Source organism: Rhodoferax sp. OV413 (assembly GCF_900104385.1).
Classification (GTDB): Bacteria; Pseudomonadota; Gammaproteobacteria; order Burkholderiales; family Burkholderiaceae_C; genus Rhodoferax_B.
The window spans coordinates 500,923-731,090 of the sequence record NZ_FNJA01000001.1; the positions used below are offsets into that span (position 1 = coordinate 500,923).

Here is a 230,168-nt window from a genome sequence, read left to right on the forward strand (position 1 = left end):
CGGCATGGTGGTGGGCTTTGCAGCCGACGGCCGGGCCAACAAGGTGATCGGTATCGATGCATCCGCCAAACCCGCGCAAACCAAGGCGCAGATTCTGCGCATCGCCCAGAACACCGCCCAGTTGGTGGAGTTGGGCCGCGACATCACCGACAAAGACGTGGTGCTCGACACCCGCTACGGCGGCCCCGAATACGGCCTGCCCAGCGAGGGCACGCTGGAAGCCATCCGCCTATGCGCGCGCCAGGAAGGCATGCTGACCGACCCGGTGTACGAGGGCAAATCCATGCACGGCATGATCGACATGGTGCGCCGCGGCGAGTTCGCGCCTGGCTCCAAGGTGCTGTACGCCCACCTGGGCGGCGTGCCGGCGCTGAACGCCTACAGCTTCCTGTTCCGCAACGGCTGAACTACAGCGCCTTCAGCCCCAGCAACAGCAGGCCGGTAGCAACCAACAGGCCGCCCTGCATGCGCATCGCCACCGGCATGGACACCAGGCGGGTTTCCACATGCCGGTACAGCCACTGGCCGGCGCGCAAGGACAGGCCAAACGCCACGAGCATGCCCGCGGCATTCGCCCAGGGCTGGCTTGGCCAAAGCTGGCTGAACAGCGCGTTGACCAGCAGACAGACTGGAAAGTGCGCCAGGAACACCGAGTACGACATCTGGCCCAGGCGCTGCACTTTCGGCAGCGGCGACCACACCCGGGCACCGCCACTGGCCTGCAGCACGCCCAGCACCAGCGCGGTCACCAGGGCCACGGCAATCCGCTCGCGGAAGTCCAGCGCCAGCGCCGTCAGGCCCAGCAGCGCCACGGCCATCAGCCAGCGGTACGGGCTGGCACTGCGGCCGGCCCAGAACGCCAGCATGCCCAGGCCGTAGGAGCCCGCAAAGTACAGGCCCACCGTGTCCAGCTCGGGCAGCAGGTTGAAGTACAGCAGCGAGGCGCCAGTACCCAGCAACACCAGCGCCGGCGCCTGCCACGCAGCAGCCCAGCGCTCCGGCAGGCGGCGGGCCAGGCTGAACACGGCCACGGCCAGCACAAACAGCTGGAAGTCGATGGCCACGTACCAGACCCCGGCCGACAAGGCCTCGAAGCCCAGCAGGTCCTGCAGCAGGAAAACATGGGCCAGAAACTGCGGCAGCGTGGGCGCGGATGGAATCGACGGATGCTCCATGCCGTAGCGCGCCAGCTCGGCCGCCAGCAGGCCGAACAGCAAGGCTGCGAGGTACGGCGTGGACAGGCGCACAAAGCGGCGCAACACCTGCTGCAGCGGCGACTCAAAACGCGCGACGCCCTGCGGCGCAAGGGTACTGGCCGCCAGATAGCCGCCCAGTACCAGGAACACCTGCACCGCCATGCGGCCGTATTCGAACATCCAGTCCATCAGACCGGGGGCCAGCGGGTAGGCCACGTCGGACATGGGGCCGTAGAACACCAGGTGGTGGCCCACGATCAGCGCACAGGCCAGGCCTTTGAGAACATCTAACAGGGGAATGCGGGACGCACTGGAACGCGTAGTAGAGGAAGAAGGCATCGGCAAAAAAACTACCGCCCGCCGGAGTCATAGCAACGGCGGGCGGACGAATGAAAAGCACCAACCCACGGGGGCTGGCGCTGAAAAAATTTACACAGACAGACGGGCTTTGGCCTCGGCGTATTCGCGTGCGAGCTGGGCCACATAGGCGGCCACAGGCTGGATTCTACGGACTGCGCCGATGCCCTGCCCGCAACCCCAAATATCCTTCCAGGCTTTGGCCGCGGTATCGCCGCCAAAATTCATCTTCGTCGGGTCGCTTTCTGGCAGGTTTTCCGGGTCCAGGCCGGCAGCGCGGATCGACGGTGCCAGGTAGTTGCCGTGCACACCGGTAAACAGATTGCTCAGCACGATGTCGTCCGAATCGCCGTCCACCACCGCCTGCTTGTAGGCCTGCGCGGCGCGCGCTTCCTCGGTTGCGATGAAGGCCGAGCCGATGTAGGCAAAGTCGGCACCCATGGCCTGGGCCGCCAGCACCGCACCGCCGGTGGAGATCGCGCCGCTCAGCGCCAGCGGGCCGTCGAACCATTCACGGATCTCCTGCACCAGCGCGAACGGGCTCTTGATGCCCGCATGGCCGCCAGCACCGGTGGCCACGGCGATCAGGCCGTCGGCGCCCTTCTCTATCGCCTTGTGGGCAAACTTGTTGTTGATGATGTCGTGCAGCACCACGCCGCCGTAGCTGTGCGCCGCGGCGTTGATGTCTTCGCGTGCGCCCAACGAGGTGATGACGATGGGCACCTTGAACTTCACGCAAGCATGCATGTCGTGCTCGAGACGGTCATTCGACTTGTGGACGATCTGGTTGATCGCAAACGGCGCGGCCGGCTTGTCCGGGTGCGCGAGGTTGTAGGCCGCCAGGGTTTCGGTGATCTCGGCCAGCCAGTCGTCCAGCTGGGCCGCCGGACGCGCGTTCAGCGAAGGCATCGAGCCGACCACGCCGGCAATGCACTGGGCAATCACCAGCTGCGGCGTGCTGACGATGAACATGGGCGACGCAATGATGGGTAGCGGCAGTGCGCTCAGTGCGGGTGGCAGTCTAGACATGCAGTCTCCAAATCAAGGTATTTATAAGAAATCGGGCTCTAGCGCAGATAAAACCTGCGCCAGCAGCTACACAATAGATAGCAAACAGGGCTGCCGCAGCGCCCCCTGTGCCGCCCTTTGGGCGAACAGGGGTCTTGCGTAAGTCCTGGGCAAATCAAAACGCATCCACGGCCAGCGCGGTCACGCTGTCCGCGCCTTCCAGGATGCTGTCGCGCAGGCTTTGCGCGGTGATGAGCACATGGTCGGCATAGAAGCGCGCAGTCGTGATCTTGGCCTGCATGAATGCAGCATCGATGCCCTTGGTCAGCAGTTCCTCGGCCACCAGCAGCGAGCGCGCCAGCTGCCAGCCGGCAACCAGCTTGCCGGCCAGCATCAGATACGGCACGCTGCCGGCAAACACCGCGTTCGGCTGGGTCTTGCTGTTGGTGACCACAAAAGCCACCACGTCCAGGAAGGCGGCGCGTGCTGCCTTCAGGCGCTTGGCCACGGCCAGCGCATCGGCACTGCCGCTCTGGGCCAAGGCGGTTTCGGTGACCACGATCTGGCGCGCAATCGCCTTGGCGGTGGCACCGCCGTCGCGCAGGGTTTTGCGGCCCACCAGGTCGTTCGCCTGGATCGCGGTAGTGCCCTCGTAGATGGCCAGAATCTTGGCGTCGCGCAGGTATTGCGCGGCCCCGGTTTCCTCGATGAAGCCCATGCCGCCATGCACTTGCACGCCAAGCGAAGCCACGTCCAGGCTCATTTCGGTGCTGTAGCCCTTGACCAGCGGCACCAGGAATTCATGGAATGCCTGGCTCTGCTGACGCGTGTCGGCATCGGTGTGGTGGTGCGCCACGTCGTAGGCGGCGGCGGCCACGCTGGACATCGCGCGGCAGCCCTGGGTGTGGGCGCGCATGGTCATCAGCATGCGCTGCACATCGGGGTGGTGGATGATGGCCACACTGGCCTTGGCCGAGCCATCGACCGGGCGGCTTTGCACCCGGTCTTTGGCGAACTGCACGGCCTTCTGGTAGGCCCGCTCGGCCACGGCAATGCCTTGCATGCCCACCGCATAGCGGGCGGCATTCATCATGATGAACATGTATTCCAGGCCACGGTTTTCCTCGCCCACCAGATAGCCCACGGCACCGCCGTGGTCGCCATACTGCAGCACGGCGGTGGGGCTGGCCTTGATGCCCAGCTTGTGTTCGATGCTGACGCAATGCACATCGTTGCGCGCGCCCAGCGAGCCATCGGTATTCACCAGAAACTTGGGCACCACGAACAGGCTGATGCCCTTCACGCCCTCGGGCGCGCCGCTGGCGCGGGCCAGGACCAGATGGACGATGTTTTCGGCCATGTCGTGCTCGCCCCAGGTGATGAAAATCTTGGTTCCAAACACCTTATAGCTGCCGTCGCCCTGGGGCTCGGCGCGGCTGCGCACCATGGCCAGGTCGCTACCGGCCTGCGGCTCGGTCAGGTTCATGGTGCCGGTCCATTTACCGCTGACCAGGTTTTCCAGGTAGGTAGCCTTGAGCTGGTCCGAGCCGGCGGTGAGCAGCGCTTCGATCGCGCCGTCGCTGAGCAGCGGGCACAGCGCGAAACTCAGGTTGGCGCTGTTGCACATTTCCACGCAGGCCGCGCCAATCGTCTTGGGCAAGCCCTGGCCACCGTATTCGGTCGGGTGCTGCAAGCCCTGCCAACCGCCTTCGGCAAACTGTTTGAAGGCATCCTTGAAGCCCGGCGTAGCCGTGACCACGCCGTTTTTCCAGCTCGACGGATTTTTATCCCCTTCCCAGTTCAGCGGAGACAGCACCCCCTCGTTGAACTTGGCCGCCTCTTCCAGCACCGCCTGGGCCGTGTCCAGCCCCGCGTCTTCAAAGCCGGGCAGCGCAGCGATCTGGTCGATACGGGCCAGGTGCTGGATGTTGAACAGCATGTCTTTTTGCGGGGCGGTGTAGCTCATGGTTTGTCTCCAAAATCAAAAAAAGGTACAAAAAAAGGCACCTCGCAGGATGCCTTCTCTTGCTGTTGCACGCCTTACAGCGCTGCGACCAACTCAGGCACGGCCACAAACAAGTCCGCCTCCAGCCCGTAATCGGCCACGGAGAAGATCGGTGCCTCGCCGTCCTTGTTGATGGCCACGATGACCTTGCTGTCCTTCATACCGGCCAAGTGCTGGATCGCGCCCGAGATGCCGGCAGCGATGTACAGCTGGGGCGCGACGATCTTGCCGGTCTGACCGACTTGCCAGTCGTTCGGCGCGTAGCCCGCATCGACTGCAGCACGGCTGGCACCCAGAGCCGCGCCGAGCTTATCGGCCAGCGGGATCATCACTTCGTTGAACTTCTCGGCGCTGCCCAGGGCCCGGCCACCGCTGACGATGATCTTGGCGGCGGTGAGTTCGGGCCGGTCGTTCTTGGCGATTTCGCTGCCCACGAAGGTGGACTTGCCTGCATCGGCGGCAGCGGCCAGCACTTCCACCGTGGCCGAGCCACCGGTGGCTGCTGCCGGGTCGAAACCGGTGGTGCGCACGGTCAGGACTTTGGTGGCGTCCAGGCTTTGCACGGTGGCGATGGCGTTGCCGGCGTAGATCGGGCGCTCGAAGGTGTCGGCACTGAGGACCTTGGTGACGTCGGAGATCTGGGCTACGTCGAGCTTGGCGGCCACGCGGGGGGCGATGTTCTTGCCGGAGGCGGTCGCAGGAAACACCAGGTGGCTGTAGCCGGAGGCCACGGCCAGTACCTGGGCGGCAACGTTCTCGGCCAGGCCGTGTTCGAAGCCGGGGGCATCGGCGTGCAGCACTTTGCTGACACCGGCGATCTGGGCGGCAGCGGCAGCGGCGGCAGCGGCATTGGCACCGGCGATCAGGATGTGGACGTCACCACCGCAGGCGAGTGCTGCGGTGACGGTGTTCAGGGTTGCGCCCTTGACGCTGGCGTTGTCGTGTTCGGCAATTACAAGAATCGTCATATCAGATCACCTTGGCTTCGGTTTTGAGTTTGGCCACCAAGGTGGCGACGTCTGGGACTTTGATACCGGCGCTGCGTTTGGGCGGCTCGGAGACTTTGAGGGTCTTGATGCGCGGGCTCACATCCACACCCAGGTCTTCGGGCTTGAAGACATCCAGCTGTTTCTTCTTGGCCTTCATGATGTTGGGCAAGGTGACGTAGCGGGGTTCGTTCAGGCGCAGGTCGGTGGTGACCACGGCGGGCAGGCTAACGGCGATGGTTTCCAGGCCGCCGTCGACTTCGCGGGTCACGCTGGCTTTGCCGTCCACCACTTCGATCTTGCTGGCGAAGGTGGCTTGCGGCAGGTCGGCCAGGGCCGCCAGCATCTGGCCGGTCTGGTTGCAGTCGTCGTCGATGGCCTGCTTGCCCAGGATCACCAGGCCGGGTTGTTCTTTGTCGACCAGGGCTTTGAGCAGCTTGGCCACGGCCAGAGGTTGCAGTTCTTCGCTGGTCTCGACCAGGATGGCGCGGTCAGCGCCGATGGCCATGGCGGTGCGCAGGGTTTCCTGGCACTGGGTGACACCGCAGGAGACGGCGATGATTTCGGTGACCACGCCTTTTTCTTTGAGGCGTACCGCTTCTTCCACAGCGATTTCGTCAAAGGGGTTCATGCTCATTTTGACGTTGGCGATGTCTACTCCGGTGTTGTCCGACTTGACCCGGACTTTCACGTTGTAGTCCACCACCCGTTTTACGGCTACCAGGACCTTCATGCTAACGGCTCCTCAAAGTTATATGGAAAAACGAACTTGGCTCTTCGCCCGCGATTTTATGCGGCGGCTGTCATGTGATTTACACAAAATAGAACGGTCGTTCTTTTTTGGCGATTATAGGCTGCAGATACTCCACGCGACCATGGTGCTGCGTCAACCTGGAGACAGCTGCTCGGCCGGTTTTTGCGTGTGCACCACGCGCTGCGGGTACGGCACCTCGATATGGTGGGCGCGCAGCGCCTGCAGGATGGCCAGGTTGATTTGCGAGCGCAGATTGCCCTGGCCGTTTTCAATGTCGGCAATCCAGTAGCCCAGGCTGAACTCCAGCCCGTCGGCGCCGAAAGCCGTCAGGCTGACCGACGGCGCAGGGTCGCGCAGCACCCTGTCGTGCTGCAGCGCAGCCTCGGTCAGCAGGCGGATCACCAGGTCCACATCGCTGTCGTAGCCTACAGACACTTCGGTGGACTGCGAAATCCGGGAGTTGCGCAGCGACAGGTTTTCCACCCGCTGGATGAGCAGCATCTCGTTGGGCACAATGGATTCGCGGCCATTCGGCGCGCTGACGATGGTGTAGCGGGCATTGATGTCGGTGACCCGGCCTTCGAAGTTGTCCACCTTCACAAAGTCACCGATGCGGATGCTGCGCTCGGCCAGGATCACAAAGCCGCTCACATAGTTGGCTGCCAGCTTCTGCAAGCCAAAGCCTATGCCCACGCCGACCGCACCGCCCAGCACCGACAAGGCCGTCAGGTCGATCCCCACGGCCGACAGCGCCAGCAACAGGCCCAGGAACATCAGCAGCGCCCGGGTGGCATTGCTCAAGGCCTTGCGCAGCGACAGCGCGCTGCCGGTGGCCGACTTCAGCAGCCGAGCCTCGATGGCCGATGAAATCCACAGCGTCACGATCAGCACAGCGCCGGCCGTCAATGCGCCCTCCACCATATTCCGACCCGACAGCGTGGAGCCGCCGACCTTCCATTTCAGCTGGTCCAGCTCTTCCAGCAGCACCGGCAGCAGGCCGCTGACCCACAGCACCATGGCCAGCCAGGCAACCCAGGAAATCGTCCGCTCCAGCAGCCGCACCACCGGCGCATCCTGGAACGCCACCTGCAGCACCTTGACCCCGGTGCGTATCACCGCCAGCGACACCAGTACCGGCATGGCGATCTTGTACACCGCCAACGGTATCCACTGGGCTAGCAGCAGCTGGGCCAATGTGCCCAGGCCGAGCAGCAGCAACGGAAACATTACGCCGTCGACGATCCGCCGGCCAAACAGAATCGAGCGCTCGTCCGGTGTGCCCACGGCCCGGCGCACCGCCCAGACCAGGCTCCAGGCTAGCAGCAGGCACAGGGCCAGGCTGGCCAACTCCAGCAAGGCAGTGGGCTGCAGCAGCGCGGCTATCCAACTATCGAAATCATTGATCGGTGCATTCGCCATCGGTACGCGGGGTCCTTCTAAATCAAATTACAAATTACAAATCGGCCAGCACCCGCAGGTGGGCCTCCACACTGCGGCCCAGCGCGCTCAGGTCGTAGCCGCCTTCCAGGCAGCTGACGATGCGGCCCTGGGCAAAGCGGCGGGCCATGTCTTTGATGCGCATGGTGATCCACGCGTAGTCTTGCTCGACCAGGCCCATCTGGCCCATATCGTCTTCACGGTGCGCATCGAAGCCGGCGCTGATGAAAATCATCTCCGGCCGATGCTCTTCCAGCCGGGGCAGCCAGTACATCTCGATCAGCTCGCGCACCTCCATGCCTCTGGTGTAGGCCGGCACCGGCACGTTGACCAGATTGGCCGCGTCCGACTGCGCGCCGCCCACCGGGTAAAACGGGTGCTGGTAAAAGCTGACCATCAGGATGCGTTCGTCGCCGGCCACGATGTTCTCGGTGCCATTGCCGTGGTGCACGTCGAAGTCGACGATGGCCACGCGCTTCAGCCCATGGCGCTCCAGCGCGTACTTGGCGGCGATGGCCACATTGTTCAAAAAGCAAAAACCCATGGCCTGGTCGCGGCAGGCGTGGTGGCCGGGCGGGCGCACCGCGCAGAAGGCGTTTTCCAGCTCGCCGGCAATCACCGCGTCGGTGGCGGCCAGGGCGGCGCCCGCAGCATGCAAAGCCGCATCCCAGGTGTGGATGTTCATGGACGTGTCCGGGTCCAGCTGCACATGGCTGGGGCCGCCGGCGCTGATCTCTTCGCGCAAGGTGGCGGTCAGGCCGCGCAAAGTGGCCACGTAGTTGCGGCCATGGGCCAGCTCGACGTCGGCCAGCGCGGCGGCGGTGGCCTCGCGCCGGTCCAACGCATCGGCCACGCCGCAGATCAGCAAGCGGTCGTCTATTGCGGACAGGCGCTCGGGGGACTCGGGGTGTCCTGGACCCATTTCATGTTTACGGCAATCGGGGTGGGTGAAATATCCGGTCTTGTTCACGTTGCTTGTCCGGGTTTTGTAATTTCGGGTAACGTCTTGGCATGCATGTACAACACAAACTCCACGCACTGCTAAACCAGCTTAACACGGTGATTGTGGGCAAATCCGCCCAGGTCCAGGACTGCGTGGCCTGCCTGCTGGCCGGCGGCCACTTGCTGATCGAAGACGTGCCCGGCGTGGGCAAAACCACCTTGGCGCATGCGCTGGCCCGCACCTTCGGGCTGCAGTTTTCACGCGTGCAGTTCACTGCCGACCTGATGCCCAGCGATCTGTCCGGTGTGTCGATCTACGAGCGCGGCAAGGAAGCCTTTGTGTTCCACCCCGGCCCGCTGTTTGCGCAGATCTTGTTGGCCGACGAGATCAACCGCGCCAGCCCCAAAACCCAGAGCGCGTTGCTGGAAGCGATGGAAGAAAAACAGGTCACCGTCGAAGGCGCCACCCGCCCGCTGCCGGTGCCGTTCTTCGTCATCGCCACGCAGAACCCGCTGGACCAGCTAGGCACCTTCGCCCTGCCCGAGTCTCAGTTGGACCGCTTCCTGATGCGCATCTCGCTAGGCTACCCCGACCGCGCGGCCGAACGCCAGCTGCTGGCCGGGCAGGACCGGCGCGACCTGGTGGAACACCTGCCGAGTCTGCTCAGTCCGCATGAACTGCGCGAGCTGCAGGAGCAGGTGCTGCAGGTGCATGCTGCCGATCCGCTGCTCGACTATGTGCAAGACCTGGTGGCCGCCACCCGCTCGGGCCGCTGGTTTCTGCAAGGCTTGAGCCCGCGCGCCGGCATTGCCGTGGTGCGCGCCGCCAAGGCCCAGGCGCTGCTGAGTGGCCGCGACTACGTGGCGCCCGACGACGTGCAGGCGATATTGGCGCAGACCGTGGCGCACCGGCTGGTGCCGGTCGGCGACGCGGGCCGCGGCGCGGTGGCCCAGGTGCAAGCCATGATCGCGGGTACGCCCTTGCCGTGATTCCGAATCCATTCGCCTCGTTGCGCGCCCGTTACCAACGCTGGTGGCAGCTACGCATCCATTTCACCGACACCACGTTTCTGACCCAGCGCAACATCTACATCCTGCCCACTGCGCCCGGCTTCATGCTGGCCGCCACCCTGCTGGTGCTGCTGGTAGCCAGCATCAACTACCAGCTGAACCTGGGCTACCTGCTGACCTTTCTGCTGGCCGGTTGCGCCGTGGTCGGCGTGCATGTAGGCCACGCCACCCTGCGTGGCCTGAATATGCATTTGATAGCACCCGAGCCACAGTACATCGGCGCCAACGCCCTGATTTCCATCCAACTGAGCAGCATCCGCAAGACCACCCGGCACGGCATAGGCCTGGGCCTGCTGGGCTCGGGCCACTGGGCCTGGACCGATGTGCCAGCCCTCGGCAGCAGCAGCGTGCAGATTGCCTTCAGCCCGACCGAACGCGGCCTGCAGCGCCTGCCCACCATCACCGCCGAGACCCGCTTCCCGCTCGGCACCTTCCGCGTCTGGACCTACTGGCGGCCCGCCGCCCAGCTGCTGGTCTACCCCCGGCCCGAAGCCCACCCGCCGCCACTGCCGCCCGGCCAGCCGCGCGCCGGCGGCTCCAGCCACAGCGCAGTACAGGCCACGGGCGAATTCGACGGCGTGCGCGCCTACCGGCGCGGCGACCCGCTGAAGCTGGTGGTCTGGAAGAAGGCCGCCAAGGCCGACGAACTGGTCAGCCGCGACAGCCAGCAGGCCCAGCGGCACGAGCTGTGGCTGGACTACACCCAGGCCGGCGCGCTCGGCCTAGAAGCCAAGCTCTCGCGCCTATGCGCCTGGGTGCTGCTGGCCGACCAGCACGGGCTGGACTACGGCCTGCACCTGCCCGGGCTGGAGATCCCGCCCAGCGCTGGCGAGGCCCACAAGCGCCGCTGCCTGGAGGCCTTGGCTTTATGCTGAATCGGCCTCTGGCGCTTATTCCACCTGCGCAAGCAGCTATTTATTCCATAGCACCCATCCCATGCGCTGGCTGAGCCCGTTCACCACCCTCCCCCGGGACAGCCGCGACACGCTGTTCCTGCTGGCCGTCATCGCCTGGGTGGTGCTGCCGCAGGTGGGCAATCTGCCGTTGTGGTGCGCGGGCCTGGCGGCCGGCGTGCTGCTGTGGCGCGGCTGGCTGGCCTGGCGGTCCCGCCCGCTGCCCTCGCGCTGGTGGCTGCTGGCCTTGCTGGCCATCACCCTGGCGGCGACCTGGGCCACGCACAAGACCCTGCTGGGGCGCGATGCGGGCGTGACCCTGATCGTGCTGCTGCTGGCGCTGAAGACGCTGGAGCTGCGGGCCCGGCGCGATGCCTTTGTGGTGTTCTTCCTGGGCTTCTTCACCATGCTCAGCAACTTCTTTTTCTCGCAGTCGCTGCTCACCGCCGCGGCCATGCTGATCGCCCTGCTCGGCCTGCTGACGGCGCTGGTCAACGCCCATATGCCGGTCGAGAACAAGGCGCCGCTGCGCGAAGCCGCGCGCATCGCCGGCGGCATGGCGCTGCTGGGCGCGCCCATCATGGCCGTGCTGTTCATGCTGTTCCCGCGCATGGCGCCGCTGTGGGGCGTGCCCAGCGACGCCATGGCCGGGCGCAGCGGCCTGTCCAGCCAGATGGAGGTTGGCACCATGGCCAGCCTGGCGCTGGACGATGGCATCGCCATGCGGGTGCGCTTTGACGGCCGGCCGCCGGCCCAGACGGAGCTGTACTTCCGCGGCCCGGTGCTGTCGCTGTACGACGGGCGGACCTGGCGGCCGCAGTACAGCGACTTTGCGCGCCGGGCCGACAGCGATCTGCAGGTGTCCGGCCCAGCGGTGAATTACCAGGTGACGCTGGAGCCGAACAACCGCCCCTGGCTGCTGACGCTGGACGCCACACCCGAGCCCCCCACCCTGCCCGGCAATCTGGGCGCGGTGATGACGCCCGACCTGCAATGGCTTGCCAGCCGCCCGATCAGCGATCTGACGCGCTACCAGGTGCAGAGCTACCCGCAGTTCCGCTACGGGCCGCAGCGGGCTAACCTGAGCCTGCAGGCTTTTGTAGACCTGCCGCCCGGCTTCAACCCGCGCACCCTGCAGCTGGCTGCAGAGATCCGCCGTGCCCAGCCCGGCGCCAACACCACCGCGTTGGTCCAAACCGTGTTGCAGCGCCTGCGCAGCGGCGGCTACACCTATACGCTGGAGCCCGGCGTCTACGGCCGCGACACCGCCGACGAATTCTGGTTCGACCGCAAAGAGGGATTTTGCGAGCACATCGCCTCGTCCTTCGTGATCCTGATGCGGGCGCTGGACATACCGGCACGCATCGTCACCGGCTACCAGGGCGGTGAGCTCAACGGCGTGGACGGCTTCTGGGTGGTACGCCAGAGCGATGCCCATGCCTGGGCCGAGGTCTGGCAGGCCGACGGCGGCTGGACCCGGGTCGACCCGACCGGCGCGGTATCGCCGGGCCGCGTCGGCACGCTGCAACGGCTGCAAGCGCCGCGCGGCATCGTTGGCAACACCCTGGCCACCGTCAGCCCCGACGTGGCCAAGCGCCTGCGCGCCGCCTGGGATGCGATGAACAACGGCTGGAACCAGTGGGTGCTGAACTACAGCCAAGGCAAGCAATTGGACCTGCTCAAGAACCTCGGTTTCAGCAGTCCGGAGTGGGAAGACCTGGGCAAAGTGCTGGCCGCCATAGTCGTGCTGGCCAGCCTGGGCGGAGCCGCCTGGGCCCAGTGGGACCGGCGCCAGCACGACCCCTGGCTGCGCCTGCTGCAAGCCGCGCGACGCAAGCTGCTGCAAGCCGGCGTGGCCGTGCCCGACAACGCCCCGCCCCGGCAGATGGCGGCGCTGGCGCAAGACCACCCAGCTGTTCGCGACTGGCTGCTGCAAATGGAAGCCCAGCGCTACGCGCCACACACCCCGCACAGCCTGGCGACGCTGCGGCGCGGCTTCAAACGCCTGGTGTGGCCACACTAAACTCGGGCGGCCACCTTTCTAACGCCATGTACAAACTTCTCTCGATTGCTCTTGTTTTAATAGCTGCCTGCGCATTCCCTGCCTGCGCCAAACCCCTAAAAACCGTAAAAAACAAGACGACCACCGCGGCCAGCCCCAGCGGCCCGCTGTACGCCAGCCGGGACGACGCCATGGCCGCAGCCGATGACATCGCCGACCGCCGCGGCCTGGACCCGGCCTGGGTGCGCCAGACCCTGGGCCAGGCCCGCTTCATTGCCAGCGTGCCCAAGCTGATGGCGCCTGCGCCCAAGGGCACGGTCAAGAACTGGAAGGTCTACCGCAGCCGCTTCATCGACCCGGTGCGGATTGCCGCCGGCGTGCGCTTCTGGCAGGCCAACCGCGCCACGCTGGAGCAGGCTGAAAAAGAATACGGCGTGCCGGCCGAGATCATCGTCGGCATCCTGGGTGTGGAGACGATTTACGGCCAGAACATGGGCAACTTCCGCGTGCTCGACGCGCTGGCCACCCTGGCCTTCGACTTCCCCACCAGCCACCCGCGCGCCAAGGAGCGCAGCGCCTACTTCAAAGGTGAGCTCGAGCAATACCTGAGCCTGACCCAGCGCGCCAACATCGCCCCCTTGAGCCTGCGCGGCAGCTATGCGGGCGCCATGGGCTTGCCGCAGTTCATGCCCACCAGTTGGGCCCACTACGCGGTGGACTTCGACGGCGACAGCCGCGTCGATCTGTTCAACAGCCCGGCCGACGCGATTGGCTCGGTGGCCAGCTATTTCAAGGCGTTCCACTGGCAGACCGGTATGCCCACCCACTACCCGGTGCAGTTCGACACGAAGACTCTGGACATGGACGCGTTGATGGCGCCCGACATCCTGCCCACCTTCAGCCTGGCCAGCTTCCAGGCCAAGGGCGCGGTGCTGGACGGCGCGGCCCTGCAGCACAACGGCCCGCTGGCACTGATCGAGCTGCAGAACGGCGGCGACCCGCCCGAGTTTGTTGCCGGCACCGAGAACTTCTACGCCATCACCCGCTACAACTGGAGCAGCTACTACGCGATGGCGGTGATCGAGCTGGGGCGTGAAGTCGCGGCAGCCTTCAAAGCCAGGGGTGGGCAATGAGCCGCGGGCTACGCGCACTGCTGCTGGCCGCAGCCACCTTGCTGGCATCAGCGGTAGGTGCACAAGCTGCACAACCTTTTGCACCCGACACCCAGGGCCGGATTGAATTCAACAGCTTCACGCCGAAAACCATGTTCGACCTGGCGCGGGAACGGCGCCAGAACTGGGCCGGGCAAAAGGTCTGGGGCGACCTGAGCCTGCCCGCCAACGGCGATGCCGCTGTACCCGCCATCGTGCTGATGCACGGCAGCGGTGGCATCGAGAAAAGCATGGCCCAGTGGGTTGATGCCTTCAACAGTATCGGCGTGGCGACTTTCGTCGTCAGCAGCTTCGAGCCGCGCGGCGTAAAGCGTACGGCCGAAGACCAGTCGCTGGTGCCCGCCTCGGCGACCCTGGCCGATGGCCTGCTGGCGCTGCAGCTGCTGGCCAGCCACCCCCACATCGATGCCACGCGCATAGGCGTAATGGGCTTTTCGCGCGGTGGTTCGGACGCCTTCCGCAGTGCGCTGGAGCCGCTGCGCAAAGCCGTACTGAAGTCGGACCTGAAGTTTGCGCTGCACATCGCCGCCTATGCAGGTTGCAACCAGGTCTACTGGTCGCCGAACACGACACGTGCACCGATGCTGAACCTGGTCGGCAAGGACGACGACTATGTCGGCGCCGAGCCCTGCGAACAGCTGGCCCAAAAATATGCCGACGCCGGCAGCGCCATCCGCACCATCGCCTACCCCCGCGCCGGCCATTCCTGGGACGCGACCTACCAAGTATTCTTTCTGCCAAACGCCACTTCTGGCCTTCCCTGCGGCGTGGTGCGCTGGGACATCGACAACTGGACCATCACGGCCGAGCGCAGCGGCAGCACCATCGCCCCGGATCAACTGGGCGCCTTCTTCAATGGCTGCGTGCAGCGCGGCGCGCACGTAGGTCGCAACGAGCAAGCCTTCCGCCAGTCGCGCAGCGATGCGCAAGAATTCGTGCGTAGCATCTTTTCTGCGGGCAAACCAGCTCCCTGAACAGCCTGGGCAGGCGTTGCAAAACCACGAATGCAGTCGCCCAAGAGGCTCGACTAAATCACGCAAGCGGGTTGAAGTTTCGGAATGCTGTTTGTTTTCAACGGCTTACGCGTGTCGCCATGTAACACTGCGTAACAGACAAAACAAACGAAGGAACCCCGATGCGTTTACTCACCAAACTTCTGGCCACATCGGCCATTGCATTCGCTGGCATGGCCCAGGCCACTGTCGTCACGTTCGAAGACCTGCATGGTCAAAGCGCCCTGGCATCCAACTATGCCGGACTGACCTGGGGCAATGGCTGGACTTACTACGATTGGGCTCAGTCTTCCTACAACGCTTCATCGGGCAATGTTCGCATTTACAACTACAACCCTGCTAAGGATTTTTTCAAATTTTCCAGTGACGTCGTTTTTGACGGTGCATTCTTCGCCGGATTCGATGGTGCAACGTTCCAGCTGTATAACAACGGCCAACTGGTCCATACCTCATCCACGCTCGGCCTGTCCAGCACTCCGACGTTCCTGTCCTCCGGCTACGGCGGTCTGATCGATGAAGTTCGACTGCTAGCGAATAACGGGCAATTTGTCATGGACGACGTGACTTACCATTCAGTTGCAGTGGCGCGCGATGTCGCCAACGCGGTTCCCGAGCCCAGTTCGTTGGCCTTGATGGGACTGGGTCTGGTGGGGCTGATGGCTGTGCGCCGCCGCGTAAAAACCTGAGTCTTGCCTGCACCGTAAAAAGCGCCCACTGGGCGCTTTTTACGTGGGGCCGCTGTTGTTAGCAAGCCTCTGTAAACATGGGTAAAGCACGTGCTCTCCTACAGCCGAAAACCGGGCTTACCGGTCCAATCAAAGAGTGGTTTTTTAAGGAGCATCCCATGAAAAAAACAGCACTCACTGCCGCATTCACGGCCGCCGCTCTGACCCTCAGCAGCCTGGCATTCGCCCAGGGCAACTCGGGTGGTCGTGGCGACCAGGAGCTGCCCCGGCATGGCAAACCGCCCAGCCACTCCAACGCCCGCCCGGGCGAGCACAACCAGCGGCCCGGCCCGCAGCGCATGGAGACACAGCAACACAACGGCCCCGGCCAGGCGCAATCGCGCGGCGCAGGGCCGGACCATCGCTTCCACAAGGGGGGCCGTTTGCCGGCCGAATACCGCAACCGCCAGTACGTGGTGGACGACTGGCGTGGTCACCACCTGCATGCGCCACCGCGCGGATACCACTGGGTGCAGACCGGCGGCGACTATGTGCTGGTGGCCATCACCACCGGCATCATTGCGCAGATCATGTTGGGTAACTTCTAAGCTCTGACCAGACCATGGCATCCATGAAAAAGCCGCTCTCGGGAGCGGCTTTTTTCGTTCTGCAGCAACCGACTCAACGCCCTTGGCGCTTGCGCGAATCGGGCTCGACAAACTTGCGCAACAGCCGCAGCAGCTCCTCGCGCTCCCCTGCCTCCAAGCCCCCAAGCAACGTGGACTGCATCTGCGCCATGCCCGCCACCAGGGTGCCCAGCAAGGCCGCGCCTGCCGGCGTGAGCGCCAGGCTGCGCTGGCCGCGGGCCAGCACGGCGCGGGTGATCCAGCCTTTGGTTTCCAGCCGCGCGGCGATGTCGGCGGTGGTGGATGTGTCCAGCGCCACCTCCAGCGCCAGCGTGCTCTGGTCTATGCCCGGCTTGTCCTGCAGCACCCGCATCAGCGCGTACTGCACGGGCGTAACTTCACGGCCCAGATGCTCATGGAAACTGGCCACCGATATCTGGTGGGCGCGGCGGATCAGATGGCCGGGTTGGTCTTGCAGTCCGATCAGGGTGGGTTCAGGCATGTGTCACAAATCCAGCACTAAAAGAGCTGATTTTGACCGAGAGCAGCAGGGGGTGAACTGGTCGTTGGCAGCCTGCTCTTCCGGTGTCAGGTACATGTCCTTGTGGTCGGGCTCGCCCTCCAGCACACGGGTCAGGCAGGTGCCGCACACGCCTTGCTCGCAGGACATGGGAATCTCCACCCCGGCCAGTGCCAGCGCCTTGGCCACGGTCTGGTCGGCGGCGATGCGTACCACCCGGCCCGAGCTGGCCAGCTTGACGTCGAAGCTGGCATCGTCATCCGACTTGACCACCTCGGCCGAAAAGAATTCGTAATGCAACTGGGTCTCCGGCCAGCCGCTGGCGCGCGCCGTTTGCAACACCGCGTCCATGAAGCCCTTGGGCCCGCAAACATAAAGGTGCACACCCGGCTGCGGCTCGGCCAGCAGATCGGGCAGCGACAGCTTTTGCACACTGGCGCCATCGTCGAAATGAAAATGCACCTGGGATGCAAAACCCGATGCACGGATGCGCTCGTAAAACGCAGTGCGCTCCTGCGAACGGCTGCAGTAGTGCATCTCGAACGGCGCGGCGCTGGCGGCCAGGCGTTCGGCCATGCACAGAATCGGCGTGATGCCTATGCCGCCGGCCAGCAGCAGGCTGCGGCTGGCAGCGTGCGCCAACGGGAAGTGGTTCTTGGGCGCACTGATCTGCAGCACATCGCCCTCCTGCACCGCGTCGTGCATCGCCTGCGAGCCGCCGCGCGATGCCGGGTCGCGCAGCACGCCGATCAGGTAGCGGTGGGTTTCGCTGGCGTCGTTGCACAGCGAATACTGGCGCGTCAACCCGCCGGGCAGATGCACATCCACATGCGAACCGGCCGAAAAGCCCGGCAGCGCCGCGCCGTCGGTGGCGACCAGCTCATAGCTGCAGATGTCCAGCGCTTCCTGCGACTTGCGCGCCACGCGGACGCTGATCTTGGCCGAGTTCATGCTGTCACCTGCGGTGCTTCGGCAGCCAGCAAGCGCTCTATCACCTTGCGCGACTGCACGCCGCCGGAGTCGATGTTCAGCATCAGCAGCTTGCGGCTAGGGTGGGCCAGCAGGTTGCGCTGCTGCTTCTCCAGCATCTCCAAGTCTTCGCTGAAGATCTTGCCTTGGCCTTCGCGGATACTGGCGGTCAGTTCGGCGTCATCGGGTTTGAAGTTGCGGGCCATGCCCCAGAAGTACCAGATCGAGGTCTCGGTCTCAGGCGTGATGAAGTCGACCACGATGGAAGATGCCTTGTGCTGGGCCGGCGCGTCGTAGCCGCCGTGGCCTGCATGGGCCACGCCGACCTCGATCATCACGTGGCTGGGCGGGGTAAAGCGGCAGATCTGCCAGCGGTCCACCGGCACATCGTCGGCCAGGCCATTGCCGCGCAGCGCCATGCGCCAGAACGGCGGTGCAAAGATGTTTTCCATGTGCCGGCTGGTCACCACCTCATCGCCGTGGACCTCGGTTTTGGTAGGCGTCTCGTCGATCTCCTTCTGGCCGATGCTCGAAGCATGCACATAGGTTTCGTGTGTCAGGTCCATCAGGTTGTCAACCATCAGCCGGTAGTCGCAATTGATGTGGAACAGGCCGCCGCCATAGGCCCAGGTGGGGTTCTCGGCCCACTCCAGGTGGTGCAGCTTGCTTTCATCGGCCTGGGCGATGTCGCCGGGCCAGACCCAGATGAAGCCGTAGCGCTCGATGGCGGCAAACGCGCGGATCGCCGGGAAGCCGCGCACCCGCTGGCCGGGCATGGCCACGGTCTTGCCGTCGCAACCCATTTCCAGACCGTGGTAGCCGCAGACCAGCTTGCCGTCTTCCACCTTGCCCAGCGACAGCGGCGCGCCGCGGTGCGGGCAGAAGTCCTCTAGCGCGGTGACCTTGCCTTCGGGTCCACGGTAGAACACCATGGACTCGCCGCAGATCTTGCGGCCCAGGGGCTTGTCTTGGATGTCATCGGGGGTGCAGGCGACGTACCAGGCGTTTTTAGGGAACATGGCGGATTGCTTCCATCGTTGGCTGCATGTTTGGAGAGGATGCATCGCCTGCAGCACGGTTTGACGATCAGCATCCTGAATGTAGATTCAGTATACGGATCGTTGGCTCGCTTAAAACCTAGCAATTACCCTAGGATCTCGAAATTGGGGAGGTAAAGTTCAGGCCAGGGCCTGGGTGAGAAATTGGGGTTAAATCAGGCTCTAGCGCTTATTCTGCCTGCGCTAGCAGCTATCAAAACTATAGTTTTCACCCACCGGCATTGCACCGGTGGGTAACCGAACGGCGCTTACACCTTGAAGGTATCGACCGAAGCCTGCAGCTGCTCGACCTGGGTCGCCATAGACGCGGCGGCGGCGGCAGTTTCCTCGACCAGCGATGCGTTTTGCTGGGTCACTGCCTCCAGCTGCACCACGGCCTGGTTCACGTGTTCGATACCGGTGCTTTGCTGCGCCGAGGCATCGGCCATTTCGGACAGCACAGCCGTGACCTGCTGCACCGCCTGCACGATTTCCTGCATGGTGCGACCGGCCAGGTCGACGCGCTGCGCGCCGCTTTCCACCTGCTGTACCGAGTCGCCGATCAGGCCCTTGATCTCCTTGGCGGCATCGGCGCTGCGCTGCGCCAGGGTGCGCACCTCGCTGGCCACCACCGCAAAGCCACGGCCTTGCTCGCCTGCGCGGGCGGCTTCCACCGCAGCGTTCAGCGCCAGGATATTGGTCTGGAAGGCAATGCCTTCGATGACCTCGATGATGTCGACAATCTTCTTCGAGCTGCGGCTGATGGCGTCCATGGTCTCGACCACTTCGCCCACCGCATCACCACCGCGCTGGGCGATCTTGGACGCATTGGCGGCCAGGCCGTTGGCCACCTGCTCGCGCTGGGCGTTCTGCCGCACGGTGGCGGTCAGCTGCTCCATGCTGGCCGCGGTTTCTTCCAGCGACGAAGCCTGGGTTTCGGTACGCGCCGACAGGTCGGCATTGCCGGCGGCGATTTCTTTGGAGGCCAACAGGATCGATCCGGTGGAATCCTTGATGCTGGTGACCAGCTCGGTCAGCTTGTCCTCCATGTCGCCCATGGAGTTCAACAGCTTGCCAAATTCGCCGCCCCGGTTGCTCTCAAAATCCTGGCTCAAGTCGCCCGACGCCACGGTGTCGGCGATCAACAGGGCTTCTTGTAGCGGGCCGGAAATACTGTTGCCGAGCAAAATGGCGATAGTGGCACCCAGCACCACCGTCACGCCGCCCAGGGCCACCAACAGCGTGGTAGTGGACGAGATGTAGGCGTCCTGGGCTGCCGCATCTTTTTGCAGCTGCTGCTTCTGCAGATCCACCATCTCGTTCACCGTGGCCGCGGCCGCGCTCTTCGCCAGGCCGTCTTGCAATGTCCGGCGGTTCATTTGCGCAAGCTCACCAAAGCGCAGCGTGGCCACCGTAACGATCACCACCAACAGAGCGAGCACCAGCGCGAAGCCGAGGTTCAGGCGCGTGGACACTTTCATGTTTGAGAAAAACGGCATTTTTAGATTTCCAAAAATTGATGACGCAGTGTAACTAATTGCAACACATTGACAGCTAGCTGTCGGTCCACGCAACACGGGCTAAATCAAGTTCCGCATCGCCTGGGCGGTCTCGCGCAACACCGGCAGCACGCGGGCCACTGCATCCTGCGCGGCTTCGTGCCCCATCGGCATGGTAACGCTGAGAGCCGCCACTGCGTCGCCGTTGCGGTCGCGCAACGGTACCGCAACCCCCCGATAGTTCAGCTCCAGCTGCTGTTCCGACACCGCCCAGCCCTGGCTGCGGATGTGCAGCAAGGTGGTGCGCAGGCTCTCCCGGTCGGTGATGGTGTGGGTGGTGAAGGTTTTGAGTTCGCGCTCGGCCAGCCACAGCTCGCGCTCGGCGGCATTGCGCTCGGCCAGCAGCAGCAAGCCGGCGGCCGTTACCTGCGCCGGCACCCGCCCGCCCAGCACATAGCCGGTGCTCATGGCCCGCACCGGGCCGTTGCGGGCGATGTAGACGATGTCGTCGCCGTCCAACACGCTCAGGTAGGCGACCTCCAGGGTGCCGGCGGTGACGCGCTGCAGGTAGGGCTGGACGATGCGCGGCAGCCGGGCCGACTCCAGAAAGCTCTGCCCCAGGCGCAGCACCCGCGGCGTCAGCCAGAACAGCTTGCCGTCGGTAGACACATAGCCCAGGTGCGCCAGAGTCAGCAGGTAGCGGCGCGCGGCGGTGCGCGTCAGGCCGCAGCGCTGGGCGGCCTGGGTGGCGTTCATGCGCGGATTGGCTTCGTCAAAAGCCTCCAGCAGGCCCAGGCCTTTCTCCAGGCCGGCGATCCAGTCGCGGCGCTCCAGTTGCCCTTCGCTGCTGTGCTTTGAAACCATATGTAAACCCTAATTTCGGTCGATTATCGCGCTTTACCGTTCACTAATCGCGCATTCGTGTGCGCGGCTTGCTGCCATTGCCGAAGCCAGCCTCTACATTTCACTCCGAAATTCACTGCCATCGCCGCCATGCCCACCACCTCTTCCACTGCTCCCGTACACGCCATCGACGGCCACACCGCGGTGTACCTGATCATTGGCGACCCGGTGGAGCAGGTGCAAGCCCCCACCAGCTTCAACCGGATTTTTGCGCTGCTGGGCATCAACGCGGTGCTGGTACCGGTGCGTGTCGCGCCGGCCAATCTGCAGGCCTTCGTCAACACCGTGTTCCGCGCCTCCAATATCCAGGGCCTGTGGGTCACCATTCCGCACAAGGCGCCGCTGCTGGACTGGATGGACAGCAGCACCGACCTGGCCCGCATGGCCGGCGCCGTCAACGCGGTGCGGCGTACCGCAAGCGGCCATATCGAAGGCGGCCTGTTTGACGGCGAGGGTTTTGTCGCCAGCCTCGGCTACTTTCAAATTGCCTATGCCGCCAAACGAGTGCTGATCCTGGGTGCCGGCGGTGCCGCTGCTGCGATAGCCGCCTCACTGGCACTGGCCGGCGCACAAGCACCGGCCGAGATCGCCTTCTACGACCCCACACCCGGCCGTGCCGAGCAGGCTGCGGCCCGCATCCGCCAAGGCTCGCCAGTGGCCGCACAGGCCGTAGGCAGCAACGACCCGGCGGGCTTCGACCTGGTGGTCAACGCCACCCCACTGGGCTTGAAATCCAGCGACCCCCTGCCCTGCGATGTGGCCCGCATGGAGCCGCATGCGGCGCTGGTCGACATCCTGATGAAGAACCAACCCACGCCGGTGGTGCGCGCTGCTCGCGCCCGCGGCCTGGTGGCCGAGCCAGGGTTTGAAATGATGATCCAGCAAACCCATTGCTATCTGGACTTCTTCGGCTTCCACGATGCGGCCCAGCGGTTGCGCGAAGACGCAGATTTTTTGCGCGAACTGATCTATCCGGCCGAGCTGCAAGGTGAAATCCGCCGCCAGATGCCGTAAGCTTTGTAACGCACTCTTTTCCTCACCTTATCTACAACCAGGAGACACATCCATGCAGACCCCCTCTTCTAAGCGCTTCGCTCTTAAATTCGTAGCTGCTTGCGCAATTGCAGCCAGCGCTGGCGGTGCATTTGCCCAAGCCACCATCAAGATCGCCAACATCGTTGAGCTGTCCGGCGGCGGCGCCACTGCAGGCACCAACTTCAAGAACGGCGTAGAGCTGGCGGTGAAGGAAATCAATGCCGACGGCGGCGTGCTGGGTAAGAAGTTTGAGACCATCACCACCGACACCCAAAGCAACCCCGGCGTAGCCAAGGGCTTGACGCAAAAGGCCGTGGACAACGAGGTGTTCGCCATCTTTGGCCCGGTGTTCTCCGGCTCCATCATGGTCAGCATGGCCGAAAGCCGTAAGGCCGAGATCCCCAACTTCACCGGCGGCGAAGCAGCCAGCATCACCAAGGCCGGCAACCCCTACATCTTCCGCACCAGCTTCACGCAAGAAACCGCCATGCCCAAGGTGGCGCGCTACATCAACGAAGTGACCAAGGCCAAGACCCTGGCCATCATTTACGTGAACAACGACTTCGGCAAGGGCGGCCTGGATTCGATCAAGAAAGCCCTGGCCGGCACCGACACCAAGATCGTGGCGGAAATCTCCAGCGACAGCGGCCAAGTCGACTTCTCGGCGCCGGTGCTGAAGGCCAAGCAAAGCAATGCCGACGCACTGTTTGCCTACTCCAACGAAGAAGAGTCGGCCCGCATCCTGCGCGAACTGCGCAAGCAAGGCTGGACCAAGCCCATCATCGGCGAAACCACGCTGACCGGCCAAAAGGTGATTGACCTGGCCGGCGAAGCCGCCAACGGTGCGATTGCCCACGTCGGCCTGACGGTGGATGCGCCCATCCCCTCGATCCGCGCCTTCCGCGCCAAGTTTGAGAAGGCCTACAACTACGTGTCCGACCACAACGGCATGAAGGGCTACAGCGGCGTGTATGCGCTGAAGGCAGCCATCGAAAAAGCCGGCAAGCTGGACCGCAAGGCCGTGGCCGCCGCGATGCACGGCCTGAAGGTCACCACCGACAAATACCCCGGCATTCTGATGAATGTCGAGTTCGACAAGAACGGTGACCTGGACCGCGAGAGCTTCATGGTCGAAGTGAAGAACGGCAAGCAGGAAGTGATCGCCACCGTGCCGCCGCTGAACGCCGGCAACGTCAACGTCAAGACGCCGGCCGCGAAGAAGTAAAGGCCCAGCGCGCCCTCCCTCTCCCCCGCGAGGGAGAGGGCATTACCCAGCACCCCGCCACAGCTGTGGCGACCTGCGACATCTCCAGGAGACCCTCCCGTGACCGACTTCCTCCAACTCTTCTTCAGTGGCCTGGCCACCGGAGGCATCTACGCGCTGGCCGCGCTGGGCTTCACGCTCTTGTGGCAGGCCGCAGGCACCATCAACTTCGCCCAGGGCGAGTTCGTGATGCTGCCGGCCTTCATGATGCTGGCCTTTGTCAGCATGGGTGCGCCCTTCCTGGTCAGCTTTTTGCTGACCTGCATACTGGCCACCGCCGTGCTCGGCTGGGCCTTCAAGCGCGGCATCGTTGATCCGCTGTTCAAGTTCGGCATGATGCCCATCGTGGTGGCCACCATTGGCCTGTCGATCTTCATGCGCAACGGCATGCGCGCCGGCTACAGCGCCGAAGCCCACCCCTTCCCCAGCCTGTTTGCCGACAAGCTGTTCAACATTGCCGGTGTCACCATCACCCTGGCCGACGTCGGCACCCTGGTGCTGGCCCTGCTGCTAGTGTTCGCCACCCAGGCCTTCCTGGCCAAGACCATCACCGGCCGCGCGATGCAGGCCGTGGCGCAGAACACCGAGAGCGCCAGCGTGCTGGGCATCAACGTGCCGCGCATGATCTTCTACACCTTTGCCATCAACGCGGTGCTGGCCTGCGCGGCCGCGGTGCTGGTCACCCCCACCTACCTGGCCAAGTTCGACATGGGCGAATCGCTGGGCAACAAAGCCTTCTTCGCGGCCATCATCGGTGGCTTCAACAACTCGCGCGGCGCCCTGCTGGGCGGGCTGATCGTCGGCGTTTGCGAGAACCTGGCGGCCGCCTACATCTCGCCGGCCTACAAGGACGCGGTGGCGCTAGTGATCTTCATGGTGGTGATCCTGTTCAAACCCCAAGGCTTGCTGGGCCGTAAAGAAGAGCGCAAGGTCTGACCATGAAAAAATCCACTCTCATTTCCATAGCAGTCGCCGCAGTATTTCTGTGTGCTACACCGCTGTTTCTTAAAAATTACGGGATCTACCTGCTGACCACCTGGCTGATCTTCGTGCTCGCCACCATGGGCCTGAACCTGACCGTCGGCTACGCCGGCCAGAAGTCGCTGGGCCATGCCGCCTTCTTCGGCATTGGGGCCTACACCATGGCCTTGCTGCTGAAGGCCGGCTTCAGCTGGTGGCTGGGCATTCCGGCCGCTGCCGCGCTGTGCTTCGCCGTCGGCCTGGTGCTGGGCTTCCCGGCGCTGCGGGTGCAGACCATCTACCTGGCCTTCGCCACGCTGGGTTTCAACACCGCGGTCTGGCTGGTGATGCGCAACGAGGAATGGCTGACCGGCGGCACCTTCGGCATCAACGACATCGCCCGCCCGGCCTTCGCCAATGCCAACCTGGTGTACTACTACGTGGTGCTGGCGTTTACCGTGGCCCTGGGCCTGCTGCTGTGGGGCCTGCTGCGCTCGCCCTGGGGCAAGGCCTTTACCGCGCTGCGCGACAACCCGATCCGGGCCGAGAGCCTGGGCATCAGCATCCGCAGCTACACCTTGCTGTCGTTCGCCATCGGCGCCGCCTATGCAGGCGTGGCCGGCGCGCTGTTTGCGTCGCTGGTGCAGTTCATCGAACCGGCACCGTTTGCCGTCGGCGCCTCCATCATGATGTACCTGATGGTGGTGGTAGGCGGGCCCGGCTACTTCCTCGGCCCGGTGGTGGGTGCGGCGGTCGGCGTGGTGGTGCCCGAGTGGCTGCGCGACGTGCCCGGCGTGTCCGACTGGTATTTGCCGCTGTTCGGCGCGGCCGTGGTGTTCCTGATGGTCTGGCTGCCCGACGGGCTGCTGAGCCTGCCGGACCGCATGAAGGCCAAGAAACAATCCAAAGAAGCCAGCGCCGCCCGCGCTGCAGCGGGAGCCAAACCATGAGCCAGTCCCTGTTAAAAGTCACCGACCTGAAGAAGGCCTACGGCGCGATCCAGGCCGTGGGCGGCGTCAGCTTCGAAGTCCAGCCGGGTGAGATCTTCGGCGTGATCGGCCCCAACGGTTCGGGCAAGACCACGCTGTTCAACAGCATGCTGGGCCAGATCACGCCGGACACCGGCAAGATCGAACTGAATGGCGAAGACGTAACCCAATGCGGCCCACTGGAGCTGAACCGCAAGGGCGTGGGTCGCACCTTCCAGACGCTGCAGGTGTTTGGCAAGATGACGGTGCGCGACAACCTGATCGTCGCCGCGCAGGAGCACAAGGGAACTATGTTCGGCCGCATGTTCGCGCCTGGCGACTCGGGCCTGGGCGGCAAGGCCGACGCGCTGATCAAGCGCTTCCGCATCGAGCACGTGGCCGACAAAAAGGCCGGCGAGCTCAGCTACGGCCAGCAGAAGCTGGTCGACATCGCCATGGCCTTCATGAGCGAGCCCGACCTGGTGCTGCTGGACGAACCCTGCGCGGGCGTGAACCCCAGCCTGGTCGGCGGCATCTCGACCCTGCTGAAAGATCTGAACCGCAACCCCGCCAGCGGCAAGAAGAGCAGCTTCGTGGTGATCGAGCACAACATGGACTTTGTGATGGACCTGTGCCACCGCATCATGGTGATGGTCGAAGGCAAGGTGATGGCCATCGGCACGCCGGCGGAAATCCGTGGCAACAAGCAGGTGCTGGACGCCTACCTCGGAGCATAAAAATGAGCGATACCTGCATTGAATTCAACGACGTAGTGGCCGGCTACAAGGACTTCATGATCCTGAACAACCTGAGCTTCAAGGCCCAGACCGGCTCCATCACCCTGCTACTCGGCCCGAACGGCGCGGGCAAATCGACGGTGCTGAAAACCCTGTTCGGCCTGCTCAAACCCCGCCAGGGCACGATCAAGCTGTACGGCGAGAGCGTGGTCGGCCTGACGCAAAAAGATTTGCTGGCCAAGGGCATTGCCTTCGTGCCGCAGGGCCGCAACCTGTTCGGCCAGCTGACGGTGTGGCAGAACCTGGAACTGGGTGGCATCACCATCGGCAAAGAGCTGACGCACCAGCGCATCCCTGAGGTGCTGGAGTTCTTCCCCCGCGTCAAACAGCGCATGAACAGCATGGCCTCGGCCCTGTCGGGTGGCGAGCAGAAGCAGCTGGAAATCGGCCGCGCCCTGCTGCTGCGCCCCAAGGTGATCCTGATCGACGAGCCCAGCATCGGCCTGTCGCCGATGGTGGTCGGTGACGTGTTCAAGCTCTTGCGCAAGCTGGCCGACCAGGGTACGACGGTGCTGATGGTCGAGCAGAACGTGAAGAGCGCGCTGAAGATCTCCGACGAAGCTATCGCGCTGGAATCGGGCCGCCTGGTGCTGCAAAAGCCGGCCTCCGAGCTGCTGGCCGATCCGCATATCGAGCGGCTGTTCCTGGGTGGCGCCCATGCTGCAAATGCGGCGCCGGCAGCGACCGTCTAGGAGCACGCGCATGTCTTCTTTGATGAACAGCATCCGCGGGCGATTGGGTTTGGCCTTTGCCGCGGTACTGGGCCTGATGGTGCTGGTGCTGGTATTGGGGCTGCTGCAACAGGAGCGGCTGGGCCGGGTGGCCTACCGCCTGGGCAATGAACTGGCCGCCACCGAGCGCGACGCTCTGCACTGGCGGGAAATCCTGGGCAACCAGGGTTTCAACGCCAGCTTGCTCATCGCCACGTCCGACCCCGCCAAGCAGCAGCCCCTGCGCACGCAGATTGAAGCAGACATCAAAGTCATCGACGGGCTGGTCGCACGCTATGCCAAAGGCCCGGCAGAAGAAGACAGCGACCGTGCCTTGCTGTCGCAACTGGCCGCCGCCCACCCTGTCTACAAAGCCGCCATGAATGACGTACTGCAGGCGGTGGACAGCGGCTCCAGCGATTTCTCGCGGTCCGAATTTCACGACAAATACGCGCCGGCCCTGATCGGCTACCAGAAAGTTCTTGGCCAATGGGCGCAGCGCCAGCAGGCCCTGATGGACGAAGGCGTGCAGGCGGTTGAAGCCGGGCAGACCCAGGCCCGCAGCGTGCTGGTCAGCATTGGCGTATTGGCCTGCGCCATCGGCGCCGTGCTGGCCTGGTCGATTTCGCGCAGCCTGGGTATCGCCGCCGGCGAAGCCGTGCGCGTAGCCAATGCCGTCGCCGAAGGCAACTTGGTGGTGCGAGCCCAGCCGGTCAAATCGTTCGGCGAAATGACCCAGCTACTGGCTGCGCTGCAGCACATGCAACACAATCTGGTGGAGGTGGTGTCGACCGTGCGCTCGGGCTCGGAAGGCGTGGCCACCGCCAGCTCGGAGATTGCCCAGGGCAACCACGATCTGTCGGCCCGTACCGAACAGCAAGCCAGCGCGCTGCAGCAAACCGCCGCGTCTATGGAAGAGCTGAGCGACAACGTGAAACAGAATGCTGCCAACGCCAGCCAGGCCAACCAGTTGGCCCTGGACGCGTCCAAAGTGGCCGGCCAGGGTGGCGCGGTCGTCGGCGAAGTGGTCGAGACCATGAAACGCATCAACGAGTCGTCCCGGCAGATTTCCGACATCATCAGCGTCATCGACGGGATTTCGTTCCAGACCAATATCCTGGCCTTGAATGCCGCAGTCGAAGCCGCCCGCGCTGGCGAGCAAGGCCGCGGCTTTGCGGTGGTGGCCAGCGAAGTCCGCAGCCTGGCGCAACGCAGCGCCACCGCGGCCAAAGAGATCAAGACCCTGATCGACGCCAGCGTGCAGCGCGTCGAGCAAGGCAATGCGCTGGTAGACCGCGCCGGCAGCACCATGGCCCAGGTGGTGGCCGCCATCAAGCGCGTCACCGACATCATGCTGGAGATCAGCACCGCCAGCCACGAGCAGTCCTCGGGCGTGGCCCAGGTGGGCGACGCGATTTCGCAGATCGACCAGGCGACGCAACAGAATGCCGCCCTGGTGGAGCAAATGGCCGCCGCCGCATCCAGCCTGCGGACTCTGGCCGAAGAACAAGTGCATGCGGTATCGGCCTTCCGTCTGGGCGACACCGTCCACGCCGCCCACGCCGCGCAGAGCCCCACCCGGACATTGGCCAGCCCGCGTTTGCAGGGCATTCCAATGTCGGTATAAACCATGCAAGGCCAGCCCATGGATGTTCAACCCGGCCAGCACGCAGATGCCTGCCGACCCGTATATTTACAGCCGTTTCGGACTGCAGCGCATGCTGCACCTGCACCAGCAGCTATTTAATTAGGAGTACTTGATACATGAGCGACCTACTCGTCAACCCCAGCCGCGAGCCCTTGCAGGCCTCCTTCAGCGACGCTGCCAACCCATTGGGGCTGGACGGCATCGAGTTCATCGAATACGCCACGCCCAAGCCCCAGGCGTTGGGCCAGGTGCTGGAGATGATGGGTTTCAAGCCCGTGGCCCGGCACCGTTCGCGCGAGGTGCAGCTGTACCGCCAGGGCGACTTGAACATCGTGGTCAACGGCCACCCCAGCGACGCCCAGGGCGCCGGCCATGGCAGCGAGTCGCCGACCATCTCGGCCATCGCGCTGCGGGTGCGGGATGCGCGCGCCGCCTACCACTATGTGCGTGAGCGCGGCGCCTGGGAGGTGCCGACCCACGCCGAGGTGATGGAGCTGAACATCCCCGCCATCCACGGCGCTGGCGGCAGCCGCATCTACTTTGTGGACCGCTACAAGGAATTCTCGATCTACGACGTGGACTTCATCCCAATCCCCTCGGTCAACCAGAAGCCCGCGGCCACCGCCGGCCTGCACTTCTTCGGCGTGGTGCAGTACATCGGCCCCGAGCGCAGCTACGACTGGATCGAGTTCTACAACGCCTTGTTCGGCATGGCGCTGATCCCCGACGAAGAGCGCTTCGGCATCATGCCCAAGGGCACGCTGCTGCGCAGCCCGGCGCTGGAAGCCGCCAACAGCTTCATGCTGCAGCTGATCGAGCCCGAGCTGAACGTGATCGACACCGACGAGCGCCTGCAGCGTATCGGCCTGGGCGTGCCCGATGTGCTGGCCGCCGTGGCCGAGCTGCGCAAGCTGGGCGTGGAGTTTGTGGAAACCCAGGTCACGCACACCGAAAGCCGCGGTGCCATCACCAAAACTTACCTGGGCTCCGTCGTGTTTGAACTCGTGCACAGCGAGAAAGCAGCATGAAAGACCACGCCATCCAAGGCTTCGGCATGGACACCATCACCCTGGCCGGGCCGTTGAAAGCCAAGCTCAAGGCCATGGTCGATGCCGGCTTTACCCAGGTGATGCTGAAGGCCAACGACATCGTCGGCCACCCCGACGGCATCGAAGCGGCGGTCGCCGAAGTCAAGGCCAGCGGCCTGCGCGGCACCGGCTTCCAGGTGCTGCGCGACTTCGAGGGCCTGAGCGGCCATCTGCACGACTACAAGATCGACATTGCCAAGGCCATGCTGCAGATGTGCGCGGCGCTGGACTGCAAAGTGTTGCTGGCCTGCTCGTCCACGTCGGCCCACGCCACGCAGGACCTGGACCACATCGCCCGTGACCTGCGCAAGCTGGCGATGCTGGCTGTGCCCTACGGCATCCGCATCGCTTACGAGGGCTTGTCGTGGGGCCGCACCATCAACGAGTTCACCACCGCCTGGGACGTGGTCTGCCGCGCCGACTGCCCCAACCTGGGCATGGGCATCGACTCTTACCATATCTTCGCCGCCAAGACCGCACTGGACGAGATCGACTACCTGGACCCGAGCAAGATCTTCCTGGTGCAGCTGGCCGACTTCATGTGGCAAGAGACCCGCACTTTCGAAGAGCGCATGAACACCGCCCGCACCTTCCGCGTGTTCCCCGGCGAGGGCGTGCACAGCGAGCAATTGGTCGACCTGGTGCTGCGGCTCGACAAGCTGGGCTACCGCGGCGACTACAGCTTTGAAGTGTTCAACGACGACTATGTGAACCTGCCGCTGCCGGTGGTCGCCGCCCGCGCCCGCAAGAGCGCGCTGTGGCTGAGCGAAGACGTGCTGCGCCGTTCCACGCCGCTGCCCAACGACATGCGCTTGAAGCAGCGCTAAGCCATTCCCCTCTCCCAGTCCCGGGAGAGGGTCGGGCTGCAGGTATATTGCTAGCCCGCCCCACTTTCGCCTTTCCCCCGTGCCTACTCCTGAAATTGCGCAGCTGCGCGCCCGCGCCACCCAGCACCACACGCCCTGTGGCGACGGCAGCATCGTCTGGCATGTCTGGGGCCAGGCATCTGCCCTGCCGCCGCTGTTGCTGCTGCACGGCGGCAGCGGCAGCTGGACCCACTGGCTGCGCAACATCGATGCGCTGGTCGACGCCGGCCGCCAGGTCTGGGTGCCCGATCTGCCAGGCTTTGGCGACTCGGCCCTGCCCACCGGTGGCAGCGATGCCGACGCCCTGCCCGTGCCGCTGGAGGCCGGCCTGCAGCAACTGCTGGGCGCACGCGCGGTGGACCTGGTGGGCTTCTCGTTCGGCGGCATGGTTGGCGGCTTCCTCGCCGAAGCCTATCCGGCGCAGGTGGCCCGCCTGGTGCTGGTCGGCGCGCCGGCGCTGGGCATGGTGGAGCGCAACACGGTGCGGCTCAAGGCCTGGCGCCATCTGCCCAACCCCGCAGACCAAGCCCTGCGGCACCAGCACAACCTGGCCGCGCTGATGCTGCTGGACCCGCAAGGCATCGACGCGCCCACCCTGGCCTTGCACACCGCCAACGTGTTCCGTGACCGCATCCCTGGCCGCCGGCTGTCGTACACCGATGTGCTGTCGCGCGCCTTGCAACAGGTGCGCTGCCCGGTGTGGGCGATCTACGGCCGCCAGGACGCGCTGTACCTGGGCCAACTGGATGCACTGGCCGCCGCGCTGCAGGCAGCGCCCACCTTCCAGTCGCTGCAGCTGCTGGACCAGGCCGGCCACTGGGTGCAGTACGAGCAGGCGGCAGCCTTCAACACCGCCCTGCTGGCCGTGCTGGCGGCGTCCTGAATCTCCTACACTCGCCGCCATGTCCGAGACCGTCCAAGCCCCCAAACCCGAACCCCGCACCAACGACCCCGAGCGCACCCGCGCCGACATCATGGCCGTGGCCAACCAGGAGTTCTCTGAAAAAGGCTTTGCCGGCGCCCGCATCGACCTGATCGCCGAGGCCACGCGCACCAGCAAGCGCATGATCTACTACTATTTTGGTAGCAAGGAGGGCTTGTACCTGGCGGTGCTGGAAGAAGCCTACCGACGCATCCGGCACATCGAGTCAACCCTGCACCTGGAAGACCTGCCGCCCGAGCAAGCCCTGCGCACCCTGGTGGCCTTTACCGTCGACTACCAGCGCGAAAACCCAGACTTCATCCGCCTGGTGATGAACGAAAACATGCTGCGTGGCAAGTTCCTGGCGCAGAGCCGCAGCATCCAGGACCTGAACGTGCCCGCCATCCTGGCCGTGGATGCCGTCTACCGCCGCGGCGTGGCAGCCGGCGTGTTCCGCCCCGGCCTGGACCCGGTAGACCTGCACATGTCGATCAGCGCCATGAGCTTCTTCAACGTGTCGAACAGCCACACCTTTGCGCTGATCTTCAAGCGCGACATGGACAGCCCCGCAGCCATCGCCCAGCGCCGCGAGAACGTGGTGGAGATGCTGCTGCGCTATGTGCTGGCAGCCCCTAAAAATTAGAAGCGGTACTTGGCCGTCAGCAGCACGCTGCGCTCGGCACCGCGGAAGTAGCTGCCATAGGCGTGGCCACTGTAGTACTGCTTGTCAAACAGATTGCTGACGTTGAGCGCCAAGCGCCACGGCCCGGTATCGAAGCGCACCGCCGCATCGGCCAGCGTATAGGCCGGCTCGGAGCCGGTATTGGCCGCGTCGTTCCAGCGCTTACCCACGTGACGCAGCCCGGCGCCGAAGCTCAGACCGCGCCAGCCTTCGCCGGCCACCGCGTAGTCGAGCCAGACCGAGGCGGTGCGCTCGGGCGTAAGGATAGGCGTCTTGCCGACTTCTGCAGGGTCAGCACTGCTGAGCACTTTCAAATCCAGCGCAGTGAATGCAGCCGTCAAGCGCAGCTGCGGCGACAGGCTGGCCTTGGCTTCGAGTTCCAGGCCGCGCGAGCGCAGCTTGCCGATCTGACGCGCCTCGTAGCTGGTCGGGTCGTAGGTGACCACATCGGTCTTCTCAAGGTTGAACACGGCGGCCGCAAACGACACCGGAGCTCCCTCGGGCAGGTACTTGACCCCGAGTTCCAGCTGGCGCCCCTGGCTGGGCTGAAAGGCCTTGCCGGCTGCGTCCACACCCACATTGGGTACAAAGGATTCGGCATAGCTGGCATAAGGTGCCCAGCCATTGCCGACCAGGTAGTTGACGCCGATGCGGGCGGTGGTGGCGCTGTCGGTCTGCAGAGTCTGCGCGGCGTTCAGCCGGTCAGCGTTGTCAGAGCGCACGCGGTCGTGCCGGGCGCCCAGGGTCAGCCCCCAGTGCGGACTGAGCCGGATCTGGTCTTGCGCGTACAGCCCCCATTGGGTGCTGGTGAGCTGGGTATCGGCGACCTGCGTGGTGGGCTCGGCGATGGCTATACCGTAGACCGGGTTATCCATGTCCAGCGGGGTAGTCATGTTCTGCGCACGACGCCAGGTGGCACGGCTGCGGTCCCAGTCCAGGCCGAACAGCAGGCCGTGCGCGACCGAGCCGGTATGCACCAGGCCTTGCACTGAGGTGTCGACAGCGGTTTCACGGACCGACTCCACGTCGTGGCGCGCCTGGCGCTCCAGAATGCTCGGGCTGGTGTCGAAGAACGACAGGATGTGGTGCTTATCCGATGTGCGGCGCGCGTAGCGCAGTTTCTGCTGCAGCCGCCAGCCCGCATCGAGCCGGTGCTCGAACTGGTAGCCGATGGAATCCGAGCCGGTCTTGATGCGGCTATAGCTGGGGTCACCCTCCTTGATCCTGCTCGGCAAGCCGTCGGCAGCGGTGACGAACTGCACGTCGTCCGATGCATCGTCGCGCAGGTACTCGGCCAGCACGGTCAGCGAGGTCTGGGCCGACGGCTGCCAGCGCAGCGACGGCGCCAGGTACTGGCGTTTCTGGTCCATGCGCACGCCGTTCGGGTACTGCTCCTGCGTGCCGTTGTCCAGCCCCACGCCGACCAGCCGGTAGAGCAACTTGCCATTGCCATCCAGCGCACCACCCACATCCACCGCCAGCTGCTGGCGGCCATAGCTGCCTAGCTGCAGCGCCACTTCGCGCACTGCATCGGCGCTGGGCGTCTTGCTGACCCGGTTGACCACCCCACCCACGTCGCCCTTGCCAAACAGGACCGACGACGGCCCGCGCAGCACTTCCAGACGCTCCAGGCCATAGACCTCGGTCTGCACGCCAAGGAAGGTGATACCCACGTTCTGCGCCAGACCATCACGGTAGCTGCTGGTGTACCAGCCGTCGAAGCCGCGCAAGATCACCCAGTCGAGCGCGCGCGAATCGAAGCCGTAAGGGTTGACGGTGACCGTAAGGGTTGACGGTGACCCCAGGGGTTTGCGCCAAACCATCGGTGAGCGTAATCACGCCCTTGTCTTCCAACTCCTGGGCGCCGATCACCGAGATCGACTGCGGTATCTCGACCAGCGGCGTGTCGGTCTTGGTGGCCGTGGCGCTGCGTTTGGCCACATAGCCTATGACCGGGCCGGTGGCGGTTTCGCGCTCGGCCGCCGCCGTCACGGTGACTGGCGGCAGCGTCACCGCCGCGTCTGCCGGCACACGCTCCAAGGTCAACGTGGCCCCGGCGCGCCGCAGCTGCAGGCCGGTGCCGCGCAGCAGCTCGGCCAGGGCTGCGGCCACATCGCGGCTGCCGTGCACTGCGTTGCCGCGCAAGCCCTGCACCAGCCCGGGCGCGAACACCAGCTGCGCCCCCGACTGGCGGCCAAACTGCGCAAGCGCATCGGCCAGCGGCTGGGCGGCAATCTCAAAGCTGGCGGTCTGCGCGTAGGCCTGCAGGCAGGCGCCGGCCAGCACGGCGGCGGCCAGGGCGTTGCGGGGGAAACGGATGCGTTGGTAGGTCATAAAAGGTGTCGCTGGAAGAAGGGATGAACGGCTCTCCCCTCTACAACGAACCAGCGCGCGCGGTCCTGAACCAAACCACGAAAATTTTTCAGAGCTTGCGCAGCGGCGCGATCTCCCAGCGCCCGCCAACCAGTGCCAAGCGCACCGGCACGATGTCGGGCAAGGCCCGCAAGAAGTCTTCGCCCTGCGCAATCCGCACCTGGCCGGACAACCGCAGCCCGGCCACGCTGGCATCCACCGCTACCGGCCGGGGCAGGTAACGGCGCAGGCGCTCCACCGCCTCGGCCAGCGGGGTGTAGTCAAACACCAGCATGCCGTTGCGCCAGGGCGCGGCCGGCTGCGGCTGGCGGCTCAACCGCTCTTCGCCGCCCGCGGACATGCGCCAAGCCTCGCCCGCAATCAATTCGCGCTGGCTCAGCACCAGGGCCTGGCCATCCAGTTGCTCAATGCGGACACGGCCTTCCTCGACCTGCACGTCCACGCCGCCGCCCGGCAGCCGCTCCACCCCGAAACGGGTGCCCAGCACGGTGATGCGCAAGCTGGCGTCGGCCGGCGCAGCGCCAGGCACATCGACCACAAACGGGCGCTCGGCATCGCGCACCACATCGAAGAACGCCGCGCCCTGCAGCACAACCACGCTGCGCCGGGCCGCGTAGTAGGCCAGCTGCAGCCGGCTTTGGGCGTCCAGCGTCAGCCCACTGCCGTCGGGCAGGCTGCGGCGCAGGATCTGGCCATGGCCGGTGGCCAGCTGCTGCTGCCACTGTGGCATGTAGCTGCGCCAGGCTTGCCAAGACCCAAGGCTGCCCAGGCCGGCAATCCCCAGCAAGGCAGCGAGGGATTTGCGCCGCCCCACGCGCGGGCTCGGCGCAGGCGTGGCGACGGAACCGGTATGCCAGCGCTCCATGGCCGACTGCACACAGTCCATGGCCAGCATCATGTCGCGCTCGATCATGTTGCGCGACACACCGTAGTGGGCGGCCAGCGCGGCCTGGTCTTCGCCATGCACGCGGTGCCGCACAAACACCTGGCGCGCCCGTTCCGGCAGCCCGGCCAGCGCGGCCTGCACCGCGTCCATGGCCTGCCGGTACATCAAGGCCTCGGCGGTATCGGGCGCCTGCGGCTGATGGCCGGCTTGCGCATCGGCATGGCGCTGCACCACACCCATGCGGCGCTGCCGGTCCACCACCAGGTTGCGTGCCATGGTGAACACATAGGCGCGGGCCTCACCACCGTCTTGCAGCGCGGGCTGGCTGCCCTGCTGGGCCATGTCGGCCAGGCGCAGCCAGGTGTCGTGGGCCAGGTCGCGGGCCTCGTCGGCCGAGCCCGTGCGATGCGCCAGGTAGCGCAGCAGGTCCCGGTAGCAGTCCCGAAAACTGGCCAGCAGCGGCGACTGCAGAACACCCACCGGCATGCCGGGCTCAGCGTCCGACCATATCGCCCGGCACCACCCACTGGTCGAACTGTTCACCGGTCACATGGCCGGAAGCCACGGCCGCCTCGCGCAGGCTGCTGCCTTCCTTGTGCGCTTTTTTGGCAATGTAGGCGGCCTTGTCGTAGCCGATGTGCGTGTTCAGCGCGGTCACCAACATCAGCGAGCTGTCGACCAGCGCGGTGATACGCGCGCGGTTCGGTTCTATGCCCACCGCGCAATGGTCGTTAAAGCTGACCATGCCGTCGGCCAGCAGGCGCACGCTCTGCAAAAAGTTGTGCGCCACCATCGGGCGGAACACGTTCAGCTCGAAGTTGCCCGATGCGCCGCCGAAGTTGATCGCCACGTCGTTGCCGAACACCTGGGCGGCCAGCATGGTCACGGCCTCGCTCTGCGTCGGGTTCACCTTGCCCGGCATGATGCTGGAGCCGGGTTCGTTCTCGGGGATGCTGAGTTCACCGATGCCGCTGCGCGGGCCGCTGGCCAGCCAGCGCACATCGTTGGCAATCTTCATCATGCTGGCGGCCAGGGTCTTCAGCGCGCCGTGGGCGTGCACCAGCGCGTCGCAGCTGGCCAAGGCCTCGAACTTGTTGGGCGCGGTCACCAGCGGCAGGCCGGTCAGGCGCGCCAGCTCGGCCGCGGCCTGTTCGGCATAGCCCTTGGGCGCGTTCAGCCCGGTGCCCACGGCTGTGCCGCCCAGCGCCAGCTCGCACAGGTGTGGCAAGGCGGCCTGCACATGGCGCGCGCCATGGTCAAGCTGGGCCACGTAGCCCGAGAACTCCTGGCCCAGGGTCAGCGGCGTCGCGTCCTGCAAATGGGTGCGGCCTATCTTCACGATGTCGTCGAAGTCGCTGGCCTTTTGCGCCAGGGTGGCGCGCAGCTTGGCAATCGCCGGCAGCAGCTTGCCGTGGATCGCCACCACGGCCGCCACGTGCATGGCGGTGGGGAACACATCGTTGCTCGACTGGCTGCGGTTCACGTCGTCATTGGGGTGCACCAGCCGGCCCTCGCCGCGCTCGCCGCCCAGCAGCTCGCTGGCGCGATTCGCCAGCACTTCGTTGACGTTCATATTGGTCTGCGTGCCGGAGCCGGTCTGCCAGACCACCAGCGGAAACTCGTCCGGGTGCTTGCCGGCAATCACCTCGTCGGCCGCGGCCACGATGGCCTGGGTCTTCTTTTCGTCCTGCAGGCCCAGCGCATGGTTGACCACCGCCGAGGCGCGTTTCACCTGGGCCAGCGCGCGGATGATTTCACGCGGCTGCTGTTCGCCCGAGATGTCGAAGTTCTGCAGCGAGCGCTGGGTCTGCGCGCCCCAGAGCTTGTCGGCCGGCACGTCAATCGGGCCAAAGGTGTCGCGTTCGGAACGGGTGTGGGTGTGCATGGGTTCAGGGCGGCCAGTGCCGCAGGTGTGGAATATCCCAAATGATAGCAATTCTCAACAAGGCATGGTCACTGGCGAAAAATTGGGGCCAATTTATACTTACGGCTGTTTTGCTGGCTGCGGGGCGACGCCCCCTGCAACGGATAGAGCTGATGCCTCCGCGAACGTGCACTATTTTTCATCCTCAACCAGTAACCCAGACATGTCAACCACGCCAACCGGACAGCCCAAGAGCGAAGAGTTATCCGACGCACTCACCGACGCGCTGGATGCGCACAAGCAGGCCACCGAAGAAATCAAAGAGGTTGCCGAAGAGCTGGGGGTGGTCCACGCCGTGCTGGACAACCGCATCCCCGACGATGTGCACCACGAAGACGTAGGCGTAGCGATTGCCCGCGCCGACGAGCTGGAAAAGCGCTTGAACGAATCCGTCAAGGTATTGGAAGAAGCAACCGACGCACTGGAGCAAGAAGTCAAAGCCCAGCAAACCACGGACGGCGAAACCCACTGACGCGCTGCGCCTGTCTAGGTGGCGCCATTTGACAGCGTCGGCTTGCTGATCAGTGCCCGCACCTGCTGGGCAAAATGCTTCACATCGATGGGCTTGGACAGATAGCCATCGCAGCCGGCGTTGCGCATCTTGGCTTCGTCGCCGTGCATCGCAAACGCGGTAAACGCCACCACCACAATGCCCTGCGTGGCCGGGCGGGCTTTGAGCAGCTGGGTCAGCTCCAGGCCATCCATGCCGGGCATCTGGATATCCATCAGTATCAGCTCCGGCCGGAACAGATCCACTTTTTGCAAAGCTTCCGCCGCACCGCCCGCGCACTCGACTTCAAAACTGTCGGCCTGCAGCACCACCTGGGCGATGGCGAGGTTCATCGCGTTGTCGTCCACGATCAGCACCCGCGGCGCGCTCATGGCCGGCCCTTGTCTGCACCGAATGCGAGCGGCTGGCGCCAACGCTTCACGCTGTCCAGCATGGATTCGATGGCGCCCCCGCCCTTGCTCAGCACGGCGCGCGCCGAGCCCGCCAGGGTGGCGTATTCCTCGTCGGTCAGCAGCATGCTGGTCCAGATGAACACCGGCACATCGCGCCAGTCGGGCAGCTGCTGCAGCGCGTCCAGTACCTGGAAGCCGTCGAACCCCGGCATCATCAGGTCCAGGATGATGGCGTCTGGGCGGTGCAGCGCAATGTCGCGCAGCGCCTCACGCCCATCCAGGCAGCACACGGCGTCAATGCCTATGCTTTTCAGCGTGGCCTGCATCAGGTCCAGCGCCGCCGGCTCGTCGTCGATCACCAGCACATTCGCACGCCCTGCCCCTTCCAGCCGGAAGCGGGCCATGGCCGCCAGGATTTCGTCGCTGCGTATGGGTTTGCACAGCACATTGGCGATGGCAAAACTGGCGCTGCGGTCGGGCGAGATCGGCATGCTCACGCCCAGCACCGGCGAGCCATGGCTGGCCCCGCGGCTGCGGATGTCGGCCAGCAAATCTAGCCCGCGTCGGTCCGGCAGCTGCAGGTCCAGCATCAGCGCCGCATAGGCCGTGTCGCGGGCCTGGCGCAGCGCATACGGCCCGTCCGATGCGGCATCCACATGAAAGCCGGCTTCGGAGAGCACCTCGATCAACCGGGCCCGGTCGCGCTGGTCATCCTCGATCACCAGAATGCGCTGCGCCTCGGCGGCCTCGTCGCCCAGGGCGCCAGATGCGCTGCGCTGCAAGTCCAGCCCATGGATGCGGTTCAGCACCACGTAGAACACGCTGCCCACATCGACCGTGCTGCGCACCCCGACCTGGCCGCCTTGCGCCTGCACCAGCCGGCGGGTCAGCGCCAGGCCCAGCCCGGTACCCTGGTGTTGCTTGCTGTAGCCCGCGTCCAGCTGCTGGAACTCGGTGAACAGGCGCGGCAGATCGGCGGGCGCAATGCCGATGCCGGAATCCTCGACCTCGATACGCAAATGGTCTGGCCCCTGGGCCATGGCCCGCACACTGACCTGGCCGCCGTCGGCGGTGAACTTGATGGCGTTCGACAGGTAGTTGTACAGCACCTGCTTGAGCCGCGCCGGGTCTAGCGTCAAGACACCCATGTCGGGCTCGATGTCGAACGCCAGATGGATGTGCTTTTGCAAGATGGCGGTGTGGAGAATGTCCTCCACCTCTTTCAGCACCGTGCCAAGGTCGACCGGCTCGGGGTAGAAATCGAACTTGCCGGACTCGACCTTGGACAGGTCCAGCACGTCGTTGATCAGCTGCAGCAAGTGGCGGCCGCTGGTGCCGATGTGGCCTAAAAACTCCTGGTGCTTGGGCGAATCGGGCTTCACCATGCCCGAATGCAGCAGGTCGGCAAAGCCGATCACCGCGTTCAGCGGGGTCCGCAGCTCGTGCGACATATTCGCCAGGAACTGGCTCTTCAACCGGCTGGCCTCCTGGATCTGGCGGTTCTCCGCCTCCAGGCGCTGGGCGATGAGGCGGGCGTGCTCCGCCTGCCTTTGCTCGGTGATATCGCTGACGATACCCAGCATGCGGCTGGCCTTGTCGCCCTGGTGCTGCACGCTGCCGTGCTTGCTGATCCAGTGGATGCTGGCATCGGGCCAGACCACCCGGCACTGCACCCGCCAGTCGCGCAGCTCGGTCAAGGCCAGGTGCAGGGTTTGCGCCACCTCGGAGCGGTCCTCGGGGTGTACGTGCTGGATGAAGGTGTCTAGGCTCCATTCGGCTTGCAGTTCGGCATAGCCAAAACAGCGGTCGTGCCGCAGCGAGTGCTGCATCTTGCCGGTCGCCAGGTTCAGATTCCAGTCACCGATGTGCGCCGCCTCCAGGGTGAAGCGCAGCCGCTCTTCGCTGTCGCGCAATGCTCTTTCAGCGCGCCGCTGCTGCGACACGTCGCGCGCAATTTTGGACGCACCCACCACCTGCCCCTGGCCATCGCGAATCGGTGAAATGCTGACCGACAGGTCCAGCAACTCGCCGTTGCGGGCCAAGCGCACGGTGTCGAACGCCGGCACCGGTTGGCCCAGCGCCAGCTCGTCCAGGATGCGCATTTCTTCGTCCTGCAGCGCTGGCGGAATCAGCATTTGCACCGGCTGGCCAATCGCTTCCTCTGCGGTGTAGCCAAAGATCGCCTGGGCGGCGCCATTCCAGCTGGTGATACGCCCGTCCAGCGACTTGCCAATGATGGCGTCGTTGGACGACTCGACGATCGCCGCAAGTTTGACCACCAGGCTTTGCTGGATGGCGGCCAACTGGTCTTCGGCATTGCGGCGCTGCTGCACCTCGGCCTCCAGCGAGGCAATCACGCTTTGCAGCTGCGCCACCGACGGAATCTTCAAGGCCTTGGGGATCAGCGGCCAGAGCGCAATGGCGGTCACCAGCGAGATCGCGGCGGTGATGATCTTGGTCAGCGCCTGCAAGCCGTAGTCGGGTACCCAGATGGTCCAGATGTCCATCAGATGGGTGATGCCGCAGGCAAAAATGAAGGCGCTGAAAAGAAACGCCACCCAGCTCAGGGTGGCGTCGGGTCGCTTGCGGATGAAGCTCAGGGTGGCCACCGGGATGGAGAAATACGCCGCTGCGATGGTGGCATCCGCAGCCACCATGGACCACAGCAATCCCGGCGTCCAGGTAAAGCAATAGCCATGGGGAAGGAAACCATTTCGCCCCAGCAAAGAGATCCAGGTATCCATGATCGAAGCCCCTTTTCAGAATTGCTTCTGGCCTGACCCGGTCACATTTCCACTGCCCCGGAACATGCGCGGAGCGACGGCTGCGCGGCATGGCGAGCAGCCCGGGCTGGGATCACTCCGCCGAAGATCGTATCATTTCGCAACAAAAAGTCAGCCTCCCATCTACCCGGATATATCCACCGTGAGCGTACCCATATCTGCCCGCAAAAATTTATAAAAAAAAGAGCCGCTAGCGCAGACAACACCTGCGCTAGCAGCTCTTATTTATATAGCAAACCTGCGTGCCACCGCAGGCCGGCGCATCAGCCCAGCTTGATCGCCATCGGGTCGGCCGTCAGGTAGCCCACGGCGGCGCCGAAGCGGTCTTTGTACTGGGCGCGCACCAGCGGGTCCAGCGTGGCCTGCACCTTGCCGTGCAGTGCGGGGATCCAGTCGCCAGCGTGCTGGAAGTTGCTCATGATGTAGGTCCAGCCATGGATTTCGTCCACGCTGTGCAGGCCGGTGGATTCCGCGCCCGACGGGGTGGACAGCACGCGGCTCAGTGCCTTGGTGTCGACGTTGTAGGCCCACAGGTAGTTGTTGACGTGCATGCCGGAGTCTTCGCCGATGAACAGGGTGCGCAGCTTTTCCGAGAACTTGAGGTTGTCCGGGTTGGCGATCTTGTCGATGTGCGCCAGGTTGCCCATGGCATCGGCGGTGATGTCTTCGCCGGCCAGCAGCGTCTTGGTGGCGGTAGGCACCCATTCGCTGCGGATGTCGGCGCCCGACAGGTCTTTTTGCTTGCCGGCCAGTTTGTGCTCGATCACCGCGCCGGCGTTCAGCGCCTTGGGCAGCGCAATGCCGCTGCTGGCCGTCCAGCCCTTGCCGCCCTTGACCATGGAGTTCTGGATGTAGGACAGCGCGGAATACGCCACTTTGTCCTTGATGTTGACGGTCGTGCCTTCCATCTTGGTGAAGGCCATGGTGCCGCCCACCACACCGGCGTAGCGGTGGGTTTCCAGGAAGGCCGCGGCCTTTTCCATGCCGGGCTTGACCTTGACCCAGTTGGCCACGCCTTCCACCCACACCTGGGTGAAGCTGGCGTCCTTGGGGTCGTCCTTGCGCACTTCCATGATGTCGGCTGGCTTCAGGGTATTGGCCAGTTGCTCGATCTCGGCGCTGGTGGCGTGGCCCAGCTTGATCCAGTAGACACCGGCGCCGGCGACGGCCGGGTCAACCGAGAAGCCGGCATCCAGGCTGGCCACGTACAGCGTGCCGGCCGACAGGTCTTTTTCGCGGTCGGCCACGAACATGAACAAGCCGCCGTTGGTGTAGTCGTCGCCCATCAGCGCGGTGCGGTTGTCGGGCATCACCTGGATCAGCTCGTGCGAGATGCGGCCCAGGCAGTAATGCTTCTTGATGGAGCCGGTGCCATCGGGGTTCACCGTCACTTCGGGCAGGTGGCCGTAGTGGTAGGGGTTGGCCTTGTTTTCGTCGCCAAACAGGTTCTTGCTGAAGCTCTTGAAGTGCTTGACTTCGCCGATAAAGGGCGCGTTGGGCTCGTACTCTTCGCTGGAGAGATGGGTGTTCCAGGGCGACAGGCTGGCGCCGCAGGTGATCCACAGGCCATGGGCGCTGGAGGTGTCGACGTTGTGGTACTTCACCAGGCTCAGCTTGCCCGTGCTTTGGTCCTGGTCCAGGGTCAGCACGGCGATGGGCGACGGCAGGGTGCCGTAGGCATCGGCGCCCTGCTGGTCGCGGGTGGTGTATTCGAACTGCACCACGGCAAACACCGGCTTGCCTTTGACGCCGGGCACATTGGCATTCGGCAAAGTCAGCAGCGACGAGCCATCGGGGCAGTCCGAGAAGAACTGGCGCTCCTTGCCGGCCACCGAGCGGTCCATGATGGGCTGGTTGCGGATGTCCACATAACCACCGGCCAGCACCGTGCCGCCTTTGCCGTCCGGCACCATGTCGCCGGTCATGAAGAACGGCTGGTAGGCCAGCTTGTAGCTGCGGCTGGTGTTGTCGGCATAGGCCACGTTCAGCAGCGAACCGACCGACACGCTGGCCATGGCCGCCGGATTGGCCAGCGTGGGCGCGGCCATGCCGGTGAAGCTGGCCGACACAAAGCCGGCGCTGGCCGGCGCGGTGGTGGCGCAACCCGACAGCAGCGAGGTGGTGGCAAATGCACCCAGGGGCAGCATGGGCGCAGTGGCCAGGAATTTGAGCGCACTGCGGCGCGAGGCGAGGGAAACGTCAGACATCGTGGAGTTCCAGAGGGGTGGGAGAAACGGGCTTGTGCGCCGGTGGGCAGCTGTCTGCGCCCGGCATTTTTTGCGGATCATAGGAAGCCGATATGACAGTTTTTTGACTGTCATCGTGCTGTTTTGTCCGGCCACGGCGCACGCAAATGGGGCGTCAGAGCGGTTCTCCCAGCGAGGGCACGGCTATTGCATGGCTGCCAATTGGTATATTTCGCCCCTGGTTCAGTGAACACTTAACCAATTCTTTACATTCCCCCATAGGCAAACCCATGCAAATCATCCACAAGATCGCGGCTTCGGTCGGCTTTTTCGCCATTGCACTCGGCTCGGTCGGCAGCGCCCAGGCCCAGAACAAAGAGCTGGTGGTCGGCTCCAGCGCCACCTACCGCCCGTTTGCCTATGAAAGCCCCAGTAAGGAAATCGTGGGCTACGACGTGGACATCATCAAGGCCGTGGCGCAAAAGGCCGGCCTGCAGATCAAGATCGTCAACACCCCCTGGACCGGCATCTTTGCTGCGCTGAACAACGGCGACGTGGACCTGGTGATCTCTGGCGTGACCATCAACGACAAGCGCAAGCAGTCGTACGACTTCACCGCTCCCTACTTCGAAGCCCGCCAGCTGATCGCCGTGCCGCAAGCCAGCACCGCCAAGACGCTGAAGGACCTGGCCGGCAAGAAGATCGGCGTGGTGACCGGCAGCACCGGCGACGACATTTCTTCGCGCGAATTCGGCAAGACCAACCCCGACATCCGCCGTTTTGAAAGCACGCCGGTGGTGATCGCCGAGCTGGCCAACAGCGGCCTGGACGCCGCCATCGGCGACAACGGCGTGATCGCCTTCCGCGTGCAAGAGCACAAGCAGCTGAAGACGGTGAACGACCCGAGTTTCCCCAAGGAGTTCTTCGGCATCGTCGTCAAGCAAGGCAACAAGGCGCTGCTGGACAAGCTGAACACCGGCCTGGCCGCCGTCAAGGCCGACGGCAGCTACGCAACCATTTACAAGAAGTGGTTCCAGGCCGACGCGCCGACCCTGCCCGCGCAATAACCCAGGCCTGGTAGGTTTCTTCGATGGAACAAGTTCTCTGGTTCGGCTGGTTCCGCGCCGACATCATTGCGGAATACGCCGAGCTGTTCTGGCGCGGCCTGCAGATGACCATTACCGTCACGCTGATCTGCATCGTCCAGGGTACGGCCCTGGGCCTGGCGATCGGCATGGCGCGGGTGGCCGAAGCCCGCCACGCACCGGCCAAACAGCTGTGCAAATACCTGCTGCGCTGGCCGTCCACGGTGTACGTCAGCTTCTTCCGCGGCACGCCGCTGTTCGTGCAGATTCTGCTGATCCACTTCGCGGTGCTGCCGCTGTTCATCAACCCGGCGGACGGCTTGTTCATCTCCGGCGACACGGCACGCAACATCAAGCAGAACTACGGGGCTTTTGTCTCCGGCATCGTGGCGCTGACCTTGAATGCCGGCGCCTATATCTCCGAGATCTTCCGCGCCGGCATCCAGTCTATCGACAAGGGCCAGGTGGAAGCCTCGCGTTCGCTGGGCATGTCGTTTCGGCGCACCATGTTCCACGTCGTGCTGCCGCAGGCGTTTCGCCGCATGCTGCCGCCGCTGGGCAACAACGCGATCTCGCTGCTGAAGGACTCGTCGCTGATCTCGGCCATCGGCCTGGCCGAGCTGGCCTACGCGGCGCGCACCGTGGCCGGCGCCTACTCGCGCTACTGGGAGCCGTATCTGACGATTTCACTGATGTACTGGGTACTGACCCTGGGCCTGGCCTACGGCATCAAACAACTGGAGGCTCGCTATGGACGTGGTGATTCGCGTTGAGAAACTGACCAAGCAATTCGGTGCCGCACCGGTATTGCGCGGCATCGACTGCGCGATCCATGCGTCCGAAGTGGTTTGCGTCATCGGCCCATCGGGCTCGGGTAAAAGCACGTTTCTGCGCTGCCTGAACGGGCTGGAAGATGCCTCTGGCGGCACGGTGCTGGTGAACAATGTCTCGGTGCACGACCCCAAGACCAATATCGACGCGCTGCGCGCCGAAATCGGCATGGTGTTCCAGCGCTTCAACCTGTTCCCGCACAAGACGGTGCTGGAAAACATCACCCTGGCCCCCAGCAAGGTGCGCAAGCTGACCGACGCCCAGGCCCGGGCCCGGGCCAGCGAGCTGCTGCTGAAGGTCGGCCTGCTGGAGAAGATCGACGCCTACCCGAACCAGCTGTCTGGCGGCCAGCAGCAGCGCGTGGCGATTGCCCGCGCGCTGGCGATGCAGCCGCGCATCATGCTGTTCGACGAGCCGACCTCGGCCCTCGACCCGGAGATGGTCGGTGAGGTGCTGGCCGTGATGCAGGCGCTGGCCGAAGAAGGCATGACCATGGTGGTGGTAACCCACGAAATGGGCTTTGCCCGCCAGGTGGCCGACCGCGTGCTGTTTCTGGACGAAGGCCTGGTGGTCGAGCAAGGCACGCCGACCGAGCTGTTCGACCACCCGCGGGAAGAGCGCACGCGCAAATTCCTCAGTAAAGTGCTGTAACCGCGCTGTTTCAGGCAGCCGCCGCGCCAAAGCCCGCCGACCTGTCGGCGGGCTTTTTTATGCATGTTTTATGCCTCTAGCGCAGTAACTACCTTCGCAGGCAGCTACTTTTAATATAGCAACAGGCCATCACCCATCGGGCGCGGAAACCGGTGGCCGCACAGGGGATAATCCTAGGGTTTCCCTCCAGTTACCCCACCCACTAGCCAGGCACCCCATGACCACGAGCATCCGCCAAGCCGATCTGATCGAATCCATCGCCGCTGCGTTGCAGTACATCAGCTACTACCACCCCACCGACTACATCGCCCACCTGGCCCGCGCCTACGAGCGCGAGCAGAGCCCGGCGGCCAAGGACGCGATTGCGCAGATCCTGACCAACAGCAAGATGAGCGCCACCGGCCAGCGCCCGATCTGCCAGGACACCGGCATCGTCAACGTGTTCCTCAAAGTCGGCATGGACGTGCGCTGGGAAGGCTTCACCGGCAGCCTGGACGACGCCATCAACGAAGGCGTGCGCCAGGGCTACGCCCACCCCGACAACACCTTGCGCGCCAGCATCGTGGCCGACCCTCAGTTCGACCGCAAGAACACCAAGGACAACACCCCCGCCGTCATCGTCACCGAGATCGTGCCCGGCAACACCGTGGACATCACCGTCGCAGCCAAGGGCGGCGGCTCGGAAAACAAAAGCAAGATGGTCATGCTGAACCCCGGCGACTCGGTCGTTGACTGGGTGCTGAAGACCGTGCCGACCATGGGCGCCGGCTGGTGCCCGCCCGGCATGCTAGGCATCGGCATCGGCGGCACGGCCGAGAAAGCCGTGCTGATGGCCAAGCAAAGCCTGATGGACGACCTGGACATGTACGAGCTGCAAGCCAAGTCCTCGGCCGGTGGCGCGCTCACCAAGACCGAAGCGCTGCGCCTGGAGCTGTTCGAGAAAGTCAACGCCCTCGGTATCGGCGCCCAAGGCCTGGGTGGCCTGACCACGGTGCTTGACATCAAGATCAAGATGTACCCCACGCACGCGGCCAGCAAGCCGGTAGCGATGATTCCCAACTGCGCCGCGACCCGCCACGCGCACTTCGTGATGGACGGCAGCGGCCCGGTGTATCTGGACCCACCGAGCCTGGACCTGTGGCCGAACGTCAACTGGACGCCCGACTACAACAAGAGCAAAAAAGTCGACCTGAACACCCTGACCAAGGCCGAAGTCGCCAGCTGGAAACCCGGTGACACCTTGCTGCTGAACGGCAAGATGCTGACCGGCCGCGACGCCGCGCACAAGCGCATCCAGGACATGCTGGCCAAGGGCGAGAAGCTGCCGGTGGACTTCACCAACCGCGTCATCTACTACGTCGGCCCGGTCGATCCGGTGCGTGACGAAGCTGTCGGCCCCGCCGGCCCCACCACCGCCACCCGCATGGACGGCTTCACCGAGATGATGCTGGCCGAGACCGGCCTGATCTCCATGATCGGCAAGTCCGAGCGCGGCCCGGTCGCCATCGAAGCCATCAAGAAGCACAAGAGCGCCTACCTGATGGCCGTCGGCGGCGCCGCCTACCTAGTGTCCAAAGCCATCAAGACCGCCAAGGTGGTGGGCTTTGCCGACTTAGGGATGGAAGCGATTTACGAGTTCGACGTGGTCGACATGCCTGTCACCGTGGCAGTCGATGCGGGCGGCACCAGCGCCCACATCACCGGCCCGGCCGAATGGCAGAAGAAGATCGCTACCGGCGAGTTCAAGAACATCGGAGTTGTGGCGGCTTGAATTCACCGATAGGTGTTTTTGACAGCGGCATCGGCGGCCTCAGCGTTTTACAAGCGCTGCAGGCCGCTCTGCCGCTAGAGCACTTTGTCTACCTGGACGACAGCGCCTACGCGCCCTATGGCGAGCGCGGCGATGGTCATGTGGTGCAACGATCCCGCGCCATCACCGCGTACCTGCGCCAGACACACGGCATCAAGGCCCTGGTCATCGCCTGCAACACCGCGACCATGGCGGCCGTGGCCCTGCTGCGTGCCGAACACCCGGACCTGCCCATCGTCGGTGTCGAGCCAGGGCTGAAGCCGGCAGCAGCCGCCAGCCAGACGAAGCGCGTCGGCGTGATCGGTACCCGCGGAACGGTCACCAGCGCCAAGTTCAATGCCTTGCGGCTCAGCCTGCAGGACCAGGCGGAGTTCATCGTCCAGCCCTGCGACGGCCTGGCCGACGCCATCAGCCGCAGCGTGGCAACGGACGACGATACAAAAACCATAGCACTCTGCGCAGACTACATCAGCGCCATGGGCCCATTTGGCTCAAACCCCGGCGAGATAGACACGCTGGTGCTGGGCTGCACGCATTACGTGTTTGCCCAGGCGCATCTGGAGCGGCTGGTGGGTCCGCAGGTGCGCATCCTGTCTACCGGCGAACCGGTAGCACGGCGCACTCGGCATTTGCTGGAAGCCTCCAGCGCCCTGGCAACGGAAGGCCCGGGCCGGGTGCAACTGGTCACCACCGGCGAACCGGCGGTGCTGCAGGCCGCGGCTCGGCGCTGGCTGGGCTTTGCTACCGAAGACGCGGTGCGCTGGTCGGCCTAAACCCAGTGGTCGTGCCGCGCGCGGCGCTCCTGGCGGTAGTTGGTCACTTCCAGCCGAATGCCATCCGGGTCGGAGAAGAAAGTCGCCCAGTAGTCATCCGCGTACTCGGGATACAGCCGGGCCTCGGTGGCGGCAATGCCGGCGCTGCGCAACTGCTCGGCCACAGCCAGCACATCGGCGATCGAATCTACCCGTAGACAGAAATGGTGCAGCCCCGGCGCATACGAATCATGCGGCGCCGCACTGCGCGCCGGGCGCAGCACAAAGCCGAAATGCCGGTTGAAATACTGGATGTGCGGATCGCCCGCCAGCGCAAACTTGTTCTTGCGAAATCCCAGCGCCGCCACCAGCACCTGGTCGTAGAACGGCTCGGCACGCGCCAGGTCGGACACGCTGATGTAGATGTGGTCGATTCCAATGGCTTCGGGCATGGCGGGCTTTCTGGCAAACAAGGCGGCGCGCAGTATCCCACAGTGGCCGGTTTTAGAAGCAAATAGGCCTGCAGCGCATATTCCGTCTGCGCAAGAAGCTATGTAATCCATAGCAACTCCCTGAAACCCGGCTGCAGAGCAGATTGCGCAGGGGTAAATCCGTAGTAAAGCTTTTTGAACCATGACAAGCCCTGCAACAGCAGGCTTTACGATGTACCGAGATCTTTACTTGGCCACTCCGCGGGCCGGCCCACTCCATGACCAAGCACTTGTTTTTGCGCACCGGCGCTGCGCGCCACGCCGGCCTGTCCGCGCCGGGATTTCTGGGCCTGGTGCTGCTGGTCGCGGCCGCGGGCGGCGCGGGCTGGTGGTGGGGCCAGCACCAGCCCGCTGCCACGGCTGATGCAGCCAACCCGCCGGCGCGGGCCGCCAGCGCTGTAGGGGGATCGGGAGGATCGGGTGGTGGTCGGCGCTTTGGCGGCACCAGCCAGGTGCAGCCGGTGTCGGTGGCGGCGGTGCAGCAACATGATGTGCGGGTGCTGGTATCGGCCATCGGCAATATCAGCGCGCTGAACACCGCCACGGTGCGGGCGCAGGTCTCGGGCGTGCTGCTGGCCGTGCGCTTCCAGGAGGGCCAGCAGGTCAAGGCCGGCCAAGTGCTGGCCGAGATCGACCCGCGCAGCTTCCAGATCGCACTCGCGCAAGCCCAGGGCCAGCTGGCGCGCGACCAAGCCCAGCTGCGCAACGCCCAGATCGACCTGGAGCGCTACAAGGATTTGCTGGCCAAGGATTCGATTGCCAAGCAGCAGGTGGACACGCAGGACGCGCTGGTCAAGCAGCTGCAGGGCACGGTGCTGACGGACCAAGCCCAGGTCGACAGCGCCAAGCTGCAGCTCTCGTACACCCAGGTGCGCGCGCCGATCGGCGGCCGGCTCGGCTTCCGCCAGGTCGACGTAGGCAATATGGTGCAGACCGGCGACACCAATGGCCTGGTCAGCATCACCCAGACCCAGCCGCTGACGGTGGTGTTTGCCGTGCCCGAGGCGAATGTGGCGCAGATCAACCAGCAACTGGCCGCCAAGACCCCGCTGCAGGTCGAGGCCTGGGACCGGGCGCTGAAGAACAAACTCGCCGTCGGTAAGGTGGCCAGCACCGACAACGCCATCGACACCACCACCGGTACCCTCAAGCTCAAGGCCCAGTTTGCCAACGCCGATGGCGCGCTGTTCCCCAACCAGTTCGTCAACGTGGTGCTGCAGCTGGGCACGCTGCCCAACGCTCTGATCGTCCCCAGCGCCGCCGTGCAACGCGGCGCCCAAGGCACCTTCGTCTACGCGGTAAAAGACGACGGAAGCGTCAGCGTGCGGCGCATCCGACTGGGTGCGACCGATGGCGACGGGGTCAGCGTGCAAGGCGAGATCAGCGCCGGTGAAAAAGTCGTCACCGACGGCGCCGACCGCCTGCGCGAAGGCGCCAAGGTCGAGGTGATTGCACCGCAGCCCGCCAATGCGGCCAGCGATACAGGCGGCCGCCGCCGGCGCGATAAATCAGAGCCCAATGCGGCTCCCACGCAGGCAACATCTGCGCCAACAGCTACAAAAACAGAAGCACCGACAGCCGCGGCGAAAAGTCCGGTAGCGGCACCCGCTGCGGCCCCAGCCGCCAGCGACGAGCGTCCGCGCTGGCTGGAACGCCTGCCACCCGAGGAGCAGGAAAAATTCAAGCAGATGGGCCCCGACGAGCGCAAAGCCTTCATCGAAAAAATGCGCGAACGCCGCCGCCAGAAAGAGGCCGCCGGTGGATAAGACCCTCTTTGAGCCCCTCTTCGCCGCGCCATGAACCTGTCCCGCATATTCATCCTGCGCCCGGTAGCGACTTCGCTGCTGATGGTGGCGATCCTGATTGCCGGCCTGCTGGCGTATCGGCTGCTGCCGGTGTCGGCCCTGCCCGAGGTCGACTACCCGACGATCCAGGTCACCACGCTGTACCCCGGCGCCAGCCCCGATGTAATGACGTCGTCCGTCACCGCGCCGATGGAGCGCCAGTTCGGCCAGATGCCGGGGCTGGCACAGATGTCATCCACCAGCTCGGGCGGCGCGTCGGTCATCACGCTGCGCTTCTCGCTGGAAATGTCGCTGGATGTGGCCGAGCAACAGGTGCAGGCCGCGATCAACGCCGGCAGCAATCTGCTGCCCAGCGACCTGCCGATGCCGCCAACCTACAGCAAAGTGAACCCGGCCGACGCACCCATCCTGACCTTGGCGATCACCTCGCCCTCGCTGCCGGTGATCCGCGTACACGACCTGGTAGAAAACCGCCTGGCCCCCAAGCTGTCGCAGGTCGAGGGCGTGGGCCTGGTGGCGCTGGCCGGTGGCGGCCGCCCCGCCGTGCGCATCCAGGCCGACCCGAGCAAGCTGGCCGGCGTGGGCCTGGCACTCGACGATGTGCGCACCGCCATTTCTGCCGCCAATACCAACCAGGCCAAGGGCAGCTTCGACGGCCCGCTAAGGGCTTCGACCATCGACGCGAATGACCAGCTGCGCTCGGCGGCCGAGTACACCAATCTGATCCTGGCCTACAAGAACGGCGCGCCGATCCGCATAAAGGATGTGGCGAATGTCGTCGATGATGCCGAGAACGTCCGCCTCGCTGCCTGGGCCAACGCCACGCCCGGCATCATCCTGAACATCCAGCGGCAGCCCGGCGCGAATGTGATCGACACCACCGACCGCATCAAGGCCTTGCTGCCCAAGCTGCAAGCCACCCTGCCCGCTTCGCTGGACGTGCAAATCCTGACAGACCGCACGGTCACCATCCGCGCCTCGGTGGAAGACACGCAGTTGGAGCTGCTGCTGGCCATCGGCCTGGTGGTGGCCGTTATTTTTGTGTTCTTGCGCAGCGGCTCGGCCACGCTGATCCCCAGCCTGGCCGTGCCCTTGTCGCTGGTCGGCACCTTTGGCGTGATGCACCTGGCCGGCTTCTCGATCAACAACCTGACCCTGATGGCGCTGACGATTTCCACAGGCTTTGTGGTCGACGACGCCATCGTGATGATCGAAAACATCGCCCGCTATGTAGAGCAAGGCAAGAAGCCGTTTGACGCCGCGCTCAAGGGAGCGAAGCAGATCGGCTTCACGATTATTTCGCTTACGATTTCGCTGATTGCGGTGCTGATCCCGCTGCTGTTCATGGGCGATGTGGTGGGCCGCTTGTTCCATGAATTCGCCATCACGCTGGCGGTGTCCATTTTGATTTCTGCCGTGGTGTCGCTGAGCTTCACGCCCATGCTGTGCGCACGCCTGCTCAAGCACACGCCCGAGGAAAGCCATGGCCGCATCTACCAGGCCACCGGCCGCTTTTTCGACAATCTGATCCGCCGCTACGGCCTGGCGCTGGACTGGGTGCTGGCGCGCCAGGCCGGCACGCTGGTCGTGTTTGTGCTGACGGTGGTGCTCACCGGCTGGCTGTACTTCGTGGTGCCCAAAGGCTTTTTCCCGCTGCAGGACACGGGCGTGATCCAGGCCATGACCGAGGCCGCGCAGAGCAGCTCGTTTGCCGCGATGTCGGAGCGGCAACAGGCGCTGGCCGAGGTGATTCTGCAAGACAGCGCGGTGCAGAGCGTGTCGTCCTTCATCGGCGTGGACGGCGTCAACACCACGCTGAACCAGGGCCGGATTCTGATCAACCTCAAGCCCAAGGCCACGCGCGATGCGTCGGCCAACGCCATCCTGCGCCGCCTGAGTGACGCCAGCCGCAAGGTGGCAGGCATCGCGGTGTACATGCAACCGGTGCAGGACCTGACCATCGAAGACCGCATCTCCAAGACCCAGTACCAGTTCCTGCTGTCGTCACCGAATTTTGACGAGCTCAACAGCGCAGCGGCCGAACTGCTGGCGCGCCTGCGCGGCTTGCCGCAGCTGGCCGACGTGGGCAGCGACGTACAGGACAAGGGCTTGCAAGCCTATGTGGAGATCGACCGCATCGCCGCCGGCCAGCTGGGTGTGACGGTGGCGAACATCGACTCCGCGCTGTACAACGCCTTTGGCCAACGGCTGATTTCCACCATCTACACCCAGTCGAACCAGTACCGCGTGGTGCTGGAGGTGGCGCCGCACGACCGGCTCGGGCCGCAGGCGCTGTCCAAGCTCTACGTGCCCGGTGCCAACGGCGTGCAGGTGCCGCTGTCGTCGGTGGCCAAGGTGCAGGAAAGATCGGCCGCGCTGGCAGTGAACCACGCGGGGCAGTTCCCGTCGGCGACGATTTCCTTCAACACCGCACCCGGCCATTCGCTGGGCGACGCGGTCAGTGCGATCCAGGCCGAAGAGGCCGCGCTGCAGCTGCCGGCCAGCATAGAGACCAGCTTCCAGGGCGCGGCGCTGGCCTTCCAGGCATCGCTGAACAACACCTTGCTGCTGATACTGGCGGCCATCGTCACCATGTACATCGTGCTCGGCGTGCTGTACGAGAGCTTCATCCACCCGGTGACGATTCTGTCCACCCTGCCCTCGGCAGCACTCGGCGCGCTGCTGGCGCTGCTGGTGTTCCGACTAGACCTGGACATCATCGCCATCATCGGCATCGTGCTGCTGATCGGCATCGTCAAGAAGAACGCCATCATGATGATCGACTTCGCGCTGGACGCCGAACGCGAGCAGGGCCTGAGCCCGCGCGCTGCGATCCACCAGGCCTGCCTGCTGCGCTTTAGGCCGATCTTGATGACAACGCTGGCGGCCTTGCTGGGCGCGCTGCCGCTGATGTTGGGCACCGGCGTCGGCAGCGAGCTGCGGCATCCGCTGGGCGTGACCATGGTCGGCGGACTCATCGTCAGCCAGCTGCTGACGTTGTTCACCACGCCGGTGATTTATTTGGGGTTTTCTCGGGTGGCTTTGAAGTGGCGGAAGCGATGACTCAAGCTGCTGATTTCAATTCACGCTCCTGGTCGGGATCTGCCCCCGACAGGGCAGTGACTTTTCTTTGCGCAGCCAAAGAAAAGTCACCAAAAGAAAGGCTGCCCCCACTCACCGCGACCCTTCGCTGCGCTGCGGGCAACCTGCGCTGCGCACTTTTGACGGGGGAGCGCTCGAACTCGCTACGCTCAGACAATCGCGCTCCTGATCCCGCCAAAAGCACGCAGCGCAGGCGCTCTAAGAGGGGGACCCAGGATGCGGGAGCGGACAGCCAGCCCGGCATAGCCGGGCATCGCGCCCTAGGCGCGATGGGGCGCACAGCGCCACCGATCCCCGGGGTCCCCCTCTGTATGCGCCGAGGAGCACAGCTGCAGGTGGATCAGGGCTGGCGTTGTTTGAGCGCAGCGAGTTTAGCCAGACCCCACCTGCAGCGAGCACCGCAGGTTTCCCTGCGCTATGCGCAGGGACGCAGACAGTGGGGGAGGCCTTTCTTTTGGTTACTTTTCTTTGGCCACGCAAAGAAAAGTGACTGCGCCGCCGGGCGCACATCCCGGCCAAGGATGGCAATTGACCACACAAACAGGAGCGCAGAATGAACTTCTCCGCCCCCTTCATCCACCGCCCCATCGCCACCACGCTGCTGACTCTGGGCGTGGCGATTGCCGGCGTTATCAGCTTCTTCCTGCTGCCGGTAGCGCCGCTGCCGCAGGTGGATTTCCCGACTATCTCGGTATCCGCGTCCCTGCCCGGCGCCAGCCCCGACACCATGGCGGCCACCGTGGCCACGCCTTTGGAGCGGGCGCTGGGCGCGATTGCCGGCGTGACGCAGATGACCTCCAACTCGTCGCTGGGCAGCAGCCGCGTCACGCTGCAGTTCGACCTGGACCGCGACATCGACGGCGCGGCGCGCGATGTGCAGGCCGCCATCAACGCAGCCCGCACCCTGCTGCCCACCGGCATGCCCAGCAACCCCAGCTACCGCAAGGTGAACCCGGCGGACTCGCCCATCATGCTGCTATCGCTGACCTCGGACACGCTGACCCGCGGCCAGATGTACGACGCGGCATCCACCGTGCTGGCCCAGCGGCTGGCCCAGGTGGACGGGATTGGCCAGGTGAACATCGGCGGTGGCGCGCTGCCGGCGGTGCGCGTGGAGCTGGACCCGAACAAGCTGTCGGCCAACGGCATTGCCTTGGACACGGTGCGCCAGGTCATCACCAGCACCAATGCCAACCGGCCCAAGGGCGCGGTGGAAGACGGCGCGCGCAACTGGCAGATCGGCGCCAACGACCAGGCGCGCACCGCCGCCGAGTTTGCGCCGCAAATCATCCGCTACACAAATGGTAGCGCGGTACGCATGCAGGACGTGGGCCAGGTGCTCGATAGCGTAGTGGATGTGCGCAACTACGGCGCGGCCGACGGCAAGCCGGCGATCCTGCTGATCCTGTTCAAGCAACCCGGTGCCAACATCATCGACGCGGTCGACAAGGTGCGGGCCCTGCTGCCGCATCTGCGCGCCGCCATCCCCCCGGCCATCGACCTGAAGATTGTGATGGACCGCACGCCAACCATCCGCGCCTCGCTGCGCGAGGTGGAGCGGGCGCTGGCCATTTCCATCGGCCTGGTGGTGCTGGTGGTGTTCCTGTTCCTGCGCAATGCGCGTGCCGCGCTGATCCCCAGCGTGGCCGTGCCGGTGTCGCTGGCCGGCACCTTTGGCGTGATGTACCTGGCCGGCTACACGTTGGACAATTTGTCGCTGATGGCGCTGACGGTGGCCACCGGCTTTGTGGTGGACGACGCCATCGTGGTGCTGGAGAACGTGACCCGCCACATGGAACGCGGCAAAACCGCGCTACAGGCGGCACTGGCCGGCACGCGCGAGATCGGCTTTACCGTGGTGTCCATCAGCCTGTCGCTGATCGCAGTGTTCATCCCCATCCTGCTGATGGGCGGCATCGTGGGCCGGCTATTCCGCGAGTTTGCGGTGATCTTGTCGGCCTCGATTCTGGTGTCCATGGTGGTGTCGCTGACCACTACGCCGATGATGTGCGCCGCGCTGCTGCGCCATGCGCCGCCCAAGGCCGCGCCCAGCCGGCTGGCCCGTTGGGGCGGGCGCCTGCAGAAGCGGGTACTGCGCGGCTACCGGCGCTCGCTGGCCTGGACTCTGCGGCACCAGCCGATCGCCCTGCTGGCGCTGTTGTGCGTGGTGGGGCTGAACGTGTATCTGTACACCGTGATCCCCAAGGGCTTCTTTCCACAGCAGGACACCGGGCGCATCAACGGCAATATCCGCGCCGACCAGAGCACGTCCTTCCAGTTCATGCAGCAGCGGCTGGTGCGCTTCATCGACGTGGTGCGTGCTGACCCGGCGGTCGAGAGCGTGACCGGCTTCACCGGCGGCGGCCAACGCAACACGGCTAGCATGTTCATGGCGCTCAAGCCACTGGCCCAGCGCGATGTATCGGCCGACCAGGTGGTAGCCCGGCTACGCGCCCAATTGGCGCACGAGCCCGGCGCCAATCTGTTCATGGTGCCGGCGCAAGACATCAGCATTGGCGGGCGGCAGTCGAATGCCCAGTACCAGTACACCTTGCAGGCCGACGACCTGGCCGATCTGCGTGCCTGGGAGCCGCGCATTCGGCGCGCGCTGTCGCAGTTGCCCGAACTGACCGACGTGAACAGCGACCAGCAGGACAACGGCCTGCAGACCTCGGTGGTGATGGACCGCGAGGCCATGGCCCGACTCGGCCTGAGCGTCAGCACGGTAGACACCACCTTGAACAACGCCTTCGGCCAGCGCCAGGTCGGCGTAATCTACAACCCGCTGAACCAGTACCGGGTGGTGATGGAGCTGGCACCAGAATTCCTGCAAAACGCCGATTCGCTGCGCAGCCTGCTGTTCACGGCCAAGAGTGGCGCACAGATTCCGCTGGCGGCGTTTGCCAAGGTGGAGCTGACCAACACGCCGCTGTCGGTGAACCACCAGAGCGGCACACCGGCCACCACCGTCAGCTTCAACCTGCCACTGGGCGTGACCTTGTCGCAGGCCACCGATGCAGTGAACGACGCAGTGGCCGGGCTGGGCGTGCCGGTGTCGGTACGCGGCAGCTTCCAGGGCACGGCGCAGGCCTTCAAGAGTTCTCTAAGCAGCCAGCCGCTATTGATACTGGCGGCCATCGTCACCATCTACCTGGTGCTGGGCATCCTCTACGAGAGCCTGATCCACCCGATCACCATCCTGTCGACCCTGCCCTCGGCCGGGGTCGGCGCACTGCTGGCCCTGATGGCGTTCAACACCGAGTTTTCCATCATCGCCCTGATCGGGGTGATTCTGCTCATCGGCATCGTCAAGAAAAACGCCATCATGATGATCGACTTTGCGATTACCCGGCAGCGCAACGCCCGCCAGGTATCGGCCGCCCAGGCCATCTACCGGGCTGGCCATCTGCGCCTGCGGCCGATTCTGATGACCACCGCGGCCGCCATGCTGGGCGCCATACCGCTGGCCATCGGCCATGGCGACGGGGCCGAGCTGCGCCAGCCGCTGGGCATCGCGGTGGTCGGCGGCCTGGTGCTGAGCCAGCTGCTGACGCTCTACACCACACCGGTGGTGTATGTGGCCATGGACCGGCTGCGCGTCTGGGGCCAGCGCTTACGGCGCAAGCCCGGGCTTATTTCTCACGATTTGCGGAGTGCCAGCGATGCTGCCTAAATTTCCTCTTGCATGCGGCTGCGCCCTGTTGCTTGCTGCCTGCAGCACCACGCCGCCCTACCAGGCGCCCAGCGCGCCCGCCACCAGCACCTTCAAGGAAACCGGCGTCTGGCAAAGCGCCGATCCGCAGGCCGCCGCTGTGCCGGACGACTGGTGGCTGCTGTTCAACGACCCGGTGCTCAACGATCTGCAAAGCCGGGTCGGCAACAACCAGAACCTGCTGGGCAGCGCCGCACAGATCCGGGTCGCCCAGGCCGCACTGGGCAGCAGCCGCGCCGCTTTGGCACCCACGCTGGGCACCGGCCTGAGCGCCAGCCGCAGCGCCTCGCCCAGCGCAGGAGCCGCCAACAGCGTCGCCCTGACCGGCAGCGCCAGCTGGGAGCTGGATCTGTGGGGCCGACTCTCGGGCGCGGTGACCGGCGACCAGGCCCGCGTGCAGGCCAGCCAGGACGATCTGGCCGCAGCCCGCTTGTCGCTACAGGCCACGGTGGCACAAACCTATTTCTCGCTTCGCGCGGCCGAGGCCCAGTCGGCGCTGCTGGAGCGCAGCGTCCAGGCTTACCAGCGCTCCCTGGAGTTGACGCAGAACCGCTACCAAGGGGGCGTGGCATCGGCCGGCGACGTGGCGCAGGCGCAAACCCAGCTGAAAACCACCGCCGCCCAGCAAGTGGATGCAGAAAGTTCGCGTGCCCAGCTGGAGCATGCGCTGGCGGTACTGCTAGGCCTGGCTCCGTCCGAATTCAGCCTGGTCCGCACCGCGGCCCTGCCGGCCGTACCCCCTGTGCCCGACCAGTTGCCTGCCAGCCTGCTGGAGCGCCGCCCGGACATCGCCGCCGCCGAGCGCCGCGTCGCCGCGGCCTACGCGCAGATCGGCGTGGCCAAGGCCGCCTTCTTCCCGGCGCTGACGCTGTCGGCCAGTGCCGGCTACAAGGGCAGCTCCTTGGCGAATCTGGTCAGCGCACCGAATCTGCTGTGGTCGATAGGGCCGGCGCTGGCGCTCACCGCCTTGGACGGCGGGCAACGCCAATCGGCCGTGGACTCGGCCCGCGCCAGCACCGATGCGGCCACGGCCAGCTACCGCCAGACCGTGCTGACCGCATTGCAAGAGGTGGAAGACAACCTGGTGATCGCCGGCAGCCTGCAGCAGGAAGCCGCGTTGCAAACCGAAGCCCTGGCGGCCGCCAACCGCTCGCTGGAGATTGTGAAGAATCAGTACCAGAGCGGTACGGTGAGCTATCTGAATGTGGTGATCGCGCAGGCCACGGCGCTGTCCAGTGAACGCAGCCTGCTGGACCTGCAGAACCGCCGTCTGGCAGCGACCAACCAGCTATTGAAGAATATCGCCGGGCGCTGGTAGCTGTGGCTCACCCCCAAGCTCCAGCGCTGCGCACTTTCCGCCACCCCCCTTGCAGGGGGCGATACCAGTGGCCCGGCAAAGCCGGGGCCAGCTATCTCTGGGAAATACGGGGCGACCTTTACACCCTAGCTAGGTTCAGTGCAGGTGGCGAGGACGACGGCCGCCACCACCGTGACCACCGGAGCCACCCGATCCGCCCGGGCCGCGCGGGGGTTTGCCCAGCTCCAGCGAATTCACCAGGGCGTCGAAGCGCTGGGTGAACAGCAAGTCGATCTCGCGCACTACGCCGTTCAGCTCTGACGCGTCGAAATGGCGCTCCATCATGTTGATCACGTCCTGCACCAGCAGATCTCGCTGCACCTGCATGATGGCGGCGGGCGTGGGGCCGACAAACAGCATCAGGAAATCATCGCGCGAATCGTCGGTGGCGTCCTGGTCTTCTTCGTCGAAGTCGGTGTCGTAGAAGGTGATTTCGATGGACGCGCCGCGCTCGGCCAGCTCGTTCAAGCTCATGCACATTTCGTCCAGCGCCTGCTTGAAGTCTTCATCGCCCGGCACCGTCCAGCACATCTGCAGCATGTGCTCGGGCGCATCGAACTGGATGCCCGGCTCTTCCTCGTAGGCGCTGCCCGCGGCATCCGCCAGGGACTTGGCACCCGCGTACTTCCACAGCGGTTTTAACGCGTCCTGGATCTGGTTGAATGTCACGTCAGCGCGCAAAGGCACCTGGCCATGCACATGGATTTCAAAGGGGGCGTTGTAGCGAGGCATGGTGAGATATTAGGCGCTTTTTAGGGGTATTGAAAACCAGCGCGCTTCTTTTACGAAATGGTGGCTCGGACCGGAATCGAACCGGTACGACTTGCGTCGGCAGATTTTAAGTCTGCTGTGGCTACCAATTACACCACCGAGCCTGCGCATAGCCTGGCATTGTGAAACAAAACAGCCCCGGCAACACATGGGTTGACAGGGCCGGATCCGGAAGCAGAAGCTTCGTTTTCGTCTCGCCAAGGCTAAAAAGCAGCCGCATTGTAACCCGCGGCCGGCTGCGGCCCGGTACCGCCACACTACAAAGCAATGCAATTGGATGCAGAAACAAAAAAGCCCGAGAGGCTCGGGCTGAAAAGGAATCTGGAGGCGCGACCCGGAGTCGAACCGGGCTAGCCGGATTTGCAATCCGGTACATAACCGCTTTGTTATCGCGCCAAAATTCGACGTAAAAAAGGGAAGCATATAGCTTCCCTTTTTTACCAATTTGGAGCGGGAGAAGAGTCTCGAACTCTCGACCTCAACCTTGGCAAGGTTGCGCTCTACCAACTGAGCTACTCCCGCGTTTCAAGCCTTGCATTATAGCATGGCTTTTTACCCAAAATCCGATTTAACTGAATTAACCGAATCTTGAATTCTGGAGGCGCGACCCGGAGTCGAACCGGGCTAGCCGGATTTGCAATCCGGTACATAACCGCTTTGTTATCGCGCCCAAATCACATATGAAAAAGGGAAGCCTGTAGCTTCCCTTTTTACCAATTTGGAGCGGGAGAAGAGTCTCGAACTCTCGACCTCAACCTTGGCAAGGTTGCGCTCTACCAACTGAGCTACTCCCGCGTTTCAAGCCTTGAATCATAACATGATTTTTAGCCTGTTTTTGATTTGAACTTGGTTCAAATCGCTTGCTGCTTCAAACTATTCGTGTGCTGCAGTAAGCCTCAAATTATAGCCCACTTTTTCAACCTTTCCACGCCCTCCTCCAATCTGTGCAAATCTTTGGAAGCAAAACACCAGCGCAGCCAGCCCTGGGCTTGCGGCGCAAACGCATTGCCGGGTGCCAGGCCCAGACCAGCCTCCGCCACCAGGCGCTTGGCGGTCAGCAGCGAATCGGTATGGCCGGCCAATTGGAAGAACGCATACATGCCGCCCGGCGCCGGTGCCACTTGCACGCCCGGAACCGCCTGCAACAAGGGCACCAGGGTGTCACGGCAGGCCTTCAGGTGGGCCACCACGCGTGGGGTGATCTCATCGGTGCGCTGCAAGGCCGTGATGCCCGCGCGCTGCACGAACACGCTGGCGCACGAGGTGTTGAACTCGATCAGCTTGCCCATGTGCTGGGTCGCGCTGGCAGGCATCACCAGCCAGCCCAGCCGCCAGCCGGTCATCAGAAAGCTTTTGGAAAAGCTGTGCACCACCACCAGGCGGTCTTCGGGATCGGCCAGGTCCAGGAAACTCGGCGCGCATCCATTGGCACTGGGCGCGTAGTACAGCCGCTCGTACACCTCGTCGGCCAGGATCCAGGTGCCGGTGCGTCGGCAATGGTCAAGAATGGTTTGCTGCTCGGCCCGGCTCAGGGTCCAGCCAGTGGGGTTGTTCGGTGCATTCAGCACCAGCAGCTTGGTGCCCGGCGTGACAGCGGCCAGCAGCGCGTCCATGTCCAGCCCCCAGGCACCGTCGGCCTGGGGTTGCAAGGGCACGCAGCGCAGGCGCGCGCCCATGATCGCCGGCTGGGCCGTCAGATTCGGCCAGACCGGCGTGACGGCGACCACCTCGTCGCCCGCGTCCACCAGCAGTTGAACCGCCAGCATCAGCGCATTCACGCCGCCCGAGGTGATGGCGATGCGCTCGGCGCCGATAGCACCGTGCAGCGCACCCATGTAGCTGGCGACGGCCTCGCGCAGCTCCGGCAGGCCGAGGTTGTGGGAATAAAAGGTTTCGCCTTTTTGCAGCGATTCGATCGCGGCCTGGCGGATGAAGTCGGGCGTGACTTCATCGCTCTCGCCGAACCAGAAGGCCAGCACGTCGCTACGCCCCATGCCAGCGTTAGCGACTTCACGGATTTTGGATTCTTCGAGACTCAGGATGGCTTGGCGCATAGACGGATGAAAGCTGTGGAGGCATGATTATGCGCAAGCCCTTTTGGAGAAGCCCATGCATCTGCAGACCTTGTATTGCGCCTGCCTCGCCCTCGCACTGGCCGGCGCGGCCCCACACGCCATGGCCAAAACCAAAAAGACCAAGGGCGGCTCGCAGGTGCGGCTTCTCAAAGATTCTTCGGAGGGCACGGTCGAGCGCAACCGCCGTCTGCTGCGTGAATGCAAGGGGCGGCCGAACGCCGGGGCCTGCGCCGGCTTTACAGGCAAATAGCGCTAGCCGGGCCGGACCATCTTGCAGCTCGTCGGCATCTCGGCCTGCGCCGGGCTGATCTGCTTGATGACGCGAAAGCCGTAGCCCGAACCTTCAACATCGAACTTCACGCCGGGTGTGCCCTGGCGGTCCATGATGCCCACGGCCAGCGGCTGCTGGAACTGGTGGTCGGCCGCGCGCATGCTGCCGCTTTGGCCATATAAACTGACACTGGCGCGCTCCAGGCTTGCAGCGACAGCTACCAAATCCATAGTACCGGCCTTCTCGATGGCCTGGGCCAGGGCCTCCACCATCAGCTGCATCCGCATGTGCAGATAATCGTCGGCAGGCTTGGGAAAGCGCTGGCGGAAGCTCTGCACAAAGGCCTCGCTCTGCGCCGTCGGCAGATTCGGCAGCCAGTCGGCCACGGCGATGACCTTGCCCACACCGGCCTCGCCCAGGGCCGCTGGCGCGCCCAGTGCATTCCCGTAGAAGGTGTAGAACTTGCCCTCGAAACCCACCTCGCGCGCCGCCTTGACCAGCAAGGTCAGGTCGTTGCCGAAGTTGCCGGTGATCACCGCCTGCGCGCCGCTGGCCTTGATCTTGGTGGCATAGGGAATGAAGTCCTTGATGCGGCCCAGCGGGTGCAGCTCGTCGCCCACCAACTGCACATCAGGGCGCTGCAGCGCCAGCTGGCGCTTGGCCTCGCGCGCCACGGCCTGGCCAAAGCTGTAGTCCTGGCCCAGGATGTAGACGCTTTTCACCGCCGTGTCGTCCTTGAACACCGACATCAGCGCAGCCATGCGCATGTCGGCATGGGCGTCGAAGCGGAAGTGCCAGTAGCTGCATTTCTCGTTGGTCAACGTCGGGTCGACCGCGGCGTAGTTGAGGAACAGCACGCGCTTGCCCGGCTCACGTTCGTTGTGCTTGTTGATGGCGTCGATCAGCACCGCCGCGGTGGCCGAGTTATTGCCCTGCAGCACGATCTGCACGCCGTCGTCGATGGCCGCGCGCAGCGCCGACAGTGCCTCTTCGTTCTGCCCCTTGCTGTCCAGCCGGTCCAGCGCCAGCAGGTGTTTGCCGTCCGGCAGCTTGACGCCGCCGCGCGCGTTCACCCGTTCCACCGCCCAGACCAGATTGCGGAACACCGCCTCGCCGCCATTGCCCAGCGGGCCGCTCAGGGCCTCGATCTGGGCGATCTTGATCGGTGCCGGGGCCGCCAGCGCCAGCCCGGCTGCGGGCGCGCATAGCGCCAAAGCCAGCGATTTCAAGACCTGGCGGCGAAACTTAAACATGCAGAAATTTCCTTGAAATAGTCGAGCGCGCACACAGATTCCATCCATGCGGCAATCACGGTGAGCGCCGCGCAGTGTAAATGGAGCCCACTATGTTTTTTGCTGCTACCCACCCCGCCTACCATCCCGCCATCGTCCGCCAAAACCAGCAACTGCGCAGCCTGCACGCGCTGCAACGCCTGGTCGATGAAAAACGCTCTGCGGGCTACCGCATCACCCAGGACGAACAGGCCTACAGCCTGCAGTTCGACGTGCCCGGCATTGCCAAAGAGCAGCTGTCCATCGGTATCGAAGGCAATGTGGTGCGGATCGAAAGCCAGGCCGACGCGCCGCGCAGCTACAAGGCTGCGTACGAGTTGCCGCTGGACATCGACGTCTCTGCCAGCGATGCCAAGCTGGAAAACGGCGTACTGACCTTGAAGCTGGCGAAAAAGATCCCCGTCAGCAACGTCGCCAACCTGACCATCAACTAAAGGGAACCCAGCGGCCAGCGCGGCTTCACGTCGAAAGCGTAAGCCCGCGTGGCCTGCTGCAGGCCCGACTGCAGGCGCATTGCACCGGCCATGGCAATCATTGCGCCGTTGTCGGTGCACAAATGCAGCTCGGGGTAATGCACACGGATACCGGCTTTGGCGCAGACGGCATTCAGCTGGCTGCGCAGCGCCTTGTTGGCGCCCACGCCACCCGCCACCACTAGCCTGCGCAGGCCGGTGCGCTGCAGCGCGGTGATCGATTTCTTCAACAGCACCTCAACAATCGCCGCCTGCGTGCTGGCCGCCAGGTCGGCCTTGCGCGGCTCCAGATCGTCGCCCAGCTTCTTGGCCTGGGTCATGACCGCGGTCTTCAAGCCGGCGAACGAGAAGTCCAGGTTACCGCTGTGCAGCAGCGGCCGCGGCAGCTTGAAGGCCGCGGGATCGCCCTGCTCCGCCAGCCGCGACAAGGCCGGGCCGCCCGGATAGCCCAGGCCCATCAGCTTGGCCGATTTGTCAAAGGCCTCGCCAGCCGCATCGTCTATGGTTTCGCCCAGAATTTCGTAACGGCCTACGCCGTCCACCCGCATCAGCTGGGTATGGCCGCCTGACACCAGCAGCGCCACGAACGGAAACTCCGGCGGGTCGGCGCTCAAGAACGGCGACAGCAAATGCCCTTCCAGATGGTGCACGCCCAGCACCGGCTTGCCGAGTGCCGCGCCCAGCGCGCAGGCCACGCCGGCACCCACCAGCAGCGCACCGGCCAGGCCCGGGCCCCGGGTATAGGCCACCACATCTACATCGGCCAGCGTCTGGCCGGCCTCGTCCAATACCTGCTGGGTCAGCGGCAGCACGCGACGGATATGGTCGCGGCTGGCCAGTTCCGGCACTACGCCGCCATAGGCCTGGTGCATCTCGATCTGGCTGTGCAGCGCATGCGACAGCAGCACCGGCACCGCACTGGTGTTGGCTCCGTCGGCGCGGACCAGGGCAATACCCGTTTCATCGCAAGATGATTCAATACCTAATACCAACACAGGCGTACCCTATCTGTATGCACAACAACGAAGCCGCGAGTTTAGGCTACCCCCTCTTTCGGGCGGAACGACCGCCCCAAATTGGCGCGAATCTTGCGGGTTTTTGACCATGACTGAAGCCCTGCGCATCGTAGTGATTGCCCCAGACCTGGATGTACTCGATCCACGGGACGACGACGCCTTGCTGCAAGCCGAACGCTCGCGCGCGCTGCGCATCGGCCTGCTGGAAAACGGCTACAACCTGGTCGCCGTGCTGCCCGGCGATAGCTTTCTGGCCGAACGCCTGGCCCAGCTGCAGCCCGACATGGTGATCGTCGACGCCGAAAGCGAGGCCCGCGACGCGCTGGAGCACGTGGTGATGGCCACCCGTAACGCGCCGCGCCCCATCGTCATGTTCACCAACGACGGCGACACCTCGCATGTGAAGGACGCGGTGGCCGCCGGAGTCTCGGCTTACATCGTGGCCGGGCTGTCGGCCGACCGCATCCGCCCCATCCTCGACGTGGCCATGGCCCGCTTCGAACACGAACAGGCGCTGCGCCGCGAACTCGCCGATACCCGGGTCGAGCGCGACGAGCACAAGGCCGAGCTGCACAACCGCAAGGTGATAGACCGCGCCAAGGGCCTGCTGATGCAGCGCCAGGGCCTGAGCGAAAAAGAAGCCTACGACCGGCTGCGCAAAGCCGCCATGGACAAGAGCCTGAAGCTGGTAGACGTGGCCCAGCGCATCCTCGACGTGGCCGAGCTTTTATCCTGAAATGGTGCAATGCACACAATTAGTGCATCAATTTGTAAGCAGTAAAATAAAAGACTAAAACCTGCCTTAGCGCAACCATTGCCTGCGCAAGCAGCTACTTATTTAATAGCAACACAGTGGTGGCATGGTGCTTGCGCAAACAAGGCAGGCCCCTGCTGGCATGTCGTGCTTATTGACCCAACCCGGCCCCGCCGTCACCTACCCCCGTGAAATCTGATCTAGTACCCACTGCCCGGTCCCACCACAGCAGCCCGTTGATTGCGCGCTCGGTAGACCTGCACAAGGTGCTCGACACCCTGGTCCACAACCTGGAAGGCATGGCCTACCGCTGCCTGTTGGACGGCGAATGGACCATGCGCTTCGTCAGCCAGGGCTGTTTCCGGCTCACCGGCTACGAAGCCGCCGACCTGCTGGACAACCAGCGGGTGTCATGGGAGGACATCACCCACCCCGACGACCGGCAGCGGATACGCCAAGAAGTGCTGCAGGCGGTGCAGGCCGGTCACGGCTACACCTTGCACTACGCCATCATCACCCGCAGCGGTGCGGTGCGCCGGGTCAAAGGCCAAGGTGTGATGGTGATGGATGAAAGCCAGCAGCAGGTGCTGGAGGGCTTCATCCAGGATGTAACCGACATCCACCAGACCCTGGAAGCCCTGGCCCACGCCGAGCTGCGCTACCGGCAGATCTTCGAGCATGCGCGCGAAGGCATCTTCCAGACCTCGCTGGAGGGCCGCTACCTGTCGGCCAACCCGGCGCTGGCCCGGCTCTACGGCTACGGCACGGCCGACGAGCTGATTGCCGACCTGTCCGACATCGACCGCCGCCTGTATGTGCAGCCGGGCCGGCGCGAACGCTTCCAGAAGCTGATGGCCGCCCACGGCGAGGTCAGCAACTTCGAGTCCGAGGTGTACCGGCGCGACGGCAGCAAGATCTGGATTTCCGAAAACGCCCGCAGCGTGCGCAATGCGCGCGGCGAATTCATCTGCTTTGAAGGCACGGTGCAAGATATTACCGAGCGCCGCAGCCAGCTGGAGCAGCTGGAGCGCCAGGCCAATTACGACGCCCTCACCGGCCTGGCCAATCGCAACCTGCTGCGCGACCGCATCGGCCCAGCCATCGCCCACGCCGAACGCATGGGCCACTTTCTGGCCGTGGTGTTCATCGACCTGGACCACTTCAAGCTCATCAACGACAGCCTGGGCCACGACGCCGGCGACCAGCTGTTGGTGGAGATCGCCCAGCGCATGCGCGGCTGCGTGCGCGCCAGCGACACCGTGGCGCGGCACAGCGGCGACGAGTTCGTGCTGCTGCTGAACGAGCATTTCCGCATCCATAGCGTGATCGCCCACCTGCAGCGCGTGCTCAAGCAGGTGAACCAGCCGGTCAGCCTGCTGGGCCGCGAATTCCAGATGGGCGCCAGCATGGGCGTGGCGCTGTACCCGCAGGACGGCATGGACGCGCAAAGCCTGCTCAAGCACGCCGACGTGGCCATGTACGCAGCCAAGGAGCGCGGCCGTAACAACTTCCAGTTCTTCACCCCCGAGCTCAACAAGCTGGCCGACGAACGGCTCGACCTGGCCACCGCCATGCGCTTCGGCCTGGAGCAAAACGAATTCAGCGTGGTCTACCAGCCCAAGGTCGACCGGCACCGGCGCATTGTTGGCGTTGAGGCGCTGGCCCGCTGGCACAGCGCCAGCTGCGGCAGCGTGGGGCCGGACCGCTTCATCCCCATGGCCGAGGAAACCGGCCTGATCGGCGAAATCACCGAACGGGTGCTGCGCCAGGCCTTCCACGCCGCCACCCAGTGGGGCCCGGTGCACGGCCGGGCGCTGACCCTGGCGGTCAACCTGTCGGCCAAGCTGTTCCTGGCCGACGACCTGGTGCAGCGCGTGGCCGGCTGGCTGGCCGACAGTGGGCTGCCGCCGCAGCGTGTCGAGCTGGAGATCACCGAAAGCGTGTTCCTGGACGACAGCGAGCGCGCCATCAGCGTGCTGCAGGCCTTCAAGGCGCTGGGCTTCAGGGTGGCGATGGACGACTTCGGCACCGGCTACTCCAGCCTGTCCTACCTGCGCCATTTGCCGTTGGACACGGTGAAGATCGACCGCTCCCTGATCACCGACATGGAGTTCGACGAAGACGTGGCCATGATCGCCCAGGCCATGGTCGGCCTGTGCCGCAATCTGCGCAAAACCGTGGTCGCTGAGGGCGTGGAGAACCCGGCCCAGTTCGCCCTGCTGTGTGCCCACGGCTGCGAGGAATTCCAGGGCTATCTGTTCGCCAAGCCGCTGGCGGCCGACGCCCTGCGCAGCCTGCTGGCGCGGCACCAAGGCAGCATTCCCGCACGGCAGCTGGAGGCCATGCACGGCTGAAATGGTGCAGCGCACACAAACAGTGCGAGCCCCCAGTTTTAAACCAAACAGGCCGCCAGCACATATTCCACCAGCGCCAGCAGCTATGCCATCCATAGCAATCAATAGGTACCACAAGCTGGCACAGTGTTTGCATAACTAGACCAAGACCAACGATGGTCCCATGACAGTTCCAACCCAAAGGCGGGTTGGCACCATCAGTATCCGGACAAAGGCGTCCCCACCCGTAGAAGGCTGCAGCCGTACAAAAGCTGCAGCGCACTGCGCGGTGAGGACGCCTTTTTTCGTTTCTCAGCTTGTCTTTTTGGGAACCTTTTGATGACCGACCTCTTGAAAACCAAACTCAGCCGCCGCTCTGTACTGCAAACCGCTGCCGTGGGCGCCGTGGGCATCAGCCCGGCACTGCGCGCCGTGGTCTACGCCCAGGGCTCCGACAAACCCGAGAAGGAAGAAGTCAAGATCGGCTTCATCCCGCTGACCGACTGCGCCAGCGTGGTGATGGCCTCGGTGCTGGGCATCGACAAGAAATACGGCGTCAAGATCGTCCCCAGCAAGGAAGCCAGCTGGGCCGGCGTGCGCGACAAGCTGGTCAACGGCGAGCTCGACTTTGCCCATGCGCTGTACGGCCTGATCTACGGCGTGCACCTGGGCGTGAGCGGCCCCAAGAAGGACATGGCCGTGCTGATGACCCTGAACAACAACGGCCAGGCCATCACCCTGAGCAAGAAGCTGGCCGAAAAAGGCGCGGTCGACGGCCCCGGCCTGGCCAAGCTGATGGCCGCCGAAAAGCGCGAATACACCTTTGCCCAGACCTTCCCCACCGGCACCCACGCCATGTGGCTGTACTACTGGCTGGCGGCTAATGGCATCGACCCGATGAAGGACGCCAAGGTCATCACCGTGCCGCCACCGCAAATGGTCGCCAATATGCGCGTCGGCAATATGGACGGCTACTGCGTGGGCGAGCCCTGGGGCCACCGCGCCATCATCGACGGCATCGGCATCACCGCGACCACCACCCAGGACATCTGGAAGGACCACCCCGAGAAGGTGCTGGGCACCACCAGCGAGTTCGTCAAGAAGTACCCGAACACCGCCCGCGCCGTCACCGCCGCGATCCTGGAAGCCAGCAAGTGGATCGACTCCGGCCTGGCCAACAAGAACAAGATGGCCGAAACCATCGCCGACAAGAGCTATGTGAATACCAGCGTCGACGCCATCAACCAGCGCATCCTGGGCCGCTACCAGAACGGCCTGGGCAAGACCTGGGACGACCCGAACTACATGAAGTTCTACAACGAAGGCGCGGTCAACTTCCCCTACCTCAGCGACGGCATGTGGTTCCTGACCCAGCACAAGCGCTGGGGCTTGCTGAAGGACCACCCCGACTACCTGGCCGTGGCCAAGCAGATCAACCAGATCGACATCTACAAGCAAGCAGCTGCTGCCAGCAAGACGCCCGTGCCCAAGGACGTGATGCGCACCAGCAAGCTGATGGACGGCGTGGTCTGGGACGGCAAAGATCCCAAGAAATACGCCGACAGCTTCAAAGTACACGGCTAAACCGTGCAGCCCCCCGCCCACCCGGCGGGGGTGCCCAGAGTTCCCATTCCCCACCAGGAGAACCCCATGGTCAGTGCCGTATTCCACTCCCCCGGTGACGCATCTTTCGATGCGCCCGAGCACCCGATGACTCCCAAAATGATAGCTACACCCGCAGCATCTACAAGCGCCAGCACACCAAAAGCACCTGAAGTCGCAGCCAAGATGCCGTTCGACTGGCGCAACCTGTGGCGCAATGTGCTGCCGCCGATTTTGGGCCTGGGCCTGTTGATCGGCATCTGGGCCATCATCTCGATCAGCACCTCCAGCAGCATCCCGTCGCCGTTTGAAACCTTCAAGGAAGCCGTGGTGCTGTTCAGCGACCCGTTCTACCGCAAGGGCCCGAACGACCAGGGCGTAGGCTGGAACGTGCTGATGTCGCTGGAGCGCGTGGCCGTGGGCTTTGGCCTGGCGGCGCTGGTCGGCATTCCGGCCGGCTTTGCGATTGGCCGCTTCGAATTCATGGGCCGCATGTTCAACCCGCTGATCAGCCTGCTGCGCCCGGTGTCGCCGCTGGCCTGGCTGCCGATCGGCCTGATGGTGTTCAAGGGCGCAAACCCGGCCGCCATCTGGACCATCTTCATCTGCTCGATCTGGCCCATGGTGATCAACACCGCGGTCGGCGTGCAGCGCGTACCCCAGGACTACATGAACGTGGCCCGGGTGCTGAACCTCAGCGAATGGAAGATCGTCACCAAGATCCTGTTCCCCGCCGTGCTGCCCTACATGCTGACCGGCGTGCGCCTGGCCGTCGGCACCGCCTGGCTGGTGATCGTGGCGGCCGAGATGCTGACCGGCGGCGTCGGCATCGGCTTCTGGGTCTGGGACGAGTGGAACAACCTGAATGTGAAGCACATCATCATCGCCATCTTCGTCATCGGCATCGTTGGCCTGGTACTCGAATACGCATTGATCAAACTGGCCACCGCCTTCACTTTTGAGGAAGTCAAATCATGAGCTCACTGACCAGCAAGTACATCGAAATCCAGGGCGTAGAGCAGACCTTCAAGACCGCCAAGGGCATCTTCCCGGCGCTGCGCGATGTGAACCTGACGATTGCCAAGGGCGAGTTCGTGGCCTTGATCGGCCACTCGGGCTGCGGCAAGTCGACCCTGCTGAACCTGATCGCCGGCCTGACCGAGCCCACCAACGGCACCCTGCTCTGCGCCAACCGCGAGATCAAAGGCCCGGGCCCCGAGCGCGCCGTGGTGTTCCAGAACCACTCGCTGCTGCCCTGGCTGACCTGCTTCGAGAACGTCTACCTGGCCGTCGAACGCGTCTTCGGCGCGGCCAACAAATCCACCGGCGTCCAGGCGGAAAACAAGGCCCAGCTGAAAGCCCGCACCGATGCGGTGCTGGCCATGGTCGGCCTGACCGCCGCCGCGCAAAAACGCCCGGGCGAGATCTCCGGCGGCATGAAGCAACGCGTCGGCATTGCCCGCGCACTGAGCATGGAGCCCAAGGTCTTGCTGATGGACGAGCCGTTTGGCGCACTCGACGCACTGACCCGCGCCAAGCTGCAGGACGAGCTGCTGGCCATCGTGCAAAAAACCCAGAGCACCGTGGTGATGGTGACCCACGACGTGGACGAAGCCGTGCTGCTGAGCGACAAGATCGTGATGCTGACCAACGGGCCCGCCGCCACCATTGGCGAAGTGCTGAACGTCGACCTGCCGCGCCCGCGTAACCGCGTGGAGCTGGCCGAAAGTGCGCAGTACCAGCACTACCGCAAGGCAGTGATCGACTTCCTGTACACCCGCCAGGCGCACGTCGAAAAGATCACTGCATAAATTCTGCCCCCGTGCCAGTCGCCCAAGCCATTGCTATCAAAAACCTAGCTACTCCCGCAGACAGCAGCAGCGCCAGCGCCCTGTTTTCCTTAGGAAAGTACCGGGACATCGTGATTGCGGTGGCGCTATTTCTGCTGTTCGACCTGGGCGTGCTGCTGGTCAACTTCTATACCTCGTACCAGATCAGCGAAGACGCGCTGGGCATCAACCTGGCCGGCCGCCAGCGCATGCTGTCGCAGCGCACGGCCAAGGCCTTGCTGGCGGTGTCGGCGGCGCGCAGCCAGGGCCTGGCCAGCCCGGCCGACCTGGACGAGCTGCGCGATGCGGTGCAGCTCTTCGACGCCAGCCTCAAGGCCTTCCAGCTGGGCGGCACCGTGCCCGGTGGCAACAACCAGCCGGTCTACCTGCCACCCGTAGCAAGCCGCCAGGCGCTGGCCGCGCTGCAGCAGGCCCAGGCGCTGTGGATTCCCTACCAGCAGGTGCTGGCGCCGGTGCTGCAAGGCCGCGCCAGCGACGCCCAGCTGCAGGCGGCCGGCGCCTATGCGCAAGCCCACAACCTGCAGCTGCTGGGCCAGATGAATGCGCTGACCACCGCACTCGAAGCCACCGCCTCGCAGCGCGCCGACCGCCTGCGCCAGGTGCAGACCGCGGGCATCGTGCTGGCGCTGCTGAACTTCGGCTTCATCCTGTTCAAGTTTTTACGCCGGCTGCGCCAGTCGGACGCCGCCATCGACGCCGCCACCGAGGAGAACCGCGAAATCCTGGCCAGCGTGCGCGAGGGCCTGTTCCTGATCACGCCCGACTACCGCATCGGCTCGCAGGTCTCGCAGTCGGCGCACCAGCTGTTTGGCCACCCGCTGCGGCCGGGCGACGACTTCTTTGGCCTGCTGGCCAGCCGGCTCGGCGACAAGGCACTGCAAGACGCCAAAGACTATGTGGAGCTGCTGTTTGCGCCGCACGTCAAGGAATCGCTGGTGCAAGACATCAACCCCTTGCTCGACGTGCGGGTGCAGCTGCCCAACCGGCTCGGCCAGGAGGTGCAGCGCACCCTGGCGTTCCGCTTCAACCGGGTCCGCGTGGGCGCGGCGGTGGCGCACCTGCTGGTCACGGTGCAGGACATTTCGGAACGCAGCGCGCTGCAGGCCACCTTGCAGGCCGAGCGCCAGCGCGCCCAAAAAGAGCTGGCCATGCTGCTGGCCGCCTGCGAGGCCGACCCGGCGCTGCTGCGCCAGTTTGTAGCCCGCTCGGAGACCAGCCTGCTGGAGGTCAACGAGCTGCTGCGCAACACCGCCCAGGGCCAACCTGCGCTGCAGCATGCGCTGGACCAGGCGGCGCGGCGCATCCACGCGCTGAAGGGCGATGCCGGCGCACTCGGCCTGGACTCGCTGGTGCACCAGGCGCATGACTTCGAATCGGCCCTGCTGCAGGTGCGCGCCGGCGGCGGCGGCGACCCGCTGCTGGCCCTGCCGCTGCCGCTGGAAGAGCTGCTGGGCAAGATCAGCGCGCTGAAGAGTCTGGCCGGCCTGCAGCGCGGCATGCTGGCCCAGGCCACCGGCACGGCCCTGAACACCGCCTTGCAGCGCCTGGCCACCGAGCTAGCCACGGCCCACGGCAAGCGGGTCACGACCCGGGTGCAGATGGAGCAGCACGGCGCCCTCAGCGCCGAGGCCGCCGACCTGGTGCGCGAGATCGCCACCCAGCTGACTCGCAACGCCGTGGTGCACGGCATTGAGGCCCCTGCCACCCGCCAGGCATCGGGCAAGGCCGCCACCGGGCAGCTGGAGATACAGCTGCAGCGCCAGGATGCGGAATGGATCTTGCGTATCCGCGACGATGGCCGGGGCCTGCATGCCGCCTCCATCCGCCAGAAGCTGCTGGACCTGGGCTGGTACACCGCCCTGCAGCTGGAGAGCTTTGATGAGCGCCAGATCGTGGCCCACATCTTCAAGCCTGGCTTTTCCACCGCCGGCAGCTTGAGCGTGCATGCGGGCCGGGGCCTGGGGCTGGATGTGGTGCAGGCCGATGTGCAACGCCTGGGCGGCCGGCTGACCCTGGCGTCGACGACCGGCCAGTTCACCGAATTCACCATCCGTTTTGAAGCTTGATGAGACTTTTAGTCGTAGATGACTCCAACATGATCCGCACGCGCATCAGCAAAGTGGTGCAAGGCGGTGGTCTGGGCAAGATCGCGCTGGTCGGCCTGGCGCGCAACGGCGTCGAGGCCTTGCGCATCGCCAAAGCCACGCAGCCCGACGTGGTGACCATGGACCTGACCATGCCCGAGATGGACGGCGTGCAATGCATACGCGAAATGCTGCGCCTGCTGCCGGGCACCCGCATCCTGGTGGTCAGCGCGCTGAACGACAAAGCCACCGCCATCGCCGCGCTAAAGCTGGGCGCGCGCGGCTTTGTGGCCAAGCCGTTCACCGACGACGAGCTGCGCCTGGCCTTGCTCGACGTGATGGAGGGCGTTTGAATGGACGCACTGACGCAGGCCGAACTCAAGCTGTTCGTCGACTCTGTGCGCCGCTACTTCGAGGTCACAACCGCCGAGGCACCGCACATCACCTCGGCCTTTCTGGGCCATGCCGATGTCACCGGCCACGCCTTCACCGGCACGGTGCAGTTCTCGGGTAGCTTCCACGGCCAGGTGCTGGTGTCCATGCCCGGCACCCTGCTGCGCGAGCTGCTGGTGCTGCAGCACGCCACTGACTTCAGCGATGCGCACCTGCTCGACGCCGTAGGTGAGATCGCCAACACCCTGGCCGGCAATGCGCGCCAGGTGCTGGGCAGCGGCCTGCATATTTCGGTGCCGACGACGCAGCAGGGGCTGAACAGCGTACTCCCCCAGGTGCGCGAACGCCCCTATGCCATCACCCTGCGCTGGCACCACCAGCCGGCGTTGGTGGTGGTGGACGTCACGCGGGGCTAGGTGCCCCGGCTGTTGGACTGGTTTGCTGCCTTTTAGGTCGTTAGCGCTTATTTGACGGGCGCAAGCAGCTCTTTATTTTGTAGCAGGTAGCTTTGCGCCAGGCTTTCGAATTCGGCAATCGGCAGCGGCCGGCTGAACAGATAGCCCTGGTAGGCGTAGCAGCCCTGGTTGGCCAGGAACTCGCGCTGGGCCTCGGTTTCCACGCCTTCGGCGATCACAGCCAGGCCCAGGCTGTCGCCCAGCGCGACCACCATGCGGGCGATGGCGGCGTCGTTCGGGTCGGTCAGGATGTCGCGCACAAAGCCCTGGTCGATCTTCAGCTGGTCCAGCGGCAGCAGCTTGAGGTGCGACAGCGACGAGTAGCCGGTGCCGAAGTCGTCCAGCGAGAAGCCCACGCCCACGCGCTTCAGCGCTGTCATCTTGGCGATCACGTCCTCGATATTCGCCACCAGCAGGCTCTCGGTCAGCTCCAGCTTCAGGCGCTGCGGCTGGGCGCCGGTGCGCTCCAGCAGGGCCAGCACCTGGTCGACAAAGTCCGCCTGGTGGAACTGCCGCGGGCTGACGTTGACGGCCACCGTCAGGTGCGCCATCTCGGGCCGGGTGGCCCAGTTGGCCAGCTGCTTGCAGGCGGTTTCCAGCACCCAGTGGCCTAGCGGCAGGATCAGGCCGGTGTCTTCGGCCAGCGGGATGAATTCGGCCGGCGACACCATGCCGCGCTGCGGGTGCAGCCAGCGCACCAGGGCTTCGACCCCGGTCATCTCGCTCTCGCCCATCACCTGGGGCTGGTAGTACAGCTGCAGCTGGTCGCCGGCCAGCGCATCGCGCAAACCGGCCTCCAGCGCCGCCCGGGCGCTGACCACGGCCTGCATCTGCGGGTCAAAAAAGCGCAGCGTGTTGCGGCCCGCGGCCTTGGCCTGGTACATGGCCAGGTCGGCGCGCTTGAGCGGCTCTTCGATGCCCTCCTCGCAATCGCCGAACAAGGTGATGCCGATGCTGGGCGTGCTGTGGTGCACATAGCCGGCCAGCAGGTAGTTCTGGTTCAGCAGGGCGAGGATTTTTTCGCCCACGCCTTCGGCCTGGGTGGCGGCTTCTAGCGGCTGTTCGCTCAGGTCTTCCAGCATCACCACGAACTCGTCGCCGCCCAGCCGGGCCACGGTATCGCCGCGCCGGCTGCAGGTCACCAGGCGCTGCGCCACCTCCTGCAGCAGCAGGTCGCCGCGGTGGTGGCCGTGGGTGTCGTTCAGGGTCTTGAAGTTGTCCAGGTCGACAAACAGCAGCGCGCCCTTGCGCTGGTGCCGGCCCCGGCTGGCCATGGCCAACTCCAGCCGGTCCATCAGCAGGCGGCGGTTGGGCAGGCCGGTCAGCGGGTCAAAGAAAGCCAGGTTCTGGATCTGTTCTTCGGCCTGCTTGCGCGAGGTGATGTCGACAAAGGTGTCCACGTAGTGGGTGATCCGGCCGTTCTCGTCCTTGATGGCGGTGATGGCAAACCAGCCCGGATACAGCTCGCCGTTCTTGCGCCGGTCCCAGATCTCGCCGAGCCAGGAGCCGGTCTTCTCCAGGCTCTCCAGCATGGCCCGGAAGAATTCGGCATCGTGCCGGCCCGAACGCAGCAGCTCCGATGGCTTCTGGCCTATGGCCTCTTGCGCGGTGTAGCCGGTGATCTCGGTGAAAGCCCGGTTCACCCGCAGGATGGTCCATTCGCTGTCGGTGACCAGCATGCCCTGCTGCGACTCGAAGGCGGTGGCGGCGATCCGCATCTCGGCGTCCGCCTGCTTGCGGCTGGTGATGTCGCGCAGCACGGAATGCACCGCCGGCTTGCCGTCGAACACGATGGAGGTGCCCTGGCCTTCGACATCGATCACCGTGCCATCCAGCCGGATGATCTTCAGCTCGGCCACGCCCACGCTGTCGCCGGTGCGGGCCACATGCTGCAGGCGCTGGGCGGCTGCGATGGCAGAGTCGGGGTGGATGCGTTCGCTGACCGGCTCGCCCAGCAGCTCGTCTGCGGACTCCGCGCCGAACAGCCGTACCGCCGCCGGGTTGCAGTAGATGATGCGGCCGTCCACATACACCACCACCGCGTCGGGCGACCATTCCACCAGCGTGCGGTAGCGTGCCTCGGTTTCCTTTTGCGCCTGCTCGCGCTGGCCGAGTATCTTCAGCAGGCGGTTGAATCCGCCGATCAACGCGCCGACCTCGTCCTGTGTGGGGGTCGCCAGCGGCGCCAGCGGCTGGCTGTGCTCGGTGACGGCCGCCAGCACACGGGCGGCGTCCTGCATCGGTGCAAACTGGCGCCGCAGCATCCACCAGGTCAGGCCGCCAGCCAGCACGGTGAGCAGCAGCGTGGCCAGCATCACCCGCTGCTCCAGCTGGCGGATCGACACGAAGGCCGCTGCCGTGGGCCAGGCCGAGGCCACGGTCCAGCCGGCCAGCGGAATCCGCACCGAGGACGACAGCAGCTCCTGCCCCGTATGGTCTACCAGCAGGCCAAAGATTTCATCGCCGTCTACCGCCCGGTCCACCGCCGGGTCCTGGCCCGGGGCGGGCAGGCGCTCCAGAATCCGGCTTTTGTCACTGGCAGTGACCACCCGCCGGTCTTTGGGCGAAACCACGGTGTACAGGCCGGTGCGTGCATAGCGCAGGTCGCCCACGCGGTCCAGAAAGTTGGCACCGTCCAGCCGGGTCCAGCCCACCACCGCGCCCACCACCCGGCCGCGGCCGTCGCGCACCGGCACCGCCATGGGAACGACCAAGGCCCGCAAGACGGGCTCCAGCCGGGGCAAGCCTACCGCCGGCACGCCGTCGCGCAGCGCAATCGCCACCGCGCCGTCGCCCTCGGGCACACGGCTGCCCAGCAGTTCGACCAGGCGGGTATCGGTATCGACGACCAGGCCGTCGGCGTTGTAGGCAACGAAGCCGCCATTGAACAAACCGCGGGTGATCAGGCGCTGGGCCAGCACCAGCGGCAACACCGACCGCTCGCTGCGCACGCTGGGCCCGGCCACCATCGCCAGGTTGGCCAGAGCCTGCAGGCGCTGCTCCAGATCGCTGTTGATGTCGGCCGCCAGGGCGCTGGTGGACGCGAGCTGCTGCTCGCCCAGCAGCATCTTCATGTCGTCGCGCAGCACCTGGCTGGCATAGAAGGCCAGCGACCAGATACCCGCCAGAAAAATGGCCAGCGTACTCAGGGTGACCCGGGTCTTCAGTGAACGCCACTGAAACACATTCCAGTCCATGCAAAACTTCTCCGTCGCTGCGCGCGTGTCCGAGGGTAGCCGAGCCCGCGCCATGCCACGGGCCCCAAAAAGTGTCTATTTGTATCCTCGCAACCATACCACCCCCGCTGCGCTGCGGGACGGAACGCTGTCACGATCGCTGCAGGTCTTTGGTCAACAAGCCACAGTGCGCAGGAAGTCGGCCAGCGTGCAGCCGGCCACCGGCTGGAAGCAGTCGTCCAGCACCAGCAAGGACTGGATGCGGTCGATCCGGAAGCTGCGGAAATCGCGCCGCACCTCGCACCAGGCCACCAGGGTCCAGACCCGGCCCCAGTAAAAGCAGCCCAGGGGGTGCACGGTGCGCTGGCTGGTGGCGTCTTTTACGTCGCTGTAGTCCATATGCACCTTGCGGCGCAGGCCGCTGGCCTCGCGCAGCTGCTGCAAATGGTTGCGCACCGGCGCCGTCAGGCCGTTGTAGCTGGCCGGCGGCGCGTAGACCGCCAGGCTCTCGGCCGCAGCCCGCGCGGCCGACGGCAGGATGGACAGCATCTTGCCCAGCGCGTCCTCGGCGGCCAGCGCCAGCGGTGCGTCCAGCCACGGCTGGGACAAGCGCACCGCCGCCACCAGGGCCTTGGCCTCGTCCTGGCTGAACATCAGCGGCGGCAGCTCGAAGCCCGCGCCAAAACGGTAACCGACCCCGGCCTCGCCCTCGATAGGCACGCCCTGGCGCTGCAGATCGGCCACGTCGCGGTACACGGTGCGCTCCGACACCTCCAGCCGTTCGGCCAAAAAGGTGGCAGTCGACAGGCGCCGGCCACGGATCAGCTGGACCAGGTGGAAAAGGCGGTCGGCACGGCGCATGGTTTTATAAGCTTTTCAGGCCGCTAGCGAAGGTGTGGATTGCGCGGGCCGCTATCAAAATTGAGTATTCCGGCGTCAGGCCTGCACACCGATGTACACCGCCACCCGACCGTCGCCGCTGTATTCCTCGAAGTCGGCAGCGTAGGTACGTGGATGGGCTGGCGCGTCGGCAAAATACTGCCAGACCGCGCCCCACACCGCCACCACCGTCGCCGGCATCGCGCCCTGCCCTTCGAACACCAGGTACTCGCCGGCCGGCACCGTGCTGCCGACCAGGCCGTCCGGCACCGTATCGGACAGCACCGCGGCGGTCAGGTCATACGCACCGTGGGCATCGGACGCATAGCCGCTGTACACGCCGTACAGCGCCGACTGCGGCGTATAGCCGGGCACGGACTGCGCCACCCGCTCGGAAAAGAAGCGGCCCCACAGCGCCGGGATCTTGCCGGTGGCGGGCGTGGCCTCGTCGGCATTGCTGGTACGGGTGCGGATGCCGGCCAGCTGCTTGGGCTGGGCCAGCTGCACAAGGCGCGGCGGGAAGATGGTGGTCATCGCAAGGCTTTATAAAAAGTGGGGAGAATTTACACCGGCCGGCAGCCCTGAGCTCCATGCTATGCAATATATAGCTAGCTGCGCAGATACTTCCTGCGCTAGAAGGCTAATTCGTATTGTGGTTCGGTCGCAAAATGCAGCGCCTGCGGGTCGGCCTGCATGGCCTGGGCGATCAGCCGCATGTCGTGGTCGCTGATGTCGAACAGGCCGAAGCGGAACTTGTAGCCCCAGCGCTGCGGCGATTCGACAAACTCGAAATGCGCCACCAGCGGCAGGATCGACGCCTCTTGCGCCCGCACATACGCCACGTCCTTGCGAAACGGCACAAAACCGCCACCCATGTCGTACGCATAGGGTTCGCCGGGCAGCACGATGCCTATCGACACAAAGCTCTGCAGCCGGTCCTTGCCGCCCATGGTGACGGTGGGCGCGTAGTAGGCCACGCGGTCGCCCGGCCGCACGCGCTTCAGCGGCGCGACCTTGCCATGGCAGACCTGCATGTAGCCCGGCCCGTCCACCGCTGCGCAGCCACGCCGCGCATGGGCGGCGCTGGCCACGGCAATCCAGTTATTGCGTGCCATGGCGGCGTCTTCAGGCCATGGAATGCAGGCCGACGCGGTTGCCGTCCGGGTCACGCAGATGGGCGATGAAGCCCATGCCGGGTGGCAAGGCCGTCTTGGGCTTGAGCAGCTTGGCGTCCAAAGTCTGCAGGCGGTCCAGGGCGGCATCGATGCTGGGCGAGCAGTCCAGATAGACCAGCGTGCCCTCGGTCGACGGCTGGGTGGTGTCGGCACCGGTTTGCAGGCAGCCTTTGACGCCCTCGTCCGGGGCGGTAAAGATGGCCAGCGTGTAATCGTGCCCGCCCATGGGGAAGACTTCGCGGTGCAGGTTCTTGCCCAGCACGGTCTCGTAGAAGCGCTGGGCGCGGTCGATGTTGGTGACCGGGATTTCAAACCAGCTGATGGCGTTGGGAGTGGCGTTGGTGGACATGGGAGCTTCCTTTCGGTGCAGTTAAAGAGAAGCGAATGGTGCCAACCTGCTGCTGACAACGTAGTGTCAGCAGCGTTCAACGCCCGCGCCTTTTGCTAGCATAAACATAGCTACCTGCGCAGGTGGAATATCCGCCAGCGCTCAAAAAGGCTTAAACCCTTATTTCGGCAGGAAAAGCAGCCAGAAGACCAGCAGGAAATTGAGCAGCACCGACACCGCCAGGCCCAGCTTCCACACCGCCGTGGGGTCGCGCTGCAGCAGGGGTGATGGCGCGGGGGCGGTCAGCGGACGGGATGCGCCGCGCTCCAGCGCCAGCAAAAACTCCTCGCCGGTCTCGAAGCGCTGGCGCTTGTCACGGGCCACGGCTTTTTGCACCACGTGGTCGAGCCAGATCGGGATCTCGGGGTTGTGCCGGCTGGGCGCAATCGGGTCGCGGTAGTAGCGGCCCACCTGGTAGGGCAACACCTCGCCGTAGGGCAGCTTGTGGGTCAGCAGCTGGTACAGCGTGACACCCAGCGCAAACAGGTCGCTCTGGGCATTCGGCAGCTCCTCTGCCGCGTCGCCCCCCAGCGCGCTGAAGCCCCATTGCTCGGGGTTGATGTAGCTGGGCGTACCCGCGTGCAGCTTGCGCATGGCCTCGGGCTCGCGGCCGGTCAGGGCCACGCCCAGGTCCAGCAGGCGCAGCACGCCGTCTTCGCCCTGGTGCAGGTTGGCCGGCTTGATGTCGCGGTGGATCACGTTCTGCCGGTGCAGCCGGCCCAGCGCCTCGGCCACCTGGCGGGCCGCGGCCACGGCCTGGTGCACGCTGAACTTGCTTTGCCGGTCCAGCATCTGCTGCAGGGTTTCGCCGCTGTGCCAGTTGTACAGCAGGTAGGCGGCGCTGGCCGGCTGGCCGCTGACGCTATTGGCCGGAAAGGTGTCGTGCAGCATGACCAGGTGCTCGGCCGCGCGGCTGGAGCCCATGCGCTTGGCCAGCCAGGCCTCGTGGGCCAGCATGGCGCGCTCCTGCGGGTCGTGGGCGCGGCTGGGATGCAGGGTCTTCAGCGCGTACAGCTGCTGGGTTTGGGGATGCCGCACCTGGACCACGACGTTGATGCCGTTGTCGGCCACCGGGGCGGTAACGGCCAGGCCGTCCAGCATGTCGCCGACGCGGAACGGGCCGGGAATCGGCAGCGCCCGGAACGCACGGTTTTCGTCTTCCAGCGTGGCGTCCAGCAGGCCCAGCACGCGCACCACCATGGCGGTGGCGTTGTCGCGGCTGCCGGCCTTGAGGGCAGTCTGCACCAAGGTTTCGGCGGCCAGCCGGGCGTTGTCGCCCTGGGCCAGCGCCTGCAGCTGGGCGTCGGGCAGCACACCGTGCACGCCGTCGGTCAGCAGCACGAACACGTCGCCAACCTGCAGGTCGCCCTGCATGTAGTCGACCACCAGGCGCTCGTCCACGCCCACCGAGCGCAGCAGCTGGTGCCGCAGATCGGGGTGGTCGGGCACGTGGTCGTGGGTCAGCTGGCTGAACTGGCCATCGCGCAGCAGGTAGGCGCGCGAATCGCCCACATGGGCCACGGTGTAGGACTGGCCACGCAGCACCACGGCGGTCAGCGTGGTCAGGCCCATGGCCGGCTTGCGGCGCCGGTTCATGCCAGTGAGCCAGGCGTTGTGTGCACCAATAATGCGATCCAGGGCCACCGTGGTGTCCCAGGTTTCGGGCGTGCTGTAGTAATCGCGCACCAAGCTGGTGACGGTAGTTTGCGCCGCCTCCTGGCCCATGCCGCCGGTGCTGACGCCGTCGGCCAGCGCGGCGATGGAGCCCATGTCCGCCTGGCCCGCCTCGGGCAGCATGGCGGCGCAAAAATCTTCGTTGGTGGGCTTGGTGCCGGCCTGCGAGCTAAAACCTATGTCGATGTGGAATGCCATGCACCAATGATGCAAGTTTCATTCCCAATTTGGTGCATTCCCGACTGGTAATTACCCCACCAGCATTTGCATGCTGTGCTCATAGAGGGCGGACAGGCTCTCGAACACCTCCAGCAGGCCTTCGCTGGCGGTGGCCAGCTGGTCCAGGCCCGGGCCGCGCTGCAACTGGTGGGCGCCGGCCAGCATCTGGCGCCAGTAGACGGCGGCGGTTTCCAGCCCGGCGCGGATGTCGGGGCTGCTCAACGGGATGTCGTTCAGGTAGTTCAGCGCCTGCTCGAAGGCGGCGCGCGACTCGGCCATGCCGACCTGGGCCCGCTGCTGGGTGGCGCGGTCGCCCAGCACCCCCAGCAAGGCGAATTTGGCAAAGCGCTGGGACAGCATGCGCTGGCGCCCGGCCACATTCAGCACATGCAGCGGGGCCACGGCGCCCGCGCTTTCCAGCACGCCGGTCAGGCGTTCGGCCTGCTCCAGCAGCTGCTCGGCCTGGGCGTCTACCTGCAGCATCTGCTGGGGCTGGCCAGGGCGCGGCTCGGTCTGCAAGCCCAGCTTGAGCTGGCGCCAGTTCTGGGCCACCTGGGTCAGCAGGTCGCCAAAGGTGGGCTGCGACAGGCTTTTCGCCAGGAACGCCATATTGCTGTCGATGCGCTGCGCCGACTGCTGCTGCAGCTCGGCGCTCACCCCCACCTGGGCTCCGGCCAGCTGCAGCAGGTACAGCTTGATCAGGCGCTGCGACAGCATGCGCAGCTGGCCCGCACGGTTCACGCCGTCGGCAAACCGGGCCGAGTGCACGATGTGCTGCGACACCTGGCCCAGGCGCTGGTTGGTGTGCATGGAGGCGGTGCGCAGCATCTGGAAGGCGTCGTCGTCCGACACCTGGCGGGCCCGCATCAGCACGCCCTTGGCGCGTTCGACGATTTTGCGCTCCTCCAGGCGGCTACCCAGGTCTTGCAGCTCGTCGCGCAGCGCCTGTTCGCGGGCAAAACGGGCCTGGGCCAGCTGGATCAACGGGCGCAGCCGGTGCCGGCCATAGCCGTTGACAACGTAGGCGTGGACCCCGCAGGCCAGGGCGGCGTCGAGCTTTTCGGCATCGCCGTCGATGGTGAACAGCAGCACCGGACGGGGTGCTGTGTCGCTCAGCGACTGCAGGGCTTTGAACAACGCCTCTTCGGGCAGGGGGTCGTAGCAGATCAGCACATCTGGTGCGTGCAGCACCGCTTCCTGCACCAATTTATTGCACTCTAGCGGTGCGGCCAGCAGCTGTACGCCCACCGCTTCGAGGTCGGCGACCAGGGAATGTGCCCCCTGCGGAGCATTCAAAAGTACCAGGGCCGTGGTCATAAAAATCAGGTTTCTCCAATGGGCAGACCGGGTGGCCACGCAATTCGCGCACCACACGGCGGTCGTGGGTCAAATCATATGGCACAAGTTTTGCATAGTTTTGGTCGGGCGTAACGGCGCGCCCACCCCCTGTCTCAACCAGGCAGGCTCTGCGTACAACGACGTGCGCAATGGTGTATCTCGCAAAAGTTTGGCAACGGTGCTGGCATGGGCCCACGCCGAAGCTGTGTTTTCTGGTGAACACCCACCTATTCCGTACCCTTTTTTCTGCGCAGCGCAGCTGTCTCTCGGCATGCGGTTTGCTGTTAATTTTCTGCACTCTCCCTGCAACACTCTGGAGTCGTTTCAATGAAAAAATCTAAATTGGTGATGGTAGGCAACGGCATGGCCGGTGTACGCACCATTGAAGAACTGCTCAAGGTCGCCCCCGATCTGTACGACATCACGGTGTTCGGCGCCGAGCCCCACCCCAACTACAACCGCATCCTGCTGTCGCCCGTGCTGGCCGGCGAGCAAACGCTGGACGAGATCGTGCTGAACTCCTGGGAGTGGTATGCCGAGAACCACATCACCCTGCATGCGGGCAAGAAGGTCACCGAAGTCGACCGTGTGAAACGCATCGTGCGCGCCGTGGACGCCGACGGCAACGTCGTTGAGGCCGAATACGACCGCCTGCTGATGTGCACCGGCTCCAATCCCTTCATCCTGCCCATCCCAGGCAAGGACCTGAAGGGTGTGATCGCCTACCGCGACATTGCCGACACCAACGAGATGATCGACACCGCCACCAAGTACAAGAATGCGGTGGTCATCGGCGGCGGCCTGCTGGGCCTGGAAGCGGCCAACGGCCTGATGCTGCGCGGCATGACCGTCACCGTGGTGCACGTCAACGACTGGCTGATGGAACGCCAGCTCGACAACGTCGCGGGCAAGCTGCTGCAGAAGTCGCTGGAAGACCGTGGCCTGCAGTTCCGCATCGGCGCGCAGACGCAAGAACTGGTGGGCGGCCCAGACGGCCGTGTCACAGCCATCAAGTTCAAGGACGGCACCGAAGTCGCCGCCGACCTGGTGGTGATGGCGGTGGGCATCCGCCCGAACACCGACCTGGCCAGCAAGATGCGCCTGCACGTAGACCGCGGCATCGTGGTCACCGACACCATGCAGACCGTGACCGACGGCCGCATCTACTCGGTGGGCGAATGCGCAGCCCACCGCGGCATCGCCTACGGCCTGGTGGCGCCGCTGTTTGAACAAGCCAAGGTGGCGGCCAACCACCTGGCCGAGTTCGGCATCGGCCGCTACATGGGCTCGCTGACCTCGACCAAGCTGAAGGTCACCGGCATCGACCTGTTCAGCGCCGGCAACTTCACCGGCGGCGAAGGTACCGAAGAAATCATCATGAGCGACCCGTTCGGCGGCGTCTACAAGAAGCTGGTGCTGCAAGACGACAAGCTGGTCGGCGCCTGCCTGTACGGCGACACCGCCGACGGCAGCTTCTACTTCAAGCTGCTGCGCGACGGCCGCAGCGTGGCCGATATCCGCGACAAGCTGATGTTCGGCGAAAGCCACCTGGGCGATACCGGCCACGAAGGCCACAACAAGGCCGCCACCATGCCCGACAGCGCCGAAGTCTGCGGCTGCAACGGCGTGAACAAGGGCACGATCTGCAAGGCCATCCGCGAAAAAGGCCTGTTCACTTTGGAAGAAGTGAAGAAGCACACCAAGGCCAGCGCGTCCTGCGGCTCCTGCACCGGCCTGGTCGAACAGATTCTGATGTTCACCGCCGGCGGTGATTACTCGGCCACGCCCAAGACCAAGGCCATGTGCGGCTGCACAGACCAGGGCCACCAGGCGGTGCGCGACGCCATCGTCAAGAACAAGTACCTGACCATCGCCTCGGTGTTCAAGGGCCTGGGCTGGAAGACCCCGAACGGCTGCTCCAGCTGCCGCCCGGCCGTCAACTACTACCTGATCTCCAGCTGGCCCAAAGAAGCCAAGGACGACCCGCAAAGCCGCTTCATCAACGAACGCAGCCACGCCAACATCCAGAAGGACGGCACCTACTCGGTCATCCCGCGCATGTGGGGTGGTGAAACCACGGCCGACGAGCTGCGCCGCATTGCCGACGCCGCCGATAAGTACAAAGTGCCGACCATCAAGGTCACCGGCGGCCAGCGCATCGACTTGCTGGGCGTGAAGAAAGAGGATTTGGTTGGCATCTGGAAAGACATCGGCATGCCCAGCGGCCACGCCTACGCCAAGGCCTTGCGCACGGTGAAGACCTGCGTCGGCAGCGAATGGTGCCGCATGGGCACGCAGGACAGCACCCAGATGGGCAAGGACCTGGAGCACGCGCATTGGCGCATGTATGCACCGCACAAGGTCAAGTACGCCGTCTCTGGCTGCCCGCGCAACTGCGCCGAAGCCGGCATCAAGGACGTGGGCATCATCGGTGTGGACAGCGGCTGGGAGATGTACATCGCCGGCAACGGTGGTATCAAAACCGAAGTGGCGCACTTCTTCGTCAAGCTCAAGACCTCGGAAGAAGTACTGGAGTACACCGGCGCCTTCATGCAGCTCTACCGCAAGGAAGGCTGGTATCTGGAACGCACCGTGCACTATGTGGCCCGTGTCGGCCTGGATTACGTGAAGAAAAAAATCCTGGAAGACGCCGAAGGCCGCAAGGCCTTGAACGAAGAGCTGTTGTTCGCGCTGGACGGCGAACCCGATCCCTGGTTCGACTTGAAGGACGCGCAAGTGGACACCCGCCAGTTCACCCCCGTGGCCACGATCAGCGCCTAAATTTATAAAAATAATGCCCCCAGCGCAGGTAGCACCTGCGCTACCAGCTACAAAAGGAATAGCAAAATGAGTGAATGGAAAGTCATCTGTAAAGTCGACGACATCCCGGTACTGGGCTCGCGCCGCGTCAGCCGCGCGCAAGGCATGGACGTGGCGGTGTTCCGCAATGACCAGGACGAAGTCTTCGCCCTGCTGGACCGCTGCCCGCACAAAGGCGGCCCGCTGAGCCAGGGCATCGTCTTCGGCACCAGCGTGGCCTGCCCGCTGCACAACTGGAGCATCGGCATGTGCGACGGCCAGGCGGCTGCGCCCGACGTGGGCTGCACGCCCAAGTTCAGCGTCAAGGTGGTGGACGGCACGGTGCACCTGAGCCCGCAGGAGCTGGCCACGCTGGGGCTGGAATTCAGCGCCCCGGTGGCCGGCCCAGGCCATAAAACGCCCGAAACCGCCTGACCGCCCGTTAAGCCACCCAGCCCCGCAGCGCCGCGCACCCCATGAGCACACCCACAGAAACCAAATCCACCTGCCCCTACTGCGGCGTCGGCTGCGGCGTGATCATCGAATCCACCGGCGCGCAGATCACCGGGGTGCGGGGTGACCCGGACCACCCGGCCAACTTTGGCCGGCTCTGCACCAAGGGCTCGACCCTGCACCACACGGCCACCGCCGCCGTCACCCTGCAAACCCGGCTGCTGTACCCGATGCAGCGCCTGCAGCGCGACCAGGCGCCCCAGCGCGTGTCCTGGAACCACGCGCTCGGCATGGCCACGCGCAAGTTCGCCCAGGTGATCCAGGAGCATGGGCCAGACGCCGTGGGCTTCTACATCTCTGGCCAGCTGCTGACCGAGGACTACTACGTCTTCAACAAGCTGGCCAAGGGCTTGATCGGCACCAACAACGTCGACACCAATTCGCGCCTGTGCATGAGCAGCGCGGTGGCCGGCTACAAGAGCACCTTGGGCGCCGACGCCCCGCCCACCTGTTACGACGATGTAAACCACACGCAGTGCATCTTCATCGTCGGCAGCAACACGGCCTGGGCGCACCCCATCCTGTTCCGCCGCATCGAAGACGCCAAGAAGGCCAACCCGGCGATGAAGATCATCTACGCCGACCCGCGCCGCACCGACACCGCCGAGATCGCCGACCTGCACCTTGCGATCCAGCCCGGCACCGACGTGATGCTGTTCAACGGCATGCTGCACATCATGCTGTGGGAGGGCTGGACCAACGCCGCTTACATCGCCGCCCACACCAACGACTTCGACGCCCTGAAGGCCACCGTGCGCGACTGCACGCCCGAGCTGGTTTCGCAGATCTGCGGCATCAGCAAAGAGGCGCTGCACCAGGCGGCCCAGTGGTTCGCCACCTCCAAAGCCACCCTCAGCCTGTACTGCATGGGCCTGAACCAGTCGAGCAGCGGCACGGCCAAAAACGGCGCCCTGATCAACCTGCACCTGGCCACCGCCCAGATCGGCAAGCCCGGCGCCGGCCCGTTCTCGCTGACTGGCCAGCCGAATGCCATGGGCGGACGCGAAGTCGGCGGCATGGCGAACCTGCTCAGCGGCCACCGCGACCTGGCGAATCCCGCACACCGCGCCGAAGTCGCCGCGCTGTGGGGCGTGGCCGATGTACCCGCCACGCCAGGCAAAACCGCCATCGAGATGTTCCAGGCCGCCGCCGACGGCGAAATCAAGGCCTTGTGGATTGCCTGCACCAACCCCGCGCAGAGCATGCCCGACCAGGCCACGGTGCGCCGTGCATTGCAACGCGCCGAGCTGGTCATCGTGCAGGAAGCCTTTGCCACCACAGCCACCTGCGCCTATGCGGACCTGCTGCTGCCGGCCACCACCTGGGGCGAGAAGACTGGCACCGTGACCAATTCCGAACGCCGCATCAGCCGCGTGCGTCCCGCCGTCGCCGCCCCCGGTGAAACCCGGCACGACTGGTCGATCGCCGTTGAATTCGCCCAGCTGCTGGAGGCCGAACTCGGCCGCCCGGCCCGGCTGTTCGACTACCCAACGCCCGAATCGGTATGGAACGAGCACCGCGAATCCACCCGCGGCCGCGACCTGGACATCACCGGCCTGAGCTACGACATGCTCGACGCAGCGCCCCAGCAGTGGCCGCTGCGCACCGGCGAAACCACAGGCCAGGCCCGGCTGTATGCCGACGGCATCTTCCCCACCCCGGACGGCAAGGCCAAGTTCGCCAACACCGCCTACAAGCCGGTGGCCGAGCCGCGCGAGGCACGCTACCCGTTCTCGCTGAGTACCGGCCGCCTGCGCGACCAGTGGCATGGCATGAGCCGCACCGGCACCGTGGGCCGACTGTTCGGCCACGTAGCCGAGCCCTCGGTGCAGATGCACCCGCAGGACATGGCGCGCCGGCTGCTGAAAGAAGGCGACCTGGTGCACGTCACCAGCAAGCGCGGCTCCATCGTGGTGCCGCTGCAAGCCAGCACCGAAGTCGGCATGAGCCAGGCCTTCATCGCCATGCACTGGGGCGAAGAATTCCTCAGCGGCGTCAGCGCCAATGGCGAGCGGCTGGCCGGCGTGAACGCGCTGACCACGCCGGCGTTCTGCCCGACCTCCAAGCAACCCGAGCTCAAGCACGCAGCCGTCAAAATACTGAAGGCCGAGCTGCCCTGGTCGCTGCTGGGCGTGGCCTGGCTGCCCGAGGGCGACGCGCTGGCGGCCCGCGAAAAGTTGAAGGAGCTGATGGTGCAGTTTCCGTACGCCAGCGTCGTGCCCTTTGGCCGCGAACGCACCGGCTTGCTGTTCCGTGCCGCCAGCCATGAAACAGCGTCCGACGACACCGTGGCCCAGATCGAAAAACTGCTAGGCCTGGACGGCAGCGATGTGCTGCGCTACGCCGACAAGAAAAAAGGCCAGCGCCGCGCGGTGCGCCTGGAGCGCACGGCCGATAACGCAGAGCTCACCGGCTTCGTGCTGGCCGGCGATACCAGCGCAGAGGGCTGGATCAAGACCCTGCTGCAAGACCAGTTGCCGGCCCTGGCCTATGGCCGCCTGCTGCTGGTACCGGGCAGCAAGGCGCCGGTGGCGGTGAAGGCGCGCGGCAAGCAGATCTGCACCTGCTTCAACGTGACCGACGAGGCCATCAACAGCACGCTGGCCGGCTGCCGCGGCTTTGAAGACGAGCGCTTGGGCCAGCTGCAAACCGCTCTCAAATGCGGCACCAACTGCGGCTCCTGCCTGCCCGAGGTGCGGCGCATGGTGCGCGCTTCCATGCCCGCGGCACAGCCGGCATAAGACAGCCCACGCGTCATTCGTCAAATAACCCATTGTTATCAACCATCCACGACAATCGGCGCATGGGAATCAGCCAATACATCAAAGAAATCGGCCGCGGCAAGGATGGCGCGCGGGCTTTGTCGCGGGAACAAGCCACGGATTTATTCGGCCAGGTGCTGGACCGCAGCGTCACCGACCTGGAGGTCGGCGGCTTCTGCCTGGCCATGCGCATCAAGGGCGAAACCGAATCCGAGATGGCCGGCTTTCTCGATGCCACCTATGCCCGGCTGAATATGGTGCCCGAAGGCGATAGCCCGGTCGTGGTGCTGCCCAGCTACAACGGCGCCCGCAAGCTGCCGGTGCTGACGCCGCTGCTGGCCCTGCTGCTGGCCCGCGAAGGCCTGCCGGTGCTGGTCCACGGCACGGCCACCGAATCCACCCGTATTTCTGCACAAAATGTGCTGCTGGCGCTGGATATACCTGCGGCGACAGCTATCAAAGAAATAGCAAATGGCGAAGTCTGCTACGCCACCACCGAACTTCTCTGCCCGGGCCTGAAGCAGCTGCTGGACGTGCGCCGCGCGGTCGGCCTGCGCAACCCGGCGCACAGTCTGGTCAAGCTGATGGCACCCTGCGCCGGCCCCAGCCTGGTGGTCAGCAGCTACACCCACCCCGAATACGCGATCTCCATGGCCGCCACCTTTGCGCTGATGGAGTCCAACGCGCTGCTGCTGCGGGGCACCGAAGGCGAAGTGGTGGCCGACCCGCGCCGCGTGCCGCAGATGACCGGCTACCTGCGCGGCCAGCCAAGCATCGTGCAAGAAGCCCATACCGGCCCGCTGGCCGCGGTGCCCGATCTGCCCAAGGAAATCGACGCCGACACCACCGCCCGCTACATCCGCGATGTACTCGCCGGGCGCAAGGCCGTGCCGCACCCCATCGCCCTGCAGGTGGAACACATCTTGCGTTTAACCCAGCACATCCGCACACAGAGCCCAGCCACCGTATGAAGCCCACCGACACCCCCTTCCCCTCCAGTTTTGGCACTGTCAACCAGCTGGCCCCGGCCAAAGCGGTACAGGGCGGCGGCAAGTGCACGCTGGTCGGCGCCGGCCCAGGCGACCCGGAGCTGCTGACCATCAAGGCCTTGAAAGCCATCCAGGCCGCCACCGTGCTGCTGGTCGATGATCTGGTGAGCGACGAAATCGTCGCCTTCGCGCCACCCACGGCGCGCCTGGTGCACGTAGGCAAGCGCGGCGGCTGCAAGTCCACCCCCCAGGCCTTTATAGAGAAGCTGATGATCATGGCCGCCCGTGAAGGCGAAAACGTGGTGCGCCTCAAGGGCGGCGACCCGTTCATCTTCGGCCGCGGCGGCGAAGAAGTCGAACACCTGCAAGCCGCGGGCGTGGAAGTCCACGTCGTCAACGGCATCACTTCCGGCCTGGCGGCCATCACCTCGCTGAATGCGCCGCTGACCCACCGCGAATATGCGCATGGCGTGGTGTTTGTCACCGGCCACGCCAAACCCGACGACGAAGGCACAGACTGGCGCGCCCTGGCCGCCACCGCCTTGAGCGCCAAGCTCACCCTGGTGATCTACATGGGCGTCAGCGGCGCGCGTCGCATCCAGGATGAGCTGCTCACCGGCCTGCCCGCCAGCACACCGGTGGCCGTGGTACAGAACGCCTCCTTGCCCACCCAGCGCCACGTGGTCACCACGCTGGGCAACCTGCACGCCACCATCGAGCGCGAACAACTCGGCAGCCCGTCCATCATGGTGGTCGGCGACGTGGTGCGCGGCATACGCGTCGCAGTCTCGGACGCCCGGGTCCGCGCAGCCTAAGTCGAACCCACAGCAAAGCTTGCGCCCTGCGCGTTAGTTGTGGCAACCTGTCTGACTGACGGACGGGTGAATTGCCGTGGGCTCAAAATCCAACTGTCGAGGTTTTTTACACTTTTTGGAAATTTTGCACACTAACGTGTATTTGGCGCATCTCGACAGCGCCAAGCCATTGAATTACATAGATATTTTTTTACAATTCTGGTGAGGCACAATATTTGCTGCATTTCAGCAAACAGCCCCGAATCCACGGCCGCTTACAGATCGCCAGGACGCTATATGTCAAAAATCGAAAACACTACAAGATCCGAAACCGAACAAGCAGAGGAAGCACAGACGGCAGCAGTGAACACCGGGCTGGCTTCGGATGCGATGGCCCGCCGTCGCATGCTGTTGAAAAGTCTCAGCAAGGGTTCTTCGGTGGTAGCGGCAGCGGCCATCCCCATGCACACCCTGGCTGGCACTGGTACGCTGGCCATTACCGCTAATGGCAAGCGCTGCACGATCTCCGGCACCATGTCCGGAGTCCATTCGCAAGAAACCATTAAGGCGGTGTGTGTGGGTTACAGCCCCGGGTACTACAAAAAGTGCGAACATTGGCCGAACTACAAAACAAGTACAAACAACGCAATCAATACTGTCAACGGAAAGACTTTTGATAAAAACACGTCTTTCTCGACCATTTTTGGCGGCGGAAGTGCATCAGGCTTGCTGTTCATCATGCAAAACAACCCCAGCTCTGATGAGTTTCACTGGATTGCCGCATTACTGAACTCCCTGCCCGGTTCTCCAGCCACCAACTTCCCGTATACCTCCGCTGAAGTACTTAACCTGTACACTAAAAATTACGCCAATGCCTTGAAATTCTTCAAGGACTACATGGAAGTACATACTTGATTCGAACTGAGAGGATGACCGAATTTCTGCGCACCAATTGAACAGTTCAGCATACAAAATAAATCCCGCTACAAGCCTGCATTGGGCATCTTGGGATGATGAGTATGTCGTGTTTGATGAAGGCTCGGGACAAACCCATCAGATGGATTCGGTCCGAGCCTTCATACTCAATATTCTTGGTGAAAAATCCTATAGTTTCGATAATCTCGCTACAGAGTTGGCAAGTACTTCATCTTTAGCTCACGGCGACCAGCTAAATACCTTAATCGAAAAAATACTCAATGAACTGTGCACGCATGGTTTAGTGGAAGCATTTAACGAGTGAAATTAGAAGAACTAAATTTTCTCGAGATTCAACGTAGACTCCAAAGCGATGGGCTGATTTTAAAAATCGGCCCATTTTCATTTCGAATCCTATCGCCGATAAGCTCGATCGCAGAAGGCTTGCATACGCTGTACGGCAACTACGCCGTGCTGGACGATGGTCATTTTGTAGATTACAGCGTCACAATTGCCTCTGGCTCTGGTTGGCGTCGCTGGACGCGTCGCCAGGCCATCTTCAAGTTCGATGGAATGGAACCATTCATTCCATTACCCGAGGACCATGCTTTCCCCTTGTTGGAATGGTCAATGAACTGGTGCATCTCCATGCACGCCCACCATTACCTGATCCTTCACTCTGCCGTGATTGAAAAAGAAGGCTGTGCATTCATCCTGCCTGCCCCCCCAGGATCGGGTAAAAGCACGCTGTGCGCAGGCTTGGTAAACCGGGGCTGGCGCCTGCTGTCGGACGAACTAGCTCTTATCTCCCTCACCGACACATCGATTACGCCGTTGGGCCGCCCCATCAGCCTCAAGAACCAATCGATTGACGTGATTCGCGGCTACGTGCCCGAAGCTGTATTCAGCAATGTGGTACACGACACTTCTAAGGGGAGTGTGGCTCTGCTCAAAGCCCCGTCAGCGCATATTGATCGTATCCAGGAAACGGCCCGCCCCCGTTGGGTTATTTTCCCCAAGTACATGGCGGGTGCTACGGCTCAGATGACCCCACGCTCCAAGGCCAATAGCATGCTGGAACTCGGCCGTAACGCATTCAACTACATGGTTCTGGGATTGAAGGGCTTTGAAGTGCTGTCAAAAGTCATAGACGAAAGTGATTGCTACGACTTCCATTACAGCCAGCTCGATGACGCGGTACTTGCGTTTGATGAGCTTGTCGCCCGAAGGAATGCATGAGCGCAAACCTCCTTTCCGCCGTCTGGGCCAAGGCCGACTGGCGTCCTAGGTTATCGATGGGCGACTGGGAGTCTTTGCTTGGCCAAGCCCGTCAGGCGCGGCTGCTTGCTCGACTGGCATGCCAACACATTGACCATGGCCTCTTGGATGACGTGCCAGTAGGCCCGCGTGTCCACTTGGAAGGCGGGCTGCGGCTGGCCGAACGCCAGCAACATGAGGTTCGCTGGGAGGTCGACCGGATTTCCAGAGCATTATGTGAAATAGAAGGCCCCGTGGTACTACTGAAAGGTGCGGCGTATTTAATGGCGGACATGGCAGCCGCCCGTGGACGCCTGTTTGCGGATATCGACCTGCTGGTACCGCGAGCGCAAATCGAATCGGTAGAAAACGCATTGTTTGCTGCCGGCTGGATTTCCGACGAGCGCGATGCCTACAACCAACGGTATTACAGGCAGTGGATGCACGAAATTCCACCGCTGCGGCACGTGCACCGAGACTCTTTCATTGATCTTCACCACACAATCACGCCGCCAACCTCACGCTTCAATGTGGATGGAGCGAAGTTGCTGCGCGACGCTGTGCCACTAACAGGCTATCCGGGGCTCTACGTACTCGCGCCGGTAGACATGGTGTTGCATAGCGCCGTACACCTGTTCCAAGAAGGCGAATTCGGTCATGGGCTGCGTGACTTGCTGGACTTGCGCGACCTGCTGAATGATTTCAGCCGCCAAGCGAGCTTCTGGGACGCGCTACTGGATCGCGCTGAAGTACTTGGGCTCCAGATACCACTATTCCATGCTCTCTCCCAACTTCGACGTCAGCTGGACTTTCAGACCCCGCCGCGCCTGCAAGGCCGCGTGGAACAGCTAGGCCCGAACTTGCTCTCCAGGGCATTGATGGCATGGATGCTGGATCTGGCGCTACAACCCGATCATCCGAGCTGCCACAGCCGATGGACAGGCTTGGCACGCTGGCTTTTGTACGTGCGCTCCCACGCACTGCGCATGCCCGTGCACCTTCTGATTCCGCACTTGCTACGCAAATCCTGGATGCGGCGCTTCCCCCCAAAACCTTAAGCCTGGCCTAGAGCGTTCGGAATCCTTCAGCGCTAAAAAACGGCGAATAGGCCCGACATCCAAACGGCAACTAGCCAGCGCGGGTGCCCGCAATGAGTCTCGGAATAAGCATGAAAATTGGAAGACTCGTAATTTCAGCGAGCTTCTAATTCAATGCGTCCCATATTCAATGCATCTGCGCCACTAGGCTATTCTGATTTCGCAGCAACTCCATAAAAGCATGTTGCGGAAGTGGCTTGTGGTACAGAAAGCCTTGCATAACATCACATCCGGCATTTTTCAAATACCGCTCTTGAATCCGGGTCTCCACTCCTTCTGCAATAAGATTCAAACCAAGACCACGAGCTATGGAAATAATTGCCAACACAACAGGAAAATGCGCACCCACATCTTGAATTTCCATTACAAACGCACGATCAATTTTGATGGTATGTATAGGAAATCTATGCAAATAAGACAATGAAGAATAGCCAGTGCCAAAATCATCAATCGCAACACTAACGCCTAATTGCCCCAACTTATCTAGTTGTTCAATTGCAATCTGCGGATTTCGGATACAAATATTCTCGGTTACTTCGACTTCAATTTGTTTTGGTTCAATATGATGACGAGTCAGAGCGCTTTTTAAATTATCAAAAAAATCACCACGATCCAGGTACTGAGGAGAAAGATTAAGTGATAAACAAATTTTATTATCGCCAACTTTATTCCATTCCTTCAGATCATGGCAAATGGCCTCAAGCATCCAATCGCTGATCGGGATCATCAGTCCATTTTCTTCGGCAAATGGTAAAAATTCCCCGGCACTTAAGAAACCACGTTCAGGATGATTCCATCGCATCAAGGCCTCTGCACCCACGACTTTATGCGTCATCACATCGACTTGAGGCTGGTAATACATCTCCAGCTCGCCATGCTCAATCGCCAGGTGCAAGCTATGCTCAAGTGCAATTCTCTGAGTGGCAGCATCCAACATCGAAGCATCAAAGAAGACATGGCCATTCTTGCCTTGGGTCTTCATTTGGTACATCGCGACATCCGAGTGGCGTATCAGCTCATCTACCGTCGAGCCATCGAACGGATAGACCGCGATACCAATACTTGCAGAGATGTGCACCAACTGGTCAGCAAGCGCAAAGGGCTGCCTTAAACACTCGATAAATTTTTCGGCAATCAACGCGGCATCGCGTCGATCGGTGAGGTCGGCCAATACCACCAGAAACTCATCACCGCCCAATCGCGAAAGGGTATCGCATCGGCGCAAGCAGGCTTTCAGGCGAGAGGACACCTGTTGCAACAACTCATCCCCAACGCCATGCCCTAGCGTGTCATTCACAATTTTGAAACGATCCAAGTCCAGAAACATGACTGCGAGATTCGACTCATTGCGTTTTGCCTGCAATAGTGCAAGACCAAGGCGATCTCTGAACAATGCGCGGTTAGGCAGTTGGGTCAAAATATCATGGAAAGCTTGGTAATTGATCAGCTCATCAGCCCGCTTACGTTCGGTGATGTCACGCGCAACACCATAGGTTCCCCAAAAGGCCTTCTGCCGATCCAACTCCGCACCTTGCAAATCTTCGTTGCTGCCAAAAGTAATATTGGTCAGCTCATGGCTGAACGTGCGTTGGTCATTGGCCGTATGGCGGGACTTCAATCGAAGTTCAACATTGCGCGATAGGCGTTGGTCCTCACGGCACTCTTTAAAAACATAGTGCGCCCGGTCCAGGTCATCCTCATGTACCAACACCGAAAAATGTTTACCAAGGATTTCCTCGCGGCTAAACCCCAGGAGCTGGTGCGCGCGGTCATTGACAAAGGTAAAACGCCCTTCATGGTCCAGCGTGTAAATAATATCGGGCGAGCTATCTACCAGATAACGGTAAATTCTCTCGGATCGCTCCAGCCGTACGGCAATGCGCTGATTTTCCGCCTTGAGGCGGCGTTGCTGCAGAGCGTTGTCAACGGCCTTGAGCAATTCTTCTTTGCTGTAGGGCTTGCGAAGATAGTCATACGCACCACGTTTAAGTGCGCCAATGACCGCATCAATACCCCGGGCGCCACTGGTGACAATCACATTGCAACCGGTTTTCTGGTGGTTCATGAAATCCATGATTTCATGCCCACCAATATCGGGTAGATGCAAGTCCAGGATCACCAAATCAAAAGGCCCTCGCCGTAAATGCTGGATCGCCTCACCGCCGTTGGCTGCGCTGGTCAGCAAATAGCCGCGCCCTTTGAGCAGCTCGTTCAGGCTGCTGAGAATTCTTGGTTCGTCGTCCACCAGCAAGACCAGCACCGGGGATTCCACTGAGTCTGGTAGTGACGTGTAACTAACTGGGAAATCTAGTTCCAACCCGTTTGCAGCATCACTCAAATTAGACAAATCAGACTCCATCCTTGGTTGAAACTGAAGAAAAACCGTCCAATACAGAACTACGCATCGGAAATAAAATCTCGAACACCGTTCCCGTTTTCGAACTTGTGCAGCTTATAAATCCATCTATTTTCTCAACCAAGCTATGCACAATATTTAGACCCAACCCCCTGTTATTGCCAGGTTTCTCGCTCACTACGGGTGTAAAAATCTTTGCCAAAACAGCCGCGGGAATACCTGGACCATTGTCCTTTACATACAATGCCAATACCTCGCGTCCATTACGTACAATTTGCCCACCGTTTACAACCTCGATCAACCCGCCATTGGGTAGCGCTTCAACAGAATTCTTGAGAAGATTCACCAGTACCTGTTTCACCAAATCACTGGGTGCATCGATTTCATAAAACTGCTCGGACAATTGCGCGCCGACGTGCACCGATGCTGGCAAGAATCTACTTTCCCGAAATAAACTAACTAATTGCTTGATGATCTTGTTGACATCTGTGGGTTGCTCTTGGATTTTTGGCTCTGCACCACCAAATTCATCCAGAATATTACCGATACGGTCAATTTCCTCATTCAGAATCGATAACTCACCCGCTACGGGCTCTTCTCGAATTAATTTTTCATCCAGAACACTCAAATAATTTTTAATGATTGCGAGCGGATTGTTTATCTCATGGACTACACGATGAGAGCTTTCGCGATAATCTTCTTTGATGCGTGCAATGCGCCGATCAATTTCGCCTTGGTCACGGGCCGCTGCTGCCAGTGCGGCCCCAACCTGCAGGCCAAATGTGTGCAGTAGGCGCTCGCGGCGTTGCAAGTCAGCCAACTGCCAAGACCGCACACCGCAGACCATCACGCCTAAGCACTGCGCTCCGTCCACAAAGGGGATGCAGACCAGGCAGTCGGCAGCAAATATTCTCAGTAATTGCTCCTCCGGTACGCTGAGAGCTCCGCCGGCACGATCCAGAAAGCCCAAGCGTCTTTGCCGAACCGTTTCAGCGACTCCGCTGCGATTTTCCGAAAGACTGATGGAAAACTCAGCCAAACGCTGGCGTCGATCTCCCGATGCAACCGCAACCAAAGACTGACCTTCGCCATTCATCAGCAAAATGATGCTCTCGTCCACGTCAAACAGAATCCGCGCGTTGTGACGAACAGAGTTGAGCAACTGGGTATCACCCTTTTGTCGGGCAAAAGACTGCCTCAGCTCCGCGGCCAAGGTCATATCTAGAACGGCATTCGTGAGCTGCCCCGGTTGAGACGGATTCGCCGTCGGCTCTTTGGGGCTGTCCACCGCTGGTACCGGCATGGCATCCGTCCCGGACAAATCGATTCCGAGAAATGCAGCGGACTTTTTAACCTGCCCCGCCGCCCCTTGCATGATGGCCAGCATGGTGTCATTCGACAGCTGGCACAGTGCGCCTGCATCTGCAGGTATCGGAGCTTCAAGCGGATGATTCGCCATCCAGTTAGCCAGATGAACGATGCGAATCAGCGCATGGGAGGTTTCTATGCGTGCAGCGGCCTCATGGTGGTAGAGGATGCTGTCCGCCATGAACGAATCCAGGTTCCAACGCTCTACCAGCCACGCCCCCGCTTCCGCATGGGAAATTTGCAGGGTTCTGATTTCCACCGCGCACAGGTTTTCGTCGTCCTGGGCTAAAAAATTGAAACCATATTCATTTGGCGCCACGGTCATCAACGCCAAGCGTCCGACATCGTGCAGCAGTCCCGCCAAGTAGGCCTCCTCGCTATGGAGATAGCCCATTTTTTTGGAAACCTCACGGGCAACGACGGCAGTCGTCAAGGCGTGTTTCCAAAAACTTCGCATATCACGGCTGGCCGAGCTGGAAAAACCATTGAAGGTATGTCGGACCGATTCGCTAATGATGACTGTCTTGATGACGTCGGCGCCTAAGATGCTGAGCGCCTGGACCAGCCCCACTTTTTGCTCACCGCGGTAGTAGGCTGCATGGTTGGCTACATTCAATACCTTGCTGGTCATGCCCGCATCATTGGCGATCAGTTTGGCCAACTCGGCCATGCCAGCATCGTCCGCTTGGCAAAGTTCAAGCAGTTTGAACAAAATTTCTGGCATCGCAGGCAATCGCGCTACCAGCAGACGATTGCGAATATCTTGATCAGATTGAGCCATTTTCCAAACAGGTACGCTTCTGGTTTCCGTCAATTTAGCCAAGCCATCGCCTACTGCAAGCAAACTCTTCAAGCGAATGGCCATCCAAGACATGCTCGCGCAACTCTCACATCACTCTGCCCCACAGCAGCGTGAGCATCCCCTGGCGATACTGAATTAAGAGCAACGGATTATGCGCATCAACCTGGTACCTATTCCAACGGCGCTGGCAATTTACATGATTTGAATGCCAGTATGAATTTTGTTACTCTTTTTACATCTAGATGATACTGCCATAAGAATGACAGCATGGCAGCACTTTTAATGACACCCCCGCAGTGCACACTATTTCACCCCTAACGTTGCGAAATCGCTGAACCCTGTTGGACACAGAATGCGGGCATAGCCAGGTCGACGGCAAGCCACCCCACGTGCAGAAAGCAAAAACCCCTGACTTTCACCAGAAAATCAGGGGCTTCTGAGCCGCCAAGCAGCGCAGCAGAACACGACTACATGTTGTCGATCATTACCTGGCCGAAGCCTGAGCAGCTGACCTGGGTCGCGCCCTCCATCAGGCGAGCGAAGTCGTAAGTCACCTTCTTGCTGGCGATGGACTTCTTCATCGACGCGATAATCAAATCGGCGGCTTCGATCCAGCCCATGTGGCGCAGCATCATTTCAGCGGACAGAATTTCGGAGCCGGGGTTCACGTAATCCTTGCCGGCGTACTTGGGTGCCGTACCGTGGGTGGCTTCAAAGCAGGCCACGGAATCGGACATATTGGCGCCCGGCGCAATCCCGATACCACCAACCTGGGCGGCCAGCGCGTCAGACACGTAGTCGCCGTTCAGGTTCAGCGTAGCGATCACGCTGTACTCGGCGGGACGCAGCAGGATTTGCTGCAAAAATGCATCCGCAATCACGTCCTTGACGACAATTTCCTTGCCGGTCTTGGGGTTCTTGAACTTCATCCAAGGGCCGCCGTCGATCAGCTCGGCACCGAACTCCTTTTGCGCCAGTGCGTAGGCCCAGTCGCGAAAGCCACCTTCGGTGAACTTCATGATGTTGCCCTTGTGCACGATAGTCAGGTTGGGCTTGTTGTTGTCGATGGTGTATTGCAAAGCCTTGCGCACCAAGCGCTCGGTACCTTCGCGCGAAACTGGTTTCACACCGATGCCCGAGGTATTGGGGAAGCGGACTTTCTTGACGCCCATTTCTTCCTGCAGGAACTTGATCAGCTTCTTGGCCTTGTCGGACTCGGCCTCGAATTCGATGCCCGCGTAGATGTCTTCCGAGTTTTCGCGGAAGATCACCATATCGGTCTTGTGCGGCTCCTTGACGGGCGATGGCACACCATCAAAGTACTGCACCGGGCGCAAGCAGACATACAGATCCAGCTCCTGGCGCAAGGCCACGTTCAGGGATCGGATGCCACCACCGACGGGCGTGGTCAGCGGGCCTTTGATGGACACCACGTAGTCGCGCACCACGTCCAGGGTTTCTTTCGGCAGCCATTCGTCGGGGCCATAGATCTTGGTGGACTTTTCGCCTGCATAGATTTCCATCCAGTGGATCTTTTTCTGGCCGCCATAGGCCTTGGCCACCGCCGCATCCACCACCTTCAGCATCACGGGCGTGATGTCTTGCCCGGTGCCGTCGCCCTCAATGAACGGAATGATCGGCTGGTCTGGCACGTTAAGCGAAAAGTCCGCATTGACCGTGATTTTCTGGCCTTCGGCGGGTACTTGGATGTGCTGGTACATGGAAATCGAGACTCCAGTAGATGTAAAGATGGGGGATTAATGCGCAGCAGGCAGCACAGCATGCTTGAGTCGAAAGATTTTAGTCTTTAATCACGGAGTGTCTCGGCCAGCGGCTGGCCCATTCGGCAGTGCCAGAATGCAAACCAGAAGCGCACACCAAGTTTGATTTTTTGCACCCCAATTCCATGAAAAAACTTATCCGCCCATTCTGCTTTTCCTTGTCCTTGGTGTGCGCCGGCGCAGGCTCGGCCAGCGCACAAGATGCCCCGCAGACCAGCCTGCCCCGCATCACGCTGACGGCTGGCATCCACCAAATCGACACCCAGGTGGCGCTGACGCCCGACCAGCGCCAGATCGGCCTGATGTTCCGCAAGGAAATGCCGCAACAGGAAGGCATGCTGTTCGTCTTTGAGCAGCCCGCCACCCAGTGCTTCTGGATGAAAAACACCATCCTGCCGCTGACCGCCGCGTTTGTGGAAGACGACGGCACCATCGCCAACCTGGCCGACATGAAGCCCCAAACCACCGACTCGCACTGCTCGACCAAACCGGTGCGCTATGTGCTGGAAATGAACGTAGGCTGGTTCGCCAAAAAAGGCATCAAGGCCGGCAGCAAGCTCGGTGGCAAACCCTTCGAGATGGCCAAATAAAAAAAAGCCCGTCACAGACGGGCTTTTTTGAGAGCGCTAGAAAGCTCAGGCGAAATTCTTTTCCGCGAATTCCCAGTTCACCAGCTTGTCGAGGAAGGTTTCGACAAACTTGGGACGCATATTGCGGTAGTCGATGTAGTACGCGTGTTCCCACACGTCCACTGTCAGCAAGGCCTTGTCGGCGGTGGTCAGCGGCGTGCCGGCAGCGCCGGTGTTGACGATGTCGACCGAGCCGTCAGGCTTCTTCACCAGCCAGGTCCAGCCGGAACCGAAGTTACCCACAGCCGACTTGACGAAAGCTTCCTTGAAAGCCGCGTAGGAGCCGAACTTGGCGTTGATGGCCGTAGCCAGCGCGCCGCTGGGTTCGCCGCCGCCCTGTGGCTTCATGCAGTTCCAGAAGAAGGTGTGGTTCCAGATTTGCGCGGAATTGTTGTAGATGCCGCCGCTGGACTTCTTGATGATTTCTTCCAGGGTCAGCGATTCAAACTCGGTGCCCTTTTGCAGGTTGTTCAGGTTGACCACGTAGGCGTTGTGGTGCTTGCCGTGGTGAAACTCCAGGGTTTCCTGGGAGTAAGCAGGCGCCAAAGCGTCAATCGCGTAGGGCAATGGGGGCAGGGTATGTTCCATGTTTTTCCTCGTGGGTTGGTGGTTAACGGGTGGATTGTAGAAACTAATTAAGGCGCGTCTGTAGGACACGAAGATCAACCTCACCATCGGCCAGGATGGCGGTTGCCGAGCGCCCTTCGGCAGTCTGCCCGACCCGGGTGATCGGCAGACCTTCGGCGCTGCGCAGCAAGGCATAGCCGCGCTGCAGCACCAGTTGCGGGTCCAGCAGCGCCAGGCCGCGGCCGGCGCGGTCCAGGCGGTCGTGGCGCTGCCGGATCGCCTGGCTTAGCTTGATAGGGAAATCGGCCCTCAGCGCTTGATGGCGATTCTTTTCGCGCTCTATATTCGATAGCACCGCATAGCGCAGCCGCTGCGCCTGCTGGCCCAGCTGCCATTGCTGGCGCGCCACCAGGCCCGAGGGCCGGCCCAGGCGCTGGGCTGCGCTGTCCAGCCGCTGGGCCTGGGTATCAAGCTTGCGCTGCACGGCATCCTGCAAACGCTGCCCGGCCAGCGCCAAGGCGCCCAGCCAGACTTCGCGTGGCTGGGCAGCCAGCTCGGCAGCCGCCGTCGGCGTGGGCGCCCGCAGGTCGGCCACAAAATCGGCGATGGTGAAGTCGGTCTCGTGGCCGACACCACTGACCACCGGCACCGGGCTTTCAGCGATGGTGCGGGCCAGCTGCTCGTCGTTGAAGCCCCACAGGTCTTCCAGCGAACCGCCGCCACGCACCAGCAAGATCAGGTCTATCCTCACATTTTGAGAAAAATCGGCCTCTGGCGCAGATTCCGCCTGCGTGTACCGGTATAGATTTGATAGCGCCCGGACCAGTTCACCAGGTGCAGCCGCACCCTGCACCAAGGCCGGCGCCAGCACCACCGGGATATGCGGCACGCGCCGCTGCAGCGCCGACACCACGTCGTGCAAGGCCGCCGCGCCCAAGGACGTAACCACGCCGATACCGCGCGGCAGCAGCGGCAGCGGGCGCTTGCGCGCTGGGTCGAATAGACCTTCGGCCTCCAGCTTGGCCTTGAGCTGCAGAAACTGCTCAAACAAGGCGCCCTGCCCGGCCCGGCCCATGCTTTCCACAATCAGTTGCAGGTCGCCGCGCGGCTCGTACACGCCGAGCCGGCCACGCACTTCGACCAGCTCGCCGTCGCGCGGCGCAAAGTCCAGCAGGCTGGCCGCACGGCGGAACATGGCGCAGCGGATCTGGCCTTGTGCGTCCTTGAGATTGAAGTAGCAATGCCCGCTGGACGCCCGCGAGAAGCCCGAAATCTCGCCGCGCACCGCGACCGGATTGAAGCGCGCCTCTAAGGCTTCAGCAATGGCGCGGCACAGCACGCCAACCGGCCAGATTCGCGGCGCCAATGCTGGGTTTTGCAGGCCCGACATCAGCTTTGGCGCGCGGTTGCGCGAGTTTTGCCTGGCAAGTGCTCCACAGGCCTGATGTCCCCAATGCGATTCATTAGCAAATGCGAAAAAACACCTGTTTGCGCCGGATTAATGTGGTAAGTGCTTGATTTCAATTGGATTTTTTCTGCTTAAATTTTCATCGAAGTGTCACAAGCCCGCATGGGCGCTGGATTTCAGCGTTGTGCGCAGAAGTTCTTCACAAAGTTATCCACAAGAAATGTGGGTGACTGCGGCGTCGGCAGCTTGCCACAAGTTGCTGGCCGCAAGAGCTTCGGGCTAAGCCATAATCGCGAATCTGTAACGAGTTGCGCTACGTGCAAGTCCTGTCTAAACCACGCGGAGAGCTATATTGTTTTCGATCATACAAGCCGCAGGCTGGCCCATCTGGCCCTTGGTTGCCTGCTCCATCCTCGCGTTGGCGTTGGTGATTGAGCGATTCCTGAGCCTCAAGACCTCCAAAATCGTCCCTCCCAAGCTGCTCAACGAGGTGCTGACCGTCTCGCAGACCAGCATCCCGGCGCCCGGCATCGTGAACCAGTTGGCGCAGAACTCATCGCTGGGTGAAGTGCTGGCCAGCGGCCTGCGGGTGATCAACACCCACCCCCGCTGCAGCGACGACGATGTGCGCGACGCCATGGAGAGCGCCGGCCGTGCGGTGGCCCACAAGCTGGAGAAATACCTCAGCGCGCTGGCCACCATCGCCTCCGCCGCACCGCTGCTGGGCCTGCTGGGCACGGTGATCGGCATGATCGAAATTTTCGGCTCCCAGGGCAACGGTGGCGGCATGGGCGGCAACCCGGCCCAGCTGGCGCATGGCATCTCGGTAGCGCTGTACAACACTGCCTTTGGCCTGATCGTGGCCATCCCGTCGCTAATCTTCTGGCGCTACTTCCGCGCCCGGGTGGACGAATACCTGCTGACCCTGGAGATGGCCGCCGACCAGTTTGCCCGCCACCTGAACGCCGTCCGTAAACGCAACTGAGCAGCTGAACGGAGATATTGCGACCATGAACTTCCGCCACCGCTCCCGCGAAGAGCCCGAAATCAACCTGATCCCGTTCATCGACGTGCTGCTGGTGGTGCTGATCTTTCTGATGCTGTCCACCACCTACAGCAAGTTCACCGAGCTGCAGATCACCTTGCCAGTGGCCAATACCGACGCCCAGCGCAACTACCCCAAGGAAATCATCGTCGCCGTGGGCAGCGACGGCCGCTACGCCATCAACAAAAGCCCGGTCGAAGGCCGCAGCGTCGATGCCTTGTCCCTGGCCCTGGCCAACGCCGCAAAGGGCGGCAAGGACATGGTTGTCATCATCAGCGCCGACGCCAGCGCCGCCCACCAGTCGGTCATCACAGTGATGGAAGCCGCTCGGCGTTCGGGCCTGAACCAGATCACCTTTGCCACCCAGGCCACCCCCAAGTAAGCCCATGGGGCTGGAAGCCACCCTGCTGCGCACCTGGCGCTCCCGTGGTGCACTGGCCTGGCTGCTGTGGCCGCTATCCCTGCTGTACGGCCTGCTCGGCGGACTGCGCAACCTGCTCTACCGTCTGAACTGGCTGCCCACCGGCCGCGTGCCGGTGCCGGTCATCGTGGTCGGCAATGTGGTGGCCGGCGGCTCCGGCAAAACCCCGGTGGTCATGGCCCTGGTGCGGCACTGGCAGGCACGCGGCATAGCGGTCGGCGTCATCTCGCGTGGCTACGGCCGCAGCAGCACAGACTGCCGCGAAGTCCTACCCGACAGCCTGCCCGCCGAAGTCGGCGACGAGCCGGCCCTGGTACACCGTAGCTGCCAGGTGCCAGTATTCGTGGCCCGCCAGCGGCTGGAAGCGGCCCAGGCACTGCTGGCGCGCTACCCGCAAACCCAGCTCATCGTCTGCGACGACGGCCTGCAGCACCGCGCACTACACCGCGACCTGGAAATCTGCATCTTTGACGACCGCGGCGTGGGCAACGGCTTTCTGCTGCCCGCCGGCCCGCTGCGCGAGGCCTGGCCACGGCCGGTAGACCTGGTGCTGCACAGCGGCGCCCAGCCGGCGTTTGCCGGCTTCCGGGCACGCCGCAGCCTGGCCGATTACGCGGTGCAGGCCGATGGCAGGCGCCGCCCGCTGTCCAGTCTGCAGGGCACGCCGTTGCTGGCCCTGGCCGCCATCGCCCAGCCCCAGAGCTTCTTCACCATGCTGCGCGCCGCCGGCCTGTCGCTGGACCAGACCCAAGCGCTGCCCGATCACTATGATTTTGATAGCTGGACCCGCATAGAACATCTGCGCCAGACGGTTATTTGCACCGAAAAAGATGCGGTGAAGCTGTGGCGCCACCAACCGGACGCGCTGGCCGTGCCCCTGGTGGTGGAACTGGAGGCCGGCTTTCTGGCCGCCCTCGACCAACGGGTCGATCCCTGGCTATCATCGCCCCCTGCGCGCACCTCTGCGCTTACCTGATACCGACTACCGCGACTACCGACCGAGATTCCCCCATGGATAGCAAACTTCTGGAACTGCTGGTCTGCCCCGTCACCAAGGGCCCACTGCAATTCGACCGCGACAAGCAAGAGCTGACTTCGCGCAGCGCCCGCCTGGCCTACCCGGTGCGCGACGGCATCCCCATCCTGCTGGAAAACGAAGCCCGCACCCTGAGCGACGAGGAGTTGGGCCTGTGAGCTTCACCGTCCTGATCCCCGCCCGACTGGCCTCGACCCGCCTGCCCAACAAGCCGCTGGCGGCCCTAGGCGACGCGCCCATGGTGGTACGGGTAGCCCAACGCGCCATGCTCTCCCAGGCCGCGCGCACCGTCGTCGCCTGCGACAGCCAGAGCATCCTGGATGCCTGCCAGGCCCATGGCGTGGAAGCCATCCTGACCCGCGACGACCACCCCTCGGGCAGCGACCGCCTGGCCGAAGCCAGCCAGCTGCTGGGCCTGGCCGACGACGCCATCGTGGTCAATGTACAGGGCGACGAGCCGCTGATCGACCCGCAGCTGATCAACGAAGTCGGCGCCCTGCTGCTGCAGCGCCCGCAGGCCAGCATGGGCACGGCGGCACACACCATCGACACCCTGGCCGATCTGGGCAACCCGAATTTCGTTAAGGTGGTACTGGACGCCCAGCAGTACGCGCTGTACTTCAGCCGGGCGCCAATTCCCTGGTGGCGCGACGGTGCCACGCCCGACCACAGCTTCCGCGCCCTGCCCGACCCGGCACCGCTGCGCCACATCGGCATCTATGCCTACCGGGCCGGCTTTCTGCGGCTGTTTCCGACCCTGCCGCAAGCCCCTATCGAGGTCACCGAAGCCCTGGAACAGCTGCGTGCCATGTGGCATGGCCACCGCATCGCGGTGCACGTCACCGCCCACGCGCCAGGCGCCGGGGTTGACACGCCGGAAGACCTGGAACGCGTAAGCAAGCTGTACTGAAGCCTCTGGTATCCTCTGACGGAATGAAGCACGGCGGTAGTTCTCGGACTGCCAGTCGTGCCACGTGGTTTTAAACACTCCGAGGAATTTCCATGAGACTGATTTTGTTGGGCGCACCTGGCGCCGGCAAGGGTACGCAAGCCACCTTCATCTGCCAGAAATACGGCATTCCGCAAATCTCCACCGGCGACATGCTGCGCGCTGCCGTCAAGGCTGGTACGCCCCTGGGCCTGCAAGCCGACGCGGTGATGAAGTCCGGCGGCCTGGTCAGCGACGACCTGATCATCAACCTGGTGAAGGAACGCCTGACCCAGCCCGACTGCGCCAACGGCTGCCTGTTCGATGGATTCCCCCGCACCCTGCCCCAGGCCGACGCGATGAAGGCCGCTGGCGTCAAGCTCGACTACGTACTGGAAATCGATGTGCCATTTGACGCCATCATCGAACGCATGAGCGGCCGACGCTCGCACCCGGCCTCGGGCCGCACCTACCACGTCAAGTTCAACCCGCCCAAGGTCGAAGGCCTGGACGACGTGACCGGCGAACCGCTGATCCAGCGCGACGACGACAAGGAAGAAACCGTGCGCAAGCGCCTGGAGGTGTACAGCGCCCAGACCCGCCCGCTGGTCGACTACTACTCCAGCTGGGCCCGCAACGAGCCTGCAGCTGCGCCCAAGTACCGCGCCATCAGCGGCACCGGCACAGTGGACGAAATCACCGCCCGCGCATTTGCCGCCCTCGCCGCCTAAAGCGCTGACGCCAATACAAAAAGCCGCCAGGTGCTGAGCCCGGCGGCTTTTTTCATGGTGCGGCTAGCAGCTCCAGCAGCAGCGCAATCCGCGCCTTCACCGGCGACAGGCCCTGGGCATCGGGAATCGCATCCGCCGGCATGGCCTGCACCCGGCCGAACACACAGCGCGTAGACCGCAGCACCCGCACCCCGGCCGCCATGGCGCGCAGCAGGGCCGCCTGCAAGTCCAGGTGCAGCGTGCCATTGCCGGTGCCCGCCACCACGATGCCGCGCACGCCCTGGGCCACCAGCGCGTCCACCAGCAGGCCGTTCGCCCCGGCGTAGTTCAGCACGATCTCCACCCGCGGCCAGGCCCTGGCAGCCGCTGCGTTGATTACTATGTTTTTAATAGCTTCTCGCGCAATCTCTGCCTGCGCCAAAGGTCGATTTTCCTTATAAAAATCGATGGCCGACGGCCAGGGCCGGAACATCCGCACCCGCCCTTCTTCCACCACCCCGACCAGGCCGGCCTCGCCCGACGAGAACGCATCTACCTTGTAGCTGTGCACCTTCTGCACATCCTGCGCGCCGTGGATATTGCCCGCGCAGACCGCCAGCACGCCGTGTGCGCCCGGGGTACTGGCCACCGCCATCGCGTCCAACAGGTTCTGCGGCCCGTCCGGAACCAGGGCGGTGGCCGGGCGCATTGCGCAAGTCAGCACAATGGGCTTGGCAGGGTCCAGCACGGCCTGCAGAAAGTAAGCGGTTTCTTCCAGCGTATCCGTGCCATGGGTGATGACGATGGCCGCCACCTCGGGTTGGGCCAGCCAGTGGGCGCAGCGCGCGGCCAGTTGCTGCCACAGCGCAAAGCCCATGTCCTTGCTATCCACCTGGGCCACTTGCTCGGCCACCAGACGGAACGCGCCGTCCTGGAAGCCGCCTATCGACTCCAGCAGCTGGGACACGCCTACCTCGCCCGCCGTATAGCCGATGTTGTCGCCCGCGCTGCTGGCCCGCCCGGCAATCGTGCCGCCAGTGCCCAACACCACGATGCGGGAAGGCTGTGCGTCCAACGCGCCTGAATTTACTGCCATGGCTTGCAAACTTTCAAAAACTGGTTAAAAATACAGCTACTGGATATTAAAACAGCCAGCCCGCTAAACTAGCACGGAGTCACCCATGGATCTGCCCGCCTTTACTTCGAATCTGTCCGCCAAACTCACCGCCCGCCAGCAACAGATTCTGGACCTGATCCAGTCGGCCATTGCCCGCACCGGCGCCCCACCTACCCGGGCCGAAATCGCCAGCACGCTGGGTTTCAAATCGGCCAACGCCGCCGAAGAGCATCTGCAGGCCCTGGCCCGCAAAGGCGCGATCGAACTGGTCAGCGGCACCTCGCGCGGCATCCGGCTCAAGAGCGACACCCTGCGCTCCATCAACGAATCCCGCTTCCAGCACACCCTCAACCAGCTGGCCCTGCCGCTGATTGGCCGGGTGGCTGCCGGCTCCCCGATTTTGGCGCAGGAACATGTGGACCAAACCTACCATGTGGAAGCCAGCATGTTCCGCCACAAGCCCGACTACCTGCTCAAAGTGCGCGGCATGTCGATGCGCGACATCGGCATCCTCGACGGCGACCTGCTGGCCGTCCAGTCGGCCACCGATGCCAAGAACGGCCAGATCGTGGTGGCCCGGCTGGGCGAGGAAGTCACCGTCAAACGCTTCCGCCGCAACAAGAACCTGATCGAGCTGCTGCCCGAAAACCCCGACTACGCCACCATCGTCGTCGAACCCGGCGAGAGCTTCGCCATCGAAGGGCTGGCCGTAGGCCTCATCCGCAACACCATGCTGATGTAAGCCCGCAGCGCCAGCGCATAGCCACCCTGTCCATCCGCATCCAGCACACCATGTCGTGGGAGTTTCATATGGGAATCGCATCGTTTTCGCCTACCGGTCTGTTCGGCTCGTTCCAGGGCCTGGTCGGCTGGTTCAACCTCCATTCGCCCAAAACGCGCAGTGTCCGCCAAGCGCTGGCGCTACGGCCCGGCCCGGCCCGCGGCAATGCCTGCGCCAGCCACGCCAGCACAGCCGCGGTACGCAGCGCCTGCCCGACCCTCCAGGCAACGCCTCTGCGTCCGCTGCGCCCCTTGCGGGTGCTGCGCGTGGTCGATGGGCCGCAGACGCCGGCCAACGCAGGCCGCATGCTGATTTCGGGCCGTATGGCCGATGTCTGCGCCGAGCTGGATCGGCTGGCCGCCCTGGAATCTTCTGGCCCACGCACCAGCGCCCTGCTGCAGTAGGGCCCAGCCACCCTGTAGCGCGCGTCCACCCGCGCCGGCTGGTCCGTAGAGAACGCACCACGCAAATTTAACCCGGGTCGCGGCGCTTATTAGATACATACAGGTACAGGCAGGCATCTGCGTCAAGGCACAATCGGGGGATGAATATTGTGATTCTTGACGACTACCAAGATGCCGTTCGCAAACTCGACTGCGCCATCAAGCTGGAACCTTACGCAGCCAAGGTGTACACCAATACCGTCAAAGGCCTAGGCCAGCTGTCGGTACGTCTCAAGGACGCCGACATCATCGTGCTGATCCGCGAGCGCAGCCAGCTGAACCGCCAGCTGATCGAAAAACTACCCCGGCTCAAGATGATTGCCCAGACCGGGCGCATCGGCTCCCACATCGATATCGCCGCCTGCACCGAGCGCGGCATTGCTGTCGCTGAGGGCGTAGGTTCGCCCGTGGCGCCGGCCGAACTCACCTGGGCGCTGATCATGGCCTCCACGCGACGCCTGCCCCAATACATCAGCAACCTCAAGCACGGTGTCTGGCAACAGTCGGGTATGAAGACCGCGTCCATGCCCGCCAACTTCGGTATGGGCACGGTGCTCAAGGGCAAGACCATGGGCATCTGGGGCTATGGCCGGATTGGCCAGATCGTCACCACCTATGCCCGGGCCTTCGGCATGAGGGTACTGGTCTGGGGCCGCGAGACATCGCGCACCCGCGCCCTGGCCGATGGCGTCGATGTAGTGGAAAGCAAGGAGGAGCTGTTCGAACAGGCCGACGTGCTGTCCCTTCACCTGCGGCTCAACGACGAAACCCGCAGCATCGTCACCCTGGACGACTTGCTGCGCATGAAGCCGACGTCCCTGCTGGTGAATACCTCGCGGGCCGAGCTGATCGAGCCCGACGCCCTGCTGGCCGGCCTGAACCGCGGCCGTCCCGGCATGGCGGCGGTGGACGTGTTCGAGAGCGAGCCCATCTTGCAAGGCCACGCGCTGCTGCGGTTGGAGAACTGCATCTGCACACCACACATCGGCTATGTCGAGCAAAACAGCTACGAGATGTACTTCAACGCCGCATTCGACAACGTGTTGAATTTCATCAAGGGTACGCCGACCAACATTGTCAACCCTGGGGCGCTGCAGGTTCGTCGCTAGGTTTTTCATAGCACTATGCGCACAAATATCCTGCGCAAACTGCCTAAATCATCCATAAAAAAAGCCACCAGATCGGTGGCTTTTTGCTTACTTGGACTTGGGTGAAATCTTCGCCTCAACCTTCGGGTCGAACAGATCGAACTCCAGCATATTGCTGTCGATCACCGGCGGAGCCGGCGGTGGTGGCGTCGGCGTAGCCGCCGGGTTTGCCATCAATTCATCCAGGTCCAGGTCCAGCGGCTCCATCAGCGGGCTGCTGGCGGCGGGGGCCGGAGCGGGTGGTGGCGGCGATGCAGCCGGCAACTGTTGCATGGCCAGCAGTTCCGAGTTCGAGAAATCCAGATTCAGGTCCAGATCCAGGTCCAGCGGCTGGCGGTACGAAGACACGGCCGGCTCGGGCGGCACATCGGCCCGCTCGGGCGCGGAAGGATCGGGCATCAACAGCATGGGCTGGGTGAACGAGGTTTCGCGCGGCAACTCTTCCAGTGCGCCGGGCTGCGACAACTGGGGCTCCAGCGCGGCAGGCAGGCTGTTGCGGCTGCGCGCTTCCATGGCCCGTTTGCCGCCGGTCTGGCGCAGCGCGCTCTTGGCCATGGCGTGCAGCAGCAGCAGTTCGCGGTAGGCGGCCAGATCAAACACCGGCATCGGTGCGGCTTCCGGGTCACGGAACAGGCAGGACTCGATGAAATCCAGCACCTCCGGCTTGCCCCACTGGGCTTCGATGCTGCGCAGCACGGCCGGGTAGTTCTCCAGAGTCTGGCCTTCGCTGGTGAAGGCCGGGAACACCGGCAACTGGCAATTGAAGATGCGGTTGAAGGCATCGCGCTGCTGGTTGTACTCGGCCTGGCGACCCAGCGTGTGGTAGACCTTCAGCAGCTCCAGATAGGCCAAGGGGTTGACCTCGACACTCTCGTCTATGCTCTTCTTCAACACGCCGATCGCCTGGTCGTACTGGCCTAGCGACACGAAGAAATCGGCATGCTGCTGCACATCCAGGAAGTCATCGGCATGCAGATTGCGCGCTGGTGCGGCTGCTACCGCCGGCGCCACGGCGGGCTTGACGGGCATCGCCGTAACGGCTGTCAGCTTCTTCAAATCCTCGAACAAGGACTCGTCCACCTCGGTATCGATATGCGTGTCGTGGGCTGAGCCTGGCAGAGTCGCGGGCGGCTGCTGGGTGGCCAGTTTGGCCGGGCGGCTCAGCGCGGATGGTCGTCCCATTTCTTCGGGACTGGGTTCGCCATGGTGTGCCCAGTCTGTGGCCGTGGCCAGGCCGCGCTGGCGGGCCCGGTTCCACCAGAAGCCGGCGGCCGCAAGGGCGGCCAGCAACAGAGTCAGCAAACCGTAAACCAGGCCTTCGCCGAAACGGTTGTTTTCTAACTTTTCGAGCCGCAGCTTGAAGTCGGCCTCGCTCTTGGCCAGCAGGGCTTTGAGGGCTTTGGACTCGGCCTCCAAGGCCAGCAGGCGCTGCTTTTCCTGCGGGTTTTCGACCGGCAGGTTGTTAAGCTCGCGCCAGGCAGCTGCCGCGGCAGCGCGCTTTTGCGGGTCTTCGGTAGGCGCCACCACCAGGTCTGTAGACGACTTGAGTTGCACCACGCGCTCGTCTGGCGTTTCAGCGGCTTCCAGCTTCAGGCGCGGCTTGTTGTCTGGCACTTCGGGTTTAACCACCGGCTTGGGCGCAACAGCAGGCTCCTTGGCCGGTGCTGGCTTGGGTGCCGCCACCGGTTTGGGCGGGGCTTTGACAACGGGTGCAGTCGTGGCGCTGGGCGCACTGCGCACTACAGGGGGACGCGGCGCTGGCCGCGGTGCAGGTGCGGGAGCTGGTGCGTCCATTGCTGGCGCCGGGGCCGGGGCCGCAGCGGGCGCCGTCACAATGGCCGGAATGATCGTAGGTACGGATGCAGCGCGCGTTTCGACGGGGAAGTCGGTTAGAAAATCATAGCGGCGTGAGGCTTTTTGGCCACAGACGGAGCGCAGAACCACCCCCACCACCGGTTCATCGACCACGGCCGAGGAGCGGATTCGCACCACGGCTTCCTGTTGCTGGCCACCGGCCACCACGATCACCCGGACCCGGTTCGGCGCCACTTGCGCATCGCCATGGAAGACATCGGCCTCAAAGCAGGCGTTGCCACTATCGTCTGCAGAGTCAAGACGCACATCCACCGCCAGATCCAATGGCTGGCCCAGCACCACTGCGCCCCGGGCACGGCCGAGAGACAAGGCTGAACTACCAAATGCGGCGACCAAGAGGGTCGATCCCAGAAGTGTGTTTCGTAGTTTCACTGCAGTTTTTTGGCGTTTTTTTGAATTCAGTCACACCATACCATCTGTAAACGGCCGGTGATCAGTAAATGAAGCGGAATTATGCGGCCATCTATCGGGATCACACAGCGGTGGCAAACATCAATAGCCGGGCGCCCGACGACACCCCAACATCGCTGCAAATCGATAGGCCAGACACGCAAGTGACAACCCTGAGCCGACTTGTGCGTCACGGGCGTGACAATCAGCCCATTAGCAGTCACCCAAAAGACAGACCATGGACGAACCGATTCTTACCATCGAAGAACGCGCAGCGATCAATACCGGTCACTGGTTTGTTTCTCTCTCACCGTCGTTGCGACACGATATTCTGCGATGCGCCTACGTCAAACGCTACCAGGACAACGGCCTGATCGCTGCCCGCGGCGAGCCCCCCGAGGAATGGGTGGCCTGCGCCAAGGGGGCTGTGCGGGTGAGTTCCACCTCGATCTCGGGCAAGCAAATCACCCTGACCTATCTGGAGCCGGGCACCTGGTTTGGCGATGTGGCGATATTCGACGGCGACCGGCGCACCCACGACGCCTATGCGCATGGCGAAACCACCTTGTTGTGCGTGGCCAAGGCCGATTTCAAGAAAATCCTGGCCACCCATACCGAGCTCTACGAAGCCCTGCTGCGCCTGCAGTCGCGGCGCATCCGCCAGCTGTTCGGCCTGGTGGAAGACCTGAACACCCTGCCCCTGCGCGCGCGCCTGGCCAAGCAGCTGCTGCATCTGGCGCGCAGCTATGGCATCCCCAATCTGGCGAACGCCAACGAGGTGCGCATCAGCCTGCAACTGGCCCAAGAAGAGCTGGCGCAGCTGCTCGGCGCCTCGCGCCAGCGCGTCAACCAGGAGCTCAAGGCCATGGAGCGCGAAGAAGTCATCCGCATCGAGCCCGCCGGCCTGACGGTGCGCGACCGCTCCGCCCTGTACCGGATCGTGGAGTCCGACAACTAGGCCCTGGCCTATGACCGACTTCGGCCACTTCACCGGCACCCGTCCCGCCACCGGGTCGCACGTGCTCGACGAAAACCGCCTGAGTGCCTGGCTGGCGCAGCACCTGCCGGGCTTCAATGGCCCGCTGACGGTCAGCATGTTCAAAGGCGGGCAATCCAACCCGACCTACCAGCTCAGCACGCCCACCCAGACCTATGTGCTGCGCGCCAAGCCGGGGCCGGTCGCCAAGCTGCTGCCGTCGGCCCACGCGATCGAGCGCGAGTTTGCGGTGATGCGCGGGTTGGCCGACACCGACGTGCCGGTGCCGCGCATGCTCTGCCTGTGCGAGGACGAGTCCGTCATCGGCCGGGCCTTCTATGTGATGGAGTTCATCGCCGGCCGCGTGCTGTGGGACCAGGCCCTGCCCGGCATGCAGCCCGCCGAACGGGCCGCGATCTACGCCGAGATGAACCGCGTCATCGCCGCCCTGCACACGGTGCGCTTCGCCGACCACGGGCTGGCCAGCTATGGCAAGCCGGGCAATTATTTCGAGCGCCAGATCAGCCGCTGGAGCAAGCAGTACCAGGCCTCCATCACCCAGCCGATTGCCGAAATGGACCAGCTGATGGCCTGGCTGCCAGCCCACATCCCCGCCGACGCGCGCGACGAGAGCAAGACCCGCATCGTGCACGGCGACTACCGGCTCGACAACCTGGTGTTCCACCCCACCGAGCCGCGCGTGCTGGCGGTGCTGGACTGGGAGCTCTCCACCCTGGGCCACCCGCTGGCCGACTTCAGCTACCACTGCATGTCCTGGCACATACCGCCGGGCAGCTTCCGCGGCATTGCCGGGCTGGACTGGGCCGCACTCGGCATTCCATTGGAAGCCGACTACATCCGCCAATACTGCGAACGCACGGGCTTGGCCAGCGCCGAAGCCTTGCAAGCCGACTGGGGCTTTTACATGGCCTACAACCTGTTTCGCCTGGCCGCGATTCTGCAAGGCATTGCCAAGCGGGTGGAAGACGGCACAGCGTCCAGCCCGCAGGCGCGGGCCTCGGCGGCCGGCGCACGGCCGCTGGCCGAAATGGCCTGGACATTTGCCCGGAGCACCTGATGGACTTTGACTACTCCCCCAAGACCCTGGCCTTGCAGGCCCGCCTGCAGCAGTTCATGGACGCCCACATCTACCCGGCCGAGCCCGCCTACGTGGCCGAGATCGAGGCCAACACCCAGGCCGGCAAGCGCTGGACGCCGCTGCAAACTATCGAAAAACTGAAAGTCCAGGCCCGCGCCGCCGGCCTATGGAACCTGTTTCTGCCCGTGGACAGCGCCGCCGTGGCGGGCTACGCAGGCGCCGGCCTGACCAACCAGGAATACGCGCCGCTGGCCGAAACCATGGGCCGGGTCCCCTGGGCTAGCGAGGTCTTCAACTGCTCGGCCCCCGACACCGGCAACATGGAAACCATTGCCCGCTATGGCTCCGCAGCCGCCAAGGCGCGCTGGCTCAAGCCCTTGCTGGAGGGCGAAATCCGCTCCGCCTTCGCCATGACCGAGCCCGACGTGGCCTCCAGCGACGCCACCAACATCGCCACCCGCATAGAACGCCAGAGCGACGACTACCTGATCAACGGCCGCAAGTGGTGGATTTCTGGCGCCGGCGACCCGCGATGCGCGGTCTACATCGTGATGGGTCAGACCGACCCGGAGGCGCCGCGCCATGCGCAGCAAAGCATGGTGCTGGTGCCGGCCGACACACCTGGCATCCGCGTGCTGCGGCCGCTGAGCGTGATGGGCTACGACGACGCGCCGCACGGCCACATGGAAATCAGCTTCGAGAACGTGCGCGTGCCCGCCAGCAACATCCTGCTGGGCGAAGGCCGCGGCTTTGAAATCGCCCAGGGCCGCCTGGGCCCGGGCCGCATCCACCACTGCATGCGCCTGATCGGCCTGGCCGAGCGCGCGCTGGAGCTGATGTGCAAGCGGGCATCGTCACGCATCGCCTTCGGCAAACCGGTTGCCGCCCAGGGCGTCACCCAGGAGCGGATTGCCGAAGCCCGCTGCAAGATCGACATGGCGCGCCTGCTGACTCTCAAGGCCGCCTGGTTGATGGATGTGGCCGGCAACAAGGTGGCCAAAAACGAGATTGCGATGATCAAGGTGGTGGCCCCCAGCATGGCCTGCCAGGTGATCGACTGGGCCATGCAAGCCCATGGCGGGGCGGGCATGGGCGAAGACTTTCCGCTGGCCTACGCCTATACCGCGGCGCGCACCCTGCGCTTTGCCGACGGCCCAGACGAAGTGCACCGCAACGCGATTGCCAAGGCTGAGCTGGGCAAATACGCCGCCGTTCCTAAATAAGCTCTGCCCCGTCCGCACTGAGCTGCTGGGCCGACACGCAGGCCTGGGTGAACACCGCCACCGCGTGCTCCAGGGTCGGCACATCGTTGTGCGGATACTCCATGCGCAGATACACCCGGCCGCGCTGCAACTGCAGGATGAAGGGCGTGATCTGCTGCACGGCCGGTGTGGGCCAGGCCATCAGCAAGGGCAGTAAATCGCCCTCCAGCCACTGCTGGGCATGGGCGCGGGTATCGGCCACGGCGGCGTAGCGGTCCCAGAACTCCAGCGGCGCCGTGCTCCAGCCAACCTCGTCGTACAGCGACAACCAGCGTGCCTCTTCCGGCAGATCGGCGTCCAGCGTAGTCTGCACGCTGTGGGTGACCTGCTCGTAGACGCGTTTTTCCAGGTCTTCCTTCAGCGGGCGGTTGATCAGCATGACGGCCACGTCCTCGGGCAAAACCACATCGGCGCGCCCGCGCAGCTCGGCGCCCTGGATGAAATCCCGCACCGGCTCGGTACGCTCCAGGCGCCACGACCACACGGCCTGCTGCCCGGTTAGCGCGAAATCGCCGTCATTGAACAGGCTTTCAAAACCCAGTTCGCGGGCCATGGCCCAGGCTTCTACCGCCTGCAAGTCGGCCTGCTCCGGCCGGCTGTCGGGCGACCGGGCAACCCATTTTTTTATGCGCTCAAACATGCGCGTCCGCTTTCACCTAAAGTTTGCCGGGTGGCGTGCACCCCAAAAGTAGCCATCCATGGTCCGGGTGTTTCCTGCCCACCCGGACGGCCACATATCCCCATCATGCTGGAAGAACATGGGCTGGTGTATGAGGCGATACCCGTCAATGGGGATCATGGGCGCCAGCCGTATTTTGCTACACTTTAAATAGCTGCTCGCGCATACAAAATAAGCGCTAGAAGCTTTTTTTATGTATAAAAATGGAGGCGATGTGAGGTGGTCTACCCGACAGGGATCGAACCTGTGACCCTCAGCTTAGAAGGCTGATGCTCTATCCAACTGAGCTACGGGTAGGAGCTTAAGATTCTAACCTTACGCCTCTGTGGCGCCCCACCGGCCGGCTCTTATGAAAAGTGTTCTATGCAATCCATCCACGGAAATATCCTGACCCCTAACGGCTTTGTCAGCGGCGACATCCGCTTCGGCTCCGACGGCCGCATTGCCGCCATCACCGGCAGCCCCGTGGCGACCGCCAGCGTGCGGGATGCCGGCCTGCCGCTGGTCTTGCCCGGCTTCATCGACCTGCATGTGCATGGCGGTGCCGGCCACGACATCATGGAAGGCGGCGACGCCGCTCTGCACGTGGCCACGCTGCATGCGCGACACGGCACCACCAGCCTGCTGGCCACCACCATGACCGCACCGCAGAGCGATCTGGACATAGCCTTCGCTGCTATGGGCCGGCTGTGCGCGCAGCGCGCGCCCAACGCGGCGCGCGTGCTGGGCGTGCATCTGGAAGGCCCGTACATCAGCGAGGCGCGCCTGGGCGCGCAGCCCCCGTTTGCGCGTCCCGCCAGCTTTGAAGAAATACACCGCCTGCACGCGTTGGCGCCCATCCGCCTCATCACGCTGGCGCCCGAGGTAGGTGGCAATGCCGAACTCATAGCGCAGCTGGTGGCCGAAGGCTTCAAAGTGCAGCTGGGCCACACCACGGGCAGCTACGAGCAGGGCGTGGCTGCGCTGCGCTGCGGCGCCACGGGCTTCACACATTTGTTCAACGCCATGTCGGCCCTGCACCACCGCGAGCCCGGCATGGTGGGCGCGGCGCTGGCCCATGCCGAGTTTGCCGAGGTGATTCCCGACCTCTTGCATGTACACCCCGGTGCCATCCACACCGCGCTGCGCGCTATTCCCAAGCTCTACTGCGTGACCGACTCCACTTCGGCCGCCGGCATGCCCGACGGCGACTACAAGCTGGGCCGCCACACTGTCACCAAATGCATGGGCGGTGTGCGCCTGCCCGACGGTACGCTGGCCGGCTCCGTACTCAGCATGGACCAAGCCCTGCGCAACCTGGTGGACACACTGGGGCTGGACTTGACGGATGCCTCGCACCGCGTGTCTACCTATGCAGCCGACCATATGGGCTGGACCGACCGCGGCCGCCTGGCGGTGGGCGCCTGGGCCGATGTGGTGGTGCTGGACCGGGATTTGGCGCTGCAGGCGGTGTACGTCGAAGGTGGAGCGATCAACCTGGGCTGACCTCGCTACAGTTTATATAGCTACTGGCGCAGGTACTCTCTGCGCCGGCGCTTGATTTATTACTCAGTCTGCACGGCGGGTAGCAGTACGGTCACCACCAGCCCGCACTCCGCATGGTTGTGCAAACGGATTTCGCCGCCATGCGCCTGGATGATGTTGCGGGCAATGCCCAGGCCCAGGCCGGTGCCGGTGCGGTTGTTCTGCTGGCCGTGGCCTAGCCGTACATGCGGCTCGAAGGCGGCCGACATCGAGGCCTGCGCAATACCCGGGCCGAAGTCGCGCACCTCGACCACCGCCAATGCGCCGCGGTCGCTCAGGCGCAGCTGCACCCTTTCGCCGTACAGCACGGCGTTGTCCAGCAGGTTGCTGAAGGCCCGCTCCAGCGCCAGCGGCTTGCCCTGCACACTCACTGCGTCGGACACGAACTCGATGCTGGCATTCGGGTGGATCGGCCGCTTGGCCAGTCGCGCCAGCAAGGTGTCCAGCCGCACGGGAGTCAGGTTCTCGTGGATGTCGGTGTCCTTGACGCTTTGCAGTGCCGCCTTGACCATCACGTCCAGGTCGTCCAGGTCTTCGTGGAAGTCAGCCTGCAGGGCTTCGTCGTCCAGCAGTTCGGTGCGCAGCTTGAGCCGCATGATGGGCGTCTTCAAGCCGTGCGAGATACCCAGAAACAGCCGCTCGCGGTCCACCAGGTAGCGCTGAATGCGGGCCTGCATTTCGTTGAAGGCGCGGGCGGTGCGGCGCAGCTCGGCGGTGCCGGTCTCGGGCACGGCCTCGGGCGCGCTGTCGCTGCCAAAGGCATTGGCGGCAGAGGCAATCCGGTTCAAGGGGCGGATCAGGCCGCGCACCAGCAGCACTGACAGCACCAGCACCGTCAGCAGCGTCACCACCTGCATGGCCACCCGGTCCAGGGTCAGCGGATTGGCGTTGTCCAGAAAGTACGGGTCGGGCATGGGTGCGGCCAGGTACAGCCAGCGGCCGGGCTCGAACTCGGCCTGGATCACCAGCACCGGCGCGGGGCGCGGGCGCAGCAGCAAGGTGGCCTCGACCCAGGACTCGGGCAGGTCGTTCACCGTGCGGCCGTCGTCCGACACCCGCAAACCATCGGGCCAGGCAAACGCCACATCGGGTGGCTGGGCCGGCTGCAGATTGCCCACCAGATCGTCGCGCACCACCGTCACCACCGCGTCCACCAGCGCATTGCCGCTCAGCGGGGTGATGGGCACGCGCTCACGGTTCACATTGACGAAGAAGCGCGTACCACCCATGGTGCGCAGCTGCTCGATCAGGATGGGCCGGTATTTGGGCGGCAGGTCGCGGAAGAAGCGCAGCGTGCCCGCCGCATTCACCGCCAGATGGTGGGCCGCGCCCAGGGCTTCGGCGCGGGCGCTTTCGCGCAGCTGGCGCGCCCACAACAAGGTGCCCACCAGCTGCGCGCTGACCACCCCCAAAGCCATCACCAGCACGATGCGGCCCAGCAGGCTGTCGGGCAGCCAGCGGCGGAAACCCGCAGGCCTAGGCATCGCTGGCCGTGACGTCAGCCGAGAACACATAGCCGCTGCCGCGCACGGTCTTGATCAGCAGCGGCTGCTTGCCGTCGTCGTTCAGGCGCTGGCGCAGCCGGCTGATCTGCACGTCCAGGGACCGGTCCAGCGGGCCTAGATCGCGGCCCCGGGTCTGCTCCATCAGCCGGCCACGGTCCAGGGTTTCGCCCGCATGCTCGGCAAAGAAGCGCAACAGGTTGAAGTCCATGCTGGTCAGCACCACCAGCGTGCCGGCCGGGTCGGTCAGCTGGCGCTCCAGCAGGTCCATGCTGAAGCCGGCAAAGCGCAGAAAGCGTACCGCAACGCCCGGCCCGCCCAACTGCATGCGGCGGTGGATGGCCTTGATGCGCGCCAGCAGCTCGCGTGGGTTGTAGGGCTTGGCGATGTAGTCGTCGGCGCCCAGCTCCAGGCCGACGATGCGGTCGGTGTCGTCGGCGCTCGCGGTCAGCATGATGATAGGAACCGGCGACTGGCGGCGCACGGTCTGGCACAGGGTGAAGCCGTCGGTATCGGGCAGCATCACGTCGAGGATCACCAAACTCAGCTCGTCCTTGAAGCGCTCGAACTCGGCCAGAAAGCTGACGCCGTCGTGCGCCACGCGCACCTCGTACTGGTGCTTTTCCAGATAGGTCTTGAGCAGGTTGCGGGTTTTTTGGTCGTCGTCGACGACCAGGATGGTTCTGTTCATGCGGTACTTTTAACGTTCAGCGTTCGGCACTGGGGGCGCGGATCACGGCGGCCAGCCGGCGCTGGGCCTCGGACGGCTCCATGCGCGCGTCGGTCAGGTAGCGCCACAGGGTTTGGGCCACCGCGTCCTTGATGGATTCATCGGCCGCCATGCGGTGCGCCAGGCTGGGCACGCGCGCACTGCGCGGGTCGGCAAAGGTGTCCCAGGAGTCGCGCGCGCAGCTGTCCAGGCTGCTCACGTCGGCGTCGCGGTGCACTGGCACCGAGCCCTTGATGCGGTTGTAGGCCAGCTGGGCCGGCAGGCTGGAGACCAGCTCGGCCACTTTCTCCTGCGTGGCCTCGCGGTGCCGCACATTGACCAGCATGGCCAGGGTGTCGATGCTGTAGAGGTGCATGTTGTCGGTACCGGGCACAACCACGCAGCCGAAGTCTTTGCCCGGGCTCGCTCCCCAGGCCATTAACTCGCCCTTGGCCCAGTCGCCCATGACCATCATGCCCACGCTGCCCTGCAGCAGCTCGCGGGCGGCATCGGTCCAGTTCTGCTCGCGCGGAGTCTCGCCCTGGATGCTGCGCAGCCAGCGTAAACGCGTCAGCGCGCGCTCGACCCGCGGGTCCAGCCAGGCGCTGCTTTTGCGCTGCACGATCAGCTCGCGGTACAGCGCCGGGCCGGCTTCACCCAGCAGCACGGACTCAAACACCGTGGCGATCTGCCAGGGCTCGTCGCTCCAGGCCAGGGGCTTGATGCCCTGCGCTAGCAGCTTGCGCGCCACCAGCTCGAACTCGGCCCAGGTCTTGGGCGGCAGCAGGCCAAGGCGCGCAAAGACGCGGCGGTTGTACAACAAGGTGTTGATGCGGTGGATGCCCAGCGGCGCAGCGATCACATCGCCCTGGTAGCTGACCAGCTCCATCACGGTCGGGAACATGTTCTGCGCCCAGCGCTGGCGCGCGGCCACGGCATTCAGCGGCAGCACCAGGCCGACATCGGCCCATTCGGTCAGGGTGGTGCCTATCAGCTGGGCAACATCGGGCGGGTCGCCCATCAGCACCCGGCTTTTCAGCACCTTGACCGCCGCCATGCCACCGCCGCCGGGAATCGCCGCATCGCGCCACTGCACGCCATTGGCAGCCAGGTAGATGCTGAGCTGGTTGGCCGCACGGCGCTCGCTGGTCGAAGTCCACCAGTGCAGCACATCGACCGGCATGGCCTGCGCCTGGGCGAACGCCGGCTGCGCCCCCAGCCAGGCCGCCAGACCGATCAAAAGCAAGGCAAGAGCTCTCATTTCCTATCGAAATGTAATGTTATCTATCGCGGCTGCGGCGCCCGTCGCCACGCCTGCCCACGCAGGCCATCCCCTACGTAATGAAACGTAATGCAGCAAGCGCACCACAGGAAAAAATATGAACAAAATCAACAGCTTGAACACTTTATGAAGCCCGTTGCGCGCGGTTTGATATTACAGGTGGCACAGCATAACCTCCGGCCCACTGAATGCCACGACATCCCGTTTGTGGCAGCAGCCAGGTCCCACCAATGTCCAGGAGATCACTGTCCATGCGCACCACATTCCATTTCGCTGCCACCGCCCTTGCCTTGGTTTGCAGCGGCCTTACCCACGCCGGCAACCTCACCATCGAAAGCTGGCGGGTGGACGACAAAGCCCTGTGGGAAGAGGTTTTGTTGCCCGCCTTCAACAAAGCCAATCCCGGCATCACCGTCAAGTTCTCGCCTACCTCGCCGCCCGAATACGACTCGGCACTCAATACCCGCCTGACCGCGGGCACCGCCGGCGATTTGATCACCTGCCGCCCGTTTGACGTGTCGCTCGATCTGGCCAAGAAGGGCTATCTGGAAAAGCTCAATGGCATCCCCGGACTAAAGAACTTCCCCGAATCCGCCCAGGTCGCCTGGCAGTCGGATGACGGCAAGAGCACCCACTGCCTGCCGATGGCATCGGTGATCCACGGTTTCTTCTACAACAAGAAGATCTTTGCCGAGCTGGGCCTGGGCGTGCCAGTCACGGAAGCCGACTTCTTCGCCGCGCTCGAAAAGATCAAGGCCGCGGGCAAAGTCACACCGCTGGCCATCGGCACCGCCGACCAGTGGGAAACGAACCAGATCGTCTTCACCGGCATTGGCCCAAACCACTGGAAGGGTGAAGAAGGCCGCAAGGGCATCATCAGCGGCAAGAAGAAGTTCACCGACCCGGCCTTCGTCAGTACCTGGGAAACCATGGCCAAGTGGGCACCTTACATGTCCAAGGGCTACCAGGCACAAACCTATGGCGACTCACAAAACCTGTTCGGCGCGGGCCGTGCCGCCATCTACCCCACCGGCTCGTGGGATATCTCGTACTTCGAGCAAAACAGCAAGGTGGACTTCGGCGCCTTCAAACCACCAGTACAAAAGGCCGGTGACCCCTGCTACATCTCGGATCACACCGACATCGGCATGGGCATCAACAGCAAGAGCAAGAACAAGGCCGACGCCCAGGTGTTCCTGAACTGGCTGGCCAGCAAGGAATTTGCTGACCTGTACACCAACAAGGCCACCGGCTTCTTCTCGCTGTCCAGCCACGCCATCGAGGTGAAGAACCCGGTCGCCAAGGAAATGATTGGCTGGCGCAACCAGTGCAAAAGCACCATCCGCCTGAACGCGCAAATCATGAACCGCGGCACGCCGAGCATGGAAAACGAGCTGTGGAACGTGAGCTCGCAGGTCATGAACCTGAAGATGGCGCCCAAGGATGCAGCCCAGCAGATCCAAGCCGGATTTGCCAAGTGGTACACGCCAGCCAAGTAAATCGGCAAGGCAAGCCCGGAAGGGCTTGCCGGCTTCTAAGCAACCCAAATAACCACCGTCCACCCGACATTCAGTCAGAACGCACGCCCCCCAGAAACACCGCAGAACTGGCTTTGCCAGGCTGCTGGTGTTGCCCCCTGCAAGGGGGTTGGCGGAAAGTGCGCAGCACTGGAGCCTGGGGGTGAGCAAGAAAGTCACGATGAAACAAGGATTCTCCTGGCGGGTGCTGGTGTTTATTACGCCCGCCTTGCTGATCTACGCCGTGTTCAGCGCCCTGCCGCTGCTGGACACCTTGCGCCTGGGGCTGTACAGCACCGATGACACCGGCGTGCGCACTTTCTCTGGCCTGGCGAACTACGCCACCATCCTGCACGACCCGCAGTGGTCGGCCAGCTTCTGGAACGCGATGCTGAACAACCTGAAGTTCTTCGGCATCCACATGCTGGCGCAAAACCCCATGGGCTTGCTGCTGGCCGCCCTGCTGTCGCTGCGCAATGTGCGCTTTGCAGCCTTCTACCGCACCGTATTCTTTTTGCCCACCCTGCTGTCGGTGGTGATCGTCGGCTTTGTCTGGCAACTGATTTTGTCGCCTTTGTGGGGCGTGTCCGAGCGGCTGCTGGGCTGGGTGGGCCTGGCGGACTGGTTTGCACCCTGGCTGGGGCTGGAATCCTCGGCGCTGATCACCTTGTCGCTGATGTCGGTATGGCAGTACGTGGGTATTCCGATGATGCTGATCTACGCGGCGATGATCGCCATCCCCGAAGACGTGATCGAAGCCGCCGTGGTCGAAGGCGCTTCGCCCTGGCGCATTTTCTGGCAGATCCGCCTGCCGCTGATCCTGCCGACCCTGGGCCTGGTCACCATCCTGACCTTTGTGGCCAATTTCAACGCGTTTGACCTGATCTATACCGTCAAGGGCGGCCTGGCCGGCCCCAACTACAGCACCGACATCCTGGGCACGCTGTTCTACCGCACCTTCTTCGGCTACCAGTCGCAAGTGGCCAGCCCGACCATGGGCGCGGCCGTGGCCACGCTGATGTTCCTGGTGATCCTGCTGGGCGTGGGCGCCTATTTCCTGGTGGTGCAGCGCCGCCTGCAACGCTTTGCCATGTGAGGCCCCAATGGCTAAATCTGATCTAAAAGTAGCGCCCAGCCGCCTGTTCGTCCATGCGGCCCTGCTCGGCTACCTGGTGCTGGCGCTGGCGCCCATCCTGCTGGTGTTCATGAACTCGTTCAAGGAGCGCGGTGCGATCTTTGACGACCCGCTGGCCTGGCCTACGCCCGAGACCTTTTCGCTGATCGGCTACCACAAGGTGCTGGCCCGCTCGGACGTATGGCTGTACTTTGGCAACAGCTTCATCGTCACCGTGGCCTCGCTGTTCTTCATCTTGCTGTTCGGCGCCATGGCAGCCTGGGCGCTGTCGGAATACAAGTTCAAAGGCAACCGCTGGCTCAAGCTGTTCTTTGCCTTCGGCATCATGGTGCCGATCCGCCTGGGCACGGTGTCGATTTTGCAGATCATGGTCAGCCTCGGGCTGGTCAACACCCTCACCGCCCTGGTGCTAGTCTACGTGGCCCAGGGCTTGCCGCTGGCCATCATGATCCTGTCGGAATTCATGGGCCAAGTGCCAGGCGAGCTGAAGGACGCGGCCCGCTGCGACGGTATTGACGAGTTCCGCATCTTCTTCCAGGTGGTGGTGCCGCTGATCCGCCCTGCCATTGCTACGGTGGCCGTGTTCACCATGGTGCCGATCTGGAACGACTTGTGGTTCCCGCTGATCCTCGCGCCCTCCGAAAAGACCCAGACCATCACCCTCGGCATCCAGCAGTTCGTCGGCCAGTACGCCACCGACTGGAACGCCGTGCTCGCCGCCCTGGCCCTGGCCATCGTGCCGGTGGTCGTGCTCTACGCCCTGTTTTCTCGCCAGTTGATCCGCGGGATTACGGCCGGAGCAGTGAAATAACCCGTTAAAAATCATGGCAAAAGTTTCCATCCAAAACGTCTCCAAATCCTTCGGCAGCACGCCCGTGCTGCAGGACGTCAGCCTCGACATCGAACACGGCGAGCTGGTCGTGCTGGTAGGGCCCAGCGGCTGCGGCAAGTCCACCCTGCTGCGCGTGCTGTGCGGCCTGGAAGAGATCGACAGCGGCACGCTGCGCATCGGCGACGACATCGTCAACGGCAAACCGCCGGCCGAGCGCGGCATCGCCATGGTGTTCCAGAGCTATGCGCTGTACCCGCACATGACGGTCTACCGCAACATGGCTTTCGGCCTGAAGATCCACGGCGTTGACAAGGCCGACATCGAGCGCCGGGTGGTTGATGCCGCCAAGGTGCTGCACATCGACCACCTGCTGCAGCGCCTGCCGCGCGAACTCTCGGGCGGCCAGCGCCAGCGCGTGGCGATTGGCCGGGCCATCGTGCGCGAGCCGCGGCTGTTCCTGTTCGACGAACCGCTGTCGAACCTGGACGCCGCCCTGCGCGCCAAGACTCGCATCGAACTGGCCCGTTTGCACCGCGATCTGGCCGCCACCATGGTCTATGTGACGCACGACCAGATCGAGGCCATGACCCTGGGCGACAAGATCGTGGTGCTGCACGAAGGTCGGGTCCAGCAGGCCGGCACGCCGTTGACCCTGTACCAGCAGCCGGCGAACCGCTTTGTGGCCACCTTCATCGGCTCGCCCACGATCAACCTGCTGCCCGCGCGCGTCATCGAGCTGGCCGAGCAAGGCGTGCGCGTGCAGCTGGGCAATGGCTGCAAGTTTCTGGCTACGGTGGACAACACCGGCCTGCAGGTCGGCGAGTCGGTCGAGATCGGCCTGCGCCCCGAGCACTGCGAAGTGCTCACCGGTGAGCGCGCGCCGGGCCTGGACGACGCTGCACTGGACGCCGAAATCACCCTGGTCGAACACCTGGGCGAATCGAATCTGCTCTACCTGAAGACCGACGACGGCCAGGAGCTGATAGTGCGTGGCGACGGCAATGCCGCGGTGCGCCTGGGCGACTCGGTGATCGTCCGCGCGTTGCCCGAAGCCATGTATTTGTTCCGCGCCGATGGCACGGCCTGCGCACGCCTGCGCCCCGGCAATATGCGCTCGGCCCACGCGCTATGAAGCTGCCCGAAAACATCTATTACCTGGTGGGAGTGGACGGCGGCGGCAGCAGCACCCGCGCGCGCGTCACCCTGCCCGATGGCAGCGTGTTGGGCGAAGGCAAAGCCGGCGCATCGGGTCTGATGCAAGGCATTCCGCAGGCCTGGCAGCACATCCAGCTGGCGATAGAACGTGCGGAGCAAGCCATGGCCGCCACCGATCTGCCGCCCCTGAGCCCGCACAACTGCGCGTTGGCCATAGGCGTGGCTGGTTTCAACAATGCGCAATGGCGCGCCGCCTTCCTGGCGGCCAACCCCGGTTATGCCCATCTGGTGGTGGATACCGATGTGTTCACTGCCCTGCTAGGTGCCCACCAGGGCCAGCCCGGCGCGCTGGTGATCGCCGGCACCGGCACGGTGGCCCAGGCGTTGCATGCCGATGGCAGCCGCGCCACGGCCGGCGGCTGGGGCTTTCCGTCGGGCGACGAAGGCGGCGGCGCGGTGCTCGGCCTGCGCGCGGTCAACCTCGCCCAGCAGGCCATAGACCGCCGGCGTGCCCCCAGCGCCTTGAGCCGTGCGGTGCTGCAGGCTGTGGGGCCTAGTGCCGACGATCTGCTGGCCTGGTGCTGCGCGGCCGGCCAGGCCGAATACGCCCGCCTCGCCCCCCTGGTGTTTGACAGCGAGGCCCACGACCCCGCCGCCGCCCTGCTGCTGGCCGATGCCGTCGGCACCCTGGAACGGCTGGCGCTGGCGGTAGACCCCGAAGCCCGACTGCCGCTGGCGCTATGGGGCAGCATCGGCCAGCGGCTCGCACCCCGCCTGTCGCCGCCCCTGCAGGCCCGCCTGGTACTACCCCAGGCCGATGCGCTGCAAGGCGCGATCCAGCTACTGACACAACAGTTTGCTTAACTCTCTGCACCTCTTTGCAAACCCCTATCCCATGAAAACCATGCTCAAAACCATTCTGTCGGCCAGCATTCTGGCCAGTCTGCTGGCCCACGCGCCGGTATCTGCCGAAGGCATCAACGCGGTTGCGCAGGAGCGCGCGGCCAAGATCGTCCAGACCGGCATTTACTACTACTGGAACGGCGGCGATCTCAAGCAGGCCGAGAAAGACTACTTCAAGGGCATCACCCTCAAGGGCAAGTACGACATCGTGGAAAACAGCTTCCGCGAAGCCGCCAAACTGCAGCCCGAGCGGCTGGACCTGCTGTTCGGCGTGGCATCCGCCCAGGTGCTGCAAAAAAACACCACCGGCGCACTGCAGACCTGGGCCGACATCTGGAGCAAAGACAGCCAGGGCTTTGAAGCCCCTATCCTGCAGGCCGCCTACCTCAAGGCGCTAGGCCAGACCGAGGCGGCGGACAAGATCCTCGCCACCCTGGCGCAAACCCACCCCGACCGCACCCAGGCCTACCAAGACAAGTTTGCCCGCACCGCGCGCACCATTGCCTTGCCTATTCGCACCACGCCCAACGCCGGCATGCCGCAGGACAAGCACGCCATCGTGGTGCTCGGCTACGCGCTGGGCAAGGGCGGCGTGATGCAGCCCACCCTGCTCAAGCGCCTGGACAAGGCCCTGGAGCTCGCCCTGCTGTATCCCAAGGCGCCCCTGGTGCTGTCCGGCGGCGTGCAGCAAGGCGGCATCACCGAAGCCTATGCGATGGCCGAATGGCTGGCCGGCAAGGGCATCGCCCGCTCGCGCCTGGTGCTGGAAGACCTGGCCAAGGACACCGTGGGCAATGCGGTCAACTGCGCCGCCATGCTGAAGGAGCTGGGCGTCAGCCACGCCACCCTGGTGTCCAGCGCCAGCCACATCCGCCGCGGCCTGACCCTGCTGGAAGAAGCCTCGCGCAACCAGGGGCTGGACCTGCAATACGACAGCCTGGTCGATCTCGACTACCCCAGCGTGGAAGAAGCCCAGAAGGTCAGCGAGCAAGAGCGCGTAGTGGTCTACCGCGACCTGATGCGCACCAGCGGCATCTGGGCCTTCCCCGGCATCCAACAGTAAACCAAAGATGAACAGTTCCACACCTACCCATATGTATTCGGAGGCGGTCGCGTCCGCCCGGCAAGTCCAGCTGCAACTGGCGGCCGATGCCGACCGCTACGCCGCGCTCGGCGTCGCCCTGCGTGCGCGTCCGCCCAGCGGCACCGTCACCATCGCCCGCGGCAGCTCGGACCACGCGGCCGCCTACATGGCCTACTTGATCATGGCGCGCAACGGCCAGCTGGTCACGTCCTTGCCGATGTCGCTACTGACCCTGTACCAGGCGCCACTGGCCATCGGCCAGATGCTGGCCATCTCCATCTCGCAGTCCGGCCGCAGCCCAGACCTGGTCGAACCCATGCAGCTGTTCCAGCGTGCCGGCGCCACCACCGTGGCCCTGGTCAACGACACCGCATCGCCGCTGGCCGCCGCCGTCGACTGGGCCATGCCGCTGCATGCCGGCCCCGAACTCAGCGTGGCCGCCACCAAGAGCTTCATCTGCGGCCTGGTCGCTGGCGCGCGCCTGGCTGCCTGCTGGAGTGACACGCCCGACTTCATCGCCCGCATGGCCGACCTGCCCGCGGCACTGGAGCAGGCCTGCCAGCAGGACTGGTCGGCCGCCATCGCGCCGCTGCTCCAAGCCGAAAGACTGATGGTCATCGGCCGCGGCCCCGGCCTGGCGATAGCCAATGAGGCCGCGCTGAAGTTCAAGGAAACCTGCGGCATCCAGGCCGAAGCCTTCAGCGCCGCCGAGGTCAAGCACGGCCCGATGGCCCTGGTCGACGAGGCCTACCCCATGCTGGTGTTCGCCCCCCGCGGCCCGGCCCAGGCCAGCCTGATCACCCTGGCCGCCGAGATGCGCGAGCGCGGCGCCCGCGTATTGCTGGCCGCGCCAGCCGACGTGGCCAGCCGCGACCTGACCCTGGCCATCGCCCCGCACGAAGACCTGGACCCGATCACCGCCATCCAGAGCTTCTACCTGCTGGTCGAAGCCGTGGCGCGCGCGCGTGGTCAGGACCCGGACCGGCCGAGACATTTGTCCAAGGTGACAAGTACACGCTGAACTTGCGTCCACAGCTTCTTAGAAATCAGTATTAAATTGATAGCTGCTACCGCAGGATTTACCTGCGCTAGCGGCTATTTTTATGCGTAGATTTTGGTCCTGTTTGCATAGCAAGATCGCTGCAAAGCACCCGGATGTGAACTCGGCCAGAATTTCGAGTTGAGCGCACGGGACTAGCGGGTCCGGTTGCGCGAGGGGTTAGGCCTCATCGCGTATGTAGCGCCTACTATCTGGTACTCCCCAGGATCTGCGATAGACATAGAGTGCAAGCAAGGCAAATGCTATGGCGATGCGCCCGGGCAGGGCGTAGGGGGCGGGCAGCAAGAATTGTGCGCAAACCACGAGAAAGAGGAGCGCGAAGATTTGAGATGAGGATAGACGGGGGTTGCGCGTGTCAAGCAGGAAAGCGTTGCAGTGCGGGCAGGCAAGCCTTTGTACCTGAGGTACATACCACTTTGCGCCCGCGGGGGTTAGGACGAAAGCTGGCTTGGAGAAAGCGAGCTGACAACTTGGACAGTTGTGCTTCCCTAGAAATTGGGGACCTTTTGCCCGCGCAGAAAGTTCCGAGTCGCACTTCGCACAAACTGCATCGGCGGATGGAAGCTCGCAACCGCATCGCTCGCAGGTGCGGGCTTCTGAGGCTGGTGCAGGATTGTCTGTGTGCGGGCTCATGAAGCCTAACGTGATGTAGACCGCAGAACCTGCGGGATAAGCTGGGCGATGCGGAATATTCTGGACACCGCTTCCTCCTGAGAGTGGATTGCAAACTACGTTTTTAACGCCTTGCTGTATAAACATTCGGGCATAAAAATCCGTAAACCCGGCAGACTTGTACTCGGGAAACTATAGCTTACGAGGAGGTGAGATCGGGGCGCTCACAGGGCAAGGTTATGGCCCTGGAAACGCTGGGCAGCGCATCACACACCGCTTTGAGGGACGATGCCCACCGTAGGCTTTGGGCCCAAAGCTTACGTTGTCCCCCGTTGCCAACGCTCCCATCCTCTGCCAGTAAGGCTGAAAAGGATATGTGCAACTAGGCGGCAATACACCTGATGCAATGGGAACACACACCCGGCTCCATCCCTCCAGAGCCTCTATCTGCTGGTCGAAGCCCTGGCCTGCGTCCGCAGCCAGGCCTCGGACCGGACTAGGCACTTGTCCAAAGTGACGAGCACGCGCCGAAATCAAAATTGGTATTAATTTGATAGCTGCTACCGCAGGATATACCTACTCCAACAGCTATTTTTATTGCTGAATTTTCGTCCCATTTAAATAGCAATGTAGCGGCTCCGCAAAGCCGCCAGTACCCGAGGGAATACCCGCTGCAACGAACAGCCTCGACCTCTCCATAATCCGGATCGCGTTGTACGACAACAGATAACTAACCACCCCGGACACCATGCACTCTGCGCCCGCCGCCTGCCCTAGCCGCCCTCCGCTTGCCTCCGACATCCATGCGGCCCGCGGCATCTGCAACCGGCCGGTGCGCGCATGAAGTACGCCATCGACTTCAGCACCCTGCTGCCCTACTGGCCGGTGTTCCTGAACGGCGCCTGGCTGACGCTGAAGATGACGGCGGTGGCCGTGGTGGTCGGCGTCGGCGTCGGCACGCTGGTGGCGTTTGCCAAGCGCAGCCAGATACAGCCGCTGTCGCGCATCTGCGCCGGCTACATCGAGGTGGTGCGCAACACGCCGTTTCTGGTGCAGATCTTCTTGCTGTACTTCGGCCTGGCCAGCATCGGCATCCGCATGCCGACCTTTGCCGCCGCGGTGCTGGCAATGATCATCAACATCGCCGCCTACGCCGCAGAGATCATCCGCGCCGGGCTGGAGTCGGTGCCCAAGGGCCAGATCGAGGCAGCCGAATGTCTGGGCTTGTCCAAGTGGCGCATAGGCTGGCACGTGATGCTGCAGCCGTCGATCGAGAAGGTCTACCCTGCCCTGACCAGTCAGTTCCTGCTGATGATGCAGGCATCGGCCATGGCCTCGCAGATCTCGGCCGAGGAGCTGACGGCGATTGCCAACACCGTGCAGTCCGACACCTTCCGCTCGCTGGAAACCTACATCGTGGTCGCCGCTTTGTACCTGGCGCTGTCGTTGGTGATCAAGCTGGTGACGCATCTGCTGGGCGAATACCTGTTCCGCCGGCGCCGCGTGGTGCGCCAGACGGCTGCGCGCAACAGCCGGCAGGCCGTGCGGCCGGTGGCGGCCAGCGTTGCCCGCCAAGGGGGTGCAGCATGAGTCTCCTGACATTGGGCAGCTTTACCGGCACCCATCTGCTGTACCTGTTCACCTCGATCTGGTGGACTCTGGTGCTGTCGGCCGTGGCCTTTGCGCTGGGCAGCATAGGCGGCTTTGGTGTGATGCTGGCGCGCATCTCGCCGCGCCGCTGGCTGCGCTGGCTGGCGCTGGCCTACATCGAATGCATACAGGGCATTCCGCTGCTGATTCTGCTGTTCATCGTTTACTTCGGGCTGTCGGTCTACGGCTATTCGCTGCCCTCGCTGGTGGCGGCCGGTATTGCGATGATGGTCTACGTCAGTGCCTATCTGGGCGATATCTGGCGCGGCTGCATCGACGCCATGCCCAAGCCGCAGTGGGAGGCGGCCGAGTGCCTGGCCCTGGGCCGTTGGCAGACCTTGCGTCTGGTGATCATTCCGCAGGCGGTGCGCCTGTCGCTGCCGCCTACGGTGGGCTTTCTGGTGCAGATCATCAAGATGACTTCGCTGGCCTCGGTGATCGGCTTTGTCGAGCTGACCCGCGCCGGCCAGATCATCAACAACAGCATCTTCCAGCCCTTTCTGATCTTCACGATCGTGGGTGCGTTTTATTTTGCCCTGTGTTATCCGCTGTCGCGCTGGAGCGAAGCGATGGAAAGAAAACTGAATGTCGCAAATCGTTAACCCCCTGCCCGGCACGTTGCACAGCGGCCTGGTCGCCACCGAAGGCGGTGGCAGTATCAACACCGCCGCCCACCCCGGCCCTATCGTCAAGCTCGACCAGGTCTACAAGAGCTTCGGCGCGAACCAGGTGCTCAAAGGTGTGTCCTTCGAAGTCGCCAAGGGCGAAATGATCGCCATCATCGGCGCCAGCGGCTCGGGCAAAAGCACGGCGCTGCGCTGCATAGACCGGCTGGAAGTCATAGACCAGGGCAGCATCGAAGTTTGCGGCATCCGCGTAGACAGCCCCACGGTGGACCTGAAACAGCTGCGCCTGGAAGTCGGCATCGTGTTCCAAAGCTACAACCTGTTTCCGCACCTGACGGTGGAAGAAAACATCCTGCTCGCGCTGCGCCATGTGAAGAAGCTGCCGCGCACCGAAGCCCACCAGGTGGCGCTGCGCGTGCTCGAGCAGGTCGGCCTGCAAGAGAAAGCCGCCGCCTACCCCGAACAGCTGTCCGGCGGCCAGCAGCAGCGCGTGGCGATTGCCCGATCGCTGGCCATGTCGCCCAAGGTAATGCTGTTCGACGAAGTGACTTCGGCACTCGACCCACAGCTCACCGGCGAGGTGCTGCGCGTGATGGAAGACCTGGCCGCCGGCGGCATGACCATGCTGCTGGTGACGCACGAAATGGCCTTCGCCAAACGTGTGGCCGACCGCATCATCTACATGCACCAGGGCAAGGTCTGGGAGGTGGGCGCCGGCGAGATGCTGGACGCACCCAAGACGCCCGAACTCAAAGCTTTTCTCGACAACGGCCTTTAAATCATTCTTATAACCACCCGGAGACAAACATGCGCAACACCTATTTCACCCGCACCGCCATCGCCGCTGTACTGCTAGCCTGCGGCAGCCACGCCGCCATGGCCGACCAGTTTGACGAGATCAAGAAGGCTGGCAAGGTACGCGTGGCCATCGCCATCGGCACGCCACTGTTCAGCTATGCCGACGCAAACCTGCAGCCCACCGGCTCGGATGTGGACACCGCGACCGAGCTCGCCAAGGACTTGGGTGTGAAGCTGGAAATCGTCGCCATCACCACCGCCGCGCGCATCCCCACGCTGCAGGCCCAGCGCGCCGACCTGGTGATCTCCAGCCTGTCAATCACCGAAGAACGCGCCAAGGTGGTGGACTTCTCCACGCCCTACTCCGCCATCACCATCATGGTCGGCGCTCCTAAGGACGTGAAGATCGCCAGCTACGCCGACCTGGCCGGCAAGCGCATCGGCCTGACCCGCGCCACCACCAACGATGCGCTGACCACCAAGGAAGCCAAGGGCGCAGAAATCATGCGCTACGAGGACGACGCGACGCTGATCACCTCGGTGGTTACCGGCCAAGTCGACATTTTCTCCAGCACGCCATCGAACATGGGCGAGATCAACAAGCGCGCCGCCGGCAAGAACTTCGAGATGAAGTTCTCGCAGCTGGACTCGGGCCTGGGCATCACCATGAACAAGGGCGAACCCAAGCTGAAGGAATGGATCAACGCCTGGGTCAACACCAACCTGCACAACGGCAAGCTGAACACCATCTACAAGAAATACCACGGCCGCGATCTGCCGGCCAATGTGGTCAAGCCCGTGTGAGTTTCGGCGATACCGCTATTTAATCGATAGCTGCCAGCGCAGGTAGTATCTGCGCTGCAGCCCGATTCACCAAAAATTCATGCCAGGGCGTCGGCAAACGCAGGCGTCCTGACGATCGGGAGCATTTGCCGTGCACATTTCAAAAGAATCGATAGGCTGACACGCCAAGTGCGGCATCTGGATCATAAATTCTGGTGAAACGTATCCCATTGAAAGTGTGGGTACAGCATCTGCACTGGGGTACGAGACTACCTGACCCAATCTTTGGATTCACCAGTTGTAAAAGGCCATCACCGTCTACTTTCATTCCGCTGAAGTAGCTAGCTTCTCCGGTTCTGACGAACTCTTTCTCATCCTCTTGTCTTAGCGCAACCATCCAGAAAATCGGCTCCGACTTGTCCAGTCGAGAAACAGCCTCTGAATAAACCTCTTGCCAGTTAGCTCCAGCTCTGGAAAGTAGAAAGCGAAAAAGGGGCGTGTAATCCAGACCACGCTGCTTTGAGCCGTGCATGCCTTGGCGCCTAACCTCAGCATCATTTTGGGGCTTGCTATGACGTTCATCCCTATAGTCGCCGCCATACAAATGGTGAACGCCATGAGCGGTGGTGTTCACTTTGCGGTAAAGCGGTTGCTTTCGCTTGTTCATCGCTCGCTTTATGGGATGTTGATCGTCGGACATTCTGTATTCTGGCATCCCAGAATATCCGACGGGATATCCCAGAACGCGGACTTCCGATCTTATTAGCTGTAGCCACACCACGCGGCACAATCCCCGCATGGCCCGCCCCCGCACCAGCCCCCACACCACCCCCCAAGACCTACCGCCCGGCGCCGACCGGCGCGACCAGGCGGTGGCCGCCTGGGTCGATGCGCTGCGGCACCAGGCCGATGCGGCGACGCTAAAAAACCTGCCGACCCTTGCCGACGAGGATGCGGCGCGCGTCATGGCCTTGCTGCGCATGGACCGCCCGCCGGTAGCGGAAACACCGCCGCCGCCCGCCCCACCGGTCGATGGCATCACCGGCCACTTCCGCCCTCGCCTCACCCTGCAAACCCTGGGCCGCGGCGACGGCCTGCTGGGCCTGAAGCCGCAGGGCAAACTGGGGCCGCGTGGCGACAGCGTGACCCTGGCGCAATTCGACTGGTGCTACCACACCGACAGCGGCGCGCGCTGGCAAACGCCGGCGCCGACCTCCATCCTGAACAACCGACCCAACGCGCTCCAAGAGCTGTTCGACACCGGTGGCCCGGTGCTCAAAATGCGGCGCGACTTGGCGGCCGAAGCCGACGCCATGGACAGCGTGTGGGACATGGGCTTTGTGCCGCTGGACCACGCATCGTTCCAGTGGCGCAGCCGCGAGCACAGCCCGCTGCTGGGTCCGGTGTGGACCTTGCCGCAAGAAGAATTCTTCGGTGACTTCTGGGCCGACCAGGTGCCGCAGCTGCAAGCCCAGGGTTGGTCGGTGGTGGTAAAGCAGGGCTTTGCGCATGAGAGCGTACCGGTGCAGCGCTGGAAACTGGTGGTCAGCCCCGACACCGGCGAGGTGCTGGGCAAGGAGCTGGACAGCCCGCTGGCCAAGCCCGTACGTGGCGTGGAGAAGCTGCAGCTGCCGGCACGCGAAGGCGCGTGGCTGCTGAGCCTAGGCATCGAGATCGACGGCCAGACCCTGGACCTGGCACCCATGCTGGCCGACCTGCTGCGCCGCGACCACCGCTGGCTGAACGCCGCGCAGATAGCGGCCATCGACGACCTGGCCATCGTCTCGCTGCGGGCACCCGGTGGCCGCCGCATCGACGCGCCAGCGGCGCCGCTAAAGGCCATCATCGGCGCCATGGTCGACCTGCTGACCGACCCGCTGCGCGCGCAGAACCAGGGCCTGCTGAAACTGGGCGCCTGGGAGGCCCGGCGCCTGGATGCGCTGCGCGCCAGCCTGCTGGACGCACACAGAGTCGGCGCGCACAACGCCTGGCAACTGGAGGGCGATCTGGGTCTGGCCAGCTTGGCAAAGCGCCTGCAGGCACTGGGTGCGCCGCAGCCAGTCGCTGCCCCCGACGGCTTGCAAATACAGCTGCGCCCCTACCAGCTCGAAGGCCTGGCCTGGCTGCAGTACCTGCGCGCGCACAGCCTGGGCGGCATCCTGGCCGACGACATGGGCCTGGGTAAAACCGCGCAGGCGCTGGCCCATGTACTGACCGAGAAGCAGGCCGGCCGGCTGGATCTGCCGGTGCTGGTGGTACTGCCGACTTCGCTGATCTTCAACTGGCAGGCCGAGGCCCGCCGCATGGCGCCCAGCTTGCGCCTGCTGACCCTGCAGGGGCCGGAGCGCGACACGCTGTTTACCCAGATGCCTGACCACGACCTGGTGCTGACCACCTACCCGCTGCTGTGGCGCGACATGGATGCGCTGGCGGCCCAGCGCTTCCACCTGGTGATCCTGGACGAAGCGCAGATGGTGAAGAACGCCGGCAGCCGCAGCGCCCGCGCCCTGCGCCGTCTGCAAACCCGGCACAGCCTGTGCCTGACCGGCACGCCGATGGAGAACCACCTGGGCGAGCTGTGGGCGCAGTTCGACTGGCTGATGCCCGGCTTTCTGGGCGATGCCCGCCACTTCGCCGCGCGCTGGCGCAAGCCCATCGAAGAGAACGGCGAAACCTTGCGCGCCGCCCTGCTAGCCCAGCGCGTGCGCCCCTTCATCCTGCGCCGGCGAAAAAATGACGTGGCCAGCGAACTGCCACCGCGCACCGAGGTCATCAAGCGCGTGCAGCTGCAAGGCCAACAGCGCGAGCTGTACGAAGGCGTGCGCGCCGCCGCCGATGTGCAGGTGCGCCGCGTGCTGCAGCGCCAGAGCTTCAATGGCGCACAGATCAGCATCCTGGACGCGCTGCTCAAGCTGCGCCAGGTCTGCTGCGATCCGCATCTGGTCAAGGGCAGCAAGCCTGCCAAAACCATGGAGCGCGCCAAGCTGGAGCTGCTGGCCGACATGCTGCCCGAGCTGGTGGCCGAGGGCCGGCGCGTCTTGGTGTTCTCGCAGTTCACCGAGCTGCTGGACCTGGTGGCCGAGCAGCTGCGTGGGCTGGAACTGCCCTTCTTGAGCCTGACCGGCAAGACTCTGCCCAAAGAGCGCGGCAGCGTGGTGCTGCGCTTCCAGGCGCAAGAAGTGCCGGTGCTGCTGCTCAGCCTGAAAGCCGGCGGCGTGGGCCTGAACCTGACCGCCGCCGACACCGTGATCCACATGGACCCGTGGTGGAACCCTGCCGTGGAGGAACAGGCCACGGCACGCGCCCACCGCATCGGCCAGGACCAGCCGGTGTTCGTCTACAAGCTGGTGGTCGAGGGCAGCATCGAGGAACGCATGCTGGAGCTGCAGGCGCGCAAACTGGCGCTGGCCGACAGCGTGCTCGGCCACGATGCGGCCGGTGCGCTGAAGTTTGATGCCGCCGATCTGGATGCCTTGCTGGCGCCACTGGGTGCTTTGACCGCGGGCTCGCAAACGCCCGAAGAAGCCGCGCGGCGCTGGGGCCGCACCGGTAGCCGGGCCTGAGGTAAAACTATTAAATAGATAGCAGCTTGCGCAGGTAATATCAGCGCTAGAGGCGTATTTCTTATAAATCTGCGGGTACAGATTCCCAGGCCAGGCTCAAGGGCATGTCGGCCGCCAGCGCGGGCCGGGCGAACAAATAGCCCTGGCCGTAGTCGCAGCCCGCAGCGGCCAGCAGATCGCACTGCTCCTGCGTTTCCACGCCCTCGGCCACCACCTTCAGGCCCAGGGTGTGGGCCATCACGATGATCACATTGCACAAGGCCATGTCGTCCGAGTCGGCGGTCAGGTTGCGCACAAAGGCCTGGTCGATCTTCAGCACATCGATGTCGAACTTCTTCAGGTAGGACAGCGAGGAATAACCGGTGCCGAAGTCGTCCAGCGACAGGCCGATGCCGGCCTGGCGGAAGCCGCGCAGCTGCTCTGTGATGTTGCCGCCGGCGTCCATCAGCAGGCCTTCGGTGATCTCGATCAACACCGCCTGGCCCGGCAGGCCGGCGGCTGACAGTTGGGCCAGCCAGGTGGCCTGGTTGATACCTTCGTTGCGGAACTGCACCGGTGACACATTCACGCTGACCTGGAAGTCCGGGTGGTGGGTCTTGCGCCATTGCGTGACCTGCTTGACCGCCTGCTGGAACACCCAGTTGCCGATGTCAACGATCATGCCGGTCTCTTCAGCCACCGGCACAAAGTCGGCCGGGCTGACCATGCCGTCTACCGGGTGGCGCCAGCGCACCAGGGCCTCGGCCTTGCGGATCTGGCCGGTCTTCAGGTCGACGATGGGCTGGTAGAACACGCTGAACTGGTGTTCGGCAATCGCCACCCGCAGGTCGTTGATCAGGCGCATACGCTTTTGCGCCACGTCCTGCATGGACGGCGTGAACACGCTGTAGCGATTCCGCCCCTGGCTCTTGGCCGCGTACATGGCCTGGTCGGCGTTCTTCAGCAGAGCCTCGACGCCGGTGGCGTCCTGGGGGTAGAAGGTGATGCCGGCGCTGGTCGAAATATGCACTTGCTGGCCGGCCAGCAAGAACGGCTCGGCCAGGCGCCGCAGCGCGTCCTGCACGATCTGGTGCACGTCGGCGATGTCGGCCAGGCCGCTGAGAATCAGAGTGAATTCGTCGCCGCCCAGGCGCGCCACCAGGTCGTTCTGGCGCACGCCCACGCGCAGGCGGCGCGCCGCTTCCTGCAGCAGCAGGTCGCCCATTTCATGGCCCAGGGTGTCGTTGACTTCCTTGAACAGGTCCAGGTCGAAGAACACCAGGGCCAGCGAGCGGGCTTCGCGCTGCGCGGCCGCCATGTCCTGCTCCAGCCGGGTCTGGAACATATGGCGGTTCGGCAGGCCGGTCAGGCGGTCGAAGTTGGCCTGGTTCCAGATCATTTCGGCCGAACGCTTGCGCTCGGTGATGTCTTCCAGCACCAGGATGAACAGCTGCTCGGTGCCCAGGTCGATCATGCGGCCCGAAACTTCGCACAAGATGGCGTCGGCGCGTTCCGCCGGCAGCAGGGCCAGCGAGCCGTCGACCACCGCGTCACGGCGGCGATCCTGCAGCGTAGTGCCGCAACGCAGCCAGGCCTCAAAGCCCTTGATATGGCCGCTGCGTTCGATCACCGACAACACATCGGTCTGGTCCTGCGGTCGGCACCACAGCTGGGTATGGCTGGCGCCCAGCAGGTCGTCGCGCAGCAGGCCGAACTGGTGCAGGCCGGCGTCGTTGATGTCGACGATGGGATAGCCGGGGGCATTGCGCGACACCGTCATGGCCAGCGGCGAGGCGTGGAAGATGGCCTTGAACTTGGCCTGGGTGAAGCGCAAGGCCTGCTCGGCGCGCAGGCGGTCGTTCAGCTCATGCTGCAGGTCGGAGTTCTTGGTGTCGCGCTCGGCAATCAGGCCGCCCAGCGACTCGCGCATCTGGTCCAGGCTCTCGGCCAGACTGCCGATCTCGTCGCGGCGGTGCCAGGCCAGCGGCTGGTTCAGCTCGCCGCGGGCCAGCCGGGAGGTAGCCTGCTGCAGAACGGACAGCGGGCGGATCACCCGCCGCTCCACCAGCAGCAGCACCAGCGCAAACGAAATCCCCACCTGGGCCAGCAAGGCCAGGCCGAGTTGGATGAAGTCGGCCCACAGCTGGCGCTCGATACGGTCGGTGCTGAGCTCGACCTTCACCTGGCCGATGCGTTTCTTCTCCACCAGGATGTCGCTCTGCTGGCTCAGCACCAGGCCGTGGCGGCGCGCGCCGTCTTCGCCCGACACAAAGGTGTTGCCAAACTCGTCGTGGATGGTCACCGCCACCACATCGGGGTTGCGCATCACCGAATCGATCAATTGGGAGGCTACCGCCTTGTCCACGTTCCAGATCGGCATGGCCAGCGCACTGGACAGCAGCTGGGTGTACTGCGACATGGGTTCGCGGATGCGCAGGGAGAGCTCGCGTGCATAGCGGTCCTTCAGCACCAGACTGCCAAACACCAACGCGGGTACCAGGATGCCAAGCGCAACGCCCAGCGTCATGATTCTTCTAAGGGCTAACTTGGGCACGCGTTCCTTTGTCGAGGGTAACTGGCGGGCACAGGCAGGCCGCTGCGGCGGCGGCTGAGGCTAAAAAATCTGCAACATGGGGCCGATCAACTGCCCCGCTGCAGTTATTTAGTGCGCCAGAGCTGGATATTCGCATCTACCATTTTCTTCATGACATTCAGACGCGCCAACTTGTACATGGCCTTGGACAGCGCAGCCCGCAGCTCGGGGGAGTTGCAGGGCGATTTGTGCGACAGCGTCAAATACAGGCTCTCGTTGCTGACCGAAGGATTCACCGGTGCCAAGCCGGTAATCGCCAGCTTGGCGATGTAAGCCAGGGCCGGGTCTTCTTCGTAAATCAAATAATCCACCCGCCCCAGCTGCAATATCTTGAAAGCCTGCTCCAGGCTGGGCACGGTATTGATCTTCAGCGAACTCTTGGCATAGCGGTCAAAGCCTTCGCCAAAGCTGTTGTTGATGACGGTCAGGCCGACCAGGCCTTTGAGGTCCGACCATTGCTGGTACTTGAGCGGCGCCTCCTGCCGGCCCCACAGCACCGAGCGGGTTTCGCGGAATGCCGGGTACACATAGTCCATGTAATCCAGCCGGTCCACGGTAAAAAAGGCGCCGGCAATCAGGTCGATGCGCCCCAGCTTGGCCTCTTCCTGCACCCGCGCCCACGAGCCCACATAGCGCACGTCGATGGGAATGCCGATTTCTTTGGACACCAGCTGCATCAGGTCGGCATTGGCCCCCAGCATACGGCTGCCATCGGCCGCCTCGCGCCACAGATACGGCGGATATTCGGGGTTTCCTGTGGCTACCAGCTGCTTGCAGGACTCGGCAGCCCACACCACACCGGCCACGCAAGCGAGTCCGGCCAGCACGGCCGTCCGGAGAAAACTCCGGTGCCGCAAGCCTGTGTGTAATGAATGGATGCCCATGAACGCCCTTTAGACCCGCAAAATTGGGAGCAGTCTAGCGCTAATAACCCACCGTCAATGTCTTGAATTGAGGGCGATTACAAGCATATTGTCCAGAATCGCTTAGCCGCCGCTGCTACGCCCCATTTATATCCGAATCCCCCCGTTTACGCGGCCACTTGCGCGGCCACTCGCCAAGCCCATCATCAAGCATCTTGCGTGCCCATAACCGTGCCGCACAAAATAAAAAGCCCGGTCCCCGCAGAGGCCCGGGCTTTTGCCATGCCGCGCCGGCTATTTATATTTATCTACCTAGGCGGCCTGCGCCCCGGCCACCATGCCGGCCACCATATCGGCGGTCACAGCCGACAACGTCAAGCCCAGGTGCCCGTGGCCGGTGTTGTAGAACACGCCGGGCCGCTTGCCCGGGCCTACACGGGGCAGCATGTTCGGCATCATCGGGCGCAGTCCGGCCCAGGGGATAACGCTCTCGGTGCGCACGCCAGGAAAGCATTGCTGCACCCATTCGACCAGCGGGCGGATGCGGTCGGCCCGGATATCGCGGTTGTAACCATTGAATTCCGCGGTGCCGGCCACCCGGAAGCGGTCCAGGCCCAGGCGGCTGGTCACCAGCTTGGTGCCATCGTCGAGCAGGCTGACCATGGGCGCGGCGGCCTGGCTTTGCGCATCGTCCAGATTGACGGTGATCGAATAGCCCTTGACCGGGTAGATATTCACCCGGTCGCCCAGCTGGGCGGCGATGCCGCGGCTGGCCGTGCCGGCGCAGACCACCACGCCGTCGAACACCTGGGTCTGCTGATCGGCTCCATCCTGGGAGGTGATGCTGACCTGTTTGCCATCGCTGCGCACAGCCGAAATCTCCTGCCCGTACTGGGTTTTCACGCCCCGGCGCTCGGCCGCCATGGCCATGCCGGTGCTGAACTTGTGGATGTCGCCGGTAGTGTCGCTCTCGGTGAAGTAGCCGCCGTAGTAACTGCCGGCCAAGGTCGGCTCGATGGCGCGCATCTCCTGCGGCGTGACCGCGCGGCGCTCCAGCCCGCCCTGGGCCAGCAGTTTCGAGACCTTGCCGGCCTGGTCAAAACCGGCCTTGTCGCGGTAGATGTGCAGAATGCCTTCGCGCTTGTGGTCGAAGTCCAGGCCTTCCTCGTCGGCCCAGGCATACAGATGCTCGCGCGCGGCGATGGCCAGGCGGGTGGTTTCCACCGTGTTCTTTTCGTAATGCGGTATGGCGGCCATGAATTCGGCAAACCAGGCCATCTTGTGCCAGCTGGGCTTGGGATTCACCAGCAATGGTGCATCGCTCTTCAACATCCACTTCAGGCCTTTGAGCACCGTGGACCAGTGGTTCCACACCTCGGCGTTCGATACCGAGAACTGCCCGCCATTGGCAAACGATGTTTCCATGGCCGCATAGCGGTGTTTTTCGAACAATGTGACGGTAAAGCCGCGTTTTGCCAAAGCGTAGGCCGTGGTGACGCCCGTGATGCCGCCGCCTATAACGGCAAAATGACCAGCTAGATTTTTCATGATGAGAGTCCCAAAACGTCATAAGGGGGATAGCAACAAACGTGCGCAGCTATCGCCCCTCTGTTTTGGACCTGAGAGATTCACGGCCGGCGCATAGCCAGCCGCTTGCTCCTGCGGTGAACCGGGTGACGAAACCCGGTTGCTCTTCAGAGTGTGTGACACCCCCCACGGTTTCAGGCATGACGCGCCGTTTCCAGAAACACCGCAGAACTGGCTTTGCCAGGCTGCTGGTGTTGCCCCCTGCAAGGGGGTTGGCGGAAAGTGCTTCAGCACTGAAGCCTGGGGGTGAGCCAAAATTAGATACCGGTCCTTTTGCCTGAAAGTTTCCGGGGCGGTTGCTCCTTCGGCGCTGATTTCTTGCCGCAAGGGCAAGGGGAGCAGTCTCTCCCGGTATCTCCGCAGATTATCGCACCGGTGTCAAAGCACTTTCACCGCACGGCCTATGAACTGGATCGGGCCGGTGGGTTTATGGGTGGGTGAGCCATTGATCGGCTCCAGGGTCAGCTCGAACAGCTGGTTGGGCTGCAGCGGCGGCAATTTATCCAGTGCGATCTGCAGGGTCTGGCCGGGTTTGACCAGGCCCAGCGACACCGGCCCGTTCCAGCCATCGGCCTTGGTCCAGAACTGCAGCGATTTCTCGGCCGGCACCTCAGCCTGGCCCAGCGGGATCAGGCTCAGCTGCTGCGGGTTGCTGGCCTGGATCACCCAGCCCGGCGCCTTGTCCTGCGGAGCCACCAACACCACCATGTACTGCGGGCTGGCCGGCAGCACGCCTTGGCGCGTCACCAGTACCGAGGCCATGATGGCCGCGGCGGCAAAGCCGGCACCGGCCAGGCCGCGCCACAGGTCCAGACTATTCCACCAACCCGTTTTTACCGCGGGCACGGGCCGTCGACGCGGTGCCATCGCATGGTCGACACTGCGCTCAATGCGTTGCCATAGCTGTACCGAGGGCTCGACCGGCTCGGCGAGGGCCGTCAGGGGCAGCAGCCGCTCTTCCCAAGCCTGTACCGAGGCGCGCAACTCGGCGTCGTGGGCCAGGCGCTGCTCCACCTCGTGCCGGCGCGTGGCCGACAAGGTGCCGAGCACATATTCGGCGGCCAAGTCTTGCGTGTCTTGCGGCGCGCTCATGCCATGCACTCCTTCAGGCTGCCCATGCCGCGCTTGATCCAGGCCTTGACGGTGCCCAGCGGCGTGCGCGTGCGTTCGGCGATTTCGCCGTGCGAGCAACCATCGACATAGGCGTACAGGATGCAATTACGCCGCGCCGGCTCCAGCCGGGCCAGGCAGTCGTTCAGCTTGCCCAGGCTCATATTCAGCTCGAAGGCATCGGCCACTTCGGCGTGGGCGGCGATGGAATGCTCGGCGTCCAGCGCCTCGGCGGTTTCCTCGTCGACCGACACCTCGCGGCCCTGGCTGCGCACCGCATTCAGCGCCTGGTGCCGCACCACGCTGTAGATCCAGCCGCGGCCCGCACCCCGCTGGGGGTCGAAGCTCGCGGCCTGGGTCCAGATCTTCATGAAAGCGTCGTGCACCACGTCCTCCGCCTGCTGGCGTTGCCGCACGATGCGCAGCGCCACCCCCAGCAGGTGGCGGCTCTCCTGGCGGTAGATGTCCTGCAGCGCCTGGCGGTCGCCGCTGGCGCAGGCCTGCAGGGCGCGTTCGTAGTCGAAATCATCGGTAGCAGTCGTCACAGGGCGGCCATCGGCTGGGTCATGGATATGGCCCCGATGTTAGCCGCCGCGCGGGCTACCGATGCTGCAGGGCTTAGGCAGCCTTCCAGAAGATGTAGTCGGCCTGGTACTTGACGATTTCCTTGGCGCCCTTGTTGGCCGGGCTGCAAACGCTGGCCGGTGCCACACCGCCCTTGGTGGCCACGCGCTGGATGTGCGTCACGCCGGCCATCGCTCCCATGCCCATGGCGGGGTTGGCCTTGACCAGTTGGTAGGGGATGTTGCCGGCGCCGGCTGGAGCGACCGCCAGCTGCGTGGCCGTCAGCTTGGAGCCATCCATTGATTCCCAGGTGGCGGGTGGGCCGTAGTACTTGCCGACCTGCTTGCCACTGCGATCATTCAGTGCGGCATTCGGGCCGACGAACACCCATTCGGTCAGGCCCGGGGCATTCGCCTTGTCGCGGCATTCGTAGGTGATCTCGCCCACGCCCACGGTTTCCATGGCCACTTTGTTGCCCATGGGCACTTTGACGGCCTCGGGCAGGCTGTCCTGGCTGAACATGGGCTGCGTGGGTTTCATGGAGCCGCAGGCACTCAGTACGGCTACAGCGGAAACGACAGCAAGCAGGGAGAGAGGTTTGATCGACATGGATGTGCTCCAAAAAAGGTTTAGCGGATAAAGACAACAGGCAGCTTTGTGCGCTGCTACATGTACTACCCACAAGCCCCGGTTTTGGATGCACTCCAACGCAAATATTTTTGTGCGCAGCCAGAAGATTTATAAAAAACGCTATTTATTCAATAGCTGCCAGCGCAGATTAAATATGCGCTGGCAGCCTATTTCATTCACGATTTTTGCCACCATTTCGATAGCACTACCCCCACAGCGCCGGCAGTGGCGGCTGGATCACACCCCGGTCGTACTGCAGCGGCACCGCCCGGTCCTGCTGCTGCAGCAAGGGGCCGTCCAGGTCCACATAGCGGCAGCTTTGCGCCAGCAGAAACGCCGGCGCCATGGCCAGCGAAGTACCGCACATATTGCCGACCATCAACCCCAGGCCCAGCCGCCGGGCCTCGGCGGCCATGGCCAGCGCCTCGGTAAGCCCACCGCATTTGTCCAGCTTGATGTTGACGAACTGGTAGCGCCCGACCAGGGCGGACAGCGAAGCCCGGTCGGTGCAGGACTCATCGGCGGCCAGCGGAATCGGCGGTTGCAGGCCGTCCAGCGCGGCGTCCAGCCCACGCGCCAGCGGCTGCTCGACCAGCTCGACACCGGCGTCAGCCAGTTGAGGCAGCAGCTCGCGCAGCAGCGCCGGTGTCCAGGCCTGGTTCGCATCGACCACCAGGCGTGCACCCGGGTGTTCCTCGCGCACCCAGCGCACCACATCCAGATGGCGCCGCGCGTCCACCTTCAGCTTGAACAGCGGGTAGTGGCGGGCCGCGCGGGCCTTGCGCCGCGTCGTCGCCTCGTCGCCCAGGCCAATGGTGAATGCGGTGGTCACCGGCTGCAAAGCCGGCAAGCCGGCCGCCTGCCACACTGGCGTGCCGCTCTGCTTGGCGCGCAAGTCCCACAGCGCGCAGTCCAGCGCATTGCGCGCGCCGCCAGCCGGCAGCAGGTCCAGCAGCTCGGCGCCGCCCAGGCCGTCGTGCAGGCGCGGCAGCAGCTCGGCGATCTGCGCGGCCATGCTGACCGGAGTCTCGCCGTCGTAGTCGACCCCGGCGGCTTCGGCCTGGCCGCGGTGGCCGGCCGTATCGGTCAGGGTCAGCAGCAGCACCGCTTGGTCGGTGATGACTTCGCGGGCGATCTCGAAGGGCTCGTGCAAAGCCCAGCTCTCGATACGGGTCTGGCAGCGGATCATGTTTGCAGCAAGGCTTTGGCAATCGCGTCCACGCCGCCGCGCATCGGGTCGACCACCGGCAGTTGCAGTTCACGGCGCAGGCGGCTGGCATAGGCATCCCACTCGACATCCGACAGGCTGGACGAGTTGATGCTGATGCCGACGCAGCGCACCGCCGGATTCGTCAGGCGGCCGGCCTCGACATAGCGGTCGATGGCGACCTGCAGGTCGGGAATCGGAAAGCCGGGGTAGCCCTCGATACAGTCGCGCGCCGGGTCGTGGCACAGCACCAGCGCATCGGGCTGCGAACCGTGCAGCAGGCCCAGGGTCACGCCCGCATAGGCCGGGTGGAACAAGGCGCCCTGCCCTTCGATCACATCCCAGTGGTTGGGCGCGTTGTCGGGCGACAACTGCTCGGCCGCACCGGCCACGAAGTCCGAGATCACCGCATCGATGGCCACACCCTCGCCGGCAATCATCACCCCGGTCTGGCCGGTAGCGCGGAAGGTGGCGGCCGCGCCCTGCTGTTGCAGCGCCTGGGCCAGGGCCAGGGCTGTGTACTTCTTGCCCAGCGCGCAGTCGGTGCCAACGGTCAGCACGCGCTGGCCGCTGCGCTTGCGGCCGGTGCCGGCGGGGAAGCTCTGGTCGGAATGCCGCACATCGATGAGACGCGCACCGCTGCGCTGCGCCGCCTGCACAAGCCGCGGAAAGTCGCGCAGGCGCGAATGCTGGCCGCTGACGATGTCCAGGCCCGCGTCCAGCGCGGCTTCCAGCTCGGCCAGCCAATGTTCGGGCAGCGCACCGCCGACGGCGGCCACGCCGACCACCAGCGAACCCGCGCCCTGCTGCGCGGCCTGCTGCGGCGACAAGCGGGGCAGGCCCAGGCTGACCGTGGCGGCCGGCAGGCTCCATTCGCCAAGCACGGCATCGGCACACCAGTCGCGCAGGCCGAAGGCGGTCTTGGCGTCGGACTTCAGCGTGACATCGCCCAGAAACAACAGATAAGGTTTACGTAGTTGGTGCATGTCTTTATAGGTTTCAAACGGCCTGTCATCGCACAGCCGGTCGCGCGCCAAAGGCTTTGGCGGGGGCAAGCGTAAGCCTGATTCGGGTGTAAAACACGGCCGTCCGCACCGGGCTACACCCAGCGGGATAGGCCGCCGACCACCACCGCAGCGCGCCGCCCAGCCGCCCTATCCCCCTGGGGGTAGAGGCCGTCCGGAGTCGGGTAAAGCGCCGTATTCTTGCGCCGCGCTTCCACCGCAACCACCGCTTTATCCCGCGCCGATCCGGCGCCCCAACCTGCAGGAACCCACGATGAAACTCCACTACCTACTCGCCATGGCCGGCCTGGTGCTAGGCCTCTCCGTCCAGGCGGCCGAGCAAAAAGACCTGCGCATCGGCACCGATGCCACCTACGAACCCTTCGAGTACAAGGCCCCCGACGGCAAGCTGGTGGGTTTCGAGATCGAGCTGGGCCAGGCGATCTGCGCCGAGATGAAGCGCCGCTGCGTGTTCGTCGAGTCACCCTGGGACGCCATCGTGCCGTCCCTGCTGGCGCGCAAGTTCGATATGGTCATGTCGGGCATGACGGTGACCGACGAGCGCCGCAAGACCGTGGCCTTCAGCGACAAGATCACCGACATTCCCTACCGCGTGATCGTCAAGCACGGCAGCGGACTGGACGGCTCGCCGGCCGCGCTGAAGGGCAAGAAGGTCGGCGTGCTGAAGGGCTCGACCGAGGCCGACTACGCCGAAAAATACTACGCCAAGGCAGGCGCCACCATACAGCGCTACGAGTCCACCCAGGACTCGTACCTGGACATCGCCTCGGGCCGGCTGGACGCCATCATCGGCAACCTGGTGGAGATGAAAATGGGCTTTCTGGCCAAGCCCGAGGGCAAGCCCTTCGAGTTCGCCAGCTACGAGCTGAAAGACCCGGCGGTGCTGGGCTATGGCACGGGTGTGGCGATGCGCAAGAACGACGCCAAGCTGAAGGCCGACTTCAATACCGCGCTGAAGGCCGTGCACGCCAACGGCAGCTACAAGAAGATCGCCGACAAGTACTTCGATTTCGACGTCTACGGCAAATAGCCGTCCAACGGTTCAGCCCTGTGCCGGCCCGGCCTCCAGCAGCGTCTTGCGCCTGCTGGAGGCCGGCGCGCTTTGGTAAACCGCCAGTGGGTCCAGCGCCGCATCCGGCTCGGCAAACGGGATGCAGTGTATGAACAGCGAGAACAGCTCGGCCTGCGAGCCTATGTCCAGCTTGCGGTGGATGTTCTTGCGGTGGATCTTGATCGTGCCCTCGGTGGTCTTCAGGCGCTCGGCCGTCAGTGCCGACGAGTAGCCGCTGATCATGTAGAACAGCACCTGGCGCTCGCGCTGGGTCAGCAACGAGCTGGCGAAGTTCTCCACCGTGCTCTGCACCTTGCGGTGTGTCAGCTTGTCGCTGTCGCGCTCGGCGGCCGCGGCCGTCAGTGCGTAATGCCTGGCGGTGGCCGACAGGATGATGGGCGCCAGCGTGCCTATGGCCAGCAGGTCGGTAGCCTGGAACTTCGCATGGCGGATGCTGCGCTCGATGAAGATGTTCAGTGCCGTGTCCTCGTTGATGCGCCACAGCAGGTCCACCGAGTCCGACAGGCCGATCTGCGAATAGAACACCCGGTAGTACTCGCTGTCGTAGAAGTCGTCGGGCGCAATATCGCGCAGCCAGTACACGCCGCTGGGGCAGCCCTGCAGGAACAGCTGGTAGTTCGGGTCCAGCACATAGGGGCCGGACAGGAACGCGTCTTCGGGCAGGCTGCGCTCCTGCGGGTTGAAGCGGTGCAGGATGCGGCGCGGCTGCTGGTGCCGGTGGAACACCATGGCGCCGCCCGAATCCACGCCGCAGACCGTGCCCAGCAGGTTCAGCACCGTGTCGAACCAGTGCGGGCTGCCGATGGCCTCGACCATCTGGGCCAGCGCGCCGGCCAGCGCCGTGTCCAGCGGTAAACAGAGTCGGGTGGAGGTGTAAGAGTCGTCCATGCCACTAGTGTGGCAGAGCCGGCAGTGCTACGCCTTCGCTACTCTATTGATAGCTGCTCGCGCTGGTGTAATCAGCGCTGCAGCCCGATTTCTTATAAATTCATACTCATGCCGCGGACGCCACCGCACTGTGCTGGCCGTGCACCGACACCGGCAGCTCGCCGTGCACGGTGACGCGGCGCACCACCCGGTGCTGGTCGCCGTAGTCGTTGATCGCGTAGTGCTGGGTCGCGCGGTTGTCCCAGATAGCGACATCGCCCTCGGCCCAATGCCAGCGCACGGTGTTTTCCAGCCGCGTGATGTGGTGCTGGAATATCTCGAACAGGCGCTGCGAGTCGTGGGTGTTGTAGCCTACGAAGCGCTTCAAGAAGTGCCCAGCCACCAGGCTGCGCTCGCCGGTTTCAGGGTGCACGCGCACCAGCGGATGGCGGGACTCGATCAGGCGCGAGGTAAATACTTCGCGGTAATGCTTGGCGCCGTGCGCATCCACTTCAACCCGGTTGGCGGCGTAGTCGTAGTCGTTGCCGTGTACCGCCCACAGGGTGTCGGCCAAGGCCTTCAGCTCGGTGGGCAGCCCGTTGTAGGCCTCGGCAGTATTCGCCCACACTGTGTCGCCGCCCTGCTGCGGAATGGTCAGCGCGCGCAGCACCGATACCTTGGGATAGGCGGCCTCGAAGGTCACATCGGTATGCCAGGAATTGGCGCGGCCGCCGTGGTTCGAGTCCAGCTCCAGGATCTCGGTGCCGCTGCGCGAGGGCACGGTGGGGTGAGGCACGATGCTGCCCCAGCGCCCGGCAAACAGCTGGTGCTCGGCATCGTCCAGGTGCTGCTGGCCGCGGAAGAACAACACCTTGTGCTGCAGCAGCGCCTTGTGGATGGCGGCAAAGGTTTCGGGCGCCAGCTGGCCCGACAGGCGCACGCCCTGCACCTTGGCGCCGATCCGCCCGGCCAGCGGGTGGATGTCGAGTGCGGGCAGGATTTCGGCGTGGGGAGCGTTAAGAACAGCAGACATGCAATTTCCTTTGAGATGACGGTGGTTAAGAAAACACCCGTTCATCCTAGGAAGCCCGGCGGCTAAACCGAAGCACGAAATCCGCATGTGCATCTACCCCGAACAGTTGCGCATAAGCAAGCGCGGTTTCCTTCGTTGGTCGCCAGGCCTTGCCGGCCTACGCTGCAGCTCCAAGACCAATACACGAGGGAAATGCATGCGAACCGTTTTCAAGCTATTCAGCGCCCTGGCTGTGGCCCTAGGACTGTCGGGCCAGGCCGTGGCACAAGAGGCCCTGGAGGTCACCGACATCCGCTACCAGGGCTGGGCTGGCCAGGTCATCTGGATCGAACTGGCCGAGCACCTGGGCTATCTGGCGCCGCTGAAGGCAAAGTGGTTGGGCAACACCATCAGCGGCCCGCAGGACATCCAGGCCGTGGTCACCGGTGACGTCGATTTCGGCGGCGCCTTCAACGGCGCGGTGGTCAAGCTGCTGGCCAAGAAGGCACCGATCAAGGCGGTGTTGGGCTACTACGGCGTGGACGACAACACCTACACCGGCTACTACGTCAAAAGCGACAGCCCGATCAAGACCGCCCGCGACCTGATCGGCAAGAAGGTGGCGGTGAACACCCTGGGTGCCCACCACGAATTCATGGTGCGCGAATACCTAGAGCGCAACAAGGTCAGCGACGCCGAAGCCAAGCAGGTCACCCTGGTGGTGACGCCGCCGGTCAGCGGCGAACAGGCGCTGCGGCAAAACCAGGTGGAAGTCACCACACTGGGCGGCATCCTGCGCGACAAGGCGCTGGAGCGCGGCGGCATCCGCCCGCTATTTACCGACCAGGATTTGTTTGGCTCGTTCACCGCCGGCAGCATCGTGTTGCACAACAAGTTTCTGGCGCAGAACCCCAAGGCTTCCAAGCATTTGGTGAGCGCCCTGGCACGTTCGATCGAATGGGCGCGCAAGACACCCGCGCCCGAGGTGCGCGCCACCTTCGAGAAGATCATCAAAACCCGGGGCCGCGCCGAAAGCGCCGACGCCATCCAGTACTGGAAGAGCACCGGCGTGCCCTCCATCGGCGGCGTGATCCAGGACAAGGAGCTGCAGGTGTGGATCGACTGGCTGGTAAAGGACGAGCTGCTCAAGCCCGGCCAGGTCAAAGCCGCCGACCTGTACACCAATGCATTCAACCCCTATGCCGGCGGCGCCAAGGTGGCCGCCCAATGAGCACGCCCAAGATCCGCTTTGAGCATGTGCGCAAAGAGTTCACGGTGCGCGCCGAAGACGGCGGCCCGGACCAGCGCTTCGTGGCGATGGACGATGTCACGCTGGACATACACGCCGGCGAATTCCTGGTGCTGGTCGGGCCCAGCGGTTGCGGCAAGTCCACGCTGCTGGACCTACTGGCCGGCCTGACCCTGCCTACCAGCGGCCGGGTGCTGATCGACGGCAAGCCCATCACCGGCCCGGCGCGCGACCGCGGCGTGGTGTTCCAGCAGTACGCGCTGTTCCCCTGGCTGAGCGCGCTGGACAACGTGGCTTTTGGCCTGGAGATTGCCGGCATCGGCAAGCGCGAACGCCGGGACAAGGCCGCCGAGTACCTGGAACTGGTGGGCCTGAGCGCCTTTGCGAACCGCTACCCGCACGAGCTGTCGGGCGGCATGAAGCAACGCGTAGCCATCGCCCGCAGCCTGGCCTACGAGCCCCAGGTGCTGCTGATGGACGAACCGTTTGCCGCACTCGATGCGCAAACCCGCGAGACCCTGCAGGAAGAGCTGGTGGAGATCTGGCAGCGCACCGGCAAGACCATCGTCTTCATCACCCACGGCATCGACGAAGCCGTGGTGCTGGGCCAGCGCGTGGCGGTGATGACATCCCGCCCCGGCCGCATCAAGCAGATCGTGGACATCCCCGAATCGCTGCGCGCCGGCACCCAGGACGTGCGCTCGCTGCCCTTGTTTGGCGAGTTACGCCATGAAATCTGGTCGCTGCTGCACGACGAAGTTGACGCGGCCCGCCAGCAACGCCGCGCGCGCATCGCGGCCCAGCCCACCCTGAAAGAAGGTCTGCATGTCTGATATCACCTTGAGCGCCGGCAGCGCGCCGCTGACACTGTCGGCCCCGCCGCGCTGGGCGCGTTTCTTCTGGCAAGTACGCAATGTGCTGCTGCACTCGGGCCTGGTGTTGGCGGTGGCGCTGCTATGGGAGCTGGTGCCGCGTTTTGTACTCGAAGACTCGACGTTTCTACCGCCGCTGAGCGAGGTGCTGGCCGCCGGCTGGGCCCTGGCGCAGAACGGCCAGCTGTGGCAGCACACCTCGGCCAGCCTGCAGCGGGTGCTAGGCGGCTATACCCTGGCCGTGCTGTATGCCGTGCCGCTGGGCCTGGCCATAGGCTGGTACCGGCGCCTGGGACAGGCGCTGAACCCCTTGATCGAGCTGCTGCGCAACACCGCGCCGCTGGCACTGTTGCCGGTGTTCCTGCTGTTGCTGGGGATTGGCGAAGTGTCGAAATGGACGATGGTGGTGTATTCCTGCTCGTGGCCGCTGCTGCTCAACACGATTGCGGCGGTGAAGCAGGTCGACCCGCTGCTGGTCAAGTCGGCGCGCACCATGGGCGCGAGCGCGCAGCAGCTGTTTCTGAAGGTGATCCTGCCGGCCTCGGTGCCGACGATTTTTGTCGGCCTGCGCACCGCCAGCGCATCCGGCATCTTGGTGCTGATCGCCGCCGAGATGGTAGGCGCCAAGTCGGGCCTGGGCTTCTTGGTCATCAACGCGCAGTACAGCTTTTTGATACCCGACATGTACTTCGGCATCATCGCCATCACCTTCATCGGTGTGGTCTTCAACTATGCGATCGAGGTGCTGGAACGCCGGCTGACGGCCTGGAAGCCAGCCCCCGCCAACGCCTAGTCGCCCTCTGATTTCCAAGGAATCCCCATGTCCCAACGCAAGCTGCGCCTAGGCGCTTTCATCATGGCCACCGGCCACCACATCGCCGCCTGGCGCCACCCCGGCGGCCAGATCGACGCCGGCACCAACATCGACCACTACATCGCGCTGGCCCAGACCGCCGAGCGCGGCCTGTTCGACCAGGTGTTTGTGGCCGACACCCCCGGCCTGCGGTTTGAAGGCAGCGACGAGGCCTTCAGCCGCCAGGGCCGGGTCTCGTACTTCGAGCCCGTCACGCTGTGGGCCGCGCTGTCGGCGGTGACCAAGCACATCGGCTTTGTCGCCACCGCCTCCACCACCTACGAAGACCCGTTTCTGCTGGCGCGCAAATTCGCCTCGCTGGACCACATCAGCAAGGGCCGTGCGGCCTGGAACGTGGTGACCACCAGCGCCGAAAACGTCTACGGCAACTTCGGCCAGGACAAACACCCCGAGCCCGAAGTCCGCTACGAGAAAGCCCAGGAATTCGTCGACGTGGTGAAGGGCCTGTGGGACAGCTTCGAAGACGACGCGTTTGCCCGTGACCCGGCATCCGGCGTGTACTTCGACCCGGCCAAACTGCACCCGCTAAACCATGTGGGCAAGCACCTCAAGGTGGCCGGCCCGTTGAACCTGGAGCGCTCACCGCAGGGCTACCCGGTGATCGTGCAGGCCGGCTCGTCCGAGCCCGGCAAGGAGCTGGCCGCCGCCACCGCCGAGGCCATCTTCACCGCCTGGACCAGCCTGGCCGAAGCCCAGGCCTTTTACAGCGACGTGAAGGGCCGGCTGGCCAAGTACGGGCGCCGGCCCGATCAGCTGCTGGTGCTGCCCGGCATCTCCCCGGTGGTCGGCCGCACCCAGGCCGAGGCCGAGTCCAAATGGGCCGAGCTGCAAAAGCTGATCCACCCCTCGGTGGGCCTGAACACGCTGGAGCCGTTCTGGCCGGGCGAAGACCTGTCGAAATGGGACCTGGACGCCCCACCGCCCTACATTCCGCAGCCGCCGCTGGGCCGCAACAGCCGCGCCCATGTGGTGCTGGAACTGGCCCGGCGCGACAAACTCACCGTGCGCCAGCTCTACGAATACCTGGCCGGCGCGCGCGGCCACTGGGTGGTGGTGGGTACGCCGGAACACATTGCCGACCAGATGCAGAGCTGGTTTGAAAACGGCGCGGCCGATGGCTTCAATGTGATGCCGCCGGTGCTGCCCGAGTCGCTGGACGACTTTGTCGACCTGGTGATTCCCGAGCTGCAGCGCCGCGGCCTGTTCCGCACCGAATACGAGGGCACGACGCTCCGCGAAAACCTGGGGCTGGAGCGGCCGGCCAACCAGTTCAGCGTCAAAGCCCGCAAAGCGGCCTGAAGGTGCTAGCTATTAAATAGATAGCTACTGGCGCATATAAAACCTGCGCTGGCGGCACTTTTTACTTAAATTTCCCAGTGTCCGTTCGGCAGGCGGGGCGCAGACCAGTAGGCCTCGAACTCGGCCGCTGCCAGCGGATGCGAGAACAGATAGCCCTGCGCATAGTCGCAGCCGGCGGCGGTCAGCAGGTCGCGCTGCTGGGTGGTTTCCACGCCCTCGGCCACCACCTTCATGCCCAGCGCATGGGCCATCACGATGATGGCCTTGCACAGGGCCAGGTCGGTGGACCCCGGAATCAGATGGCGCACAAACGACTGGTCGATCTTCAGGAAGTCGATGTCGAACTTCTGCAGATACGACAGCGAGGAATAGCCGGTGCCGAAATCGTCCAGCGACACCTGGATGCCGGCCTCGCCCAGCTCCAGCAGGTGGCTGGTCACGCGGGTGCTGGTGTCCAGCAGCAGGCCTTCGGTGATCTCGACCACCATGCATGCGCCTGGCAGCCCCATGGCCTGTAGCCGGCTGGCCCAGGGCTGCAGGCCATGGCCATCGTGGTGAAACTGTGCGGGCGATTTGTTCACGCTGATCTGGAAATCGGGGTGCAGAGTCTGGCGCCAGGTCTGCACCTGCTGCGCCGCCTGCTGGAACACCCATTCGCCGATATCCACAATCAGCCCGCTGGATTCGGCAATCGGGATGAAATGCGCGGGGCTGACCAGACCGCGCGTGGGGTGCTGCCAGCGTATCAAGGCCTCGGCCTTGTGCACCGAGCCGGTGGCCAGCTCGACGATGGGCTGGTAGACCAGCCGGAACTGCTGCTCCTGCAGGCCGGAACGCAGGTCGTGCGCCAGCCGGGCCCGGGTTTGCGCGGCCTCTTGCAGCGCCGGCGTAAAGAAGCTGAAGCGGTTGCGCCCTGCCCCCTTGGCAACATACAAGGCCTGGTCGGCGTTCTTGAACAGGCCTTCGATCTCCTGCGCATCGGCCGGGTACAAGGTAATGCCTATGCTGGCCGACACAAAAGCCTGCTCGTTGCCCAGCTGGAACACAGCCTCCAGGGTGCGCAGGATCTTCTGCAGGGTCGGCTCCAGGCGGTTGCCGTCGTTCACCTCGGTCAGGATCACGGTGAACTCGTCGCCGCCCATGCGGGCCACGGTATCGGCCTCACGCACGCAGTGCTGGATGCGCCGGGCGGCCTCTTGCAGCAACAGGTCGCCGTTGTCATGGCCCAGGGTGTCGTTGACTTCCTTGAAGTGGTCCAGGTCGATGAACAGAATGGCCAGCTGCTGCACGTCGCGTTTGCAGCGCTTGATCTCCTGCTCCAGCCGGTCGCGCAGCATGCGCCGGTTTGGCAGGCCCGTCAGGGTGTCGAAGAAGGCCTGCTGGCGGATCAGCGCCTCGGAGGCCTTGCGCTCAGTGATGTCGGTATGCGTGCCTATCATGCGGGCCGGCCGGCCTTGGGCATCGCGGCTGATGACCATGCCCCGGCTCAGCACCCATTTCCAGCTGCCGTCCTTGCAGCGCACCCGGTGTTCGTTGGAATACGTAGACGTCAGGCCGCTGAAATGGGCAATGCGGTCGCGCTCCATCTGCACCAGATCGTCGGGGTGGGTGCGCTTGTCCAGCTCAGCGGGCAGGTCGGGCATTTCACCTTCCTGGAAGCCATACATCTCGACCAGGCGTTTGGACAAATGCTCCACCCCGCTCTGGATATGCCAGTCCCACACGCCGTCGCCAGTGCTCTCCAGCGCCAGGCGCCAGCGGTCTTCGGTTTCTTGCACCGCCATCTGCGCCTGCTTGCGGTCGGTGATGTTCTGCATCACGCCGATGCGCGACACCAGCTTGCCGTTCTTGCGCACCGAGGTGCCCGTCACATGCACCCAGATGGTGTTGCCGCGGAAGGTCACGGCCTCCAGCTCGATACCGCCGGCCTGGTCCGTATCGAACGCCAGCGCGCGGGCGTGGACCTTTTCCATGGAGGCCGGCGTGAACACCCGCTGAGCCGACTCCATCGCGGTGCTGGGCGTGTATTCCTCGGGCGAGGTCTGGAAGATGCGGTAGACGCCCTCGGTCCAATAGACCCGGTCGGTGGCAACATCCACCTCCCAGGCGCCTACCTGGGCCTGGGACTGCATGGCGGTCAGCAGCAGGTCCAGGCGCTTGCGTGCCGCCTGGGCCTGCACATAGTCGGACACTTCGGCAACCGTCCGCACCATGCCACCGTCGGGCAGCATCTGGCTTTTGACTTCCAACGTCCGGCCGTCCGGCGTGTCGCGCAGAAAATGCGCGGGCAACGGAGTTTTGCCGCCGGTCAGTACATAGTCGCGGGCATGCTCGTCCACCAGCTGCGCCTGCGGGCCGAAGTCGCCGCGCTTAAACTGAAAGCTACTGATACCCGCCAGTGAGGGGCGCTCGGCCAGAAAACTCTCGGGCAGGTCCAGCATCTCGCAGGCCCGCTGGTTGAACGCGATCAGGCACATCTCGGCGTTGAACACAAAAATACCCTGGCTGATGCTGGCCGTGGTGGTTTGCAGCAGCCGGGTTTGCTCTTGCAGCTGGGCATTCAGCTCGCGCAATTCCACCTCGGCCTGCTTGCGTGCGCTGATGTCGGTATGCGTGCCTATCATCCGCAGCGGCCGGCCCTCGGCGTCCCGGCTGACGATGGTGCCGTGCGACATGATCCATACCCAATGGCCATTTTTGTGGCGCATGCGCAGATCGGCAATGTAGTCAGGCGCCAGGCCGGCCAGGTAGGCCGTCACGGCGGCTTGCAGGGGCACGATGTCGTCGGGATGCACCAGGTGGATGAATTCCGCATAGCCGCCCGTGAGCTCGCCGCCGCGGTAGCCCAGGATTTCCTCCCAGCGCTGCGAGTGGGTCTGGGTGTTGCTGGCCAGATCCCATTCCCACACGCCGACGCCCGAGGCCTCCAGCGCCACCTTCCAGGGGTTGTCTTCCCCGCTCAGCTCTGGCGCACGGGTCCAGTCCTGCGGGGCGGGCGAGGCTGGGGAGTCAATGCGGTCGGTCACGGGCGGTGGGGTAAATGTTTAGCCGAATTCTAAAACTCTGGCGTTCGCCGGAGCCCAGCCATTGAAATCTTCAGTCCGAGCCAGTTCAAACCCTTGCAAAGCTCAGTTTTTTCAGAAACATACATCTCCATTTATCTGCTTTTTCAACCAGTTGAATGCCACTAGTATCTTGGGCGTATCAACTCTTTCTCACTGGATAAACCCATGAAAAAATTGCTTTCCCTGCTTGCCGTGGTCCTGACCATCGGCTTGTCGACTGTTGCGATGGATGCCGAAGCGGCCAAACGCATGGGCTCCGGTAAATCCGTGGGCATGCAGCGCCAGGCTACGACGGACAAGGCCCCCACGGCCACTCCCGCACAAACGCCTGCTGCGGCCAACACCGCAGCCGCCGCGCCAGGCGCTGCCGCTGCTGCGGCCGCACCCGCCAAGCGTTCCTGGATGGGCCCGCTGGCCGGCATCGCGGCCGGCCTGGGCATCGCGGCCCTGGCCTCGCACCTCGGCTTGGGCGGCGAATTGGCTTCCATGCTGATGTTCGGCCTGCTGGCCGCCGCCGTGATGGTGGCCATCGGCTTTGTGATGCGCAAACGCGCCGCTGCTCGTCAACAGCAAGGCAACAGCCGCGTGGGCGGCATGCAGTACGCCGCAGCCGGTGCTCCGGCCGAAGTGCAGCCCGCTGCGCAAGCCTTCAAGACCGCCCTGCCCGGCTCGGTGATCGGCTCGTCCATCGGTTCCTCGATTGGTGGCAGCCTGCCCGCCGCCAAGGCGATTCCGGCGGACTTCGACACCACCGGTTTTGTGCGCAACGCCAAGGTCAACTTCATCCGCCTGCAGGCCGCCAATGATGCCGGCAACCTAGAAGATATCCGCCAATTCACCACGCCGGAAATGTTTGCCCAGCTGAAGATGGACCTGAGCGAGCGCGGCACTGCAACGCAGCACACCGATGTGGTCAGCATTGACGGCGATGTGCTGGAAGTCGCCGAAGAAAACGGCCACTACGTCGTCAGCGTGCGCTTCACCGGCCTGATCCGCGAAGAGGCTGCTGCGCCTTCCGAGTCGTTCGACGAAGTCTGGCATCTGACCAAGCCGCTGCAAGGCAACGGCGGATGGGTGCTGTCGGGTATCCAGCAGATGTAATCCGTCTCAGCGGGAAATAAAGGCCTCGGCACGCAAGTGCCGGGGCTTTTTTCATTGGCAGCGTCCCGGCACAATGGCGCCATGACTCTCCCACCTACCCGCTACTGGCTGATGAAGTCCGAGCCCGAGGACTGCTCCATCGACGACGCACTCGCCGCGCCTGGCGCCACCGTGCCCTGGACCGGCGTGCGCAACTACCAGGCACGCAACTTCATGCGCGACGGCATGCAAATCGGCGACGGCGTGCTGTTCTACCACTCCAGCTGCGCGGAGCCCGGCATTGCCGGTATCGCCCGGGTGGCGTCGGGCACGCGGGTGGACGCGACCCAGTTCGACCCGGAGTCGCCGTACTACGACCCCAAGTCCGCGCCCGACAAACCGCGCTGGCTGCTGCTGGACGTGCAGGCGCTGCGCAAGACACGGGTACTGGGCCTCGCAGAAATGCGCGAGCAGCCGGCGCTGGCCGAGATGCGGGTATTGCAGCGCGGCAACCGCTTGTCCATCACACCGGTGGAGCCTGGCGAGTGGGAGCTGATCACGCAGCGGCTATTGGCCTAGCTGTCGACAGCCTTATCCGGCGCCCGATACACCAAGACCTTCAGCGCCCGATCGTCCGATACATCGGCAAAGGCTGCCGGGTTCGCCACCCGCTCCACAAACACCAGCTCCGGCGCCAGCTCACGCATCTGGTCTTGCAGAAAGGCCACGCCCAGCTCCGGCGCGTTCAGGCACAGCAAGGCATAGCCGCCGTGCATCAGCAGATCGGGCAGGCGGCGCATGAGCCGCGCGTAGTCTTTGGTGGCGACGAAGCTGCCTTTCTGGTAGCTCGGCGGGTCGACGATGACCAGGTCGTAGGCGCCGCCACGGTTGATCTTGCCCCAGGTGGTGAAGATGTCGTGCGGCAGAAAGCTGGCGCCGCTGTCCAAGCCGTTGAGCCGGTGGTTCTGCTGGCCTATGCCGATCGCGCCCTGGCCCATGTCCACATTCAGCACATGCTTGGCGCCCGCCTGCAGCGCCACCACCGAGAAGGCGCAGGTGTAGGCAAACAGGTTCAACACCCTGCAATCGGCGCGGCCGGCCACGTGCGCGCGCACCCAGCGTCGGCCTTCGGCCATGTCCAGAAACAGACCGTGGTTCTGCCCTTTCAGCACATGCACGCGGTAGCGCGCGCCCTGCTCGGTCACCACATGCGGGTCGGGCACCTCGCCGGCCATCAGCCGGGTCTCGGTACGGCCGTCAAAGCGGCACTGGTAGACCCAGTTCAACGGCTGGTCCGGCGCCAGCTGTTGGCAGCGCGCGACCAAGGCGGCGCCGATGGCAGCCAGCTCATCGTCGCTGGCCGGCTGGAAACTTGTCAACAAAAATACCGGCGGAAAGAAGTCCAGCGCCCAGTGTTCACAGTCCGGATACAAGCCGCCGCGGCCATGGAATATGCGCTGCGCATCGGTGGGCAGTGTGTCCATCGCGGCAATGGCGTCGAGTAGGGCTTGCATCGGTCTCAAATTCAAATGTTTGAATAAAAAAGCCGCGCAGCCCGTACGGAATCTGCGCGGCCAGCTACTGAATCAGTAGCATTTGAATTTTAAACCAGGCTGGCGCCTGCGCCGATCAGAAAGCGTGCGTCATGCCCAGGCTCACACCGTTGGAGCTGCCTTTGTTGCCGGCCCCCAGGTAGTTGCCCTTCCAGTGCGTGTTGTCCAGCTCCAGGTACACCTTGCTGCGGCGGGAGAACTTGTACTCCAGGTAGGCCAATACGCGGTTGAAGCCATCGTCGGCCAAGGCGGTGCGTTCGCGGTTCGACTTGTAGTAACCCGCCAGCAGGTCGATGGCCGGCGTGATGGCGTAGTTGACGCCGCCCACCACAACGCGGTTGGTGCTGTTGGTTGTGGCTGTGGTTGCGCCACGGTTGTAGCCCATGTTCGCCATCACCCGCAGCGACGGCAGCGCGAGCCAGCTAACACCCACATTGGCTGCGTTCAGCGTCCTGTCGTTGGCGTCCTTGAAGCGCGTGTAGGCCGTGGTCACGCTCAAGCCTGGGGTTAGATAGTCCATGCCCAGACCCGAAACACTTTGCTTGGACCCGGAGCCCGAGACTTCGCCGAAACCGCGCATGGCGCGGGCGACCACAGGACCGATGGGCAGCGAGAACTTGGCCGAGTTATTGACCCGGTTCGACGCGGCGGTGGAGCCCGTGGCGCCGTATTCGACACCGAGCTGGTGCGCGGACAGGCCGACATTCTGGATGTTGGGGTTCAGGCTGGCAAACCGCAAACCGATGGGGTCCGCGATACCGGCAGAGTCGGCGGTCAGCGTGTTCTGCCGACCCAGCGTGACACCGCCCCAATCGCCGGCAAGACCTACGACCGAGGCGCGGTCAAAAAATGTGGTGGCATTGGCCGAAGCCCCCGTGTCCACGTTGATGCCTGACTCCAGGTTAAAGGTCGCACGCAACCCTCCTCCCAGGTCTTCCGTCCCCCGCAGGCCCCAACGGCTCGTAAGGCCGACGCCGCTTGCGATGGTGGTTGTGTTTAGCGTGGAACGCGCATAGGTACTGGTCAGCCCGGTCTGCGTGCGAACCGACGCGTCGATGATCCCGTACAGGGTTACCGAGCTCGCGGTCTGCGCGATCACAGGCAACGCTGCGCACAGCACGCTAGCGGCAAGGATTTGTCTCTTTTTCATTTTGTCTCCGGTTGAATTCATCTGGATTGCTCTGCCGTGCGGCTGCAGCGACTAGGGGATATCGGCACTACCAGCTATGTCTTGCAGGCAGGGCAGTTGCGCATTTGTGGCGCGCACCAGTTCGGCCAGCAGCGTGAACGCAGCCTTTACGGCATACGATCTGAAGCGGGCCTAAGCTGCGTGGCGCTGATCTACAGGCGGGGTACGTTGGCGCGCGTGATGACGTCGGACCAGCGCCGGACTTCCGATGCCAGCAGGTCACGCAATTGCTCGGGGGTACCGCCGGCGGGGCTCACGCTCAGGTCCGCCAACTGCTTGCGCAGATCCGCGTGCGCCAAGGCCTTGTTGGCCTCGCGGTTGAGCAGTGCAATCACGGCCGGAGGCGTACGCGCCGGGGCAGCCAGTGCGTTCCAGGATGCCACCTCGAACCCGCGCACGCCGCTCTCTGCGACCGTGGGCACCTCGGCCAGCAAGGATGTGCGTTTGGCGCCCATCACTGCCAGCGGCCGCACCGCCTTGGAGGAAATCTGGCTCATCATCGGCCCGAGGATCTCGACCGCCGCATCCACCTGCCCTCCGCGCAAGGCGGTCAGCACAGCGGGTGAACCGTTGAACGGCACGACCTGGAAGTCCACACCCGCGCTGGTCTTGAGCAGCTCGGCCGCCAGGTGCTGTGTGCTGCCGATGTTGATGGTGGCGATATTCAGTTTGCCCGGATTCGCTTTTGCGTAGGCAAGCATTTCCTGCATCGACTTGAAGCGACTATTGGCCGCCGCCAGCACAGCGATGTCGAAGAAGCCCAGCGTGATGACGGGCGCGAAGTCCTTTTGCGCATCAAACGACAAGGACTTGAACAGCCCCGCGCTGACCGCCGTGCCATTGCTCATGAGCAGCAGCGTATGCCCGTCCGGTTCGGCCTTTGCCACCGCTTCACCGGCCACCACACCGCCTGCGCCCGGCTTGTTGTCAATGATCACCGCTTGGTGCAGGCCCTCGCCGAGCTTGTTTGCCACAGCACGCGCCGTGAGATCGGCAATGCCGCCCGCGCCGAATGGCACGACGATGCGGATGGGTTTGGACGGAAAAGTCTGTGCGTTCGCCCATGCGGGCAGCAGCGCACCGACGGCGCCGGTGGCCAGCAAATGTCGCCTATTCATCATGTTGTTTGTCTCCTAGTTAGCGGTGCCGCAAGTTTCAGCCCTAGGGGCAACTAAAACAATACGACATATCTCGCTACCTGATAGAGCAAATAAAACATAGGTCAGTAGCAACTATGCGCAATTCACGCGGGTTGAAACTTCTCGCGCCACAGTCATATTTTCACAAGAAAAAGCCCCGCAGCGCATATCAAATATGCGGAACCAGCTACTAAATACATAGCAACATCACGACGCGTCATGGGTGAAATGCAAATCCAGCGCCACTACCGCAGCCGGCCCGGCGTTCCATGGATGGCTTTAACTGTCACCCATACGCTACAAGACTGCAGCTAGGCGGCAAACATGGCCCCCACTTGCTGTAACCAGGCTTGGCGCTTGGCATCGGTGGCGTGGCTGACGGGCGACAGGGCCACCCATTCCACCTTGCGCACGCCGCATTTGCGCAGCGTGCCGCGCACCAGGGAGCGCTGTACGGCATCGCCATACAACCAGCGGTAGGCCCATTTGGGCGTGTTCATCGTGGTGACGACGACGGCGCGCTGGATGTGGGTTAAATGGCCTTTGACACCGAGCTTGGACGGCTTGTAGGCCCAGCCATTGGTGAACACCTTGTCGATAAAGCCCTTGAGCAGGGCAGGCATGACCTCCCACCAGATCGGGAAAATAAAGACCAGTTGCTGGGCCGCGTCAATGCGCGCCTGGTACAGCGGTACGGCGGGGTCGGCACTTAGGCCGCGGGCATACCCCGCCAGATCGGAGCCCCGCATGACGGGATCAAAATTCTCGCCATCCAGGTGCAGGCGATCGACGGTGTGGCCGGCTTGTTCAAGCTGTTGCACCACGCGGTGGTACAGGGCATGGCAATAGCTCTTGGCATAGGGGTGGGCCAGAATGACCAGGGTTTGCATGGGTGCTCCATCAAAAGTTGTGATGGGGCGATGGTGCGGAACGCGGGCCGCGCCGTCATTAACAAAGGTTCAGAGGGCGCGGGGAAGTGCAGATTCTTTCAATTTGCGCCGAATCCGGCTCAGGTGCACCGCGCTCACGCCCAGGTAGGCCGCCAGAATGTGCAGCGGTATGCGCTCCAGCCGCTGTTGGTGCGTGGCCTGCAAAGCCAGGTAGCGCTGGGTGGGCGAGTCGGCAATGGCGCTGGTGTAGAGGTTGGCGTAGTGGATCAGCCGCTGCTGCGTCAGCTCCTGCAGCTCGGCTTGCAAAACCGGGTCCGCCTTGGCGCGGGCCTTGATGACAGCCCCCTCCAGCACCCGCAAATGGCAGGCTTCCATGGTGACCAGGTACAGCGCACTGGGGCGCCCGGTCAGAAAGCTCTCCAGCGAGCTGACCACCTCGCCTTCAAAGAAAAACTGGGTGCTGGTCTCGCGCCCCTGGGCATCCACCAGATAAAGCCGCGCACAACCCTGCTCGATCAGATACAGGCGCTGCGCCACTTCACCCGCGCATAGCAGCAGCTGGCGTGCGTCGACCTGGCGGCGGGTGCCAAGTTCCAGAAAGGTGCTGTGAAGAGCCTGCATGCTGGCGTAAGTCTATATCCAAAGCTTTATGAATAAAAAAGCCCTGCAGCCCTTCATAAATATGCGCTACCAGCTACTGAATTTGTAGCACTCTGCACACCAACCAACGGCTCTGATTAACACGCTTGCGGCACTGCCGACCAACTAACCATATACAGAATATTTCGTTAACAAAGCCGGACGGGAAACCTAGCATGTGCCTACCCGTGAAAGCTCACGCAACCCATCAAAAAGGAAATCCTGCATGTTGAAATTGAACCCTGCATCCCTGGGCCGTCGCGCCAGCCTCGGTCTGTTGTTGACCGGTGTGTTGGCCATCGGCGCACTCCCTGTGCCCCTCTTGGCGCAAGCCCAAACCACGGTGCGCGTCGGCATCATCGGTGGCGAGGATGAAGACCTGTGGAAGGTGGTCGCAGCCCAAGCCGCCAAGCAGGGCCTGACCATCAAGACCGTGGTGTTCAATGACTACACCCAACCCAATGAAGCGCTGGAGCGCGGCGATGTGGATGCCAATGCCTTCCAGCACAAGCCGTATCTGGACAACCAGATCAAGACCCGCGGCTACCAGATCACCCCGGTCGGCTATACCGCCGTCTGGCCCATCGGCCTGTACTCGCGCAAGGTGAGCTCCGTTGCCAATCTGCCCAAGGGCGCTGTCATCGGCATCCCCAACGACCCGTCGAACGAAGGCCGGGCGCTGCTGCTATTGCAAAGCGAAGGCCTGATCAAGCTGCGCGACGGCACCGGCATCCTGGCCACCACCGCCGACATCGTCTCCAACCCGAAAGAGCTGAAGATCAAGGAACTGGACGCCGGCATTGTGGGCCGCAGCATCGAGGATCTGACCGCTGCCGTGGTCAACACCGACTGGGCGCTGAAAGCCGGGCTGAAGGCCGACAAGGACCGCATCGCGCAGGAAAAGGTGGCCAACAACCCGTACAACAACTTCATCGCCGTCAAGACCGACAAGCAGAACGCACCCTGGGTCAAAAGCCTGGTGGCGGCCTACCAAAATGACGCGGTGAAAGAGGCCCTGAACAAGGTCTACAAGGGCACTGGCTTGGCCGCTTGGTAAGTTCGTTGGAGCATTTTTTTACTGCGCATACCGACAAGCTGCAGGTCCGCAACAGGGTGCAGGTTCGCGACCTGCCCCTGGACGACAACGTCAACGGTTGGTCGGCCCTGCTGCCGCCGCGCCAGGCCCAGCCTGCGCTGCGGGGCCAACACACGGCCGACTGGCTGGTCGTGGGGGCAGGCTACGCCGGGCTGGCTTTTGCCCGGCGCGTGGCGGAAAACCGGCCGCAAGACCACGTGGTGCTGATCGACGCCGGCACCGTGGGCGACAACGCATCCGGGCGCAATTCCGGCTTTGCCATCGACATCCCGCACAGCGTGGGCAGCACGGTGGCCGAGCTACGAACCGCCGACAACTACAAGCGCCTGCTGCAGTCCGGCACCGCCGACCTGAAAGCCCAGGTACAGCGCTACCACATAGCCTGCGACTGGCGCGAGCAAGGCAAATTCCAGGCATCGGTGTCGCCAGCATCCAGCCCGGCGATGGAGGAATACGCCCGGGCCTTGGAAACCCTGAAAGTGCCGTTTGAGCTGCTGGACCACGCCGCACTGACCAAACGGCTGGGCACCAGTTATTACGGCCTGGGCATTTTTTCACCAGGCTGCGTGTTGCTGAATCCGGCCGCTTTGACGCGCGGACTCGCCGAACACCTGCCGGCTAACGTCAGCCTGTTTGAGCGCACGCCCGCACTGGGCTTTGACTTTGGGTCGCCATCAGAGGTGCAGACGCCCGAGGGCCAGATCCGCGCCCGCCATGTGGTAATCACCACCAACGGCGCGGCCGCCCAATTGCCGGGCTTGTCGAACCAACTGGTCAATCTGTCCACCTACGCCTCGCTGACCCAACCCCTAAGCCCGGAACAGCGCGACCGCATCGGCAACCCCGAGGACTGGGGCCTGACCCCGGTGTCTGCAGTCTCCGGTGCCACCGTGCGCTACACGCATGACCACCGGGTGCTGATACGCCAGCAGGTGCGGCATGCGCCCCGCTTTCATAACAGTGCGGCGGACACGGCCCACCAGGTGTCACAGCATCGGCAAATTTTCCTGTCGCGCTTTCCAGAACTGCGGGACGTGGCAATGGCGCACAGCTGGTCCGGGCTGATCAGCTTCACCCGCAATGGCGCGCCACGCTGGGGCAAGCTGGCCCCGAACGTGTACGCAACGGTGGGCTGCAATGGCGCCGGCATTTCCAAGCAAACCGTGGCCGGCAGCACCCTGGCAGACTTGGCCAGCGGTGTCGACAATCCGCTGATTGCCGACATGCAGGCCCTGGGCCAGCCCAACTATGTGCCGCCCCGGCCCGTGCTGGACGTCGGGGTCAATGGCTATTTGCTGAAGGAGCGCTGGGTGGGACGGCATGAGGTTTGAACTGCACCGAACGCGTAGGAACGTTCAGTGCAGCGCCCGCACCGCCCAGCGCAACTTCGCCGAACTTGAGCGCGGGTTGCTGCGCTGCTCGTCATACGAAGCCCGAATCGGGTCGGCGGCCACGCTGCTGAAAGTACCGTTGCGCTCGCCGGTTTGAAAGCACTTTTTCACGCGCCGGTCTTCGCCGGAGTGGAAGCTCAGAATAGCCACGCGCCCACCGGGCTTCAGGCAGGCGGGCAGGTTCAGCAACATGGTGTCCAGCACACCAAACTCGTCGTTCACCTCGATCCGCAGCGCCTGGAACGTGCGCTGCAGCACTTTCTTGGTCTCGGCCAAGCGCTCTTCTGCCGGCATGCTGCGCTTGTACGCCAGCTCCATGGTGGCCCGCACCAGGTCGGCCAGCTGCACCGTGGTTTCCAGAAACTGACCTTGCAGGGCTGCAGCCAGGGGCTGGGCAAAGGGCTCGTCGGAGTTGTCGGTCAACAGGTCGCGCAACCGGTGCCGGGTCACGCACAACAGCAGCTCGCTGGCCGACTGGCCGCTGCTCGGGTCCAGGCGCAAATCCAACGGGCCATCGGCGCGGAAGCTAAAACCGCGCGCCGGGTTGTCGATCTGCATGGACGACACGCCCAGATCGGCCAGCGCAAAGTCGAAGCCACCGCCCGCCTGCGGCAGCAAGCTGGCCAGTTCGCTGAAGTTAGCGCGGTGGACGATCAGCGTCTCTTCGCCAAAGCCCAAGGCCCGCAGCCGCGCCGTGGTGCGGGGCAGCTCAATCGGGTCGACATCCATGCCAAACATGCGCCCGCCGGGCTGCACCAGCGGCAGCATGGCCAGCGTGTGGCCACCAAAGCCCAGGGTCAAGTCCACGCCGGTTTCGCCCGGCAAGGGTTTCAAGATGGCAAGGATTTCGTCCACACAAATCGATCGGTGCATGCCCGCAGGCGTCTGCCCGCGCTGCATGACCTTGTCCACCTCGGCCGCATGGCGTGCGGGGTCCAGCTCTTTGTACTTTTCTTCAAACTGGCGGGGATGGGTGCCGGCGTAACGTACGCGGCGCTTGTGGGGAGGGGTGGCATCGGTCATCGGCCATTATGCGCCCCAGGGAGTTCAAAAAAAGCCGCGTCACCCCATAGGATCTGCGCGGCCAGCTACTGAATTTGTAGCGTTTTCTACAGCAATCAGACGCGTGGCACTGGAGCGCCGGAGTTGACGCACAGGGCCATGTTGAGCGCCTTGATGGCCGTTTTGTAGTCTTCGCGCTCAATCACAAACTGCATATTCACCTGACGCAGGGTTTGCGACACGCAGTTCACGTTGACCTGGGCATCTGCCAGCGCCTGCGCAGCCTTGGCCAGCACGCCCGGAATGGCGATGTTGGAGCCGATGGTGCACACGATGGCGCTGGGCTTGACCGTCACCACCTGGTACAGCGCTTCCAGCTCAACCAAGAGTTCGGCCGTTACCTGGTTGTCCCACACCAGGTGGGCAATGGAGTTGGCATTGGTCGCCTTGAGGATGTAGCTGATGTCGTGCTTGCAGAACACAGCCATGAGACCGGCATCAAAGCCCACAGTGCCCACCATGCTGGGGTCGTGGATTTCGATCAGCGTGACCTTGTCCGTGCCGGTCACGATTTCCACACGGGCACGCTCGCCCACAAAGTCCTTGGTGATCAGCGTGCCGGGGTGATCGGGCTCAAACGTGTTCTTCAAGCGGATGGGGATGCCAGCCAGCTCCATGGGCTTGGACGCCTTGGGGTGGATGGCTTCCATGCCCACGTCGGCCAGTTGGTCGGCCACATCGTAGTTGGTGGCGCCCACCACGATGGCGTTTTCCAACCCCACAAGGTTGGGGTCGGCAGACGACAGGTGGAATTCCTTGTGAATCACGGCCTCGGCAGGGCGCACTTCCACGGCGATCTTGCTGAAGGTGACCTCGGAGTAACCCCGGTCGAACTCGCGCATGATGCCTTCCGTGCCCTTGGTGTAGCCAGTGGCCACAATCACGTTGTTGGCCAGGTCCATGTCTTTGAAGCTGTTGGCAATGCGCTCGTCGATGGTCCAGGCTTCGTTGTCGTCAAAGCCGGCCAAGTCCATCAGCACGGCCTTCACGCCATTGGCCTTGAGGATTTCCACCGAGTTGAACGCGCTGTGGGATTCACCGATAGAAGCCAGCACTTCACGCGCAGCCAGCAGCACGTCATGGCGGCTGAGGTAGCCGCTGGCCAGCACATGCTGCATTGCCCCCAGGTATTCGCGGGCCTGGGCAATGCGCTTGTCGATGAAGGCATCGGCCACATCCAATGGCAGACCGAGATCCGCGTAACCGGCGTTGAGCTTCTTTAGGCTGACGGCCAAGCCTGTCAGCGCAGCCTGGTAGCCCTTGCTCTCGGCAAACAGGGCGTAGATACCGCGTTCGCCGGTCTTCTTGTGTTCCAGCAGCTGGTTGGTCACGCCCGAATAGGCCGACACCACGTAAATGCGGCCGTAGATGCGTGCAGGGTCGTGCAGCACGATGTGGCGCAGCACATCGCCGAAGGCGGTCATGGAGGTGCCGCCGATCTTCTCGACAGAGATATTGGAGGAAATTACGTCGTGCATGGAGAGGCTAAAAGGAGCAAAAAGATCGAAACGCTGGGTGGGAGTTTCTGCCGAGAGAGCCAAGGGCAGCAAACCCACTATTTTCCAACACTTTGAGCAGCAGCCGTTGCGGCAGCGCGCCAGCCGCACGCAATCTTCACCGATGGGTCAGACTTTTCAAGTCAATTTTTATCCGGCCATATTCCCGCACAGCGCTTGCAAAACCTGCACAACATGCTATTGAATAAATAGCAATTGAGACGCTTGCTTCCTGCTGGGCAGCGCATCCCTAAGCCTGCCATGCGCCACGCAGATACTCTCGCCCCGCTTGGAGGCGGGTGAAGATGCCTTTTGTGTAGGCTGCCTGTGCAGCTTGTACTCACTGGCGTTTTTTGTCCATGCAGCTGGTGCGCAAGAACTGGCCCGCGACAAAAATATCGCGCTCGATGGCACGGCGCACGGCGCTGCTGTCGCGTTGTGCCAGGGCGCGTACCAGGTCATCATGGGCGTCATTGAGCACCGCGCTGGCCTCGGGTGTGTCGAACAGGCGGTTAGAGATTGGCCCCGCACGCAGCCACAAAGTGTCTATCAGCTGAAAAAGCAGTGGTGAGCCCGCCGCCTTGTAAAGCAGTACGTGAAAATTTTCGTTGATGTCCAGGTAACGTTTGGAGTCACCAGCTTGCAAAGCTGCATCCATCTCCTCGCTCCAGCGCTGCATCTGCGCCACCTGCGCGGGCTCCAGGCGCAGGCAGCCGCGCTCGGCGGCCTCCCCTTCGAGCAGCATGCGCATTTGCAGCAGGTCGTCGAACTCCGGCGCCGACAGACGCGGCACCGCCACCCCGGCGTTGGGAATATTGACCAAGGCACCCTCTGCAGAAAGGCGTTGCAACGCCGCGCGCACCGGCATCTGGCCCACGCCCATGTCCGCTGCCACGGTGCGGATCTTCAGCCGCTCACCCGGCAAGAAGCGCCCCACCGTGATCCACTGGCGCAAGGTGCTGTAGATCTGATCCTGGTGGGTGCTGGTGGCCGGAGTGGTGGTTGCGAGTAGGACCGTAACGCTCATGGTGCTAGGTTGATAGCCTGAGCTCAGGCCAAAGTCCAGCATCATATGGGCTATGGCCATTGCGGCGGCCGCGCCGAGCTAGAAAGCCATTTAATGCGCCACTTCTTGCAGGGCGGCAAGTCAGGCTGACGCCCCCTAAGCCAGTGCTCCAGCGGGTGCGCGGTGTGCGAGCGCCGCGGCTCACACGGCAATGGTTTCACGGATAAAGCCGTCCACGACAGCCACCAGACGGTCCACGTCGTCTGCGGTGGTCTCAGGGCACACCAGCATCATGTTGTGAAAGGGCGTGATGATCAGGCCACGGTTGAGCAGGTAGAGGTGGATGTTTTGTTCCAGTTCCGGGTCCAAAATGGCGTTGGCCTCACTGCCGTTGCGCGGTGGCGTGGGGGTGAACTGGAATTCAGTGCGCGCGCCGACCTGCGTTACGCACCAGCCCAGACCGTGACGGGCAATAAGCTCACGCAAGCCACCCGCCAGACGTTCGGCCAGGCCAAACATATGTGCGTACGCCGCATCAGTCATTACTTCCGAAAGATTGGCGCGCATCGCCGCCATGGTCAGCAAGTTGGCAGTCAGCGTGGTGCCAATGCCGCTGTGGCCGGGAGGGGCGTTGCGCTTGGCCGCTTCGGCGCGCGCAGCGGTTTCTGCGCTGAAGCCGTAGACCGCACAGGGCACACCGCCCGCCACAGGCTTGCCCACCACGAACAAGTCGGGCTGCAGGCCGTGTGCACGGGTGTAGCCACCGGGGCCGGAGCTGATAGTGTGGGTTTCGTCGATCAACAGCAAGGTGCCATAGCGGCGGCACAGTGCTTGGGCAGCTTCCCAGAAGCCGGGCTCGGGCAGCACCATGCCAATATTGGTCATGGCGGGCTCGGCCAGCAGGCAGGCCACTTGGCCATCGGCCAGGGCAGCTTCCAGCGCAGCCAAGTCGTTGAACTCCACACTGCGCGTGGTGCGAGTGATGTCCACCACCTGGCCCAGCAAGCTGTCGCGGGTGCGCGGCTGGCCATCCACCAGATCCACAAACACATCATCGACGGTGCCGTGGTAGCAGCCGTTGAAGATCAGTATCTGCGTGCGTCCCGTGAGCGCTCGCGCCCAGCGGATGGCAAAACGGTTGGCGTCCGACGCCGACAGCGCAAACTGCCACACGGGCATGCCAAAGCGGCGCGCCAGCTCTTCGGACACCCACACGCCGTCTTCGCCTGGCAGCATGGTGGTGATGCCGCGTGCGGCCTGCGCCGCCACTGCGCGCGCCACAGGGGCGGGGCTATGGCCGAACATGGTGCCGGTGTCACCCAGGCAGAAGTCCACATAGTCGTGGCCATCCACATCGGTGAGGCGCGCGCCCCGCGCTTCGGCCACATGCATCGGATAGGGTGTGGACCAGTCGTTCATCCAGTGCATGGGCACACCAAACATCAGATGGCCTTTAGCGCGGTCAGCCAGCGCGCGGGAGGCGGGGTTGCTCGCCGCATAGTGGGCGCGTTCCCGGGCACGCACATCGTTCAGACGTTGGGGGTCCAGGGTTTTGTAAGTGACGGTCATAGCAGGGCGCAAGAGTCAGAGAAATCAGAAAAAGGAGGCGTGCCAACTCACACCAGCAAGAGCAAGTGTTCGCGTTCCCACGAGCTGATCACGCGGTTGTAGGTGGCGTATTCCAGCTCTTTGACAGCGCAGAAGGCATCGACAAATCCGGTGCCCAGCACATCACGCAGAGGTGCGCTGGCGCGCATGGATTCGATGGCGTCTTCCAGGTGGCGTGGCAGCTCGTGGTTGACGTTCCAGGCGCTGTTGGTGGTGGGCGCACTGGGCGTCAGGCCCTCGGTCATGCCCAGCAGACCGCAGGCCAGGGTGGCGGCCATGGCCAGGTAAGGATTCACGTCCACGCCGGGCACCCGGTTTTCCACACGGCGGTTGGCTGGGCTGGAGTTGGGCACGCGGATGCCGCAGGTGCGGTTATCGTGGCCCCAGCGCACATTAATGGGCGCCGACATAAACGGCGCAAGGCGGCGATAAGAGTTTACATAGGGTGCAAACATCGGCATGAGTTTGGGAATGTAGGTCTGCAGGCCTGCAATGCATTGGGCAAAGTAGGAACTGGCAGAACCATCGGGCAGACTGAACAGGTTGTTGCCCTCCCTGTCCAAAATGCTTTGGTGAATGTGCATGGCGCTACCAGGCTCTTGTTCCATGGGCTTGGCCATGAAGGTGGCAAAAATGCCGTGGCGCAGGGCCGTTTCGCGTACGGTTCGCTTGAAAAGGAATACGCGGTCTGCCAAGTCCAGTGCATTGCCATGGCTGAAGTTGATTTCCATCTGGCCAGGGCCGGCTTCATGGATCAGCGTCTCCACGCCGAGCTTGTGCTGCTCGCAGAAGTTGGAGAGCTCCATAAAGAAGGGGTCGAAGTCGTTGACAGCATCAATGGAGTAGCTTTGGCGGCCAGCCTCGGGCTTGCCGGTACGGCCCAAGGGCGGCTGCAACGGCTCATGAGGGTTCTGCTGGCGTGCGACCAGATAAAACTCCATCTCGGGTGCAACCACCGGGCTCCAGCCGCGCTCTTCGTATTGCTTGAGCACCCGGCGCAATACACCACGCGGGGATATCTCGACGGTACTGCCATCCCACTCTTGGCAGTCGTGAATGACCACCGCCACAGGCTCGGCGGCCCAGGGCACGATACGCACGGTGCTGGCATCGGGGATGCAGAGCATGTCCGGGTCGGTGTCGCCCACAAATGGGCCGTTGTCGGGTTGCTGGCCATTCACGGTGTTGAGCAGCACGCTCTTGGGCAGACGCATCTCACCCGCAGCCAGAAACAGGTCGCGCGGCAAAATCTTGCCGCGCGCAATCCCGGTCATGTCGGGGATCACGCATTCCACCTCGTGGATGCGGTGTGTGATCAAAAAATCTTCAATGGGCGAGGTAGTCGACATGGCCGTATCTGTTCATGGAGATATGGCCATCTTACTTCTTAATTAAAATTTGTGATCACAAATAAGCACAATTATTCATTTAATGGAAATTAAAATGACAATTGTGATCTCAACTTAAAAACTACAAACCACCCCATCCAACCCACTCCTTCATGTAGGCACGTCACCCAATCTCAAGCGCTTTTCGTGGGCAAAGCCACACAACTCCCCCCTACGGCCTTCCCCGCGCAGCGCCTGCCAAGCAGGCAGAAAGCAAAAAGCCCGAACGGTTTCCCGTCCGGGCTTTTTGCGTTTGAGTCTTCAGCTCCGACTACTTACGTGCCGGCGGCAAGTCGGTGCAGCTGCCATGCGCCACTTCCGCAGCCATGCCGATGCTTTCGCCAAGCGTGGGGTGCGGGTGGATGGTCTTGCCGATGTCGACTGCATCCGCGCCCATCTCAATCGCTAGCGCGATCTCGCCGATCATGTCGCCGGCATGTGTGCCTACCATGCCGCCGCCGAGGATCTTGCCGTGGCCGTGGGCTTCGGGGGAGTCATCGAACAGCAGCTTAGCAAAGCCTTCTGCTAGGTTGGGGTAACGAGATTCGAGATTCGAATACATCTAGCCTCGATTTCCTCTCCATCCACTTCACCGACCACAAAGCTTCCTTCATCAACTTCGCAATCCGGGAACATGTTTTGCACCCTAGCTATTGCGGCACCAAGCGCCGTCCGCGGCTTTCGGTCGTCATGGGGAAGTAAACGTGATATCCAATCTCCCAACGAAAATATTTCTCTTCTAGTAAATGAGGAGTCCAGAGTCAAAACGTGTTCATGTTGAGAAAACTCACGATTAAATTTTTGCTGTGAAATTGTTTCGGGTACTTCAATATCACTCGTAATAAATAGGAGCTCCTCGGACCCGGATAGCCAATCCAGCATCCCTTCAGTACTTTTCCACATCCCGTCCTGACTTCCAAAAACCAACTCGGTCGCTGGGAGCCCCAAGCTAAGTAGCGGCGTAGTTTCTGGACGACTAATCCACTCTTTGGTGGCGTTCCTGTCTTTCATCCTCTTAGCCCATTCACTAGTCGCGAGTTCAGAGCAAATTGGGAGCGCGATGGAGCGCGCTAAGTCTTCATTGTTTCCAGCCAGTAGCACGCCAATAACGCCGCTTGCTACACCTACGTGAATTCCCTGATGTACCAACACGCATGACGCTTCACCCAACGAACGGTTCGAATAAGTTGATCCGACTCCTAACCGACCAACGACTTTTCCACAAGACTCAATTACATCCTTCAACTCCGTTGAATGAACCTTCAAATGAGGTGCTATTCTTTTTAGAAGACTTGTCGACTTCATTGAAAGCCAGTCATTCGCGGCCACTACTTTAATTGCCGCCCCAGTTTCAGGCTTGACATATACGTCAATGTCTAAAGCGGGCGCGATTGCTCCCACCATATCTACTAATGTCCAACTCAATCCTTTCATGCCTGCCCACGAAGCTTCTCTTTCCAAAAGGGAACTTGCTCCACTATCAAGGCGCACGCTAACTCTAGTGCCAAATTCATTTAAACGCATCGGCAGTTCAGTTTCCGTCAATATTGGCCTTGAACGCGTACCGTCTCTAATCCAGAGAGTTGACTGACGATCCTCAGAATCGCCATCTCGCCAGCTCGTAACGCGCACTTCCTTTCCGAGCATAAATACTGATAGAAATCCGATTCCAAACTGACCAACCGCCTTAAAGCCAGCAGAGGCTAACCCCGGTATTTCTTGTCTTACCGCCATGTCTGACCAGAGAGATCGACCGAAGTCTAAAAGCACCTCTGTTAACACGTATCGGCTCATACCAATGCCGGTGTCTGTCACCTCAAGCCATGAACTGCCTGCGTGGTCTACTATTTCAACAGTCAACTTGCCAGGAAAGTCTGGCAAAGCCCTTTTCAGTCGACGTGCACGAATAGCATCTGCCCCATTCTGAATGAGCTCCCTTAGAACACGCCAAGGAGCCTTTCCGTACAGTTTGGTCCCGCCGAAACGATCCACTACGTCAGCGATATTGCTAACCTTGAAGTTGACATCTATTGGATACCAACCTTCAACAGGCATTGTTTGTAGAAACTCCTGAAGGTATTGAGTTCCCGCCACGCCCTTTGCAAAAAAGTTTTCACGACCGTTGTTGATCAATACTCTATTGCTAGCTCTGATCTCGCGATCAACCATTCGTGCAGTGTCATGTGAAAGCCACCATGCATCTGCGTCGGCAGCTTTAAATGGTTGTCCCGCGGACCAATATAGTTCCTCACGGTTCGTAAGACTTGGCAAACCCAAGCGGTTCTGAAAATGCCAGTGAACTCGGGAAACTCCTAAAGGCTGAACAAGGGCGGCAAGCATATCTGGCGCCCTGCGACTGTCGATATGTGCGGCGTCGGAACAACGAAGTAATAAGGCAATTTTTAGTGTGTCCACGCGCCAGTTTGGATTTTCGGTCACTGACAAGCCGCTATGCAAAGCAAGAGGATGACTGTTTCCCCATGTCGCCTCAACCTTTTCGACCGTCCACCAATGGCTGTGCGCGATTTTTCCTATGGTGGGCCCATAGTAATTTCTCAGTTCAACGTCTTCCAGGAGAAACCTTTCTTTGCCATCCAAGTCCCTCCAACTTTGCATCAACAACTTCTCTGCTTGCTTTGGATGCAGTAGCCGTAGCACTTCGAATAGTGCTGCTTTGAATTTATCTGAACCATCTTTGATTTCTACTTCCCCCCAGCCACGTTGGGCCACAAAGTCCTTCCACTCAACGGTCTGTTGAAGACCTGCAGAGCCATCGGGATATGCGGCAGTTGATGTTGCTGCATCATGAAGTAGGAACGCCATTCCAAGTACAAATGCTTCCGGAGGTGAAATGGGATATTCGGCACCTGCCACAACGTCGGCGACTTCCCACAATGCGTCAAGGTGAGAAATGTTGTGAACTGTGAGCTGCGGAAGCTCTTTTCCTATCTGAGCGACGAGTGGTTCGACGTGTGAGCGGGTCTGCAGAAAAGCATTTCGTAGTCGTGATCTTGCTGCACTATCCGAATCTTCCGGACCCCGTTCTGCAAGAGTTCTACGCCAAATTGAAGTCTTCTCAAAATCAAATTTCATACCTTCCTCCTGACGACGATGTTAAGCCCCAGTCCGTAAAAAACAGCCCGTGAATGACGGCCTCTTTTGAGGCGAAGGCAAACGCCGTTGCAAAAGTGCCCTAGTGACCGACATCTTGGTTTCATTTAGAAAACGGCAACGTGTAGGACTTCGGAAAATAGTCATCAAAACCTAATCGCTTGGAACGTTTCCCCAGGAGTTGCATACTCATCTCGAATAAAAAAGCCGCGCAGCCCTTACGGAATCTGCGCGGCCAGCTACTGAATCAGTAGCAATCTCAGGCTAGCAACTTACTTGCGTGCAGGCGGCACGTCCGTGCAGCTGCCGTGCGCAATCTCGGCCGCCATGCCGATGCTTTCGCCCAGCGTGGGGTGCGGGTGGATGGTCTTGCCGATGTCCACTGCATCCGCACCCATCTCGATCGCCAGGGCGATCTCGCCGATCATGTCGCCGGCGTGGGTGCCGACCATGCCGCCGCCGAGGATCTTGCCGTGGCCGTGGGCTTCGGGGGAGTCGTCGAACAGCAGCTTGGTGACGCCTTCGTCGCGGCCATTAGCAATGGCGCGGCCAGAGGCGTTCCAGGGGAACAAGCCCTTCTTGACCTTGATGCCTTGTGCCTTGGCCTGGTCTTCGGTGAGGCCGACCCAGGCGACTTCGGGATCGGTGTAGGCCACGCTCGGGATCACGCGGGCGTTGAAGGCGGCGGCCGCCAGTTCCTTGTTGCCTTGCAGTTCACCGGCGATGACTTCGGCCGCCACGTGGGCTTCGTGCACCGCCTTGTGGGCCAGCATGGGCTGGCCTACGATGTCGCCGATGGCAAAGATGTGCGGCACGTTGGTGCGCATCTGGATGTCGACATTGATGAAGCCGCGGTCAGTCACAGCCACGCCGGCCTTCTCGGCGCTGATCTTCTTGCCGTTGGGCGTACGGCCCACAGCCTGCAGCACCAGGTCGTACACCTGCGGCGCAGGCGCAGTACCGCCCTCCTCTGCCGATGCGAACGTGACCTCAATGCCTTCGGGCAAGGCGCGTGCGGAGACGGTCTTGGTCTTGAGCATGATGTTGTCGAAGCGCGGCGCGTTCATCTTTTGCCAGATCTTCACCAGGTCGCGGTCGGCGCCCTGCATCAGGCCGTCGAGCATTTCCACCACGTCCAGGCGCGCGCCCAGGGTGCTGTAGACCGTGCCCATTTCCAGGCCGATGATGCCGCCGCCGAGGATCAGCATGCGCTTGGGCACTTCTTTGAGTGCCAGCGCGCCAGTGCTGTCGACCACGCGCGGATCAACGGGCATGAAGGGCAGGCGCACGGCTTGGCTGCCGGCGGCGATGATGGCTTTCTTGAAGGCCACGGTCTGGGTCTTGCCGGTTTTTTCCTGGCCTTCGGCACCCGTGGTTTCTTCAACCTGCAGGTGGTTCGCGCCGACGAACGAGCCCACGCCGCGCACGGTGGTGACCTTGCGCATCTTGGCCATGGCCGCCAGGCCGCCGGTCAGCTTGCCGATAACTTTTTCTTTGTGGCCGCGTAGCTTGTCGATGTTGACGGCGGGTGCACCGAAGTCGATGCCGAGGGCGCCGAGGTGGCTGACTTCGTCCATCACCGCGGCCACGTGCAGCAAGGCTTTGGACGGGATGCAACCCACGTTCAGGCAGACGCCGCCCAGGGTGGCGTAGCGTTCGACCAGGATCACCTTCAGGCCCAGGTCGGCCGCGCGGAAGGCTGCGGAATAGCCGCCAGGGCCACCGCCGAGCACCAGCACATCGCACTCCAGGTCGGCGGTACCCGCAAAGCTGGATGCGGTCGGCGCTGGCGCCGCTACAGAAGCTGTAGCAGCTGGCGCAGGTGCTGCCTGCACTGGAGCCGGTTTTGGTTCAGAAGCCGGGGCGGCGGCAGCGCCAGCCACTTCCAGCGTCAGCACGACCGAGCCTTCCTTTACCTTGTCGCCCAGCGCCACTTTGAGCGCGGTGACCACGCCGCCATGGCTGGACGGGATTTCCATCGAGGCCTTGTCGCTCTCCACGGTGATCAGGGACTGGTCGGGCTTGACGGTGTCGCCCACCTTGACCATCAACTCGATGACGGTGACTTCGTCGAAATCGCCGATGTCGGGGACTTTGATTTCTAGGGATGCCATTGCTTAAATCTCCACTTTATTTCTTGAGTTTGACGGTGAACACATCCACCGGACCACCAGAGTTCTTGTCGAATTCGCAGGCTGCCTGCACGCTGAGCACGGCCAGGTCGCGCGCCGATTTGGCGCTGCCCCAGCTGGCATGCAGGGCGCCCAGCGCGAAGCTGCGGCCCGAGCCTATGCCCCAAAATTCCTTGAACTCGAACACTTCACGGTAGCTGTACAGCCCGTAGATGCCGGTGGCATTGGCCACCACCACGCTGAACTGGCTGGACTCGTAGGGGTCGTTGTCGTCTTCTTTGGTTTGCAGAAAGAAGGTTTCTTTCAGCACCGGGTGCAGCCGGGTGAAGGTGTCGAACACTTCGTCCTTGCTGCCCAGCAAGAGCTGGTCTTTGGGCAGGGCTTCCATGGCCTTGCGCAGCGCGGGAAAGTGGGCCACCGTGCCCGCCATGCCGACGAAGCTGGCGCCCGCCGGGGTGTCGATCTTGAAGATTTTGCTGTTCTCTTCAAACCGGCTGCCCAGGCGGGTGTCGCCGAAGGTCACCAGCGTGTCGGCGGCTATTGCCACCACACCCGCCTTCTTGACCACGACGACGGTCGTCATATCAGAGCAGAACCCGGCGGAAGTCGGTGAGGACTTGACCGAAATAGGCGTTGAAGCGGGCTGCAGCCGCGCCGTCAATCACGCGGTGGTCCCAGCTCAGCGACAGCGGCAGCATCAGCTTGGGCACGAAGGCCTTGCCGTCCCACTTGGGTTCGATGGAGCTCTTGCACACGCCCATGATGGCGACTTCAGGGGCGTTGATGATGGGCGTGAAGTAGCGCCCGCCAATGCCGCCCAGGCTAGAGATGGTGAAGCAGGCACCGCTCATGTCGGCCGGGCCGAGCTTGCCGTCGCGCGCCTTCTTGGCCAGGTCGCCCATTTCTTGCGAAATCTGGACCACGCCCTTCTTGTCGGCGTCCTTGATGACCGGGACCACCAGGCCGTTCGGCGTATCTGCCGCGAAGCCGATGTTGAAGTACTGCTTCATCACCAGTTGGTCGCCGTCCAGCGAGCTGTTGAACTCGGGGAACTTCTTCAGCGCAGCGACGCTGGCCTTGATCATGAACGCGAGCATGGTCAGCTTGATGCCGGCCTTCTCGTTTTCCTTGTTCATGCTGACGCGGAAGGCTTCGAGCTCGGTGATGTCGCAGTCGTCGTGGTTGGTGACGTGCGGAATGATCACCCAGTTGCGGTGCAAGTTGGCGCCGCTGATCTTCTTGATGCGCGACATGTCCTTGCGCTCGACCGGGCCGAACTTAGCGAAGTCGACCTTGGGCCAGGGCAGCAGGCCCAGGGCCTCGCCACCGCCTGCCGCAGCCTTGGGCGCAGCAGCGGCCTGGGCCTTGGTCTGCACGGCGCCGGTCATCACCGACTTGGTGAAGCTTTGCACGTCAGAATCGGTGATGCGGCCCTTGCGGCCCGTACCCTTGACTTCATCCAGCGGCACGCCGAGTTCGCGGGCGAACTTGCGCACCGAGGGCGATGCATGCGGCAATGCGCCGGACGGTGCCACGGTGGGGTTGTGGGCCGCGGGCGCGGCAGCAGCCGCAACCGGAGCGGCTGCCGGTGCAGCAGCGGCCGCAGGTGCGGGGCTGGCCGCAGCTGCTGCAACCGGTGCCGGCGCTGGAGCCGCCGCAGCGGGTGCGCCCACGCCTTCGACGATAGCCAGCAGGTCACCGATGTTGACGGTGTCGCCCAGCTTGACCTTGAGTTCCTTCAGCACGCCGGCCGACGACGAGGGGATCTCCATCGAGGCTTTGTCGCTCTCGACGGTGATCAGCGACTGCTCTTGCTTGATGGTGTCGCCGACCTTGACCATGACTTCGATGACGGTCACGTCCTTGAAGTCGCCGATATCGGGTACGAAGATCTGGATCGGGCCGGAGGCTGCGGGTGCGGCAGCCGGTGCTGCTACAGGAGTTGTAGCTGCTGGCGCAGGTGCTGCCTGCGCTGCAGCCGCTTTGGGCGCTTCAGCTGCGGCGACTGGTGCGGGTGCTGCGGCAGCGCCACCGGCGACTTCCAGCATCACCACCAGCGAGCCTTGCTTGACCTTGTCGCCGATGGCGACCTTGAGTTCCTTGACCACGCCGGCCGCGCTGGACGGGATTTCCATCGACGCCTTGTCGCTTTCAACGGTGATCAGCGACTGGTCGGCCTTGACGGTATCGCCAGGCTTGACCATCAGCTCGATCACGGTGACCTCGTCAAAGTCCCCAATGTCGGGGACATGAATTTCTACCAATGCCATGTTGTGTCTCCAAAGTGCGTACAGGACCGCTGTGCGCGGTCCTGCGAGTGGGGGTTTTTATGCGTAGAGCGGGTTGATCTTGTCGGCCTGGATGCCGTACTTGGCAATCGCCTCGGCCACCTTGGCCGCCGGCACGGTGCCGTCTTCGCTCAGCGCCTTCAACGTGGCAACCACGATGTAGTGGCGGTTCACTTCAAAATGCTCACGCAGCTTGCTGCGGAAATCGCTGCGGCCAAAACCGTCGGTACCCAGCACCTTGTAGGTACGGCCCTTGGGGATGAACGGACGGATCTGCTCGGCGTAGGCCTTCATGTAGTCGGTGGACGCAATGACCGGGCCGGTGGAGCTCGCCAGCTGCTGGCCAACGAAACCGACGCGGGGGGTTGCCAGCGGGTGCAGCAGGTTGTAGCGGTCGGCATCTTGGCCGTCGCGGGTCAGTTCGTTGAAGCTTGGGCAGCTCCAGACGTTGGCCGACACGCCCCACTCTTTTTCCAGCAGCTCTTGCGCGGCAATCGATTCGCGCAGGATGGTGCCCGAGCCCAGCAATTGCACGGTGCCCTTGCCGTCGGTGGCGGGCTTGCACAGGTACATGCCCTTGATGATCTGCTCTTCGGTGCCGGCGGTAAGGCCAGGCATGGCGTAGTTTTCGTTCAGCAGGGTCAGGTAGTAGTAGACGTTGTCCTGTTGCTCGACCATGCGCTTCAGGCCATGGTGCAGGATGACGGCCACTTCGTGGGCGAAGGTCGGGTCGTAGCTGATGCAGTTCGGAATCGTGCCGGCCATGATGTGGCTATGGCCGTCTTCGTGCTGCAGGCCTTCGCCGTTCAGCGTGGTGCGGCCCGAGGTGCCGCCCAGCAGGAAGCCGCGGGCTTGCATATCGCCAGCAGCCCAGGCCAGGTCGCCAATGCGCTGGAAGCCGAACATCGAGTAGTACACGTAGAACGGCACCATGATGCGGTTGCTGGTGCTGTAGCTGGTGGCCGCAGCGATCCAGCTGGACATGCCGCCGGCTTCGTTGATGCCTTCTTGCAGGATCTGGCCGGCTTTGTCTTCCTTGTAGTACATGACCTGGTCTTTATCGACCGGGGTGTACTGCTGGCCAGCGGGGTTGTAGATACCGATCTGGCGGAACAGGCCTTCCATACCGAAGGTACGGGCTTCGTCAACCAGGATCGGCACCACGCGTGGGCCCAGGGCCTGGTCGCGCAGCAGCGTGGTCAAGAAGCGCACATAGGCTTGGGTGGTGGAGATCTCACGGCCTTCGGGCGTGGGCTCGATCACCGACTTGAAGGTTTCCAGCGCCGGCACGGTAAAGCTCTCGTCGGCCTTGGTGCGGCGGTGTGGCAGGTAGCCGCCCAGGGCCTTGCGGCGCTCGTGCAGGTACTGCATTTCCGGGGTGTCGTCGGCCGGCTTGTAGAACGGGATCTCGGCCAGTTGGCTGTCTGGAATTGGGATGTTGAAGCGGTCGCGGAAGATCTTGATGTCTTCGTCGGTCAGCTTCTTGGTCTGGTGGACGTTGTTCTTGCCTTCGCCGCTCTTGCCCATGCCGAAGCCCTTGACGGTCTTAATCAGCAGCACGGTCGGTTGGCCGGTGTGGTTGACCGCCTTGTCGTAGGCCGCGTAAACCTTCTTGGCATCATGGCCGCCGCGCTTCAGGGCGAAGATTTCGTCGTCGCTCATGTGGGCGACCATTTCCAGCGTGCGCGGATCGCGGCCGAAGAAATGCTTGCGCACATAGGCACCGTCGTTGGCCTTGAAGGCCTGGTAGTCGCCGTCCAGCGTGTCCATCATCAGCTTTTGCAGCGCGCCGTCCTTGTCGCGGGCCAGCAAGGTGTCCCACTCGCTGCCCCACAGCAGCTTGATCACGTTCCAGCCGGCACCGCGGAATTCGCCTTCCAGCTCTTGCACGATCTTGCCGTTGCCGCGCACCGGGCCGTCCAGGCGCTGCAGATTGCAGTTGACCACGAAGATCAGGTTGTCGAGGTTTTCACGCGCGGCCAGGCCGATGGCGCCCAGGGATTCGACTTCGTCCATTTCGCCGTCGCCGCAGAACACCCAGACCTTGCGGTTGGCGGTGTCGGCAATGCCGCGGGCGTGCAGGTACTTCAGGAAACGGGCTTGGTAGATGGCCATCAGCGGGCCCAGGCCCATGGACACCGTGGGGAACTGCCAGAACTCGGGCATCAACTTGGGATGCGGGTAGCTGGACAAGCCCTTGCCGTCGACTTCCTGGCGGAAGTGCAGCAGCTGGTCTTCGGTCAAACGGCCTTCGAGGTAGGCGCGGGCATAGACACCGGGCGACACATGGCCCTGGATGTACAGGCAGTCGCCGCCGTGGTTTTCGCTCTCGGCATGCCAGAAATGGTTGAAGCCGGCGCCAAACATATGGGCCAGCGAGGCAAAGGAGCCGATGTGGCCGCCCAGGTCACCGCCGTCTACCGGGTGGTGGCGATTCGCCTTGACCACCATGGCCATGGCGTTCCAGCGCATGTAGGCGCGCAGGCGTTCTTCGATTTCGATATTGCCGGGGCAACGGGCTTCCTGGTCGGCCGCGATGGTGTTGACGTAGGCGGTGTTGCCGGAGAACGGCAGGTCAATGCTGTTCTGGCGTGCATGGGCCAGCAATTGTTCCAACAAGAAATGCGCCCGCTCCGGGCCTTCGCTTTCGATGACGGCGGACAAAGCGTCCATCCACTCACGGGTTTCCTGGCTGTCTGCGTCGGTTGGGGCAGCTCCAGGCAAGCTTTCGGGTACAGCTGACATGCTTTGTCTCCTTTGTTGGTAACAGTATTTTGAGGGGTTGGGACGGCTTTTTTGAGCAGCATGTCTATTTTTGCACAAAACTTTGCTTGTTTCAATATATGGATAGTCATTTCACCATACGAAAAATAAAGCTTAAAAATTCAGTAATAACACGCATAGTTTTTTGCCCGCCGGGGTTCTATAGCGCGGCTCCCCTACACTTCGGGCATGCCTTCGCGCCCATCTGCAAAACCTCTGCTCTCCGAGCCCCTGACGCCTTCGCGTTGGTGGCGCCACTGGTGGCGCAAACAAACGCCGCACCGCCAGGACCGCTTCGCCATGCTGGCGCCGCTGATTGCGGTGCTGCTGTTTTTTGCCGCCATCGGTTCGTCCTTCATGTACCTGCGGCTGGAAGAAATCGACCGCGAACAGGAAGCCGTCAAGCGCGACGTGGAATACACCCAGCAGCAGATCCGCCTGCGCCTGCTCGAGCGGCAAGAGCAGCTGATGCGCATCGGCCGCGACATCTCCAACGAAGAGGTGGACGCGCAAGAATTCGTCAGCCGCGCCGAATCGCTGGTAGCCCAGCACCCCGACCTGCAATCGGTTAGCTGGATCGACGAGCGCCGCCGCATCAAGGCCAGCTACTCGGCGCCCAGCCTGCCCACGCCGCTGGTGCGGGTAGTCGATACCTTGCTGCGCCCCGGTGGCGATACCGAGAGCACCTTCAGCCTGGCGCGCGACCTGCAGCAGCCGGTGTATGCGCAGCCCGCGGGCTCGTCCGAGGTGGTGCCGCTGCTGCAGCTGCATATTCCGCTAGCCGACCGCGGCCACTTCGCCGGCGTCTTGCTGGCCGAATACTCGAATGAAAACCTGCTGCGCTACGGCGTGCCCGCCGAGGTGCTGGCCAAGTACGCAGTCGCCTTGCTGAACGGCAATGGCCGGGTGCTGGCCGGCAATGCCGCGCCCATCCACTCGGTGGGCACGCGCTTGCTGCCCTGGTCCAGCCAGTCGGAGGCCTATGAAATCCCGGTGTCGCCGGTCGGCAATGGCCTAGTGCTGCGGGCCCAGGCCTACCGCACCTCGCAGGGCGTGATCGGCAGCGGCCTGTTCTGGCTGGTTGGCGCCCTCAGCGTGCTGACCGCCTGGATGCTGATCGGCAACTGGCGCCACACCCGGCGCCGGCTGCAAGCCCAGCAGGCGCTGGTCTCGGAAACCAACTTCCGCCGCGCCATGGAAAGCTCGATGCTGACCGGCATGCGCGCGCTGGACATGCAGGGCCGCATCACCTATGTGAACACCGCGTTCTGCCGTATGACCGGCTGGAGCGAGTCGGCCCTGGTCGGCCACACCGCACCCTTCGTCCACTGGCCGGAGGAAGACCGCGCCTATCTGGCGGCCCGGCTGGAAGACGAGCTGAACGGCCGCACCCCGCCCGGCGGCTTCCAGGTGCGGGTCAAGCGCCGCGATGGCAGCGTGTTCGACGGCCGCATGTACGTGGCGCCGCTGATCGACGCCGTGGGCAAGCAGACCGGCTGGATGACATCCATGACCGACATCACCGAGCCCAACCGCATCCGCGAACAGCTGTCGGCCTCGTACGAGCGCTTTACCAAGGTGCTGGAGGCGCTGGACGCCTCGGTGTCGGTGGCCCCTATCAACAGCCACGAGCTGCTGTTCGCCAACAAGCTGTACCGGCTGTGGTTTGGCGTGCAGACCGAAGGCCATGAAAAGTTGGTCGCCCAGGCCGGCGTGCCCACCATCCCGTCCAGCGACGAGGCCATGGACGACGTGGACGCCTTTGCCGGCCTGCCAACCGACAGCTTGACCGACACCCAGGCCGAAAGCTCTGAGGTGTTTGTCCCCGAACTCGGCAAATGGCTGGAGGTGCGCACCCGCTACCTGAGCTGGGTCGATGCCCGCCTGGTGCAGATGGTGATTGCCACCGACATCACGCCGCGCCGCCGTGCCGAAGAGCAATCGGCCGCCCAGGCCGAGCGCGCGCAAACCTCCAGCCGCCTGATCACCATGGGCGAAATGGCCTCCAGCGTGGCCCACGAGCTGAACCAACCCTTGGCCGCCATCAGCAACTACTGCAACGGCATGGTGTCGCGCATCAAGGGCAATGGTATTGCCGAAGCCGACCTGCTGGCCGCACTGGACAAAACCGCCCGCCAGGCCCAGCGCGCCGGCCAGATCATCCAGCGCATCCAGTCTTTCGTGAAACGCAGCGAGCCCAACCGCACCCCGTCCGACGTAGAGCACATGGTCTCCGAAGCGGTGGAACTGGCTGGCATCGAGCTGCGCCGGCGCAATGTGCGGCTCAGCCATTACGTGGCGGCACGCCTGCCGCGCCTGCAGGTCGACCCGATTCTGATCGAACAGGTGCTGGTGAATCTGCTGCGCAACGCCGCCGAGGCCATCGACCTGGCGCAGCGCCCCACGGCCCAGCGCAATATTGAACTGCGCGTCATCCCCAAGCTGATGGACGACAAGGCCGGCATCGAGTTTTCGGTATCCGACACCGGCCGAGGCCTGGCACCCGAAGTGCAGGAACGGCTGTTTGAAGCCTTCTTCTCGACCAAGGCCGAAGGCATGGGCATTGGCCTGAACCTGTGCCGCACGATTGTCGAGTCGCACCTGGGCCGGATGCAGGCCGAGAACCTCTACAATGGAAACGAAGGCACAGGGTGCCGTTTTTCATTCTGGCTCCCGTTGGCGCAATCCTCTATCGCGCAGATTGGCCCAGCAAATACCCCCCCAACCCCGGAGTGACTGCATGAGTTTGATCCCCAAAAAAGGCACCGTGTACGTAGTCGATGACGACGAAGCCGTCCGAGACTCGCTGCAATGGCTGTTGGAAGGCAAGGACTACCGGGTCCGTTGCTTCGATTCCGCAGAGTCCTTTTTAAGCCGTTTTGATGCGCGCGAAGTGGCCTGCCTGATCGTCGACATCCGCATGGGTGGCATGACCGGGCTGGAGCTGCAAGACCGCCTGATCGAGCGCAAGTCGCCCTTGCCCATCGTCTTCATCACCGGCCACGGCGACGTGCCCATGGCGGTGGACACGATGAAAAAGGGCGCCATGGATTTCATCCAGAAGCCTTTCAAGGAAGACGAGCTGGTCGGCCTGGTCGAGCGCATGCTGGAACACGCCAAAGACGCCTTCACCGACCACCAGCAAGCCGCCAGCCGCGGCGTGCTGCTGTCCAAGCTGACCTCGCGCGAAAGCCAGGTGCTGGAACGCATCGTCGCCGGCCGCCTGAACAAACAGATCGCCGACGACCTGGGCATCAGCATCAAGACGGTGGAAGCGCACCGCGCCAACATCATGGAAAAGCTCAACGCCAACACCGTGGCCGACCTTCTGAAAATCGCCTTGGGACAAGCTGCACCCAAGTAATACTACCAATTCGATAGCACCTCACGCCCGTCTGATCTGCGTCAACGGGCGTTTTTACTTATATTTTTGAACGATGACCGCTGAACTGATCGATGGCAATGCCCTGTCCAAACAATTGCGCCAGGACGTAGCCGCCCGTGCCGCCGCCCTGCGCGCCCGCGGCACCACGCCCGGCCTGGCCGTGGTGCTGGTCGGCGACAACCCCGCCAGCCAGGTCTATGTGCGCAACAAGGTCAAGGCCTGCGAAGACAGCGGCCTGCACTCGGTACTCGAAAAATACAACGCCGACCTATCCGAAGCCGACCTGCTGGCCCGGGTCGACGCGCTGAACCACGACCCGGCCATCCACGGCATCCTGGTACAGCTGCCGCTGCCCGCGCACATCGACGCGCAAAAAGTGATTGAAGCCATCTCCCCCGCCAAGGACGTAGACGGCTTCCACATCGCCAGCGCTGGCGCACTGATGACCGGTGCCCCCGGCTTTTGGCCCTGCACCCCCTACGGCTGCATGAAGATGCTGGAAAGCATTGGCTACGACCTGCGCGGCAAGCATGCGGTGGTCATCGGCCGCAGCAACATCGTCGGCAAACCTATGGCGCTGATGCTGCTGCAAAAGAACGCTACGGTCACCATCTGCCACAGCGGCACCAAAGACCTGAAAGCCATGACCCTGCAGGCCGACGTGATCGTCGCCGCCGTGGGCAAGCGCAATGTGCTCACGGCTGACATGGTCAAGCCCGGCGCCGTGGTGCTGGACGTGGGCATGAACCGCGACGATGCGGGCAAGCTCTGCGGCGACGTGGACTTCGACGGCGTCAAAGCCGTGGCCAGCCACCTCACCCCGGTGCCTGGCGGTGTCGGCCCGATGACCATCACCATGCTGCTGGTCAACACCATGGAAGCTGCGGAACGTTCTGCCAGCTCTTGAATCGATAGAGTTCAACGCCACATCCACACCATGACCAATCCACTGCTCGATAATCCCTTGTTAGATTTTGGCGATCTGCCGCTGTTTGACCAGATCCAGCCCGAACACGTAGGCCCCGCACTCGACCAGCTGCTGGCCCGTGCCAACGCCGCGCTGGACACGGTGACCCAGCCGGACTTCCCCGCGCAGTGGACCGAGATCGCCAAGGCGCTGGATGTCAGCACCGAGCAGTTGGGCCGCGCCTGGGGCGCCGTCAGCCACCTGAACAGCGTGGCCGACACCCCGGCCCTGCGCGCCGCCTACAACGAGGCCCTGCCCCGCGTCACCGAGTTCTGGACCCGCCTGGGCGCCGACGAGCGCCTGTACGCCAAGTACAAGGCCGTCGACCCGGCCAGCCTGAACCCCGAGCAGCAGCAAGCCCACCGCAACGCCATGCGCAATTTCGTGCTCAGCGGCGCCGATCTGGTGGGTGAAGCCAAAGAACGTTTTGCCCGCATCCAGGAACGCCAGGCCGAGATCAGCCAGAAGTTCAGCGAAAACGCCCTGGACGCGACCGACGCCTTTGCCTACTACGCGGCCGCCGACGAGCTCGACGGCGTGCCCGCCGATGTGCAGCAGACCGCCCGCGCCACCGCCCAGGCCGAGGGCAAAGACGGCTACAAGCTGACGCTGAAGATGCCCTGCTACCTGCCGGTGATGCAGTTCGCCACCAGCAGCCCGCTGCGCGAGCGCCTGTACCGCGCCTACGTGACCCGCGCCTCCGACCAGGCCGAGGGCGAGGCCGTCAAATTCGACAACTCGGCCATCATCCGCGAGATCCTGGCGCTGCGCCGCGAAGAAGCCCAGCTGCTGGGTTACGCGAACTTCGGCGAAGTCTCGGTGGTGCCCAAGATGGCCAAGTCGCCGCTGGAGGTGACCCGCTTCCTGCGCGACCTGGGCGCCCGCGCCCGGCCCTACGCGCTGAAAGACGTGGCCGACCTGCGCGCTTTTGCCGCCGAGCACCTGGGCCTGACCGATCCCCAGCCCTGGGACTGGGCCTATGTGGGCGAAAAGCTCAAGGAAGCCCGCTACGCCTTCAGCGAGCAAGAGGTCAAACAGTATTTCACCGCGCCCAAGGTGCTGGCCGGCCTGTTCAAGATCATCGAAACCCTGTTTGAAGTGGCGATCTACAAGGACAGCGCGCCGGTGTGGCACCCCTCGGTCGAGTTCTACCGCATCGAACGCGCCGGCCAATTGGTCGGCCAGTTCTACCTGGACCAGCCGGCCCGCACCGGCAAGCGCGGTGGCGCCTGGATGGACGATGTGCGCGCCCGCTGGCTGCGCCCCGATACCGGCCAGCTGCAAACCCCGGTGGCGCATCTGGTGTGCAACTTTGCCGACGGAGTGGACGGCCAGCCCCCGCTGCTGACCCACGACGACGTGACCACCCTATTCCACGAATTCGGCCACGGCCTGCACCACATGCTCACGCAAGTGAACGAGCGCGATGTGTCCGGCATCAGCGGCGTCGAATGGGATGCGGTCGAGCTGCCCAGCCAGTTCATGGAAAACTTCTGCTGGGAATGGGATGTGCTCAAGCACATGACGGCCCACGTGGTGACCGGTGAAGCCCTGCCGCGCGCACTGTTCGACAAAATGACCGAGGCGAAGAACTTCCAGAGCGGCTTGCAAACCCTGCGCCAGATCGAGTTCTCGCTGTTCGACATGCTGCTGCACACCGAGCACGATCCGGCCCAGGACTTCATGCCGCTGCTGAACCAGGTACGCACTGAGATCGCCGTGCTGCAGGCCCCGGCCTTCAGCCGCACCGCCCACACCTTCAGCCATATCTTTGCCGGCGGCTATGCGGCCGGCTACTACAGCTACAAATGGGCCGAAGTGCTGAGCGCCGACGCCTATGCGGCATTTGAAGAAACCGCGGGTAGCGACGGCTTGCCCAACATCGAAACCGGGCGAAAATACCGCCAGGCGATTCTGGAAGCCGGTGGCAGCCGCCCGGCCATGGAATCGTTCAAAGCCTTCCGCGGCCGCGAGCCCACGCTGGACGCGCTGTTGCGCCACCAGGGCATGGCCGAAATTTAAGAGGAACCAGACAATGCGCCCTACCCCGTTCACCACCACCCTGGCCTGTGCCGTACTGGCCCTGGCCGCCGGCAGCACCCAGGCGCAGACGGTGTACCGCATCGTCGGACCGGACGGCAAGGTGTCGTTCTCGGACCAGCCTCCGCCGCCTAGCAGCAAAGCCAAGGTCACCACCGCCGGTGCTGGCGGCAGCAGCAGCGTCAACGCGGCCGCCCTGCCCTTCGAGTTGAAAGAAGTAGTGCAGCGCTACCCGGTGACGCTCTACACCAGTGCCAGCTGCGGCCCCTGCGCCAGCGCGCGCAACCTGCTGACCTCGCGCGGCGTGCCGTTTACCGAGCGCACCGTCAACAGCAACGAAGACGCCGACGCCTTGAAGCGCATCAGCGGCGACACAAGCCTGCCGTTTGGCACCATCGGCGGCCAGCAGCTCAAAGGCTTCTCGGACGTGGAATGGACGCAGTACCTGGATGCAGCGGCCTACCCCAAGAGCTCGGTGCTGCCCGCCACCTACCGGCCCGCTGCGCCCACGCCGCTGGTCGCCAAAGCTGCAGCGCCCGCCGCCGCCCCGGCACCCGCGCCGGTACAGCAACCGCAGGCGCAGCCGGTGGACACCAGCCGCAACCCGGCCGGTATCCAGTTCTAACCAGTTAGAAAACGAGGGTCTTCACGCCCTCTGCTGTGCCCAGCAGGCAGACCTGGGCTTTCTGGTGGGCGAACACGCCGACCGTCACCACGCCAGGCCACTGGTTCACCTGCGACTCGAAAGCCAGCGGATCGCTGATCTGCAGGCCGATCACGTCCAGGATGATCTGACCGTTGTCGGTGACCAGCGGCTGGCCGTCCTTCAAGCGGATGGTGGCCACACCGCCCAGGGCGGCGAACTGGCGCACCACGCGCTTGGCGGCCATCGGAATCACCTCGACCGGCAGCGGAAACTGGCCCAGGGTCTTGACCAGCTTGCTTTCGTCGGCAATGCAGATGAACTGCAGCGACTGGGCGGCCACGATCTTCTCGCGCGTCAGCGCCGCGCCGCCACCCTTGACCATATGGCCCTGGTGGTCGATCTCGTCGGCGCCGTCGATGTACACCGCCAGCTCGTCCACCTCGTTCGAGTCCAGCACCGGAATCCCCAGTGCCTGGAGCCGCGCCGTGCTGGCCTCGGAGCTGGACACCGCGCCCTTGACCTGGTCCTTGATGGTGGCCAGTGCGTCGATGAATTTATTGACGGTGGAGCCCGTGCCCACGCCAACAATGCTGCCGGGCAGCACGTATTGCAGCGCGGCCTGGCCGACCAGGGTTTTGAGTTCGTCTTGGGTCAATGCGGGGGAGGCTTGTGTCATCTGTGAAAATCCGGGGTAGTAACAATATGCAGAACCCCGGAATTATCCAATGTCCCTCCTACCGTATGCCCTGGCCCGTCCGTTTTTGTTTGGCCTGGACCCCGAAGCCGCGCACGACCTGACCCTGAACGCCATCGCCCGCACCCAGGGCACGGTGCTGGAATGCATCTACCGCCAGCCCATGGTGAACGACCACGTGACCCTGGCCGGCCTGTATTTTCCGAACCGGGTCGGCCTGGCCGCAGGGCTGGACAAGAACGCGCGCTGCATCGACGGCCTGGGTGCGATGGGCTTTGGCTTTGTCGAGGTCGGCACCGTCACGCCGTTGGCCCAGCCGGGCAACCCCAAGCCGCGCATGTTCCGCCTGCCCGAGGCCCAGGCCTTGATCAACCGCCTGGGCTTCAACAACGGCGGGCTGGAGGCCTTTGTGGCCAATGTGCAGCGCGCCCGCTTCCGCAGCAAGGCCCAGGGCAAACCCATGTTGCTGGGCCTGAACATCGGCAAGAACGCCGCCACCCCTATCGAGCGCGCCACCGAGGACTATCTGCTGGCGCTGGACGGCGTGTACCCGCATGCCGACTACGTGACCGTCAACATCTCCAGCCCCAACACCAAGAACCTGCGCGCGCTGCAAAGCGACGAGGCGCTGGACGGCCTGCTCAGCGCCATCTCCGCACGCCGCGCGGTACTGGCCCTGGAGCACCTGAAACGCACACCGATCTTCGTGAAGATTGCCCCGGACCTGGACGAAGCCCAGGTGGCGGTGATCGCCGCGACCCTGCAGCGCCACGGCATGGACGGCGTGATCGCCACCAACACCACCTTGTCGCGCGACGCGGTCAAAGGCATGGCGCATGGTGAAGAAACCGGTGGCCTCAGCGGCGCACCGGTGCGCGAACTGAGCAACCGCGTGATCCAACAGCTGCGCGCCGCCCTGGGCCGGGACTTCCCCATCATCGGCGTGGGCGGCATCCTGAGCGCCGCCGACGCAGTGGCCAAGATCGAAGCTGGTGCTGACGTGGTGCAGATCTATACCGGGCTGATCTACCAAGGCCCGGCCCTGGTGCACCAGGCGGCCCTGGCCATCAAGAATATGAAGAAATAGGCCTCTGGCGCATATTCCACCAGCGCCAGCAGCTACTATTTATGTAGCACCAGCCTATTGCGGCTGGTAGCCGGCATTCTTTACCATCCGGGTCCATGCCTCGTGGGTATGGCTGACCCGTGCCTCCAGCTCGGCCGGCGTACTCGCTAGCGGCGTGATGCCCAGGCCACTGAGCTTGTCGGCAAAATCGGGCGACTTCACCAGCTTGCTGATCGCCGCGTTGTAGCTTTGCAGCAGCGCCGCCGGCGTGCCGGCCGGTGCAAACATCGCGGTGAAAATCACTTCCTCGTAACCCTTGATGCCCAGCTCGGCGTAGGTCGGTACATCGGGCAGCAACGGCAGGCGCGTCGTGCCATTGACGGCGACGATGCGGATCTTGCCGGTTTTGGCATGCGGCAGCATCGCGCCCACCGAGCCGATGCCAGCGGGAATTTGCCCGCCCATCAGATCCTGCGCCACCGGGCTGTCGCCGCGGTAGGGCACGGATTTCAGGTCCGAGCCCAGGGCTTTAGACACCACGTCGACTGCAAAGTCCGGCGCGCTGGCCGGCGCCGGCACACCGACATTGCCCTTGCCCGGATTGGCCTTGGCCCACTGGGCAAACTCGCGCAGCCCGGCCGCCGGGTTGCCAACGACCGCGGGGTTGATCACAAACACATCCGGGTTGACGGCCACCAGGCCGACCGGCGCAAAGTCTTTCGCGGTGTCGAAGCCGGGGTTCAGCACCGTCAGCGGAATCATCGCCACCGTGTGGCTGTTCGACAGGAACAGGGTCTGGCCGTCGGGCTTGGCAGCCTTCAGCACCTGGGCCGCTATCTGGCCTCCGGCGCCGGGGCGGTTTTCGACGATCACCGGCCGGCCCAGCTCCTGCTGCAGACCCAGCGCCAGATGGCGGGCGATCACATCGGTACTGCCACCGGGGGCATAGCCCACCAGGATCTTGATGGGTGCGCCGCTTTGCGCCATGACCGACGTGGCCGATACAGCCGCCAGCGCGATACATGTGAACGCCATGCGGCGGGATAGTTTGCAGAAATGCACAGTGGTTCCTCAAAAGTTAAGCGGCTGGCTGGCACTGCACCAGCATCTGCAGCGTCGCCACACACAGCGGCGAGGCCGGGTCGGCCAGCGTCAGCACCAGGTCGAAATGGTTGGTACCCGGGGTTTCGACCCAGTCACCGGGTAAGCAACGGGCGTTCCAGGCCTGCAGAAAATCGGTCGACTGGCGCTTGAATTCGCGGCTCTCGTACTCGCCGCAGCACACCAGGATGCGGCAGCCCTGCCGCGCATCGCCCGGTGGAATCGCAAAACGCGGGCTGTTGCGCATGGCGCAGGCCTCGTCCATCTGCATCCAGGTATTGGGCAGCAATGCCGTCAGCGGCTGCAGGTCGAACAGGCCGCTGAGCAGCACCGCGCCCTTCACCGCATCGCTGGGCACCTGGTAGTCGGCATGCCAATAGCCGGTAACCAGCATGCCGGCCAGATGGCCGCCGGCCGAGCTGCCGGACACGTAGATGCGCTGCGGATCGCCGCCAAAACCGGCAATGTTATGGAACACCCAGGCCGTGGCCTTGCGCACCTGGTCAACGATGTGGTCCATGGACACAGCGGGCATCAGGTCGTAATCGATGACCACCACGGTCACGCCGGCCGCGTGCAAGGCTGGCACCACGCAGGCCGAGTCTTCCTTGCTCAGCGCGCGCCAGTAGCCGCCGTGGATGAAGACGAACACCGGGGCATTGGGTACATCGGCCGGATAGATATCCAGCAGCTCGGTCGCGCCCTGGCCATAGCGCTGGTTGGCCACGCGCTGCGGCCAGGCCAGCACCGGCGCGCTCTGCTCGCGGTACTGGGCCAGCGCCAGGCCCACATCCTGGACGGAGGCGCGGGCGTTGTACTGGCGGTCGTAATAGCTGTGGACGGCGGCAGGGATGGAGGTAGAAGTCATAGGGTCTTAGCTGGCTTGGGCAACAAAGGCATCGGCAAAAAAGGCGGTCGAGCGCATGCCGCAGTGTGCAGCAAAGTCGCGCCGCGCCGCGTCAACCATGGGCGGTGCGCCACAGGCATAGACCTCGTGGGCGGACAGGTCGGGGTGGTCTTGCAGCACGGCCTGGTGCACCCAGCCGGTGCGGCCAGTCCAGCCGTCGGCAGCGGATGCGTCGGACAGCACCGGCACATAGTGGAACTGCCCGGGCAGCGCCTGCTGCCACTGCACGCACAAATCATGCAGGTACAGATCCTGCCGGCTGCGCCCGCCCCAGTACAGGCTGATCGACCGCTGGCTGCCCTCGGCGATCAGCCGCTCGACCAGGGCCTTGATGGGCGCAAAGCCGGTGCCGCTGGCCAGCAGGATCGCCGGTGCCTGGCTGGGGCTGTGCATGCCGAAGGTGCCGAACGGCCCTTCGATGCGCAGCACGTCGCGGGCCTTGAGTATGCCGAACACCTGGTCGGTGAACAGCCCACCGGGCAAGTGGCGGATGTGCAGCTCCAGCAGGTCGGCGCCGGGTGGCGTGGCCAGCGAATAGCTGCGCCGCCGGTTGCCCGGTAGCAGCATGTCCACATACTGGCCGGCCGCGTAGTGCAGGCGCTGGCCCGCGGGTGGCTGCAGCTGCAGGCGGATCACGTCGGACGCAAGCCGATCCATCGCCGCCACGCGCACCGGCAGCTTGCGCACCTCGATGCCGGGAATGTGCGGAATCTCGGCGCACTCCAGCTGCAGGGCGCTGCTGGCGCTGGTGCAGCACAACAGGCACAGGCCCTGGGCGGCGTCCTCGGCGCTCAGTGCGGGCGCATCGGGATTAAGCAGCTGTGTGTCACCAATCAGCACCCGGGCTTTGCAGGCGCCGCAGCTGCCGGTCTTGCATTGGTGCGGCAGCAGCAGGCCGGCGCGGGCGGCCGCATCCAGCACGCTCTCGCCTTCTTGCGCGCTGAAGCAGGTTCCGCTGGGGAACAAGCTGATGGCGTGGGCGCGCAGCGCGGCTGCGACCGGCCGGTCTTCGGCAATATCCAGCATGGGGAAACCTTTAAACGGTGAGGTAGCGGGACCAGAGGCTGCGGTCGGCGTTCAGGGCGTCGGAGTCGCCCTGCCACACGACCCGGCCGCGTTCCAGAATGAAATGCCGGTTCGCCAAACCGACCAGGCGGTGCACGTATTTATCCACCACCAGAATGGTTTGCCCAGCCGCCTTCAAAGTGGCCAGGCAACGCCAGATTTCCTCGCGGATCACCGGGGCCAGGCCTTCGGTGGCCTCGTCCAGAATCAGCAAGCGCGGGTTGGTGGACAAGGCGCGGCCGATGGCCAACATCTGCTGCTCGCCGCCCGACAGCTGGTTGCCCAGGTTGTTCTCGCGCTCCTTCAGGCGCGGAAACACTGCGTAGATGCGCGCCAGGTCCCAGGTGTCGCGCAGGCCGTTGCGGTTGTCGGCAAAGGCCAGCAAGTGCTCGCGCACCGTGAGGTTGGGGAACACATGGCGGCCCTCGGGCACGATGGCCAGGCCGAGCCGGGCAATCGCATCCGGGCGCATGCCGCGCAAAGATTGACCTTCAAAACAGACCTCGCCGCCCGTCGGTGCTAGTGCACCCACTATGGTTTTGATAGTGGTGCTCTTGCCCATGCCGTTGCGCCCCAGCAGTGACACCACCTCGCCCGGTTGGATATTCAGCTCGATGCCAAACAGCACCTGGCTGGCGCCGTAGCCGGCCTCGATGCTGCGGCAACTCAGTAAAGGTTCAGGGGTGCTCATACGGTTTCCGTTCCCAGGTAGACCGCCTGGACTTCGGGGTTGTTGCGGATCTGGTCGGGTGTGCCGACGGTCAGCACCTTGCCGTAGACCAGCACCGAGATGCGGTCGGCCAGGCGGAACACCGCCTCCATGTCGTGCTCGATCAGCAGCACCGCCATGTCCTGGCGCAGGGCTTCGATCAGGGTCACCATCTGCGCCGATTCGTCCGGCCCCATGCCGGCCATGGGCTCGTCCAGCAGCAGCAGCTTCGGCGCGGCCGCCAGGGCCAGCGCCACATCCAGGGTGCGCTGCGCGCCGTGCGGCAGGGCGCCGGCCATGCGATCCAGGCTGTGCTGCAGACCCACGCGTTCAGCCAGTTGCTCGGCCGCCACATACAGGCTGCGCACCTGGCTGCGCGGCTGCAGAAAGCGGAAGCTGCTGCCCGCATGCGCCTGCACCGCCAGCAGCAGGTTGTCGCGCACCGACTGCTGCGGAAAGATGCGCGTCACCTGGAAGCAGCGCGACAAACCGGCCGCCACGCGCCGGTGCATGGGCAGCGGCGTCAGGTCCAGGCCGTCCAGCAGGACCCGGCCCGCATCGGGCTGCAACAGGCCGGAGATCTGGTTCACCAGCGTGGTTTTACCGGCGCCGTTCGGGCCGATCAGCGCATGGATTTCGCCCGGCGCGACTTCCAGGCTCACATGGTCGGTGGCCAGCAAACCACCAAAGCGCTTGACCAGGCCTTCTACGCGAAACAAGCTCATACCGCCCTCCCCGAGCGCCATTCCAGCAAGGCAGCCAAGCCCTTGGGGGCATACAGAGCCGTGGCGATCAGCAGCACGCCCAGCGGCAGATGCCAGTAGTCGGTGTTCAGCTTCAGCGCTTCTTCCAGCGCCAGCCAGACTACCGCGCCCACCGGCCCGCCCCAGCGCCGGCCCAGGCCGCCGATCACCACCATCACGATCAAGGTGGCCGACTGGGTCCAATGCATCATCGACGGGCTGACAAAGCTATTGCCGGTAGCCAGCAGCGCGCCGGCCAGGCCGGCCATGGCCCCGGCCAGCATGAAAGCCACCAACTGCAGCAGATACACCGGGTAGCCGAGTGCGCGCATGCGGGTTTCGTTGTCGCGGATGCCGATGAGCGCCGTGCCGAAGCGCGAGCCGGTGGCGCGGTCCAGCCACCACAAGGCCAGCGCCACCAGGGCTAGCACTACCCAGTACAGGGTGGGCTCGTGCATGACGTCCAGGCCCTGCCCCAGGCCGGGGCGCATGGGCAGGCTGTAGCCGTCGTCGCCGCCGTAGCTGCGCAGCGAGACGAACACGAAGTACAGCATCTGCGCAAACGCCAGCGTGATCATGATGAAGTACACGCCCTTGGTGCGCAGCGACACAGCGCCCACCAGCGCCGCTGCCAGGGCCGCAAACAGCATGGCCGCGCCCCAGACCAGCCAGGCCGAGGCCACGCCGGCGTCCGTCAGCACCACCACCGTATAGGCGCCCACGCCGACAAAGCCTGCATGGCCCAGCGCGACCATGCCGCCAAAACCCATGATGAAGTTCAGGCTGGCCGCTGCCAGCGCGAACACCAGCATGCGGCGCACAAAGCCCACGTAAAAATCCAGCCCCAGCGGCGCCGCCGCCAGGGGGAACAAGGCCAGGGCCAGCAGCACGGCCAGCGGTACCAGCGCGCTGCGCCAGGAAGAAGAAAAATTGGTTGCCATTTGGTATCAGGCCCGCGCAGAAAACAAACCAGCCGGCCGAAAGCTCAGCACCGCGGCCATCAGGGCGTACATCGCCACTTCGGAAAACAAAGGACCCAGATCGGCCGCCACGGCAGGCGGCAAGGTGGCGCGCAGCAGCAGGGGCAAGAAGGCCCGCCCTATGGTGTCTACCAGTCCGACCAGCAAGCTGGCCACGAAGGCGCCGCGCACCGAACCGATGCCGCCAATCACGATCACCACCAGCGCCGGGATCAGGATGGATTCACCCATGCCCACCTGCACCGCCATGATCGGCCCCATCAGTGCGCCGGCCAAGGCGGCCAGCGCCGCACCCAGCGCAAACACGCCGCTGAACACCTTCTTGACCCGCACACCCATCAGCTCGGCCATCCAGCGGTCTGAGGCACCGGCGCGCACCAGCATGCCCATGCGGCTATGGTTCACCAGCAGGTACAGCAGCAAGGCCACCGCCACCCCGGCGCCCAGCACCACCAGGCGGTAGGACGGGTATGGCAGCACCCCAAACAGGTCCACCGGGCCGGACAAGGCTGCGGGCGTGGGCGCCATCACCGGCGACGGGCCCCAGGCCATCTTGACCAGGTCGTCGGCCACCAGAATCACCCCGAAGGTGGCCAACACCTGGGCCAGGTGGTCACGGCCGTAGAGCCGGCGCATCAGCGTCAGCTCCAGCAGCAGGGCCACCAGCACGGTGGCGGCTATCGCCACAAACACCGCACCGAAGAAAGAGCCGCTGTGCACGTGCACCTGGGCCGCCACATAGGCGCCCAGCATGAACAGCGAGCCGTGGGCCAGGTTCATCACGTCCATGATGCCGAACACCAGCGTCAACCCGGCGGCGATCAAGAAGAGCATGAGCCCGTAGCCCGCGCCGTTGAGCAACTGCTCGATAACCAGAATGGGATTCATCGTGGGGAACCTGGGGCAGCAAGATTTACTTCAAGGGGCACTGGGCGGCATAGCTGTCGCCATAGTTTTCCAGCAGGGTCTTGATGGTCTTGTTGGTGACGCGGCCTTCAGCGTTCTTGCCGATGGTGCGCAGGTAGAAGTTCTCCACCGGATAGTGGTTGTTGGCGTACTTGAAGTTACCGCGCACCGAAGCGTACTGGGCCTTGGCCAAGGCCTTGGTCAGCGCCTCGCGGTCGGCCACATTGCCGCCCACGGCCTTGACGGCGGCGTCCATGGCAGCGATCACGTCAAACGCCTGGGCGGCGTACAGCGACGGCAGGCGGCCGCCGTATTCCTTGCGGAAGGCTGCCACGAAGGCCTTGTTGGCGGCGTTGTCCAGGTCATAGGCCCAGTGCGAGGTATTGAACAGGCCCAGCATCGGGTCGCCCACGGCGGTGATCACGTCTTCATCGGCCGAGAAGCCACTGGTCACCAGGGTGATGTCCTTGGACAGGCCGGCGCCGACAAACTGTTTGATGAAGTTGATGCCCATGGCTCCGGGCAGGAAGAAGTACAGCGCCTGCGGCTTGGCGGCACGCAGCTGGGCAAGTTCGGTGGCGTAGTCGATCTGGCCGAGCTTGGTGTACATCTCGTCGGCCACCACGCCCTTGAACTTGCGTTTGAAGCCGGTCAGCGCGTCCTTGCCCGCCGGGTAGTTGGGGGCAATCAGCACCATGCGGCCAAACTTCTGGTCGTCGGCGAACTTGCCGGCGGCCTCGTGGAACTGGTCGTTCTGGTAGGCGGTGCCGAAGAAGAAGGCATTGCACTGGGCGCCGGCAAACTGGCTGGGACCGGCGTTGTTCGATAGATACGGCACCTTGGCGGCAAACAGCGTGGGAGCCACGGCCAGCGCCACGTTGGAGGCGATGGGGCCGGTGAACAGGTCGATCTTTTCGCGCTGCACAAAGCGGTCTACCAGCTGCTTGGCCTGGTCGGGGCTGCCGGCCATGTCGGTCTGGATGAATTCCACCGGCTGGCCGCCCAGTTTGCCGCCCAATTGCTTGATGGCCAGGTTGAAGCCGTCGCGGGCTTCGGCGCCCGGACCGGCGAACGGGCCGGAGACATCCAGCGCGATACCCACCTTGACGGGCGCAGCCCAAGCGGGTGCCAGTATGCAGGCCGAGGCCAGCAGGGTCAGGGACGCCTGGCGCAGGCGGGAGGTTTTCAAAGCGATACGCGTCATCATCAATCCTTGGTCAAATGGGGTAAATGCAAACAGCTAGCCAGGGGAGAGGTTACAGGTCTTTACACCGACACTTCCACCCGCCCCGCCACGACGCGCACCGGGAAGGTCCGCACCGCTTCGGTGGCCGGCGCTTTGCAGGGTGCGCCGGTCTGAATATCGAAGGTTCCCTGATGCAAGGGGCATTCCACACAGCCGTCCTCCACATAGCCGTCGGAGAGTTTGGCGGCCCCGTGGGTGCACAGGTCGTACAGCGCGAACAGGTCTTCACCCTGGCGGAACACCGCCACCGGCAGGCCATCGGCCAGCACCGGCCAGACGGCGCCATCAGGAAAGTCATCGGGCTCGCCCACGTCGTGCCAGGCCGCCACGGCCGTATCTTGGTTTGCTTGCATATCTCTGCCTTTCAGATCGGGGTGGCCAGCAAGGTGGGCACGCGCAAGGTGTCGTAGACCACGCGCTTGCTGCGGTAGCGCCAGGCGCCGTCCAGCTGGACCACCTCGTCCAGGTACTTGCCGGCCTGGTAGACGCTGGATTCGCCGGCCTGGCTGGTGATGACCACGATGTAGCTGGACTCGGTACTGACCACGCCATCGGCCACCGAGGTGATCACCAAGCCCGAGGTGGCGTGGCGGTACACATGGTCTTCATAGATGTTGGCATTGCGCAGCGACAGCACGCGATCGCGCAGCATGCCGGCGTTGCGGCAGTAGATGATGGGCACAGGGAAGCCGGCGTCGAAGTTCTCCTTGGGGATGATTTCGTAGCGGCAGTCTTCGACGAAGAAGCCCGGCCACTCTTCCAGGCGGTTGTTGTCCAGCACGTTGACGTAGCGGTGCTGTAGTTCGAGCAGCTCGGTCCAGAGCTGGATGCGTTCTTGGTTATTCATCATGGTGCGGTTCTCTTTCAATAACCCATCAGCTTCTGGTAGCCGACCCAGAAACGGCGGATCAGGTTTTCGGTGATCACCGTGTCCATCTGCTCGGGCGCTTCGCGGGCCATGGCGATATAGGAATGCTTGTCGCCGTCGCGCACCGTGCCGCGCTGCACCAGCTCGGTGGCCTCGGTGTCTTCCATCGAGATATAGCCGGCCGGGCCGACCAAATTGGCCTGCAGCATGCGCAGCTCGCGCATCTCGGGGGTGTCGTCGGCATAGCCAAAGAAATGGAACACCAGTTCGAAGTTACTCGGCCCCTTGGGCAGCAGCTGGCGCGCCACCAGGGTGTTGTGGATTTGCTGCACCACCAGCTGCGGAAAGATCGGCTGGATGTGGTTGGTGGTCATCTCGTCGAACTCCTGGATCTGCCCCAGCAGCGCCGGGTCTTCCAGCGCAAAGCCTTCGTCCATGGAGCGGATGTTCTGCGCGCTGTAGGCGGCCGCGGTATCGGTATCCACCTCGGGCTTGGTCACGGTGATGATGCTGTGCAGGCCGTGTGTGGTGTCGGGAATCGAGCGCGCCTTCATGCCGACACGGAAGATGTTGAAGGTGGTGTGGAACAGGTGCAGCAGGCTGGCGTGGTACGGGTCTTTGACGTTCTCGAAGTACAGCTTCCAGTTGGACTTGGAGTACTGGCGCGTGCAGCCCAGATAGACGATGGGCTTGTGGAAGATGCGGTCTATCCAGGGCCGCATCTCGGCGCCCAGGTAGTCGGGTAGCGGTGGCGTGTCATCGCGGAAGGTGGCGAACAGCAGGCCCTTGTAGCTGTCCACGCGCAGCTTGTGCAGGTTGTGCTCTTGCGGCTTGAAGTCCTTGGGCATGCCGACCATGCCCTTCTGGCCGCGGCGAAACGGCACGCCTTGCAGGTCCCCATTGGCAGCAAAGCTCCACTGGTGGTAGACGCAGGTATGGCTGGCCGCATTGCCGCGCTTTTCGCGGCAGACCATGGCGCCGCGGTGGGCGCAGCGGTTGACCCAGCAGGCCAGGCCCTCAGGTGTGCGCGTCACCACCACCGGCGTGTCGCCGATAAAGGTGGACTTGAAGTCGCCCACATTCGGAATCTCGGCCTCCAGGCCCAGAAAATTCCAGACTGGGCCTCGGTAAATGCGCTCCTGCTCGCGGTCGTACACCTCTTGCGAGCTGAACACCTGGTACGGCACTTCCGCACCGTCCGGCTGGGGGAACAGCACGGGCCGCTGACTGGCTTTGTCGGGTCGGGGGTGGAAGGCGATCGGGGCTTCTAAAGTCGCATCAGACATGGGGCGGGACCTCGGGTGTGGTGATGTCCCCATGCTAGAAGTGGCCCCTGCCCGGGGCTATCCTCAAATGGCAGAGATGCGGCGCGCCTTATCCGTTTCTGGCAAAACACAGGCCTGCACGGTATGCCGGGGCAGTTCGCCAAAGCGCTGGCTGTAGTACTGGGAGAAGCGGCCCAGGTGGCCAAAGCCGTATTCGAACGCGATCTCGGTCACCGACGCGCCGGGCTGGGCCATCAGCCGGGTGTGCGCCGCATCCAGCCGCATATTGCGCAGCAGCAGCATGGGCGACTGCGCATGGTGACGCTGGCACAGCATGTTCAGCGAACGCACGCTGACACCCGCGGCCCGGGCCAGGTCTTCCAGCGCAATCGGGGCGCACAGGCGGCTGCGCATGAAGGCTTCGAGCTTGTCCAGGCGCTGCAGATCGCTGCCCGTCGCGGCATCCTCGGTAACGTCCTGCACCACCGGCCCGGCATCCGGGCGAGACGACAGAAACAAGGCCACGTTGCGCTCCAAATGGTCAACCCACACTCCATGGGCCGGGTTCTCGGAGGGAAGATTCGTCACGTGCAGCAGCGACTGCATCAAAAACTGCCACTGCAGGCCCTGCATATCGGTCAGCTGCTGCACCGACGGGCCCAGCGGAGCCTCAGTCCCAGCGCCAGCCAGCAGCTGGCGCGGCACCTTCAGGATGAACTGGCGCGCGCCCTGCTGCCAGCGCATATGCAGATTGCGCCGCGGCGCCAGAATGGCCGCAGCACCGGGCCGCAGGTGCACGCGGCGGCCGTCGGAATCGATGTCGGCCGTGCCGGCCAAAGACATGTGGACCAGCAAAAAGTCGTCAAACGGCCGGGGCCGGATCTCGACTTCCGCACCATATTGCAGCATGAAGACCTGCAACTGGCGCACCGTGGTCTTGAACAAGGCCGTGTCCACATTGCCGCGGCACCACTGCAAACCATGGTCGGAAAACTCGCCCGCCACCTGGTGGTGGGTGTCGACCCGCGCATTCGAGCGGAACACGCAGCGCTTCACCAGAGGCGACAAGTCCATGGAAACACCGGCAGCTTGCATCGTGGGGGAAACCTTTGTTCTGAAACTGCGACGGGCTGTGAAGCCGTCGCCCGGGGTTTCAGAGCAAGTTCTGTACCGATGGACCGGTGCCCAAAGCAAAGCGCCACCGCAGGCAGGCTGCGATGGCGCTTCAAACTACTATCAAATAAATAGCTGCTAGCGCTGGTGGAATATGCGCTAGAGCCTATTTTTATCTAAGTTTACAAGGCTATGCGGTATTGCCCATCTTGGCGGTCTTTTGGTCGAGCAGCACCTCGGGTTCGTTGGCTTCGACCCAGGACTCGTTGTTCAGCGCCGCATTCAGGCGCTCGGTATCCAGGTCACCGGTCCACTTGGCAACCACCAGGGTGGCCACGCCGTTGCCGATCAAGTTGGTCAGCGCACGGGCTTCGGACATGAAGCGGTCGATGCCCAGGATCAGCGCCAGCCCGGCCACCGGCACATGGCCCACCGCCGACAAGGTGGCGGCCAGCACGATGAAGCCGCTGCCGGTTACGCCGGCCGCGCCCTTGGAGGTCAGCAGCAGCACCAGCAGCAGCGTGATCTGGTGCGAGATGTCCAGAGGCGTATTGGTGGCCTGGGCGATGAACACCGCGGCCATGGTCAGGTAGATCGAGGTGCCGTCCAGGTTGAACGAGTAGCCGGTGGGGATCACCAGGCCGACCACCGACTTCTTGGCGCCCAGGTTTTCCATCTTCTCCATCATGCGCGGCAGCACCGATTCGCTGGACGAGGTGCCGAGCACGATCAGCAGCTCTTCCTTGATGTACTTGATGAACTTGAGGATGCTGAAGCCATGCAACCGCGAGACGATGCCCAGGATCACCAGCACGAAGATCAGGCAAGTCAGGTAGAAGGTGCCCATCAGCTTGCCCAGCGAGAACAGCGAGCTGATGCCGTATTTGCCGATGGTGAAGGCCATGGCGCCGAAGGCACCGATGGGCGCCACCTTCATGATCACGCCGACGATGTCGAACATGACGTGCGAGAACTTCTCGATAAAGTCAAACACCAGGGTGCCGCGGCCGCCGAACTTGTGCAGCGCAAAGCCGAACAGCACGGCAAACAGCAGCACCTGCAGGATCTCGCCCTTGGCAAATGCGTCCACCACCGACGAGGGGATCACATTGAGCAAAAAGTCGGTCGTGCTGGCCATCTTGCCCGGGCCGGTGTAGGCGGCAATGCCCTTGGTGTCGAGGGTGGAGGCGTCGACATTCATGTTCGCGCCTGGCTGCACCAGGTTCACCATCACCAGGCCGACGATCAGCGCCAGCGTGCTCATGATTTCAAAGTACAGCAGCGCCAGGCCGCCGGTCTTGCCGACCTTCTTCATGTCTTCCATGCCGGCGATACCCACCACCACGGTACAGAAGATGATGGGGGCAATCAGCATCTTGATCAGCTTGATGAAGCCGTCGCCCAAAGGCTTCATCTCGGCACCCAGCTCGGGGCGGAAATGCCCCAGCGCAATACCGAGGGCGACCGCCACCAGCACCTGCAGGTAAAGAGACTTGTAGAAGGGTTTTTTGGGAGTGGATGCGTCTGCTCGCATGGCTGGCCTTTCAGAGGGAGAGAAGGACTTACGCAGCCCCCGAAGAGCATGCCAAAAGCGCTGCGCCCGAGGGCTGCGTAAGTCGTGGAGACAAAAAAACCGCGTTGCCCAAAGGCTTGCACGCGGTAGACACCACTGTAGTCTTGCGACGCCGGAGTACAAGTGTGGGAAATACAGTAAGACAACTAAGGGTTTACCCCAAATTCCTCACCCACGCGACCGCAAATCGTCATGTTTTAGGCAGACAATGGACCTATGGAAAACACCGACAAACTCAACGACCGTAACGTCGCCCTGGCCTGGGCCGATTTGCAAGCCCACTCCGCCAACGGCCAGACCCTGGATGCCGACGCCTACCGCCTGGCCTTCTCCGACCCCGAGTTTTTGCTGCGCCGCGAGACCCGCGGTATCCGTTTCCAGCTGGAGATGCTCAAGCCCGATTTGGCCCAGCAAGCCCAGGGTATTGAAAACACCGTGGTCGTTTTCGGTAGCGCCCGCTTCCCGGCCCCTGAGGACGCCCAGCGCGAGCTGGCCGCAGCCCAGGCCAGCGGTGATGCCGCCGCCCTGAAGGTGGCCGAGCGCCGCATGCGCAATGCCCATTTTTACGACCAGTCGCGCCTGTTCGCCCGCCTGGTAGCCAACTACAGCGCCGACCGCCCGACGGCCGAACGCCTCTACATCTGCACCGGCGGCGGCCCCGGCATCATGGAAGCCGCCAACCGCGGAGCCCATGAAATGGGTGCGCTGAACGTAGGCCTGAGCATCGCCCTGCCCCACGAGCAAAGCGGCAACCGCTATGTATCGCCCAGCCTGAACTTCAAGTTCCACTACTTTGCGCTGCGCAAGATGCATTTCATGATGCGCGCCAAAGCCCTGGTGGCCTTCCCTGGCGGCTTCGGCACGCTGGACGAATTGTTTGAAGTGGTAACCCTGGTCCAAACCGGCAAGACCAAGGCCGTGCCCATCATCCTGTACGGCACAGACTACTGGAAGAACCTGCTGAATTTCGACGTGCTGATCGAAGAAGGCGCGATCTCGCCCAACGACCTCAAGTTGTTCACCTACGTCGACACACCGCAGGAAGCCTGGAACGCCATCAAGGCGTTTTATCAGCTGTAAAAGACGCCTTCTTGAGCAGCCAGGCGGCGCGCGAGCCGCCGCCGACCAGTGCCCCCACCACCCAGAACAGGCCGGCCACGCCCACCGCGGCGCTGGCCACGCCGAACAGCAAGGGCATCACCACGCTAGACGCGTTGATGCTCATCAGCCGCAGGCCCAGCGCCTCGCCGTGCCGGTGTTCGGGGGTGATCTGGTGCAAGGTGCTCATGATCATCGGCTGCACCGAGCCCAGCGCCAGGCCCAGGAAGATCGAGCACACACCCATGGTCGCTGCGCTCGTCAGCAGCGGGTACAGGCCAAACAGCAGCGCCGTGGCCCACATGGCGCCCGTGATCACAGCCCATTCGCGCAGCCGCTCAGCCACCAGCGGCATGGCCATGCGCACCACGGCAGCGGCAATCGCAAAAGCGCCAAGGATGGAGCCTATAGTGGACGCACTCAGGCCGCGCTCGTGGCCCAGGATGGGTACGACAAAGGTATGCACGTCCCAGCAGGATGACAGAAACCAGTTGACCAGCAGCAGCCGGCGCAGCACCGGGTCAGCCAGCAGGTCCCAGACCCGGGGCTTGGCGGCGCCCGCCACCGGGTGGATGGGCGGTAGCTCTTGCACATGGCGGACCAGCAGCCAGGTTGCAATCGGTAGCACCGCCATCAAGGCAAAGGCTGCACGAAAGCCCGATGTATCGCCAGACGCAGCACCCGCATAGTCGATCATCAGCCCGGCGCTGAACGGACCGATGAAGTTAGACAGCGCCGGCCCCAGCGCCAGCCAGCTGAAGATCTGCTTGAGCTGGGTCGAGCCCTCGGCCGCGCGCCCCACATGGCGCTGCAGCGCGATCACCGCCACCCCGGTGGCGCCGCCAGTCAGCAACGCGCTCAGGCACAGCACCGGATACACAGGAAAAGCCGCCGCCAGCGCAGCCCCCACCACCGCCATCACCACGCTGCCGGTCACCGGCTTGCGCAGCCCATGGCGGTCCGCATAGCGGCCGGCGGGCAAGGCCAGGAATACCTGGGTCAGGGCAAACAAGGCCAGCAGAAAACCCACCGCCAGCCCGCTGAAGCCGGCCTTCAGCGCCAGCAGCGGCGCGGCCAGGCGGATGCCGGTCATGCAGGCATGCAGGCAAATTTGCGCGGCGATCAGTCGGGCCAACGCTGGGTTCATGCCTCGTCGCTCTCTGCGGTGAGCGGCAGCAAGGCCTGGGCCTCGGCATCGGGCAGCGCCTCGACCACCTTCAGCGCGCGGCGCATCTGGCGGGTGCGGGTATCGGCCTTGTCCAAGGTGTCGGAGGCTTTTTGCACCTGTTCGCGGATGCGCGCCACCCACTCGCCGTAGCGCTCGAACTCAGTCTTCACCGCGCCCAGCACCTTCCAGACTTCGGATGCCTGCTGCTCCAGCGCCAGGGTGCGAAAGCCCATGTGCAAGCTGTTCAGCATGGCCAGCAAGGTGGTCGGGCCGGCCAGGGTCACGCGGTAGTCGCGCTGCAGGCTGTCCATCAGGCCGGGGCGCCGCAACACCTCGGCGTACAGGCTCTCGATGGGCAGGAACAGGATGGCGAAGTCGGTGGTGTGCGGCGGCGCCAGGTAGCTCTCGGCAATCGATTTGGCCTCGGCACGAATGCGCGCCTCCAAGGCCTTGGCAGAGGCCTCTACGGCCAACGCGTCGCTACGCTCATGCGCGTCCAGCAGGCGCTCGTAGTCATCGCGCGGGAACTTGGCGTCTATCGGCAGCCAGACCGGCGCGCCGTCGGCACTGCGGCCCGGGAAGCGCACCGCAAAGTCGACGCGCTGATTGCTGCGCGGCTTGGTTTCTATCTGTTTGCCGTATTGCTCAGGCGTCAGCACCTGCTCCAGCAGGTTTTCCAGCTGCACCTCGCCAAACATGCCGCGGGTTTTGACATTCGTCAGCACCCGCTGCAGGTCGCCCACACCCTGGGCCAGGGACTGCATTTCGCCCAGGCCTTTGTGTACCTGCTCCAGCCGGTCGGCCACCTGCTTGAAGCTCTCGCCCAGGCGGGCCTCCAAGGTGTTCTGCAGCTTCTCGTCCACCGTCTGGCGCATCTCGTCGAGCTTGGCGGCATTGCTTTGCTGCAGCTGCAGCAGCTGGGCTTCCAGCGTGGCGCGCACCTCGCCCATGCGCCGGGCATTGGATTCGCCCAGGGCCTGCAGCTGGGTGCTGAGGGTATCGCTGAGCGAACGCTGCAGCACAGCCAGTTGCTGGGCCAGCGCGTCGATCTGGGTGTTCTGGGTGCGCGTGGCCTCGGCGCTTTGCTGCACCAGGGTGCGCTGGAAGGTGGCCAAGGTGCCGCCCAGCTCCTGCCGGTCGGCCCGCGAAGATTCGCGCAACTCCCGGTCCAGGCGCTCCAGCCGCTCCATGGCGGCGTTGTCGGCAGCCGGTGGCTTGCGCAGCAGCAAGGCCAGCAGCAGCGCCAGGTTCAATACCGCCAGCGCCAGCAACCCCCAATCGGTCAATCGCATGGATGCTACTTATTTGCTAGCTACCTGCGCAGCATTGATGGGCGTCAGAGCCTTGTTTTTTATTAAAAACCCGACCAGGTTGTCGGCCGCCAACCGGGCCATGGCGGTGCGCGTGGCCACGGTGGCGCTGGCGATGTGCGGGGTCAGCACCACGTTCGGCACCGTCAACAGATCGGGATGCACCTTGGGCTCGCCCTCGAATACGTCGAGACCGGCTGCGGCGATGCGGCCTTCGCGCAAGGCCGCGGCCAGGGCTGCGTCGTCGACGATGCCGCCGCGGGCGATGTTGATCAGCGTGGCGGTGGGCTGCATCAGCGCCAGCTCGGCCGCACCAATCGTGTGGTGCGAGGCGGCCGAATACGGCACCACCAGCACGACGTGGTCGGCGGTCTTCAGCAGCTCTTCTTTGGAGACAAACCGGGCTTTGCATTCGGCCTCGGTGGCGGCGTCCAGCTGCGAGCGGTTGTGGTAAATCACGTTCATGCCAAAGCCGTGGGCGCCGCGCTTGGCGATGCCCTGGCCGATGCGGCCCATGCCGATGATGCCCAGGGTGCTGCCATGCACTTCGGCACCGGCGAACATGTCGTAGCTCCATTTCTTCCACAGGCCGGCGCGCAGGAAATGCTCGCTCTCGCAGACCCGACGGGCCGTGGCCATCAGCAGCGCAAAGCCGAAGTCGGCGGTGGTTTCGGTCAGCACGTCGGGCGCATTGGTGGCCAGCACGCCGGCCGCGCTCATCGCGTCCACGTCGAAGTTGTTGTAGCCCACGGCCATGTTGGCGCAGATGCGCAAGCCCGGGCAAGCGGCCAGCAGCTCTGCGTCGATGCGTTCGCTGCCGGTGGTGAAGGCGCCAACCTTGCCCTGCAGGCGGGCGATCAGCTCGGCCTTGGTCCAGGATGCGTCGTCCTGGTTGGACTCGACTTCAAAGTGCTGCTCGAGATAGGCGATGGTGGCGGGGAAAATTTTGCGGGCAACAAGGATCTGGGGTTTGGTCATGGAGGGGTCTCGATTTCAAAAACCTGGCGCAGGTAGGCAACGTATTTTTCGTCTTCGCACATATTCTTGCCCGGCGAGTCGGACAGCTTGGCCACCGGCTGGCCATTGCAGTGGATCATCTTGATGACGATCTGCAGCGGCACATGCGCGGGCGGGTCGCCCATATCGTTGGTCAGATTCGTGCCTATGCCGAAGGCCAGCAGGCAACGGCCGCGGAACTGCTGGTACAGCTGGATGGTGCGCGGCACGGTCAGGCCGTCGCTGAAGATCAGGGTCTTGGTCAGAGGGTCGACGCGGTTGTTTTTGTAGTGGGCCAGCAGGCGCTCGCCCCAGTCGAACGGGTCGCCACTGTCATGCCGCGCGCCGTCGAACAGCTTGCAGAAATACATGTCGAAGTCGCGCAGGAAGGCGTCCATGCCGTAGACATCGCTGAGCGCGATTCCCAGGTCGCCGCGGTATTCCTTGGCCCACATCTCGAAGCCGAACACCTGGCTGTCGCGCAGCCGCGGCCCTAGCGCCTGGCAGGCCTGCAGATATTCGTGGGCCATGGTGCCCAGCGGGGTTAGTCCTAATTTCATAGCAAACAGCACATTGCTGGTGCCCGCAAACTGCCCTTTTGCACCCACACCCAGGCGGGCGACCAGCACCCGCAGCACTTCTTCGTGCCAGGCCTTGCTGAAACGCCGGCGGGTGCCATAGTCGGCAATCTTGAGTTCGGCCAGGCCGTCGCCGCGCAGCTGCTGGATCTTGGCGTCGAGCCGGCGGCGTCCTTCGATGAAGTCGGGCACCGGCTGGGTGTTGCGGAAGTAGACCTCGTTGATGATGGCCAGCACGGGGATTTCGAACGCAATGGTGTGCAGCCACGGGCCCTGGATGGAGATGTCGATCTCTCCGGTCGGCAAGGGGGTGACGGTGATGTATTTTTCGTTCAGCCGGAACAGGCCCAGAAAGTCGACGAAGTCGCTTTTGATGAAGCGCATGGAGCGCAGGTAGCCCAGCTCGGCATCGCTGAAACGCAGGCTACACAGCGAGCGGATTTCATCCCGGATCTCGGCCACGAAGGGCGCCAGGTTCACCCCGGGGTTGCGGCATTTGAAGCGGTACTGCACCTGGGCGGCCGGGAACTGGTGCAGCACGACCTGCATCATCGTGAACTTGTAGAGATCGGTGTCGAGCAGGCTGGTGATGATCATAAGAAGCGTGGCGGTAAGCCCAAACGACGCAAGAACAGAGAAGAGCCACAAAGTGTAGGGGATTCGGCGACGCTTCCACGGTCTTGCATCGACGCCCTTGGCGCCTGCACGGTCTATTGCCGGCCAAGGCCGGCGGCTTCAGCCGCTGAAGCCCAGGGCCGGCGCGCCGCCATGGGCGCCCTCGCCTTCGCGCAGCTTGAACACCGCCACCACCTGCACCAGCGCATCCGACTGCATGCGCAGGCTGTTGGCGGCCGCGGCCATCTGCTCCACCAGTGCAGCGTTTTGCTGGGTCGCCTGGTCCATCTGGTTGACGGCCTCGCCGACCTGGGCCACGCCGAGAGACTGCTCGTTGCTGGCCGCACTGATCTCGCCCATGATTCCGGTGACCCGGCGGATAGCGTCCACCACCTCGGCCATGGTGGCGCCCGCCTGGTCGACCTGGGCCGTGCCCTGGGCCACCCGCTCCACGCTGGTGTGGATCAGGTGCTTGATTTCCTTGGCGGCATCCGCAGAGCGGCCGGCCAGGCTGCGCACCTCGGAGGCCACCACCGCGAAACCGCGGCCTTGCTCACCCGCGCGGGCGGCTTCAACAGCCGCGTTCAGCGCCAAAATATTCGTCTGGAAGGCGATGCCGTCGATCACGCTGATGATGTCGGCAATCTTCTTGCTGCTGTCGTTGATGCCCTTCATGGTTTCGACCACCTGGCCGACGGCTTCGCCGCCGCGGACCGCGACCCGGGATGCGCTCATGGCCAGCTCGTTTGCCTGGCGCGAGCTGTCGGCGTTTTGCCGCACGTTCGAGCTCAGCTCTTCCATCGAAGCCGCGGTTTGCTCCAGCGCGCTGGCCTGGCTTTCGGTGCGCGCACTGAGGTCGTCGTTGCCCTGGGCGATTTCGGCACTGGCCGTGGCTACGGTGTCCGAGCCCGAGCGCACGTTCGCCACCACCCGCACCAGGCTGGACTGCATCTCACGCAGGCTGGTCAGCAGCTGGCCGACTTCATCGGCGCGCTGGTCGTCAATCTGCGCAGTCAGGTCGCCGGCCGCCACCCGGCGCGCGATCCCCACGGCATCGCCCAAGGGCCGGACGATGCCGCGCGAGATATGCCAGGCTGCTGCTGCGGCCAGCAGAAACGTGAGCACAAAGGCCACGCCAGCTGCCCCCACCAGGGTGCGGTGCTGTGCATCGCTGCTGGACAGCGCAGCCGCCAGATTGGCGTCCTGTATTGCCACCAAGTGGCTGATGGACTCCAGCCATTGGTCTTGCAGCGGGCCCAGCTTGGTCACCAGGATGGTGGCCGCGGTATCGGGCCGGAAGTTGGAGGCGTACTCCTCGGCCTTCTGCAAAGGCTCGATGGTTTCCTGCTCCAGCTTGACGGCCCGCGCCAGATCCGCCTGCTCCTCTGCCGTCGGCTCCAACTGGGCGAAGCGGGCCAGGTTTTTCTTGTACAGCTCTTGCCAGCCGCGCAGGGCCAGCACTTCTTTCTTCATCTCGTCTACATCGGAGCGCAAGCCAATATTGCGGGCTTGCAAGCCCTGGCGAAACACCGCGTCGCGCATAACTCCCGCAATCTCACGGCGCTCTTTGGCACGACTCAAAGCCTCGTCGAAGCTGGCGCGGCTCCGCGCATCCACCACAAAAGTGACCGCCAGCACCAAGGCGGGCAAGGCCAATGCCAGGCCTACCGCGAGGTAAAGGCGGTGCGATATCTTGAAAACCATGCTGTTCCTTCGGAGTTGCAGACGCGTGGTGAAACAAGCCAGTTCCACCGAGCAAGAGCCATAAAAAGCGAGTTGCGCACCATTTGTGTAACGCAATGCAACTATCTCTCCAAAGATCAGCGGCCGATCCTAGGGTTTTCGATAACTAAAACAAATTGATTTAGTAACTATAGTTCGCTGCCACCCAGAAATAGCTTTCGCATTTCTACGGCACCTGCCCTCACCGAACCCTTGTTCATTCCTCTTTCGGAGACAACATGAAGAAATCCACCGCTTCCCTGGTTTTGACCGCCATCGCTTTTGCTGCCAGCAGCGTCTACGCTGCAGAGCCCGTCATTGGCCTGATCACCAAGACCGAGACCAACCCCTTCTTCGTCAAGATGAAAGAAGGTGCACAGGCCGAAGCCAAGAAGCTGGGCGCCAAGCTAATCAGCGCCGCCGGCAAGGCCGACGGCGACAACGCAGGCCAGGTCACCGCCATCGAAAACATGATTGCCGCCGGTGCCAAGACCATCCTGATCACCCCCAATGATTCCAAGGCGATCTTGCCCAGCATCAAGAAGGCCCAGGCCCAAGGCGTGATGTTCATTGCCCTGGACAGCCCGACCGACCCGATCGAAGGCACGGACGCACTGTTCGCTACCGACAACTACAAGGCCGGCGTGCTGATTGGCCAATACGCCAAGACCGCCATGGCCGGCAAGCCTGCCAAGATCGCCACGTTGGACCTGTTCCCCGGCCACCCCGTGGGCGCGCAACGCCACAACGGCTTCATGTCCGGCTTTGGCCTGGCAGCTGCCGATGCCAAGAGCAATGAACTGTCCAAGACGGCAGAAATCGTCTGCATGGCCGACAGCTTTGGCGACCAGGCCAAGGGCCAGACCGCGATGGAAAACTGCTTGCAAAAGAACCCTGATATCAACCTGGTCTACACCATCAACGAACCCGCTGCTGCTGGCGCATTCCAGGCGCTGAAGGCTGCCGGCAAGGAAAAAGGCGTGATGATTGTGTCGGTGGACGGTGGCTGCGCCGGCGTGAAGAACGTCAAGGCCGGCATGATTGCCGCCACCTCGCAGCAATACCCACTGAAGATGGCCAGCATGGGCGTGGCCGCAGGCGTGGCATTCGCCAAGGACGGTAAAAAAGTGGCCGGCTACACCGATACCGGCGTGACCCTGATCACCGACCACCCACAGAAGGGCGTGGACAGCAAGGACACCAAGGTCGGTATGGACCTGTGCTGGGGGAATAAGTAAACACCCCCAGGCTGCAGCGCTTCGCGTCTTTCGCCAACCCCCTTGCAGGGGGCGATACCAGTGGCCTGGCTAAGCCAGTTACACGGTATCTCTGGGGTGATCCGTTCCCACCTTCACGGGTGGGAACGTGATTAAACGCTCTGGCACCCTATTTTCCCAACCCAACCAAAGGCCGCCATGTCCAGCCTCAAAGAAAAACTACCACCCATCGGCACCCTTGGGCCTTTCATCGCCCTGCTGATTGCGTGCACCTTCTTCGCCAGCCAGAACGAACGTTTTCTGTCGGCCAACAATTTTTCGCTGATCTTGCAGCAGGTCATGGTGGTGGGTGTCATCGCTATCGGCCAGACCCTGATCATCCTGACCGCCGGTATCGACCTGTCTTGCGGCATGGTGATGGCTTTGGGCGGCATCGTCATGACCAAGGTGGCGGCTGACTTCGGCCTGCCCGCTCCTATCGCCATCCTCTGCGGCATCGGTGTGACCGCCTTGTTCGGCCTGCTCAATGGCCTGCTGGTGACCCGCATCAAACTGCCACCTTTTATCGTCACCCTGGGTACGCTGAACATTGCGTTCGCCATTACCCAGCTGTACTCCAACGCCCAGACCATGACCGATGTGCCACCACTGATGACGGTGCTGGGCAATACCTTCCAGATCGGTGGAACCTCCATCGCCTACGGCACGGTGCTGATGCTGATGCTGTACCTGGGCATATGGTTTTATCTGCGCGAAACCGCCGCCGGCCGCCATGTCTACGCCGTGGGCAACAACCCCGAAGCCACCCGCTTGACCGGTATCCCTACCGAGCGCGTCTTGCTCGGCGTATATGTGCTGGCCGGCATCTTCTACGGCATTGCCTCGCTGCTGTCGGTAGCCCGCACAGGTGTGGGCGACCCGAACGCCGGCCAGACCGAAAACCTGGACGCCATCACCGCCGTGGTGCTGGGCGGCACCAGCCTGTTTGGCGGCCGCGGTGTGATTCTGGGCACCTTGGTCGGCGCCGTGATTGTGGGTGTGCTGCGCAACGGCCTGACGCTGATGGGTGTGCAGTCCGTGTACCAGGTGCTGATCACCGGTATCTTGGTGATTCTGGCGGTCGCAATTGACCAGTTGTCGCGCAAAGGAGGCCGTTAATGTCTGTCGATCAAAAAATCGTGATGCGGGCCACCGGCCTAGTCAAACGCTATGGCCAGGTGACTGCCCTCGACGGCGCCGACCTGGAGCTGCGCCAAGGGGAAATCCTGGCGGTCATCGGGGACAACGGTGCCGGCAAGTCCTCGCTGATCAAATGCCTGTCGGGTGCCACCATTCCGGATGAAGGCCAGATCCAGCTGGACGGCAAGACCATCCACTTCAAGAGCCCGATGGACGCGCGCCAGGCCGGCATTGAAACCGTTTACCAGGACCTGGCCGTGGCCGCTGCCATGTCGATCTCGGAAAACCTGTTCCTGGGCCGCGAAATCCGCCGCCAAGGCTTTGCAGGCAACGTGCTGCGCATGCTCGACAAGAAGAAGATGCTGGAAGAGAGCATCTCCCGCATGCGCGATCTAAAGGTCGGCATCCGCTCAATGACGCAGGCGGTCGAAACCCTGTCCGGCGGCCAGCGCCAGTGCGTGGCGGTATCGCGGGCGGCAGCCTTTGCCCAGCACGTGGTCATCATGGACGAGCCCACTGCCGCACTGGGCGTGAAGGAGGGCAATATGGTGCTGGACCTGATCCGCCGGGTCCGCGACAAAGGTCTGTCGGTGATTCTGATCTCGCACAACATGCCGCATGTATTCGAAATTGCCGACCGTATCCACGTGGCCCGCCTGGGCAAACGCGGCTGCGTATTGAATCCGCAGAAGATCAGCATGGCTGACACCGTGGCCGTCATGACCGGTGCGATCCGGCCGGACGAGCTGCCCGCCGAGTCGCTGGCGCACTGAGGACATAGGCATGCTCAAAGGAATAGACCCCCTGCTGACGCCCGACCTGCTCAAGGTGCTGGCCGAGATGGGGCACGACGACGCCGTGCTGTTGGCCGATGCCAACTTCACCGCGATGCGACTGGCTGCCGGCAAGCCGGTATTGCACCTGCCCGGCAGCAGCATGCTGCGGGCGGTGCAAGCCGTGGCTTCGGTGCTGCCGCTGGCCAGCGACGTGGAAAGCCCGGTCGCTTTCATGCAGGTGTCCGGCACCACCCCGCCGTACCGCTCCGGCCTGCAACGCGAAGTACTGGATATGCTGCAGCCCAGCCTGTTACCAGGTCAGCAGCCCGAGTCCATCGAGCGTTTTGCTTTCTACGAAAGAGTGCAAAGCATCTACGCCATCGTGTTGACGGGTGAGCTGCAGCCCTTCGGCAACTTCATTCTGCGCAAAGGGGTGATCGGCGAAAATTTACGCCCATGACTCCCCCCAGCGCCCTCTCGTCCACCCCGCCTCTGCTGCGCCCGCGCGGCTCCAACCATGTGGGGATGCGCCAGTTCAACGAGCGGGTGGTGCTACAGGCCATTCGGCAGCACGGCAGCCTACCCAAGGCCGAGCTGGCACGCCTGACCAGCCTGACGGCACAGACCATTGGCCTGATCACCACCCGGCTGGAAGAAGACGGCCTGCTGATCCGGCATTTGCCGCTGCGCGGCCGCATCGGCCAGCCCTCGGTGCCGCTGGCGTTGAACCCGGACGGTGCGTTCTCCATCGGCATCAAGATCGGCCGGCGCAATACCGACTGGCTGCTGGTGGACTTCACCGGCCAAGTGCGCCAGCGCCTGACCCTGGCCTATGCATTTCCCGATGCGCAAACCCTGCTGCCCGCCCTGTCCCAGCACCTGAACACCTTGCGCGATGCGCTCGGCCCGCTGGGCCCGCGGCTGGTAGGCATAGGCGTGGCCGCACCGTTCCAGATGGGAGGCTGGCACAAGATGCTGGGCTTGTCCGAAGCCCAGTCCACCGACTGGAATGCCATCGACCTGGGCGCCGAGGTACAGGCCATGACCGATCTGCCGGTGAACTTTGCCAAAGATGTGTCCGCCGCCTGCGTGGCCGAACTGGTCTCCGGGCGTGGCCGGGATCTGAAGACTTTTCTCTATCTGTTCATCGATACCTTTGTCGGCGGCGGCCTGGTCATCAATTCGCACCTACATGGCGGCCTGCACGGCAACGCCGGGGCGGTGGCCTCTTTGCCCATGCACCTGCCGCACACGCCGGGCACAGCCCCCGAACAGTTGGTGGTCCATGCCTCGCTCTGGGAGCTGGAGCAGCGTTTGCTGGCCCAGGGCCTGGACCCCACGGCGGCTTACGACGACCGTGCCTTGCTCGCACCTTTCGCCACCGAAACCCATGCCTGGGTAGCCCAGGCTGCCTCGGCCCTGGCCCATTGCGTGCTCAGCGGCACGGCGTTTCTGGACCTGGAAGCAGTGGTGATTGACGGCTCCTTGTGCCGGCCTTTGCTGGAACTGCTGCTGGAGCGCACCCGGCTGGCGCTGGCAGACTACAACTGGGAAGGCCTGTGGCGCACCACCTTGGTGGCCGGCAGCATAGGCTCGGACGCTCGGGCTCTGGGCGGTGCATTGCTGCCACTGCACGCCAACTTCGCACCCGACCGGGATTTGTTCTTGAAGGCTTAGGCCATCAGATCGCCTCCCACCGCGCGTTCTTCCAGAAAATCCAGAAACCGCCGTACCGCCGGCACCATGCCGCGCCGCGACGGAAACACCGCGTGGAACACCCCGGGGCGCGGTGCCCAGCCCGGTAGCACCGGCACCAGCTGGCCCAGGCGTAGCTCTTCGGTGCACATATAAGCAGGCAAGATGCTTATCCCCGTGCCACCCAGCACCGCCAGCTTGAGGGTGAGCAAATCATCGGCCACATAGCGCGGCTGGTGTTGCACGGCATGCACCTGGCCGTCCGGCCCCAGCAGATGCCATACCGCCCGCCCCTCGGTGGCCGACATGCTGACCGAGTCCAACCGGGCCAGGTCATCCACCGTGGCCGGCCGGCCCTGGCGCTCCAGCTGCTGTGGGCTGGTGACCAGCAAAGAATGCGTCGACCCGAAGCTCTTGACCACCAGGCTGCCGCTGTCCTCCAGGGTGGGGCGCACCCGCAGAGCCACGTCCACCCCCTCCTCCACCAGATCAACCACCCGGTTGCTGACCCGCATGTCCACCTTGACCAGTGGATAGCGCGCCAGGAACAGCGGTATCACCTCGCCCAGCGTGGTTTGTGCCAACGTGACCGGGCAGGCCACGCGGATGGTGCCACGCGGTTCGGTTTGCGCCTGGGCCACGGCATCGGCCGCGGCGTCGGCTTCGTCGCGCATGGCCATGCAATGGCGATGGTAGATCTCGCCCACCTCGGTCAGTGACAGTTTGCGGGTGGTGCGCTGCAGCAGGCGCACGCCCAACCGGGCCTCCAGCTCGGCCACCCGGCGCGACAGGCGCGATTTAGGCAGGCCCAGCGCCCGCCCGGCAGCCGCAAAACCGCCACGCTCCACCACCTCGGCAAAGTAAGCCATGTCATTGAGATCTTGCATTTGTGGCTCCATTGTTCCACCAGTAGAACGATGCATCGCATTTTCACCCACTTATCAGCCCATTGTGAAGCTGGAACAATCCATCCATCGCCTTTCAGGCTTCAACTCCCAAGACATTCCATGAAACTGCTCCACATCGACTCCAGCATCCTCGGCTCCAACTCCGTCACCCGCACCCTCACCGCCCAGATCACCGCGCAGTGGCAAGCCAGCCACCCCGGCACCACCTTAGAGCAACTGGACTTGGCCGTGGCCACGCCCAGCCATTTATCGGCCGAATCGCTGGGCTTTCGCCTGCCGGCTGCCGATGACAGCCTGACGCCCGTGCAACGCGCTGAAAACGCGATTTCGGAACAGCTGGTGCAGCAGTTTCTGGCCGCCGACGTGATCGTCATCGGCGCCCCGCTGTACAACTTCACCATCCCCACCCAGCTCAAGGCCTGGATCGACCGCATCTGCCAAGTGGGCCGCACCTTCAAGTACACCGAAAAAGGCCCTGTGGGCCTGGCCGGCGGCAAGACCGTGATCGTGGCGCTGGGCCGCGGCGGCGTGTATTCGGCCTCCGAAGGCGGCCGTGCCATGGAACACCAAGAAAGCTACCTCAGCGTGGTGTTTGGATTCCTGGGCATCACGGACGTACGCTTTGTGCGCGCCGAAGGCCTGGCCATGGGTCCCGATGCCAAGGCTGCAGCATTGGCTTCGGCCGAGCGCGAAATCGAAGCCCTAGCGGCCTAAGCTACTCTTGCCCGCCAGCGGCGGGCATATTCCACGGCAACGGTATAGGTGTTGATCTGCACCTGTACCGTTTCTTCTATCTGCACACCGTAGCCGCCGGCCATCGCAAAGGCCAGCGGCACACTCCGCTGCCAGGCCCAGTCGAAAACGCGGCGATCGCGGGCTTGCAGGCCGTCAAACGTCAGTTTGAGCCGGCCCAAGCGGTCGCCTTCAAATGGGTCGGCGCCCGCCAGGTAAATCACCAGGCCGGGCTCGAAGCGCTGCGCCAGCTGGTCCAGCGCAGTCTCCAGCGCTTCCATATAGGCATCGTCGGCACAGCCGTCGGGCAGGTGCACGTCCAGGTCACTGGCTTCCTTACGAAAAGGAAAGTTCTTTTCCCCGTGCAGCGACAAGGTAAACACACTGGCGTCGTTCTGAAAGATCTGCGCCGTGCCATTTCCCTGGTGCACATCCAGATCGACCACCGCCACCTGCAGAGGTTTGCGGTGCGGACCGTGGGCACGCCCCCACTCGGCTTGCGCGACGCGGGCCGCCACCGCCGCGTCATTGAAAACACAAAACCCACCACCTTTGTCGGCCGAGGCATGGTGCGTGCCGCCCGCCATATTGGCCGCAATGCCCTGCCCGCCCATGACCGCCCGCACTGCCGCCACGGTCGCCCCCGCAGAACGGCGTGACCGCTCCACCATGGCGTCGCTCCAGGGGAAGCCAATCTCGCGCATCGCCTGCGGCTGCAAGGTCTGGATACTGCCGTCGGCTATCTGCCGTATGTAGGCAGGATGGTGGGCCAGGGCCAGCTCGCCGTCGCTGGCGCGCGGAGCCTCCAGCATCTGCACCTGCGGCAACTCCTGCGCCACCCGGTCGCGCAGCATGCGGTACTTGGCCATGGGGAAACGGTGGCCCTGTGGCAGGGGCAAAACATAGTGGTCCGAATAGAAAGCGTGCACGGCGTATATGTCTCAGTGATGGATTAGCTGGTCGATAGAGTCGAATCACTAATATGCTGCAGCGCAGCAAAAGCCTATTGCAAGCTCTGGTAGACGGCCTATAATTTAATCCATGCTGCACTGCAACATAAACCGGCCCAGGCCAGTCACAGCGCAGATATTGGATCTTATTTTTGTTTTTTATTAATCGGAGATTTATATGCTGACTGCTGAACAAGTTCTGGCTTCCCACAAGGCTACCGTTGAAACCCTGTTTGGTCTGACGACCAAGGCTTTCGAAGGCGTCGAAAAGCTGGTGGAACTGAACCTGACCGCTTCCAAGGCTGCCCTGTCTGAAGTCGCCACCCATTCGCAAGCTGTTCTGAGCGTGAAAGACGCACAAGAACTGCTGGCTCTGCAAGCTGGCCTGCTGCAGCCTCTGGCTGAAAAGACCGCTGCTTACAGCCGTCACCTGTACGACATCGCCCAAGGCACGAGCACTGAATTCGGCAAGGCTATCGAAGGCCAAACCGCTGAAGCCCAGAAGAAGATTGCTGGCTTGATCGAATCCGCTACCAAGAACGCACCTGCTGGCTCCGAGTCCGCCGTGGCTGTTCTGAAGAGCACCGTGACCGCCGCCAACAACGCTTTTGAATCGGTTCAAAAGGCTGTGAAGCAAGCTTCCGACGCTGCTGAAGCCAACTTCAAGGCTGTTGCCGCATCTGCTGTGACCGCTGCTGGCAACACCGCCGCTGCTGCCACCAAGAAGCGTTAATTCCAAAGGTTGACCCTGGCTTTTTGCCTAGCCCGGATAGACAATGACCTTTTGAAACCTCGGTTTCGCCAGTTGTCTCCTCGGGTCCTTTCGATGCCATCAGGCTCAGGGATCCCTTCAAAGCCCCATCTTCGGACGGGGCTTTTTTTTCGTCTGCTATTAATGGCTCACCCCCAGGCTGCAGTGCTGCGCACTTTTCGCCCACCCCCTTGCAGGGGGCAACACCAGCAGCCTGGCAAAGCCAGTTCTGCGGTGTTTCTGGAAGGGCTCGTTCTGCCTGTAGCCTGGGGCAAATAGCTACCGACTCTTCGCCAGCAGCGCTGCCTGCAGCTGCGGCAACAGCTGCAGCATCGCCGCCCGCCCGGCCAGAATCGAACGGCGCCGGGCCGCAAAATCAGCGCTCTTGATGCCTAGCAGCGACGGGCGCACCACCACATCGGCGTCGCGCAGCTCGTAGGTGTTGATGCTTTTGCCCATGATGGCAAAGGTTTGCAGCAGGATCTGCAGTGTGTCGTTGGCCAGATTGCCCTCGGGCGCGCTAGAGATATCGACAGCAATCACCAGCTCGGCGCCCATCTGGTGCGCAAACCGCACCGGCACCGGCGACACCAGGCCGCCGTCCACGTACTCATGCGTACCGATCTTCACCGGCTGGAACACCGCGGGCACTGCGCTGGACGCGCGCACCGCCGTGCCGGTATCCCCGCGCTGGAACAGCACGGCCTCGCCGCTGTTCAGGTCGGTGGCCACAATGCCCAGGGGCAGCGGCATGGCTTCGATCGGCCGGTTCGCCACCTGGGCGTTGACGTAGCGGGCCAGCGCATCGCCGCGCAGCATGCCGCGGCTGAAGATCGGCAGAGTCCAGTCGGTGAACGCGGCCTCCTCCATGGTCTCGGCGACCAGCTGCATCTGGGCACCGGTCTTGCCACTGGCATACAGCGACGCCACCAGGCTGCCCGCCGAGGTACCCACCACCAGGTCCGGCCGGATGCCCGCCTCTTCCAATACCTGCAGCACGCCCACATGGGCAAAGCCGCGGGCTGCACCGCCGCCCAGGGCCAGGCCTATGCGCGGCAGGCGCTTGGCGACAGGCGGATTGACCGTCGGCGGCTGGTTGACCTCGACCGGCGCCGTGGCACAGCCGGCCAGAAACACCGCTACAGCTAGCAGCCCGCCGGCCCGCCAGCCCAGGCCACGGCCTGCTTGGAATGGGTTGAAAAAATACCGTGTTGTTTGTTGTGTCATTGCCGCTACCGTATCTGTCGCAGATAAATCTTTCATGTACCGCCAGGTACCGATGCGGGTATTCTCGCCGGCCCGCAGCAGCCCAATCTGGCCGACAATCGGCTCGCCATGCTGCAACGCCTCAACGCCCACACCCTGCTACTGTTTGGACTGCTGGGCGTCGCGGCCGGCTGGTGGAGCCAGGGCAGCCTGCCCGCCCACCAACGGCTGGCACCGGCCACGCTGACCGAGCCGCTGCAGACCGCCACTGCCAGCGCCGCCTTCACGGCCCGCGTTGGCCAGGTCGACTACCGCATCACCCCACGCTACGACTACGAACTGGTGGGCCTGGTGGTCAGCCGGCACGACTCCGACGCCTGGTGGGACTGGATCCACGCCGCCAGCAACGACCACCTGAACGTGGTCGACCTGTGTGTGGTGTGGGGCGCCAATGCGGCGGCCGGTGCCTATGAGCGCATGGCCTTTTCCAGCGGCCAGTTCGTCTGCTACTTCAGCACCGACAGCGATGAGATCTGGCGCCCCGACTATGTGCGCGCGCTATCGAACAACCACCTGCTGACCGATTCGCCGCGCATTGCCCGCCAGCTGCGCGGCATGCAGGTGGGCGATCAGATCCGCCTGCGCGGCAGCCTGGTGGAATACGCGCACAACGCCGGCTTCGCGTTCTTCAGAGGCACGTCGACCAGCCGCGACGACACCGGTAGCGGTGCCTGCGAAACGATTTTTGTGCGCGAAGCCAGCGTGCTGCAGGCAGCACCCGCCTGGCCGCGCTGGCTATCGCGCCTGGGCTGGGCCTTGCTGGTCATCGGACTGGTACTGCTGTGGAAGCAGCCGCACCGGGCGCGCGACTGATTACTATCAAAAATATAGCTGCTGGCGCAGGTAGTATTTGCGCTAGAAGGCATTTTTGTATAAAAAAAGACCGGGCACTTTGCAGTGCGCCGGTCTTTAGGCAGTAGCAGATCAGGGCTTAGTTCAGCACGATCTTTTTCTTGGCGGTCAGTATCTTCAGCAGCCGCGGCAAGAACAGCACCGACAGCACCACGATTAGCAGGGTCAGCGACATCGGGCGTTCCAGGAAGATGCTCCACTTGCCTTCGCCGATGGACAGCGCATTGCGCATCTGGGCTTCGGCCAGCGGGCCCAGGATCATGCCGACCACCACCGGTGCGGTCGGGAAGTCGAAGCGCCGCATCACCACACCCAGCAGGCCGATACCGTACAGCAGCACCAGGTCGAACGCGCTTTGGCGCATGCCGTAGACGCCGACCGTAGCGAAAATCAGGATACCGGCGTACAGCTGGGGCTTGGGAATCTTCAGCAGCTTGACCCACAGGCCGACCATGGGCAGGTTCAGCACCAGCAGCATCACGTTGCCGATGTACAGCGAAGCGATCAGCGCCCAGACCAGGTTGGCGTTGGTGTCGAACAGCTGCGGACCAGGCTGGATGCCGTAGTTCTGGAACGCGCCGAGCAGAATCGCCGCGGTGTTCGAGGTCGGGATGCCCAGGGTCAGCAGCGGGATCAGCGTGGCGGTGATGGCCGCATTGTTGGCGGCTTCGGGGCCGGCCACACCTTCGATGGCGCCGGTGGTACCAAACTCTTCCTTGTTCTTGGAGATCTTCTTCTCGACCGCGTAGCTCAGGAAGGTCGGAATCTCGCTGCCGCCGGCCGGGATCGTGCCGAACGGGAAGCCGATGGCGGTGGCGCGCAGCCAGGCTGGCCAGGAGCGCTTCCACTCGGCCTTGGTCATGTGGACCTTGCTCATGGGGTTGGCGGTTTCTACCGTGCGGCCTTCGTACATCACGTTGTACAGGGCTTCGCTGACGGCGAACAAGCCGACGGCGATCAGCACCACTTCCAGGCCGTCCATCAGCTCCGAGACACCACCGGTGTAGCGGGCCGAGCCGGTCAGCTGGTCCAGCCCGACCAGGCCCATGGCCAGGCCGATGAACAGCGAAGTCAGGCCGCGCACCGTGCTCTTGCCCAGCACCGCGCTCACCGTGGTGAAGGCCAGCAGCATCAGCATGAAGTATTCGGGCGGGCCCAGGCGGATCGCGTAGGTGGCCACCAGCGGCGCAAACAAGGTCACCAGCACGGTGGCGATGGTGCCCGCCACAAACGAGCCTATGGCGGCCGTCGCCAGGGCGGCGCCGGCACGGCCATTCTTGGCCATCTTGTTGCCTTCCATGGCCGTGACCATGGAGCCCGATTCACCCGGCGTGTTCAACAGGATGGAGGTGGTCGAGCCACCGTACATCGCGCCGTAGTAGATGCCGGCAAAGAAGATCATCGAGGCCGTGGCCTCGACCTTCACGGTGATCGGCAGCAGCATCGCTACTGCGGTAGCCGGGCCGATACCGGGCAGCACGCCAATGGCCGTGCCCAGGGTGCAACCCACCAGCGCCCACAGCAGGTTCACCGGCGTACCCGCCGTGATGAAACCCTGCAATAAATTGTTCCAAATATCCATTACAACCATCCCGTCTGCGTCAAGCCAGGCAAATTGATGGCCAGCAGTTGCGTAAACATCCAGTACACCGGCGCGGCAATCGCAAAGCCCACCGCACCGTCCACCACCCAGGAGCGCAGGCTCATATCGAGCCGGCCTTCGGCCGATTTAAAGCCACGCACCGCCAGCACAAAGCACAGGGTGCAGCTCAAGATGAAACCGATGGTGGTGATCAAGGCGGCGTTGAGCAAGATGCCCACCGACACCCACACGAAGGCGGGCCAGTCGGCCCGCTCTCCGCCGGACGGCTCTTCCATGAAACGGAAGCCGCCGGACTGCGACTCCCACACCAGCAGCGCGCCGAACAGCATCAGCGCCACCGCCACCACCCAAGGCAGAAAGTTGGGGCCAACGCCGGAGTAGCCCGCATCGGACTTGATGTCCAGGGCCCCCACGGCCATTGCCACACCCACAGCCGCGGTGCCCAGACCGATCAAGGTCTGGGAGGTTTTCATAGACTGAGCCATCGCCTTACACCATGCCCGACTTGACCATGGTGGCGCGCAGGCTGGCGAAGTCGTCATCGACAAACTTCTCGAACTCTGCGCCGGAGATCACGGCGGGCGTCCAGTTGTTCTTCTCGACCGCTTCGGCCCAGGCTTTGGACTTGGTGGCCTTGATGATCAGCTCGGTCAGCGTCTTGCGCTGCTCGGGGGTGATGCCGCCCGCGCCGTACACGCCGCGCCAGTTTCCGATTTCCACGTTGATGCCCTGCTCTTTCAGGGTCGGGATGTCCACGCCTTTCAGGCGCGTGCCCGAAGTCATGGCCAGCGCCTTCATCTTGCCGGTCTTGATGTATTCGGAGAACTCGCTCAGGCCGCTGCCGCCCACCGTGACGTTGCCGCCCAGGATGGCCGCAGTGGCTTCACCGCCCCCACGGAAGGCCACGTAGTTGATCTTGGAGGGGTCTACGCCTGCATCGCGGGCAATCATGGCCGCAGCGATGTGCTCGGTGGAGCCGCGCGAACCGCCGCCCCATTTGATGCTGCCGGGGTCTTTCTTCAGCTGCTCGACCACTTCCTTCATGTTCTTGAACTGCGAATTGGCTGGCAGCACGAACACGTTGTACTCGGTGGTCAGGCGCGCCAGCGGCGTGGCCTGCGACAGGCTGACCGGTGGCTTGCCGGTGATGATGCCGCCCAGCATGACGGCGCCCATGACCATCAAGGCATTGGGGTCGCCCTTGCTGCCGTTGACGAACTGGGCCAGGCCCAGAGCGCCGGCTGCGCCGCCCTTGTTGTCGAAGCTGACGGTGTCAACCACCTTGGCATCGGTCATGGCCTTGCCCAAGGCACGGCCGGTGGTGTCCCAGCCGCCACCGGGGTTGGCCGGAATCATCATCTTGATATTGGTGCTGGCACGGGCTGCCATGGGCAGGGTTCCGGCAGCGGCCAACACGGCCAAGGACTTCAAAAAAGCATCACGACGCATAACTGTCTCCTGAGGAATGGACGAACCTGCCGATCATGCATCGCTTGCCTGTCAGTTCGCTGTCGGAATGTACTAGGGGAAATGCTAATGTCGGGGGTTATGAAACTGCTCCTTGTTGAAGACGATCCGGCCATGCAGACCACGCTGCAGCGGGCCCTGAGCCGGCGCGGCATCCGCGTGCAAGCCTGCGGCGACGGGCGGGTGGCACTCGATTTATGGCTGACCAACCCGCCCGATGTGGTGCTGCTCGACCTGACCCTGCCCGGCATGGACGGCCTGCAGGTGCTGGCCGCGGCCCGCAAGGAAGGCCTGCGCACCCCGGTGCTGATACTCACCGCGCGCGGCACCGTGGGCGACCGGGTGCTGGGCCTGAACGCCGGCGCCGACGACTACCTGCCCAAGCCCTTCGACCTGGAAGAGCTCGAAGCCCGCCTGCGCGCGCTGGCCCGACGCAGCGCCGACAGCAACGCCGACTTTGAAGATAAATCGGCCCCCAGTGCAATCACAGTTGGCACGCTACGCTATGAAAAAGAGAGTGGCGCGGTCTACCACCTGGACCAGATCATGGAGCTCAGCCCACGCGAACTGGCGCTGTTACGCCCCCTGCTGGCCCAGCCAGGCCACGCGGTCACCAAGGAGCGCTTGTTCGAACTGGTGTTCCCCGGCGCCCAGGAGGTGCAGTTCGAAGCGATCGAAGTCATCGCCTACCGGCTGCGCAAAAAGCTCAGCCATACCGGCGTGCAGCTGATGACCCTGCGCGGCCTGGGCTACCTGCTGAAAGCCAGTGCATGAAAGCCAGCGCATGAACTGGCCCGCCCGCCCCACCCGCTCGCTGCGCAGCACCCTGCTGCTGGGCATCTTGCTGCCGGTGCTGGCGGTGGTGGCCATCAACTCGGTCAACCAATACCGGCAGACCCTGGCCGCCATCAACATCGCCTACGACCGCACCCTGCTGGCATCGGCCAAGTCGATTGGCGAACAGCTGGACGTGGACGGTTACGACGAGAAATCGGTGCTGCGCTCCACCGTGCCCTACTCGGCGCTGGAGGCCTTCGAGGCCGACAACAAGAGCAACATCTTCTACCGCGTCTCCAGCCTGGGCGGTGAAATGGTGTCCGGCTTTGCCGAGCTGCCGTTCTGGCACGGCACCATTCCCAACCGCACCACCTACTCGGCCCTGGTGGATTTCTATGACGATACCGTAGGCGTTGAGCCGGTGCGCGTAGCCGTGCTGCTGCAGCCCGTGGCCAGCGATACCGGCCGCGCCATGGCAGTGATCCAGGTGGCCGAAACCCTGGAGCTGCGCCACACCCTGGCACGGCAAATCCTGCTCGACACCCTGTGGCACCAGGCCGCGCTGATCGCCTTGATCGCCTTGGTGGTGGTACTGGTGGTGCAGCGCGCCACCCGGCCGGTACGCAAGCTCAGCGACCTGCTGCAGACCCGGCCTGAGGGCGACCTGACCCACCTGAGCGCCCCCGACGCGCCCCGCGAACTGCGCCCCCTGGTCGACGCCACCAACCAGGTGATGGACCGGCTGCAGCACCTGCTGGACCACCAGAAGCGCTTTGTGCGCGACGCCTCCCACCAGCTGCGCACCCCACTGGCGGTGCTGAAAACCCAGGTCCAGTCGGCGCTGCGCAACGACGTCGAGCCACGCCAGGCGCTGCTGGAAATCAACGCCACCGTCGACCGCGCCACCACCCTGGCGAACCAGATGCTGGCCCTGGCCAAGGTCGAGCAGCTGCGGCAGCAGGCCAATGCCAGCGTGCGCGACTGGTCGGAGGTGGTACGCGCGGTGGCGCTCGACCTGTCGCCGCTGCTGGCCGACAAGGACATAGACTTTGCCATCCACACCACGCCTACCCCGGTACTGGCCCACGATTGGATGCTGCGCGAACTGGCGCGCAACCTGCTGCACAACGCCATCAAGCAAACCCCGGTCGGCAGCGTGCTGGAGGTGCAGCTGGTGGCCGACGGTGGGCAGGCCAGCCTGTGCATTGCCGACAGCGGCCCGGGCATCAGCGCCGAGCTGGCGAAGCGCCTGTACCAGCCGTTTTCGGCCGGCGATGTGCACCACGGTTCGGGTATGGGCCTGGCCATCTGCCACGAGATCGTGCAAGCCCTGGGCGGCCAGATTGCGCTGGTGAACCGCGAGCTGCAAGGGCATCGCGTCGGCCTGAATGCCACGGTGCGCCTGCCACTGGTTCAGAATACCTGACCATGGACAAACTACGCATAGACAAGTGGCTCTGGGCGGCACGCTTCTACAAGACCCGCAGCCTGGCCACCGAAGAGGTCAACAAGGGCCGGGTGCAGGTTGGCGGCCAGGACGTGAAGCCGGCCCGCGAAGTCAAGGCCGGCGACCACATCACGCTGCGCAGCGGGCCGGTGGTGCGCACCATCGTGGTGGTCGGCATCAGCCAGGCCCGCGGCCCGGCACCGGTAGCCCAAACCCTGTACAGCGAAACCCCCGAGAGCCTGCAGGCCCGCACCGCTGCTGCCGAACAGCGCCGGCTGGCCCCCGAGCCGGCGCACAGCCTGGACCACGGCCGCCCCACCAAGCGCCAGCGGCGCGCAATCAACGAATGGGACCAGGCCGGCCAGGGCTGGGGCGACCGCTGGAGCGCCTCGGTGGACGATTAGCCGGCTTACTCCAGCCGAATCCCCTTCTGCCCGATCAGCCCGCGCATCAGGCCCATCTCTTCCTGCACCCGGCGCTGAAGCCCGGCGGGCGAGGTGCCCACCGCCTGCCAGCCCTGGTGGAACAGCTTGGCGCGGACCTCGGGGTCGCGGTAGATCTTGGCGATCTCGATGGCTAGCCGGGCCTGGGCAGCCTTGGACAGACTGGCCGGGCCGATCAGCGCGTTCCACACCTCCAGGTTGAAGTCGCGCACCCCGGCTTCGGCCAGCGACGGCACATCGGGCACCAGCGCGCTGCGGCCGCCGGCCAGGCCGATGGCGCGCAGCTTGCCGGACTTCACCTGCGGCATGGCCAGGCTAGGCGGCAGCAAAGCCATCTGGATCTGTCCGCCCAGCAAGGCCGTCACCGCCTGTGGATTGCCCTGGAACGGGATGTGCAGCGGCGCCATGCCCGGCACCTTGGCGGCCAGCAGCTCCAGCCCCAGATGCGCAACCGTGCCATTGCCAGGCGAGCCGTAGTTCCAGCTGGCGCCGCCCTGGCGCGCGGCCTCGAAGAACGCCGCCCCGCCCGGCAGGCTGGCCGGCGCCACCAGCACCAGCGGCGCGGTGGTCAGCAGCGACAGGTAGCAGAAGTCCTTGGCCGGGTCATAAGGCAGCTGCGGATACAGCATCTTGGCCGAGGTCAGGTTGCCGTTGATGACGACGCCCAGGGTGTGGTCGTCGGTGGCCTTGGCCACCGCATCCGCGGCGATGTTGCCAGAGGCACCGGGCTTGTTTTCCACGATCACCGGCTGGCCCAGCACCTTGCCCAGCGCATCGGCCAAAGTGCGGGCCGAAATATCGGGCGACGAGCCGCCAGCAAAGCCCACCAGGATGCGCACCGGCTTGGTCGGCCAGGCCGGTTCAGCCAACGCGGGAGCGGCCAGTCCGGCCAGGGCCAGCAAGGAAACCAGGGTTGCAGTACGTCGTTGCATGGGTATTAGCGCCATTTTTGAAAAGACTGGATTCTCGCCCGCCAAATAACCACAGCCCCGATGCCGGAACCCCAAAGCACCCAGCGCCCGCCCGCGGACAGCTGCTACGCTGGCACACCGTGGCAGCAAATAGCTATCACTTTAGTAGCTGCTTGCACTTATTAAATAAGCGCTACGGCCGTTTTTTATATAAATTTTTATAAGCACCTCCGACCAGGCTTCAGACACCACGCACGCCCTTCCAGAAACACCGCAGAACTGGCTTCGCCAGGCTGCTGGTGTTGCCCCCTGCAAGGGGGTTGGCGAAAGACGCGCAGCGCTGCAGCCTGGGGGTGAGCCAACTCCAGCATGATTCCTTTATCCGTTTTAGACCTCGCCCCCATCACTGAGGGCGGCACCGCAGCCGACTCGTTCCGCAACACCCTGGACCTGGCGCAGCACGCCGAGCGCTGGGGCTACCAGCGCTACTGGCTGGCCGAGCACCATGGCATGCGCGGCATTGCCAGCGCGGCCACCGCGGTGGTCATAGGCCACGTAGCAGCTGGCACCCAACACATCCGCGTAGGCGCGGGTGGCGTGATGCTGCCCAACCATTCGCCGATGGTGATTGCCGAGCAGTTCGGCACGCTGGAGTCGTTGTTCCCGGGACGCATCGACCTGGGCCTAGGCCGCGCACCCGGCTCCGACCAGGCCACAGCCCGCGCATTGCGGCGCGACCTGCAGTCGGACTCCGACCAGTTCCCGCAGGACGTGGTGGAGCTGCAGCATTACTTCGCGCCAGTGCAGCCCGGTCAGACCCTGCGCGCCGTACCCGGCGCAGGGCTGAATGTGCCGTTGTGGATCTTGGGCTCCAGCACTTTTGGCGCCCAGCTGGCGGCCGAACTCGGCCTGCCCTACGCGTTTGCCTCGCACTTCGCGCCGGCGCAGATGCTGTCGGCCATCGCCATCTACCGTGCCCGCTTCAAGCCTTCTGCCCAGCTGGCCAAGCCCTATGTGATGCTGGGCTTCAATGTTTTTGCGGCGGAGACGGATGCAGCCGGGCAGTTCTTGTTCAGCTCTTTGCAGCAGGCCTTTGTGAACCTGCGCAGCGGCCGGCCGTCAATGCTGCAGCCGCCGGTGGACGGCTACGCGGACCGCCTGCAAGCGCCCGAGCGGTCCATGATCGAG

The 230,168-nt window shown here is 63.7% G+C and carries 197 protein-coding genes, 6 tRNA genes, 1 pseudogene and 2 riboswitches (2 of these 206 only partly in view); of the genes and pseudogenes, 102 read left to right on the plus strand and 102 right to left on the minus strand.

The annotated features are described in order from the left end of the window. Positions 1-406: the 3' portion of a 1-aminocyclopropane-1-carboxylate deaminase gene (locus tag BLT66_RS02370; RefSeq protein WP_092755345.1), read on the plus strand. It extends 611 nt beyond the left edge of the window; the window shows 406 of its 1,017 coding nt (coding positions 612-1,017); the start codon falls outside the window, past its left edge; the stop codon is at positions 404-406. Between the two features lies 1 nt (position 407). Here the strand turns inward: BLT66_RS02370 and BLT66_RS02375 are convergent, their stop codons facing one another. From BLT66_RS02375 to BLT66_RS02405, 7 genes are all read right to left on the minus strand, one after another. Then, positions 408-1,535: an acyltransferase family protein gene (locus BLT66_RS02375; protein WP_092755348.1), complete on the minus strand. Its 1,128-nt coding sequence runs from the start codon at positions 1,533-1,535 to the stop codon at positions 408-410. 90 nt (positions 1,536-1,625) lie between these two features. Further along, on the minus strand, positions 1,626-2,582 hold the full coding sequence (locus BLT66_RS02380) for an NAD(P)H-dependent flavin oxidoreductase (RefSeq protein WP_092755351.1): 957 nt from the start codon (positions 2,580-2,582) through the stop codon (positions 1,626-1,628). Between the two features lie 154 nt (positions 2,583-2,736). Further along, positions 2,737-4,527, minus strand: coding sequence for an acyl-CoA dehydrogenase (locus tag BLT66_RS02385; protein ID WP_092755354.1), 1,791 nt, complete (start codon positions 4,525-4,527; stop codon positions 2,737-2,739). A 74-nt stretch (positions 4,528-4,601) separates the two neighbouring features. Beyond that, on the minus strand, positions 4,602-5,534 hold the full coding sequence (locus BLT66_RS02390; protein WP_092755357.1) for an electron transfer flavoprotein subunit alpha/FixB family protein: 933 nt from the start codon (positions 5,532-5,534) through the stop codon (positions 4,602-4,604). 1 nt (position 5,535) lies between these two features. Then, positions 5,536-6,285, minus strand: coding sequence for an electron transfer flavoprotein subunit beta/FixA family protein (locus tag BLT66_RS02395; RefSeq protein WP_092755360.1), 750 nt, complete (start codon positions 6,283-6,285; stop codon positions 5,536-5,538). 153 nt (positions 6,286-6,438) lie between these two features. Next, on the minus strand, positions 6,439-7,725 hold the full coding sequence (locus BLT66_RS02400; RefSeq protein WP_092755363.1) for a mechanosensitive ion channel family protein: 1,287 nt from the start codon (positions 7,723-7,725) through the stop codon (positions 6,439-6,441). Between the two features lie 34 nt (positions 7,726-7,759). Continuing rightward, positions 7,760-8,713, minus strand: a complete 954-nt coding sequence (locus BLT66_RS02405; protein WP_092755366.1) for a histone deacetylase family protein — start codon at positions 8,711-8,713, stop codon at positions 7,760-7,762. A gap of 41 nt (positions 8,714-8,754) precedes the next feature. Between BLT66_RS02405 and BLT66_RS02410 the strand changes: the two genes are divergently transcribed. The 7 genes from BLT66_RS02410 (at position 8,755) to BLT66_RS02440 (ending at position 16,109) form a co-directional block, all read left to right on the plus strand. Further along, complete coding sequence (locus BLT66_RS02410; protein WP_092755369.1) at positions 8,755-9,675, plus strand: AAA family ATPase; 921 nt, start codon at positions 8,755-8,757, stop codon at positions 9,673-9,675. Continuing rightward, on the plus strand, positions 9,675-10,631 hold the full coding sequence (locus BLT66_RS02415; RefSeq protein WP_092756979.1) for a DUF58 domain-containing protein: 957 nt from the start codon (positions 9,675-9,677) through the stop codon (positions 10,629-10,631). Before BLT66_RS02410 ends, BLT66_RS02415 begins: the two co-directional genes overlap by 1 nt. 61 nt (positions 10,632-10,692) lie before the next feature. Continuing rightward, on the plus strand, positions 10,693-12,672 hold the full coding sequence (locus tag BLT66_RS02420) for a transglutaminase TgpA family protein (protein ID WP_092755372.1): 1,980 nt from the start codon (positions 10,693-10,695) through the stop codon (positions 12,670-12,672). Positions 12,673-12,698: 26 nt separating this feature from the next. Continuing rightward, a complete protein-coding gene (gene mltB, locus BLT66_RS02425; protein ID WP_092755375.1) occupies positions 12,699-13,784 on the plus strand; it encodes a lytic murein transglycosylase B in 1,086 nt (361 codons plus the stop codon). Beyond that, positions 13,781-14,797 (plus strand): dienelactone hydrolase family protein, encoded by a 1,017-nt coding sequence (locus tag BLT66_RS02430; RefSeq protein WP_092755377.1) that lies wholly within the window; start codon positions 13,781-13,783, stop codon positions 14,795-14,797. Before mltB ends, BLT66_RS02430 begins: the two co-directional genes overlap by 4 nt. Positions 14,798-14,958: 161 nt before the next feature. Continuing rightward, positions 14,959-15,522, plus strand: coding sequence for a PEP-CTERM sorting domain-containing protein (locus BLT66_RS02435; RefSeq protein ID WP_092755379.1), 564 nt, complete (start codon positions 14,959-14,961; stop codon positions 15,520-15,522). Positions 15,523-15,680: 158 nt separating this feature from the next. Beyond that, the gene (locus BLT66_RS02440; protein ID WP_092755381.1) at positions 15,681-16,109 is read left to right on the plus strand and encodes an RcnB family protein; all 429 of its coding nucleotides are present in this window, start codon (positions 15,681-15,683) and stop codon (positions 16,107-16,109) included. A 73-nt stretch (positions 16,110-16,182) separates the two neighbouring features. On the opposite strand, the gene BLT66_RS02445 is transcribed toward BLT66_RS02440, so the two are convergent. From BLT66_RS02445 to BLT66_RS02465, 5 genes are all read right to left on the minus strand, one after another. Further along, positions 16,183-16,629, minus strand: a complete 447-nt coding sequence (locus tag BLT66_RS02445) for a MarR family winged helix-turn-helix transcriptional regulator (RefSeq protein WP_092755383.1) — start codon at positions 16,627-16,629, stop codon at positions 16,183-16,185. A gap of 3 nt (positions 16,630-16,632) precedes the next feature. Beyond that, entirely contained in the window at positions 16,633-17,598 is a 966-nt protein-coding gene (locus BLT66_RS02450; RefSeq protein WP_092755385.1) for a PDR/VanB family oxidoreductase, read from the minus strand. Then, positions 17,595-18,635 (minus strand): aromatic ring-hydroxylating dioxygenase subunit alpha, encoded by a 1,041-nt coding sequence (locus BLT66_RS02455; protein ID WP_092755387.1) that lies wholly within the window; start codon positions 18,633-18,635, stop codon positions 17,595-17,597. Before BLT66_RS02455 ends, BLT66_RS02450 begins: the two co-directional genes overlap by 4 nt. A 287-nt stretch (positions 18,636-18,922) precedes the next feature. Further along, positions 18,923-20,152 (minus strand): methyl-accepting chemotaxis protein, encoded by a 1,230-nt coding sequence (locus tag BLT66_RS02460; protein ID WP_143029133.1) that lies wholly within the window; start codon positions 20,150-20,152, stop codon positions 18,923-18,925. An 81-nt stretch (positions 20,153-20,233) separates the two neighbouring features. Beyond that, positions 20,234-21,016: an IclR family transcriptional regulator domain-containing protein gene (locus tag BLT66_RS02465; protein ID WP_092755391.1), complete on the minus strand. Its 783-nt coding sequence runs from the start codon at positions 21,014-21,016 to the stop codon at positions 20,234-20,236. A 129-nt stretch (positions 21,017-21,145) separates the two neighbouring features. Between BLT66_RS02465 and BLT66_RS02470 the strand changes: the two genes are divergently transcribed. The 11 genes from BLT66_RS02470 to BLT66_RS02520 all read left to right on the plus strand — a co-directional run bounded on the left by BLT66_RS02470 (position 21,146) and on the right by BLT66_RS02520 (position 31,956). Next, positions 21,146-22,069: a shikimate dehydrogenase family protein gene (locus BLT66_RS02470; protein ID WP_092755393.1), complete on the plus strand. Its 924-nt coding sequence runs from the start codon at positions 21,146-21,148 to the stop codon at positions 22,067-22,069. A gap of 52 nt (positions 22,070-22,121) precedes the next feature. Then, entirely contained in the window at positions 22,122-23,315 is a 1,194-nt protein-coding gene (locus BLT66_RS02475) for an ABC transporter substrate-binding protein (RefSeq protein ID WP_092755395.1), read from the plus strand. Positions 23,316-23,414: 99 nt separating this feature from the next. Beyond that, positions 23,415-24,290 carry a branched-chain amino acid ABC transporter permease gene (locus tag BLT66_RS02480; protein WP_092755397.1) on the plus strand — a complete coding sequence of 292 codons (876 nt, stop codon included), beginning with the start codon at positions 23,415-23,417 and terminating at the stop codon, positions 24,288-24,290. A 2-nt stretch (positions 24,291-24,292) separates the two neighbouring features. Continuing rightward, positions 24,293-25,264 (plus strand): branched-chain amino acid ABC transporter permease, encoded by a 972-nt coding sequence (locus BLT66_RS02485; RefSeq protein ID WP_092755399.1) that lies wholly within the window; start codon positions 24,293-24,295, stop codon positions 25,262-25,264. Further along, positions 25,261-26,019 carry an ABC transporter ATP-binding protein gene (locus tag BLT66_RS02490; protein WP_092755401.1) on the plus strand — a complete coding sequence of 253 codons (759 nt, stop codon included), beginning with the start codon at positions 25,261-25,263 and terminating at the stop codon, positions 26,017-26,019. Before BLT66_RS02485 ends, BLT66_RS02490 begins: the two co-directional genes overlap by 4 nt. A 2-nt stretch (positions 26,020-26,021) precedes the next feature. Continuing rightward, positions 26,022-26,771: an ABC transporter ATP-binding protein gene (locus BLT66_RS02495; RefSeq protein ID WP_092755403.1), complete on the plus strand. Its 750-nt coding sequence runs from the start codon at positions 26,022-26,024 to the stop codon at positions 26,769-26,771. A 10-nt stretch (positions 26,772-26,781) separates the two neighbouring features. After that, positions 26,782-28,416: a methyl-accepting chemotaxis protein gene (locus BLT66_RS27360; RefSeq protein ID WP_218922547.1), complete on the plus strand. Its 1,635-nt coding sequence runs from the start codon at positions 26,782-26,784 to the stop codon at positions 28,414-28,416. 137 nt (positions 28,417-28,553) lie between these two features. Continuing rightward, on the plus strand, positions 28,554-29,465 hold the full coding sequence (locus tag BLT66_RS02505) for a 4-hydroxyphenylpyruvate dioxygenase (protein WP_092755406.1): 912 nt from the start codon (positions 28,554-28,556) through the stop codon (positions 29,463-29,465). After that, positions 29,462-30,352, plus strand: coding sequence for a sugar phosphate isomerase/epimerase family protein (locus tag BLT66_RS02510; protein WP_092755408.1), 891 nt, complete (start codon positions 29,462-29,464; stop codon positions 30,350-30,352). The genes BLT66_RS02505 and BLT66_RS02510 overlap by 4 nt, the downstream gene beginning before the upstream one ends. A 79-nt stretch (positions 30,353-30,431) precedes the next feature. Further along, a complete protein-coding gene (locus BLT66_RS02515) occupies positions 30,432-31,274 on the plus strand; it encodes an alpha/beta fold hydrolase (protein WP_255406724.1) in 843 nt (280 codons plus the stop codon). Between the two features lie 19 nt (positions 31,275-31,293). Continuing rightward, positions 31,294-31,956: a TetR/AcrR family transcriptional regulator gene (locus BLT66_RS02520; protein ID WP_092755410.1), complete on the plus strand. Its 663-nt coding sequence runs from the start codon at positions 31,294-31,296 to the stop codon at positions 31,954-31,956. Here the strand turns inward: BLT66_RS02520 and BLT66_RS02525 are convergent. The 4 genes from BLT66_RS02525 to fumC form a co-directional block, all read right to left on the minus strand. Next, entirely contained in the window at positions 31,953-33,731 is a 1,779-nt protein-coding gene (locus BLT66_RS02525) for a TonB-dependent siderophore receptor (RefSeq protein WP_255406807.1), read from the minus strand. The genes BLT66_RS02520 and BLT66_RS02525 overlap by 4 nt on opposite strands. Next, entirely contained in the window at positions 33,685-34,329 is a 645-nt protein-coding gene (locus BLT66_RS27035) for an STN domain-containing protein (RefSeq protein WP_255406725.1), read from the minus strand. Before BLT66_RS27035 ends, BLT66_RS02525 begins: the two co-directional genes overlap by 47 nt. Positions 34,330-34,417: 88 nt before the next feature. Beyond that, a complete protein-coding gene (locus BLT66_RS02530) occupies positions 34,418-35,740 on the minus strand; it encodes a sigma-70 family RNA polymerase sigma factor (protein ID WP_092755414.1) in 1,323 nt (440 codons plus the stop codon). A 7-nt stretch (positions 35,741-35,747) separates the two neighbouring features. Beyond that, positions 35,748-37,139: a class II fumarate hydratase gene (gene fumC / locus BLT66_RS02535; RefSeq protein ID WP_092755416.1), complete on the minus strand. Its 1,392-nt coding sequence runs from the start codon at positions 37,137-37,139 to the stop codon at positions 35,748-35,750. Positions 37,140-37,341: 202 nt separating this feature from the next. Here fumC and BLT66_RS02540 point away from each other — a divergent pair, with 202 nt between their 5' ends. After that, entirely contained in the window at positions 37,342-37,650 is a 309-nt protein-coding gene (locus BLT66_RS02540; protein WP_092755418.1) for a hypothetical protein, read from the plus strand. Between the two features lie 14 nt (positions 37,651-37,664). On the opposite strand, the gene BLT66_RS02545 is transcribed toward BLT66_RS02540, so the two are convergent. The 3 genes from BLT66_RS02545 to BLT66_RS02555 all read right to left on the minus strand — a co-directional run bounded on the left by BLT66_RS02545 (position 37,665) and on the right by BLT66_RS02555 (position 43,071). After that, positions 37,665-38,060, minus strand: a complete 396-nt coding sequence (locus BLT66_RS02545) for a response regulator (protein WP_092755419.1) — start codon at positions 38,058-38,060, stop codon at positions 37,665-37,667. Further along, positions 38,057-40,825 (minus strand): PAS domain S-box protein, encoded by a 2,769-nt coding sequence (locus tag BLT66_RS02550; RefSeq protein ID WP_092755421.1) that lies wholly within the window; start codon positions 40,823-40,825, stop codon positions 38,057-38,059. Before BLT66_RS02550 ends, BLT66_RS02545 begins: the two co-directional genes overlap by 4 nt. Positions 40,826-41,127: 302 nt before the next feature. Next, positions 41,128-43,071 (minus strand): PhoX family protein, encoded by a 1,944-nt coding sequence (locus BLT66_RS02555; RefSeq protein ID WP_092755423.1) that lies wholly within the window; start codon positions 43,069-43,071, stop codon positions 41,128-41,130. A 269-nt stretch (positions 43,072-43,340) separates the two neighbouring features. Here BLT66_RS02555 and BLT66_RS02560 point away from each other — a divergent pair, with 269 nt between their 5' ends. The 5 genes from BLT66_RS02560 (at position 43,341) to murI (ending at position 48,200) form a co-directional block, all read left to right on the plus strand. Further along, positions 43,341-44,117, plus strand: a complete 777-nt coding sequence (locus BLT66_RS02560) for a basic amino acid ABC transporter substrate-binding protein (RefSeq protein ID WP_092755425.1) — start codon at positions 43,341-43,343, stop codon at positions 44,115-44,117. Positions 44,118-44,140: 23 nt separating this feature from the next. Further along, positions 44,141-44,908 (plus strand): amino acid ABC transporter permease, encoded by a 768-nt coding sequence (locus BLT66_RS02565; RefSeq protein WP_092755427.1) that lies wholly within the window; start codon positions 44,141-44,143, stop codon positions 44,906-44,908. Continuing rightward, positions 44,895-45,617 carry an amino acid ABC transporter ATP-binding protein gene (locus tag BLT66_RS02570; RefSeq protein WP_092755429.1) on the plus strand — a complete coding sequence of 241 codons (723 nt, stop codon included), beginning with the start codon at positions 44,895-44,897 and terminating at the stop codon, positions 45,615-45,617. The genes BLT66_RS02565 and BLT66_RS02570 overlap by 14 nt, the downstream gene beginning before the upstream one ends. Before the next feature lie 217 nt (positions 45,618-45,834). Then, the gene (locus BLT66_RS02575; RefSeq protein WP_092755431.1) at positions 45,835-47,388 is read left to right on the plus strand and encodes a fumarate hydratase; all 1,554 of its coding nucleotides are present in this window, start codon (positions 45,835-45,837) and stop codon (positions 47,386-47,388) included. Further along, entirely contained in the window at positions 47,385-48,200 is an 816-nt protein-coding gene (gene murI / locus BLT66_RS02580) for a glutamate racemase (protein WP_255406726.1), read from the plus strand. The genes BLT66_RS02575 and murI overlap by 4 nt, the downstream gene beginning before the upstream one ends. On the opposite strand, the gene BLT66_RS02585 is transcribed toward murI, so the two are convergent. Beyond that, the gene (locus BLT66_RS02585) at positions 48,197-48,631 is read right to left on the minus strand and encodes a VOC family protein (protein ID WP_092755435.1); all 435 of its coding nucleotides are present in this window, start codon (positions 48,629-48,631) and stop codon (positions 48,197-48,199) included. The two genes, murI and BLT66_RS02585, sit on opposite strands and share 4 nt — an antisense overlap. A gap of 257 nt (positions 48,632-48,888) precedes the next feature. Here BLT66_RS02585 and BLT66_RS02590 point away from each other — a divergent pair, with 257 nt between their 5' ends. From BLT66_RS02590 to BLT66_RS02605, 4 genes are all read left to right on the plus strand, one after another. Beyond that, entirely contained in the window at positions 48,889-50,436 is a 1,548-nt protein-coding gene (locus BLT66_RS02590) for an MdtA/MuxA family multidrug efflux RND transporter periplasmic adaptor subunit (protein WP_092755437.1), read from the plus strand. Positions 50,437-50,466: 30 nt separating this feature from the next. After that, positions 50,467-53,538, plus strand: a complete 3,072-nt coding sequence (locus BLT66_RS02595) for an MdtB/MuxB family multidrug efflux RND transporter permease subunit (RefSeq protein WP_092755439.1) — start codon at positions 50,467-50,469, stop codon at positions 53,536-53,538. 592 nt (positions 53,539-54,130) lie between these two features. Beyond that, entirely contained in the window at positions 54,131-57,250 is a 3,120-nt protein-coding gene (locus BLT66_RS02600) for a multidrug efflux RND transporter permease subunit (protein WP_092755441.1), read from the plus strand. Further along, complete coding sequence (locus BLT66_RS02605; RefSeq protein ID WP_092755443.1) at positions 57,240-58,607, plus strand: efflux transporter outer membrane subunit; 1,368 nt, start codon at positions 57,240-57,242, stop codon at positions 58,605-58,607. The genes BLT66_RS02600 and BLT66_RS02605 overlap by 11 nt, the downstream gene beginning before the upstream one ends. A gap of 135 nt (positions 58,608-58,742) precedes the next feature. On the opposite strand, the gene BLT66_RS02610 is transcribed toward BLT66_RS02605, so the two are convergent. From BLT66_RS02610 to BLT66_RS02640, 7 genes are all read right to left on the minus strand, one after another. After that, positions 58,743-59,378, minus strand: a complete 636-nt coding sequence (locus tag BLT66_RS02610) for a DUF6806 family protein (RefSeq protein ID WP_092755445.1) — start codon at positions 59,376-59,378, stop codon at positions 58,743-58,745. Between the two features lie 58 nt (positions 59,379-59,436). Continuing rightward, positions 59,437-59,521 (minus strand) — tRNA-Leu (locus BLT66_RS02615). Between the two features lie 218 nt (positions 59,522-59,739). Then, a tRNA-Cys gene (locus tag BLT66_RS02620) sits at positions 59,740-59,813 on the minus strand. 50 nt (positions 59,814-59,863) lie between these two features. Continuing rightward, a tRNA-Gly gene (locus tag BLT66_RS02625) sits at positions 59,864-59,939 on the minus strand. 74 nt (positions 59,940-60,013) lie between these two features. Then, positions 60,014-60,087: transfer RNA gene (locus BLT66_RS02630), tRNA-Cys, on the minus strand. Between the two features lie 49 nt (positions 60,088-60,136). After that, positions 60,137-60,212 (minus strand) — tRNA-Gly (locus tag BLT66_RS02635). 101 nt (positions 60,213-60,313) lie between these two features. Next, positions 60,314-61,471: a pyridoxal phosphate-dependent aminotransferase gene (locus BLT66_RS02640; protein WP_092755447.1), complete on the minus strand. Its 1,158-nt coding sequence runs from the start codon at positions 61,469-61,471 to the stop codon at positions 60,314-60,316. Between the two features lie 55 nt (positions 61,472-61,526). Here BLT66_RS02640 and BLT66_RS02645 point away from each other — a divergent pair, with 55 nt between their 5' ends. Next, positions 61,527-61,742, plus strand: coding sequence for a hypothetical protein (locus BLT66_RS02645; protein WP_092756982.1), 216 nt, complete (start codon positions 61,527-61,529; stop codon positions 61,740-61,742). Between the two features lie 2 nt (positions 61,743-61,744). Here BLT66_RS02645 and BLT66_RS02650 read toward each other — a convergent pair whose 3' ends face one another. After that, positions 61,745-63,016: a branched-chain amino acid ABC transporter substrate-binding protein gene (locus BLT66_RS02650; protein WP_092755449.1), complete on the minus strand. Its 1,272-nt coding sequence runs from the start codon at positions 63,014-63,016 to the stop codon at positions 61,745-61,747. A 92-nt stretch (positions 63,017-63,108) separates the two neighbouring features. On the opposite strand from BLT66_RS02650, the gene BLT66_RS02655 reads away from it, so the two are divergent. Continuing rightward, positions 63,109-63,489, plus strand: a complete 381-nt coding sequence (locus BLT66_RS02655) for an Hsp20/alpha crystallin family protein (RefSeq protein WP_092755451.1) — start codon at positions 63,109-63,111, stop codon at positions 63,487-63,489. Here the strand turns inward: BLT66_RS02655 and tsaD are convergent. Beyond that, positions 63,486-64,523: a tRNA (adenosine(37)-N6)-threonylcarbamoyltransferase complex transferase subunit TsaD gene (tsaD, locus tag BLT66_RS02660; protein WP_092755453.1), complete on the minus strand. Its 1,038-nt coding sequence runs from the start codon at positions 64,521-64,523 to the stop codon at positions 63,486-63,488. The two genes, BLT66_RS02655 and tsaD, sit on opposite strands and share 4 nt — an antisense overlap. Before the next feature lie 109 nt (positions 64,524-64,632). Between tsaD and BLT66_RS02665 the strand changes: the two genes are divergently transcribed. From BLT66_RS02665 to BLT66_RS02700, 8 genes are all read left to right on the plus strand, one after another. Continuing rightward, positions 64,633-65,280 (plus strand): ANTAR domain-containing response regulator, encoded by a 648-nt coding sequence (locus tag BLT66_RS02665; protein WP_092755455.1) that lies wholly within the window; start codon positions 64,633-64,635, stop codon positions 65,278-65,280. A gap of 206 nt (positions 65,281-65,486) precedes the next feature. After that, positions 65,487-67,652 carry a putative bifunctional diguanylate cyclase/phosphodiesterase gene (locus BLT66_RS02670; RefSeq protein WP_255406727.1) on the plus strand — a complete coding sequence of 722 codons (2,166 nt, stop codon included), beginning with the start codon at positions 65,487-65,489 and terminating at the stop codon, positions 67,650-67,652. A gap of 318 nt (positions 67,653-67,970) precedes the next feature. Further along, a complete protein-coding gene (locus BLT66_RS02675; protein WP_092755457.1) occupies positions 67,971-69,215 on the plus strand; it encodes a CmpA/NrtA family ABC transporter substrate-binding protein in 1,245 nt (414 codons plus the stop codon). 66 nt (positions 69,216-69,281) lie between these two features. Next, entirely contained in the window at positions 69,282-70,211 is a 930-nt protein-coding gene (gene ntrB, locus BLT66_RS02680) for a nitrate ABC transporter permease (protein ID WP_092755459.1), read from the plus strand. Further along, positions 70,208-71,044 (plus strand): ABC transporter ATP-binding protein, encoded by an 837-nt coding sequence (locus BLT66_RS02685; protein WP_092755461.1) that lies wholly within the window; start codon positions 70,208-70,210, stop codon positions 71,042-71,044. The genes ntrB and BLT66_RS02685 overlap by 4 nt, the downstream gene beginning before the upstream one ends. An 11-nt stretch (positions 71,045-71,055) precedes the next feature. After that, positions 71,056-73,149 (plus strand): ATP-binding protein, encoded by a 2,094-nt coding sequence (locus BLT66_RS02690; protein WP_255406728.1) that lies wholly within the window; start codon positions 71,056-71,058, stop codon positions 73,147-73,149. Beyond that, positions 73,149-73,520 carry a response regulator gene (locus BLT66_RS02695; protein WP_092755465.1) on the plus strand — a complete coding sequence of 124 codons (372 nt, stop codon included), beginning with the start codon at positions 73,149-73,151 and terminating at the stop codon, positions 73,518-73,520. Before BLT66_RS02690 ends, BLT66_RS02695 begins: the two co-directional genes overlap by 1 nt. Next, on the plus strand, positions 73,521-73,976 hold the full coding sequence (locus BLT66_RS02700) for a chemotaxis protein CheX (protein WP_092755467.1): 456 nt from the start codon (positions 73,521-73,523) through the stop codon (positions 73,974-73,976). Between the two features lie 47 nt (positions 73,977-74,023). Here BLT66_RS02700 and BLT66_RS02705 read toward each other — a convergent pair whose 3' ends face one another. From BLT66_RS02705 to BLT66_RS02735, 7 genes are all read right to left on the minus strand, one after another. Further along, on the minus strand, positions 74,024-77,212 hold the full coding sequence (locus tag BLT66_RS02705; RefSeq protein WP_092755469.1) for an EAL domain-containing protein: 3,189 nt from the start codon (positions 77,210-77,212) through the stop codon (positions 74,024-74,026). 153 nt (positions 77,213-77,365) lie between these two features. After that, positions 77,366-78,052, minus strand: a complete 687-nt coding sequence (locus BLT66_RS02710; protein WP_092755471.1) for a helix-turn-helix transcriptional regulator — start codon at positions 78,050-78,052, stop codon at positions 77,366-77,368. Between the two features lie 75 nt (positions 78,053-78,127). Continuing rightward, positions 78,128-78,604 carry a GyrI-like domain-containing protein gene (locus tag BLT66_RS02715; protein ID WP_092755473.1) on the minus strand — a complete coding sequence of 159 codons (477 nt, stop codon included), beginning with the start codon at positions 78,602-78,604 and terminating at the stop codon, positions 78,128-78,130. A 98-nt stretch (positions 78,605-78,702) separates the two neighbouring features. After that, the gene (locus BLT66_RS02720; RefSeq protein ID WP_092755475.1) at positions 78,703-79,185 is read right to left on the minus strand and encodes an EVE domain-containing protein; all 483 of its coding nucleotides are present in this window, start codon (positions 79,183-79,185) and stop codon (positions 78,703-78,705) included. A 10-nt stretch (positions 79,186-79,195) separates the two neighbouring features. Continuing rightward, a complete protein-coding gene (locus tag BLT66_RS02725) occupies positions 79,196-79,594 on the minus strand; it encodes a VOC family protein (protein WP_092755477.1) in 399 nt (132 codons plus the stop codon). A gap of 159 nt (positions 79,595-79,753) precedes the next feature. After that, positions 79,754-81,505, minus strand: coding sequence for a bifunctional protein-serine/threonine kinase/phosphatase (locus BLT66_RS02730; RefSeq protein WP_092755479.1), 1,752 nt, complete (start codon positions 81,503-81,505; stop codon positions 79,754-79,756). 51 nt (positions 81,506-81,556) lie between these two features. After that, positions 81,557-82,843 (minus strand): type IV pili methyl-accepting chemotaxis transducer N-terminal domain-containing protein, encoded by a 1,287-nt coding sequence (locus tag BLT66_RS02735; RefSeq protein ID WP_092755481.1) that lies wholly within the window; start codon positions 82,841-82,843, stop codon positions 81,557-81,559. A 348-nt stretch (positions 82,844-83,191) separates the two neighbouring features. On the opposite strand from BLT66_RS02735, the gene nirB reads away from it, so the two are divergent. From nirB to BLT66_RS02780, 9 genes are all read left to right on the plus strand, one after another. Beyond that, positions 83,192-85,645 (plus strand): nitrite reductase large subunit NirB, encoded by a 2,454-nt coding sequence (gene nirB, locus BLT66_RS02740; protein WP_092755483.1) that lies wholly within the window; start codon positions 83,192-83,194, stop codon positions 85,643-85,645. 66 nt (positions 85,646-85,711) lie between these two features. Then, a complete protein-coding gene (nirD, locus tag BLT66_RS02745; protein WP_092755485.1) occupies positions 85,712-86,098 on the plus strand; it encodes a nitrite reductase small subunit NirD in 387 nt (128 codons plus the stop codon). 41 nt (positions 86,099-86,139) lie between these two features. After that, a complete protein-coding gene (locus BLT66_RS02750; RefSeq protein ID WP_092755487.1) occupies positions 86,140-88,917 on the plus strand; it encodes a nitrate reductase in 2,778 nt (925 codons plus the stop codon). A gap of 62 nt (positions 88,918-88,979) precedes the next feature. After that, positions 88,980-89,909 carry a DNA-binding protein YbiB gene (ybiB, locus tag BLT66_RS02755; RefSeq protein WP_092755489.1) on the plus strand — a complete coding sequence of 310 codons (930 nt, stop codon included), beginning with the start codon at positions 88,980-88,982 and terminating at the stop codon, positions 89,907-89,909. Further along, on the plus strand, positions 89,906-90,742 hold the full coding sequence (gene cobA / locus BLT66_RS02760) for a uroporphyrinogen-III C-methyltransferase (protein ID WP_092755491.1): 837 nt from the start codon (positions 89,906-89,908) through the stop codon (positions 90,740-90,742). The genes ybiB and cobA overlap by 4 nt, the downstream gene beginning before the upstream one ends. A gap of 276 nt (positions 90,743-91,018) precedes the next feature. Further along, positions 91,019-91,636, plus strand: coding sequence for a hypothetical protein (locus BLT66_RS02765; RefSeq protein ID WP_143029135.1), 618 nt, complete (start codon positions 91,019-91,021; stop codon positions 91,634-91,636). Between the two features lie 37 nt (positions 91,637-91,673). Next, entirely contained in the window at positions 91,674-91,961 is a 288-nt protein-coding gene (locus BLT66_RS02770) for an HPr-rel-A system PqqD family peptide chaperone (RefSeq protein WP_255406729.1), read from the plus strand. Beyond that, positions 91,958-92,875 (plus strand): HprK-related kinase A, encoded by a 918-nt coding sequence (locus BLT66_RS02775; RefSeq protein ID WP_092755497.1) that lies wholly within the window; start codon positions 91,958-91,960, stop codon positions 92,873-92,875. The genes BLT66_RS02770 and BLT66_RS02775 overlap by 4 nt, the downstream gene beginning before the upstream one ends. Beyond that, complete coding sequence (locus BLT66_RS02780) at positions 92,872-93,951, plus strand: nucleotidyltransferase domain-containing protein (protein ID WP_092755499.1); 1,080 nt, start codon at positions 92,872-92,874, stop codon at positions 93,949-93,951. Before BLT66_RS02775 ends, BLT66_RS02780 begins: the two co-directional genes overlap by 4 nt. 166 nt (positions 93,952-94,117) lie before the next feature. On the opposite strand, the gene BLT66_RS02785 is transcribed toward BLT66_RS02780, so the two are convergent. From BLT66_RS02785 to icd, 3 genes are all read right to left on the minus strand, one after another. Continuing rightward, positions 94,118-96,337, minus strand: coding sequence for a putative bifunctional diguanylate cyclase/phosphodiesterase (locus tag BLT66_RS02785; protein WP_369821569.1), 2,220 nt, complete (start codon positions 96,335-96,337; stop codon positions 94,118-94,120). Position 96,338: 1 nt separating this feature from the next. After that, entirely contained in the window at positions 96,339-98,579 is a 2,241-nt protein-coding gene (locus BLT66_RS02790) for an HDOD domain-containing protein (protein ID WP_255406730.1), read from the minus strand. Positions 98,580-98,983: 404 nt separating this feature from the next. Then, a complete protein-coding gene (gene icd / locus BLT66_RS02795) occupies positions 98,984-100,243 on the minus strand; it encodes an NADP-dependent isocitrate dehydrogenase (protein ID WP_176954997.1) in 1,260 nt (419 codons plus the stop codon). A 179-nt stretch (positions 100,244-100,422) separates the two neighbouring features. Here icd and BLT66_RS02800 point away from each other — a divergent pair, with 179 nt between their 5' ends. Beyond that, complete coding sequence (locus BLT66_RS02800) at positions 100,423-100,887, plus strand: DUF192 domain-containing protein (protein ID WP_092755506.1); 465 nt, start codon at positions 100,423-100,425, stop codon at positions 100,885-100,887. A gap of 45 nt (positions 100,888-100,932) precedes the next feature. Here the strand turns inward: BLT66_RS02800 and BLT66_RS02805 are convergent, their stop codons facing one another. Together BLT66_RS02805 and xseA are read right to left on the minus strand one after the other, a co-directional pair. Beyond that, a complete protein-coding gene (locus BLT66_RS02805) occupies positions 100,933-101,514 on the minus strand; it encodes a superoxide dismutase (RefSeq protein WP_092755508.1) in 582 nt (193 codons plus the stop codon). A 43-nt stretch (positions 101,515-101,557) separates the two neighbouring features. Continuing rightward, positions 101,558-102,883, minus strand: a complete 1,326-nt coding sequence (gene xseA / locus BLT66_RS02810; RefSeq protein ID WP_092755510.1) for an exodeoxyribonuclease VII large subunit — start codon at positions 102,881-102,883, stop codon at positions 101,558-101,560. Positions 102,884-103,253: 370 nt separating this feature from the next. Between xseA and BLT66_RS02815 the strand changes: the two genes are divergently transcribed. The 6 genes from BLT66_RS02815 to adk all read left to right on the plus strand — a co-directional run bounded on the left by BLT66_RS02815 (position 103,254) and on the right by adk (position 107,062). Beyond that, on the plus strand, positions 103,254-103,886 hold the full coding sequence (locus tag BLT66_RS02815; protein ID WP_092755512.1) for a MotA/TolQ/ExbB proton channel family protein: 633 nt from the start codon (positions 103,254-103,256) through the stop codon (positions 103,884-103,886). A gap of 25 nt (positions 103,887-103,911) precedes the next feature. Next, positions 103,912-104,328, plus strand: a complete 417-nt coding sequence (locus tag BLT66_RS02820; protein ID WP_092755514.1) for an ExbD/TolR family protein — start codon at positions 103,912-103,914, stop codon at positions 104,326-104,328. Between the two features lie 4 nt (positions 104,329-104,332). Next, a complete protein-coding gene (lpxK, locus tag BLT66_RS02825; protein ID WP_092755516.1) occupies positions 104,333-105,343 on the plus strand; it encodes a tetraacyldisaccharide 4'-kinase in 1,011 nt (336 codons plus the stop codon). Between the two features lie 35 nt (positions 105,344-105,378). Further along, on the plus strand, positions 105,379-105,561 hold the full coding sequence (locus BLT66_RS02830) for a Trm112 family protein (RefSeq protein ID WP_092755518.1): 183 nt from the start codon (positions 105,379-105,381) through the stop codon (positions 105,559-105,561). Then, complete coding sequence (kdsB, locus tag BLT66_RS02835; protein ID WP_092755520.1) at positions 105,558-106,313, plus strand: 3-deoxy-manno-octulosonate cytidylyltransferase; 756 nt, start codon at positions 105,558-105,560, stop codon at positions 106,311-106,313. Before BLT66_RS02830 ends, kdsB begins: the two co-directional genes overlap by 4 nt. Before the next feature lie 92 nt (positions 106,314-106,405). Beyond that, positions 106,406-107,062 carry an adenylate kinase gene (gene adk / locus BLT66_RS02840; RefSeq protein WP_092755522.1) on the plus strand — a complete coding sequence of 219 codons (657 nt, stop codon included), beginning with the start codon at positions 106,406-106,408 and terminating at the stop codon, positions 107,060-107,062. A gap of 52 nt (positions 107,063-107,114) precedes the next feature. Here adk and BLT66_RS02845 read toward each other — a convergent pair whose 3' ends face one another. Further along, the gene (locus tag BLT66_RS02845; RefSeq protein WP_092755524.1) at positions 107,115-108,137 is read right to left on the minus strand and encodes an asparaginase; all 1,023 of its coding nucleotides are present in this window, start codon (positions 108,135-108,137) and stop codon (positions 107,115-107,117) included. A gap of 85 nt (positions 108,138-108,222) precedes the next feature. Here BLT66_RS02845 and lexA point away from each other — a divergent pair, with 85 nt between their 5' ends. The 3 genes from lexA (at position 108,223) to BLT66_RS02860 (ending at position 110,491) form a co-directional block, all read left to right on the plus strand. Continuing rightward, a complete protein-coding gene (lexA, locus tag BLT66_RS02850; protein ID WP_092755526.1) occupies positions 108,223-108,900 on the plus strand; it encodes a transcriptional repressor LexA in 678 nt (225 codons plus the stop codon). 68 nt (positions 108,901-108,968) lie between these two features. Continuing rightward, the gene (locus BLT66_RS02855; protein ID WP_092755528.1) at positions 108,969-109,343 is read left to right on the plus strand and encodes a hypothetical protein; all 375 of its coding nucleotides are present in this window, start codon (positions 108,969-108,971) and stop codon (positions 109,341-109,343) included. 140 nt (positions 109,344-109,483) lie between these two features. Further along, complete coding sequence (locus BLT66_RS02860) at positions 109,484-110,491, plus strand: D-2-hydroxyacid dehydrogenase family protein (RefSeq protein WP_092755530.1); 1,008 nt, start codon at positions 109,484-109,486, stop codon at positions 110,489-110,491. An 87-nt stretch (positions 110,492-110,578) separates the two neighbouring features. Here BLT66_RS02860 and BLT66_RS02865 read toward each other — a convergent pair whose 3' ends face one another. Further along, a complete protein-coding gene (locus tag BLT66_RS02865) occupies positions 110,579-112,714 on the minus strand; it encodes a tetratricopeptide repeat protein (RefSeq protein WP_143029136.1) in 2,136 nt (711 codons plus the stop codon). A gap of 319 nt (positions 112,715-113,033) precedes the next feature. Between BLT66_RS02865 and BLT66_RS02870 the strand changes: the two genes are divergently transcribed. From BLT66_RS02870 to BLT66_RS02880, 3 genes are read left to right on the plus strand one after another with little or no spacing between them, the layout of a single operon-like run. Then, positions 113,034-113,753 carry a Crp/Fnr family transcriptional regulator gene (locus BLT66_RS02870; RefSeq protein WP_092755534.1) on the plus strand — a complete coding sequence of 240 codons (720 nt, stop codon included), beginning with the start codon at positions 113,034-113,036 and terminating at the stop codon, positions 113,751-113,753. Positions 113,754-113,763: 10 nt separating this feature from the next. Further along, on the plus strand, positions 113,764-114,849 hold the full coding sequence (locus tag BLT66_RS02875) for a phosphotransferase (protein WP_092755536.1): 1,086 nt from the start codon (positions 113,764-113,766) through the stop codon (positions 114,847-114,849). After that, entirely contained in the window at positions 114,849-116,093 is a 1,245-nt protein-coding gene (locus BLT66_RS02880; RefSeq protein ID WP_092755538.1) for an acyl-CoA dehydrogenase family protein, read from the plus strand. Before BLT66_RS02875 ends, BLT66_RS02880 begins: the two co-directional genes overlap by 1 nt. On the opposite strand, the gene BLT66_RS02885 is transcribed toward BLT66_RS02880, so the two are convergent. Together BLT66_RS02885 and BLT66_RS02890 are read right to left on the minus strand one after the other, a co-directional pair. Next, positions 116,086-116,772 (minus strand): hypothetical protein, encoded by a 687-nt coding sequence (locus BLT66_RS02885; protein ID WP_092755540.1) that lies wholly within the window; start codon positions 116,770-116,772, stop codon positions 116,086-116,088. The two genes, BLT66_RS02880 and BLT66_RS02885, sit on opposite strands and share 8 nt — an antisense overlap. 259 nt (positions 116,773-117,031) lie before the next feature. Beyond that, positions 117,032-117,108, minus strand: a tRNA-Arg gene (locus BLT66_RS02890). A gap of 66 nt (positions 117,109-117,174) precedes the next feature. On the opposite strand from BLT66_RS02890, the gene nagA reads away from it, so the two are divergent. Continuing rightward, positions 117,175-118,296: an N-acetylglucosamine-6-phosphate deacetylase gene (nagA, locus tag BLT66_RS02895; RefSeq protein ID WP_092755542.1), complete on the plus strand. Its 1,122-nt coding sequence runs from the start codon at positions 117,175-117,177 to the stop codon at positions 118,294-118,296. Positions 118,297-118,355: 59 nt separating this feature from the next. On the opposite strand, the gene BLT66_RS02900 is transcribed toward nagA, so the two are convergent. From BLT66_RS02900 to BLT66_RS02910, 3 genes are read right to left on the minus strand one after another with little or no spacing between them, the layout of a single operon-like run. Further along, the gene (locus tag BLT66_RS02900; protein ID WP_092755544.1) at positions 118,356-119,819 is read right to left on the minus strand and encodes an ATP-binding protein; all 1,464 of its coding nucleotides are present in this window, start codon (positions 119,817-119,819) and stop codon (positions 118,356-118,358) included. Beyond that, a complete protein-coding gene (locus BLT66_RS02905; RefSeq protein WP_092755546.1) occupies positions 119,812-120,528 on the minus strand; it encodes a response regulator in 717 nt (238 codons plus the stop codon). Before BLT66_RS02905 ends, BLT66_RS02900 begins: the two co-directional genes overlap by 8 nt. Positions 120,529-120,544: 16 nt before the next feature. Continuing rightward, positions 120,545-121,792, minus strand: a complete 1,248-nt coding sequence (locus BLT66_RS02910) for an ABC transporter substrate-binding protein (RefSeq protein WP_255406731.1) — start codon at positions 121,790-121,792, stop codon at positions 120,545-120,547. A gap of 287 nt (positions 121,793-122,079) precedes the next feature. Between BLT66_RS02910 and BLT66_RS02915 the strand changes: the two genes are divergently transcribed. From BLT66_RS02915 to BLT66_RS02970, 11 genes are all read left to right on the plus strand, one after another. Beyond that, the gene (locus BLT66_RS02915) at positions 122,080-123,327 is read left to right on the plus strand and encodes an ABC transporter substrate-binding protein (protein ID WP_092755550.1); all 1,248 of its coding nucleotides are present in this window, start codon (positions 122,080-122,082) and stop codon (positions 123,325-123,327) included. Positions 123,328-123,526: 199 nt separating this feature from the next. Further along, complete coding sequence (locus BLT66_RS02920; protein WP_092756984.1) at positions 123,527-124,441, plus strand: carbohydrate ABC transporter permease; 915 nt, start codon at positions 123,527-123,529, stop codon at positions 124,439-124,441. 7 nt (positions 124,442-124,448) lie between these two features. Next, positions 124,449-125,291 (plus strand): carbohydrate ABC transporter permease, encoded by an 843-nt coding sequence (locus tag BLT66_RS02925; RefSeq protein WP_092755551.1) that lies wholly within the window; start codon positions 124,449-124,451, stop codon positions 125,289-125,291. A gap of 13 nt (positions 125,292-125,304) precedes the next feature. After that, complete coding sequence (locus BLT66_RS02930; protein ID WP_092755553.1) at positions 125,305-126,444, plus strand: ABC transporter ATP-binding protein; 1,140 nt, start codon at positions 125,305-125,307, stop codon at positions 126,442-126,444. Further along, positions 126,441-127,331 carry a glucosamine kinase nucleotide-binding domain-containing protein gene (locus tag BLT66_RS02935; RefSeq protein ID WP_092755555.1) on the plus strand — a complete coding sequence of 297 codons (891 nt, stop codon included), beginning with the start codon at positions 126,441-126,443 and terminating at the stop codon, positions 127,329-127,331. Before BLT66_RS02930 ends, BLT66_RS02935 begins: the two co-directional genes overlap by 4 nt. 31 nt (positions 127,332-127,362) lie before the next feature. After that, positions 127,363-128,433, plus strand: a complete 1,071-nt coding sequence (locus BLT66_RS02940) for a YdcF family protein (protein ID WP_092755557.1) — start codon at positions 127,363-127,365, stop codon at positions 128,431-128,433. A 7-nt stretch (positions 128,434-128,440) separates the two neighbouring features. Beyond that, positions 128,441-129,475 (plus strand): SIS domain-containing protein, encoded by a 1,035-nt coding sequence (locus BLT66_RS02945; RefSeq protein WP_255406734.1) that lies wholly within the window; start codon positions 128,441-128,443, stop codon positions 129,473-129,475. Between the two features lie 1,491 nt (positions 129,476-130,966). Further along, on the plus strand, positions 130,967-131,716 hold the full coding sequence (locus BLT66_RS02955; RefSeq protein WP_092755563.1) for an amino acid ABC transporter permease: 750 nt from the start codon (positions 130,967-130,969) through the stop codon (positions 131,714-131,716). Further along, positions 131,713-132,378: an amino acid ABC transporter permease gene (locus BLT66_RS02960; protein WP_092755565.1), complete on the plus strand. Its 666-nt coding sequence runs from the start codon at positions 131,713-131,715 to the stop codon at positions 132,376-132,378. Before BLT66_RS02955 ends, BLT66_RS02960 begins: the two co-directional genes overlap by 4 nt. Beyond that, positions 132,362-133,180 (plus strand): amino acid ABC transporter ATP-binding protein, encoded by an 819-nt coding sequence (locus BLT66_RS02965; protein WP_092755567.1) that lies wholly within the window; start codon positions 132,362-132,364, stop codon positions 133,178-133,180. Before BLT66_RS02960 ends, BLT66_RS02965 begins: the two co-directional genes overlap by 17 nt. Positions 133,181-133,209: 29 nt before the next feature. Then, positions 133,210-134,004: a transporter substrate-binding domain-containing protein gene (locus tag BLT66_RS02970; protein ID WP_092755569.1), complete on the plus strand. Its 795-nt coding sequence runs from the start codon at positions 133,210-133,212 to the stop codon at positions 134,002-134,004. Between the two features lie 139 nt (positions 134,005-134,143). Here BLT66_RS02970 and BLT66_RS02975 read toward each other — a convergent pair whose 3' ends face one another. Beyond that, a complete protein-coding gene (locus BLT66_RS02975; protein ID WP_255406735.1) occupies positions 134,144-134,683 on the minus strand; it encodes a hypothetical protein in 540 nt (179 codons plus the stop codon). A 97-nt stretch (positions 134,684-134,780) separates the two neighbouring features. Here BLT66_RS02975 and BLT66_RS02980 point away from each other — a divergent pair, with 97 nt between their 5' ends. Continuing rightward, positions 134,781-137,546: a DEAD/DEAH box helicase gene (locus BLT66_RS02980; protein WP_092755573.1), complete on the plus strand. Its 2,766-nt coding sequence runs from the start codon at positions 134,781-134,783 to the stop codon at positions 137,544-137,546. 61 nt (positions 137,547-137,607) lie between these two features. Here the strand turns inward: BLT66_RS02980 and BLT66_RS02985 are convergent, their stop codons facing one another. From BLT66_RS02985 to BLT66_RS03020, 8 genes are all read right to left on the minus strand, one after another. Continuing rightward, positions 137,608-140,052, minus strand: a complete 2,445-nt coding sequence (locus BLT66_RS02985; protein ID WP_176954949.1) for a bifunctional diguanylate cyclase/phosphodiesterase — start codon at positions 140,050-140,052, stop codon at positions 137,608-137,610. 131 nt (positions 140,053-140,183) lie between these two features. Next, positions 140,184-140,945, minus strand: a complete 762-nt coding sequence (locus tag BLT66_RS02990) for a substrate-binding periplasmic protein (protein WP_218922548.1) — start codon at positions 140,943-140,945, stop codon at positions 140,184-140,186. 348 nt (positions 140,946-141,293) lie between these two features. Next, positions 141,294-142,529 carry a D-amino acid dehydrogenase gene (locus tag BLT66_RS02995; RefSeq protein ID WP_092755577.1) on the minus strand — a complete coding sequence of 412 codons (1,236 nt, stop codon included), beginning with the start codon at positions 142,527-142,529 and terminating at the stop codon, positions 141,294-141,296. A 50-nt stretch (positions 142,530-142,579) separates the two neighbouring features. Next, positions 142,580-142,689, minus strand: a riboswitch (glycine riboswitch). A gap of 134 nt (positions 142,690-142,823) precedes the next feature. Continuing rightward, positions 142,824-142,929: riboswitch (glycine riboswitch) on the minus strand. Between the two features lie 17 nt (positions 142,930-142,946). Then, complete coding sequence (locus tag BLT66_RS03000) at positions 142,947-143,660, minus strand: anti-sigma factor (protein ID WP_092755579.1); 714 nt, start codon at positions 143,658-143,660, stop codon at positions 142,947-142,949. Then, positions 143,657-144,223: a sigma-70 family RNA polymerase sigma factor gene (locus tag BLT66_RS03005; RefSeq protein ID WP_092755581.1), complete on the minus strand. Its 567-nt coding sequence runs from the start codon at positions 144,221-144,223 to the stop codon at positions 143,657-143,659. Before BLT66_RS03005 ends, BLT66_RS03000 begins: the two co-directional genes overlap by 4 nt. A 73-nt stretch (positions 144,224-144,296) precedes the next feature. Continuing rightward, complete coding sequence (locus BLT66_RS03010) at positions 144,297-144,851, minus strand: DUF3455 domain-containing protein (RefSeq protein WP_092755583.1); 555 nt, start codon at positions 144,849-144,851, stop codon at positions 144,297-144,299. 226 nt (positions 144,852-145,077) lie between these two features. Beyond that, positions 145,078-146,061: an N-acetyl-D-Glu racemase DgcA gene (gene dgcA / locus BLT66_RS03015; protein ID WP_092755585.1), complete on the minus strand. Its 984-nt coding sequence runs from the start codon at positions 146,059-146,061 to the stop codon at positions 145,078-145,080. Further along, complete coding sequence (locus BLT66_RS03020; protein WP_092755587.1) at positions 146,058-147,065, minus strand: DUF1611 domain-containing protein; 1,008 nt, start codon at positions 147,063-147,065, stop codon at positions 146,058-146,060. The genes dgcA and BLT66_RS03020 overlap by 4 nt, the downstream gene beginning before the upstream one ends. A 292-nt stretch (positions 147,066-147,357) precedes the next feature. Here BLT66_RS03020 and BLT66_RS03025 point away from each other — a divergent pair, with 292 nt between their 5' ends. After that, the gene (locus BLT66_RS03025) at positions 147,358-148,134 is read left to right on the plus strand and encodes a transporter substrate-binding domain-containing protein (protein ID WP_092755589.1); all 777 of its coding nucleotides are present in this window, start codon (positions 147,358-147,360) and stop codon (positions 148,132-148,134) included. A gap of 12 nt (positions 148,135-148,146) precedes the next feature. Here the strand turns inward: BLT66_RS03025 and BLT66_RS03030 are convergent, their stop codons facing one another. Both BLT66_RS03030 and BLT66_RS03035 read right to left on the minus strand, forming a co-directional pair. After that, entirely contained in the window at positions 148,147-149,064 is a 918-nt protein-coding gene (locus BLT66_RS03030; protein ID WP_092755591.1) for a helix-turn-helix transcriptional regulator, read from the minus strand. 106 nt (positions 149,065-149,170) lie between these two features. Then, positions 149,171-150,076 carry a TauD/TfdA dioxygenase family protein gene (locus BLT66_RS03035; RefSeq protein ID WP_092755593.1) on the minus strand — a complete coding sequence of 302 codons (906 nt, stop codon included), beginning with the start codon at positions 150,074-150,076 and terminating at the stop codon, positions 149,171-149,173. 196 nt (positions 150,077-150,272) lie between these two features. Between BLT66_RS03035 and BLT66_RS03040 the strand changes: the two genes are divergently transcribed. The 4 genes from BLT66_RS03040 to BLT66_RS03055 are packed head-to-tail and all read left to right on the plus strand — an operon-like array spanning position 150,273 to position 154,349. After that, positions 150,273-151,286 (plus strand): ABC transporter substrate-binding protein, encoded by a 1,014-nt coding sequence (locus BLT66_RS03040; RefSeq protein WP_092755595.1) that lies wholly within the window; start codon positions 150,273-150,275, stop codon positions 151,284-151,286. Next, the gene (locus BLT66_RS03045; protein ID WP_092755597.1) at positions 151,283-152,137 is read left to right on the plus strand and encodes an ABC transporter ATP-binding protein; all 855 of its coding nucleotides are present in this window, start codon (positions 151,283-151,285) and stop codon (positions 152,135-152,137) included. The genes BLT66_RS03040 and BLT66_RS03045 overlap by 4 nt, the downstream gene beginning before the upstream one ends. Next, positions 152,130-152,969 carry an ABC transporter permease gene (locus tag BLT66_RS03050; protein WP_092755599.1) on the plus strand — a complete coding sequence of 280 codons (840 nt, stop codon included), beginning with the start codon at positions 152,130-152,132 and terminating at the stop codon, positions 152,967-152,969. The genes BLT66_RS03045 and BLT66_RS03050 overlap by 8 nt, the downstream gene beginning before the upstream one ends. Positions 152,970-152,996: 27 nt before the next feature. Beyond that, positions 152,997-154,349: an LLM class flavin-dependent oxidoreductase gene (locus BLT66_RS03055; protein ID WP_092755601.1), complete on the plus strand. Its 1,353-nt coding sequence runs from the start codon at positions 152,997-152,999 to the stop codon at positions 154,347-154,349. A gap of 65 nt (positions 154,350-154,414) precedes the next feature. Here the strand turns inward: BLT66_RS03055 and BLT66_RS03060 are convergent, their stop codons facing one another. Next, a complete protein-coding gene (locus BLT66_RS03060; protein ID WP_092755603.1) occupies positions 154,415-157,375 on the minus strand; it encodes a sensor domain-containing protein in 2,961 nt (986 codons plus the stop codon). Positions 157,376-157,579: 204 nt separating this feature from the next. Between BLT66_RS03060 and BLT66_RS03065 the strand changes: the two genes are divergently transcribed. Then, positions 157,580-158,515: a Tim44 domain-containing protein gene (locus tag BLT66_RS03065; protein ID WP_092755605.1), complete on the plus strand. Its 936-nt coding sequence runs from the start codon at positions 157,580-157,582 to the stop codon at positions 158,513-158,515. An 81-nt stretch (positions 158,516-158,596) separates the two neighbouring features. After that, a complete protein-coding gene (locus BLT66_RS03070; RefSeq protein ID WP_092755607.1) occupies positions 158,597-159,073 on the plus strand; it encodes an EVE domain-containing protein in 477 nt (158 codons plus the stop codon). On the opposite strand, the gene BLT66_RS03075 is transcribed toward BLT66_RS03070, so the two are convergent. The 5 genes from BLT66_RS03075 to BLT66_RS03095 all read right to left on the minus strand — a co-directional run bounded on the left by BLT66_RS03075 (position 159,070) and on the right by BLT66_RS03095 (position 163,886). Continuing rightward, positions 159,070-160,008: a class I SAM-dependent methyltransferase gene (locus BLT66_RS03075; protein WP_092755609.1), complete on the minus strand. Its 939-nt coding sequence runs from the start codon at positions 160,006-160,008 to the stop codon at positions 159,070-159,072. The genes BLT66_RS03070 and BLT66_RS03075 overlap by 4 nt on opposite strands. 115 nt (positions 160,009-160,123) lie before the next feature. Continuing rightward, the gene (locus BLT66_RS03080; RefSeq protein WP_092755611.1) at positions 160,124-161,197 is read right to left on the minus strand and encodes a porin; all 1,074 of its coding nucleotides are present in this window, start codon (positions 161,195-161,197) and stop codon (positions 160,124-160,126) included. Positions 161,198-161,388: 191 nt separating this feature from the next. Next, a complete protein-coding gene (locus BLT66_RS03085) occupies positions 161,389-162,357 on the minus strand; it encodes a Bug family tripartite tricarboxylate transporter substrate binding protein (protein WP_092755613.1) in 969 nt (322 codons plus the stop codon). A gap of 329 nt (positions 162,358-162,686) precedes the next feature. Continuing rightward, entirely contained in the window at positions 162,687-163,265 is a 579-nt protein-coding gene (locus tag BLT66_RS03090) for an NAD(P)H-dependent oxidoreductase (RefSeq protein ID WP_092755615.1), read from the minus strand. A gap of 69 nt (positions 163,266-163,334) precedes the next feature. Further along, the gene (locus BLT66_RS03095) at positions 163,335-163,886 is read right to left on the minus strand and encodes a Crp/Fnr family transcriptional regulator (RefSeq protein ID WP_092755617.1); all 552 of its coding nucleotides are present in this window, start codon (positions 163,884-163,886) and stop codon (positions 163,335-163,337) included. A gap of 244 nt (positions 163,887-164,130) precedes the next feature. Here BLT66_RS03095 and BLT66_RS03100 point away from each other — a divergent pair, with 244 nt between their 5' ends. Both BLT66_RS03100 and BLT66_RS03105 read left to right on the plus strand, forming a co-directional pair. After that, the gene (locus BLT66_RS03100) at positions 164,131-164,961 is read left to right on the plus strand and encodes a MetQ/NlpA family ABC transporter substrate-binding protein (protein ID WP_092755619.1); all 831 of its coding nucleotides are present in this window, start codon (positions 164,131-164,133) and stop codon (positions 164,959-164,961) included. A 5-nt stretch (positions 164,962-164,966) separates the two neighbouring features. After that, positions 164,967-166,331: an NAD(P)/FAD-dependent oxidoreductase gene (locus tag BLT66_RS03105; protein ID WP_255406739.1), complete on the plus strand. Its 1,365-nt coding sequence runs from the start codon at positions 164,967-164,969 to the stop codon at positions 166,329-166,331. A 24-nt stretch (positions 166,332-166,355) separates the two neighbouring features. On the opposite strand, the gene rsmH is transcribed toward BLT66_RS03105, so the two are convergent. The 11 genes and pseudogenes from rsmH to aceE form a co-directional block, all read right to left on the minus strand. Beyond that, positions 166,356-167,414 (minus strand): 16S rRNA (cytosine(1402)-N(4))-methyltransferase RsmH, encoded by a 1,059-nt coding sequence (gene rsmH, locus BLT66_RS03110; protein ID WP_092755621.1) that lies wholly within the window; start codon positions 167,412-167,414, stop codon positions 166,356-166,358. 95 nt (positions 167,415-167,509) lie between these two features. Next, positions 167,510-168,931, minus strand: coding sequence for an aspartate kinase (locus BLT66_RS03115; RefSeq protein WP_092755623.1), 1,422 nt, complete (start codon positions 168,929-168,931; stop codon positions 167,510-167,512). A 358-nt stretch (positions 168,932-169,289) separates the two neighbouring features. Then, complete coding sequence (locus BLT66_RS03120; protein ID WP_092756987.1) at positions 169,290-169,976, minus strand: GntR family transcriptional regulator; 687 nt, start codon at positions 169,974-169,976, stop codon at positions 169,290-169,292. A gap of 180 nt (positions 169,977-170,156) precedes the next feature. Then, positions 170,157-171,524 (minus strand): aspartate aminotransferase family protein, encoded by a 1,368-nt coding sequence (locus tag BLT66_RS03125; protein WP_092755625.1) that lies wholly within the window; start codon positions 171,522-171,524, stop codon positions 170,157-170,159. 47 nt (positions 171,525-171,571) lie between these two features. Next, the gene (locus BLT66_RS03130; RefSeq protein WP_092755627.1) at positions 171,572-172,912 is read right to left on the minus strand and encodes a glutamine synthetase family protein; all 1,341 of its coding nucleotides are present in this window, start codon (positions 172,910-172,912) and stop codon (positions 171,572-171,574) included. A gap of 310 nt (positions 172,913-173,222) precedes the next feature. Further along, positions 173,223-173,474 (minus strand): annotated as a pseudogene (locus tag BLT66_RS03135) (dihydrolipoyl dehydrogenase); the annotation flags it as partial. A 2-nt stretch (positions 173,475-173,476) separates the two neighbouring features. Beyond that, the gene (locus BLT66_RS03140; RefSeq protein ID WP_092755629.1) at positions 173,477-176,044 is read right to left on the minus strand and encodes an HD domain-containing protein; all 2,568 of its coding nucleotides are present in this window, start codon (positions 176,042-176,044) and stop codon (positions 173,477-173,479) included. A 290-nt stretch (positions 176,045-176,334) separates the two neighbouring features. Further along, complete coding sequence (gene lpdA / locus BLT66_RS03145) at positions 176,335-178,176, minus strand: dihydrolipoyl dehydrogenase (protein ID WP_092755631.1); 1,842 nt, start codon at positions 178,174-178,176, stop codon at positions 176,335-176,337. Between the two features lie 16 nt (positions 178,177-178,192). Continuing rightward, the gene (locus tag BLT66_RS03150; protein WP_092755633.1) at positions 178,193-178,777 is read right to left on the minus strand and encodes an Ntn hydrolase family protein; all 585 of its coding nucleotides are present in this window, start codon (positions 178,775-178,777) and stop codon (positions 178,193-178,195) included. Between the two features lies 1 nt (position 178,778). Further along, positions 178,779-180,464, minus strand: coding sequence for a dihydrolipoyllysine-residue acetyltransferase (aceF, locus tag BLT66_RS03155; protein ID WP_092755635.1), 1,686 nt, complete (start codon positions 180,462-180,464; stop codon positions 178,779-178,781). 57 nt (positions 180,465-180,521) lie between these two features. Next, positions 180,522-183,227 carry a pyruvate dehydrogenase (acetyl-transferring), homodimeric type gene (gene aceE, locus BLT66_RS03160; protein WP_092755637.1) on the minus strand — a complete coding sequence of 902 codons (2,706 nt, stop codon included), beginning with the start codon at positions 183,225-183,227 and terminating at the stop codon, positions 180,522-180,524. 207 nt (positions 183,228-183,434) lie between these two features. Here aceE and BLT66_RS03165 point away from each other — a divergent pair, with 207 nt between their 5' ends. From BLT66_RS03165 to BLT66_RS03185, 5 genes are all read left to right on the plus strand, one after another. Continuing rightward, on the plus strand, positions 183,435-185,981 hold the full coding sequence (locus tag BLT66_RS03165; protein WP_218922549.1) for a sensor histidine kinase: 2,547 nt from the start codon (positions 183,435-183,437) through the stop codon (positions 185,979-185,981). A 4-nt stretch (positions 185,982-185,985) separates the two neighbouring features. After that, positions 185,986-186,609, plus strand: a complete 624-nt coding sequence (locus tag BLT66_RS03170) for a response regulator transcription factor (protein ID WP_092755641.1) — start codon at positions 185,986-185,988, stop codon at positions 186,607-186,609. Between the two features lie 73 nt (positions 186,610-186,682). Further along, positions 186,683-187,537 carry a bifunctional methylenetetrahydrofolate dehydrogenase/methenyltetrahydrofolate cyclohydrolase FolD gene (gene folD / locus BLT66_RS03175; RefSeq protein WP_092755643.1) on the plus strand — a complete coding sequence of 285 codons (855 nt, stop codon included), beginning with the start codon at positions 186,683-186,685 and terminating at the stop codon, positions 187,535-187,537. Positions 187,538-187,567: 30 nt separating this feature from the next. Continuing rightward, positions 187,568-189,619 (plus strand): M3 family metallopeptidase, encoded by a 2,052-nt coding sequence (locus BLT66_RS03180; protein ID WP_092755645.1) that lies wholly within the window; start codon positions 187,568-187,570, stop codon positions 189,617-189,619. 13 nt (positions 189,620-189,632) lie between these two features. Beyond that, positions 189,633-190,262, plus strand: a complete 630-nt coding sequence (locus BLT66_RS03185; protein WP_092755647.1) for a glutaredoxin family protein — start codon at positions 189,633-189,635, stop codon at positions 190,260-190,262. A 4-nt stretch (positions 190,263-190,266) separates the two neighbouring features. Here the strand turns inward: BLT66_RS03185 and rpiA are convergent, their stop codons facing one another. Then, positions 190,267-190,959 carry a ribose-5-phosphate isomerase RpiA gene (gene rpiA, locus BLT66_RS03190; RefSeq protein ID WP_092755649.1) on the minus strand — a complete coding sequence of 231 codons (693 nt, stop codon included), beginning with the start codon at positions 190,957-190,959 and terminating at the stop codon, positions 190,267-190,269. A 49-nt stretch (positions 190,960-191,008) separates the two neighbouring features. Between rpiA and BLT66_RS03195 the strand changes: the two genes are divergently transcribed. After that, positions 191,009-192,064, plus strand: a complete 1,056-nt coding sequence (locus tag BLT66_RS03195) for a quinone-dependent dihydroorotate dehydrogenase (RefSeq protein ID WP_092755651.1) — start codon at positions 191,009-191,011, stop codon at positions 192,062-192,064. 54 nt (positions 192,065-192,118) lie between these two features. On the opposite strand, the gene BLT66_RS03200 is transcribed toward BLT66_RS03195, so the two are convergent. The 13 genes from BLT66_RS03200 to BLT66_RS03260 all read right to left on the minus strand — a co-directional run bounded on the left by BLT66_RS03200 (position 192,119) and on the right by BLT66_RS03260 (position 204,480). Beyond that, a complete protein-coding gene (locus BLT66_RS03200; RefSeq protein WP_092755653.1) occupies positions 192,119-193,078 on the minus strand; it encodes a Bug family tripartite tricarboxylate transporter substrate binding protein in 960 nt (319 codons plus the stop codon). Positions 193,079-193,121: 43 nt separating this feature from the next. Continuing rightward, positions 193,122-194,012, minus strand: coding sequence for an alpha/beta hydrolase (locus BLT66_RS03205; RefSeq protein WP_092755655.1), 891 nt, complete (start codon positions 194,010-194,012; stop codon positions 193,122-193,124). Between the two features lie 6 nt (positions 194,013-194,018). Beyond that, positions 194,019-195,077 carry a CDP-6-deoxy-delta-3,4-glucoseen reductase gene (locus BLT66_RS03210; RefSeq protein ID WP_092755657.1) on the minus strand — a complete coding sequence of 353 codons (1,059 nt, stop codon included), beginning with the start codon at positions 195,075-195,077 and terminating at the stop codon, positions 194,019-194,021. 10 nt (positions 195,078-195,087) lie between these two features. Further along, positions 195,088-195,807: an ABC transporter ATP-binding protein gene (locus BLT66_RS03215; protein ID WP_092755659.1), complete on the minus strand. Its 720-nt coding sequence runs from the start codon at positions 195,805-195,807 to the stop codon at positions 195,088-195,090. Further along, on the minus strand, positions 195,804-196,550 hold the full coding sequence (locus tag BLT66_RS03220; RefSeq protein WP_092755661.1) for an ABC transporter ATP-binding protein: 747 nt from the start codon (positions 196,548-196,550) through the stop codon (positions 195,804-195,806). The genes BLT66_RS03215 and BLT66_RS03220 overlap by 4 nt, the downstream gene beginning before the upstream one ends. Next, complete coding sequence (locus BLT66_RS03225; protein ID WP_092755663.1) at positions 196,547-197,509, minus strand: branched-chain amino acid ABC transporter permease; 963 nt, start codon at positions 197,507-197,509, stop codon at positions 196,547-196,549. Before BLT66_RS03225 ends, BLT66_RS03220 begins: the two co-directional genes overlap by 4 nt. Positions 197,510-197,515: 6 nt before the next feature. Next, complete coding sequence (locus tag BLT66_RS03230; protein ID WP_092755665.1) at positions 197,516-198,436, minus strand: branched-chain amino acid ABC transporter permease; 921 nt, start codon at positions 198,434-198,436, stop codon at positions 197,516-197,518. Between the two features lie 25 nt (positions 198,437-198,461). Next, positions 198,462-199,658, minus strand: coding sequence for an ABC transporter substrate-binding protein (locus tag BLT66_RS03235; protein ID WP_092756988.1), 1,197 nt, complete (start codon positions 199,656-199,658; stop codon positions 198,462-198,464). A gap of 62 nt (positions 199,659-199,720) precedes the next feature. Continuing rightward, complete coding sequence (gene andAb, locus BLT66_RS03240) at positions 199,721-200,053, minus strand: anthranilate 1,2-dioxygenase ferredoxin subunit AndAb (RefSeq protein WP_092755667.1); 333 nt, start codon at positions 200,051-200,053, stop codon at positions 199,721-199,723. A gap of 11 nt (positions 200,054-200,064) precedes the next feature. Then, a complete protein-coding gene (andAd, locus tag BLT66_RS03245; protein WP_092755669.1) occupies positions 200,065-200,550 on the minus strand; it encodes an anthranilate 1,2-dioxygenase small subunit AndAd in 486 nt (161 codons plus the stop codon). Between the two features lie 14 nt (positions 200,551-200,564). After that, positions 200,565-201,854: an anthranilate 1,2-dioxygenase large subunit AndAc gene (andAc, locus tag BLT66_RS03250; RefSeq protein WP_255406741.1), complete on the minus strand. Its 1,290-nt coding sequence runs from the start codon at positions 201,852-201,854 to the stop codon at positions 200,565-200,567. Positions 201,855-201,917: 63 nt separating this feature from the next. After that, positions 201,918-202,907 carry an AraC family transcriptional regulator gene (locus BLT66_RS03255; RefSeq protein ID WP_255406742.1) on the minus strand — a complete coding sequence of 330 codons (990 nt, stop codon included), beginning with the start codon at positions 202,905-202,907 and terminating at the stop codon, positions 201,918-201,920. A gap of 229 nt (positions 202,908-203,136) precedes the next feature. After that, entirely contained in the window at positions 203,137-204,480 is a 1,344-nt protein-coding gene (locus BLT66_RS03260; protein ID WP_092755673.1) for a dicarboxylate/amino acid:cation symporter, read from the minus strand. Between the two features lie 255 nt (positions 204,481-204,735). Between BLT66_RS03260 and BLT66_RS03265 the strand changes: the two genes are divergently transcribed. Beyond that, positions 204,736-205,599 carry an LOG family protein gene (locus BLT66_RS03265; protein WP_092755675.1) on the plus strand — a complete coding sequence of 288 codons (864 nt, stop codon included), beginning with the start codon at positions 204,736-204,738 and terminating at the stop codon, positions 205,597-205,599. Here the strand turns inward: BLT66_RS03265 and BLT66_RS03270 are convergent. From BLT66_RS03270 to BLT66_RS27365, 5 genes are all read right to left on the minus strand, one after another. Next, the gene (locus BLT66_RS03270) at positions 205,577-206,764 is read right to left on the minus strand and encodes an MFS transporter (RefSeq protein ID WP_092755677.1); all 1,188 of its coding nucleotides are present in this window, start codon (positions 206,762-206,764) and stop codon (positions 205,577-205,579) included. The genes BLT66_RS03265 and BLT66_RS03270 overlap by 23 nt on opposite strands. Then, positions 206,761-208,077 (minus strand): DNA recombination protein RmuC, encoded by a 1,317-nt coding sequence (locus BLT66_RS03275; protein WP_092755679.1) that lies wholly within the window; start codon positions 208,075-208,077, stop codon positions 206,761-206,763. The genes BLT66_RS03270 and BLT66_RS03275 overlap by 4 nt, the downstream gene beginning before the upstream one ends. A 9-nt stretch (positions 208,078-208,086) precedes the next feature. Continuing rightward, complete coding sequence (locus BLT66_RS03280) at positions 208,087-209,073, minus strand: 2-hydroxyacid dehydrogenase (protein WP_092755681.1); 987 nt, start codon at positions 209,071-209,073, stop codon at positions 208,087-208,089. Then, the gene (gene pncB, locus BLT66_RS03285) at positions 209,070-210,266 is read right to left on the minus strand and encodes a nicotinate phosphoribosyltransferase (protein WP_092755683.1); all 1,197 of its coding nucleotides are present in this window, start codon (positions 210,264-210,266) and stop codon (positions 209,070-209,072) included. Before pncB ends, BLT66_RS03280 begins: the two co-directional genes overlap by 4 nt. 138 nt (positions 210,267-210,404) lie before the next feature. Further along, on the minus strand, positions 210,405-211,988 hold the full coding sequence (locus BLT66_RS27365) for a methyl-accepting chemotaxis protein (protein WP_092755685.1): 1,584 nt from the start codon (positions 211,986-211,988) through the stop codon (positions 210,405-210,407). Between the two features lie 257 nt (positions 211,989-212,245). Between BLT66_RS27365 and BLT66_RS03295 the strand changes: the two genes are divergently transcribed. The 5 genes from BLT66_RS03295 to BLT66_RS03315 all read left to right on the plus strand — a co-directional run bounded on the left by BLT66_RS03295 (position 212,246) and on the right by BLT66_RS03315 (position 216,855). Continuing rightward, positions 212,246-213,244: a sugar ABC transporter substrate-binding protein gene (locus tag BLT66_RS03295; protein WP_092755687.1), complete on the plus strand. Its 999-nt coding sequence runs from the start codon at positions 212,246-212,248 to the stop codon at positions 213,242-213,244. Between the two features lie 177 nt (positions 213,245-213,421). Beyond that, positions 213,422-214,381 (plus strand): ABC transporter permease, encoded by a 960-nt coding sequence (locus tag BLT66_RS03300; RefSeq protein WP_092755689.1) that lies wholly within the window; start codon positions 213,422-213,424, stop codon positions 214,379-214,381. Next, positions 214,381-215,175: an ATP-binding cassette domain-containing protein gene (locus tag BLT66_RS03305; RefSeq protein ID WP_092755690.1), complete on the plus strand. Its 795-nt coding sequence runs from the start codon at positions 214,381-214,383 to the stop codon at positions 215,173-215,175. Before BLT66_RS03300 ends, BLT66_RS03305 begins: the two co-directional genes overlap by 1 nt. A 10-nt stretch (positions 215,176-215,185) precedes the next feature. Beyond that, positions 215,186-215,638, plus strand: coding sequence for an RbsD/FucU family protein (locus tag BLT66_RS03310; RefSeq protein ID WP_092755692.1), 453 nt, complete (start codon positions 215,186-215,188; stop codon positions 215,636-215,638). Beyond that, a complete protein-coding gene (locus BLT66_RS03315) occupies positions 215,635-216,855 on the plus strand; it encodes an ROK family transcriptional regulator (RefSeq protein WP_092755694.1) in 1,221 nt (406 codons plus the stop codon). Before BLT66_RS03310 ends, BLT66_RS03315 begins: the two co-directional genes overlap by 4 nt. On the opposite strand, the gene BLT66_RS03320 is transcribed toward BLT66_RS03315, so the two are convergent. Next, on the minus strand, positions 216,852-217,760 hold the full coding sequence (locus BLT66_RS03320) for a LysR family transcriptional regulator (RefSeq protein ID WP_092755696.1): 909 nt from the start codon (positions 217,758-217,760) through the stop codon (positions 216,852-216,854). The genes BLT66_RS03315 and BLT66_RS03320 overlap by 4 nt on opposite strands. A gap of 120 nt (positions 217,761-217,880) precedes the next feature. On the opposite strand from BLT66_RS03320, the gene BLT66_RS03325 reads away from it, so the two are divergent. Further along, positions 217,881-218,495, plus strand: a complete 615-nt coding sequence (locus BLT66_RS03325; protein WP_092755698.1) for an FMN-dependent NADH-azoreductase — start codon at positions 217,881-217,883, stop codon at positions 218,493-218,495. On the opposite strand, the gene BLT66_RS03330 is transcribed toward BLT66_RS03325, so the two are convergent. Continuing rightward, positions 218,492-219,442 (minus strand): histone deacetylase family protein, encoded by a 951-nt coding sequence (locus BLT66_RS03330; RefSeq protein WP_255406743.1) that lies wholly within the window; start codon positions 219,440-219,442, stop codon positions 218,492-218,494. The genes BLT66_RS03325 and BLT66_RS03330 overlap by 4 nt on opposite strands. Before the next feature lie 199 nt (positions 219,443-219,641). On the opposite strand from BLT66_RS03330, the gene BLT66_RS03335 reads away from it, so the two are divergent. Then, positions 219,642-220,196, plus strand: a complete 555-nt coding sequence (locus BLT66_RS03335) for a phasin family protein (protein WP_092755702.1) — start codon at positions 219,642-219,644, stop codon at positions 220,194-220,196. A 297-nt stretch (positions 220,197-220,493) separates the two neighbouring features. Here the strand turns inward: BLT66_RS03335 and BLT66_RS03340 are convergent, their stop codons facing one another. Beyond that, complete coding sequence (locus tag BLT66_RS03340; protein WP_092756990.1) at positions 220,494-221,441, minus strand: patatin-like phospholipase family protein; 948 nt, start codon at positions 221,439-221,441, stop codon at positions 220,494-220,496. 108 nt (positions 221,442-221,549) lie between these two features. Here BLT66_RS03340 and BLT66_RS03345 point away from each other — a divergent pair, with 108 nt between their 5' ends. Then, a complete protein-coding gene (locus tag BLT66_RS03345; RefSeq protein ID WP_092755704.1) occupies positions 221,550-222,293 on the plus strand; it encodes a hypothetical protein in 744 nt (247 codons plus the stop codon). Between the two features lie 118 nt (positions 222,294-222,411). Here BLT66_RS03345 and BLT66_RS03350 read toward each other — a convergent pair whose 3' ends face one another. The 3 genes from BLT66_RS03350 to BLT66_RS03360 are packed head-to-tail and all read right to left on the minus strand — an operon-like array spanning position 222,412 to position 225,384. After that, the gene (locus BLT66_RS03350) at positions 222,412-223,914 is read right to left on the minus strand and encodes a tripartite tricarboxylate transporter permease (RefSeq protein ID WP_092755706.1); all 1,503 of its coding nucleotides are present in this window, start codon (positions 223,912-223,914) and stop codon (positions 222,412-222,414) included. Next, entirely contained in the window at positions 223,914-224,408 is a 495-nt protein-coding gene (locus BLT66_RS03355; RefSeq protein WP_255406744.1) for a tripartite tricarboxylate transporter TctB family protein, read from the minus strand. The genes BLT66_RS03350 and BLT66_RS03355 overlap by 1 nt, the downstream gene beginning before the upstream one ends. A gap of 16 nt (positions 224,409-224,424) precedes the next feature. Next, complete coding sequence (locus BLT66_RS03360; protein WP_092755710.1) at positions 224,425-225,384, minus strand: Bug family tripartite tricarboxylate transporter substrate binding protein; 960 nt, start codon at positions 225,382-225,384, stop codon at positions 224,425-224,427. Positions 225,385-225,483: 99 nt separating this feature from the next. On the opposite strand from BLT66_RS03360, the gene BLT66_RS03365 reads away from it, so the two are divergent. Genes BLT66_RS03365 through BLT66_RS03375 form a run of 3 tightly spaced genes read left to right on the plus strand, consistent with a single transcriptional unit; the run spans position 225,484 to position 228,030 of the window. Beyond that, complete coding sequence (locus BLT66_RS03365; RefSeq protein ID WP_092755712.1) at positions 225,484-226,176, plus strand: response regulator transcription factor; 693 nt, start codon at positions 225,484-225,486, stop codon at positions 226,174-226,176. A 10-nt stretch (positions 226,177-226,186) separates the two neighbouring features. Further along, the gene (locus tag BLT66_RS03370) at positions 226,187-227,605 is read left to right on the plus strand and encodes a sensor histidine kinase (protein WP_092755714.1); all 1,419 of its coding nucleotides are present in this window, start codon (positions 226,187-226,189) and stop codon (positions 227,603-227,605) included. A gap of 2 nt (positions 227,606-227,607) precedes the next feature. Then, positions 227,608-228,030, plus strand: a complete 423-nt coding sequence (locus BLT66_RS03375) for an RNA-binding S4 domain-containing protein (RefSeq protein ID WP_092755716.1) — start codon at positions 227,608-227,610, stop codon at positions 228,028-228,030. 5 nt (positions 228,031-228,035) lie between these two features. Here the strand turns inward: BLT66_RS03375 and BLT66_RS03380 are convergent, their stop codons facing one another. Continuing rightward, a complete protein-coding gene (locus tag BLT66_RS03380) occupies positions 228,036-229,001 on the minus strand; it encodes a Bug family tripartite tricarboxylate transporter substrate binding protein (RefSeq protein WP_255406745.1) in 966 nt (321 codons plus the stop codon). A 348-nt stretch (positions 229,002-229,349) separates the two neighbouring features. Here BLT66_RS03380 and BLT66_RS03385 point away from each other — a divergent pair, with 348 nt between their 5' ends. Continuing rightward, positions 229,350-230,168, plus strand: the 5' portion of a protein-coding gene (locus BLT66_RS03385; RefSeq protein WP_092755720.1) for an LLM class flavin-dependent oxidoreductase. It continues 180 nt past the right edge of the window; the window shows 819 of its 999 coding nt (coding positions 1-819); it begins with the start codon at positions 229,350-229,352; the stop codon falls past the right edge of the window.

Excerpts from the sequence above, each read along its gene's own strand:
- cobA (WP_092755491.1), top strand. The coding sequence starts at position 89,906 with ATGAAGCCCACCGACACCCCCTTCCCCTCCAGTTTTGGCACTGTCAAC.
- BLT66_RS03265 (WP_092755675.1), top strand. The coding sequence starts at position 204,736 with ATGGAAAACACCGACAAACTCAACGACCGTAACGTCGCCCTGGCCTGG.
- BLT66_RS02440 (WP_092755381.1), top strand. The coding sequence starts at position 15,681 with ATGAAAAAAACAGCACTCACTGCCGCATTCACGGCCGCCGCTCTGACC.
- BLT66_RS02765 (WP_143029135.1), top strand. The coding sequence starts at position 91,019 with ATGTCAAAAATCGAAAACACTACAAGATCCGAAACCGAACAAGCAGAG.
- BLT66_RS02900 (WP_092755544.1), bottom strand. The coding sequence starts at position 119,819 with ATGCCTAGGCCTGCGGGTTTCCGCCGCTGGCTGCCCGACAGCCTGCTG.
- BLT66_RS03035 (WP_092755593.1), bottom strand. The coding sequence starts at position 150,076 with ATGTCTGCTGTTCTTAACGCTCCCCACGCCGAAATCCTGCCCGCACTC.
- BLT66_RS02395 (WP_092755360.1), bottom strand. The coding sequence starts at position 6,285 with ATGAAGGTCCTGGTAGCCGTAAAACGGGTGGTGGACTACAACGTGAAA.
- BLT66_RS03380 (WP_255406745.1), bottom strand. The coding sequence starts at position 229,001 with ATGCAACGACGTACTGCAACCCTGGTTTCCTTGCTGGCCCTGGCCGGA.
- rsmH (WP_092755621.1), bottom strand. The coding sequence starts at position 167,414 with ATGACCGATGCCACCCCTCCCCACAAGCGCCGCGTACGTTACGCCGGC.
- BLT66_RS02410 (WP_092755369.1), top strand. The coding sequence starts at position 8,755 with ATGCATGTACAACACAAACTCCACGCACTGCTAAACCAGCTTAACACG.
- BLT66_RS02450 (WP_092755385.1), bottom strand. The coding sequence starts at position 17,598 with ATGAACTCGGCCAAGATCAGCGTCCGCGTGGCGCGCAAGTCGCAGGAA.
- BLT66_RS03045 (WP_092755597.1), top strand. The coding sequence starts at position 151,283 with ATGAGCACGCCCAAGATCCGCTTTGAGCATGTGCGCAAAGAGTTCACG.
- BLT66_RS03350 (WP_092755706.1), bottom strand. The coding sequence starts at position 223,914 with ATGGATATTTGGAACAATTTATTGCAGGGTTTCATCACGGCGGGTACG.
- BLT66_RS03030 (WP_092755591.1), bottom strand. The coding sequence starts at position 149,064 with ATGGACGACTCTTACACCTCCACCCGACTCTGTTTACCGCTGGACACG.
- BLT66_RS02870 (WP_092755534.1), top strand. The coding sequence starts at position 113,034 with ATGGACGAACCGATTCTTACCATCGAAGAACGCGCAGCGATCAATACC.
- BLT66_RS02855 (WP_092755528.1), top strand. The coding sequence starts at position 108,969 with ATGGGAATCGCATCGTTTTCGCCTACCGGTCTGTTCGGCTCGTTCCAG.
- BLT66_RS02790 (WP_255406730.1), bottom strand. The coding sequence starts at position 98,579 with ATGGCCATTCGCTTGAAGAGTTTGCTTGCAGTAGGCGATGGCTTGGCT.
- BLT66_RS02860 (WP_092755530.1), top strand. The coding sequence starts at position 109,484 with ATGAATATTGTGATTCTTGACGACTACCAAGATGCCGTTCGCAAACTC.
- BLT66_RS03255 (WP_255406742.1), bottom strand. The coding sequence starts at position 202,907 with ATGGACTTGTCGCCTCTGGTGAAGCGCTGCGTGTTCCGCTCGAATGCG.
- BLT66_RS03100 (WP_092755619.1), top strand. The coding sequence starts at position 164,131 with ATGTTGAAATTGAACCCTGCATCCCTGGGCCGTCGCGCCAGCCTCGGT.
- BLT66_RS03280 (WP_092755681.1), bottom strand. The coding sequence starts at position 209,073 with ATGACCAAACCCCAGATCCTTGTTGCCCGCAAAATTTTCCCCGCCACC.
- BLT66_RS03070 (WP_092755607.1), top strand. The coding sequence starts at position 158,597 with ATGACTCTCCCACCTACCCGCTACTGGCTGATGAAGTCCGAGCCCGAG.
- BLT66_RS02875 (WP_092755536.1), top strand. The coding sequence starts at position 113,764 with ATGACCGACTTCGGCCACTTCACCGGCACCCGTCCCGCCACCGGGTCG.
- BLT66_RS02820 (WP_092755514.1), top strand. The coding sequence starts at position 103,912 with ATGAACTTCCGCCACCGCTCCCGCGAAGAGCCCGAAATCAACCTGATC.
- BLT66_RS03150 (WP_092755633.1), bottom strand. The coding sequence starts at position 178,777 with ATGACGACCGTCGTCGTGGTCAAGAAGGCGGGTGTGGTGGCAATAGCC.
- BLT66_RS02930 (WP_092755553.1), top strand. The coding sequence starts at position 125,305 with ATGGCAAAAGTTTCCATCCAAAACGTCTCCAAATCCTTCGGCAGCACG.
- BLT66_RS02560 (WP_092755425.1), top strand. The coding sequence starts at position 43,341 with ATGCAAATCATCCACAAGATCGCGGCTTCGGTCGGCTTTTTCGCCATT.
- BLT66_RS02610 (WP_092755445.1), bottom strand. The coding sequence starts at position 59,378 with ATGCCTCGCTACAACGCCCCCTTTGAAATCCATGTGCATGGCCAGGTG.
- BLT66_RS02955 (WP_092755563.1), top strand. The coding sequence starts at position 130,967 with ATGAAGTACGCCATCGACTTCAGCACCCTGCTGCCCTACTGGCCGGTG.
- BLT66_RS02380 (WP_092755351.1), bottom strand. The coding sequence starts at position 2,582 with ATGTCTAGACTGCCACCCGCACTGAGCGCACTGCCGCTACCCATCATT.
- BLT66_RS02650 (WP_092755449.1), bottom strand. The coding sequence starts at position 63,016 with ATGTTTAAGTTTCGCCGCCAGGTCTTGAAATCGCTGGCTTTGGCGCTA.
- BLT66_RS02385 (WP_092755354.1), bottom strand. The coding sequence starts at position 4,527 with ATGAGCTACACCGCCCCGCAAAAAGACATGCTGTTCAACATCCAGCAC.
- BLT66_RS03010 (WP_092755583.1), bottom strand. The coding sequence starts at position 144,851 with ATGTCGATCAAACCTCTCTCCCTGCTTGCTGTCGTTTCCGCTGTAGCC.
- nirD (WP_092755485.1), top strand. The coding sequence starts at position 85,712 with ATGAGTGAATGGAAAGTCATCTGTAAAGTCGACGACATCCCGGTACTG.
- BLT66_RS02460 (WP_143029133.1), bottom strand. The coding sequence starts at position 20,152 with ATGCCGTTTTTCTCAAACATGAAAGTGTCCACGCGCCTGAACCTCGGC.
- BLT66_RS02510 (WP_092755408.1), top strand. The coding sequence starts at position 29,462 with ATGAAAGACCACGCCATCCAAGGCTTCGGCATGGACACCATCACCCTG.
- fumC (WP_092755416.1), bottom strand. The coding sequence starts at position 37,139 with ATGCACACCCACACCCGTTCCGAACGCGACACCTTTGGCCCGATTGAC.
- BLT66_RS02985 (WP_176954949.1), bottom strand. The coding sequence starts at position 140,052 with ATGACGCTGGGCGTTGCGCTTGGCATCCTGGTACCCGCGTTGGTGTTT.
- BLT66_RS02725 (WP_092755477.1), bottom strand. The coding sequence starts at position 79,594 with ATGTCCACCAACGCCACTCCCAACGCCATCAGCTGGTTTGAAATCCCG.
- BLT66_RS02675 (WP_092755457.1), top strand. The coding sequence starts at position 67,971 with ATGACCGACCTCTTGAAAACCAAACTCAGCCGCCGCTCTGTACTGCAA.
- BLT66_RS03000 (WP_092755579.1), bottom strand. The coding sequence starts at position 143,660 with ATGAGCGCGCCGCAAGACACGCAAGACTTGGCCGCCGAATATGTGCTC.
- BLT66_RS03225 (WP_092755663.1), bottom strand. The coding sequence starts at position 197,509 with ATGGCAACCAATTTTTCTTCTTCCTGGCGCAGCGCGCTGGTACCGCTG.
- BLT66_RS02940 (WP_092755557.1), top strand. The coding sequence starts at position 127,363 with ATGAAAACCATGCTCAAAACCATTCTGTCGGCCAGCATTCTGGCCAGT.
- lpdA (WP_092755631.1), bottom strand. The coding sequence starts at position 178,176 with ATGGCATCCCTAGAAATCAAAGTCCCCGACATCGGCGATTTCGACGAA.
- BLT66_RS03165 (WP_218922549.1), top strand. The coding sequence starts at position 183,435 with ATGCCTTCGCGCCCATCTGCAAAACCTCTGCTCTCCGAGCCCCTGACG.
- BLT66_RS03085 (WP_092755613.1), bottom strand. The coding sequence starts at position 162,357 with ATGATGAATAGGCGACATTTGCTGGCCACCGGCGCCGTCGGTGCGCTG.
- BLT66_RS02655 (WP_092755451.1), top strand. The coding sequence starts at position 63,109 with ATGTTTTTTGCTGCTACCCACCCCGCCTACCATCCCGCCATCGTCCGC.
- BLT66_RS02830 (WP_092755518.1), top strand. The coding sequence starts at position 105,379 with ATGGATAGCAAACTTCTGGAACTGCTGGTCTGCCCCGTCACCAAGGGC.
- BLT66_RS03195 (WP_092755651.1), top strand. The coding sequence starts at position 191,009 with ATGTCCCTCCTACCGTATGCCCTGGCCCGTCCGTTTTTGTTTGGCCTG.
- BLT66_RS03355 (WP_255406744.1), bottom strand. The coding sequence starts at position 224,408 with ATGAAAACCTCCCAGACCTTGATCGGTCTGGGCACCGCGGCTGTGGGT.
- BLT66_RS03220 (WP_092755661.1), bottom strand. The coding sequence starts at position 196,550 with ATGAGCTTGTTTCGCGTAGAAGGCCTGGTCAAGCGCTTTGGTGGTTTG.
- BLT66_RS03270 (WP_092755677.1), bottom strand. The coding sequence starts at position 206,764 with ATGAACCCAGCGTTGGCCCGACTGATCGCCGCGCAAATTTGCCTGCAT.
- BLT66_RS02975 (WP_255406735.1), bottom strand. The coding sequence starts at position 134,683 with ATGTCCGACGATCAACATCCCATAAAGCGAGCGATGAACAAGCGAAAG.
- BLT66_RS02605 (WP_092755443.1), top strand. The coding sequence starts at position 57,240 with ATGCTGCCTAAATTTCCTCTTGCATGCGGCTGCGCCCTGTTGCTTGCT.
- BLT66_RS02475 (WP_092755395.1), top strand. The coding sequence starts at position 22,122 with ATGCAGACCCCCTCTTCTAAGCGCTTCGCTCTTAAATTCGTAGCTGCT.
- BLT66_RS03055 (WP_092755601.1), top strand. The coding sequence starts at position 152,997 with ATGTCCCAACGCAAGCTGCGCCTAGGCGCTTTCATCATGGCCACCGGC.
- BLT66_RS03200 (WP_092755653.1), bottom strand. The coding sequence starts at position 193,078 with ATGGCGTTCACATGTATCGCGCTGGCGGCTGTATCGGCCACGTCGGTC.
- BLT66_RS02420 (WP_092755372.1), top strand. The coding sequence starts at position 10,693 with ATGCGCTGGCTGAGCCCGTTCACCACCCTCCCCCGGGACAGCCGCGAC.
- BLT66_RS02665 (WP_092755455.1), top strand. The coding sequence starts at position 64,633 with ATGACTGAAGCCCTGCGCATCGTAGTGATTGCCCCAGACCTGGATGTA.
- andAc (WP_255406741.1), bottom strand. The coding sequence starts at position 201,854 with ATGTCTGATGCGACTTTAGAAGCCCCGATCGCCTTCCACCCCCGACCC.
- BLT66_RS03180 (WP_092755645.1), top strand. The coding sequence starts at position 187,568 with ATGACCAATCCACTGCTCGATAATCCCTTGTTAGATTTTGGCGATCTG.
- BLT66_RS03260 (WP_092755673.1), bottom strand. The coding sequence starts at position 204,480 with ATGCGAGCAGACGCATCCACTCCCAAAAAACCCTTCTACAAGTCTCTT.
- BLT66_RS03170 (WP_092755641.1), top strand. The coding sequence starts at position 185,986 with ATGAGTTTGATCCCCAAAAAAGGCACCGTGTACGTAGTCGATGACGAC.
- BLT66_RS02530 (WP_092755414.1), bottom strand. The coding sequence starts at position 35,740 with ATGCCGGTGGGTGTTCTGCAGTCGCCGCTGCTGGCCAGTTTTCGGGAC.
- BLT66_RS03140 (WP_092755629.1), bottom strand. The coding sequence starts at position 176,044 with ATGAAATTTGATTTTGAGAAGACTTCAATTTGGCGTAGAACTCTTGCA.
- BLT66_RS02585 (WP_092755435.1), bottom strand. The coding sequence starts at position 48,631 with ATGCCCGAAGCCATTGGAATCGACCACATCTACATCAGCGTGTCCGAC.
- BLT66_RS02375 (WP_092755348.1), bottom strand. The coding sequence starts at position 1,535 with ATGCCTTCTTCCTCTACTACGCGTTCCAGTGCGTCCCGCATTCCCCTG.
- BLT66_RS03320 (WP_092755696.1), bottom strand. The coding sequence starts at position 217,760 with ATGCAAGATCTCAATGACATGGCTTACTTTGCCGAGGTGGTGGAGCGT.
- nirB (WP_092755483.1), top strand. The coding sequence starts at position 83,192 with ATGAAAAAATCTAAATTGGTGATGGTAGGCAACGGCATGGCCGGTGTA.
- BLT66_RS02685 (WP_092755461.1), top strand. The coding sequence starts at position 70,208 with ATGAGCTCACTGACCAGCAAGTACATCGAAATCCAGGGCGTAGAGCAG.
- BLT66_RS02700 (WP_092755467.1), top strand. The coding sequence starts at position 73,521 with ATGGACGCACTGACGCAGGCCGAACTCAAGCTGTTCGTCGACTCTGTG.
- BLT66_RS03025 (WP_092755589.1), top strand. The coding sequence starts at position 147,358 with ATGAAACTCCACTACCTACTCGCCATGGCCGGCCTGGTGCTAGGCCTC.
- BLT66_RS02445 (WP_092755383.1), bottom strand. The coding sequence starts at position 16,629 with ATGCCTGAACCCACCCTGATCGGACTGCAAGACCAACCCGGCCATCTG.
- BLT66_RS03340 (WP_092756990.1), bottom strand. The coding sequence starts at position 221,441 with ATGACACAACAAACAACACGGTATTTTTTCAACCCATTCCAAGCAGGC.
- BLT66_RS02575 (WP_092755431.1), top strand. The coding sequence starts at position 45,835 with ATGACCACGAGCATCCGCCAAGCCGATCTGATCGAATCCATCGCCGCT.
- BLT66_RS02400 (WP_092755363.1), bottom strand. The coding sequence starts at position 7,725 with ATGGCGAATGCACCGATCAATGATTTCGATAGTTGGATAGCCGCGCTG.
- BLT66_RS03065 (WP_092755605.1), top strand. The coding sequence starts at position 157,580 with ATGAAAAAATTGCTTTCCCTGCTTGCCGTGGTCCTGACCATCGGCTTG.
- BLT66_RS02490 (WP_092755401.1), top strand. The coding sequence starts at position 25,261 with ATGAGCCAGTCCCTGTTAAAAGTCACCGACCTGAAGAAGGCCTACGGC.
- BLT66_RS03345 (WP_092755704.1), top strand. The coding sequence starts at position 221,550 with ATGCTGCAACGCCTCAACGCCCACACCCTGCTACTGTTTGGACTGCTG.
- BLT66_RS02935 (WP_092755555.1), top strand. The coding sequence starts at position 126,441 with ATGAAGCTGCCCGAAAACATCTATTACCTGGTGGGAGTGGACGGCGGC.
- BLT66_RS02965 (WP_092755567.1), top strand. The coding sequence starts at position 132,362 with ATGTCGCAAATCGTTAACCCCCTGCCCGGCACGTTGCACAGCGGCCTG.
- BLT66_RS27365 (WP_092755685.1), bottom strand. The coding sequence starts at position 211,988 with ATGGTTTTCAAGATATCGCACCGCCTTTACCTCGCGGTAGGCCTGGCA.
- BLT66_RS02945 (WP_255406734.1), top strand. The coding sequence starts at position 128,441 with ATGAACAGTTCCACACCTACCCATATGTATTCGGAGGCGGTCGCGTCC.
- pncB (WP_092755683.1), bottom strand. The coding sequence starts at position 210,266 with ATGATCATCACCAGCCTGCTCGACACCGATCTCTACAAGTTCACGATG.
- BLT66_RS02980 (WP_092755573.1), top strand. The coding sequence starts at position 134,781 with ATGGCCCGCCCCCGCACCAGCCCCCACACCACCCCCCAAGACCTACCG.
- folD (WP_092755643.1), top strand. The coding sequence starts at position 186,683 with ATGACCGCTGAACTGATCGATGGCAATGCCCTGTCCAAACAATTGCGC.
- BLT66_RS02705 (WP_092755469.1), bottom strand. The coding sequence starts at position 77,212 with ATGGACTGGAATGTGTTTCAGTGGCGTTCACTGAAGACCCGGGTCACC.
- aceF (WP_092755635.1), bottom strand. The coding sequence starts at position 180,464 with ATGGCATTGGTAGAAATTCATGTCCCCGACATTGGGGACTTTGACGAG.
- BLT66_RS03185 (WP_092755647.1), top strand. The coding sequence starts at position 189,633 with ATGCGCCCTACCCCGTTCACCACCACCCTGGCCTGTGCCGTACTGGCC.
- BLT66_RS02780 (WP_092755499.1), top strand. The coding sequence starts at position 92,872 with ATGAGCGCAAACCTCCTTTCCGCCGTCTGGGCCAAGGCCGACTGGCGT.
- ntrB (WP_092755459.1), top strand. The coding sequence starts at position 69,282 with ATGGTCAGTGCCGTATTCCACTCCCCCGGTGACGCATCTTTCGATGCG.
- BLT66_RS27035 (WP_255406725.1), bottom strand. The coding sequence starts at position 34,329 with ATGACCTACCAACGCATCCGTTTCCCCCGCAACGCCCTGGCCGCCGCC.
- BLT66_RS02800 (WP_092755506.1), top strand. The coding sequence starts at position 100,423 with ATGAAAAAACTTATCCGCCCATTCTGCTTTTCCTTGTCCTTGGTGTGC.
- BLT66_RS03095 (WP_092755617.1), bottom strand. The coding sequence starts at position 163,886 with ATGCAGGCTCTTCACAGCACCTTTCTGGAACTTGGCACCCGCCGCCAG.
- andAb (WP_092755667.1), bottom strand. The coding sequence starts at position 200,053 with ATGCAAGCAAACCAAGATACGGCCGTGGCGGCCTGGCACGACGTGGGC.
- BLT66_RS02390 (WP_092755357.1), bottom strand. The coding sequence starts at position 5,534 with ATGACGATTCTTGTAATTGCCGAACACGACAACGCCAGCGTCAAGGGC.
- BLT66_RS03130 (WP_092755627.1), bottom strand. The coding sequence starts at position 172,912 with ATGTCGACTACCTCGCCCATTGAAGATTTTTTGATCACACACCGCATC.
- BLT66_RS02735 (WP_092755481.1), bottom strand. The coding sequence starts at position 82,843 with ATGACCACGGCCCTGGTACTTTTGAATGCTCCGCAGGGGGCACATTCC.
- nagA (WP_092755542.1), top strand. The coding sequence starts at position 117,175 with ATGCAATCCATCCACGGAAATATCCTGACCCCTAACGGCTTTGTCAGC.
- BLT66_RS03075 (WP_092755609.1), bottom strand. The coding sequence starts at position 160,008 with ATGCAAGCCCTACTCGACGCCATTGCCGCGATGGACACACTGCCCACC.
- BLT66_RS02505 (WP_092755406.1), top strand. The coding sequence starts at position 28,554 with ATGAGCGACCTACTCGTCAACCCCAGCCGCGAGCCCTTGCAGGCCTCC.
- BLT66_RS02640 (WP_092755447.1), bottom strand. The coding sequence starts at position 61,471 with ATGCGCCAAGCCATCCTGAGTCTCGAAGAATCCAAAATCCGTGAAGTC.
- BLT66_RS03125 (WP_092755625.1), bottom strand. The coding sequence starts at position 171,524 with ATGACCGTCACTTACAAAACCCTGGACCCCCAACGTCTGAACGATGTG.
- rpiA (WP_092755649.1), bottom strand. The coding sequence starts at position 190,959 with ATGACACAAGCCTCCCCCGCATTGACCCAAGACGAACTCAAAACCCTG.
- mltB (WP_092755375.1), top strand. The coding sequence starts at position 12,699 with ATGTACAAACTTCTCTCGATTGCTCTTGTTTTAATAGCTGCCTGCGCA.
- ybiB (WP_092755489.1), top strand. The coding sequence starts at position 88,980 with ATGGGAATCAGCCAATACATCAAAGAAATCGGCCGCGGCAAGGATGGC.
- BLT66_RS03210 (WP_092755657.1), bottom strand. The coding sequence starts at position 195,077 with ATGCTGGATATTGCCGAAGACCGGCCGGTCGCAGCCGCGCTGCGCGCC.
- BLT66_RS02995 (WP_092755577.1), bottom strand. The coding sequence starts at position 142,529 with ATGAAAAATCTAGCTGGTCATTTTGCCGTTATAGGCGGCGGCATCACG.
- BLT66_RS02495 (WP_092755403.1), top strand. The coding sequence starts at position 26,022 with ATGAGCGATACCTGCATTGAATTCAACGACGTAGTGGCCGGCTACAAG.
- BLT66_RS03215 (WP_092755659.1), bottom strand. The coding sequence starts at position 195,807 with ATGAGCACCCCTGAACCTTTACTGAGTTGCCGCAGCATCGAGGCCGGC.
- BLT66_RS02645 (WP_092756982.1), top strand. The coding sequence starts at position 61,527 with ATGCATCTGCAGACCTTGTATTGCGCCTGCCTCGCCCTCGCACTGGCC.
- lpxK (WP_092755516.1), top strand. The coding sequence starts at position 104,333 with ATGGGGCTGGAAGCCACCCTGCTGCGCACCTGGCGCTCCCGTGGTGCA.
- BLT66_RS02485 (WP_092755399.1), top strand. The coding sequence starts at position 24,293 with ATGAAAAAATCCACTCTCATTTCCATAGCAGTCGCCGCAGTATTTCTG.
- adk (WP_092755522.1), top strand. The coding sequence starts at position 106,406 with ATGAGACTGATTTTGTTGGGCGCACCTGGCGCCGGCAAGGGTACGCAA.
- BLT66_RS03360 (WP_092755710.1), bottom strand. The coding sequence starts at position 225,384 with ATGCGTCGTGATGCTTTTTTGAAGTCCTTGGCCGTGTTGGCCGCTGCC.
- BLT66_RS03040 (WP_092755595.1), top strand. The coding sequence starts at position 150,273 with ATGCGAACCGTTTTCAAGCTATTCAGCGCCCTGGCTGTGGCCCTAGGA.
- BLT66_RS02960 (WP_092755565.1), top strand. The coding sequence starts at position 131,713 with ATGAGTCTCCTGACATTGGGCAGCTTTACCGGCACCCATCTGCTGTAC.
- BLT66_RS03315 (WP_092755694.1), top strand. The coding sequence starts at position 215,635 with ATGACTCCCCCCAGCGCCCTCTCGTCCACCCCGCCTCTGCTGCGCCCG.
- BLT66_RS03335 (WP_092755702.1), top strand. The coding sequence starts at position 219,642 with ATGCTGACTGCTGAACAAGTTCTGGCTTCCCACAAGGCTACCGTTGAA.
- BLT66_RS03115 (WP_092755623.1), bottom strand. The coding sequence starts at position 168,931 with ATGCACGACGTAATTTCCTCCAATATCTCTGTCGAGAAGATCGGCGGC.
- BLT66_RS02545 (WP_092755419.1), bottom strand. The coding sequence starts at position 38,060 with ATGAGCGCGCCGCGGGTGCTGATCGTGGACGACAACGCGATGAACCTC.
- BLT66_RS02540 (WP_092755418.1), top strand. The coding sequence starts at position 37,342 with ATGTCAACCACGCCAACCGGACAGCCCAAGAGCGAAGAGTTATCCGAC.
- BLT66_RS02805 (WP_092755508.1), bottom strand. The coding sequence starts at position 101,514 with ATGGAACATACCCTGCCCCCATTGCCCTACGCGATTGACGCTTTGGCG.
- BLT66_RS02430 (WP_092755377.1), top strand. The coding sequence starts at position 13,781 with ATGAGCCGCGGGCTACGCGCACTGCTGCTGGCCGCAGCCACCTTGCTG.
- BLT66_RS02470 (WP_092755393.1), top strand. The coding sequence starts at position 21,146 with ATGCCCACCACCTCTTCCACTGCTCCCGTACACGCCATCGACGGCCAC.
- BLT66_RS02925 (WP_092755551.1), top strand. The coding sequence starts at position 124,449 with ATGGCTAAATCTGATCTAAAAGTAGCGCCCAGCCGCCTGTTCGTCCAT.
- BLT66_RS02595 (WP_092755439.1), top strand. The coding sequence starts at position 50,467 with ATGAACCTGTCCCGCATATTCATCCTGCGCCCGGTAGCGACTTCGCTG.
- BLT66_RS02970 (WP_092755569.1), top strand. The coding sequence starts at position 133,210 with ATGCGCAACACCTATTTCACCCGCACCGCCATCGCCGCTGTACTGCTA.
- aceE (WP_092755637.1), bottom strand. The coding sequence starts at position 183,227 with ATGTCAGCTGTACCCGAAAGCTTGCCTGGAGCTGCCCCAACCGACGCA.
- BLT66_RS03300 (WP_092755689.1), top strand. The coding sequence starts at position 213,422 with ATGTCCAGCCTCAAAGAAAAACTACCACCCATCGGCACCCTTGGGCCT.
- BLT66_RS03205 (WP_092755655.1), bottom strand. The coding sequence starts at position 194,012 with ATGACTTCTACCTCCATCCCTGCCGCCGTCCACAGCTATTACGACCGC.
- BLT66_RS02720 (WP_092755475.1), bottom strand. The coding sequence starts at position 79,185 with ATGGCACGCAATAACTGGATTGCCGTGGCCAGCGCCGCCCATGCGCGG.
- BLT66_RS02550 (WP_092755421.1), bottom strand. The coding sequence starts at position 40,825 with ATGGATACCTGGATCTCTTTGCTGGGGCGAAATGGTTTCCTTCCCCAT.
- dgcA (WP_092755585.1), bottom strand. The coding sequence starts at position 146,061 with ATGATCCGCTGCCAGACCCGTATCGAGAGCTGGGCTTTGCACGAGCCC.
- BLT66_RS02455 (WP_092755387.1), bottom strand. The coding sequence starts at position 18,635 with ATGTTCCCTAAAAACGCCTGGTACGTCGCCTGCACCCCCGATGACATC.
- BLT66_RS02885 (WP_092755540.1), bottom strand. The coding sequence starts at position 116,772 with ATGTTTGAGCGCATAAAAAAATGGGTTGCCCGGTCGCCCGACAGCCGG.
- BLT66_RS02880 (WP_092755538.1), top strand. The coding sequence starts at position 114,849 with ATGGACTTTGACTACTCCCCCAAGACCCTGGCCTTGCAGGCCCGCCTG.
- BLT66_RS03090 (WP_092755615.1), bottom strand. The coding sequence starts at position 163,265 with ATGCAAACCCTGGTCATTCTGGCCCACCCCTATGCCAAGAGCTATTGC.
- BLT66_RS03370 (WP_092755714.1), top strand. The coding sequence starts at position 226,187 with ATGAACTGGCCCGCCCGCCCCACCCGCTCGCTGCGCAGCACCCTGCTG.
- BLT66_RS02715 (WP_092755473.1), bottom strand. The coding sequence starts at position 78,604 with ATGACCACCATCTTCCCGCCGCGCCTTGTGCAGCTGGCCCAGCCCAAG.
- BLT66_RS03325 (WP_092755698.1), top strand. The coding sequence starts at position 217,881 with ATGAAACTGCTCCACATCGACTCCAGCATCCTCGGCTCCAACTCCGTC.
- BLT66_RS02435 (WP_092755379.1), top strand. The coding sequence starts at position 14,959 with ATGCGTTTACTCACCAAACTTCTGGCCACATCGGCCATTGCATTCGCT.
- BLT66_RS02695 (WP_092755465.1), top strand. The coding sequence starts at position 73,149 with ATGAGACTTTTAGTCGTAGATGACTCCAACATGATCCGCACGCGCATC.
- BLT66_RS03305 (WP_092755690.1), top strand. The coding sequence starts at position 214,381 with ATGTCTGTCGATCAAAAAATCGTGATGCGGGCCACCGGCCTAGTCAAA.
- BLT66_RS02565 (WP_092755427.1), top strand. The coding sequence starts at position 44,141 with ATGGAACAAGTTCTCTGGTTCGGCTGGTTCCGCGCCGACATCATTGCG.
- BLT66_RS02845 (WP_092755524.1), bottom strand. The coding sequence starts at position 108,137 with ATGGCAGTAAATTCAGGCGCGTTGGACGCACAGCCTTCCCGCATCGTG.
- BLT66_RS02555 (WP_092755423.1), bottom strand. The coding sequence starts at position 43,071 with ATGTCTGACGTTTCCCTCGCCTCGCGCCGCAGTGCGCTCAAATTCCTG.
- BLT66_RS02600 (WP_092755441.1), top strand. The coding sequence starts at position 54,131 with ATGAACTTCTCCGCCCCCTTCATCCACCGCCCCATCGCCACCACGCTG.
- BLT66_RS03295 (WP_092755687.1), top strand. The coding sequence starts at position 212,246 with ATGAAGAAATCCACCGCTTCCCTGGTTTTGACCGCCATCGCTTTTGCT.
- BLT66_RS02590 (WP_092755437.1), top strand. The coding sequence starts at position 48,889 with ATGACCAAGCACTTGTTTTTGCGCACCGGCGCTGCGCGCCACGCCGGC.
- BLT66_RS03050 (WP_092755599.1), top strand. The coding sequence starts at position 152,130 with ATGTCTGATATCACCTTGAGCGCCGGCAGCGCGCCGCTGACACTGTCG.
- BLT66_RS27360 (WP_218922547.1), top strand. The coding sequence starts at position 26,782 with ATGTCTTCTTTGATGAACAGCATCCGCGGGCGATTGGGTTTGGCCTTT.
- BLT66_RS02710 (WP_092755471.1), bottom strand. The coding sequence starts at position 78,052 with ATGCGCCGTGCCGACCGCCTTTTCCACCTGGTCCAGCTGATCCGTGGC.
- lexA (WP_092755526.1), top strand. The coding sequence starts at position 108,223 with ATGGATCTGCCCGCCTTTACTTCGAATCTGTCCGCCAAACTCACCGCC.
- BLT66_RS02920 (WP_092756984.1), top strand. The coding sequence starts at position 123,527 with ATGAAACAAGGATTCTCCTGGCGGGTGCTGGTGTTTATTACGCCCGCC.
- BLT66_RS03230 (WP_092755665.1), bottom strand. The coding sequence starts at position 198,436 with ATGAATCCCATTCTGGTTATCGAGCAGTTGCTCAACGGCGCGGGCTAC.
- BLT66_RS03365 (WP_092755712.1), top strand. The coding sequence starts at position 225,484 with ATGAAACTGCTCCTTGTTGAAGACGATCCGGCCATGCAGACCACGCTG.
- BLT66_RS03235 (WP_092756988.1), bottom strand. The coding sequence starts at position 199,658 with ATGACGCGTATCGCTTTGAAAACCTCCCGCCTGCGCCAGGCGTCCCTG.
- BLT66_RS02520 (WP_092755410.1), top strand. The coding sequence starts at position 31,294 with ATGTCCGAGACCGTCCAAGCCCCCAAACCCGAACCCCGCACCAACGAC.
- BLT66_RS02465 (WP_092755391.1), bottom strand. The coding sequence starts at position 21,016 with ATGGTTTCAAAGCACAGCAGCGAAGGGCAACTGGAGCGCCGCGACTGG.
- BLT66_RS02905 (WP_092755546.1), bottom strand. The coding sequence starts at position 120,528 with ATGAACAGAACCATCCTGGTCGTCGACGACGACCAAAAAACCCGCAAC.
- BLT66_RS03275 (WP_092755679.1), bottom strand. The coding sequence starts at position 208,077 with ATGCGATTGACCGATTGGGGGTTGCTGGCGCTGGCGGTATTGAACCTG.
- BLT66_RS02730 (WP_092755479.1), bottom strand. The coding sequence starts at position 81,505 with ATGGCATTCCACATCGACATAGGTTTTAGCTCGCAGGCCGGCACCAAG.
- xseA (WP_092755510.1), bottom strand. The coding sequence starts at position 102,883 with ATGTCGGGCCTGCAAAACCCAGCATTGGCGCCGCGAATCTGGCCGGTT.
- BLT66_RS03120 (WP_092756987.1), bottom strand. The coding sequence starts at position 169,976 with ATGAGCGTTACGGTCCTACTCGCAACCACCACTCCGGCCACCAGCACC.
- BLT66_RS03375 (WP_092755716.1), top strand. The coding sequence starts at position 227,608 with ATGGACAAACTACGCATAGACAAGTGGCTCTGGGCGGCACGCTTCTAC.
- BLT66_RS02750 (WP_092755487.1), top strand. The coding sequence starts at position 86,140 with ATGAGCACACCCACAGAAACCAAATCCACCTGCCCCTACTGCGGCGTC.
- BLT66_RS02915 (WP_092755550.1), top strand. The coding sequence starts at position 122,080 with ATGCGCACCACATTCCATTTCGCTGCCACCGCCCTTGCCTTGGTTTGC.
- BLT66_RS03080 (WP_092755611.1), bottom strand. The coding sequence starts at position 161,197 with ATGAAAAAGAGACAAATCCTTGCCGCTAGCGTGCTGTGCGCAGCGTTG.
- andAd (WP_092755669.1), bottom strand. The coding sequence starts at position 200,550 with ATGATGAATAACCAAGAACGCATCCAGCTCTGGACCGAGCTGCTCGAA.
- BLT66_RS03310 (WP_092755692.1), top strand. The coding sequence starts at position 215,186 with ATGCTCAAAGGAATAGACCCCCTGCTGACGCCCGACCTGCTCAAGGTG.
- BLT66_RS03020 (WP_092755587.1), bottom strand. The coding sequence starts at position 147,065 with ATGCACCAACTACGTAAACCTTATCTGTTGTTTCTGGGCGATGTCACG.